We start from the raw sequence: 230,686 nt of genomic DNA on the forward strand, positions 1-230,686 counted from the left end.
TGCTCGTGATCGCTGCCTGCCGTACCGAGGACGCCTGTTGGTTGATCGCTTGAAGCCGCGCGATGAGATCCGTAATATAGTGTTGAATGGCTTGGAATGTCGTCCATAGCTTCATCCAAACGAACGGATCACTCCAGGCGAAAGGACCTCTGAGCACCAACCAAACCCCGTCGTCCCGCAGGTCGTGCAGACGCTGCTCGAGCGCATCGACATCTTGCTCGATCTTGTTCCCTTCTTGCCAAATGGCCTCTTTTTGTTCTAGGGTCAGAAAGCCGGCATCGACGAACGCTTGCAGAATCGTCTCTTTCTGTCGCTGCCATATCTTGATATGTTTGAACAATTCGGGAATTTTCTCTTTCATCTCCCCTACCATATCGCTCGCTTTTTCCACGATGTCCGGCGCGTTCCCTACATAATCGCCCACTTCATAGGATTCCAGCGACTCGAGCCATTCGAGATCGACCCCGGTCATCGCCTGCACGACCCCGTCGAATCCTTTTTCATTATATACATCCGCGTATTGCGACAAATAGAGTTGAATCGCCTTGACATCTTCGTCGGAGATGCGGTCGATTACGCTTTTAAGGCTCGTAAACTGATCATTCGTGTCAAGCATGTCGCGATGGCCGATTTCAATAAACCCTCGCGCCCCGCTCACCGCATAGAGCAGATCCTCCTGAGCGGTCAAATGGTGGATCGAATGTTCATCCACGCGCTTCTTATAATACTCCTCCGCAAACGCCTTCAACTCCGCAGGGGGGAGGGAGTAGATGGCGTTGTCATTTTGCACGGACTTAATCTTGAATTTTTCTTCTATTTCCATCCGGAACTCTTGATCTATATACGCTAAATGATAAACACTTGGAGGTGCATCGTTAATCACATAGACTTGATCAAACTTTTTCGCAATGAGCTCGAGCATTTGTGAATGATTGCCGCCTAGCGAATGGCCGAGTCCAATGGCTTGGAGTTTAATAGTCGCTCCTCTCTGTTTTAATTCCTCGTTAATTTTTTGGGTCACTATTTTATCAAAACTCAACGCGCTGCTATATTGTTTTTTGCTTTGCCCCTCAAAAATTCCAAAAATATTATAGGCCCAATCAAGCGGCTTCCATGTATCTTGTTCCCGCTTTTCACTTCCACGGGCGATCGTATATTTTTGGTTAATCCCTTGCTTCTCGTCATAAAAATGAATAATCGTGCCATCAAAGCCGAAATCCTGTCCCTTTTTAAAATCATCTGAATGGTAGACTTTAATATAAGCGGGCGGTTCCTTTCCCGTCTCTTCGATATAAATGCGGCGAATTTCCGCTTCTGTCAAATTTGCATATTCTAACGCCATGATTCTCGCTCGCAACAGATCGGTATTTAACACGAGTTTTTGCGACATAGCACTTCCCTCCCTTAATCATAAAACTTAATGGATTTCATCAACATTTTGGCTGTCTTTTCTTCTTCCTTCACATTTACTTGGCAACTTTTCTCAGAATCATTACCCCTCACTCTATATATAAATAAAATTCCTTGATGGCTATCTTTTGATTTAATATAGCTAAAAAACGAATATACGATATTATGTTTATAGTCCACCGAAATGTCTTTTTGCTTTTTGGCAAAGTAAATAGTTTTGTCATTATATTTTTGTGTCATATATGAACCGTTATAATTCGCATAGCCACCAGAGGATAATAAAAATAAATTGGTTTCAATATCCTCCATGTGCTCACCTCGTTCATATTGAAGATCTATAGAATACCGTAAATTTTCCTCTTTATTGTCCCATCCAATAGTCAATGCTTCAAAATCCTTTCCATGTTTTTCATACAGCCATTCTGCCACTACAGCGTCCTTCGGAAACCACATCGTATAGCCGCCTGTTTTTGATTTAAATAAGTAATACCCGTCCTTCACTTCCTTCGTCGATGCCATAAACTCGCGCGTATACTCATCTTGAAACGCTACCGTATTCGGCCATTTCTTCGGTTGTTCTTTTCCATCCATGTGACATCCTCCCGCCAGTATGAGTGCTGATAACCATAATGCTTGCCAACGGCTTCTCAATAGTACCAATTCCTTTCCATTGTTATCCATACTCCCCTATACGTATCATATGACGGTCCAACATGAGATAAAAAGTGACATTTTATCTATTTTTAGTATAGAAAGAACTGTGAATTTCGTCTGATTTTTGAGGGGGGGATAAAGGGGATTTTGATGATGTATAAAATTTTGTGTAAAGCATTGTGCTAGAAGGCCGGTGAAAGACCGCTGATTCCTTTGATTTCATGTAAAATTCGGGCTCTTTTAAATTCGTCTACATTACTTTTGATTAAAAAGCCATAATTAGCAAGAACCTTTGCAGTATCATCAAGCTCATCACATCCCGATCGGAGAACATTTTTAATCTTATTAGCATGGGGTTGTGGAACACGTAAAAATGCCCCCGTATAAGTATTACATATATAAAGATCCCCATTCTCTTCATGGGAAAGAATATTAAATCGCGATGCTACCCATCTATCATTCACATCTGATTTTACCTCTTTGGGAATAGTAGAAAACGGCTCCATTTTTCCCCCTCCTATAATCAAGGGGGGGCCCAAAAGGATCGGGATACCCTCTTTCGTTGCTATATACGTGCTGACTGCTTCTGCCGCACGATATGTTGTGCCTATCTTGAAGGCAGACAACCTTTTGGGTCAGCCTCCGATGACAAAAGAATATGATCAGCATCCTCCGCAGTTTGTGTTAGTCGGTGCAAAAGAAAGAAGAACGTCTTCTGCTGTTGGATTCAAGACATCGAAGCCTTTACTAATAATTTGAATCATTTCCCGATTCATGAAATTCACCTCCTTTCAATTCATTGTCTGACTGCTGTATATGTCTCTGTATATACTCAGCTACTGTATATGGGGGAGGTACATGTCCATAATCTACTTTTTCTCCGGTTGCAGTTATCCATGCATTTCCACTAGGAAATACAACTTTATGTCCAAAACTGATCAGCTTTTTAGCATTGTATTGTGTAACTTTTGCATCCCACATGTTTGGCCCATATTTGGGAAAAAGACAACAGGTCTTGGAGAGCATAAAACCAGCATGGTTAACAAATTATCAGCTACTCCGTTTGCACACTTCGCTAAAGTATTAGCAGTACAAGGCAAAATGATGAAAATATCCGCCCAGTCATGTAAAAAGGAATGAGGAACTCTATTTCGTGTATACTCCTTTGGAAAATCGTACATATCCTGATACGCAGGAGCATCAGCGTGCGCCGCCAAAAAATTGACATCAATAAATTTCTGAACGTTCGATGTACAAACTAGTCTAATGTTAGCATCTAGTTTTTCTCTAAAAACTCGTAAATACATAGGTAGTTCAACGTAACTATTCACCCCAGTGCTAGTGTATAAAAAAGCCCAGCACAAATAGGGCATTTCGGTCATAGAAAATGCCCTAGGTAGCGGAAAGAACTCGATCGATCGTTTCGCCTGCCAACAGAAGACATAACGAATCCCACACGTTTTTTTCGTGTTTCGTCAGTGTGGAAACGATGCTTCTTGCGATGCAAAACGACTGCGCGAATGTTTCTTCGCGAAACGTACCCGAAATGTTCTCTTTGACTTTGACCATGCGAAGATCGCGTTCGGCTTGGTTGTTATCAAAGGGAACATGTACTTCACGTAAGAAACGCAGCGCTTCTTCCTTTCGTTTTTGAAGGCGTCGAACAAAAGCGAGTGCTTTTTTCGGAAGAGGCGTCATCGTTTCTAATCGGTGTTGTGCTCTTTCTAGGATGCGATCATACACTCGTTCCCACCGTCTCGCTTCTTCTTCGGAAAGTGCACCGTGATGGGCTTCGACGGCTTGCTTGGCGGCTAACAGAAACGTGGTCATGCGCATCGCCCACGTATGCCCCTGTTCGATGAATCCTTTTAACTCACGCAAATGGTGGGCATGACAAAGGGCATGGGTGGCATGTGTGTATTTCGGATACGTACCGAACGCATCGTGCATCATCGTCCCTTCATATCGGGGAAGAATCCCGATATCATCGGTCGCTTTTTTTCCACGAGAAGCGTGAGGAGCCAAGTATGTATATCTCGATGTACACGCGACATGCACCCATGCGAGTTTCCCATTGATGCGCAAACTCGTTTCATCGACATGCAGGATGTTGGATTCAAGTAAGGCGTCTTCGATGATGTCCATATTGGATTCCAACGATTCGCGTCCTCGTTTCACCATATTGGCAAGAGTTCCCGTACTAATCGAGTGTTGATATAACGCTTCGATTGTATCACTTAAACGCTTGTACGGGATCAATTGGATATGATGTAAATAAACAACGAGCGCCGTGAGCCGTGGACCGTATTGCACATGATTCGTGACATGGGATGGGAATTCGGCTTGTTGCACGCATCGACAATGTGGACACGATTTCACTTCACGTTCATGTTGTGTCACCTCGATCGCCACAGGAGGGACATCAAACACTTGACGGATATCGACTTTGAACGGTTTGACTTCACGCAAAGAAGCTCCACATCCTTGACACGTATGCACACGGTGGACGACACGATGATGTGGATGTTCCACTTGACGGAGCGTCTTCCCCTCATGTCCCTCTTGCCCACCAAGCTTTTTGCCAGACGGCTCGCGGGAGGAACGCTTTTTCTCAAAACGGTCAGAAGATGGGGGCAAATGGCTATTGGAGCTGTTTTTTTTCGTGCGTGCTTCCAGCTCTTGAACACGGTACTTCAGTTGTTCATTTTCTTTGCGTAGCTGTTTGTTTTCTTTCAACAGTTGCTCAATGACTTGTTGTTGGTGAGTAATGAGCTGCTTTTGTTGTTGGGCTTTGCTGATTAAGCTTTCAACTGTAAATACAGCTTGTTGTACCGTCAACATGCGATTCACCTCCTTGTCTATCAATATTCACATCATGGACAGGAAAAGCAAAAAATATTCAGCTCACTTTATGATGTGGCTGAATAGTTACAGTTCAACAACTCCTGAAGAACCTGTAACGCCAACTAATATATTCAAGCTTAACACCTCCTTTACATTACAGTTTCTCTTGGCGCACCTTTTCTCTCATTAATTAATAACGAACATAAACTAGTAACTATACCCAAAGCACCTGCAATGAAGAAAAGATATTTTATATTGAAATAATCAACACTGACCCCAAAAATAAACTGGGCTACTGGCGTTGAAAGCATTGAAATTGCCATCATAATACTATTCACTCTTCCTAATAAATGAATAGGCACAGAACGTTGAACAAAAGTAGGTATAAGGACTCCTATAAAACCAGTCATTAAGCCAATTACGAAAACGAAAATTAGAATAATCAAAAAGTGTTGGGTGAAACATAGTGCGGCAATACCAGCAGCTTGTAAAAGAAAAGAGAAATATATAACCTTCAATTCAACCTTCTGAATGCTATTAACTGAAAAGATTAAACCAGTTAACAAACTTCCCATTGACATCGATGAATATATATATCCTAAATACTTAGCATCATCACTAACATTTTTAGCTAAAAAAGGGAACAGTACATTAACCCCGTTTGCTCCAATATTTACAAAAAACATAGTTATCACCAAATAAAAAAACATTTTTTGTCTATTCAAAAAACTAAAACCGAGTCGTAAATCCGAAAAGTAAGAAGTGTTGTCATTATTGTCGTTCATATTTTCAAGATGACTATTTTTAGAATCAATAAACAAAATGAAAAAAGTTGAAAATACATATAAGATAGACATGGCGATCAAAGAACGTTCGATTGAGATTGATTCAACCATCCAAGCGGCGATTAAAGGACCCAAAATGATCGTTGTTCTTACAACAGTGAAGTATTGACTATTGAGACGACTTAAATATTCAGTAGCGACTAATCTTGGCTTTATTGATTCTGAGGCTGACCAATAAAAAGCATCAATCGCTCCAAACAAAACGGAGACCATTATGAGAATGACAAAAGAGACAGTATGATCCCATAACAGAATAGCCAAAACTAACACAATGATTGCCCTTATTATGTCTGACAACCACAGAAACAACTTTGCCCCTATTCGATCAATAACCGGTCCGCAAAGAAGCCCAGCAATAAATCTCGACAAACCTAAGGAAAATAAAACTGCTCCCATCAAAAAACCTGATTGTAAAACGTCAGCAATATACCAAGCTATAACAACACTGTATATGATGTCCCCCAAGTTGGAAAGAAACGTTGCTATGCAAAATTTTGTAGCGTTCAAAATGATCCCCCTTAAAAAGATTGAGACTAGGCATGTCATGCACTTGTGAAACAGAACAAAAATTCGTTGAAGCGCTTCCTGTGCTTCGGCAAATCCTCGCAACGTTCGCCCTGCCCATTTCTCATTAAAATCTTGGATCGTCAAATACACGACTTTTTCCGCGGCTTCTAAACTGCTCAAACGGTTCATCCAATTCTATTCTAAAAATAAAAAACAACAAAAACTATTCCTGAAAATTAGACAATTTTCTACAAATTATGAGATGGAGAGGCGCAGTTTTCCTGAATGCGTCAAGACGTCTTGATCACCGCCAGCCATTCAGCGCCCTTTTGCCTCCATCAAAAACAACAGGCGCCCCCTCCGTTAGGGACGCCTGTTTCTGTTATTTTTTCAAATTGTAAAACGAGCGGATGCCCTGGTAAATGGCCGTGTGGCCGAGCTCGTCCTCAATGCGAAGCAATTGGTTGTATTTCGCGACGCGGTCCGTGCGCGACGGTGCTCCGGTTTTGATTTGGCCGGCGTTTGTCGCCACCGCGATGTCGGCGATCGTGCTGTCTTCCGTTTCGCCGGAGCGGTGCGAGATGACCGCCGTGTAGCCGGCGCGTTTCGCCATTTCGATGGCATCGAACGTTTCGGTCAGCGTGCCGATTTGGTTGACTTTAATTAAGATCGAGTTGCCGACGCCTTTTTCAATGCCTTCCGCCAATTTTTTCGTGTTCGTCACGAACAAATCGTCGCCGACGAGCTGCACTTTGCGGCCGAGCCGCTCGGTGAGCAGTTTATGGCCTTCCCAGTCGTTTTCATCGAGCCCGTCTTCGATCGAGATGATCGGATATTTCGAGACGAGCTCTTCATACCAAGCGACCATTTCTTCTGACGTTTTGACGACGCCTTCGCCTTCGAGGTGGTATTTGCCGTCTTCTTTGTTGTACAGCTCGGACGACGCGACGTCCATCGCGAGCATCACTTGTTCGCCCGGTTTGTAGCCGGCTTTTTCGATCGCTTCGATGATCGTTTGCAGCGCTTCTTCGTTCGATTTCAAGTTCGGGGCAAATCCGCCTTCGTCACCGACAGCGGTATTGTAGCCTTTCGCTTTTAGCACCGCTTTTAAGCTGTGGAAAATTTCCGCCCCCATGCGCAGCGCTTCGCGGAAGTTTTCCGCGCCGACCGGCATGATCATGAATTCTTGAATATCAACGTTGTTGTCCGCATGCGCGCCGCCGTTTAAAATGTTCATCATCGGCACCGGCAGCGTTTTGGCGTTAAAGCCGCCCAAGTATTGGTACAGCGGCAGGCCGAGTTCGTCCGCTGCCGCGCGGGCGACGGCGAGCGACACGCCTAAAATGGCGTTCGCGCCAAGTTTCCCTTTGTTTTCCGTGCCATCAAGTTCAATCAACGCGCGGTCGATCGCCACTTGGTCGGTGACTTCTAAGCCGATGATCTCCGGTGCGATCACTTCGTTGACGTTCTCCACCGCTTTTAATACCCCTTTGCCGAGGTAGCGGTTTTTGTCGCCGTCACGCAGTTCAACGGCTTCATATTCCCCGGTTGAGGCGCCGCTTGGCACGAGCGCGCGGCCGAAGCCGCCTTCTTCCGTATATACTTCTACTTCTACGGTTGGGTTGCCGCGCGAATCGAGCACTTCACGCGCATACACATCAATAATCGCAGACATATCGACACTCTCCTTTTCGATGTTGGTTATTTCAAGATTAACGTGTTTCCGGTCATTTCTTTCGGCTGCGGCAAGCCAAGCAAATCGAGCATCGTCGGCGCCAAATCGCCTAAAATGCCGTCTTTGCGCAGCTCGATGCCGTGTTTAGTGACAATCACCGGCACCGGATTCGTCGTATGGGCCGTTTGCGGCTTGCCATCTGGCGTCAACACTTCATCAGCGTTGCCGTGGTCGGCGGTAATGATCGCGATGCCGCCTTTGGCCAAAATGGCATCGACCACTTTGCCGAGGCACTCATCAACGGCTTCCACCGCTTTGATCGTCGGTTCGAGTTTGCCCGAATGGCCAACCATATCCGGGTTCGCGTAGTTCAAGATGATCGCATCGTACTTATCAGCCGCAATCTCTTTCAGCAGCGCGTCCGTCACTTCATAGGCGCTCATTTCCGGCTTTAGGTCGTACGTTGCCACTTTCGGCGAGTTGATCAAAATCCGGTCTTCGCCCGGAAACTTCTCTTCGCGGCCGCCGCTCATGAAAAACGTCACGTGCGGATATTTTTCCGTCTCGGCGATGCGCAATTGGCGCAAGCCGTGCTGCGACAACACTTCGCCAAGCGTGTTGTCAAGGTTCGTCGGCTTGAACGCCACGTACCCTTTCACCGTTTCACTGAAATGCGTCAAGCAGACAAAGAACAAATGCTTCGGATGCTTTGGCCCCCGGTCAAACTCACGAAAATCTTCGTTCGTGAACGTGTTTGAAATTTGGATCGCCCGGTCGGGGCGGAAATTATAGAAGATGATCGCGTCGTTGTCTTGAATCGTCGCCACCGGCTGGCCGTCTTCACGGACGATGACCGACGGCAGGACGAATTCGTCGTAAATGCCATGCTTATAGGAGTCTTCAATGCATTCAAGCGGATCGCGGTACGTCGGGCCTTCGCCGTACACCATGGCCCGATACGCTTTTTCCACGCGGTCCCACCGCTTGTCGCGGTCCATCGAGTAGTAGCGGCCCGATAACGTTGCGATTTCGCCGACGCCGTATTCCTTGATTTTTTCTTGCAGTTCTTTGATGTATTGCGGCGCCGTTTGCGGGCCGACGTCGCGGCCGTCCAAAAAGCCGTGGATGTACACGCGCTTCACGCCTTCTTTCGCCGCTAGGTGCAAAAGAGCGTACAAATGGTGAATATGGCTGTGCACCCCGCCGTCGGAAAGCAAGCCGAACAAATGCAAGCTCGTCCCATGCTGCTTCACATGGTTCATCGCCGCCAAAAACGTTTCATTGCGGTCAAACTCGCCTTCGCGAATGGCGATGTTCACCCGCGTCAAGCTTTGGTAGACGATGCGGCCGGCGCCGATGTTCAAATGTCCGACCTCCGAGTTGCCCATTTGCCCTTCCGGCAGCCCGACCGCCTCGCCGCACGCTTTCAATGTCGCGTGCGGATACTCGTTCCAATAGCGGTCAAAGTTCGGCTTTTTCGCTTGGGCGACCGCATTGCCGTACGTCTCCTCGCGCAGCGCAAACCCGTCCAAAATGATGAGGGCAACCGGTTTTTTACTCATGGCGCCCCACCTCCACCAATTGCAGGAACAAAGCCGGCTCGAGGCTCGCGCCGCCGACTAACGCGCCATCAATATGCTCTTGCGCCAGAAAATCGCGGATGTTGTCCGGCTTGACGCTGCCGCCGTATTGGATGCGGATCGCTTCTGCCGCTTCCGGGCCAAACAAGCGCGAGACGACCGAACGAATATGGCCGCAAACCTCATTCGCGTCTTCGGCGGTTGACGATTTGCCGGTGCCGATCGCCCAAATCGGCTCATAGGCGATAACCGCTTGCTTCACTTGGTCCGGCGTCAATCCCGCGAGCGCTTTTTCCACTTGTGAAGCGACGACGGCGTTCGTCTGCCCAGCTTCCCGTTCTTCGAGCGTCTCTCCGCAGCAAATAATCGGTATAAGCCCACGGGTGAAGGCCGCCAACACTTTTTTGTTCACCGTCTCATCCGTCTCGGCAAACATTTGCCGGCGCTCGGAATGGCCGAGGATGACATACGTAACGCCGATGTCTTTGAGCATGACCGGGCTCACTTCGCCGGTGTACGCCCCTTGGTCGGCAAAATGCATGTTTTGCGCCCCGATTTGCAAATCGGTGCCGTTTGTATTTTGCACTAACCGCTCTAAAAACAAAAACGGCGCACAAATGACAGAATCGACTTCCGCCTTGGGCGGTATCTGCCCTTTCACTTCCTCGACAAACTGAACAGCTTCCGCCAACGTTTTATGCATTTTCCAGTTGCCTGCAATGATCGGTTTTCTCATCGTTCACCTTTCCTTTCGCTAAGCGGCGTCCGCCGCCATTCGCCCCATTGGGCGCGATCGGTCATTTATCGTTTAACGCCACGACCCCGGGCAGCTGCTTGCCTTCCATAAACTCAAGCGAGGCGCCGCCGCCCGTGGAAATATGATCCATTTTTTCCGCCAAGCCGAATTTTTCCACCGCCGCCGCTGAGTCCCCGCCGCCGATGACCGAATACGTGTCGGTCGCTTCCGCCAATGCTTGGGCAACCGCTTTTGTCCCTTGGGCGAACGTCTCCATTTCAAAGACGCCCATCGGGCCGTTCCAAACGACAAGCTTGGACTGGCGAATGACATCGCGGTACCATTCGCGCGTTTTTGGCCCGATGTCAAGCGCCTCCCAATCGCTTGGGATCGCGTCGATCGGCACGACTTTCGTATTGGCGTCGTTGGCGAACCGATCCGCAACGACAACGTCAACCGGCATGTAAAAACGGACGCCTTTTTCTTTTGCTTTTTCCATAAACGATTTCGCCAGCTCGATTTTATCTTCTTCAAGCAGCGACTTGCCGACGTCATGGCCGAGCGCTTTCACGAACGTATACGCCAGCCCGCCGCCGATGATCAAGTTGTCGACTTTATCGAGCAAGTTGTCGATGACGCCGATTTTGTCTTTCACTTTCGCGCCGCCGATAATCGCCGTAAACGGGCGATCCGGATTCGAGAGCGCCTTGCCGAGCACTTCGAGTTCTTTTTCCATCAAAAAGCCAGCGACCGCCGGCAAGTGATGGGCGATCCCTTCCGTTGACGCGTGAGCGCGGTGGGCGGCGCCGAACGCATCGTTGACATACAGATCGGCCAACCCGGCCAACGCTTTGGCCAGCTCGGGATCGTTTTTCTCTTCGCCCGGTTCAAAGCGGACGTTCTCAAGCAAGAGTACATCGCCTTCTTGCAAGCGGGCAACCGCCGCGTTCACCTCATCGCCGACGACGTGATCCGTTTTCGCGACCGGGCGCCCAAGCAATTCGCCAAGCCGTTTAGCGACTGCATCGAGACGAAGCTCCTCGACGACTTTTCCTTTCGGGCGGCCGAGGTGGCTCGCCAAAATGACTTTCGCTCCGTTTTCGATCAAATAGCGAATCGTCGGGAGTGCGGCGCGAATGCGCGTATCATCGGTGATCGCGCCCTCTTCCATCGGCACGTTAAAATCGACGCGGCAAAAGACGCGTTTTCCTCTCACCTCAACATCGCGAATCGTCTTCTTGTTCATCGTTCGTGCCCCCTTTTGACTGCAGTTTCGACAAAGGAAAAGGAGAGGGGATCATTTCCCCGCTCCCCTCTATTTTCCTATTATAGACTTGAATGAATGAAAAACTCAATGCCGAGCCGGTCTTACAGCCCTTTGGAGGCAATGTAGGCGGCCAGATCTACGACGCGATGCGAATAGCCCGTTTCGTTGTCGTACCACGAAACGACTTTGACCATTTTGCCTTCAATGACCATCGTCGACAGCGCATCGATCGTCGATGACGCCGGGTTGCCGTTGTAGTCGCGCGAAACAAGCGGCTCTTCGCTGTAAGCCAAAATGCCTTTCAGCTCGCCCTCGGCTGCTGCTTTCAATGCCGCGTTCACTTCTTCGACCGTCACTTCTTTTTCCAGCTCAGCGACCAAGTCAACGACCGATACGTTCGGCGTTGGCACGCGCATCGCCATGCCGTTCAATTTGCCTTTCAATTCCGGCAAAACAAGGGCAACAGCCTTGGCGGCACCCGTCGTCGTCGGGATGATCGATTCTGCCGCCGCGCGGGCCCGGCGCAAATCTTTATGCGGCAAGTCCAAAATTTGTTGGTCGTTCGTATACGAGTGAACGGTCGTCATCATGCCGCGGACGATGCCGAATTTTTCGTGCAGCACTTTCGCAAACGGCGCCAAGCAGTTCGTCGTGCACGAAGCGTTCGAGATGACATGATGGGTCTGCGGATCGTATTTGTCTTGGTTGACGCCCATGACGATCGTGATGTCTTCGTTTTTCGCCGGAGCGGAAATGATCACTTTTTTCGCGCCCGCTTCCAAATGTTTCGCGGCGTCTTCGCGTTTCGTGAAGCGGCCGGTCGATTCGACGACGATGTCAACACCGATTTCGCCCCAGGCCAATTGCGCTGGATCACGTTCCGCTTTGACGATGATTTCTTTGCCGTTGACGACCAAGTTGTTGCCGTTCACTGACACTTCCGCGTCAAGCTGACCATGGACGGAGTCATATTTTAACAAATGCGCCAACGTATTGGCGTCCGTTAAATCGTTGACCGCCACCACTTCGATGTTCGGGTTTTTCAATGCCGCGCGGAACACGTTGCGCCCGATGCGGCCAAATCCGTTAATCCCAACTTTTACTGCCATGTCGTTCTCCTCCTTGAGATTTAAAATATCGGCAAGGGAGAAATCTCCCCTACTAACGCTTTTGCGGCTCCTTCGTCCGTCACCAAGAGCGAACGCGGGGCCTGTTTCATGTAGGCGCGAATGGCTTTGGCTTTCGACGCCCCTCCGGCAACGGCAATGACATGCTCGACATGCGGGAGATGTTCCAGTTGAATGCCGACCGTTTTCACTTTATGCACGACGTCGCCGCGTTCGTTGAAATAATAACCAAACGCTTCGGCGACCGCATGGCGGTCGATAATGGTTTCCATCTCGGCAGGCCGTGTGTTCCGCCGCTTGGCCATCGTCAACGCTTCACCGATGCCGTGGACGACCATGCGGCACGATTGGATGAGCTCCAACACTTCTTTCACTGCCGGCTCTTCGACAAGCGAGGCGTACGCTTCATCGCTCAAGTGGTCAGGGACATGAAGAAGGCGGTAACGGCCAGTGGCTTTTTCCGCCATTTTGGCGCAAATGGTGTTGGCTTGATTCTCCACGTCTTCGCCAAGCCCGCCGCGCGCCGGCACGAACAGCACGTCATGCAGCTTCGCATCCGGCGTCATCATCTCCGCGACCGCCGCCATCGTCGTTCCGCCAGCCACGGCGACAATATCTCCGGGCCGGAGCTGTTCTTTCATGCAGGCGACGCACGCTCTTCCCATTTCTTTTTTTACCCAAGGAGAACGGTCGCTATCCCCCGCCACCACGACGACACGGGCAATATTCAGCCGCTGCTGCAGCGCCATCTCCAGCTCTTTGAGCCCGAGCGCCTCCCGCATAAAATCATTGAGCGTTTGCAGGAGCTCGCGGCCTTCCTCCGTCAGCCGCATCCCCGACACATCGGCCGAAAGCAAGTTTTGCCCTTTTAAAAACTCCGTTTCCGACCGGAGCACCCGCTCGCTCATACCGAGGCTCGCTGCCAGCGCCCGCCGCCCGATCGGCGCCATAAGGGAAATCGAATGCAGAATCTCGTACCGTTTTTGCATAATTTCAAGCAAATCAGGCAATAATTTTTTTTGCGCCTCTAATAACGATCGCATCGGCTCTTTCTCCTCGGTTTGACATAGGGACGTTATATGTCCCGGTGTGACATATTATGTCCCACCACTTCATAAAAAATTCCTCCCGCGCCATGTCCATTATAACAGGAGGCGGCGGGGCGTTCAACTGTTTTGCGCCGCCCGCAACCGTTTTCTCACTGTTTCTTTTTCAATCATTCCATAGGCGATTGTCTCGCCGCTGAGTTCCACGACGGGAATCATCAGCTGGTATTTTTCGAGCAGCGCATCATCTTGATAAATATCGATTTCTTCGATCGTAAAGGCCATGTCCGCCTGCAGCTCCATCAACACCGCTTTGGCTTTTTCACAAAGCGGGCAGTTGGTTTTCGTATACAAACGAATGTGCATGAGCTTCTCCCCTTCTTCCATCTTATTCATGATTTACAAGTTCGTGTATTGTTTCCGCTTCGCCGAGGACGGAATGCGCAGCTGCTCGCGGTACTTCGTCACCGTTCGCCGCGAGATGGCGATGCCGTGCCGTTCGTGAAGCAAATCGGCGAGCTGCTGGTCGGAAAGCGGTGCTTGCGGGTCTTCGGCGGCGATCAGCTCTTGGATGATCGCTTTCACTTGGGTCGACGAAGCGGCCTCATCTGTCGCCTCGGCGGTAGCGGCGCTCGAAAAAAAGCGGCGCAGCTCGACCGTGCCGAACGGCGTTTGCGCATATTTATAGCGCACCGCGCGGCTCACCGTCGATTCATGCACCCCCAGTTCCTCGGCCACCTCGCGCATCGTCATCGGTTTGAGCGCGGACAGCCCGAATTCGAAGCACGGGCGCTGCCGTTCCACGATGACCGCCATTAGCTGAAGCAGCGTCTGCTTGCGCTGTTCCAGACTTTTCGCGAGCCACGCAAACTGCCGATATTTTTCTTTGATAAACTGTTCGGCCTGCCGGTCGCCGGAGGCGGCAATGCGCTGCTCGTACTCCCGGTTCCACCCGAGCTCCGGATGGATGTCGTCATTGTAGGCGACCACCCAGTCTCCATCCGCCCCCCTGGCGACGATCACATCCGGCACTACTAAAGGCGGTTTGTCGCTCGAATAGTGAATGCCCGGCCGCGGCTCGAGCGAGCGAATGAGCTCAAAGACGCGCTGCAGTTCGCCAAGACCGACGCCAAGCTGCTTGGCCAACGTTTTCCACGACTTTTCCGCAAAGGGGACAAAATGGCAGCGGACGATCGTTTCCGCCAGCTCGTCGCGCTCTGGAAGGCGTTCGAGCTGCAAACGAAGGCACTCGGCCAAATCACGCGCCCCGACTCCCGGTGGGTCGAGCGACTGAACGAGGCGCAGTCCCCGCTCCATCTCTTGTTCTGACGCAGAAAATTGCGCCGCCAGCTCAACGAGCGGGACACGCAAATAGCCGTCCTCATCAAGCGAAGCGATGAGACAACGAACGATGCGCTCATCCCGATCGGCCAGCTTGAGCGAAGGCAGCTGTGAAAGCAAATGGCCGACGAGCGTCTCCTGCCGGGCCCCGATGTTCTCCAGCCACTGCTTTTGATCCCGTTCCGTCCGATGGGCCCGCTGCCGCCCCCGGCTGCGGCGAATTTCCAAAAACGGGTTTTCCAGCGACCGCTCATATAAAAACGCTTCCAAATCCACCGCGGAATACTGAAGCAGTTCAATCGCCTGCACAAGTTCCTTTGTCAGCGCCAACTGCAGCCGCTGCTCCTGCCTTAACTCCGCCCTCATCGTCACGCCCCCTTTTCTTTTATTGTACACGACGGGAAGGGGAGGAGGTAGGAGAAATTTTTGACGGTCCTTCCGCGCAGTACACACGTTGAAAAAAACTCTCATCAAAAGTTGTACTTGCCTTCGGATTCTATCGTTTTTTTCGGGATTCCCAAAAAATGAAAAACGACCGCAAACGCGGTCGTATCAAGGGATTTGGGAATCTCAATCCGAACTTGTCGGATAATTGGAACGCCCTCGGCAGGATTCGAACCCACGCTAAGAGAACCGGAATCTCTCGTGCTATCCACTACACTACGAGGGCATGTTGTCAAATTTGTTTTTCCGTTCCGTTGCATGTTCCATTATAGCATGATTCGTAAAAAATGCAAGAGGAAAAATGAAATAAACAAAAAGGAATCATTGGAAACGCGTGCTAGCACTTCGTTTGTTGCGCGGCTCGATCCTCTGGCACGAAGGCGCGCCATCGCGCATGGCACATGTGGCGATTAAAAAAAGAAAAAAGCGGTTATGATGAAAAGAGGGATGACGACCGCTGTTCGCGAATATGTATGGTGAAGGAGAAGGCGTTTTGTTTGACCTTCATTGACCATTCATGTATGATGAAAACGTACATATCGATTGGTTGACTAGGAAAAGGAGGCGTTTGGCATGTATTTAATTCCTACCGTTATTGAGCAAACTAACCGCGGGGAGCGGGCGTATGACATTTACTCGCGGCTGTTGAAAGACCGCATTATTTTCCTCGGCAGCCCGATCGACGATCAAGTGGCCAACTCGATCGTCTCGCAGCTGTTGTTTTTGGCGGCGGAAGACCCGGACAAAGACATTTCCTTGTACATCAATAGCCCGGGCGGCTCGATCACAGCCGGCTTAGCCATTTACGACACGATGCAGTTCATCAAGCCGGATGTCTCGACGATTTGCATCGGCATGGCCGCTTCCATGGGGGCGTTTTTGCTGGCCGCTGGCGCAAAAGGGAAACGATTCGCTCTGCCGAACAGCGAAGTCATGATTCACCAGCCGCTCGGCGGCGCTCAAGGGCAGGCGACGGAAATCGAGATCGCGGCGAAGCGCATTTTGTTCCTGCGCGACAAATTGAACCGCATCTTATCGGAAAACACCGGCCAGCCGCTCGAAGTAATCGAGCGCGATACCGACCGCGACAACTTCATGACGGCGCAAAAAGCGCAGGAATACGGCATTATCGACCGCGTGTTGACGCGCGCTGATGAAAAATAATGCCGGTTCCGCATCAAAAGGGTGTCCCGCGATGTGTTGGGACACCCTTTCGTCTTGTCAGCGCTTCCCTTGATGAGGCGAGGCCGACCAACGAGCCGGAGCGCGGCGCCTCTTTTACTTCTCTTTTTGCACATAAGCCGCCAATTTTTCGACCGCCTCTTGCTCATCCGGGCCGTCGGCAATGAGCGTAATGACCGCGCCATGGCCGACCGCTAGGCTCATCAATCCCATGATGCTTTTCGCGTTGACCCGTTTTCCGTCCTTCTCTAAAAACACGTCGGCGGAAAAACGGTTCGCTTCTTGGACGAACAGCGCTGCCGGGCGCGCCTGCAGCCCGGTTTTTAATTTCACTTCGACTTGTTTTTCGACCATTCTCCATCTCCCCTTCACAGCGATTTATGGAAATCGATCGGCTTCCCCGCCCGCAGCCGCTCCGCGATTTCATCGATTTTGCGCAGCCGGTGGTTGATGCCGGATTTGCTGATTTTTCCGCCCGTCACCATCTCGCCAAGCTCCTTCAAGGTCACGTCTTGATGTTCGATGCGCAGTTTGGCGATTTCCCGCAGCTTTTCCGGCAGTGAATCGAGCCCGATCGTCTCATCGATGTACCGGATGTTTTCAACTTGCCGGAGCGCAGCGCCGATCGTTTTGTTTAAGTTGGCTGTTTCGCAGTTGACGAGCCGGTTGACCGAGTTGCGCATGTCGCGGACGATGCGGATGTCTTCAAAGCGGAGCAGCGCCTGATGTGCGCCGATGATGTTGAGAAACTCGGCAATTTTCTCCGCCTCTTTTAAATACGTAATAAACCCCTTTTTTCGTTCCAACGTTTTGGCGTTTAAGAAAAAGTATCTGTTCATTAATTCACATAGAGAGTGATTATGCTCTTCGTATAAGGAAAAAATCTCCAAATGATACGACGACGTCTCGGGATTGTTCACTGAACCGCCGGCCAAAAACGCTCCGCGCAAATAGGAACGTTTGCAGCATTTCTTCTTGACGAGCTCTGGGGAAATATCACGGATGAGCGAAAAGCCGCTGTCGATGATGTGGAGCTCGCGAAGCAAAGAGGCTGCACCGTCAGTGATGCGGACGATATACACGTTGTTTTTTTTCAGCCGCATTTTTTTGCGCACCAACAATTCAACGGCGGCCTCATACCCTTTTTTCAGCAACGTATAAATACGCCGGGCGATCGCCGCGTTTTCGGTCTGAACGTCAACGATCATCCGCCCGCCGGAAAACGACAAAGAACCGTTCATGCGCAGCAAAGCCGACAGCTCCGCCCGCAAGCAGCAAGGCTTCAATTCTAAATGGGTCAGTTCCTTTTTCGTTTCGGATGCGAAAGACACGGTACTCCACCTCCATTCGTTCCCCGCATCGGCCGGTTGGAGGTGCCATCTTCGGCGCGTCCATTGGAAGCAGCGCCTGACAGGCGGTGAACTTCTTCCCCCGCAACCTAATGGCGGGGAAGAAGCCCGAGAAGAAGGGCGGCGACTTTCGCCGTATTATGGCGGATCACTCCATCTTCATACGCAACGATGTCCTCGCGGATGACTTGCAATGAAAGCCCGCTGCTGTCGTCGCGCACCGGCTCAGCCCGCTCCGCTTCGTAGCGGTGGCGGATCGCTTCGGGAATCGTCCCGTTATTGACGATCACCGCGTCCAAAAACGGGCCGCCAAGATGAGCGTGAAGCGCCTCCACATGGTCGCTCACCGTATAGTGCGGCGTCTCGCCGGCCTGGGTCATAATGTTGCATATATATACTTTTTTCGCCTTGGCTTTGCACACTTCCTGCCCGATTTTCGGCACGAGCAAATTCGGCAAAATGCTCGTGTACAAGCTCCCCGGGCCGATGACAATCAAATCGGCGCTCCGAATCGCCTCAACGGTTTCCGGCAGCGGTTCAATATCTTGCGGGGTCAAAAACACCCTCTTGATTTTTTTTCCCGCATCCGGAATTTTTGACTCCCCGGAGACGATGGATCCATCTTCCATCTCGGCGTGCAGCACGACGCTTTTGTTGGCCGCCGGCAACACTTGGCCGCGCACATTGAGCACTTTGCTCATCTCGCGAATCGCCTTCATAAAGTCGCCGGTGATCGAAGTGAGCGCCGCCAAGATTAAATTGCCGAGCGAATGGCCGGATAAGCCGTTGCCGTTTTGAAAACGATGCTGAAACAGCTCGACAATGAGCGGTTCGACGTCAGACAGCGCCGCCAACACATTGCGCACGTCCCCCGGCGGCGGGACGCGCAGCTCATCACGCAGCCGGCCGGAGCTTCCCCCGTCATCGGCAACGGTGACAATCGCAGTCAAATCGAGCGAATATTGCTTGAGCCCCCGCAACAACACGGGAAGCCCTGTTCCGCCGCCGATGACGACCAATTTCGCTGCTCGTTTGTCTCTCATCGGTTCGTTTCCTTTCTCCTCTCGATGTCCCGGTGTGAGACCACCGTTTTGTAGTCAGCCGAAAAATGGCGGGCGATATATTCCGCCAACGCGACCGAGCGATGCTGCCCGCCGGTGCAACCGATGGCGATCACCAGCTGGCTTTTTCCTTCGCGCTGGTAATACGGCAGCATGAACGCCAATAAGTCAATCAATTTTTCCAAAAATTTTTGCGTTTCTCCCCATTTCAGCACATAGGACGACACTTCATCATCGAGCCCGGTCTTCGGCCGCATATGTTCAATGTAATGCGGGTTCGGCAAAAAGCGCACATCAAACACCAGATCGGCGTCAATCGGCAGGCCGTACTTAAAGCCGAACGACATGACGTTGACCGTAAATCCGGACTGCGCGTGTGTTGAAAACTGGCGGATGATTTTCTCCCGCAGCTCGCGCGGCTTGAGCCCGGTCGTATCGTAAATGATTTGCGCCCGCCCTTTAATTTCCTCCAGCAGCCTCCGTTCCAAGCGAATCCCCTCGAGCGGGGGCTCGTTCGGCGCGAGCGGATGGGTCCGCCGCGTTTCTTTATAGCGCGCGACCAACGTCGAATCTTGCGCATCCAAAAACAAAATTTGCGGAACAATCGCCGCTTGTTCAGACAGCTCATCGAGCGCCGCAAACAAATGGTCGAAAAAATCGCGGCTGCGCAAGTCCATCACAAGCGCGACTTTGTTCATTTTGTTCCCCGATTCCTTCACAAGCTCCAAAAACTTTGGCAATAGCGTCGGCGGCAAATTGTCAACGCAAAAAAAACCGAGGTCTTCAAAGCTTTGAATGGCCACCGTTTTCCCCGCCCCGGACATGCCGGTGATAATGACGAGCTGAATCGGCGGCGCTCCCCCGTTTTGTCCCATCTCCGCACCTCCTCTCCGTCAGCTCGGGTCAAGCCGATAGGAAAGCAACTCAAAATCTTCCGTATAGACGAACGTTCCATACAATATCCCATCGCCTTTGACCGCATACTCGACAATATGATAATCGCCCGGAGCCATCGGAAGCGACGGGAGCGCTTCGAGTTCATGCCAAGCGAGCGTTCCTTCTTCGGATGAGGCGACGTTTTCCCCGATGAACTCATCGGCAAAAAACGTAAACATCATCCACTCTGACACCGTCTCGCTTCCGTTTTTTATCACGATCGTAAATACCCCTTTCAGACGAGGCTGTTTCAAGTAGATGCCCGTCTCTTCCCGGTATTCGCGAATGCACGCTTCACGCACCGTCTCGCCCGGCTCCATTTTGCCGCCCGGAGCGGCCCACCAGCCGCGCTTCGGCTTTTGCAAAAGCAATACGCGACCGTCTTGATACAATATGCAGTTCGTCACCCGTTGCAATTCGTTCACCTCAACTATGAGCCAACCCTTTGTCTAGTCGTTGCTATTTTCATTTTACCATAAATAGTTAAGCGTCTCCAATCGCGAAATGGTTGGAAACGAAAGCCGCCGGGAAACAGCGACGAGCGGGCGGCTAACCTCGTTTCTCCAATAGAAAAAGCTCTGCCGCATCGGCATCGCCTTTCACACGCTCCCCCATTGCTCAAGAGAAGCAACCGTTTTTCACCGGCCTTCTCGGCGGTTCGTCAACAAAGGCGGGCGTACAAAAAAGAGGCGCGGACAGACGCCCGCGCCAACAGCAAGAATCTATATAAAAGGGGGTCAATTACTTACTTATAGCATACGACAACTGTGTTGCATTCGTGTTACAGCTGGGTTAAATCCCCATTACGGTTTTGTTGCGATTTCATGACCGGTTATTGGACTTGTTGCGCCTTCTGTTGTTCTTTCAACTCTTCCACGTAATGTTGGGCGCTTTGCGCGGCGATGCTGCCGTCGCCGGTCGCCGTCACGATTTGCCGGAGCGTTTTTTCGCGCACATCGCCAGCGGCAAAAATGCCCGGCACTTTCGTTTCCATTTTTTCGTTCGTGACAATATAGCCGTTTTCGTTTGTGATGCCAAGATGGGCAAACGGCTTCGAGAGCGGCACCATCCCGATGTAAATAAAGACGCCATCGCACGGGAATTCGCGTTCTTCCCCTGTCTCCGTATGCACGAGCGTCACGCTGCCGACTTTGCCGTCCTTTTCGTTGATTTGTTTGACCGTATGATTCCAGATAAAATCGATTTTCTCATTGGCGAACGCCCGATCTTGCAAAATTTTTTGCGCCCGCAGCTTGTCGCGGCGGTGAACGATCGTCACTTTCCTAGCAAAGCGCGTCAAATAGACGCCTTCCTCGACCGCTGAATCGCCGCCGCCAACGACGACCAAGTCTTTTCCTTTGAAAAATGCCCCGTCGCACACCGCACAGTAGGAAACGCCGCGGCCGCCCAGCTCCGCTTCCCCCGGCACGCCGAGCTTTTTGTATTCGGCGCCGGTGGCGATAATGACCGCGCGCGCTTTATACTGTTTGTCACCGACGACCACCGTTTTATATGACTCGCCGTCGATGATCTCCTTGACATCACCGTAAGCGTATTCGGCGCCAAATTTTTTGGCGTGTTCAAACATTTTCGTCGCCAATTCGGGGCCTAGAATCGTCTCAAATCCGGGATAGTTCTCGACTTCCTCGGTGTTGACCATCTGTCCCCCCGGAACGCCGCGCTCAATCATGAGCGTCGACAAGTTGGCGCGCGATGTATACACAGCCGCCGTTAGCCCAGCCGGCCCGGCTCCGGCGATGATGACATCGTAAATCTTTTCATCTGCCACAACGTCCACTCCTTCGCTCAAAAGTCGCTTCATTTCCATCGTATCCGAGTCGGCGGCCAACGTCTATTGATTTGCTCATACCGAGGCGTTTTCCGCGCAAATCCCGTCGGCGAGCGGCGGAGTTCCTCCTCAGGTGGAAGACAAAATGTTGCCCGTGGAACGTTTTCGTCAAAATCCCTCGCCGGCACGCGGTGATGTCCATCCTCAAACAGAGGGCGACCGCTGCCCATGGAACGTTTCCTCGCCCGCCCTCGCTCTTTGAAAGGGCTTCGAACGACCGCTGCATTAGCGAAAGTCTGTTTGACGGCCATCGCCGTTTATGGATCAAAACGGCGCGCTTTTCGCACGTATTTTTGCACTGTAGCCACCGAAAGACGGTATTTGGCGGCCATTCCTTTTTGCGTCACGCGCTCGCCTCGCTGACGGCGCCAAAGGTATTCCAACGCCGCCGCCCACGCTGCGCCGTTCGCAAACGGTTCATCTTGCGCCGACAAGCGGATAGCCATCGCAAAGGCGAAGCGACCGATCGCTTCTTTTTCCTCATTATGCGCCGAAAGCGCATCAATCATGCGACCGATGTTCACCGCCCGCATGGCGGGACCGTCAGCGCGGCCAAATAGAAAATAGTCGGCAAACGGGCGCAAGCGCGGGTCCGATGGAAGCAAGCGACTGATCGCCAACGCCAGTTCCGCTTTTCCTGCCTGCGGCGAACGGCTGAACAAATACAGCCCGTACAACTGGTCGGCCAATTCTTCTGTCTCAAGCCAGCGGACGATGCGCACAAGCGTCTCGTCGCCAAACGTACGCTCCATCCAAGGCCCTTCCCCACGCTTTTCCGGATGCAGCGCGGCAAAACGCTCCCACACTTGGCGGGCGAGCGGCTCATGGCCAGTATGATAGGCCGCGTAAGCCAGCCAATAGTAAAACGGCCCATCGGCCTCAAATCCGTATTTGTACAAGCGGTGCAGCCAACGAAACGCCACATCGAAACGCCCGACTAATGCCATGGTCGCGCCCAGCTTGTATTGATGTTCGCGAAAAAGCGGATACAAACCGGCCAACGTGTCGCCGAGCGCTGCGGTCTGCTGCTCATCGCGCAGATAATGGGCAAACACAAGCGCGTTGCAAAGCGCATGCAAATTGCCGGGATCGTGCGCCAGCACTTCCTCCAATTGGCGCTGCGCTCGCTCCACATCGCCGCTGTAAAAATAAGCGAGCGCCAAATTGTTGTGCGCCGGCCAAAATTCCGGGCGGCAGGCGATGATCGCCTTCAGCGTCTCGATCGCCTCCGCAAATTCGCCTTGCTCCAGCAAATAGCGAGCCCGCTCCTGCCAAGCCATGACCTGCTCCTGCTCCTCTGTCATCTCTTGAACGTCAAACTTGACCAGCTCAAGCAAGTCAGCGGCATCGTCGGCAAACTCGCCGTCCGGTTCATGCGTCAAATAGTGTTCGGCATATTGCCGCGCCTCTTGGAACAAGCCAAGACAGGCGAAATTGTTGGCCAAAAAGTAAAAACAGTCGTACATCGTTTCATCCAAATCATGGATGATGGCAAACAGCCATTGATTGGAACTTTGGTATTCGCCGAGTTCCGACAGGACAAGAGCGAGCTGCAGAACGAACGAAGCGTCCCGTCCATCAAGACGGACGGCACGCTCCAAATATTTTTTGGCTTTGTATAAATCGCCTCGATCGTACGCTTTCATGCCTTTTTTAAAAAAATACTCCCCGCTCTGAATGAACGGCACAATCGTCGATTTTCTTGATGGTTGCTTCAGTCGTTTTCCCATTCTATCCTCCGTTGTTCGCAAACTTCATCGAACAACAGTATACCATATGAACAGTGAAAATAAGCAAGAAACTTCCGGATTCATCGCCTGCTTCTTGACAGTCGGCGCAACAGAAACAAGCGCGATTTTTAGGCCGGCTTGGCCGCTCGCCTATGCCTTTTTCGTCTCTTTGCTTGTTTTTTGCGCATGCCGCTCAGCAAGCGTCTCCAGCACCGCGTCAAGCGGCAGTTTTTGCTCGCGCAACAGCACAAGCAAATGGTACAACAAATCGGCCGCTTCCCATTTCAGCTCCTCGTGGCTTCGGTTTTTCGCCGCGATGATCACTTCGGCCGCTTCTTCGCCGACCTTTTTCAAAATTTTATCGACGCCTTTTTCAAACAAATACGTCGTATACGCTCCTTCCGGCCGTTCGTCGTCGCGCTGGGCGATGATTTGTTCCAGCTCATGCAAAATCGCGAACCGGTCGGCCGCCGGCGTGCGCGCTGCGCCGTCAAGCGCACGGGAAAAGCATGAATACGTCCCCGTGTGGCACGCCGGACCCGCCGGTTCCACCAACACGAGGAGCGTGTCGGCGTCGCAGTCGTAGCGGATGTCGACCACCCGCTGCACGTTTCCGGACGTCGCCCCTTTATGCCACAGCGCTTGGCGCGAGCGGCTGTAAAACCACGTTTCCCCCGTCGCGAGCGTTTTTTCGAGCGACTCTTTGTTCATATAGGCGAGCATGAGCACTTCTTTGCTTTGCGCGTCTTGAACGATGGCGGGCACCAGCCCGTTGTCGTCAAAGCGAATGTCGGCTGTCATCGCACGTTCACCCCTCTTTCTTTCAAGTACGCCTTCACTTGACCAACCGATGTTTCTTTGTAATGGAAAATCGACGCCGCCAGCGCCGCGTCCGCTTTTCCTTTTTCGAACGCTTCCCAAAAATGCTCGGCCTTGCCGGCGCCGCCCGAGGCGATGACCGGAACCGGGACCGCTTCGCTCACCCGCCGCGTCAACTCGAGGTCAAAGCCGTTTTTCCCGCCGTCGGCATCCATGCTCGTCAGCAAAATCTCCCCAGCGCCAAGGCGCACCGCTTCGTTCGCCCAAGCGACGACTTCCCATTCTGTTGCGTTGCGGCCGCCGTGCGTATAAACGCGCCAAGAACCGAGCGCCTGGTCGTACTTTGCATCAATGGCGACGACGATGCATTGCGAGCCGAAAAAGTCCGCCCCTTCGGTGATCAAAGCGGGATGGAGCACCGCGGCCGTGTTGAGCGACACTTTGTCCGCCCCGGCGCGCAACATGCGCTTCATGTCATCAAGCGAATGAATGCCGCCCCCGACCGTAAACGGAATGGCGAGCTGGGCGGCAACGCGCTCGACGACATCGACCATCGTTTTCCGCCCTTCGTGCGAGGCGGAAATGTCCAAAAACACGAGCTCGTCCGCTCCTTGCTCATCGTACGCCTTCGCCAGCTCGACCGGGTCGCCGGCATCGCGCAGCTGGACAAACTGCACCCCTTTGACAACGCGGCCGTCTTTTACGTCCAAGCACGGGATGATGCGCTTCGTAATCACCGCTCGTTCACCGCCTTCAGCGCTTCCGCGAGCGTAAATTGATTGGTGTACAGCGCCTTGCCGACGATCGCCCCGCCGATGCCTTGACCGGCGTATTCGCGAAGCGCGCGCAAATCGTCGAGCGAGCGCACGCCGCCGGAGGCAATCACTTCTTTTCCCGTCGCCTCCGCCAGCCGGACCGCCGCAGCGATGTTGGGCCCCGACAGTGTGCCGTCGGTGGCAATATCGGTGAAAATAAACGTCTCCGCCCCCGCCTCGGCAAGCATCCTTCCGAGCTCTTCCGCTTTCACGTTCGATGTTTGCACCCAGCCGTCCGTCGCCACGAAACCGTCGCGGGCGTCGATGCCGATGGCGATCCGGCGGCCGTATTTTTTCAACATCTCTTTCACAAACGGCGGGTCGGCAATGGCCGCGCTTCCTAAAATGACACGGGCGACGCCGCGCTCCAAATAGTAGGCGACATCATCCTCGGTGCGAATGCCGCCGCCGACTTGGACGTTCACTGGAAATCGGCGGGCCGCTTCAATGACAAACCGGTCGTTGACGCGCCGCCCTTCTTTCGCCCCATCTAAATCGACCATATGAATCCACTCCGCCCCTTGGGCGGCGAACTGTTCGGCCATCGCGACCGGCGAATCGCCGTACACCGTCTCTTTATTGTAATCGCCTTGCAGCAGGCGGACGCATTTATCGCCGCGCATATCGATCGCCGGATAAATCGTAAACGATGCCATCAGCCATTCCCCCTTCCTGTGGCGATGCCGACATAGTTGCGCAAGATGTGCATGCCGACCGCGCCGCTTTTTTCCGGGTGAAACTGTGTGCCAAACACGTGGCCGCGCCCAACGACCGCCGGGACGTCGACATCGTATTCGCTGCTGGCGAGCACGACCTCTTCGTCGCCCGGGACGACGTAATACGAATGGACAAAATACACATGCCCTTCCTCGACACCATCAAGAAGCGGCGATGGACGATGAAAGCGAAGCTGATTCCAGCCCATGTGCGGCACTTTGTACGGCTCGCCGTCGTCCGTCACGCCCGGAAAGCGGACGACGCGGCCGCGAAGCAGCCCGAGCCCTTTTGTCGGCCCGTTTTCCTCGCTTTCGTCAAACAACAACTGCATCCCTAAACAAATGCCGAGCAACGGCGTGCCGTTTTCAGCCGACGCGCGGATGAAATCGGCCAGCCCGGTTTCACGCAAAATGTGCATCGCATCGCGGAACGAGCCGACGCCGGGCAAAATGAGCCCGCACGCCTGCGCTAGCTCCTCGTTGTCACCGCTCACGATATACGGACAGCCGAGCCGCTCGAGCGCTTTGCTGACGCTGTATAAGTTGCCCATGCCATAGTCGATGATCCCGATCATCGTCATCCCATTCCTTTCTTCGCTGATCCATGCCCATCCCCTTGTTCAATAACGGTATGGCGGCATCCTTTTTACGGCGCTCCTTTCATGCGCAAACCTCTCCTTGGCATCCGGTCGCCTTCCCTGCACCCGCGGAGCTTTTCCCATAGGAAGCGCCGCCTCGATCCGGACACCTTCCCTGCGCTCGCGAAGCTTTCCCCACAGGAAGCGCCGCCCTCGATTCGGACGCCTTCCCTGCACCCGCGGAGCTTTTCCCATAGGAAGCGCCGCCTCGATCCGGACACCTTCCCTGCGCTCGCGAAGCTTTCCCCACAGGAGCGCCGCCTCGATCCGGATGCCTTCCCTGCGCTCGCGAAACCTTTCCCCACGGGGAGCGCCCCCTCGATCCGGTCGCCTTCCCTGCATCCGTGGAACTTTTCCCCACAGGAAACGCCGCCCTCGATCCGGATGCCTTCCCTGCGCTCGCGAAACCTTTCCCCACGGGGAGCGCCGCCTCGATCCGGACGCCTTCCCTGCGCTCGCGAAGCTTTCCCCGCAGGAAGCGCCGCCTTCGATCGGTTAGAGCATCCCTTTCGTCGATGGGACGCCTTTGACGCGCGGGTCGACCATCGTCGCTTCATCGAGCGCCCGTCCGAGCGCTTTAAACACCGCTTCGATCATATGGTGGGTATTGCGCCCGTAATGAACGATGACATGCAAGTTCATCCGCGCCTCTAGCGCCAGCTTCCATAAAAACTCATGCACAAGCTCGACATCGAACGTGCCGACTTTCGCCGCCGGAAATTCGCCGCGAAATTCCAAATGCGGGCGGTTGCTTAGATCAATCACGACTTGTGCCAGCGCATCGTCCATCGGCACAAACGCGTGGCCGTACCGCTTGATTCCTTTTTTGTCGCCGAGCGCTTCTTTGATCGCCTGTCCGAGGCAAATGCCGATATCTTCGGTCGTATGGTGATCGTCAATATGCGTATCGCCTTTCGCGTCAACAAACAAGTCAAACTGGCCGTGTTTCGCAAACAAATCAAGCATATGGGTCAAAAACGGCACGCCGGTCTCGAGCTCCGTCTTCCCTTCACCGTCTAGCGAAAACGTCAGCTGAATGCTTGTCTCCTTCGTCGTTCTTGCGATCGTCGCCTCTCTCGCCATTATCGTTCCCCTCTTTCTCGTTTCAGCCGCATCTCAATGGCGCGCGCGTGCGCCTCCAGCCCCTCGAGGCGGGCAAACGCGGCGATTTTGTCGCCATGTTGTTTCAAGGCGGCTTCACTGTAAACGATCACGCTTGATTTTTTCACAAACTCATCGACGCTCAAGCCGCTTGAGAATCTGGCCGTGCCGTTGGTTGGCAGCACGTGGTTCGGCCCGGCGAAATAGTCGCCGACCGGCTCAGAGCTGAAGCGGCCAAAAAACATCGCCCCGGCATGGCGAAGTTTCCCTAACAGCGCCATTGGATCCGCCGTCATCACTTCCAAATGCTCGGGCGCCAGCTCATTGACCGCCTCAACGGCCTCATCAAGCGTCTCGGTCACATAAATGGCCCCGTAGGTTTCCAGCGCCGCTTGGGCGATCTCGCGGCGCGGCAGCGTCTCAAGCTGCCGTTCCACCTCGCTCGCCACCGCCAAGGCGAGCTTCATTGACGGCGTCACCAAGATGGCTGACGCCCGCACGTCATGCTCGGCCTGTGACAACAAATCCGCCGCAATCTCATCCGGGCGGGCCGTCTCATCCGCGAGCACAACAATTTCGCTCGGCCCGGCGATCATGTCGATCGCCACATGCCCGAACACTTCCCGTTTCGCCAACGCCACATAAATGTTGCCCGGTCCGAAAATTTTATCGACCGGCCGAATCGTTTCCGTTCCATACGCCAGCGCCGCGATCGCCTGCGCGCCGCCGACTTTGTAAATTTCCGCCACCCCAAGTTCATACGCCGCCGCCAGCACCCCAGCCGGCAGCGTGCCGTTTTTGTTTGGCGGCGAGGTGATGACAATCCGCTTCACTCCCGCCACTTGCGCAGGAATGACGTTCATCAGCACGGACGACGGATAGGCGGCCGTCCCGCCCGGCACATACAGCCCGACGGCGTCAAGCGGCGTCACCTTTTGCCCGAGAATCGTGCCGTCTTCGTTCGTCATCCACCATGATTGGCGCTTTTGCCGCTCGTGATAGGCGCGAATGTGGGCCGCCGCTTCGCGAATGATCTCCAGCGTCTCTGCGCTCATGGACGCATGCGCGCGCTCCATTTCCGCTTCCGTCACCCGCAGCGAATCCAGCGTGACGCCGTCAAACCGTTCCGTATATTCTTTCAGCGCCGCATCGCCCCGGGCGCGCACCGCGGCGATGATATCGAGCACGGCTCGGCGCTGCTCCTCCGTTCCGCTTTCAATCGTCCGCCTTAGCGAGACGCCGCCTTGGATTCGTTCGATTTTCATGGCTTTTCTCCTTTCCATCCGATGGCTTTTTGGACGCTTTCCCCGTCTTTTGCGTCTCTCGTCTATGCACCGTTCCGTTTGCCTCACCGCTCGGGAATGACCGCCGCGAGCCGATCGACCAGCCGCTCGATCTCCCCGCTGTTTAACCGGTAGCTAGCCGGATTGGCAATCAGGCGCGACGTCACCTCGGCGATTCGTTCAAGCTCGACAAGCCCGTTTTCTTTCAACGTCCGCCCCGTGGAAACGATGTCCACAATCCGGTCGGCTAGACCTATGAGCGGAGCGAGTTCAATCGATCCGTTCAGGCGGATGATTTCCACTTGCTCGCCTTGTTCGCGAAAATACGTCGACGCGATGTTCGGATATTTCGTCGCCACCCTTGGGGCGATTTCATTCATCTTGACGCCGGGCAGCCCGGCGACGGCCAGATGGCAGCGGCTGATGCGCAAATCGAGCAACTCATAGACGTTTCGTTCTTCCTCCATTAAGACATCTTTTCCCGCTATGCCTAAATCCGCCACCCCGTGTTCCACATACGTCACCACATCCATCGGTTTCGCCAAAATAAAGCGCATTTGTTCCTCAGTGACATCAATGACGAGCTTGCGCGATTCGGCAAACTCCGGCGGCAGCGCATAATCCGCTCGGCGCAGCAGCTCGACCGCCTCGTCAAAAATGCGTCCTTTCGGCATCGCAATCGTCAGCATCCCGTCTTCCTCCCTGCTTGTCGTCATGCGTCAGCGCCACGCTCTCGCTAACGCCCCTTCCGTCAAACCGCCATCCCTTTAAAGATTGCGGCACGCCCGTCCGCAGGTGCGAACCAGCGGGTTGAATGGCTGTTGTCCGCGTTCTCCCACGTCGTGACGCTCATTGCCCCTCGCGCCCGCTTCGGCCAAGCAAATAGACGATCGACCGATAGCGCTGGCTGTAGGCGTCAATATCGCGAATGCCGGCGATATGCTGCAAGACGACGCGGCGCCCTTCCGCCCGTTTCGCCTCGGCGAGCTCGACCGCCTCCGCCAACCGCTCTTGGCTGAACACGATGCACTCGATCTCCTCGCGCACATCCGTCTCGCCAACCGCCTCGATCAGCCGATCGATGCGCAGGCCAAACCCCGTCGCCGGCGCCGGGCGGGAAAACTTCGCCAGCAACTCATCATACCGCCCGCCGTTGCCGATCGGGAATCCCACTTGCTCGGCGTACACTTCAAACAAAATGCCGGTGTAATAGCTCATATGGCTGACCAACGCCATATCGAGCTTCACCGCCTCGGCCACCCCATACGTCTCAAGCGCCGCAAACAGAGAGGCCACCTCATCGGCGGCTTGCTGCCCTTCCCCGCTCGAAGCCAGCGCTTTCGCCGCTTCGATCGCCTCGCGGCCGCCGCGCAAGGAAAGAAGATCCAACAGCCGCTTTTGATCGATCGACGAAAGCGGCAGCGACTTCACATGCTCGCGATAGCCGACATAATTTTTTTCATATAAGAAGCGGCGCAGCACACTCGCCCGCTCTTCATTCCCTAAAATCTCCAAAAAGAGCGCATTGACATAACCGATATGGCCGATGGCCACCGAAAAGCGGCCAAGCCCTACGCGCTTCAGCAGTGCGGCCATTAAGCTGATCACCTCGGCGTCGGCCGCCACCGTGCCATCGCCGATCAGCTCGACGCCGATCTGCTCAAACTCCGCTGGCCGCCCGCCTTCGCGCTGCTGGGCGCGAAACACGTTGGCGTTGTACGCCAACCGGAGCGGGTTGCCGTCCTCATACAGCCTTGACGCCGCCACGCGGGCGATCGGCGCCGTCATATCGGGCCGCAGTACGAGCGTGTGCCCTTGCTGGTCCAAGAGCTTAAACAGCCGATGATCGGCGATCGCCGACGCCGCGCCGACCGTTTCATAATACTCAAGCGTCGGCGTTTCGATAAACTCATAGCCCCAGCGCTCGATTTCTTCCGCCATCACCGAGCGCACCTGCTTTTTCATTTCATATAAAAACGGCAGCGTATCGCGCATGCCTAACGGTTTCTCAAACATGAACAGCCTTTTTGCCATGTCCCCACGCCCTTTATCAAAATACTTTAGTTTGCTAATATGGTAGAGAAGTGAAGTTATTAGTAGTTTACTCCTTTGCGGCCATAGCGTCAAGAGGAAACGCGCCATCAACAACAAATCGGTTTGGAATCGGGATGACCGTGACCAATTCAGGCACATCATACAGCACATGCTCGGTAAGGAAAAACTGGGCAAGCGTCGAAAAGGGAGGCTTATCACTGTCCAACTCGATCGGCTGCAGTCGAAATGACTCTTCGTTTCGGTTCGGGTCGATTGGCGGTGGTTGGAAAAACGAACGTTGATACCACTTCATCATCATATTTGCATCCTTTTTACGTAAAATATAGATCAAAGGCTAGACTCAAGATACCCCATATTTCATTCTAAAAAATCAGTGTTGACGCGCCATGTCAACTTCGTGATGTCCTCCCGCATGACGGAGACAGCCATCAAGGACATCCATGCAGGGTGTTGTCGATCTCACACCAAAAGGCAGTGGCCATTCCAAACCAAATGCAGCCTATAAGCAAAATTCGCATTTTCAAACCTAAAAAAGCAAAGGACGGCGTTTTCAAATTAACAAGCGAACAAATGGACCTGATTGACGAAAAAATCTGTAGGATGTACACTAAACTTAGAGAAGATCCAGAAAACCGTTCTTGACACTTCTGTCAAATTTTCTTTTCATAAGATTCGGAAAACAAGCATACGATAAATAATGCCCTTTGAGTTCCTTGAACTCAAGTGCGGCCAAAAATATTTTTTAACTGAACGCCGCATGTGCGGTCCAAAAGGAAAAGCCGTCCCGTTGTGGGACGGCTTTTTACGTGTTTCGCTGACTTTGCATCTTGTGAACTCTCCCTTATACACCTTCACCGAAAGTTGTTATTCCCATTCTCACCTAAACAGGTTAGACATGAAAAGCCCAATATCGTTTATCATATAGGCATGTACATGCGACGAGCCACACGCAAAAACAAAGACGGAACGACCGTAGCGTATCTCCAGCTTGCTCACAACGAATAGGATCCGAAGGCCAAATGGACGAAAGCGAAGGTGATGGGGATGGGAGGAATTTTGTTTGCCTAGTGATCGTCGAACTCAGGTAAACAATTCCCTCACTTTTTCTGGCCCCTCATTTTTCCAAACCAAAACCCGCCCCGTTCAATCGGAAGGCGGTTCGTTCGTGCGAACGATGCGCATCGGGCAGCCCGCGGCCACCGCCCCGGGCGGGACGAAATGATAAGCTATTCCTTGAATCTCAAGTTGTTTGTAAAACGTGATAAATCAACATTCCTTTCAATTGAAGGAATCGTGATCCGATATATGAGGTAACCAAATTGTCCCCCCAATGTGTTCAATATCACATCATCGACATCTACTGCTTTATAATGATAATTTAATATCAAAGAAATGAAAAACTGCATAGATTCAATCATGAATGAGCATAAACAAACAATGAAAGATACTCTTTTAAAGCTATTCACTCTATAAAATAAAAGTGGCAGATATATTCCTAGAGGAAGTAGCAACAAAAAGTTGCCCCCAATTTGTGCGAAACCTGTTCCAATTGAGTGTAACGATAATATTTTAATAATAGATAAAAAGGGAACGAAATTTATTGAGCTCTCGATATGACTTGCTTTTAAGTCATGTAACAACTCCTTTTGGAAGGGAATGGGGAACAAGGTAATACCAATAACAACAACAACATGGATGTAAAAAATAACAAAAATTAAACTTTTAGAAAATGGTATATTTTTATAATTTCGTCTAATAAGCAAAACAACTAAAGGAATAAAAAACAAGAAAACTATTGGGATATCGAAGGTTAACAAACAACTCCCCCCAAACATCGTTTTTTATTTTACTGCAGGGACGATCAAATGCTTTTTCCAGCAGACGAAAGATCAACTGGAGCTTATGCTATCGGATTCGCCACATTTGGGCGGTGAAACGGTATGGAGCAGTGGTGCTGTCCTCTTGCGTGTACAACATTGCCGAATCTCAACAAATCCTTTCCGCTGGACTGGAGCTTCTTTGGTCGCGGAAAGATTTCACGTCGTCGGGTTCATTGGTGACCGCGCAATGCAAAAGATTCCCATTGAACAGCTCCATGTCGCCAAAGGGATCCTATTAGTCTTTTTAATCGCAAAAATTATTGTAATAAAAAATCAATTTATCTCTATAAAAAGGAATATCTGCATATATTGTAAAATAAAATAAAGAATAAAATCAACAATTTTTTGTTCTGCCACCTAAAGTTTCATATTTTCATCATTGATCCTATATAAATCCGACTGGAAGGTTTAACTTATAGGGGACAAAAAACAGACTCTCTGTTTTTTCGTTTCTTTCATTTTTTCCTATTTCAAAATGGAAAACCGCCCCCGTTACTCGGAAGGCGGTTCGTTCGTGCGGACGATGCGCATCGGGCAGCCGGCGACCATGGCTCCGGGCGGGACGTCTTGATGGACGATGGTGCCGGCGGCGACGACGGCGCGGTCGCCGATCACGACGCCGGGCAAAATGGTCGAATTGGCGCCGATCATCACCTCATCGCCGATCACCACATCGCCGAGGCGATATTCGTCCACTAAATATTCGTGGGCAAGAATCGTCGTGTTGTAGCCGATGACGCAGTTGCGGCCGATGCGGATTTTTTCCGGGAAGAGAATATCCGGCATGACCATAAAGGCAAGCGCCGTTTGCTCGCCGATCTTCATGCCGAGAAACGTACGGTACAGCCAGTTTTTCAGCGGCAAAAACGGCGTGTAGCGCCCGATTTGGATCACGATCACGTTTTTCAGCACTTTCCAAAACGAGACAGTGCGGTACAATTGCCAGAGCGAGTTCGCCCCGCAGACGGGGTATTTGGTCGTTCGTCTCACCGGGAGGACGCTTCCTCCTTCCGTTCGTTGATGCCGACAATGGCCAGCAAATCGCTCATTTTTTCCAACATATAGTCCGGTTCATATTGTTCCAAATACCTGCGCCCTTTAATCGCCCAAGCGACGCCGGCCGTTTTGACACCGGCGTTTTTGCCGGCCAAAATGTCGTGGTAGTTGTCGCCGACCATCAGCGCTTCGTCCGGTTTCGACTGAAGCGCCTCAAGCGCCTTATGAATCGGTTCGGGGTCCGGCTTAGGGCGGCTGACGTCATCAAGACCAATGACGCATGAGAAAAACGGCTCAAGCCGCGTTTTTCGCAAGCCCATGAGCGCCGTGTCATGCATTTTCGTCGTTACGACGCCAAGGCGAAATCCATGGCGGTGCAGCGTTTCGATCGTCTCATACACCGTGTCAAACTCACGGATCAATTCGTCATGGCGAGCGTGGTTGAACGTGCGATACGTCTTCACCATCTCCTCAACCCGCTCCGGATCGAGCGAGCTGAACGTCTCATACAGCGACGGGCCGATGAACGGCAAGACGTCCTCACGCCCGTAGCGGCCCGGATAATATTTCTCCAGCGTATGCAAAAACGACTGGATGATCAGCTCATTCGTATCAATCAACGTTCCGTCAAGGTCAAATAAAATCGTGCGAATCGTCATGATGCGGCTTCCTTTCTCATCGGGTGTTCAAAACGGCGCCAAAGGAATGCGACCGCCATCGTCAACAGCACGGCCGTAACGAGGCGAATGACCAACAACGGCCAGACCGGGATGCCAAGTGGAACGAAAATGAGCGTGTCCTCGACAACGGCATGGCAAGAAACGAGAAAAATAAACGCCAACGTCAAATCGCGCTTCGAGACGCCGTCTTCTTTCGCCGCCTGAATCATCACCCCCGCCCCATACGCGAGGCCGAACACAAAGCCGGCCGCGAGCGTGAGCGACGTGTTCGTGCTCATGCCGAGCATCTTGGTCACCGGCGCCATCCAGCGCGAAAACGTCTCAATCCAGTGGCGTTCTTTCAACACTTGAATGATCGTCATTAGCGGAATAACAATCGCGACCAGCTGCACGATGCCGGTGGCCGCTTTTTTCAGCGCCGCCAACGCGATCGCCCCCCAGCCGACCGGCGGTGCAGCCTCATGTGTTATAAAGCCGTATTGGGCGGCCTCATGCCCCCCGTCCCATAAATGAGCGATCAGCAACCCGGATACAACGGCCAAGCCAATGCGCACGGCGAGCATGAGCCAAACGCTCATTCCCGTGCGCGAGGCGACGGAAGACTCGACGATCAAGTTATGGGAAAAAGAAAGCATGATCGCCAAAATCAATACTTCTTTCACCGTAAACTCAATCGTCAGCATCGCCCCGATCGCCGCGTACAACCCGAGCAGATTGCCGAGCACCAGCGGCACGGCCGCATCGCCGGATAAGCCAACCCACTTCATCAGGGGAGTGACAAAGTCGATCAGCCATGAAAATAAAGGCGTCGGCTGCAATAACGCCAAAACGAGCGTCACCGGAAAAATGATTTTGCCGAGCGCCCATGACGTCTTCAACCCGGCGATGACGCCGCGCTGCAATGTTCCGATCATATCTCCTCTCTCCTTCGCTTGTCTTCATGCCGCCGTGCGGCCTTTTCGCCGCCCCTTTCCCTAGTCACCCGTCAACGGACTAGGGCGGTTACTCGTCTTGATATCTTGCTTCGGCCCATCCTTTCGCCCGGCGCACGATCCACAGCGCGATCGACAGCACGATCAACGTCACGGATACGACTTGGGCCGCGCGCAGACTGCCGGCCAGCATCAAGCTGTCGGTGCGCATCCCTTCAATCCAGAAGCGGCCCACCGAATACCAAATCAAATAGGACAAAAACAGCTCGCCGCGCCGCAAATTGACGCGCCGCAGCCAAAGAAGCACAAAAAAGCCGGCGAGGTTCCAAAGCGACTCATACAAAAAAGTCGGATGCCAATAACGGCCGTCAATATACATTTGATTGATGATCCAATCGGGCAAATGTAAGTTTTCCAAAAACGCGCGCGACACCGGACCGCCGTGCGCCTCCTGATTCATAAAGTTGCCCCAGCGCCCGATCGCCTGCCCTAAAATGATGCTCGGGGCGGCAATATCAGCAAGCTTCCAAAACGACAGCCCGCGCACGCGGGCGAACACCGCGCCGGTCGCCACGGCCCCGATCAACCCTCCGTGAATGGCAAGGCCTCCTTCCCAGATTTTCGGAATCTCAGAAAGATGCTTTGAATAATAGTTCCATTCAAACAGCACGTAGTACGTCCGCGCGCAGACAATGGCGATCGGCACAGCAAACAGCACCAAATCGACAAACGTCTCTTTCGGCAAGCCGCGCCGCACCCCTTCGCGCGTCGCGAGCCACAGCCCGATCAAAACGCCGGTGCCGATAATGACGCCATACCAATATATTGTAATTGGACCAAGGTGCAAAAACACGCGGTCAAGCGGCTGAATCGCAGACTCCATCTTTCCACCTCCTATGGTGCGTATCAGGCAAGGACGAATGCCGCGCTCAAGATGCCTCCAATGCACACGAAGACGGCTTAAATCACGGGGAACGCCGTTGTCTCCCGCCACCGTCCCCGTTCGCGGTCCACCGTTACTCGTAATCGGGCGCTCCATCCTCGATGGCATCGCTCAAGCGCGCCGAAAACTCCTCAGCGGCGTTGACGCCCATGCGTTTTAACCGGAAGTTCATCGCCGCCACTTCCACAATGACGGCTAAGTTGCGGCCGGGGCGGACCGGAATGGTCAGTTTCGGCAGTTCGGTATCCAATATTTTTACTTTTTCTTCCTCGAGCCCGAGCCGGTCGTACTGCTTTTCCGGATCCCACAGCTCCAAATCGATGACGAGCGAGATGCGCTTATGCGTCCGCACCGCTCCTGCGCCGAACAGCGTCATCATATTGATGATGCCAAGCCCGCGAATTTCCAGCAAATGCTCGATCAATTCGGGCGCGCTGCCGACCAACGTGTCCTCGTCTTCTTGGCGGATTTCCACGCAATCGTCGGCGACCAAGCGGTGGCCGCGCTTCACGAGCTCCAGCGCCGTCTCGCTCTTGCCGACGCCGCTTTTGCCGGTGATCAATACACCGACCCCATACACATCGACCAGCACTCCATGCACCGCGGTCGTAGGGGCGAGCTTGCTTTCCAAATAGTTTGTCAATCGGCTTGAGAGCCGGGTCGTTTTCATCGTTGAACGCATCACCGGCACCGACTGGCGCTCGGACGCTTCGATCAGTTCGGGCGGCACTTCAAGCCCGCGCGAAACGACGATCCCCGGCGTAATGTCGGTGCAAAGCCGCTCCATCCGCGACCGTTTTTCTTCCGGCGTCAACGTTTCGTAAAACGACAGCTCGGTCCGCCCAAGCAGCTGCAAGCGCTCGGCCGGATAATAAGCGAAATAGCCGGCCATCTCAATGCCCGGCCGCGACAAGTCGCTCGTCGTAATCGGGCGGTAAATGCCCTCAGCGCCGCTGACGAGCTCGAGCTGGAACTGTTCGATGATGTCTTTCGTCCGCACTTTTGGCATACTCGGCCTTTCTCCCCTTTCCTCATCTTTTTCCATTGTAGCACGTTTCGTTTCGTCATTGAATGGAAAACAACGGCGAAAACAAAATCGGGACGGCTTCCCCGTCCCGATTCAGCCCCCGTCGAACCGAAACGATGCGCAACGCACCGTCTAAGCGCCGCTCCGTTCCGCGTCTCGATCGATTCACGCCGCCGCAGAAAACGACGGCGCCCCTTTCATCGATCGCGCTTCCGTTACGAGCGGTCGCGCAGCGGCTCAATAATCGCCTTTTGCACAAGCAAATGGAAAAACGACAACACGATCGACGCGAGCAGCGCGGTGCCAAAACCGCCGATTTGAAACGCATCTCCCATCAACCCGGCCGTCATCATAAGCGTGATGGCGTTGATCACAAACAAAAACAAACCGAGCGTTAACACCGTTACCGGCAGCGTCAATAAAATGAGGACTGGGCGGACGACGGCGTTAAGCACCGCCAAAATGAGGCTGGCCACAAACGCCGCCCCCACCCCGCTGAAATGAATGTCATCAAAATAACCGTCAATCGCCATTAACAACACCGTATTTACGACAACTCCGATCAACCAATTGAGCATGGCCTCACCATCTTTTCTGTAATCTTCCGCGTTGAAACGCCATCATCCGCCTATGTCGCCTTGAACCGACAGCCATCATCATTTCTATTTTATCACTTGAATCCCTTTAATGACATTCCAAATCACAACCACAAGGTTCACCCCTCCGGCCACAAGAAAGCCAAGCCACACGACCCCACTGCCAAACAAGAACGACCCCTCGTTCCAATGGCCAAACAAGAGCGGCGAGGCGGCGAAGGAGATGAACAAGACAATGGTGGCGGCCGGAATCAAATGCGACACGAGCGACCGCTTCGCATGGCGTTTCACTTCCATATCCTCAACGACGAAATAAACGACGATCGGCAAAAGCAATGGCGCGAAAAAGACGCTAAAATAACAAAGCGCTGATACCATTTTATTCGTTGACATTGACAATCCCCTTTCCCACGTGTTCGTTTTGTATATACGATCATCATCAGGGGAAGTTTCCCGCCGTTGAAAAAAAAAGACGGCGCAGCCACTCCCTCCATCGCGGGTTGAAAAAAGCGGCAAAAGCGTTACGCCTTTGCCGCCTCATACCGCGCCTGCATGCGCGCCCGGTCGCGTTCCAAAATCGGTTTCAAATAGCGGCCAGTGTAGGAAGCTTCGACCTCGGCCACGTGTTCCGGCGTGCCGGCCGCGACAATTTGCCCGCCGCGGTCGCCACCTTCCGGACCTAGGTCAATGATGTAATCGGCCGTTTTAATGACGTCCAAGTTATGTTCGATGACGAGCACCGTATCGCCGTTGTCCACGAGCCGGTGAAGCACATCAAGCAGCCGGGCGATGTCGTCGACGTGCAGCCCGGTCGTCGGCTCGTCCAAAATGTAGAGCGTCCGACCGTTCGAGCGCCGGTGCAGCTCGGCAGCGAGCTTGACGCGCTGCGCCTCGCCGCCGGAGAGCGTCGTCGCCGGCTGGCCAAGCTTCATATAGCCGAGGCCGACATCGTACAGCGTCGCGAGCTTGCGTTTGATTTTCGGGATTGAAGCGAAAAAGTCCAGCGCATCTTCGACCGTCATGTCCAGCACGTCGGCGATGTTTTTTCCTTTGTACGTCACCTCAAGCGTTTCGCGGTTGTACCGTTTGCCGTGGCATACTTCGCACGGGACGTACACGTCCGGCAAAAAGTGCATTTCAATTTTGATGATCCCATCGCCATGGCACGCCTCGCAGCGCCCGCCTTTGACGTTGAAGCTGAAGCGCCCTTTTTTGTAGCCGCGCACTTTCGCTTCGTTCGTGGCGGCAAACACGTCGCGGATGTCATCAAACACCCCGGTGTACGTGGCCGGATTCGACCGCGGGGTGCGTCCGATCGGCGATTGGTCGATGTCAATCACTTTGTCGAGATGCTCAAGCCCGCGGATGCCGCGATGTTCCCCCGGTTTCGCTTTCGCCCGGTGCAGCTTTTGCGCCAGCGCCTTATAAAGCACTTCGTTCACAAGCGTGCTTTTGCCCGAGCCCGACACCCCGGTGACGGCGACGAACGTGCCGAGCGGGATGCTCACCGAGACGTTTTTCAAGTTGTGCTCGCGGGCGCCGATCACCTCGAGCCACCGTCCGTCCGGCTGGCGCCGTTCGGCCGGAAGCGGGATGAATTTTTTCCCCGATAAATATTGGCCGGTGAGTGAGTTCGGATCGTTCATCACCTCTTCCGGCGTGCCGGCCGCGACGACCTCGCCGCCGTGGATGCCCGCCCCCGGACCGATGTCAATCAAATAGTCGGCCGCGAGCATCGTATCTTCGTCATGTTCGACGACAATGAGCGTATTGCCGAGGTCGCGCATGTTTTGTAACGTCGCGATCAGCCGGTCGTTGTCGCGCTGATGCAGGCCGATCGACGGCTCGTCGAGCACGTACAAGACGCCGGTCAGCCGCGAGCCGATTTGCGTCGCCAAGCGGATGCGCTGCGCCTCGCCGCCGGAAAGCGTGCCCGCCGAGCGGCTGAGCGTCAAATAGTCGAGGCCGACGTTTTGCAAAAAGCCGAGCCGGTCGCGAATTTCACGCAAAATGAGGCGGGCGATTTGCGCTTCTTTTTCCGTCAACTCGAGACCGTCAAAAAAGGCGAGCGCTTCGGTCACCGACATGGCGGTGACTTCGCCGATATGCTTGCCGCTGACCAAGACGGCGAGGCTTTCTTTTTTCAGCCGGTAGCCTTGGCACGTCGGGCACGGCTGTTCGGCCATATACTTTTCCATCTGCTCGCGGATGTAATCGGAGCTTGTCTCGCGGTAGCGGCGCTCGATGTTGCGCAAAACCCCTTCAAACTCGATGTACTGTTCACGCACTTGGCCGAAATCGTTCGTATAGCGAAAATGAATGACTTCCCCGCCGCTGCCGTGCAAAATTTTATCGAGCTGCTCTTTTGGCAAATCTTTCACCGGCACGTCCATCGGGATGCCGTAATGGCGGCACACGGCTTCGAGCAGCTGCGGGTAATATTGCGAGCTTTGCGGCTCCCACGGAGCGATGGCGTGCTCCTTCAATGTCAATTCATCGTTCGGGATGACAAGGTCGGGATCGACTTCGAGCTTCGCCCCGAGCCCGTCGCAATCCGGGCAGGCGCCAAACGGGCTGTTGAACGAGAACAAGCGCGGCTCAAGCTCCCCGATCGAAAAGCCGCAATACGGGCAAGCGTGCTTTTCGCTGAACAAGAGCTCTCCTTCGCCGATCACATCGACGATGACTTTGCCGTCGGCGAGCTTCAAGGCTGTCTCCAACGAGTCAGCGAGCCTTGCCGCGATGCCGTCTTTCATCACAATCCGGTCGACGACGACCTCAATCGAATGCTTTTTGTTTTTTTCCAGTTCGATGTCTTCCGTTAACTCGCGCATCTCGCCGTCAATGCGGACGCGCACATACCCTTGCTTGCGAATATCCTCCAATGTCTTGGCGTGCGTCCCTTTTCGCCCCGAGACGATCGGCGCCAAAATTTGCATTTTCGTCCGCTCCGGGTACGCGAGCAGCCGGTCGACCATTTGCTCGATCGTCTGCGATTGAATTTCGATGCCATGCGTCGGGCAGAACGGCCGGCCGATACGGGCGAACAACAGCCGCAAGTAGTCGTAAATTTCCGTCACCGTGCCGACCGTGGAACGCGGGTTGCGGCTTGTCGTCTTTTGGTCGATCGAAATGGCCGGCGACAATCCTTCGATCGCATCGACATCCGGCTTGTCCATCTGCCCTAAAAACTGGCGGGCGTACGCCGACAACGATTCGACGTAGCGCCGCTGCCCTTCCGCGTAAATCGTATCAAACGCCAGCGACGACTTTCCCGAACCCGACAGCCCGGTCAACACAACAAGCTTGCCGCGCGGGATTTCGACGTCAATGTTTTTTAAGTTATGGGCGCGCGCCCCTTTGATGATAATTTTCTCCATTCCCGTCACCCTTCCGCTTTCAACTCGAAAATGGCATCACGCAGCTGGGCGGCCCGCTCGAAGTCGAGCGCTTTGGCCGCTGCTTTCATTTCCGCCTCGAGCGTTCGAATCAGCTCTTCCCGCTCCTGCTTCGTCATCTTGGCCGGCGCCTTCGCCTCGTACGTCTCCGTCTCTTCCGCCGCATACGTCGCGCGGATGACGTCGCGAATCTCCTTTTTCACCGTGCGCGGCACGATGCCGTGCTCTTGGTTGTACGCTTCCTGAATCGTCCGGCGCCGCTTCGTTTCTTGAATGGCGATTTCCATCGATTTCGTCACTGTATCGGCGTACATGATCACATGGCCGTTCGCGTTGCGCGCCGCGCGGCCGATCGTCTGGATGAGCGAACGCTCCGAGCGCAAAAACCCTTCTTTGTCGGCGTCCAAAATGGCGACAAGCGACACTTCCGGAATGTCCAATCCTTCCCGCAGCAAGTTGATGCCAACAAGCACATCGTATTTGCCGAGCCGCAAGTCGCGGATGATTTCAATGCGCTCCAGCGTTTTGATTTCCGAATGCAAGTAAGCGACTTTGATGCCGGCTTCTTTCAAATAATCGGTCAAGTCTTCGGCCATTTTTTTCGTCAACGTTGTGACCAACGTCCGCTCGTTCCGCTCGACCCGCTCGCGAATTTCGCCGATCAAATCGTCGATTTGCCCGTTCGTCGGACGGACGTCGATCGTCGGATCCAACAGCCCGGTCGGGCGGATGATTTGTTCGACAACGCCCGGGCTATGTTCGAGCTCATACGGCCCCGGCGTCGCGGAGACGTAAATAATTTGATTGATTTTTTGCTCGAACTCTTCAAACGTGAGCGGCCGGTTGTCAAGCGCCGACGGCAGACGAAAGCCGTGGTCGACGAGCACTTGCTTGCGCGCCCGGTCGCCGTTGTACATGCCGCGCAGCTGCGGCAAGGTGACGTGCGACTCATCAATGATGATCAAAAAATCGTCCGGAAAATAGTCAAGCAAGGTGTACGGCGTCGAGCCCGGCGGCCGCAGCGCCAAATGGCGCGAGTAGTTTTCGATGCCGGAACAAAAGCCCATCTCGCGCATCATTTCAAGATCATAGCGCGTCCGCTGCTCGAGCCGCTGCGCCTCCAAGAGCTTCCCTTGCGCGCGCAGTTCGGCGAGCCGCTCCTCGAGCTCTTGTTCAATGTTTTGAATGGCGAGCCGCATTTTCTCCTCGCGCGTGACAAAGTGCGACGCTGGGAAAATAGCGACGTGCTCACGCTCGCCGAGCACCTCGCCGGTCAAGGCGTCCACCTCGCGGATGCGATCGATTTCATCGCCGAAAAATTCGACGCGAATGCAATGTTCATCGCGCGAAGCGGGGAAAATTTCGACGACATCGCCGCGGACGCGGAACGTGCCGCGCCGGAAGTCGATATCATTGCGGTCGTATTGGATGTCAACGAGCCGCCGCAACAACGCGTTGCGCTCGATTTCCATCCCGACGCGCAATGAAACGACGAGCTCCCGGTATTCTTCCGGCGACCCTAAACCGTAAATGCACGACACGCTGGCGACGATGATGACGTCCCGGCGCTCAAACAAAGCCGATGTCGCCGAGTGCCGCAATTTGTCGATTTCATCGTTGATTTTCGCGTCTTTTTCAATGTACGTATCCGTCTGCGGCACGTACGCTTCCGGCTGATAGTAATCGTAATAGCTGACAAAATATTCGACGGCGTTGTGCGGGAAAAACTCCTTCAGCTCGCTGTACAATTGGCCAGCGAGCGTTTTGTTGTGGGCGATGACGAGCGTTGGTTTGTTGACTTGGGCAATCACGTTCGAGATCGTAAACGTTTTGCCCGTCCCTGTCGCCCCAAGCAGCGTTTGATGCTTCACTCCCTGCCGCAACCCGTCAACGAGCTTGGCGATCGCCTGCGGTTGATCGCCTTGCGGTTGATAAGATGAAACTAGTTGAAAACGGCCCTCCACCGTTCCGCCTCCTTCTCCGTACCATCTTTCCCCATTGTACCACATCGGCTCCATCGGCGCATCAAAAATGCGAACTCATATTCGTACCAATCCGTTCAGCGTTTTCCATCGCTCCCTCTTTCCTGCACTTTCGGGAAGAAACCGCTGTCCCAAGGAACAAGACGAAGCGCCCCATCAACAGACAGAGGCGCTGGCATCAGTGCAGCGAGACGCAGACGCGGAGCAACCGACATCTCGATTTTGCGGCCATCATCGCCCTTTTTAGCAACGCCAAAAAGCGGACTGGTTCCTTCTTCCCCGTCCGCTCCTTTAGAGGCTAGTGATTTAATAGTACATACCGATTCCTAGCATCGTTTCTCCAATAGAGAAACGTTGTATCATCAGCGCTTCTTTTCACACGTTCATCCATTGATCGGAAAAAACAGCTATTTCCGCCGGCCTTGTTAAGGTTGATGAAAAACCGCTGTTTGCCTTGATCGATGGAACAAGTTTTTCTACATTAAGAAACGATTCCAAGAAGCGGTTGCGTGAGTCCATCCCCACCCCTCTTTGCTTGCTTCACCGTCCGCCGGCGGGGAAAAGCGGTGATCATCACAGCCGCGCGCCGGCCATCGCCCTTCATTTTTCCTTCAAGCGCTCAAGCATGCGCCCTGCCCACAAAAACCCGGCTATCGTGGAAGCAACATCGGCCACGATTTCATGAAACTGGTCTGTATACCCTTTCAGATAAGAAGCTACAAGCAGGGCAACGGTCAACAGCACCGCGATGTATCGATTGTACGTCACCCGCGCGAACAACAACACTAAGAGACACGGTATGAAAAGCGCCGCCAAAAACCACATGATTGTCTTCTCCTTTACGAAACAGCTTCCGATGCCAAGGAGCCGCGCTCACGGACGAACAGCAGCCCAAGCTCATGGTGTTCATCCTCATAGAGCGCCCCTTGGACAAAGCGAACTTCTCCGTTATCGCCGATCACTTCCAATTTGCAAAATGCGCGGTTGCGCTGGAGCGCTTCGTAAAACTCCGCCTCCGTCCGCACTGGCACCCCGTTCGTTTTGCAGATCACTTCTCCAATCGAAAGCCCCATTTTTTCCGCCTTTGACCCCGGCAGCACCCCGACGATGACCACTCCGTGCGGATGACGGGCAAAGCGGGGTGGGGAAGCGCTGTCGGCGCGGCGGCCAGAAAAAGCGATCCATTCACGCCCGATGACCGCCACCGCTCCCGCCGCCACCGCCAGCGGCGCATACCATACGCTTCCTGTCGCCAACACGGCAACAACGCCGGCCAGCAGCAGCACGAGCCGCCCTTCCCGACGCGCCGCCTCGGGCGGCCGCACATGATGGCGACGCTGAGAAAACCCGATCAGGAACGGAACAAGCCAAAACGAATGCCCTTCCCCGCCGACAGCAAACGGCCACCATGGAAGCGACGGCAGCGAGCCGCCAGCCATCGGCAACACGACCGGCACAAACCAGAGGCGCTGCACCCATTGCCGGCCGATGGTCATTCCCCGCTTGCTTTTCAAAAGCTGCGGCGAAGCGGGCTCCGTTCGCGTCCGAATGATGAGCCATCCTTCAGCCGCCAACAGCAACGTCAGCCACAGCGCCAACACCGGCGCTGCTTCTACGCCATCGCGAAGCCAAGGAACAGCCATCCTGCCGCGCTCGGCCATCGCGAGCACAAGCAGCGTCCCCCCCAGCGTATACGCCGCCGACAATAGCCGCGTTTCCATCGTCAAGCCAAGCAGCACCGTGAGCGCGGTCACCGTCCAAACGACCTCCTTCGGCACGACGAGGCCCGCCCCAAGCGCCACCGCTGACAGCACCGCCCCCGGAAGCCATCCGCTTGTCCAAAGCCCCCGCCATTCTTTCCACGGACTGTAGACGCGCACGTGAAAATCGCGGCGCTCGCGCTTCACCCGCCGCCAACCGGCGGCCAAGGCGAGCAAGGCGCCATAATAAAGGAGCGGCTGCCGCCATACCGCCGCAATCCCTTCTAGCCATTCAAGCCCCCATGTCGCCATCAACGTTCCCCCTTGTTTCGTTCACCGTTCTTTACCTTTTATTCTACCAAATGGCCGCGACAAATCCTATATGCCTGCCGCCATCTTTTTTCCCCACGTGGCGAAATGCCGTCCTTTTCGGCTTTCTTTGCCGAATCGCCACTAGTTTTGTCGGTCAGGAAGGAGTTCGCGCCCTCAATGAAAAAAAGATAGAACAAGAAGGAGAAAGGGAGGAGTGGAACGATGGAAATAAAAACGACCGATGTCGCCGCCCGTCTTGGTGTTTCGCCGAAAACCATCCAACGCTGGGTGCGGAAGTATGACATCCCGCTGCGCAAAAATGAAGCCGGCCATTACTTGTTCGATGAAAACACGATCGCTTTGTTGGAGCGCGTCAAATTCGAACAAGGCGCGGCCTTGGAACGGTCGGCAGCCGCGCGGTACCCTTCCGTTGCAGCGTCGTTGCCAACCGACAACCAACCGAAACAAGAAGCGCCGTCGCCCACGCTCGACGTTTTGCGCCAGCCATCCTTCGAACCGGAAATCGCCCGCATCTCTTCGCGCCTTGATCAACTCGAACAGCAGCTCGGCCAAAAAGCCGACGACGTCGTCTCCGTTCAATTGCTGCATCACCGTCGGGAAATGGAAGAAATCACTGCCCGCCTCGCCGCGCTCGAACAGCTCGTCGCCCGGCTCGAGCAACAGCTGAATAACAAGCCGCCATCATCCCACGAACCGCCCCAACCACCGAAACGAAAACGGCGCGGCCTCGGACGGGTGATCGGTCTGTTCGCCTAGCCGGTTGCTTCAGTTCCGGCCGCGCGGGCGGCTGACAACTGACCGTTGGCGGTGAAAGAGCAACACGCAAGCCAGCAGCCAATCGAAAAGGCCGGTTGGAAGGAGGAAGTCTATGGGCAACCTGACTTGCTCCATTTGAGCAACCTTGCCAACATACACGTCGAAACACTGGCGGTTGGGCGCAAATCAGCACGTTTCACCGGCCTTCTAACATACGATAGGGATTGAACAATGCCTATTCGCAACATCGTGTTTCAAAATCGAAAAGCTTTGTTCAGCTCCTGCCTTCCACATCTAATGAGGGCGCAAGAGGGGGCTCAACCAACTTGCAGGCACCCTCTGGCCCCTTTTTCTCTGCTGTGACCACCGTCAAGCATGAAGATGGACAAAGCGAGTGATTGTGGCCCAAATCATGAAGGTGGATAAAAAAGGGGAAGCTGTATAAGTTGCAATAAAGAATTTCCGAGTCTTCGTTGCAGGTTTCATCTAAATACAAGCCGATATCAGAGTAATCAGCGGGTTGTAAAACAAAATTGCAACTTAATAAGAATCTCCGGTCTCCATGTCCCATCTTATCACCTGACAAGTTGGCACCGTGACAAGAACGGCGAACAACGCCATGGAAAACAAAATTGCAACTTATATAGATTGTTTTTTCACCTTGATCCCCGCCGTCCTCCTTAGGCTTAGCGACCGCGGCTCCGTTTGGGGGACGGTGGTGGATTCTAATCGTTCTCCCGAAGGCTTCGGCCGGTTGAAGCGGGCTTTTTTGCTTGGCCTTCACCGCTTCTTTACCTCTTTCTTATCATTTCTTAATCATTGCTTCGTATAATGTCGGATGTTGCGATGATTTCGCTTTTCGAAAGGAGGGAAGCCAGACGTGGAACGGAACGAACGAAAGGCGCTCATCGCGGCATGGATCATCTTGGCGGCCTATCTGTCCCCTCTATATCTTCTCGGGGAACATGCCCATATTCGTGTCCATGACAACATGGATTCCAACATTGCTTGGTATCGGGTGCTGGTCCGGAGCGGCGAGCTGTTCGGCCCCATCGACGCCGTCATCCCGCAAGTGATCAACGGCCTGCCGCGCAACGCCTTTGGGACGGAATTCAGCGGCATCGTGTGGCTGCACGCCTTATTCCCTTCCATGGTGGCGTACGCGCTCAGCCAGACGATCACGCGTATTTTCGCTTTTTTGGGCATGTATTGGCTGCTTCGCCGCCACTTTTTGCCGAATCCGGAATCATGGCTGATTCGCGTCGGCGTCTCCCTCGCCTTCGCCCTGACGCCGTTTTGGCCGTCCGGGATGCTGAGCACGCTCGGCATGCCGCTGGCGCTATGGGCATTTCTTTCCATCCGCAAAGGGGAAGCGACGTGGAAAGAGTGGCTTGCGATCATCTTGCTTCCGTTTTACGCCAGCTTTGTGCTCGGATTTTTCTTTTTCCTCGCCGCGATGGGGGCGGTGTGGTTGTTTGACGGCGTTGTCCGCAGGCAATGGAACAAACGATTGTTCACAGCGATTGTCTTGATGACCAGCTTGTTTTTAGCCATCGAGTACCGGCTCGTATACTCGCTTGTCTTCGATGGCGAACCGACGAGCCGAAACGAATTTCTTTCTTCACGGCTCAGCTTCCTCCACTGTCTGCGGCTGACGCTAAAAAACTATGTGCTCGGCCATACGCATGTAATGACCGTTCACGGGCCGATCATCTTGCCGGTGCTTTGGGCGGCGTTTTTTCTCGTTTGGCGCCGACAGCGCGGACCATTGGAGCGGCGCTTTCTTTTGCTGTTTTGGTTGAACATCGCCTTATCGACTTGGTATGCGTTTTGGTTTTACAAAGGGTGGCAGCCGCTCAAAGAGCGGATTTCGCTTTTGAATACGTTCAATTTCGCCCGCTTCCATTTTTTGCGGCCGATGGTCATTTACCTTGATTTTGCCTTGGCCTTGCAAATCATCGCCAAAGAGCGCGCGGCGTGGCGGCGGCTCGTACCGATCGCCCTGACGTTGCAGTTGCTGCTGCTTGGCGGATTCAACGAGGAAATTCGCTATCGCCTCGCTGGCACACCATCGTTCGAGCAATTTTATTCTGAACATTTGTTTTCAGAAATCAAACGATATATCGGCAAGCCGGTATCCTCCTACCGCGTCGCCAGCGTTGGGCTGCATCCGGCCATCGCTCAATACAACGGGTTTTATACGCTCGATACGTACAACAATTTTTACCCGCTGTCATATAAGCGGCAATTTCGGCGTATCATCGCCAAGGAACTGGATAAAAACCCGGTGCTGAAAGACTATTTTGACCATTGGGGCAACCGCGTCTATTTGTTCTCGGCAGAGCTTGGAAAACATTATATGTTCACGAAACGATCGCATAAAGTCATCCATCATTTCGAGATCAACACAAAGGCATTCAAACAGCTTGGCGGCAAGTACATTTTTTCCTCCGTCCCGATCATGAACGCCCGCGACATCCATCTCCGCTTCTTGCGGGCGTTCACCGATCGACAGTCAGTATGGAAAATTTATGTGTATGAAGTGGAGTGAAAGGAGGCAAGAAACACATGATGGACAAACCATTGTTGGCCATCGTCGTCCCATGCTACAACGAAGAAGACGTGTTGCCGGAAACGACCCGGCGGCTGACCGCTTTGCTTGAGCAATTGCTCGAAGAAGGAGCGGTCGCCATCGGCAGCCATGTCGTTTTTGTCGATGACGGCAGCCGCGACCGGACATGGTCGCTCATTGAAGAAGAAAGCGAGCGAAACCCCTTCGTGGCGGGCATCAAGCTCGCGCGCAACGTCGGCCATCAGCGGGCGCTGCTCGCCGGGCTTGACACCGTCCGCGCGTACGCCGATTGCGCCGTGTCCATTGACGCCGATTTGCAAGACGATGTGGAGGCGATCCGCGAATTTGTGCAAAAATACCGCGAAGGATACGACATCGTTTACGGCGTGCGGCGCAGCCGAAAGACAGACACGTGGTTCAAGCGTACGACCGCCCAAGCCTTTTATCGGTTCATGCAGGCGCTCGGAATCGAGCTCATTTACAACCACGCCGATTTCCGGTTAATGAGCAAGCGGGCGCTCGATGAGCTGAGCCGCTACACAGAAGTCAATCTCTTTTTGCGCGGATTGGTGCCGCTTGTTGGGTTCCGCTCGACATGCGTCTTTTACGACCGTCATGAGCGATGGGCCGGGCAGTCGAAATACCCGCTCAAAAAGATGCTCGCCTTCGCCTTTGACGGCATCACCTCCTTAAGCGTCGCACCGATTCGCGCCATTACTTTGATCGGTTTTGCCGCCTTTCTCATCAGCGGAGCGGCCGGGTTGTACGCTCTCATCAGCAAATGGCTCGGACACGCGAAATCCGGCTGGACGTCGCTCATGATTTCCGTTTGGTTTATCGGCGGACTCGTGCTAATGAGCCTTGGTCTGATCGGTGAATATGTAGGTAAAATTTACCAAGAAGTAAAACGTCGTCCGCGCTTTGCGATCGAAACGACCGTCCAGCTGCCGCTTCCGGCAGAACAGAAAAAAACGCCGGCGCGCTTATAGAACAGAAAACAGCGGTCCCCGTGCGGCAGAAGCAGCCAGTGCGTTATATTAGCAACGAAAGAGGGTGTCCCGATCCTTTGTAGGGACACCCTCCTTCTCTTGCGTTGCTATATATACGGTTCTGCCTCACGATATGGGGCGCGCCTTTTCGCTCCCCCTCTTTTTCATCCCGTCCAGCCGTGATCGAATCAAGAGACAACGCCGGCCATCGCGCTTTCCCTCACGAGAGCCATTGATCGATGAACGCCTTTTTCCTCTCCGCACGACAACCCGGAAGCGGCCGGAGCGTGTCAGCGCGGAAAGGCTGTGAACTACCCGTCACCTCCGCTTCGCTTGGGGAGGAGGCTTCTAGCGACTTGTGCGCGTTCACCGAACGGGAAGCCCCACACAAGTCCCCTTTACGCTTTCCCTCGCTCCGAAGGCGTCCGCTCGAACAATCGATGACCACATCCGTCGGCGATCGCCAACCGACATTCCTCTCCCACCTACTCATTGGTTTTTGCCCTGTATATTCCCTTGAGGTGGGAGACTTCTGTCGGAAATTACGTTAAATCGAAAAGCGGTTTTCCCGCTTGCTCACCCGCGCCGGGCCGATGACGAAAACAGCACCTCCAGCGCCTTTTTGAGCTGCATGTCATGGCCAGGGTCGCGCACCGCCTCTATGATTTTCGCCTGCAACAGTTGCGCTGTCGTGTCATCGATGTGGCCCGTGACCGGCAGCTTGTTTGCTTTTTGGAAAGCTTTTACCGCCTGTTCCGTTTCTTTGCTGAAATAGCCGTCAGTGCGGCCCGGGTTGAAGCCAAGCCCTTTTAACATTTTTTGCGCATTGGCGATTTGCTCATCGTTCATATCATACTGAAACGGTTTTTCCACATGAAGCGGAGCGACGTGAAAGTAGTCCGGCTGAGCGACCGCGACGTCCGGCTTGATTCCTTTTTTATGAATCCAATGTCCGTCCGGGGTCAGCCATTTGTACAGCGTCAATTTGATGTTGCTTCCATCGCCCATCGGGATCGCTTGCTGCACCGTCCCTTTGCCGAACGTAGTCTCGCCGACGAGCGGATAGCCCCCCGCTTCCTTCATCGCTCCGGCCAAAATTTCCGACGCCGAGGCGCTGCCTTGATCGACAAGAACGACAATCGGGTACGGCTTTTTCGCCGTTAGGTCGGAGTAAAATTTTTGCCGGTCGCCGTCGCGTTCTTCGATTTGGACATACGGTTTGCCTTTTGGAATCAGCTGTTTTAACATTTCCTCCACACTTTGCAAATAGCCGCCCGGATTGCCGCGCACATCAATGATTAAGCCGTCAATGTGTTCAGCTTCCAGCTTCGCCAATTTCTTTTTAAAATCGGCCGCCGTGTTTTCCGAAAACGACGTAATTTGCAAGTAGCCCGCTTTTTTGCCTTGGTACGTTTTGATCGAGTCGTACACCGTCTGAATAGGAATGGCATCGCGGACGACTTTGACTTTCATGACATTTTTCGCACCAGGACGCAAAATGTCCAGCTCGACCGTCGTCCCCTTTTTGCCGCGGATTTTCAACACCGCTTCATACAAGTCAAGCCCTTCCAAGCTTTCCCCGTTGACGCGCAAAATCTGGTCATTGGGCTTCAATCCTGCTTTCTCCGCCGGTGAATTTTTGATGGGGGCGACAATCGTCACTTTGCCGTCAATCATGCTGACTTCAGCGCCGATCCCTTCAAACGATGAATCGAGCGATTCATTGAACTGTTCGGTCGTTTCCGCATCCATATACACCGAATACGGGTCGCCGAGCGTGTGAATCATCCCTTGAATGGCGCCTTCCGTCAGTTTGTCTTCATCGACCTTTTCCACATATCGATTTTTGATAAGCTCATACGCTTGACGAATTTTTTTCATTTCTTCATCATCGCCCGCGGATTTGGACAGCTCATCGGCCACAATCGTTGAAAGCGCTCCTTCCGGCGGGCGATCGGCCCACTGCAAGCCGACGTACGTGCCCCCTGCCCCGATGAGCATCGACAGCGCCATTAGCGCAGTCATTGTCGTTTTTTTCACGTCGTTTCCTCCTCACCCTGTCCCATATATGAAAAGCACCGCTTATCGCCGTGCCAAGGCTTTATTTTCATCATATGTCAAGCTTGTACCGAGTATGATACCATGCCGCCCATCCCTCTTACTAGTTTACATGCTCGCTTTTGATTTCTCAACCGATACAGAACGGAAAAAAGAGGCACCGCTCGCCCTTAACGGCGAACGATGCCGGTGCCGGCCGACATCCGCTGCACGCCGCCAAACGTCGTCACAGCTTTATGCCCCGTGCTGTCTTCATGTTGCAAATACCCCTTTAACTGACACAATTTCCATCTCTATGTGCGGGTGAGCGCCAAAACCAGCAAGCGGCGCGACGAAATCGTCGTTTCCCCCCCGCAGCGGGCCAAATTGAACGTTGTTCGGATCGCAATACTCGTCAAACGAAAAACTATAGTACGTTTTTAGCCAACCGTAATCGGCATGATAGCGGGATGAAGCCCGGTCAATCTGAATCATCATTTTCCTCGCCTTCATTGGCGCTCATTCCCAGCTTGCAAGCAGCGCCAACGCTATCCAATGACGAAATCATCGCCAAAATTCACCGTCCTCCAAGAAAAAATGCGCAACTGGCCCATCGCAAAGCGATCGACGAGTTGCGCCTCCCTTTTCATTTCAGCGAATTAGAACGCGATGTAATTGCGCGGGTCAACGGCGTTCGTCTTGCCTGGGTTCCACTCGCCGCGGTGAAGTTCAAAGTGCAAGTGCGGGCCGGTTGAATCGCCGGTGTTGCCCATGTATCCAATGATTTGCCCTTTTTGCACGTGCTGACCTTCGCCCACGAGCCGCGCTTCAAGGTGAGCATAAACGGTCGTATACAGTTGGCCGTCGATGATATGGCTGACAAAAATGACGTTTCCGTAGCTGCTAGAATAGTAGGAACGGAACACAACCCCGTCGGCGGCGGCAACGACCGGAACGACCGGAGCCCGCTTGCCGATATCGACTCCCGGATGGAAGTCCGTGCCGCCAAACCGGTACCCAAAACCGGATGTAATCGGTCCGTTGGCCGGACGGGTGAACGCCCCGCTCGATACCGGGGGGACGCTGCCGCCCGATCCTTGGTCAGCCAACGATGGTGATAAATATGTACGTGCCCGCTGCTTCGCGGCTTCCTCTTCCGCTCGCTTTTGCCGCTCCAGTTCGGCGAGCTGCTGCTTTACGGCTGCTTCTTGCTTGGCAATCAATTCGTTTTGTTCTTCAAGCGCCAACTGATGTTCGTGTTCCTCTTCTTCTTTTTGTTTTAAATCAGCCATCAATTGATTTTTCTGTTCCAGCTGACCGGCGAGGCTTGCTTGCAGCTGTTTGAGCTCCTGCAAGTCCGCTTGCAGCTTGTTCCGCTTTTCCGTCAGTTCGGTTTCTTTTTTCTCTTTGAGCGCTTTATCCGCCTCTTGCTCGCGGACGATTTGCTGGTCCGCTTCCATGATCGTCGTCACCGCGCTCATGCGGTCGATGAAGTCGCTGAAGCTTTGCGCGCCCAGCAGCACTTCCAAGTAGCTGATCGCTCCACCGCTTTCTTGCAGCGACCGAAGCCGCTCCTTTAAAATCTCATTCCGCTTTTCAATCCGCTCCTGAATTTCGGCAATTTCTTGTTTCAATTGGGTAATCGCTCGCTCTGTTTGGTCGATGTCAGCGCTGACGTTGCGGATTTTTCCGCTCGTCTCCTCAATAGCGACGTTCAGCTTCGCGATGTCATTGGCGACTTGTTTTTGCTGCGACTGGAGGGACTCGATGTTTTTTTGCGACTCACTAATTTTCCCCTGCACTTCCGACCGCTTGGAGCGAAGCGCGTCGATTTCGCTTCGCTTTTGTTGAATATCGCGAGAGCTGACGGCATTGGCCGCAGGCGGCAAAACGCCGAGCCCAAGCGCCGCGGCAACGGCGAGCGCCATTACGTTTTTCTTTTTCATCTCGCTTCCCCTCTCCCTGCTAAATTGGATTGTTTATACCTTCAAAAACTTGCGCACAGACATCACGCTTCCCCAGACACCGATGACAGCGCCAATGGCCAGCAGCAAAGCGCTTAGCTGCCAGATGAACGGGGAAAACGGAAGAAGCTCAAACAGCTGGAGCGCAAACTGATGCTCGTATACATGGTAGACGTTATAGTAGACGACCGCCAACGCCGTGATCGGAACGATCGAACCGAGCACGCCAAGCCACAATCCTTCCAAGAAAAACGGCCAGCGGATAAACCCGTTCGTCGCCCCGACGAGGCGCATAATCTCGATTTCGCGGCGGCGGGCAAAAATCGTAATTTTAATCGTGTTGGAAATGAGAAACATCGCCGTAAACAGCAAGCCGGCAATCAGCACCAACCCAACGTTGCGCATCACTTTTAGCACATTAAACAGCTTTTCAACCGTTCCTTGTCCGTAGTTCACTTTATGAACAGACGGGAGCGTTTCAATTTGCTTGGCGATTTTCACCGTGTCTTGCGGACGGGCGGCTTTGACGACATACACATCGCTGAGCGGGTTTTGCTGCTCAAACAGACGGAACGCCGTCCCTTCCTCGCCCATGCTTTTGATCAGCCGCTTCAGTTCTTCATCCTTCGAGGAATAACGGACATCTTTGACGTTGGGAATGGCTTCGATTTGCCGACGCAACGCGTCTTTTGCTTGACGGTCGGCGGTCAACTCGATATGCACGCGGATTTCGACATCATTTTCTACTTTTTTGGCAAAATAGTTAATGTTGAACATAACGGTGAAAAAGACGCCGACGAGCAGCAGCGTCACGGTGACGGCGCTCGCAGAAGCAAACGTCATCCAGCCGTTGCGGCCGAGACTTTTGACGCTCTCCCGAACATGGCGCTTGAACGTGTTAAGCGTCATAGCCGTATTCCCCCCTCGCCTCGTCACGGACAATTTTTCCGTTTTCGATGGCGATGACACGCCGCCGCGTCGCATTGACGATTTCCTTATTATGGGTTGCCATCACAATGGTCGTTCCTCGTTCGTTAATTTTCTCAAACAACTCCATAATCCCCCATGATGTTTCCGGGTCTAAATTTCCTGTCGGTTCATCGGCAATGACAATTTTCGGAGAATTGACGATCGAGCGGGCAATGGAGACGCGCTGTTGTTCGCCGCCGGACAATTCGTTCGGATAAGAGCGGACTTTATGCTTGAGACCAACGAGATCAAGGACTTCCATCACCTTTTTGCGAATGGCTTTCGGCGACTCTTCAATCACTTCCAAAGCAAAGGCGACGTTTTCATATACATTGAGTTTAGGAAGCAGCTTAAAATCTTGGAAGACAATGCCGATTTGGCGGCGCAGCAACGGCACTTTGTTATCTTTGAGCTTTGCGAGGTTCACTCCGTTGACCATGATGCTCCCTTTCGTCGGCTTCTCCTCGCGGTACATCATTTTGATAAACGTCGATTTGCCCGCTCCACTAGGTCCAACGACATAGACGAATTCTCCTTGTTTGATGCGGACATTGACGCCGTTTAATGCCACAACGCCGTTCGGATATGTTTTATATACATCTTGCATTTCAATCATCGTCATCACCTATTTTTCGACGCACTTGTTGTCATTTCTCGAGCTGTTTCGAACGAATCTAGCAAAATTTCACAAGGATTATTATAACACGATTTTCTTCTGTCGAATTTTACATTTATATTTCAAATAATGATAGGAAAAAAGTCGCAGTTCTGCAACCATGCCTATATGCGAAAACAATTGCTTGAGCGCCGGATCCTTTTCCATCAACGCCCTTCTGGAAGACGGGTGAAAAACCGCTTCTTCTCCTCGGTCGGTGAGTGAACACGCAAACAGAAGGACCGATGGGACAAGGTGTCTCGATTTGAGAAACGATATACGGAAACAGTATGAGCGAGAATCACACTCCTGCAAGCGCACGCCGGCTTTTACATCGGCGAGATGAGGAAACGGTGGGCGAGAATGCCTCGATTTTCCACGCTCATAAAAAAACATCGCCCTGTTCGCATTCGAACAAGGCGACGTCTCACTTTTTTCGCTCGGCGGCGATTATTTTTTGGCGGCCAGCCACTCGGCTACTTTATCGGCCTCTTCGCCTTTGATCACCCCCCCAGGCATAATGCCGCGGCCTTTGGCAATAATGTCTTTAATCTGATCCTTCGAATACTTGCTCCCTACCTTTTGCAAGTTCGGGCCAGCCCCTCCTGACAAATCTTGCCCGTGACAGGATGCGCAGTTTTGTTTGAAAATTTGTTCGGCGGACGCTGTCGTCTCCCCTCCACTTTTGTTGCCATTGTTTTTGTTCTCAGCGTTATCTCCTCCGCCACCACATGCCGCCAAGGTGAGCGAAACTCCGAGAAACAGCGCAGCCCATTTCCACTTCATGGTGAACTCCCCCTAAAACATTGGTTTCTCATATGTATTATAACCGATTTTTTCTCTTTTACGTACGCTGAAATCCCTCGCCAAGCACCTCAGCGGCGTTGGCAACAACGACAAATGCGGTCGGATCAATGGTTCGGACGATTTGTTTCAATTTCGTGAACTCCGATTGAGCAACGACGCACATCAACACCGGGCGCTCATGTTCCGTGTAACCGCCGTACGCCGGCAGCCGCGTCACCCCGCGGTCGATTTCGTGCAAAATGGCGCGCCGCACTTTCTCTTCTTCGTTCGTAATGATCAGCGCGATCTTCGAGTAGCCGAGTCCGACTTGAACGAGGTCGATCGTTTTGCTTGTCACATACAGCGCAATCAGCGCATAGAGCGCCCGTTCGATATCAAATACAAACGCCGCGGTCAACACGATCAAACCGTCGATCAAAATGACGCACATCCCAAGCGACAGCCCGGTATATTTATGAATGATTTGCGCCGCTAGGTCGGTGCCGCCCGTCGACGCCCGACCGCGAAAGACAATGCCAAGGCCAAGCCCAACACCGATGCCGCCAAAAATCGCGCCAAGAAGCGGATTCGTCGTCGCCGGCTCCATCTCTTTCGTCAAATAGACCACAAGCGGCAAAAACACCGTCCCCACGAACGTTTTCACGCCAAACTGCCGGCCTAATAACACGACGCCGGCGATAAAGAGCGGGACGTTGAGCGCCCATTGGACATACGCCGGCTCAATGCCAAACAGCGCATGCATAATCGTGCTGATGCCGCTCACTCCGCCCGAGGCGATCCGGTTCGGCAGCAAAAACACGTTAAACGCCACGGCGACGATCGCCGCGCCAGCGAGCACGTATCCATACTCCAACGCCGCCTCGATCGCCGGAGAAACGGTTTTCTCTTTTCGTTTCCGCATGCTTCCCCACCTTCCTTTGTGAGTATAGCATGCCCGTTTTGACAAGTAAATGACAGCCGATTAACGCGATATCGATCTACTATGCTAAAGGGAAAAAGGACGATCCGATGATCGCCCTAGCCAAAAAATACAAGCCTCAATACACATCCCCACGGTTGCCGATCGCCTCAATATAGATGATTCGTTCTTCATGATCGATACGAAACAATACACGATATGTTCCGATTCGCAGCCGATATAATCCATCCTGCCCCTTCAACTTTTTAATATCCCCCTGCGGTGGGATCGCTAGCAGACCTTGCAACCCAGAGGCCAACCGTTCTTGAACCTCTTTTTCTTGCCTAGCGATGAATTTGACTGCGGCCCTATGGTAAATCAACTTGTAGCCCGAATTCACGCTTGGCTTCTCCCCCGATGATATATCCTTCATCGCTTTGCAACTGCTGGCGCTCTTCTTCCGTCAACGTTTCTTCTTCATCTGTTTCGTCAATCCGCTCCCATACCATTCGTTCCTTTCTGGACCGATCAAGCAGGTACATCAAAAAATCGTACGCTGTTTGATGATCCGTTTCATCCAACCGTTCAATCAGTTCGTAAAGCACTTGTTTGCGCACCGCCAAAGCCATCGCCCTCCTTTTGCCTTTCGTTACCTTCAGCATACCACGGGGATGCAGATGCGTCAAAATCAGAAAAATGATTTTTGAAACGAAAAAGGACGATCCGATGATCGCCCTTTACTTCAACTTCGCGCGCAAATACGCGTCAATAAACACGTCAATCTCCCCATCCATCACCGCTTGCACGTTGCCAACCTCGACGTTCGTCCGATGGTCTTTGACAAGCGAATACGGATGGAAAACGTACGAACGGATCTGGTTCCCCCAGCCGATTTCTTTTTGCTCACCGCGCAGCTCGGCCAGTTCAGCTTGCTGCTCCTCGAGTTTCTTTTGATACAATTTCGCTTTCAACATATTCATCGCTTTTTCGCGGTTTTGGATTTGCGACCGCTCCGATTGGCACGTGACGACGATCCCGGTCGGCAAGTGGGTGATGCGCACCGCCGAATCGGTCGTATTGACGTGCTGTCCGCCCGCGCCGCTGGAGCGGTACGTGTCAATCTTCAGCTCATCCGGACGAATCTCGATTTCGATGTTTTCGTCCATCTCCGGCACGACTTCGCATGACACAAACGACGTGTGCCGGCGGCCCGAGGCGTCAAACGGCGAGATGCGGACAAGCCGGTGCACCCCTTTTTCCGCTTTTAAATAGCCGTAGGCATTCCGGCCTTTGATAAGCAGCGTGACGCTTTTGATCCCCGCTTCCTCGCCCGGCAGGTAGTCGAGCGTTTCCACTTTGAACCCTTTTTTCTCCGCCCAGCGCGTGTACATGCGCAACAGCATCGACGCCCAGTCTTGCGACTCGGTGCCGCCCGCGCCGGGATGAAGTTCCAAAATCGCATTGTTTTGGTCGTACGGTTCGTTGAGCAGCAGCTGCAACTCGAACTCGCTGAAGTCTTTCGTCAATGTTTTCGCTTCTTCCACGAGCTCAGCCTGCAGCTCCTCGTCCGGTTCTTCTTTCAACAACTCGTACGTCACTTCCAAATTGTCAAACCGTTCCTGCAGCGACTCAAACTCGCCAACCAAATCCTTGAGCCCATTCACCTCGGCAATGACCGCCTGCGCCGCTTTCTGGTCATCCCAAAAACCGGGGGCGGCCATTTGCTCCTCTAATTCGCGAATGCGCTCCCGCTTCACATCGAGGTCAAAGAGACCCCCTGATTTCCGCTAATCGCTTAGCCATTTTCTCGAGCTCTTGTTTGATTTCCGCCAAATCGATCATGTTGTCCTCACCTCATCATGAATATCGTATGCCAATCATTCATCGTTGCCATGGAAAAGGGAGGTCGAGCCTCCCTTTATTATTTATAAACGGTCACACCGCTCTTCCGCAACAATGTTTATACTTTTTCCCGCTGCCGCACGGGCACGGGTCGTTGCGGCCGACGCGCACCGCCTTGCGGACCGGTTTTTTCTTCGGCTCCTCACCGTCTTCCTTCGGATGAACCGCCTCGCCTTTCGCCACTTCCTGGCGCTCGAGATTATACTGGATTTCCGCTTTCATGATATAGGTGGCGACTTCCTCTTCAATCGAGGCGATCATGTTTTCAAACATCGCATACCCTTCCATTTGATATTCGCGGAGCGGATCGACCTGCCCGTAAGCGCGCAAATGGATGCCTTGGCGGAGCTGCTCCATCTCGTCAATATGGTTCATCCATTTCATGTCAACGGCGCGCAAGACGACGACGCGTTCAAACTCGCGCATTTGTTCCGGCGGAATTTGCGCTTCTTTTTCGTCATAACGCGCTTTGACTTTCGCCCAAATGAGCTCGATCATCTCTTCCGGCTCTTTGCCCCGCAAGTCGGCTTCCGTCACATCGCCTTCCGGAAGCAGATGAGCGTTGAGATAATCGACGAGCCCTTTTAGGTTCCACTCTTCCGGCAAGTCTTCTTTCGGCGTATGAGCGTGGACGACGCGCTCGATCACCGATTGGATCATCTTTTCAACAATGCCGCGCAAGTTGTCGGAATCGAGCACTTCGTAGCGCTGGCGGTAAATAATTTCCCGCTGTTCGCGCAGCACATCGTCGTATTGAAGCAGCTGTTTGCGGGCGTCGAAGTTGTTGCCTTCCACCCGTTTTTGCGCCGACTCGACCGCTTTCGTCACCATTTTGCTTTGAATCGGCTGCGAATCGTCCATGCCAAGGCGGTCCATCATGGCCATGAGGCTCTCAGAGCCGAAGCGGCGCATCAGCTCGTCTTCAAGCGACAAGTAAAACTGCGATACCCCCGGGTCGCCTTGGCGTCCGGAGCGGCCGCGCAGCTGGTTGTCGATCCGCCGGCTTTCATGACGCTCCGTGCCAATGACGGCCAATCCCCCGAGCTCTTTGACCCCTTCGCCGAGCTTAATGTCCGTCCCGCGCCCGGCCATGTTCGTCGCGATCGTCACCGCGCCTTTTTGCCCGGCTTGGGCGATGATTTCCGCCTCTTTCGCATGGTTTTTCGCGTTTAAGACGTTGTGCGGGATGCCGCGTTTTTTGAGCAGCTCGGACAGCAGTTCCGATGTCTCGATCGCCACTGTCCCAACCAGCACCGGCTGCCCTTTCGCATGGCGGGCGGCGATATCTTCAACAACGGCGCGGAACTTCCCTTCCATCGTTCGGTAAATCAAATCCGGACGGTCTTCGCGAATGACCGGACGATTCGTCGGGATGACGACGACGCGCATGTTGTAAATGTTGCGGAATTCCTCTTCCTCCGTCTTCGCCGTCCCGGTCATCCCCGCCAATTTTTCATACATGCGGAAATAGTTTTGGAATGTAATCGTGGCTAAGGTCATCGACTCGTTTTGAATCTCGAGCCCTTCCTTCGCCTCGATGGCTTGATGCAACCCGTCGCTGTAGCGACGGCCGTGCATCAAACGCCCGGTGAACGGGTCGACGATGATCACTTTGCCGTCTTGCACGACGTAATCAACGTCGCGCTGCATCGTCACGTGCGCTCTAAGCGCCAGCTGAATGTGGTGGTTGAGCGTGACGTGTTTCAAATCGAACAAGTTATCGATGCCAAACGCCCGCTCAGCTTTGTTCATCCCTTCCTCAGTGAGCTGGACGCTTTTCGTTTTTTCATCGTATGTGTAATCGACGTCTTTGCGCAACGTGCGCACAAACGCGTTCGCCTGCACGTACAGCTTTGTCGACTTTTGCGCCGTACCGGAAATGATAAGCGGCGTCCGCGCTTCATCGATCAAAATCGAGTCGACCTCGTCAATGATGGCGTAATAAAGCGGCCGCTGCACAATATGCTCCTTATAGAGGACCATGTTGTCGCGCAAATAGTCGAAACCAAACTCGTTGTTCGTTCCGTACGTAATGTCGGCGTTGTACGCCGCCTGCTTTTCTTCGCGCGACATGCCGCTTAAGTTCAAGCCGACGGTCATGCCTAAAAACTCGTACAGCTTGCCCATTTCCGTCGCGTCGCGCGTCGCCAAGTATTCGTTGACCGTCACGACATGCACGCCGCGCCCCGTCAAGGCGTTCAAATAGACGGGCATCGTCGCCGTCAACGTTTTCCCTTCCCCGGTTTTCATCTCGGCGATGTCGCCTTCATGCAAGACAACGCCGCCCATAATTTGCACTTTATATGGGTACAAGCCGAGGACGCGCTTCGCTCCTTCGCGCACAACAGCAAACGCCTCAACAAGCAAGTCATCGAGCGATTCGCCTTGCTGATAGCGGGCTTTAAACTCCTCGGTTTTTTGCCGCAGCTGTTCATCCGACAATCGCGCCATCTCCGGACCGAGCGCATCGACTTGCTCCGCGATTTTCTCCAGTCTTGCCAACTGACGCTTGTTCGGGTCAAATACATTTTTTAAGACTCCAAGCATAGGAAACGCTCCTTATTTTTCATGGACTCACTTCTTCATCATATCATTAGACAGGGATCGGTGACAACTGTTGTACAGGCTTAGAGAGGGGCATGTCCAAGAGAGGGGATCACGCCTTGGACTGAAGCTGCTCAATCGCCGCTTCCGCATGGTGAAGGCGCCGATTCAGCGCATCAATTTCAAAACTTTTCTCCTCTACTTTTTCATGAATTTTGCGCAGCCATAGTTGCACATCATCCACAAGCTGTGTTTCGACGCGATGAAGCGTTTCTTTCACTTCCGCCAACTCCGCTTCTACACGGTCTAATCGTGCTTTCACCTCTCCCATTTCTTGTTCAAGCTGGCTAATGCGCTTGTTCATTTCATCGACGCGTCCTTCAAGCGCTTCAACACGAGTCGTCAGTGAACCCATTTGCCCACTCATTTCTGCTAAACGGCCATCGATCTGCACAAAACGCTCATTCATTTGAGCAAAACATTCGTCAATCCGCGCAAACCGTTCGTCAATCTGCGCAAACCGCTCATCAATTCGCGCAAACCGTTCGTCAATCTCCGTGAACCGTTGGCGAGTTTCTTCTTGAAACGCCAAAAATCCTTTTTCCATGTTATCCAACTTGAACAATATTTGCCGCAGCAGTTCTTCCATCGTTCTCCCCTTTTTGCTCTGTTCACACATATTATAGCATCCCCTGCCAAAAAAAGCAGGGGATGCGTATAGAAGAGTGGTTCAATTCGCCTCAATGAGCCCGTATTTGCCGTCTTTGCGACGATAAACAATGTTCGTCCGGTTCGTTTCCGCGTTCGTGAAAATAAAGAAGTTGTGCCCTAACAAATTCATCTGCAAAATCGCTTCCTCGCTGTCCATCGGCTTTAAGCTGAAATGTTTCGTGCGCACGATTTCAAATTCATCTTCGCTCTCGGCCGCGCTAGGACCGTTGGGCACCGGAGCGGTCGCCTTCATTTCTTTTTCGCGGTCGCGCAGCTTCCGGTTCACTTTCGTTTTATGCTTGCGAATTTGCCGCTCCAATTTATCGGCCACTAAATCAATGGCCGCATACATATCGTTATGGCGCTCTTCAGCCCGCAGCAACAAATGCGGCATCGGAATGGTCACTTCGATTTTTCCTTGTCCATCATTATATACTTTTAAATTGACATGCACATGCACGTCGTCAGTACCCTCAAAGTAGCGGCCCAATTTCCCAATTTTTTTCTCCACGTAGTCGCGCAAAGCTGGCGTGACGTCAATGTTTTCCCCGCGAATGTGATACATCATCGCTGACCACTCCTTCTCTGTACAAACTAAATAACCCTTTACATCATTTTATTACCCTGTGATCTCCGCCTCCAATCAAAAAATTTTCAGGAGTTTTCCGAACTTAGAAAGACTGCCATAGAAGTGTCGGTTTACATTTCAAACGGAATGATCATTATGAACGGAAGTCCTATTTTCTCTTATCATAGAATCGCCCGTCATATGTCTCAACATATGCAAACGTATTTTGATAGGAGCGCTGCAACCTTCTCTTCTGATGCCATCTTTCCCAATCCGCTTTTATACTCTCGTATAACCGAAACAGCCCTTGCTGAATATCCCGTTCCATTTCTACGATTTTCTCTGCCTTCTGCCGGCTTACGTTTTCACATGATTGCTCTTTTAATCTGCTGATTATTTTTTCCCTTTCCGCTAACAAGTGCTCCACTTTGGCTACTTGTTTGTCACGCTCATCCACCGGATGCTGAAGAACCGCCAGCAAGCGTTCTGAACAAAAGACAAGCTGCTCGATCAAATCCATTAAACTTGATCTCCCTTAAACTGTTTTTGGCGCGTTAAACGAATAACCTCTTCCCATGTATCACGGAACTCGATCACAAACCCTTCGACTTCTTCAACAATCGAAATATCGTTTTTGATGTTCGCTTCAATGAGCCGTCGGTTCATATACTCGTACATAACCATCATCTGTTTAGCCACTTCGTATTTTTGATTTAATGTCACCATAAGTTCTTGAATGATTTTTTGCGCTTTTTGCAAATTTCTATTGCGCTCTTGTACGTTTTCCTCACTCATTGCCTGCTTAGCTTTCGTTAAAAACTTCAGGCAACCGTTATACAGCATCAATGTTAGTTCACCCGGTGAAGCAGTGCTCACACTGTTTTGTTTATAAACTTGATGTAATTGCTGAGTAGTCATCTATTAGCATCTCCCTATATCAATGATCATCGATATCCCACTTACATCCCTCGACCAAATTGCCCCATAAGAAACGCTGATTGCTGATTTGCTCTTTGAATGGCTTGTTCCATTGCTGTGAATTGTCTCCAATACCGGGATTCAATATCCTGAAGATGTCGTTGAACATCTGAGATTCGATCTTCAACATCCCTTAGCTGCAAACCAAGAGAATATTGATTTTCTGTATAGGTCGGTTTCCCAGCCTTTTTTTCAATATTGGTCATCATCCCTTTCATTGTATCCCGAAGTCGTTGCACGATGCCGCGGGTATCAGAAGTGACCTGACCAGTGTTTGGATCTTTGCTAACAACGCCATTTTGCGTCAATGTTTTCGCAACCTTATCCACATCACTTTCGAGCGCCTTTCGCAACTTGTCATAATTAATCACCAGTTTTCCGCCGTTCGAAATCTCACTGGTTGTAGTAATTCCTAATTCAGAAAGAGTGTCAATACCATTGCTACCGATTCCATCTACCCTACTGTATAAATCACGACGCATTTGCGACAAGCCAGTTGAAATGATTGAATCTCCCCGAAGCAATCCGCTTTTCGCTTTTTCTTCCCACAGCTCAACTTGCTTTTCCGTCATTTCCTTTTTTTGTTCATCAGTAAGTGGCGGGTAATCGCGATAACGCTTTTCACGGATTTTATCATTCAATGCGCCAATTAATTCATTGTATTTTTTTACAAATTCTTCAATTTTGCTGATCATGGCATCCATGTCAGTCGAGGAAGCAACTGTCACAGGAGTAGAAGTTACTGCTTTCAACGTGTACTCTATACCGTTAATGGTAAATGTATTAGACTGCCTTTCCATTTCTAGTCCGTTCAATGTGAATTTTGCGTTTTTTCCTCCATTGGCCAAAGAAGTAACACCAGAATTGCCGTTTTGGTCATTTCCGATACCAAAACCGAAAATCGTCGCAAAAATATCATCGCCTGTCGCCGTTTTCACATAAACCTCTGCTTTATCGACATCGGTGCTGTCCAATGTACCAGTTGCCCGAGCAGAAATTCCAAGTTTTTTGGAGCCGTCATCAAAAATCGCATTGATATTTAAACTGGATTGATTCAGCTTCTTCACAACATCAGCGATCGTATCATTCGGGGAGAACGTTAGCTCTTCCTCTTTATACACTCCGTTAGCTTGCAGCGCAACGATGGTGATCTTCGTCTCTGCCGCTAACCCTTTTTCGCTTAGTTTGGTGGCCAAAGACGCATTTCCCACTTCCCCCGAAACACCTGTGGCAGCCATAGCCAATTGGGAAACGGTGATCGTATTGGTTGAATCATACGATGAACCCAAAGCTTTCACACTGACAGCCGCTTCGTTTGATGACGTCGCTGTTTTCTGATAAAAGGTACTGGACAACGTAAAATGATCAAATAAATATTGATCGAAATCCGCTAATTTTTTGTTGATTTCACGATATGCATCACGCTGCCACTCAAAAATTTGTTTTTTCTGATATAATTTGTTAAGAGGAGCACGCTCTGCCTTCATCAAATCATTGACAAGCTTATCAATATCCATTCCACTTGCTAAACCCCCGACTCGCATCATTTCCATTCCACTCACCCCTTTTTAAATTTTTTCATCAACAATCATGCCAAGAAACTTTTGCATCGTATAAAACGCGTCTAGCAATTTTTTCGGAGGAATTTCCCTTATCACTGTTTCGGTGTCATCATCAATGACTTGCACATAATACTGGTTTAGCTCTTCATGCAGTTTAAACTTAAGAGAGCGGCTATGAATTTCTAGAAATTCATTTAACTTTCTAGTAATTTCTTCGACCTTTTTCTTCGATACAGGCGCTTCGTCATTAGCCTCACTCTGTTGCTCCATCATTTTTTGCATCAAAACTGAGCCTTCCTTGGATAGGTGAGGAATATACACATCATGCACCGACAAGGAATTTTCGATTTTCATCCTTCTCTTCCTCCTGTACTCTTTTGCTACTGTTTATATCGGTTCCTATTGCGAATATTTAAAGTTTCAGCGAAAAAGTCGATATATAAAATGAACAGACCATTAGAGAAAATGGAGGTGAACTTATGAAAATACAAAACCAATCTGCGATTGTCTTTTCCACCCACCGCTATCAGCGAAATGTCACGAATTTGACCAAAACACTGGAGAAGCTGTCCTCCGGGTTACACATTTATCGTGCGAGTGACGATGCGGCAGGATTAAGCATTTCAGAAACATTGCGAGCGCAAATAAGAGGTTTGGCCCAATCACAGCGAAACATGCAGGACGGCCTTTCCGTGTTAAAGGCAGCCGAAGAAGGACTGATGAACGTCAATCACCTGCTACAACGCGTGAGAGAACTGGCAACGCAAAACGCCAATGATACACTTGACGGGAATGACCGCGCCGCCAGTCAAAAAGAATTGGATCAGCTGCTCCAAGCCATTGATGATACTGCAGAAAAGCTCGAGTTCAACACAAAGAAAATTCTTGGCGAAACCATACCGCTAACATTACAAGTCGGGGCCAATCCCGGTCAAACCATTACCGTTGACATAGTAGATACAAGCACTATTAGTCTTGAGCTTAACGGAGCAACGCTATTAACGCGGACAGAGGCCGAACAATTGATCACAAAGGTGGACAACGCGCTAAAAAAAGTAACAAATCACTTAACAAAAGTCGGGGCTGATTACGAAGCGCTTGAACATCATCTGAACAATACGATGTTAAAAGAAACGAGCTTAACCACATCGGAATCGATGTTGAGAGACACCAACATCGCCCGCGAAATGATGAACTACATAAGCGGGAAAATTCGCCAACAAGCGGATTACCTTCTCATTTCTCATATGAACCGCAATGTGGAGGAAACGTTAAAATTACTGATGTAATCATACGACAAGGCTGTCTCAAGAAGTCGTTTGAAACGACGAGTCGAGACAGCCCTCATTTTTACAATGTCCTGCTTATCTGCCGCTGCCTAATCAGTTATCATCAGCGAAATATTCCGATTTTAGGAAATCGAAAATGAGAGACACAGGACGAGTGCACATTTTCTCTTTCTCACAAGCCACCAAACCAACACAACGGCACTTTACTGCTCTGCTAGCGCATTGACTAGCTTAGGCTCCACATGTCCTAACTTTCCATCTAAATAATGATCAACGATGTCGTTATGAAAAGTCTGGTAAATCAGCCTTAAATGTTGTGGTGTCCAATCAGTTGCTACAAATAATTTTCCGTTGGATTTTTGCGGCACGTAGTTAGGTACCTTGCCACTTTGAAGCCTTTTTAATATTTCAACAAGGTCAGCCGCCACCTTTTTCACCGCTTTGCATGCTACATCATGAATACCATCTCCATACTCGAGTTTAGGTACCGAGTGGTGAACAATATCTCCCCCATCCAGTTTAGACGTTAAACGATGGATCGTCATTCCCGCCCAGTTTGGCCTTAACATGTAAAACGGCCAAAATAGCGTTATATTTCCACGATACCAAGGGGAAAGCCCGCCGTGTATATTCCATGCATAATCAGGCAACCTGTCAATTACATGGTCATCAATTTTATGTACGCCATACGTCAGTACAACATCGGGTTGTTGTTCTTGTAACCATTGAAGCATCTTTTCACCATTCAACTCAGATTGATGAATGACCAATGTAGGAATATCACCCAAAACTTTTTTGTGTTCACCAAAAAAAGCGTACTCTGCCTCTTCCCGTTCACGAAAATGACGAATAAAGTTTTCGCGATCAATCGGTTCCAACCCTTCTGGAGGGGCAGGTACAAAAGCCTCTCTCTCTTCAATCATGTGGCCATGTAGCAACCCATTTTCTAACAACGTATTAGCAACATAGTAATGACGAGGATGAGAACCCGACAAAAGCACTATTTTCATACAGATAAACTCCTTTTTTCGTAATATGGACCTTCTAACAATCCTTTCCTTTTTAGTAACTGAATCATATCTACAAAATCATGGAAACAGTAACCTGAGATTTCGGCAATATCCAATAAAGAATGCTCACCATCAGAATAATTGAGCAAAGTCAGTATAACATTTAATTGTTTTCGTTGGTCCCTTTTAAAATTAGTAGACGCATCTCGATTTAAAGGGGTGTTCATATCAGGATATAGGCCATGTTTATCCAATTTTACTTCCCCAAACGGATTCACATTCACATAGTAGCCATTCCATTCTTGGATTTTTAAGATTCGTTCAATCTCATCAATGCTGTCTACTATTTTTTCAATCGTCATGACCTCTTTTGTATCCAACGAATTATGGTAGCCATCATATTGTCCATAAACCATCCTAGCAAATTGTCCAATCGGCAAATTAAACCCAGGAGAACAATATTGCCTTTCGTCCGATCCGTTAATTGGTGTAAACGGTCGTACAACAATATCCATTTCTCCTGTTGACATCAAGTAGTCTACAATTTTATTAATTGGAGCATTTTTGTTTCTTGATCTTTTAAAACTTAAAGGATAATTTTTTCCACCCAAACATGTTAAAACAAAGCCTGAATAAACATGTTTACGTAAATGTTCTCCAAAGCGATGTAAATATGCAATTGATCCAATTGTTTCAGGGACAAATACAAAGCGATAAGTAAAGTTTCTTTCTTTCCATTTTTTTAACCGGTTGTACAAGAAAGCAGCTACTAATGGTCCGCTTAATTCATTATTCGCCATTGATGGATGACAAATATAGGTACTAATTAAAATCTCCTTATCCGATTTCCCCGGCAAAATGGCATGTGCATAATTTAACTCACCATTTTTCAGTTCACTATCTATAAATACATGATAAATGCCTTGCTTTAAACTTTTGAATTGATTGTAGGACATACAAAATCCCCAGCGCTCTTTATAATACGATGTCACATACGGAATTGCTTCTGGTAAATGAGGAATAGTGTGAATAAATGGTTTTAATTCTTCTAAGGACATTTTTTTATTAACAGGAATACTATAATTCAAAACGTGTAGATTATGATTTTTCATATTTACAATTTCATTACCTTCTTCATCTTTAATCCATGCTTCCCTAATCACCCATTCCTTAGGTATTTCCCAATCAAATACCTTTGTACCCGTTTTAACAGAAAACATTTCTAATGGAATATATTTTTTTAAAATACTAATTGTCTTTCTAACACCTTCACCCGTTATACTTCGAGTAATAGGGAACAGTTCATCAAACAACTGATCGATCAATTCATATTCCTTATTCATGGTATGCTCCTTTCGCTGTAAGCGAACCTAGATGGCTGGTGATTTACTCGTGGATATGGCTTTGCCCTCTCGTTTCTCAACTAGAAAAACCTTATTGCATCAGTCCTGTTTTTCACACGTTCTCCATTCATGAAGAGAATCAGCGGCTTTTCACCAGCCTCCTAGGCAACAGCTTACACGATGGTTCTTTTCACCGCCTCAATGACATCATTCACATCTTTATCCGTCATTTTTGGAAATATCGGCAGTGTCAATGCTTGTTCATACCAATGCTCCGCTTTTGGACAAATCCCTCTTCGATACCCCAACTTTTGATAGTAAGGGTGCCAATAAACCGGAATGTAATGTACATGAACACCAATGTTTTCGGCGCGAAGACTCTCAAAAATTTCTCTGCGGCTGCGTTTTAGTTTATCCAATTTTAATTGAAGCACATACAGATGCCAGCCGGATTGAGTTCCTTCAAGCTGCTTTGGTAAAATAACAGAATCCATCGTTTTCAACGCTTCATTATACATGTTGGCAATTTCGCGGCGTCTTTCAATAAAACGATCCAACTTGTCCATTTGTGAAAGCCCTAACGCCGCTTGAAGATCCGTCATCCGATAGTTATACCCTAAATCTACCATTTCATAATACCAAGGGCCTTCATCTCGTGACAAATTATACTTTATAATGCCGTGCGAGCGAAATCGTTTTAGTTTTTCATAATACTCCGCTGAATCGGTTACGATGACTCCGCCTTCTGCTGTTGTCACCGGCTTGACAGGATGAAAGCTAAACATCGTCATATGCGCTAACGTTCCGACTTTACGCCCTTTATACTCAGCCCCGAGAGAATGGGCACCATCTTCAATGACGATCAAGCCGTACTCATTGGCGATCTCCATGATTGCATCCATATCAGCTGGCTGCCCGGTAAAATCAACCGGAATAATCGCTTTTGTATTTGGCGTAATATGCTTGCGTATTTCTTTCGGATCAATGTTGTACGTCCGATCATCAATATCTGCAAATACAGGTTTTCCCCCGCAATAAAGAACAGCGTTGGCAGTAGCGGCGAATGTAATCGGCGTCGTAATCGCTTCATCCCCCTCGCCAATCTCCGCAGCAAAACAAGCGCCGTGAAGAGCTGCCGTTCCATTTGAAAACGCCACGGCATACTTCGCTCCAACATAATCAGCGACTTTCCGTTCAAACTCTTGAATTTTTGGCCCTTGGGTTAAATAGGGAGACTTTAGCACATCTACGACTGCTTCAATATCGTCATCCGTAATCCATTGTTGTCCATAGGAAAGGAAAGATTCCCTTTTTTTCATTGTTCCACCTTCATTTACAACAATATATCCCAGCTTAATGGTGTTCCTTTTTTTACATCTTTCTTCACCGCTTTTCCAAGAACTACATCATAATATTTGGGCGGCAATCCATGTCCAGGCCGAATGGCGCGAACATTCTCTTTTGTAATGAGATCGCCTGCCTTTAAATCCTCTGCAATATAAAGAGAACGCCGATGTTCAAGGGAAGGCTTTTCGGCATTAGTAGGACCGTAATGGATCATACCTAGGCTGAGCCAAGCCCGTTCTGTTTCTTCGACAAGCATTTTCATTTCATGAGGCTCTAGCGAAAACGCAGCATCCACCCCGCCTTCTACACGGGAAGTGGTGAAATGTTTTTCGATGACTGTTGCTCCAAGCGCTACCGCTGCTACCGCAGTGCCAATCCCCATCGTATGATCAGACAATCCCACTTCAACTCCAAATAATTGTCGCATATGTGGAATCGTCACAATATTCGAGTTTTCTGGTGTCGCAGGATACGTACTTGTACATTTCAATAATATAATTTGATTATTCCCTTGTGAACGAACCGCTTGAACGGCCTCATCTAGCTCTGCAACCGTAGCCATTCCTGTTGAAATAATAACCGGTTTCCCTGTAGCAGCCACTTTTTTAATTAACGGAATATCTATATTTTCAAACGAAGCGATTTTATAAGCCGGCACATTTAATGTTTCTAAAAAATCCACTGCCGTTTCATCAAAGGGAGAGCTGAAAGCAAGCAATCCGTGCTTTTTACAACGTTCAAAGATCGCTTCATGCCATTCCCACGGAGTGTACGCTTCTTTATACAGGTTATATAAAGATTGGCCTTTCCAAAGATTCGTCTCACTTTCGATAAAAAATTCACCTGTATGAATATCTAAAGTCATCGTATCAGGGGTGTATGTTTGCAGTTTAACCGCGTCGACACCTGCTTCCGCTGCAAGATCAACAATTTTTAACGCCCTTTCTAAAGATTGATTATGGTTGCCCGACATTTCGGCGATGATGAATGGTTTGCGATTGATACCAATCCAACGATCTCCTATTCGAATACCGTCACTCAAGATGTGATCCCTCCAAAATAGCTTGAACAACTGGATGAACCATATATTTTACTTTGTTGCCCAACAATTCTAACGCTTTTTCACTCATATATGCAAGTTCATCAGGTGATGATATGGCTCTATTCAATATATCGGCATAATCCATCACTTTTACATCCCTATACCAACCTAAATTCCAAACCGCCCCGTATTCAGCTGTATCTTTCACCGATTGTCTTTGATTCTCAGCAACTATGGTAACAATGGAAGGAAGACCGAGAAAACATCTCTCCCACATCGTCACTCCACCAGCTCCGCAAGATAAATCCGCCTGCGCCATGAGTTCAGCGAGATCATTAATTTGACAATGGTAATTGATGTTCATTTCAAGGCACATTTCCTCGATTTTCGAACGTTTTGGATTAGCTTTACCGACGACAACATCCACTTTCACAGGTGTGAAATGCAAATCCCGCAAAGCCTGCAATACTTTCTCCGTTTCATTCGTTGGATCGCTGCCGCCAAAAAACAAGAGTAGCCGCCGAACTTGTCCGTTGCGAATCGGTGCAGATTGTCTAGCCTCCTCAAATTCTGGCCGCAACAACAAATATTTTGGACCTAAAAACAGACGGCAACTAGACGGCACAAGTCCATGATACCGCTGTTGCGCCTGCCGGTAATAGTTTTGATCCAACAAAATATCACATTCATGAGGACGGTTCGCTAAATCATCAATTACCATCACACGCCTAACATAGGCTTTCACGTTTTCTTCCCAGCGGCGATCAAGCTCATAATGATCAACAATGCACCAATCGATCGGCTGAGGAAATCCTCGCACTACGTCAATCGTCCATTGGGCGTCCATCTCTTGCGACAATGGTCCATCATAAGTTAGACGGAACACAGGAAACCCTCTGCTTTCCACCTCATCACAAAAATCCCCTACTCCCACTCTCATCGCAAAATATACAGCACAACCAGCTTCTTTGAGCATTCTCGCCAATGTCAAACAGCGCATCACATGACCGGTGCCGATCACAAACGACGAATCAACACGAAATAAAATATTCATCGTCCTATTCGCCTCTATTTCTATTTAAGCCATAAAATGTTTGTGATAAATAACAGTCTCAATGATTTTTTTTGCTCTTGCCAACCAAGTATGCTTTTCTATCACCTTTTTCCTCCCATTTTCAGCGATTTTTTGCAACGTTACTTTATCGTCCAAAAATGACTGTATCCTATCATAAGGATATGAAGTAAAAGAATACGAAAGAAGGTCCTCTCCGTCTTTAAATTCACTTTGTAAGAATAGATTGTTGTCTGTCAAACTAACGGCTCCATGTAGCATAGTCGTAAAGATTCTCTCGTGACCACCACGCATTTTACACCACCGGCTTTTGCTGAACATGCGCGTTGATCAGTGCCACATCCGGATGATGAAGCAAAAAACGAACGACCTCGCGTGAACGAACAAATCGGTCTCCTTTGAAATAGTGGGCAATTGCCCTACATAATTGATAATCTTCTTCGGTATCGAGTGTGATGCGCAACTGGGGATGCTGAATCTCCTTCGGCGCTTGAATATATGTACGCTGAAATTCATCGGGAAACTCATACGCATAATAAGTCACGTGCTCGCGATGCCGCGGCTCTTTCCCATGGTGATATATATATTCGAGCGCTGAAAATGACACCATTTCAACGACTAAGCCACGCGGCAAATCTCCTTCTACAATCACAATATCAGCTGGTTCAACCTCCATTGCTTCAATAATTCGGTCCGCAAGTTCATAATCAACAAAAGGGCAATCCGCCGTCACACGAATCACATAATCAGGCTGATAAGGCTTTGCGCATTCATAATAGCGCGCTAGCACATCATCCTCCGATCCGCGGAAGCACCGAACGTGATGCTGTTTGCACCACGATTCAATCACATCATCCTGCGGCAGCACAGAGGTTGCGACAATAACCTCATCTACCTGTTTCACTTGCTGACATCTGGAAACAACATAGTCTAACACCACCGTCTCCCCAAGCGGCATCAATACTTTTCCTGGCAAACGGGACGACCCCATGCGTGCTTGGATGATGATTAAAGTTTTCAAGGTTATCCCTCCCCTTCCCTAATATCGATGATCAGATCGGTTGGATACCTTATTTGTCTCTTTTCGGTCTCTGAACGAACAAAAGGATAATCATCTAAATTTTTTCCTTGCGATTCAAGAAAAAACCAGTAAAAACTATCCAATCCGACTTCTATGCTTAACGTAGAAGCCCCGCCAAAACGACTATTGCACTCTATAATATGAAAATCTCCTTGATTATCCATGATCACTTGCATTACAATATGACCATATAATTTCAAACATTTAGCAACATCTCCGCACATACGTTCTAATTTTTCGTTTTTTATCGTTGTTGTTACTTGCGATTCCCCGTTTACGACATTGTCCCTTGTTCGCGCTACTACTCCTTTAACGTCTCCTGTACGGGTGATGTAAAGATCAACACTGATTTCCATCCCTTGAATAAACGGTTGGAAAATAGGTTCTTCTAATCTCTTAGCGTGCAATACTGCCTCTTCGCTTGATAAATTGATCCCTATGCTTCTCGCTCCAGATCCGTAACGTTCTTTGACGACATAATGATCAAATTCTAATTCTTGAACCGATAAGGACGTCGGAATCGCTGGAAACCCATTTTCAGTTAAAACTTTGTAAAAACGCAGCTTATCAAGACAGGTTTGGACAGCTTCTGGTTCAGAGACCATGACGGAAATCCCATGTTCCTTCAATAATCGACGATAAAAGGAAAAATAAAGAAGCTCACCGTCTCTTGTCGGGATCAAAAAACCAATGTTTTTTTTCTTACAAAACAAAATAAACTCTTCAATTTTCACATCTTCCAAAGAAGGCATTTCCCAAAATTCATGAACAAAATATCGACCGATACAACTCGGATTTATGTCGGCGCCAATTAAAGCCATAGAAGAATTCATTTTTCGCATCGCCTGCTGAATAGCTTGCAACATCGGTATTTTTTTTGAAATACTAGTTACTAATACATTAATACATACCACCCCTTTATTTTTCGCATCTTATGTAATCAATTCGGTTAATGAATAAATCAAATCATCCGCCTCATACTCTCCTGAAAGCCTCGTTTGCATATGATCACCAACATCACGAACGATACGAACCGTTCCCATTCCCAGTTTTCTAGCGGTAATAAAATCTTTGTTTGGATTATCCCCTATATATACACAATCGCCAAAATCTAAATGCAAATATTCAACCATTTTTCGATACGGAGTCTCGCTAGGTTTCCAATGTTCCTCCCCCAAATCACCAGTGACAATAATATAGTCAAACAGCTTTTCTAGATGAAGCGCCTTCACCTTGGCCCATTGCATTGTTGAATCTCCATCAGTAATAATCCCTAGCTTTTTTCCTTTTTCTTTTAAATAGAAAATTAATTTTTGCGCATCATCATATAAGGAAATATTAGGTGTATGTCTGCGATAAAGACGAACTAAATGGGAAACATCTATATCGATATTTAACTGTCTACATACTTCATCAAACACTCGACCACGACCATTTCTTTTCCATTCAGCAATAAGCATTTGATAAATCCCACTTATATCCATATCCGACCGATAGTTCGCGAGCTCATTTGCCACAACCCAAAATCCCGATTTTACGTAATCGTGTTCGCAATATAGGGTATCGTCAAGATCAAAAATGTATCCACTGTAAACCATAAGTCACCTCAAGATGATACAATTAACTCGTGAATATCAAATAACGAAAATATCATTTACAGGTCAATCAATTTAACAACTGTAGATGAGCATTTTTCATTACAGTCATTTCCATGCCCTAAGAGACAAACAGGGTACCCCTTAGGCGACATGAAGCTGTTTTTTGATAACATTAATAGGAATATCTTGATCAGCGGTGTTGCAAATGAACTCAACTAGGCTGTGTCCTTTCCAAGACAGAAGAAGCTCTAGGCCGGAAGAGAGGTCTTGTTGAGATTCCGCGATGCTGGATACGCAGGAAAATAGCACCACGGCCCCATCCCGTTTCACCGTCCGAACGTGGCGAACACGGGTAGCACCTGACTTCAGCCAGTCTTTGGCCTGCCGGATCGTCCAGTGCTGGGCATCGTCAAGCAGGATGTCTTCGTCACCCAGCTCCCGGTTGGTGTCGAAGACAACATGGAAATGATCCGGCGTCATCGGTTGATCCGCCTTCCAAGCCAGCAGCACCACCGCGTCATCAAGACCGTTGAGCGCGCCTTCGTAGCGGTAGACACGATCAAGCTCGTTCCCCACCGTGACGAGGCGGGTGTCGTTGGGCGCGATATAGCGAGCGAACTCCTTCGCTTGAACGGCGATGCCTTTCGGGTAGAGAATCCGGTTCGTCTTGAGCATCGCGATGACATGGAATCCTTGTTTCAGACAGGCTTCCCTAGGCATTTGGAACGGGTACCACACATACATCGGTCGAGCCTGCTTCCCTTGAGCGAGGAAAGCCTCTCGATCACTAGGTCGATCTTGCTTCTTCCCGCCGCCTTATCGACGAAACGCGAACGGAAACGCTTGCGTGAACGTGTGCACCATCCGCCAAACAAGCGAATGCCCCCAGACGGATGGGTGATCGTTGTGAGAGAAATGCCAGTCACACCCTTGAATGGCGCGGGCAGCCCGTGACGAAGGCTTTGTTTTTTGGCAAATGGGATCATCCATCGAAACAAAAAGGGGTTGATTCCCTGTTTGGCGATTCGCTGGATGCGCTGAAGGATCCATGGCTGGAGTTTGCGAAGCAACGCCTCTTCATCCCAAGGGCTTCTCGTGAAAAAAGGGCTGAGCGTGGTTCGATGATTACGGTGAAAACTCCAGTACCCGACATCCGTCAATGTCCCCGAACATCCCTTGGTACAGGGCGTCGACAAGATGAACGAGATGCTTGATGACCGGCTTCGAGAAATCAAGCGCCAACCCTAACGTCATGAAAAACTTGTGGATTCGTTGATGATGTGCTCATCGATTCCTAAGACATGAACCTCCTTGTGGGTAGTTTGAGCACATCTATTTTACTCAAGGAGCTGGGTTCATGTCTCCTTTTTTGTTTGGTTGTAAATTTATGTTAGAAAATTTGCTCATCTACAGTACAGTTATTTAATTAACTCTTTATCTCCTTGTATGATTTGATCCCTCAACAAACGCTTAGTAAACTGAAGTTGTTTAATTTCTTCAGCGTTATTAATAATCCGAAGATTTTCAGAAGCATCAAAATATTGAGGTTGATATAACAAAGCTTCTTGTAAAAGTTTTTTAACCAAGGAAGTATCCCTATTAACCCAGTAAGTTGCAACTGCTAAGTTATTATATACTGCAGCATTTTTATATTTCATTTTACGAGACATATTAAAGCATTCATATGCAGAGTCCCATCGATCTACCATTCCATATAAAACACCTTCATAGAAATATTTACAAAATAATTCGTAATCATTTAAATGTTCCAATTGAATTTTTGCCATAAAATCCAGACCACTATAAGGTTCTTCTTTAGTAATGCACATAATTGCGAATGTTAAACGAATTTCTCCTTCACGAAAACCACGAGTTTTAAAAAACTGAAATAAACTATCAAAATCATATTTATTTAATATATATTTGGTTGCTTCATATGAATAAAAATGATTGGAAGATAAGCTTCCCTTGTGAACCCTAACCTGTAGTAAGCTTTTTCGCAAAAACCCCACCTTTTTATCAGCCATTAACATGCGCAAAAACCAATCATAATCTTCTGAAGTCCTCAAATTTGTATCAAATAAAATTTTGGAGTCAAACTTTATCAAACAAGCGCCGGAGAAAAAATAATTTCGTTTAAATTCTTCTAACAAAATGTTGTCTCCTGTCAAAAAATGAGGAATTCTCATAGACCTACCCAAGGGTTTTCCTGTATGATCAATCATATCAAACTCAAATAATAAAATATCTAAATTCTTTAACACCATTTCTCGATACGAATCTTCCAACCGATTTGGATATTGAATATCATCAGCAGCAACAAAACAGACATACTCAGCGTTTGCATAAGCTAATCCAATATTTATAGCCTTGGAAATTCCTCTGTTTGATTCAAGATTTACGATTTTTACCCAAGGATACTCATTTTTATATTTTTCCAGAATCTTTGCTGTTCGATCTGTACTACCGTCATTTACAACAATGAATTCAAAACCATCGAAAGTTTGAGATAGAACGCTATCAATAGCTTCAGCTAAGTATTTCTCTCCATTGTAAACTGGCATAATAACAGAAATTATAGGTTTTTTCACTCTCAAACACCCTACCTAATACAAGTATTTAATTATAACCTTGTATTTGTTGAGCCAACTGTATCGCTCTAAGTCCATCCCATCCTGAAACTAGTGGATCTGACTCACTAACAACAGCTTCAACAAAACGATAATTTTGCAGATATAGAGGCTCATGATTCGGAACATAAACTTTCTCTACAATGTTCTCCTGTCTATATGTTGCTTCTCCAAACTGTGTCTGTAAGTTTGTTCTACGATGAATATAGATATTTCTAGTTAAATAATCTGCATAGATATAAGATCTTAAAGTAGTAATTGAAATCGAGCGTATCTTTTCTTCTGTTACCCTACTTGAAGTCACAGCAATCATAATCCCAGACATAGTTTCCGCTAAAACACAAACATGGTCAGCCGATTCTGGTCGATGAATACTTTTCTTTAAAACACCTTTAATGAAAATCTCTTCGTTAAATAGATAATAAAGTAAATCAATGTCATGGATCATCAAATCAAAAATAACATCTGTATCTTTGATTCTAACATCGTAACTACTTAATCGCTTTATATCAACACTAATAACTTGATCATTTTGAATAATTTTTTTTAATTCCATCACAACAGGATTAAAACGCTCTATATGACCTACCTGCAATATTTTCTTATTTTGTTGAGCCAACCCAATTAGTTCCCTAGCCTCTTTAACGGTAAGAGTAATAGGTTTTTCAATAAAAACATGCTTATTCTGCATTAGAGCTTGTTTTGCTAAATCAAAATGAGTTGAAGTTGGAGTTACTACAAAAACCGCATCAGATAGCCCGATTAATTCATCCATTGATGTAGCCGGTATAACATTATATTGCTCTGCAACTTTTTGCGTTAAACGTTGAGAAATATCGTAAACCACATTCAATACACCTATTTGTGATAGTACCCTTACATGATTCTTCCCCATTTGTCCAAGACCGACTACACCAACATTTAAACCCTTATTATACCTTTTCATAATTTCCGCTCACTTCCTTCGACAAAAACTCCACCGCACTTTCTGTGAAAATCCCACGCCGACAAGCGGCGATTTTCATCCCCGGGTGGAGGAGCAGATCCGCTTTCCATGGGACTTTTCTCAAAAAATCCATATGCTTTTCTCCATCACTGGCCCCAAAAAATTTCTCCGCTTGTCTTCAATAACTTTTTCGCTAAATCTCATATTATTATGTTGTAAAAAAGAATTTCCGATCTCCATGTTCCGTCTTTATCACCCGACAATCTGGCGCCGTGGAAATAAGATCCAATAATTCTATGTGAAACAAAATGGCAACTTATTATAGTGATGTTCTCTTTTAAACTAGAAAAACAATCATACTTCTTCCACTAACATACGTAACTCCTCCACCGTCAACCATTCCGTATTCGTATCACTTGTATATTTAAATCCTTCCGGTAAATATATTCCATATTTTTCATATTCTTGTGGACACCACGGAAACTCAGGGATAATGACATAATAATTATCAAACTCAACTGTATGTCTGGCATCATCTTCGGTAATCATCGTTTCATGAAGCTTTTCGCCCGGGCGGATGCCGATGATTTCAATTTCTGCTTCCGGTGCGATTGCTTTTGCAAGATCTATCACTTTCATGCTAGGGATTTTCGGAACGAAAATTTCCCCGCCTTTCATCCTTGCAAGGGAATCAATGACAAACTGAACACCTTGGTCAAGCGTAATCCAGAAGCGAGTCATCCGTTCATCTGTGATTGGCAGTTTCTTGCCTTCAGCTGCCATTTTTTTAAAAAATGGAACGACGCTTCCACGGCTCCCAACTACATTTCCATAGCGCACTACGGCAAACCGCGTTTCCTTTCCGCCGACATAAGAGTTGGCCGCTACAAATAGTTTATCGGACGCTAGTTTTGTCGCACCGTATAAATTGATGGGGGCCGCAGCCTTGTCGGTACTTAATGCAATGACCCGTTTTACTCCACGGTCAATCGCCGCTTCAATCACGTTTTGCGCACCGTAAATGTTGGTTTTTACCGCTTCAAACGGATTGTATTCACATGCAGGCACTTGCTTCATCGCTGCGGCATGAACAACATAATCGACGCCATCAAATGCGCGATATAGACGATCTTTATCTCGCACGTCACCAATAAAGAAGCGAATTCGTGGATCCGTACATTCCTGTGCCATTTCATATTGTTTTAATTCATCACGGCTAAATACAATCACCTTTTTTACATCATAGTCTAGTATTTTTTTTACAAATTTTTTTCCGAATGATCCAGTTCCTCCGGTAACAAGGACTGTTTGATTCCGCCAAAACTCCATCGCATAAGCTCCTTTGAAGTAAAGTGAATTTTAGCATTGGTTGATGATGCGTTGCAGTTTTTCTTTAAAATTGCATGTCATAAGATATTCGGACTGTGACACAATTTGAGAGATATGAACGAAAGGTACTCCTTGAATAACAGCACCTTTTTCTGCTGTGTTTTGAAAAGTTACATGCTGCGTTTCGGCGACTTTTCGTTCAAACCATCTTCGATAAATCGATAAAATGGTCGTCGTTTTCACAATTGTTCCATCATTCGCTTGCACAGACAGCAAGTTTTCGTTTGATGCTACATCTATCCCTGATGTCGAATGTAAAGCATGACTTTTGTTTTTGCCGTAAGCCAAATCTTGCCCCGCCAACACAATTTCAGAGAATCCCATTTTGATTAATAGATCAAGCGCTGCTGTCGCCACAGATCCCCCGGTATCGACGAGAGGAAAATGTTTTTGGCGAGCATAACGCTCGGCTTGAAGATACCCTTTTTGAAATGCGATCATTCTCGGTCCTTTATGATTTGCTACAGCGAAATGACAGGCGGTGGACAAATACAGTAACGTCAATGTATCGTCCAAGCCCTCTAATTGTTGGCAGACAAATTCTTGCGGATCTGTGATTATCACAGCATCGGGAGCAATGCGGTTTGCTTTAAGAACCTGAAAAGCCGAGCCAACTGATAAAATAAAATATTTGTTCTGCAGCTTTTGTAAAGAATGGACCACTTCATCTAGTGAAGGGCCGGCCGATACCAATACCGCTTTTTGATCATTAAATTTAGCGAACAGTTTTCCTACATTTGGATCCATACATTTTACATTTTCTTTGAAATTACGCTCCATTAAAGCTGAAAATCGCTGAAAGGACATGTCTTGAATTTTTATTTCTTCGAAAAACCATTTTAACGGATAGGTTGGCGGCAAGGCTTTTAACCAAGCATTCGGTATAATCCATCTAGTGTGCTGCTTCGCCAACTCATTCAATGTACGAATCACAGTTTGTTCTTGGTCAAGGAAGAAAATTTCCACATTCGGATGCGAAAATATATAGGATAAATCCGTATGTTCAGCCACTTTTTGGAGAATAGACAAAGAAGGCTCCAAAACGACTATCTGTTTATTCGGCTCTTTTTCCAGCAATTTTTGCACATGGTATCCGAGCCCAAGCCCAAAAAGACAGTAGTGATTGGTGTCTCTGTCGATTTGCGACTCGATAAAACGCTCGGCCTCTTTCCATGGATCGTAGCGACTATACAAGTAATGGCCGTTCACTTTCATTGTTGGCGGCCCTTTTTTGGATGGATGAATCTCCACCTCAATCGGCGTTTCAGCTACTGTGTTATTGATTGCAGCAAGATTGCGGTCTGGAACAGTCAATTTTCCTCTTCCTTCTGATAAAATCGTTCTTTCGCTGCCTCTTCAAAAAAAGGCTTGATTTCATATTCAAACATGTCAGCAACAATGATATAGTCTTGGCGTTCCAAGCCATCATTGATTTCAAGCAAAAATTCGTTAATTTGGTTCGGATTGATACGAATATCATATTGATGCTGCTGCATCAATGCCATGACCTTTGTCAGCCAAACAACTCCTTCGCTAAACTGTGTGATCAGCTGCATCGCTTCTCCCACTTTATCTTCGCGCAAATAGTCAGCGATCATTTGCGTTCCTGCCGCCACACGCTCAATATATTGATAGAAGCTATGTTGAGTTTCGTAAATGAGATCCGTCATCTTTCTCCCTCTTATCCATCGAATGAATTTGACTTTTGATTTTCTCTTTTAGTTGCATAAAATGAGCTTTTGAATCAAGGGCAGCTTCTTGCAAACGTGAATACAAGTCCATGGAGCGAGTGTATACTCGTTGATACATTTCTTGTTCTGTTTCATTTTCTTTCGGCAAGTAATTGGTAAACGTATCGACAACGATAGGTTGAGTAATGAACGCCATGATTCCTTCATCGAAGATCGTTTTTAGCTGTTGATCAATCTTGTCTAGCTTCTTTACTATTTTAGCATCAAACCGCGTATCAAAACCATTGCTTTTTAACAACAACAAAGCTTCTTCGGCAAGACGGCGCACTTTATCATGCAGCTTTATTTCCTGTTCAACCCGAACAAGAAACTCTCTCCATGCTTGAAGATCCCTATGCGGGTATGCATCGATAGCAAACATTGGTACCTTTGTAGTTATGTCTACATACTTATTGCAAAACTCTCGAAAAGAAAGTTGCTGGTAGCCATCTAGCTTCGCTCCGCCTTCGGTGCAATTGTAGATCCTCTCAGGATGCGACAACGTTTGTAGGAGCTTTTCAAAATTATGCTTCATGGTTAAGAAAGCATAATCTGTTAAAACTTGATCGCCATAATACCCCTTGATATGGAACATTCGTCTTTCTTTTATATAGGCTTCGTTTATTTCCATGAAATTCCTATTGTTTTCTGCATGAGTTTTGTTATCGGTATAGGCCAAATCCTGACCGATCAAAGCAATAGGCCCATTTGAAATCATATAAGCTATATGTAAAGCAAAAACCGCGACGGAGGCGCCTCCTAATACATCATCTATTTTTTTATTTACTAATTTTTGTGCATATTGTGTTAAACGCTCATCGAGGCTGGGGATAAAAACAAATGATCTTCGCTTGAACTTCTCTCTGATTTTTTCATGATTCGATAAGGAATATATGATGCTTGCTTGTTTCAGCTCTATGGCTTCAAAATGCCTGTAGTTGTTGATGCCTCCATCAATTGTCACGACAAAGTCAGGTTCAAGATCGTATTGAAGCAAAGAATTAATTGTCGATCCAGAGGAAATGAGCAAAATATGATTTCTCACCTTTTTTAATAAAGGGATTTGCTTTGTCAGTGACGGACCGCCAGAAGCAACAACCACTGGCACGTTATAAAATTGTTTCAAACATTGTAATGGCACATCATCATGTGCATAAAACAAATTCAAGGTAAAATTCTTTTGCCATTCCTTCGAATAGCATTTGAGCGTATTGGTATGGACTTGGTGTATGTAAATGCGATCTTTGACTGTTTTTAATAGGGCATGATAGTCACTTGGACAAATTTTGTCATAATTAGGAGAACAAATCACAGCAACTCGATTACCGAATGTATTTCTAAGCGCTTCGTAAATATGATCAAAAAGCTCTTGATCGCTCCCTTTCATCAAAATGCACCGCTCGACTTGGCCGTTTTCTTCCAAATGGTGATCAGCGATCCACTCGATGGGCTCAACGACAATGAGAAATTCTTCCTCTGTCATTTTTTCACTTAGCGCTTTTGCAATATATCCTGAACCGACGCCGAACAAAATATGAAGATAATTCTTTTTATAATGGCGTTCGGCAAATTGGGCAGCTTCTCGAATCGGATCATACTTGCTGTGCAGATAATAGTTGTTGACTTTATAAATCCGCTGTCCGCTTTTAGCAGTTTCCTCGATGATTTCGTACTTTTTCAGCTTGTTGTCCATCATTAGCACCTCACTTATATTATCGGCTGTTTCTTTCTTTTCTTAAATACGTGCAAAGACAAACTTTTTATGGAAATTGTCAAGCTGATGGCGATGAAAAGGAGGTTGAGTCAAAAGGGTGTCTGTCTTCAAGATCAACTTCTAGGGCAAAAAAGTTCGTCACCATCAGAAAGATGAACATACCTTGGCACATTTTTTCGAATTCACGTATGTTCAGGAGATAGTCGACTGGGATTGGCAACACGTGCAGTGAACGGTGAAACGGTTAGAAGGCCGGTGAAAAAACGCTGATCCTCTTCATCAATGGGAGAATACGTGAAAAACAGGTTTTTCTCATTGAGAAATGACATTGTAAGGCCGCAGCCGCGATTACGTCACCAGCTTCTTAGAGCGAAGGGGGCGAAGTGAAACTGAAAAAAAGCAAGTGCATACGGATGAACGATCTATTGGAACACCTGTCTTTGGAAATGAATTCTGAGGACGAGGGAACCCTTTTTCTTAACTCGTGTTTTCAGGATTGGCGCAATGTATCGTGCGACAAAAGCAGTCCATACGTGTATATAGCAACGAAAGAGGAGTTTCCCAATCCTTGTGGGACACTCCTCTTTTCCTTGACGACAATTATCGGAGTAATTGAAGCACTCCTTGCGGCTGCTGATTGGCCTGAGCCAACATCGCTTGCGCCGCTTGCATTAAGATGTTGTTTTTCGTGAATTCCATCATTTCTTTCGCCATCGTGCGAACATTTGCTTTCGCAAATGACTAGACTATCTCTTCACCCGCTAGCTTACCGCTAGTGAGGGGCCGGGCACTTCGGGGAATTCAGAACGATGGAAATTCCGCTCCCCTACGGACTTCATCACCATAGCGAATGCGCCTTAGGTGGTATGCCCTAGTCGTTGAACCTTCTCCACCCTTTCGGGACAGGAGCTTGGCTGCTGGTTGCCCAATCCTTTGGCTTTTCCGGCCATCACGTCTGCCGTTTCCAGCTCCGTTGTGGCGCCAAAGGCTCTAAGGGGGTTCCAGCAATTCACCCGGTCATACTCCTAGCCGTTTCCAGCTAGGACGACTGTGCCTGTCGCCGCTTATGCAGCTAAGGCATAATCAACGTCGCGAATACGGGATTCAGCAGCAGACAGATTTTCCGCCGTTGCCCCGAGGTTGTTGATCGTATGCTCCAGACGATTTTGAACAGCCCCAAGCTTCGAGCGTTCTCTCGACACTTTTTCAATTGCATTGTTAATTTTCGAAATCGCGGCATTTGCGCTTGATGCCTTCGTTACGCTTAACCCGTTTACCGAGAGCGCAGCTGCACCCATATTGGCAATTGATAATGTGATCGATTGGCCGCTATTTGCCCCGATTTGGAACATTTTCGCCGAAAAGCTACCATTCAGAAGTTTTTGCGTGTTGAATTCCGTGTTATTGGCGATACGAGTAATTTCCAATGAAAGAGCACTAATCTCCGCTTGGATTGCACTACGGTCAGCACTTACGTTCGTATCGTTTGCGGCCTGAACGGCAAGTTCGCGCATGCGTTGAAGGATCGCATGTGTCTCGTTTAACGCACCTTCAGCGGTTTGGATCAACGAGATGCCGTCTTGCGCGTTTTTTGATGCCATTTCCAGACCGCGGATTTGGCCGCGCATTTTTTCAGAGATGGCAAGGCCTGCTGCATCGTCACCAGCGCGGTTGATGCGGTAACCCGAAGACAGTTTTTCCAAGTTTTTCGCCGCTTGCGTGTTGTTGAATGACAGTTGGCGATACGTGTTTAACGCAGAGATGTTGTGTTGGATTCTCATGTTCCTTCCTCCTTGAATCGTTTTTTCTACATCCTTGTAGAAATTTGACAGGGGCGGCCGCTTATTGTTCCCTGTCTACATTTTTAATATCGGAAACATTTATGGAATGTTTAGTGGTTTTTTTATTATTTTTTAGTTGTTGCAGCAAAATTGCTTGAACATTGGCCGCCAGCTTGTTTTCTTTTTGGATCGCTGCATAGATCTCTTTTCTGTAAATGTCGATATGCTTTGGTGCAATAATGCCGAGTTTGATTTGTTCTCCTTCGATGGCAAGCACTTTAATCTCGATTGAATCGCCAATCATGATCGATTCATTTTTCTTGCGGGTGAGAACAAGCATTATTTTCCCTCCTTCCCGCTCACCTCGGACAACGGAAAACGGATCGGATAGACGCTGTCATGAAGAATGAGCTGCTTTCCTATTTTTTCTTTCACGTTAATAACGATTGGCGCTTTTAAGTTAATGGTGGAATGAGCAAACGGCTCTTTTAGCGTCATCATCGTATATGTCAAGCAATCATCAGGAGAATTCAATTTCAGCTTTTCAATATCTTCTTCTGTTAAATCAAACGCATAATCGGGGTAGAAAGAGAATGGATAAGCAATGACAAAGCCGACATGGCCGTGATGAATCGACTGCAAAATCGCAAACGGCGATTGTTCTTCTAATGGCAAAATGACAAATTGTTTTTCTTCTTCAAATCCAGGGATCCCGTTGGGAAAATGGATAATTTGTTCTTCATTTATTTCAATTTCCCCGAAAAATTTTGATGTTATTTTCATAGCAAAAAGCTCCTTTCTCATTTTCGCAAAAAAAGCGGTACATCATCAGTACCGCTTTTTGTTAATATTTCACATCCATTTTGATAGTTGGGTATTGAATCATATAGGCAGAGACGTTCCCCGGCTTGTATTCATGAATCGGTCTATTTACGTTTGCCTTAATGATTGGCTTATTTGCATCGATTTTCATATCCAAATAACTTGGTTGATAGCCAATATCTACACTATGAACAGATGGAATAAATGTTATTCCAAGTTGTTTATAAGGATGGAAGCCTTTTTCAGCCGCCATCGCTGCAATGGCATTGCCTCTATTTTCAATCTTCATGAGCTGGTCTCCTTCCTGCGCGCGGCGGGCAATGCCTTCCAACAACGCTTCGCGGCCTTCCTCTGCAAACTTTCTTGTAGAATCAAATGGATCAAGCAGCCCCATATCTCTCCATGCTTTTGACTGATCAATCGTCAACCGGGCCGGTTGAGAGTCGATTGTGAGCGTTGCCGGTTTCTGTTCAATGGACAAGTCGGCTTTCGGCTGCTCGATGTGCTGGATCGGCTTTTCCATGTGTAAACCAAGAATCGCTTTTGTAGTGTGAATTTGTATTTGCGGGAAATTCATGTTTGCTCACCCTTTCCGTTTGTTAACGGAGAAAATCAACCAATGTAGGCTGAATGATGCGGGCGCCCACACTTAAAGCAGCGCGATGCACGCTCTCTTGGGTAATCAAGTCGGTAATCGCTTTTTCGTATTCGATATCTTCATTGTTGGACATTAATTTTGTCGCGATTTCTTCTTGAGTGGCTAAGCGGTTTTCCATCATTTCCACTCGATTTTGTTTGGCACCAAGCTCCGAACGGGCCGATAACAAAGCGTTTTGTTGCGTTTCAATCCGGCTTAAATAACCTTCAATCGCTTTTCCGTTGCTGCTTGGATCATTCAAAGCCGTTTTTAATTGATCCAGCATCCCGATCATCCCGGTAAACAATGTTTTCCCGTCAATATTGACATCTAACTTAATCCCGCCAAACACCTCAATCTCCACATCGCCTTGATTGCCGTTGACTGCAAAGCCCGGTTGCCCTGGGTAGCCGATAAATAACGGATTTTTCGTATCAGCTCCGTTAAAAATATATTTATCCCCGATTTTCGTATTGGCGATATCAACCACGTGCTTTTGAATCTGATCAATTTCATCAGCGATTTTTTTGCGATCTTCTGGGGTAGCTGTGTCAGTCGATGCTTGAACAACAAGTTCTTGAATGCGCTGTAAAGCGAGCCCGACTTTATCTAATGCATCATCTGCGCTATCAATCCAGTTGCGAACTTCTCCAATATTGCGTTGATATTGCTTGACACGCGCCAACTCTTCTCGGTAGGCTATTCCCTTCATTGCCACGACCGGGTCATCTGAAGGACGAGTAATCTTCTTTCCTGTTGTCAATTGTTCTTGATATTTTCCAAGCCGGTCATAACTGTTTGATAAGTTGCGAAGCATATTATTGGCCAGCATAAATTGTGTCACTCTCATCTATCGTTCACCTACCTTCCAGACACACCCATATTATTAATGATTTTATCGAGCATTTCATCAATTGTTGTAATCATGCGGGCAGCGGCATTATACGCATGCTGAAATTTAATCATATTGGTCATTTCTTCATCCAAGGAAACAGAACTAACTGATTGACGGTTATTATCCACATAAGCAGCAAGCGTCTCAGCGTTCGTTTTCATTCTCTCCGCTTGCTGTCCATCAACCCCTATTTTGCCAATCAATCCTTGATAAAATGTTTGTACCGTTCCGCCAATAATGGGCACGCTCACCGTCGCTCCGTTTCCACTCGGCAGAGGAGCTAACCTGTTCGTGATTTGAACGTCTTTTATCATGGATAAATAAAGGGCATTATTTCCATTACCTGACTCCCCGCTCTTTGCAGATGCAGCTATTTGACTAAGATCATTCACAATGACATCTGACACTTTAATCGAACCTGCCGCCCCTTTTCCTGTCGTATTATCGGCGTTTAGCTCAAAAAAATCAATTCCGTTTGAATTGTTTAGACCGTACCCTTGGCGATGTTGAGCATTGAATATAGCGGCGAAAGAATACGCCATTTTATCCAGGTCGGCAAGCATATCCGGATAGTAGCCTTTTACATTATCACGATTAGGACCATAGCCATATAGCTCAATCAATGATTTAATTCTACCGTTCGCTAAGTTACCGAAATCGCTATCGCTTATTGTTGTGATGGCTCCACTGGCGCCTTCAATTTGTATTTTGGAAACATAGCCGTCCGGGTTCGTACGATCGTTAACAGGGTTGACGGATGGTTCAACAAATAATTTGGAATAGCCATCTTTCGCCACCACTTTTATTGTGGACCCATCTTGATTGACTAAAGAAATCTCATATACACCTTCTGCAATATCAAGAGCATTTCCGCCAGAGGGAACGGTTTCCACCTTTACCTGAAAGTACTTTGACAGTTCATCCACAAGAGCATCGCGTTTATCATAAAGATCATTAGGTAAATACCCATTGGGTTCGACAGTTTTGATCTGGTCATTTAGTTCGCTGATCTGCTTCAAAATTGAATTGACTGCCAATAAGCCTGTTTTAATTTCTTGTCCTATATCCGTACGAATTTGCGATAAAGAAGTATTTAGATAATGAAACGATTCTGCGACCGCTATGCCGCGCTGGCGCACGACAGCACGTGCTCCCTCATTTTCAGGATTGGCACTTAAATCTTGCAAAGATTCCCAAAACTGTGTCAACGCCTTGCCAAGACCAAATTCGCTCGGTTCATTCATAATCTCTTCCATTTTTGCAATAGTTTCGGAACGAGCGCTCCAATAGCCTGATTTGCTTGCTTCATTGCGATATTGATAATCTAAAAAGTGATCGCGCACCCGCTCAATCGACCCCGCTTCGACCCCCGTCCCCATCTGTCCCGGAATTTGCGGGCGGTTCATGGACGCTGGAGGGTACGGCTCGCTTTGGACAAAGTTGACGCGCTGACGTGAATAGCCGGGCGTGTTGGCGTTGGCAATGTTATGGCCGGTCGTGTACAGCGCCATTTGCTGCACGGCCATGCCGCGCTTGGCGACTTCCAGCCCGTGAAATGTTGATCCCATCGTGCTCCTCCTTTTCCCCTTCCATAATGGGGTGTAGTTTTCTGTTTAGCGGCTCCAGTTGCTTTCCTTTTGGCCGCCCGTCGGATCGTTGCTATGCTTTCGAATCAAAGAGTGAACGCGCGCGCTCGTGCGCGGCAGCGTTCTGATTTGGCGCCGTATAGGTCACGTTGGGCGGCTGCGGCAGCCATTGGTCGAGCATAAGCGTCACCCATTGCAGCGACTGGCGGATGAGCTGCCCGTTCAGCTCGTTGGCCGCTTGAAGTTCGCGGATGACGGCAAGGAGCTCGTCTGCCAACCGTTCGACTTTTTGCCGCTCCTCCCCGCCTATTTTCGGCAGGCAATCGGCTAATGATGGCGGATTCTCATCGCCAGACCATGCGGCAACGAGCTGTGCTCGCTCGCGCTCGAGCTGCTGGATGGCGGCGATCGCCGGTTGTTCTTTTTGGATCAGCCGCATTAATCCGTCCGTATCTCCTCGTTTTAATACGTCCGTTTTTTGATAGGCCAATTGAAGCAAATGCCGGTGCAGCGCCAGATGCCGGTCAAGGATCGCCATCAGCCGCAATGCTGGCACACGCTGTTCATCATCGGTTCGCTGATTTTCTATCCTTGTGTTCATTGGCCATCGCCCTTATAGAACTTGTATAGTTTCTCCGCGATAGCGCGGGCATCGATCTCATACGTTCCGCTGTCGATTTGCTCCTTCAACCGGCGCACTTTCTCTTCCCGCTCGGCAGCCCAAGTGGAGCGGTGCTGCAGTTCTTTTGCCTCCTCAGAAATTTCAACCCGATCCCGCCGTCCGGGTTGCCCTGTTTTTCCTTCAGGGATGCCCGCGTACTGACGGTAGGGATGAACGCCCATCGAAAACCGGTGATCGATTCTCACTGCGATTCCTCCTATCGGTTCCGCACATTGTTGTCTTACTACTATTATCGGTCAATCCGTTCATTTGTTTAGCGGCCGTTTCGCCCTTTATCGGTGTAATACGTGCGAAACGCTTGTTGTTTCTTCTGCTCTTCCTCTTTCTTTACCATTTCTAGCTGCCTTTGCAAATCTTTTGAACAGTCGGCGCACATTCTTCCTTCACGGATCAGCTTGCCGCAACGGTCGCACGGATATCCTAAGTTCGGCAACTGCGCCAACGTTAATCGACCGCTTTTGATGAATTTTGTCAACAACATTTCAGAAACCCCGGTTGCCGCAACGATCTGCTCCATCGTGGCCAACCGATTTTCCCGGCGCCGCAAAAATTGGGCTACGATTTGAAATTGCCGTTCTTCTTCTTCACGGCAAGCTGGACAAACATCGCGGACCAGCGAGCGGACAAACAGACGACCGCAAGCCGGGCAATTTTCTAAACCCATCCTTCTCCCTCCCACATGTGGCCATTACGTATACAAGTTGATGATCAATCCTTGAATTTCCCCCAGCGTCTGCAGCAAATCCATCCGCGGCCGTTCTTGTTCGAGCACCGCATTGGTGACGTCCAGCAGCTTTTGGTCGATCGTTTTGACGATCTGATAAACGCGAGAACGGCCGCTCCAATGGAACCCATACTGTTCCGTCAGCTTCAATCCATGGTTCACCGCTTCATCAAGCAATTGTTTGACGAGCTGCTTATACCGCCGCAAATCGTCAACCGTCCGCGACTTGGCCAGTTTTTGTCCTTGCTGTTCGATTTCATCCGCCAGCTGCTTCAACCGCTCGTTGCGCAGCTTTTCCTGCTCCTTGGCGGTCAGCTCGGCAAATGACACAGAAGGCGAAAAAGAAGCGGCCGCTTTTTTGCCGATTGGCACCGATGGGGTGTTGGCAATTTTATTGATCTCCATCTCCTTCGCTCCTACCGTCTTGTTCATCAAGCTTCTGAATCCATTGTAAAACTTCCCCGATCACCGCGTAAAGCTGCGGCGGGACGCGCAGCACCGGATCGGCCAGCTGTCTGAGCAACTCCCGGTCGCGAGGCAGCGGAATGCCCGCCCGCTCCGCCTTGTCGGCCACCTTATCAGCGAGCTGCCGGGGCTGCCGGCTGAGATGTTGCTCATACGACGTAAACGCAGGGACGTAACGGCGCCTGTTCATATCGTCCACTCCCACTGGCTCGTTTCGTTTTCCGTCTTCATTCTGTCTGTCGCTGCTCGCTCTTCGTCTTCGGTGTCCATCGGTTGAAAAGCGAGGCGTTGCACCCGATAACCGATCTGTTCCAGATGATCTTTGACTGTCGAAGCGTATGACTGCAATACTTCCGCCAATTTCTCGGATTCTGTTTCCACCGTCACGGACAGCTGCCGTTCGATCGCCTGCAAAGAAATCCCCACTTTGCCTTGATTCGTATCCAACAAAAAGTAGAGGCGGCAGTTTTGCCAGTCAAGCTGTCCGTTACCGCTGCGAGCGTTGACGTGCACATGCACGGTTGCCATCTCACCATGAAGCGAGAGCGGCCACTGGTACAACATCGTTTGCGTGTGGCTGTCAACAGTAAATTTGTTGAGCAGCTGTTGGCCGGTAAGATTCATGAGCACCCGTTCCGCCTGCGCGGGTGCGGTTCCTTCCTCCACCCATGACAGCAGCAGCGATTTCAAATTCTCGACCGGTGGTAACCGCTCTCCGCTCAAGAGTGCCTGGGCCGCTTCTTGCTCATGGAAAAAGCCGAGGCGGCGCAGCGATTCAACGACGCCTCTCGCCGATAATGCGTTGTCACGAGCCGCTTGGGACGCTTGTTTCAGTATGCGCGACAGCTGCTCGTGCGGCTTCGTACCTTGCCGCTCGTCCGATTCGAGAAAAAAGCGCATCACCTTTTGCTCGGACGGCTGAAAGCGAAGCGACTCCAACAACGCTTTCACTTCACGCACCGTCTTGGCGGCTTCGTCCATCTTTCCTTCCGCAAGGCCGCGTTTCGCCTCTGCCAACTTCGCCCCCGCCTCCAGCAGCTTCGTTTCCGTTTTCATATCGGTAAACAACAGCCAGTCCCCGTTTAACAACATCCGGTCAAGCGAATGAATGAGCGACTCGACAAGCGGCACGGCTCGCTCTGGCGTCTTCTGGGCCGCGGCATGCGCAAATTGTTCCAGCTGACGGGCCATATCACGCTGCCAAACGCGAAAATCGTGGACCAATTCCTTCATTTTTTCTGTCACTGCCGTCATGACAAACGTCCGCGTCTCTGCCGGGGGAAGAACGAGCTCCGATGCAGCTGCGTACGCACGCGAACCTTCCCATCGCTCCGTCTGTTCGCGAACAGGCGCCGCTTTTGCTTCATCGGTTTCTTCCGGTTCTTCTGTTTTCGTCAACAACGGCGCCAACAGGTCGCCGAGCGGCGGGCCGTGGAGCGCTTCATGCGCTAGGCGCAAATGTATCTCGGTCACCTCGAGCTGTTTCGCCGTCAAAGCAGCGACCGTTTCTTGCTTTTGTTTGATCGAGCCGCCTTCCGTCTCCCAAAAGCGACGAACGGCTTCCTTTTCCTTTTCGGTCAGGCGAATGCCACGGGCTGACAGCCATAGGTCGATTCCATCGTCCAATGAAGCTGGCACAAACCGCCCTATAGACGACAGGGGCACCGCTTGCGCCACCCACGTCCCCCCTTCTTGCTTCACAAGCCGCACCATAAACGAACGGTCACTCGGCACACCATCCACAAAGCGGACGCGGACATCCTGTTGACCGATGGTGACCACGGCCTCCTGATCGGTAAGCTTTTCTTTCATTACCGCCATCTGCACACTCTCCGGCTGGAAGGAAACAGCCGGTGTGGGGATTTCATTCGATCGTTGATCGTGACGAATACGCATCATCATGTTTCCTCGCTCATTGTTCTCTTACTGTTTATATCGGCATCCCATCGGCAAATGTTTAGCCCGCTCACGCCCTCACTAGCGTCAGTGATCCCACCTCGGCCGCCCCCGCCTCCAGCAGCACACGGGCCGCGTGGCGAACGGTGACGCCCGTCGTGTAAATGTCATCGATGAGGACGATTCGCTTCCCATTGATCGGCGGATGTCCGGAGAGAAAAAACGGATTGTCCGTTTCAAGCCGCTCGCGGCGCGATTTTTTCGATTGTTTTTCAGAGTGTTTGCGGGCCAGCCAAGGAACGGACGGCAACGGAAGCAGGCGGGCGAGCGCTTCCGCTTGGTTGAAGCCGCGTTCATGCAGCCGTTCGGCGCTGAGCGGAATCGGAACGAGTTGCCACCCCGACCCAAAATCGCGGCGAAAAACGGCGGTCAAGGGCTGACGGAACGCCTCCGCCACCACATAGTCTCCACGAAATTTCCATAAAGCAATGACTTCTTTCATCCACTCGTTGTATACGTATACGGAACGGTTTTTCGCAAGCACTCCGCGCCAGCGCTCATCTTCCTCCCAGTCGAGGCAGTCGGCGCATATCGAAGGCGCCGACTCCTCGAGCGAGCGGCCGCACATCTCGCAAAGGCGGCCGTCAATGAGTTGGAACGCCCCCCGGCAGCGCGGGCAAAGGACGTCAAAGTCTTCGAGGAAAAGAAGCTGGCGCCAGTTCGCAATCGGATTGTACGGGGAATGGCAAAGAAGGCAGTTCATCGGCGCAATAACCCCCGTTTCTTCGCTTCTTCATTCATGCGGAGGATATGGCGGCGCGCTCGCACCATCGCGTTCGTTTTTCCGTGATGAAAAAAGCGGACATCGCCATCCGGAAACGCGGCGTGGCGGCCCACGCGGCCGGCGATTTGCACGAGAGCGCTTTCCGTGAAGATGCGGTCTTCGGCGCCGAGAACGGCCACGTCGATGTTCGGCACCGTCACGCCCCGTTCAAGAATCGTTGTGGTCACCAACAGCGGCACGCGCCCATCGCGAAACGCCTGAACGTGCTCGGCTCTGTCTGGGGCTTCGGCATGAACGCCGACGATGGTGGGATTGACGCGCTGCAAGAGGCGGGTGACAGCTTCAAGCTCATCGATACGAGGAACAAACAAAAACGCTTGTTTTCCCTGCTCCAAACGACGGAGCACCCACGCAAGGACGTTCTGGGGCAAGCGGCCGCGCTCTAACCGCTTGCGCCAATTGCCGCACCATTCGAACGCGGGGACGGGAAGCGGACAGCCGTGGTAGCGGGCGGGGATGACGGCGGCATTCCGCCGCCCGCGCCGAATGTCGAGCTGCCAAACACGCGATGGGGTGGCGGTCAGATAAATAAGGCTCGACTGTTCTTTTCGCGCTTGACTGGCGGCGTATTCGAGCATCGGTTCAACCGAGTAGGGGAACGCATCCACTTCATCAATGATCATGACGTCAAACGCGCGGTAGGCGCGCAACAACTGATGGGTCGTGGAGAGAACAAGCGGAGCGATTCGTCCGCGCTCTTCGCTTCCTCCGTGCCAAACGGCGAGTGGAACGCGGGGAAACGCTTGGCGAAAGCGAGGAGCGAGCTCGCGGACAACATCGATCCGCGGCGTGGCAAGGCAAACGCGTTCGCCGTTCTCAAGCGCCGCAGCGATAGCGGGAAAGAGAATTTCCGTCTTTCCCGCCCCGCATACCGCCCAAACGGTGAGCTCGCTTCGGTCAAGCACCGCCTGGCAGACAGCCTGCGCGGCCTCCGCTTGGGCGGCGGATAGTTCCCCGTCCCAAGTGAACGGCGCTTCATAACGCTCGGATGGAAGCAGAAGCGCCGCATGAACAAGGCGAGTGCAAGTGCCGATGCGCCCCATCACTAAGCACTTGCGGCAATACGTGCAGTCCGATCCGCAGCGGGCGCACGGAAATGAGGCAAAAAGATGGGGATCGTCATTTCCGCAGCGGACGCAGCGCCAGGCGCGCGCTGTTTTGATAAGCCCGGGTTGTTCGTGAAGCAAACCGGCCTGAACGGCGGCGGCGATGTCTTCATCGGGAAACGGCAGCTGCTCCCGCAGGAGACGCTGGCCGTTCAGCCAGGAAACGAGCGGCGAAGCAACGGAAGATGGGAGAATGTACAATGAGCATCACTCCTTTTAAAATTCAAGAAAAGCATGTTCCCGAGCTGGGAGCCAAAAAGAGCGGACAGCGCAGTGATGCGGTAAAAACGTGCCCCCCAAGGCGAAAGATTTTGAGCGCATCAATGAACCAGTGTTATGGAGAAAGAGGGAGCTAACAATGCTCTTTTTTCCTAAAAAAGGGTAGGAAGCACAACGTGGCAACCTTCGATCAGAAAAGAAAGTGGAGGCAAAAACGTTTTTCCGAATAGAGTTAAGATGTGGTTGGACCCTCTTTTTCACGACATATCGACCTTCGAAAGAAATGGATGCGATGAAATCCGACACTATTAAAAAGCCTCAAAGAGTCATCAAAGTGATCGACAACGCGCTTCGACAACATTCCCGGGGAAATAGTGACACATTTTTCAGGAAAGAACCGTTCGACAAGTTCGGCCAGCCTTCTCGTTGAGAAGGAGGAGAGAGGAAAAAACGATGTAGCAATGAATGAAAGCACGCGGCGATGGGGAATACAGTCGAGGGAGAACGGCTCACAACATAGGAGAGCAGCGAAGGCGGGAGAAAAAACGGAAAGTTCCATGAATAACAACCCCATATTGCTCAACGCTCATTCCGTCCCATGAAAACCAAACAGGGTGTGACAAGACAAACAAAGTAGCCAACCGATTCGCCGTAGCGCAAGGCGGAGCGAACCGTTCCTCCTTGCGCCCGGCCCTCGAGCCTAGAAGGGCGGTGATTTAGTACAAAATACTGCTTTTATCAGTTAGAAAAGCCTAGCGAAATCAGCCTTCTTTTTTGGCGCCATGTCGCTGATTTGCTCGTGGCAGCCGTTTTTCACCAGCCTCCTTGAGGCGCGCTTGGCACCCCAATTCACAGCTCATACCACGTCAACCCGAGCGCGCCTTCGCCGACATGGGTGGCGATGACCGGACCGAAATAACTGATCGAAAACTCGACGTGCGGATAGCGAGCGGACAGCTCGTCGCGCCAGCGGTTCGCCTCATCCGGCTGGTTGGCATGGATGATGGCAGCTTTGAGCGGCACGCCTTTGGCGGCATCTTCGGCGAACAATTCTTCGATTCGTTTGACCGCCTTTTTGCGCGTGCGGATTTTTTCAAACGGCACGATCACTTTGTTTTCAAAGCGAAGAAGCGGCTTGATTTGCAAGAGGCCACCGATGAACGCCTGCGCCCCGGTCAGCCGTCCGCCGCGCTGCAGGTGGGACAAGTCATCAACCATAAAATAAGCGCGCAACGTTCGCTTCATTTCATCGAGGCGGGCGAGGATCTCGTCCGGCGTTTTCCCCGCCTGCGCCATCTCCGCCGCCTCGATGGCGTAAAATCCTTGCGCCATGCAGCTGATTTCCGAGTCGTAGGCGTAAACGCTCAATCCTTCGACCATCGTTCCCGCCGTAACCGCCCCTTGATACGTGCCGCTGATGCCGCTTGAAAGGTGGATGCTGATAACCGCATCGTACCCTTCCTCACGAATGGCGGTGAACAAGTCAACGAACTCGCCGACCGATGGTTGAGACGTCGTCGGCAACACAGAATGTGTTTTCATTTTGGCGAAAAATTCGTCAGCGGTCATGTCGATTTCTTCACGATACGCTTCCTCGCCAAAAATGACGCTGAGCGGAATGAGGCGAATGCCCAACCTCTCGCGCACGTCTTTTGGCAAATAGGCCGTACTGTCAGTAACAATTGCGGTTTTCACAAACTCCCTTCCTTCCTGACCGGGAATTTAATTCCATTATACCAAAAAGGCGGACGGCCTACCACTCTTACTAGCGAGCGCGCAGGATGAAACGGAAACAACAGATGCCCGCTGACGTCTCTAACCGCTTGTTGTTCTTGGCGCTGCCCGTTCGCTTTCGTCCTCCGATCCCAAAAGCGGGAATGCCGTTTTCGCGCCACCGAACGAAAACAAACGATGCGGGAAGCGGGACCGCCAGCCTCCGATCGCCAACGCCCAAGGCGGTCAGCGCACTTCCACCCAGCCGTTTTTGATCGCCACAACGACCGCTTGCGTCCGATCATTGACATTTAATTTTTGCAAAATGCTGCTGACATGGTTTTTCACCGTTTTCTCGCTAATGCACAGCGCCTCACCGATGGCGCGGTTGCTTTTTCCATCCGCCAACAGTTGGAGCACTTCGCATTCGCGTCGCGTCAATAAATGGAACGGACGGCGCACTTCTCGCTTGACTGACCCCCCTCTTTTTTCCATCGCCAAACGGCGGTATTCGCGAATCAAATTGTGCGTCACTTTCGGATGCAAATAGGAACCGCCCTCCGCTACGACCCGCACAGCTTCGATCAGCGTATCGGCGTCCATCTCTTTAAGCAAGTAGCCGGTCGCTCCGGTCTGTAAAGCGCGCATGACATAGTTTTCATCGTCATGAATCGACAGGACGACCACTTTCGTATCAGGGTAGGCTTCAATCAGCTGTTTCGTCGCTTCAACGCCGTTGATGTCCGGCATGTTAATGTCCATCAGCACCAAATCCGGGCGATGTGTTTCCACGATCGAAAGCGCTTCGCTCCCGCCGCTTCCTTCCGCCACGACTTCAAAGTCGCCCTCAAACTCCAAAATGCGCTTAATGCCTTCACGAAACAGCTGGTGATCGTCAATGATGGCAATGCGTGTTTTCATCGGTTCCTCTCCTCCTTAAGATGTATTTGTCGAACGTTCACTCGAGTTCTTCCGTGCTGATCAATTAGGGATACCCAATTCCATTCCCGTTGTGCATCGGCATCACGCAAGAACGGTTTGTGTTCCTTACTGACTTGGCGCGGCAACATGTCGGGGGTCGCTCCGCCTTATTCCAAAAGCGCGGCCTGTGTTCCTTATTGACCCCACCGCACATGGCCAGTCAGCCCATTACCTGTCTTCCGAAACGGTACGGTCCAGCGGGATGCGGATGAACACCGTCGTTCCGCGGCCAGGTTTCGAACGGATCGTCAATGTACCGCCAAGAAGCTCGACCCGCTCTCGCATGCCGATCAGACCGAACGCGTTTTCTTTTTTGACGGCCGGGTCGAACCCTTTGCCGTCGTCCTTGACGCTGACCAATACGTCTCCGCACGCCACTTCCAGCTTAACATCAATGCGGCGCGCTTCAGCATGTTTCAAAGCATTTTGCACCGATTCTTGGACAAGCCGAAACACGGCCGCCTCCATCCGCGACGGCAGCCGAACTTCTTCGCCGATATGTACAAAAGAAATATGGACTCCCTTACTATATTCTTCGGCCGTCTGTAAGTATTTTTTAAGTGTCGGCACGAGTCCAAGGTCATCCAATGCCATCGGCCGCAAGTCATAAATAATACGACGCACTTCCGACAAAGCCGAATACACCATTTTGCGAAAATCGCGAATTTCGGCGATCGCTTCTTCGGTTCCTCGCTCTTTGATTACCTTTTCCACCAAATCGGAGCGAAGAAGCACATGGGCGAGCATTTGTGCGGGACCGTCATGAATTTCCCGCGACAGACGCCGTCGTTCTTCTTCTTGCGCTTCGATGATTTTCAAACCGAATTCTTGCTTTTGTCTAACTCCCTCAATCATTTCGCTCACGTGGCGAAAATCGCTGTTTAAATAGTTGAGGACAACGGTGATTTGCCCAACTAAATGGTCAGCGCGCGCGATGATTTGAGAAAGGCTCGCCAGCCGCCGCTCGAGTTCATCGCGGCGCAGGCGCAATTGCTTTTCGCGTTCACGCACCATCGCCAGCTTGACGTGTAGCTCATGGGCGGCTTCATACGCTTGGCGAATATACCGTTCAGAATGGGAGGAAAAGTTTTGGCTCACTTCCGACAGGCGACGGCGCGCCTGCCGCGCTTCCCCTTCCAAACGATCCGCCTCTTCGATCGTCTCGGCCGTCAACCGTTTCACTTCTTCGAGTTCCCGCAATAAGTGATCATGTTCTTGCCTTGACTGCTCGCCAATGTGGAAAATTTCGTCTTTGCTATGTTGAACGGTGTCGATCATTTTTTCGACAATTTCATCCAACTGTTTGACATCCCAACGTTTTTCCCCAGCCATTTGCCAACCTCCAGCAGCGCTGCCAAGCCGTGCGCACGAGCGCCATCAAAATTTATTTGAAGGAAAAAAGTTGTCGATTTATAATAGTAAAAGCATGCCCTGTCTGCAACTCTTGTATTTTCAGTTTACCATAGTCAGCGCAAATCGCTACCTTTTTCAGCAAAATCATCGCATACCTTCTTAACGATCGGGGGGGGTTGGCGTTGCTGCCATCGTATTACACCGTCAAAGGGTATGGCGAACAAGAAATCGTGATTGAAAAATCACGGTTTATTTGCTATATCAGCCGCGCCGAGACGGAGGAAGAAGCCATCGCCTTCATCCAGCAAATCAAAAAGAAGCATTGGGACGCAACCCATAATTGCTCGGCTTACCTTATCGGCGAACACGACCAGATTCAAAAAGCTAACGATGACGGAGAACCAAGCGGCACTGCGGGCGTGCCAATGCTGGAAGTATTGAAGAAAAAAGGACTAAAGGACACCGTTGCCGTCGTCACCCGCTATTTCGGCGGCATCAAACTTGGCGCCGGAGGATTGGTACGCGCCTACAGCCGCGCCGTCACCGAAGGGCTAAAAGCCGCCGGCATCGTCGAACGCTGTCTCATGCGCGTCATGCATGTCACGATCGACTATCCATGGCTCGGAAAAGTGGAAAACGAATTGCGGGCGTCAACCTATATGATCAAAAACATCCATTACGCCGATCGTGTCACCTTTGAGGTGCTTGTTCCTGAAGATGGACAATCGTTGTTTGCTGAATGGGTGACAGAATTGACCAATGGAAGAGCGGACCTCGTAGTGGGCGCAGCTGAATATAGGGAACGGCTGCTCCCGTCTGAAACGAAACTGTAAGGAAAGAAGGGTAATAACTATGAATACGAGAAAATCGACAAGAAAACGAAAGAAAAAGAAGCGACTTCGCCGATTCGTGCTGCTCTTGTTTCTTCTTTTAATCGGCGGAGTAGGGGCTTTTGGCTATAACATTTACTCCGAGACAAAAAAAGCATCGGACAAGATTTATGAAGCGCTCAAACCACCGGGTAGTCGGAAAGATCACATTGAAATGCGCAAAGATCCATTTACCGTCCTGCTGGTAGGAGTCGAAAACCAGTATCATGATGAGAAAGGGCGATCGGATGTCGTCATGCTGCTGACCGTCAACCCAAAAACGAACAAAGTGTACTTGTTGAGCATCCCCCGTGACACTAGGGTATACATTCCAAGCGAAGGACGGAAGGACAAAATCACCCACTCCTATAGCTATGGGGGCATTCAATCGACAATAGAAGCCGTCAATAAGCTGATTGATGTTCCGATCGACTATTACGTGACGACTGATTTTGAAGGGTTCGAAAAAATTGTCGATTCGTTAGGCGGCGTCACGGTGGATGTTCCGTTCACATTCAAAGCCCAACTGACAGGTTCACTCAAATGGCATACGTTCCATAAAGGCAAACAAGAGTTGAACGGCAATGAAGCGCTCGCCTATGTGCGCATGAGAAAATCCGACCCCCGCGGCGACTTCGGCCGCAATGAGCGGCAAAAACAAGTCATCCGGGCCATTATTGACAAAAGCACGTCCATCACCTCGCTGCCGAAGCTAGATGACGTCATCGCCGATTTAGGGGATCACGTGCGGACGAACATCCCTCCGTCCGATTTGTTGTCGTTTATCTATGTCTATCAAAAAATGAAGAACGCGGATGTCGAAAATTTGCATCTAAAAGGATACGACGAAACGATCAACGGCGTATACTACTACATCCCGGATGAGCAATCGGTTAGCTCAATCAATGAAACGCTTCAGCAAGCGCTTGAGACGTCCAACGTCTCCCTCACACGCAACGATTCGCCGTCGGTGCAAAGCGAAAATTAACAGTCTGTAAGAAAAGGTGTCCAAAAACCTCAGCCGGGCACCTTTTTTCCTGTTTTAACCACCACACACATATGAGATTTCTCGTCTTCCGCAACCGTCATCGTCCTCTCATTCTCCCTTTTTCAACAAAACATTTCATTTTTCCTCATAATAGGACTGAATTCGGGTTGGATAAAACGGCAAAATTCGCTATGATAGTAGAGAAAACGTAAACTTGAAAAAAGGAGGGGATCGAATCCTTGAAAAAAACGCTTCTTTCCGTCTTGTTGGCGACTTGCCCGCTATGGCCGTCAGCCGTCTTAGCTGCAGATGGGAGTCCGTCCTCATCGTCCCTGATGGTCGCTGAGCAGAACTCTTTGCTTAGGAGGGGAGCGACCGATTCATATCAAGTCGTCGGATCGATTCCCGCTGGCCAACAAGTGAAGATCATCGACAAGTTCCAAAATGCTGCTGGCGAAACGTGGTACCGCATCGAATATGGAGGCGTCACCGGCTGGGCGCGGGCCGACCGCTTTTCGAACCAACCGCCTTCTATGCTCGTTGGAAAGCGGGCAGTCATCGCCGCTAACGACATTGCGATGCGCAAGGGGGCATCCCCTTACTATCCAATCGTGAAAACACTGTCTAACGGCGATGTCGTCTCGATCATTGCCCAGTTCACCAATTCGCTCGGGGAACAGTATGTGCGTGTGGAATGGGCGGGAGTCAAAGGATGGATAAAAGCGGAACAGATCTACATACCAGAACAGCTTCCGACACTTTTGCCGGCATTCATGAACATTGTGCAGTCCTCCTCGGTTCGCCGCGGGGCGAGCGTCCATTACCAAGCCGTCGCCACAGTGTCACGCGGTCAATCCGTCAAGGTGATCGATTTATTCGTCACACATGGTCAGGAGCTTTGGTACCGTGTTGATCTCGGACACGTCCGGGGATGGGTGTCGGAAAAAGTGTTGTCGATGTCATCAACGATTTCGGTTCCAAGCGGTGTCTCGGATACGTCCAGCATCTCAGGCCAACCGCTGACGGTCAGCGTGTCGTTCGCCAATGTGCGGCAAGCTCCATCTTTAAAAGCCAAAGTCGTCACCCAACTGAAAAAGGGAACCAAACTGAACAGCCTGTCAAGCGCCAAAGATGCGTCGGGAGCGCTTTGGTACAAAGTGTCTCTCAATGGAAAAACGCTCGGCTGGGTGCACGAGACGGTCGTAACCAAGTCGTACCTTTCCCCACCAGCCAGCGAAGGGATGCAAAAACAGGTGACAACCGCTAATGCGGCGCTGTTTGCCGAACCTTCGTTGAGCGCCGCAGTCATCGAGCGGATTGCGAAAAACAGAACGGTCACGGTTTTGAAGACGACAGACGGGTCTCCGTTCGGCTGGGTGCAAGTCACCTCTGCATCGGGAAAAACGGGATGGATGCCGGCGTTTGAAGTAAAAGCCCCATCCTACGTATACGTCAAACAGGCTAATACTCTATTACGACGAGGTGCATCTTCGAACTATCCATCGTTGAAGGCGTTGGCAGCGAATGAGCGGCTGGCTGTCCTGTACGAATATCATGGGTGGCTGAATGTCGAAACATCCAATGGAGTGCGCGGATGGGTTGAGGAATCGAGCACCTCTACCGTCGCCTTAAATAGTCTCGTTGAACCAACCTTTTCAACCGTCAACGAAGATGTCTATTTGATATGGAGAAAAACTTCCAATTTCCGCATCTCCTATTCGTTGTTGCCGGGCAATCGTCTGAAAATCACCGGCTCGTTTTCCTACGCCGAAGTCCCGTCGACCGATATTCCCGGCATACAAACGGTGGAATGGACCGGCAGCAGCCTGCTCATCACCTTTGAACCGGGGTACACGTTCACCCTTCGCCATTACAGCGACCGATTGGCGCTGAAAATTCTCGAGACCGGGCTTAAAGGCAAAAAAATCATCATTGACGCAGGACATGGAGCACACGACACGGGAACGATCGGTCCTAGCGGCACGCGGGAAAAAGATATTACTCTCGACACCGCCTTATTGCTAAAAGAAGAATTGGAACGCGCCGGGGCCATCGTCAAATTGACGCGGAGCACCGACATCTTTTTAGAGCTGTCTGAACGGACATGGATCGCCAACAGTTCCGATTTCGACGCCTTTATCAGCATTCACGCCGACTCGTACTCGCGGACATCTCGCGGAACGACAACGTACTACAACGTATCAAGCAACTTCAATGGACCAAAAAGCAAGCAATTGGCCGCCATTGTACAAAAACATCTTGTCCAACAGCTCGGAACGTACAACCGCGGCCATAAAACACAAGACTATTACGTCAACCGAAAAAACGCGCTGCCAAGCATTCTTGTTGAGCTCGCCTTCCTCTCCAATCCAAATGAGGAGGCGTTGCTGAAAACAAAAGCGTTCCGCCAAAAAGCAGCCGTCGGCATTCGCGAAGGATTGGAAGAGTATTTCAGTCAATTCTAGTTTGTTCGTATTCGGAGAATAATAGCATGAGAAGGCCGGTAACGCAAGCGACCGCAAATCTTTAGTTCGTCAAACCGAGGGACATGACAACATCGCATTGTCATTCCTCGCGATTTCTCATGAACCGAGCGAATCGGTTGGAGCTCACCGGCCTTTTCGTTAGGAAAGCTATTATTCTCCTTTCTTTGCCATATCGAAAAACGGGGGAGATGAACATGATGAAACGAAAATCCAAATGGGCCATTGCTGCCAGCCTAGCGGTCGGAATGACGGCAGGCGCTCTCTTGTTTACGCCATCAGCAATGAAAGCATCGGAAGAAGTCGTGTTAGCGAGCGTCGACTGGGTGACTTCCCAGCTCAACCCAATGAAAAACGACATTGCCAACTTGAAAGCGCAACTGAACGCCCAGCAACAACAAATTCAACAACTTCAACAACAACTTGCCAGCAAGCCCGCTTCGCCGTCTTTACCTTCCGTCGTCTATGTAGTGAAAAACAATGCGGCCATCCGCAGCGGAGCGTCAACGAGCTATCGCGTCATCACTTATAAACAGACAGGAGCTTCCCTGCAAGTAGTCGGAGCACACCTTACTTCCCAAGGGTTGTGGTACAACATCGTTCTCTCCTCTTCGTCGAAAGGTTGGATCTATTCCGGCGATGTCTCGACATCCGCTGTCAGCAGCGACAGCACCAAGCATGTCATCGCCCTAGCTGCCGTCAATATTCGAAAAGGAGCGACGACGTCTTATCCGATTATTGCGACCGTCCCAAAGGGAACCGTGATGGTCTATATTCAACCGTTTACCGACAGCAAAGGGGAGAAATGGTACAACGTACAACTGTCTGATGGGCGTCGGGGCTGGATGGCCGCTGAATTTGGTGAGGTGAAGTGACGGTGAAAAAATTAGCGTGGTTGGCCGTCAGCCTGTTTTTGCTCATCATCTCTCCTTCCGCTTCGAACGCCGCTGGGGTGAAAACGTACAACAATCCCGTGCAAGTCCTTGTATATAAAGGGACATCGCTGACAGTCGCCGTCGAAGGAAACTATCAAATCGTCAATAAAGAGACGTTGACGATCACCCCGCTGCCAAGCGGGACAAGCCTGACATTCGGGTCTTCCTCTTCGACCGTGTTTGTCACGTACAACGGAAAAACGGATTTTTCAAGCACGGGATTTACCATTCAAGAAACGATCGGCACTGCGCCGTTATCGCTGGTGAAAGTGAATCGAACCCGTTATCGCGGCAGTGTCGACATTCGCTTGCAAAGCAACGCTTTGTATGCTGTCAATATTTTAGATATGGAAGATTACTTAAAAGGAGTCGTACCGAGCGAGATGCCCGCCTCTTGGCCGCTCGAAGCACTGAAGGCGCAAGCCATTGCGGCCCGAAACTATGCCTATAAACATAAAACAAGTTTGACGACCAATCCAAACACACAGACGTATAAAGGATTTGATGGAGAATCTCCACGATCGAACGCAGCAGTGGATGCGACAAGAGGATTGTATCTGAAATATAATGGCAGTGTCGTTGAAACGTATTACCATTCGACAAGCGGCGGCAAAACCGCCAATGTAAGCGACGTCTGGAACTCGTCGCAAACCTCCTACCCATATTTAGCGAGCGTCGATGACCCGTATGAATCATCGCCATACAGCCGATGGTCATTCACCTTCTCCCCAACTGTGCTGTTGCGTTCGTTCGGGTTCACCGATCCATCAGTCGTTTTATACGACGTTTCGATTGCCAAAACCGGCGCGAACGGAGAAGTGGGTGCCGTCACGATTGAAACCTCGGCAGGCGAAAAAACGGTGAAAGGCAATGAGACGACCATCCGCAAACTGTTCCCGCTAGACGGCAATCAATTTTACGGCATCTTGCCGTCCAACTGGTTTGACATTCAAGTGCAAAAAAACGGACCATCCGTGTCGATTCAAACGGCCAGCGGCAACATCGCCGCCTCTTCCTTGTCATCTTACTCCGTCCAAACAGGGAGCGGAACCGTTTCGCTCGCCGGCGTCGAAGGAATCAAGGTGCAAACAACGGATGGCATCGCGCCGCTTTCTGCCTCGCCGTCAGGGGTTCGCTCGATCACTGTTACTGGAAAAGGATGGGGGCACCGGATCGGCATGAGCCAATACGGAGCAAAAGCATTCGCCGAGCGCGGATGGACGGCGGAGCAAATTTTACAGCATTACTTCCGTGGGGCGGAAGTCTCGTTCGAGTGATCGCATAGCCATTGGATAAAGAAAACGATCATTCCATATAGAGACCATGTTTGAAGTTTTCCCGTACAGTTTTTACTGAGGACGGGATCGACTGTCGAGCGTCCGAACCACGCCGCTTCCACATCGGGAAGTCTGTGAAGCAGGCGGTTGTTCGGTCTTCCGTCACACCTTGGCTTGCTTTCGCCAGTCGAACATGGACGAACCGTTTTTTCGTCAAGAATTTGTTCTATGTCTTCGTTGCATCTATCCAGACGAAACATGCCACTTTGTCTCGAAAAGAAAAGAAAGGGCGTCAGCTTATAAGCTGGATGCCCTTTCTTTTTTATTGTTCTGCCGGTCAAACGGATTCGCGATTTGTTTCATTGCTAAGGGCGTGAAGCAAGTCGTCGACAATGCGGATCCATGAGTATTGCTCGACCGCCAACTTGCGCCCATTTTCCGCCATCTTTTCGTATTCCTCGCTCGGAAGGCAAAGCAACTCGAGAACCGCGGCAGCGATCTGTTCAGGATTTTCTGGAGGAGCGATTTTTCCGCAATGGTATGTTTCTAAAATCTCTGCACTCTCCCCTTCGCCGCAATACAGTACCGGGGTTCCGGTGGCGATCGCTGGGAAAATTTTCGACGGCCTTGCTCCTTTAAACAAATCGATATTGCGCAACGAAACGATGCTGTAATCGGTGATGGAGAAAATCGCTGGCATCTTCTCAACCGGAACGGATCCGTAAAACGTCACGTTGTCAAGGCCAAGCTCTTCTTTTAACGCCATCAACGTTTCTCGCTCTTGGCCGTCGCCGACAAACAGGAAATGCGCCCGTTCATCTTTTGCTTTGACGATGGCCGCCGCCCGCAACACCGAATCGAGCCCTTGGGCGTATCCCATCGTTCCGGCGTACGTAAACACCACTTTTCCTTCGAGCCCTAATTCCGCAAGCAACTCTTTGTTTTTCGGCAGCGGGCGAAACACATCCGTGTTGACACCGTTCGGCAATAAAAAGACATCCTCGGGCGCCTTTCCTTGTTCAATCATATAATCGCGAATGCCTTCTGTCGCAGCCGCGATTTTCCAAGCCTTCCGGTATAAAAACAGCTCGAGCCATCTCGCCATTCGGATGAACAGCCGATTTTTCAAAATGCCGAGCTCAACGGCCGATTCCGGCCAAATGTCAGCGACGTTGAAAACAAACTTCGCCCGTTTCCACTTCGCGCCCACGTACCCGGTGATCCCTAAAAACAACGGCGGGGAATTGCAAATGATCACATCCGTCGGCTTCGCTTTCACAAGCAATGAATAAAACGAACTGAACGTAAATGAAAAATACGAAGCAAGTCGCTTCCAAAAGCTCCCCTTTGGCGACGGATAAATCCATGTCCGATGAACGGGAATGCCGTCCCATTGTTCAAACAAATAAAACAGGCCGCGGTATGGCTCCGGGATCACGCCGTGCGGATGATGCGGGAATGCCGTGAGCACTTCCACTTGATGCCCCCGTTTGATCAGTTCTTTGCTCACCTCATACACACGAATTTGCGGTGCGCCCGTTTCCGGTGGGAAGTGTTGGCATAGGTAAATGATCCTCATCGTCCGCTCCCCACCACTTTCCCCCACAATCGCCAACAAACGTTCCGTTTCGAGCGCCAAGAGGTGAGCGCAAACGAGGCGTGGAAAACGGGCAACGCCCCCCTGACATCGTTCCGCTGTCCTTGGATGTATAGTCGTTGCCGCAAGCCAACGGCCATCATGAGCTTGCCAACGTAAAGCCGCCGGCTTCGCGTCCTAGCCGCCGCTTTCGGCAACCAACGAGCACCAACCGCACCGGCTGACATGACGGTTTTGTTCCTCATCGACTCCCTCCACCGCCTTTCAACGTTTGTTCATACAAGCGGATCATGCGCATCGCATTTTCCGTCCAATCGTAATGTTCATGAACATGGTTGACGCCGTTTTCCCCCATTCGTTGCCGCAGCCTCTCATCAAGCAACAGCCGTTTGAACGCCTCCGCTAGCTTTTCCGGACTGTTTTTCGGCACAATCAACCCCGTTGTTCCCTCACGGACGACTTCCGGCAACCCACCGACGTTGGAGACGACAACGGGAACGCCGCACGCCATCGCCTCGACGGCGGCAACGCCAAAACTTTCGCTGTCTTCCGTCGAAGGCACGGCGAAAATATCCATTTGATTGATGTACAGTGGCACTTGTTCGTTCGGAACTTTGCCGACAAACGTCGTCACGGATTGGATGCCGAGGTGGGCACACAGCTCCTCGTATTCACTTCGCTGCGGTCCATCGCCGACGATCAACAGCTCCGTTTGTGGATGCCGCTCGTGCACAACGGCAAACGCTCGAATCAAATCAGCGATCCCGTACTTGTCGGAAAGAGCTTTCACTGTGCCGATCGTCACGGTCCGTTTCGGCTGTTTCGGCAACGGTTTGAAGCGGGCGACATCCACCCCAAACGGTGTCACCTCGATCGGTTTGTCCGTATACTTTCCGGTTTCTTTCGCCATCACATAACTTGTCGAACAAATGACGTCCGCTCGCTGCAATGTATATTCAAGCATCCGTCGGTTCCAGCGATGGGCATTCGGAAACTGATACACATCGCGCCCCCAGACGGAGACGTAAAACGGATGATACCTCGCAAGCGCCCCAATCAACCCGTAGCTGGAGGCATAATGAGCGTGCAAAATATCTGGTTGAAACGAAGCGAGCAGGCGCTTTAGTGCAAAGACAGTGGAAAAATACGACAACTTCCCCGGCAGCCATTTCGGCAGCACGACTGTCTCGACTTCTTTCGCTTGCTCCGCCCCGTAATGGTCTTTAAACGTCACGACTTTCACGTCGATGCCTTGCGTGTGGTAAAAGCGGGCCCACTTATGCGTATGGATCGATTTGCTTGGAGCCAATAAGGCGACTTTCATCGGAGGCCCCCCACCAACGTTTCTTTCACCTTTTCCACTCTCGCTTCCCATGAATGTTTCGCCATAAACGTCTGCGCAATGCGCAAGCGGCACTGCTCGAGCATGTCCGCCATCTTGGCGATCGCTTCTGCCATCGACGACGGGTTGTCGTCGCAAATGACGCCATACCCATCCGCCTCAATCAATCGCTTTTGCGCCGAACAAGCGGTGGCAACAATCGGCAGGCCGCTCGACAGATAGTCGACCAGTTTGACGGGAACGGAAAAATCATTGTACTCGCTCCGCCGCCGCGGGATGAAGGCGAAATCCATCTCCGCATACAAACGGTCGAGCGCTTCACCGCTGACGTGCTCGACGCGCACTTGCAGGTCGGCAAGCTCTTCTTTCACCGCAAGCGGCTGCCGCTCGTACTCGTCTTTTCGGCAGACGACGGTGAGCGAAACAAGCGGCTCACGGCGGTTGGCTAGGCGAATCGCCTCAAGCAGGAGCGGAAGCCCGTAATCGGCATTGTTGATGCCGCCGACATAAATGGCATTCAACGGCTGTTTTGCCGTCCTAGACCGCTGAAACGGCTTTTGCTTCCCTCCCGGCGGCAAATCGGCCATCGGGCGGCGGATCGCGACGTATGTTCCCATTTCGAGGCTCGGCAAAAAGATGACATCGCAGTACCGCTCATAAAACCGTTCTTCCCAACGGTATATCATTTGCATGGCCGCTTTTTTCCAGCCGCGGAGCGGATACAAATCAGGGAACTTCCAATAGACGTCGCGGTAAAAGACGCCAATGGGAACGTTGCGGCCTTTCAGGTAGCGGAGCACATCGCGATCGACGAACGGACGCTGCGGCCGGTGTCCCGGGTCAGTGAGCCAAAGCGGAATCGTCTGGTTTTCCATATAGCAAAACAAGACATCATCGAGCTTGCCTTGGCTGCGGAGCTCTTGAAATTGCTTTTCCCGCTCGGCGGACGTGCCAGCGATTAGAAGAACGTCCACTCCCTCCTTCGCTCCCCAACGCAAAAACGCCTGATGCATTTCATACGGCCGCAGCTTAGACCCGCTGTTTCGTTCCGCGGCGAGTGAAAACGGGTAATAAATCAATACAGTTTTCATCATTCATCCCTCATCCGTGATTCGCCTTTTCGCTGCAAGCCATGCCCGTAAGTCCCCCTGCACCCGCAGCCATAGCGCCATTCCGCCAAACAACGCCACGATCAGCACCCAAGTCGGATTGAACAAAAAATCGGTGAACCCACCGACAAGGGTGCGGGGGATGTTAATGGAAAAATACACGAACAAGCTTAAAAACAAAGGATTTTTCGGAAGACGTAGAAACCCAATGTACAACAGCTGCGTCACAACGCCGACATAGAGCGTGCCGACGACGATTCCCACATAGCCGAAGTTCGCATACGCCTCAGCGACAAAAAGCGTGTTGAGCACTCCTCCTGTCCCATCTTCGATCCGCTCCGGGAATACGTGCGCCATCACGAGGCGGGCGGAGCGAACATTCTCAACATCAAACAAGTTGGTCAAAAAGGATGGAAGACTTTTCCCATAAAGAAACGGCAGCGCTTCGCCGAACATGTTCAAATGCAGAAACGTCGGCGCGATTTGCGCGAAAATCATACGGCCAATAGGACCTTTATTATAAGACAAAAACGTGTCAATGTCCCGCACCCCTTGGATGACCATGTACATGACGATGAGCACGAGCGCCCCCGCCCCACCGCAGAGCGCTAGTTTCGCCGCCGATAGCTTTGTTTTTCCCACATAAATGCGCAGGAGCAAAAACATCATTACATAAAAGAAAATCGGTGATTTCGCCAAATCATACACATTGACGAATACCGCTCCGACGAGCAGGCCAAGAAACAACAACTTCCACCGCCATTCGTTTGTGAGCACAGCAAACAAATAGGCGGCCAGTGATAACAGCGGCGTAAGCGTAATGGCAAAAATATTGCGGAACAGCACATTTCCGGCAAAGTGGCGCGATGCCTCAATGCGCAACGCCGCCAAGCTTTCGTCTGTCCCAGTAAATAGCGCGAACACTGGAATCGTCGGCGTTTTCCAAATCATGTACGCAATGGCGGCAAAACTGAGCAGGGACAGGGCCAAAAACGAATAAAACACTTGATTGCCTGTCGCTCCGGTCAGCGGGGAAAGCGGCTTGCGCATATAAGCGCGAAACTCCTGCCTAGCTTCAAATCCGAACAGCCTAGAAACGACCACCATCGACAACGGGAACAGAATCATAACGAAGCTGACGACGAAAAACCCGATCTGCCGGTATTCTTCGGGCCGAAACAATTTGCGAATCATGTAGTAATGATCGATTCCTAATGCGATCAGCAACGCGCCAATGAAGCTCGACAGAAGAAACGAGTAATAGTACACCATCGACACTAGGTTCGGCGCCGTCAATGAAAGCGTCCCCGCTGCATAGCGAAACATCAAGGTGGAGGCGACAAAAACGATCAACCAGATCAACACGTCCAACATGCCGACGCACCCTTATCGCTGCCCGATCGCCGCCACGATTTTCTCCGCCGCATGTCCATCGCCAAAGACGTCCGCATAAACGGGGGCGACTTCCCTGCGAACCGCCGCGACGATCTTCTCGCGATCCGTGCCGGTTAAGATGTTCGCTCCCCCTTCGAGCGTTTCCACCCATTCGGTTTGTTCGCGCACCGTTACGCAAGGCACGCGTAGGAAATAGGCTTCCTTTTGCACGCCGCCTGAATCGGTGATGATTTTTTTCGCGCCGCTCTCCAGCCTCAGCATGTCCAAATAACCGACCGGATCGATCAGCCGAAGCCCGGGGATCGTTGAGACGTCCAACCCGTATTCTTCCAACTTATGCCGCGTCCGCGGATGAATCGGCCACACTTTCGTGCCGTCGATGTCCGCAAAGGCAGCCAAAATGGCTTTCAATTTGTCGGGGTCATCGGTATTTTCCGCTCGGTGAATGGTGATCAAGTAGTAGGATTGTTCGGCCAGCGACAAATCAGCCAAAATCGTCGATTGGCGCTGTGCGAGCGCTTTGTTGTACAAAATGGCGTCATACATGACGTCGCCGACATTCCAGACGTTTCGCGTAATGTTTTCTTTGCGTAAATTTTCCACGGCTGTCTCCGTTGGGCAAAATAAGAACTCAGAGACATGATCGGTCATAATGCGGTTGATTTCTTCCGGCATCTGCTTGTTGAAGCTGCGCAGTCCGGCTTCGACATGGATGACGGGAATATGGAGCTTCGCCGCGACAAGAGCGCCCGCGAGCGTCGAGTTGGTATCGCCATAGACGAGCACATAATCCGGTTTTTCCTTCAGAACGATTTCCTCAATTTTGATGAGCATTTCCCCTGTTTGCTTTCCATGGCTGCCTGAGCCTACCCCAAGATAGTAGTCAGGCGTCGGAATGTTCAACTCCTCAAAAAAAATGGCCGACATATTGGGGTCATAGTGTTGCCCAGTATGGATCAGCACTTCGGTATATTGTTTTCGCAAGACGCGCGAGACGGGGGCAGCCTTGATAAACTGCGGTCTGGCGCCCAACACGGTGGCAATTTTCATCTGAAACACCTCCTAGACGGTTGGTGAAAAACATTGGTTTCCTTTAGTTGACGAAAAAAGTTTGCATTGTTGCAAGGCTTTTCTATTTGAGAAACAATGCTGGGAAGCAGTTGCGCGAGTAAATCACCGGCCTTCTAGATCAGATGACCGATTATCAAGTATTTTGCACATTTTCTCCCTCGATCGTGCGCACCGGACGCCGCAAATCACGATCAACCCGGGTGGCAAACAGCATGGCGGCAAACAAGCCCCAACCAGCGAGCACCCAACCGTCAGCAAGCGGCGCCTGCTGGACATAGACGATGACGATGAGGGCGAGCAAGGTAGCGACCAAAATAAAATTCATCTTTTTCCATGACACCGGCACGGGATACACTTGCTGGCTTTTGCGAAAAATGAAAACCACAGCAATCAGATATGTGATCAGGCTGGCTGCAACCGCCCCCCAGCTGAGCCAAAGCGGCACCAAAACGGCGTTCAACCCAAGGTGAAGAAGCGCTGCTAACGTGAACACTCGTGAAATATAGCCGGTTTCCTTTGTCAAAAATAAACCGGTGGACAAAATCAAATAATAAAAATTTAAAAAGGTCACGGCCGACAAAAACGGGATATAAACGGAGGCTTCCCGATATTCCGGCTTGAAAAACGCCTCGACCAGCCACGGACTTACCGTCGCGATCGCCACCAAACCTACGGCTCCGATGACAAGAAGCGCCATATACACTTTCGCAAACAGCTCACGGTGTCCAGGGCGATCTTTCATCGACATCGAATACGGCCGCCAAGCCATTTGCACCCCGCTCGTAATCAAGGTAATCACCGTCGCCAACCGTAAGGCTACCCCAAATACTCCCACTTCCTCCAATGAGGCAAAATGTTTGAGAAACAATGTGCTGACATTGGCGATCGCCCAAAAGGCGAGCGAAGTCGGCACAAGCGGCGCCCCGTAAGCTAAAAGCTGCTTGACTACATCCCAACGCACACGCCACACCATGTACTTTACCGTGAAGTGAAGCATCAACAAAAAGACGAGTGCGCTGCTGACTAGGCGGCCCATCAGCAATCCTTCGGGAGTGGCCGCCAACCAACGGAGTGCCGCGTACGACAGCACAGCGACCAGCGACATCTTCACCAACGTCCAGATGACGACCGATTTCGTCCGAAATTCAAAGCGCATGACCGTTGTCGCTACAACGAAAATCGTATCAAGCAACAAGGTCATAAGACTCAGATACAACAAATCGACATCGCCAGGCTCATCCAACAGGGCATGCGCTATCCATGGTCCAGCCACCACGACAGGGAGAAACAAGAGAGCGACTATGAACAGCCGAACATACATGACATTCCGCACATACAAAAGGCGCTTCTCTTTGTCATCGGTATCATAATAATAAAAAGAGAGCGCCGAATCCGTTCCAAAAATGACGAGAAACGTCAGCATCGACGTCCATTGGTCAATCAAGTAGACCGCTCCGTACTGCGCCTTGGACAAATAGCTTGTATAAACTGGCAGCATCAAAAACGCGATCAGCTTCGTGCCGACGTTCATAAACGCGTAAAGGAGCGAATCCGCTCCTAAACGCTTGAATGCTGCGAACAATTTACAACAACTCCCGCTCGTCCACCATTTTGCTGAAACGGGCCGGGAATCCTTTGACAACGGTTTTCGGCTCCGTATCTTTTGTTACGAGCGCTCCGGCGGCAACGAACGTTTCTTCCGCCACCGTCACGCCCGGCAGCAAAATCGCGCCGCCGCCAACACGCGCCCCGCGCTTGATGGTCGCTCCTTTGATTTTCGCAAATCGCTCCTCCGTCCGCCCCATGTAGTTGTCGTTGGTCGTCGTGACGCACGGGGCGATGAACACATGATCTTCGAGCGTCGTGTACGCCGTGATGTAGGAGTTCGACTGGATTTTCGTCCGATCGCCGATTTGGACGTGGTTTTCGACGCACACCCCGCGCCCGACGATCACATATTGACCGATGTGTACGTTTTCGCGCACGCTCGCCAAATCCGCGATCAATGTGTAGGCGCCGATCGTCGCGCCTTGATAGATGACAGCGTTGGCGCCGATCGTGCAATGGTCGCCAATGACAAGCGGCGGCAGCTCACCGGACAGCTTGACGGTGCTCGTTTTCGCCGGCTTCGGCGGTTTGCCGAGCACCGCGCCGTCGGCGATCGTCACGCCGTCCCCAATGACCGTTCCTTCGTGAATCGTGACGCGATGGCCGATTTTAACGTCATTCCCGATTTTTACATTCGCCTCGATGACAGTGAAATGGCCGATTTCGACACGTTCACCGCAAACAACAGAGGGATCGACAATATGCATCGTTTCGTCTCCTTCGCTTACAATTTGACGTATTTGGTTGGTTTCGACACATCGTTCATGGCGTTGCGTGTGTCAAACACGACGCGGCTGTGACGAGCGACCATTTCATAGTCGATGTTGGAATGGTCGGTCGCAATCAAGACAAGATCCGACTTCTCCAGCAATTCCGGCGTCAGCTCGACCGTTTTCACCACCCGATTGCACGCCCGGAACGACGGAACATACGGGTCGACGACCGCAAACTCCGCTCCGTATTGCTCGAGCAGCTCGACGATTTTCAACACTGGCGATTCGCGCACATCATCAATGTCTTTTTTATAGGCGACGCCGAGCACCGTCACTTTCGAACCGCGCAGCGCCTTCCCTTCTTCGTTCAAAATGAGCATCGCGCGGTTGACGACATATTCCGGCATGGCGTTGTTGATTTCGCCAGCCAGCTCGATCAAGCGCGTATGGTAGTTGTATTCGCGCGCTTTCCATGTCAAATAAAACGGGTCGATCGGAATGCAGTGGCCGCCAAGCCCCGGTCCCGGATAAAACGCCATAAATCCATACGGCTTCGTTTTCGCTGCATCGATGACTTCCCAGACATCAATGCCCATCCGTTCGCACAAAATGGCCATTTCGTTCGCCAACGCGATGTTGATATGGCGGAACGTGTTTTCAAAAATTTTCTCCATTTCTGCCACCGCTGGACTCGACACTTCATGGACATCGCCTTCAAGCACGGCTCGATACATCGCCGCCGCCACTTTCGTGCACGTCTTTGTCACGCCGCCGACGACTTTCGGCGTGTTTTTCGTCTTAAACTGCTTGTTGCCCGGGTCCACCCGCTCCGGCGAATAGGCGACAAACACCGTTTCCCCGACGACAAGTCCTTTTTGCTCCAGCGCCGGCTTTACAATTTCTTCCGTCGTCCCTGGATAGGTGGTCGATTCCAAAACGACGAGCATCCCCTCATGGGCATATTTCGCGATTTCCTTCGCCGAGTTTTCGACGTACGACGTATCCGGCTGATGATGCTCATCAAGCGGGGTCGGCACCGCGATCGCCACCGCATCGACTTCCGCGATCCGGGCGTAATCGGTCGTCGCTACCAGCCGCCCTTGTTTGACCATTTCATGCAGATCTTCATCAACGACATCGCCAATGTAGTTGATGCCATTGTTCACTTGATCGACGCGGCTTTGTTGGATGTCAAAGCCGATGACATGAAACCCTGCTTTTGCTTTTTCGACTGCCAGCGGCAGCCCGACGTAGCCAAGCCCAACCACGCCGATCACCGCGTCGCGTTTCTCAAACTTTTGCAACAGCCGTTCCGCGCAGTTCATTCTTCTCATTCCTTTCTTACTGAGATAATTGCACTCTTGCCCCGGTTTCCGCCGAACGCAAAATGGCTTCGATCAGCCGAACAGGAGCCAGTCCGTCCCAACCATTGACGATCGGCTCGCGGTTTTCGCGAATCGCTTGCACCATATCTTCAATGATCCATTGGTGCCCTGACTTGCCAAACGGGTCGGCGTTGATCTCATCGATGAGCTTGGCTCGCTCTTCCTCACTGACGCCTTCCGCTTCCCACGTTTCGATAAAGTTCGCCGTCCGGCCACCGATTTTCACTGATGCCGTTTCGCCGAAAATGGCGATCGATTCCTCTAAGTTTTGCGGGTAAATCGTCGTCGCTGCTTCGATAACGCCAAGCGCTCCGCTTTCAAACTCCACGACCGCCGCCGCGACGTCTTCCGTCTCAATCTTGCGCAGACGAGTCGCCGCCATCGCTTGCACCGCCTTGACCGGCCCCATCAACCAAAGCAGCAAATCCAAGTTGTGAATCGCTTGGTTCATCAAAACGCCGCCATCGAACGCTTTCGTCCCTCGCCACGCCGCCTGATCGTAATAGGCTTGATTTCGATTCCAGCGCACCGTGGCGTTCGCGTGGCTCAGTTTTCCGAACATCCCGCGCTCCATCGCCTCTTTCAGCTTCCGAATGGCCGGACGGAAGCGGTTCGGATGAACGACCGCGAGCTTCACGCCGTATTCTTTCGCCGCCTTGATCATCTCTTCAGCATCGTTCGTGCAGAGCGCCATCGGCTTTTCCACAATGATATGACGGCGATAACGGGCCGCTAACCTCGTCAACGGCGCATGCAATCCGGACGGAACACAAATGTTGACAACATCGATCTGTTCGTTTTCCTTCAACATCGTCTCCATATCAGTGTAAACCGGAACCCCCGATACATCGCTCAGCCGCTCCGGGTTCGTGTCGCACACGGCCGCCAGCTCAGCGCCGTCCGCCTTTTCAATAGCATCGATATGTTTTTTCGCGATATGTCCCATGCCGACAATAGCAAAACGGATCATGAAGAATAGTACCTCCTCGCGTCCAATACATACTTCCAAAGCGTCAGCCAAACGACCGTCAAAAACAGGCCGAGGACAAGGCCGATCGCCGCAAGCTGCCCGGTATACGTGTTCGATTTCCCCACCGTTTCCGACAATACGGCCGGTTTTTCGTAAAAGACAAGATTGCCGCGGATGCGATTGACGCGCTCCATCACTTCGGTCAAATTGTTTTCCGACTCAACCAACAAGTCACTGATGTCATCAAGCTGTTCCGGATTCAAGCGGCCCGACTGGACTTGTTTGCTATAATAATCAACTTTTTGCTGCAATGCGCGCTCACGCTCTTCCAACGCATGCAAGTATTTCGTGGTGACATCAATCCGCTCTTGTGAATGGCGCTCAAGCTCCCGGCTGTATTCGGACACTACATGCTTCAATTCCCGGCTCACCGCTTGTTCATTGTCGCCTTTGACCTTGATTTGTACGTACTGTTCTTCAGGAACGACGATGTCCAAGTTTTTCGCCTCAGGAAACTTCGCTTCTATATTTTTCGGATCCGTTAACTCTTTTACGTCAATTGATCCGGTAAACACGACAGCTTTCCCCGTATACTTCTCCCCCAGCAACAAAAGCCTTCCTGCGATGACGGTCAACACGATCGTCGCAAGCGGAATGAGAAGAAACCACCATTTTCGCTGCCAAAAAAAGCGCAAATATTCGTATAGCACAAACGGTCGTTTTTCCGCCGTCAATCCGGCCACCATCCCTTATCATAAAATAACAAAGTGTTGTGAACAAAACAAACGATCCAACGCCAAAGAAAACGCCATCGCTGTATGCAAGTGACGTTTCCTTTGACAGGTTGGACGATCAAACGAAATGACGGTAAAATTCTGCGATTTTCTCCACGACGTATCGTTGCTGCTCCTCTTTCAGCTCTGGGAACATCGGGAGCGACAGCGCTTCTTTCGCTGCTTTTTCCGCCTCCGGCAACAGCCCTTCCTTATACCCGAGCGAAGCAAACACCGGCTGCAGATGCAACGGCAGCGGATAGTACACCATCGTCGCGATCCCCTGTTCTTTCAAAAACGCCTGCAGCTCGTCGCGCTTCGGCACGCGAATCGTGTATTGATGGAACACATGATAGCACCCCTCGACCTCTTTCGGCGTCACGACAAGGTCGCCGACCGCCTCCTGCAGCAGGCGCGTATACGTCGCCGCATGCTGGCGCCGCTGTTCCGTCCAACGATCCAGATGCGGGAATTTGACGCTTAAAATCGCCGCTTGCATCTCATCGAGACGGCTGTTGTAGCCAAGCACATGATGGTAATATTTCGGCTTGCTGCCATGAACGCGGATCACCCTGCATTTTTCCGCCAATTCATCATCGTTCGTAATGATCATGCCGCCATCCCCGTAGGCGCCCAAGTTTTTCGTCGGGAAGAAGCTGTACGTCGCCGCCGTCCCCAGCTCGCCAACGCACTTCCCGTGGTATTTGGCGCCGATGGCTTGGGCGGCGTCCTCAATGACAACCAACCCATGACGTTTGGCAATCGCAGCGATCGCCTCCATATCCGCCATTTGCCCGTATAAATGCACCGGGATGATGGCTTTCGTTTTCTCTGTTACCGCAGCTTCGATTTGTCTAGGGTCGATGTTGAACGTCACTGGATCGATATCGACAAACACCGGTTTGGCGCCAAGCCGCGCGATGGCTCCAGCCGTCGCAAAAAACGTGAACGATGTGGTAATGACTTCGTCCTCTGGCCCGACGCCGGCTGCTTGCAAAGCAATATGTATCGCATCGCTTCCGTTGCCGCAGCCGATTCCGTGTTTCGCCCGGCTGTAGGCGGCAATTTCCGCTTCCATTTTCTTTACATAGTCCCCTAAAATAAAGCGGGAAGAACGCATCACCTCGTCCAATACACGCAAAATCTCCGGCTTCAATTGTTCATACTGTTCGCTCAAATCCAACATAGGCACGTTCATCGCAAGTTCCTCCAAATCCAAAAAATATATCGAATAAACATGTTTAGTTTATCACATTTGTGACAATATATAATGACAGTTTTGTGGCAATCTTGGCCTTGCCGTAAAAAATCAGCGATAGAATTGTATAAACTGCATAAACAACGAAAAAGAAGGGTATAATTTTCCAAAGACGGGCAATTCCTGAAAAAAGCCGTTTGTCCTTTTATATGACACAAACGGCCCCTTTGCTATTTATTTATCGGTCATTTCCGTATACTTTTCGGCTCCCCCGAAGCAACTTGCGAATAAAAGTCATAAACGGCTTGTACTGGTCATTGACCAAGCCGATCAGCTCAGCCAGCAGCTCCCCGAAGACGATCAAGGCAAAAACGATGAGAATGGACTGCCATAACGTCGAGGCGGAGAACAAAATAGCGCTGACCGCAAACATCAAGCCAAACGCATAAATCAACAAGACCGTGTTGCGGTGCGAAAACCCGAGAGCGAGCAACCGATGATGGAGATGCGACTTATCGGGCGCCGAGATCGGCCGCTTGTTCACAATGCGGCGGATAATGGCAAACGTCGTATCGAAAATCGGCACGCCCAAAATGATCACCGGAACGACGAAGCTGAAGAGCGTCACGCTTTTGTAAAGGCCTAGCACCGACAAAACAGAAATGGCATAACCTAAAAACAACGCACCGGTATCCCCCATGAAAATTTTCGCTGGGTGGAAGTTGTAAAACAAGAAAGCGATGACGCTGCCTAGGATGATCAAACAAAGGGTGAAAATGAGCGTTTTGCCCGCCATGCCCGCCATGACGGCAATGGCCGCAATCCCAATGGCGGAAATGCCCGCGGACAATCCATCCAACCCATCGATCAAGTTGATGGCGTTCGTGATCGCCACAATCCAAAATATCGTAATCGGGTAGCTCCACAGTCCCAACTCAAAGGTGCCGACAAACGGGACGGTCAAAAGATCGACCTTGAGTCCCGAAGCGACAACGACGAACGCCGCCAGCAACTGTCCGGCCAGCTTCACCTTGGGAGACAGCTCGTACAAATCGTCAAGCACCCCAACGAGGACAATGATGAGGGCCCCAATTGTTATCCCGGTTACTTGTTCTTTGTACACCCCACCGACAAAATAGCCGACGGCCACACCAACAAAAATAGCCAATCCGCCAAGCCTTGGCATGACTTTTGTGTGCACTTTCCTCCCGTTTGGCCGATCAACCGCGCCCATTTTGATAGCGAGCTTGATCACAAACGGGGTGATGACCAATACCGCAATAAACGAAGCGAAACATGCGAAAAATGCTTCCGTATTCATGTGCAATCACCTTGGCCTTATAAAAAATCGGAGAAACACACATCATCTTTATGTTACCATATACGATGAGTAAATCAATCTTTTTTTACACCACTTTTTGTCCCCAAGGATGGAAAATTTCTTTTCCCCTTCCTTTTGTGAAACTCCGAACACCAACTCGACGAATCATTCCACATTTTACATTTTGCCTCAAAAACGAACGCATTGTGTTATAATTAGGTTTTAGAGCACTTGGTGTGAATCATGCCTGTCTAGGAGAGGAATGGACAATATGTTGACAAAAGTAAAGCAACTATTTGACGAAAGCGCTCGAGAAGTGCAGCGTCTTGCTAAACTGGTGGCGCAAGTCAATGAATGGGAGCCCACCATTTCTTCGCTCAGCGACGAACAACTGCGTCAAAAAACGGTTGCCTTCAAAGAACGGCTCGAAAGCGGCGAGACGCTCGACGACATAAAAACCGAGGCGTTTGCCGTCGTCCGGGAAGCGGCCCGGCGCGTGCTCGGGCTGCGCCATTACGACGTGCAACTGATGGGCGGATTGGCGATGCATGAAGGAAACATCGCCGAAATGCAGACCGGGGAAGGAAAGACGCTGGCAGCCACTTTGCCAAGCTACTTGCACGCCCTCCTTGGGAAAGGCGTCCACATTATTACAGCCAACGAATATTTAGCGCGCCGCGACTGCGAACAAATGGGCCGTGTGTTCCGCTTCCTCGGCTTAACCGTCGGCCTGAATGTGTCGCAAATGACGGCGAGCGAAAAAAAAGAAGCGTATGCGGCTGATATCACGTACGGCACCGGCACCGAGTTCGGCTTTGATTATTTGCGCGACAACATGGTGTACCGCCTCGAAGATAAAGTGCAGCGCCCGCTGTATTACGCCATTATCGATGAAATTGACAGCATTTTAATCGACGAAGCGCGCACCCCGCTCATCATCGCCAACAAATCGGGCATCGGGGCCGAACTGTTCCCGATTATGGCGCGGATCGTCTGCACCTTTCAAGAAGGAAACGACTATGAGCGCTCACTCGAGACAAAGCAAATTTTTCTCACGGAAGAAGGAGCGCAAAAACTTGAACGGGCGTTTGGCATCGACAACCTATACGACTGGGAGCATCACGTGCTGCTTCACCATGCGATGCAATCGCTGCGCGCTTGGTTTATCATGCGGCGGGATGTCGATTACATCGTCAAAAACGGCAAAGTTATGATCGTTGACCCGTTCACCGGTCGGGTGATGGAAGGGCGCTCATTCAGCGATGGTCTGCATCAAGCGATCGAGGCGAAAGAAGGCGTGGACATCACCGAAGAAAACGACATCCAAGCAACGATTACGATCCAAAACTATTTTCGGATGTATGAAAAGCTAGCCGGGATGACGGGCAGCGCTACGCCGTCGAAAGAAGAATTTTGGCAAACGTACCGGCTACGCGTGATCGCAATTCCGACAAACCGTCCATCCCGCCGCACCGACTGGGACGACCTCGTCTACCAGACGCATGAGGCAAAAGTGCGGAAAATTGTTGACGAAGTAAAGAAAATGAATGCCATCGGCCGCCCCGTTCTCATCGGCACGACGTCAGTCGCTCAGTCGGAACGGTTATCAGCGGAGTTTTCCAAAGCAGGCATCCCTCACCACCTGCTCAATGCCAAAACGGAGGAGGAAGAGGCGCGCATCATCGCGACCGCCGGGCAGAAAGGGCAAGTGATGATCGCCACCAATATGGCCGGGCGCGGAACGGATATTTTGCTTGGGGAAGGCGTCAAGGAACTGGGCGGGCTGCACATTATCGGCACAGAGCGGCATGAGAGCCATCGCATTGATATGCAGCTGCGCGGCCGCGCAGGACGCCAAGGGGATCCGGGGTCTTCCCAGTTTATCATTTCGCTGGAGGATGATTTATTTCGACTGTACGATCAAGAGGAACTGGAAAAATGGCGAAGCAAAGTCAAGACGGATGACACCGGGCTCGTTGTGTCGCCTGACCCGATCAAGTTCGTCCAAAAAGTGCAAACAACGATCGAAAACGCCCATTATTCGGCGCGATTGCATTTATTGAAATTGGACACCGTGATCGACCAACAAAGCAAAGTCATCTACCATATGCGCGATCGCGCCTTGGCGCTGAAACAGGCAGAGGTGCTGTCCGAGCTCCTTCGGCACATCCATCGCTATATCACGCAAACGATCGACCGTTACTGTCCGGAAAACGTCTTTTTTGAAGAGTGGAACATCGAAGGATTGCACAACGAGCTGCGCCGTGCCTTTTTCCGGTTTGCCTATTTGATTGATGATCTGCGCCATAAGCAAAAAGAAGAAATCGCCCGGCTCGTTTGGGACGAATACCAATCGCTTGAAGCAGCACTCACCGATCTTCCGTGCGACGAAGAGCAAACCATGCGGCTTAAGCATTTGATGGTTGAAACCATCGATGCCCACTGGATTCGCCACTTAAATCAACTGAATGTATTAAAAGAGGGCATTCATTTGCGCAGCTATGGCCAAGAGGATCCGTACCGCGCCTTTGAAATGGACGCTTATCGCGAATTCGTCGCGCTCCAGCAAGCGATCGACGCCGGCGTCTCCATCGCCGCCATGAACTATTTGAAAAGCCAGTTTGTCATTGATGACGAAGCGGCCGCCGCCGCGAACCAGCCATAACGCGGCGCAGCACGCCGCCCCGTAAAGGAGGGGGTTCGATGATTTTTCGAAAAAAACAACGCACGCAACCGCAGGCCGAGCTGCCGGCACACCATGTCGAACAGCCAGAGGTCGGAACAAAAACAACGCTGTCGTTTCATCCGGACTGGCAGCTGTCTCCAGAAGAAACGTACGTCTATCGCTTTTACCACGAACAGCTGCCGCCGCTTCAGCCAAACCAAATTTCCATTTCGGGCGTCAAGTTGGTCGAATACAATGATGGGTTTGTCGCTGTTGCCATGTTGCGCAATACGCTGCCGAAGCCGGTCCTCTTTGAACGAATTCGCCTGTTGCTGCTTGGGGAGGATGGCACAGCGATCGCCCGCAAAGAGTTTGATATGAGCGCTTTCGGCGAACTGCCGCCGATGACAGCCCGTCCGTGGCGGTTCTTGTTCGCCGCCGAGGACAAGCTCGTCGACCAGTTGCCTAAAGGTGGATGGAAGGTCGCCTTTGAACTGCCCCCACAGCACCGGCTCGAGCTGGAGGAAAGCTGGGAGCAGTCGCTGTCGGCCGAACAGCGCCAACAGCTGCAAGCCCTTGTCGACTCGGTTCCGCCTCCTGCTCGCGGGGAAGTGAACTTCATGGGCATTGAAGCGAAACAGCTGCCTTCCGGCGAGCTAGCCGTCACGCTGCTCATTCGCAACGGCAGCGACCAGCAGATCCGTTTTGAACAAATCCCGCTTGAAGTGCGGGATCATGCTGGCGACATTGTCGCTCGCGGATTGTTTGCCTGCCATCTGGAAGTGAAAGTCCACACCAGCAAACCATGGACGTTCCTCTTCCCGCCGGAATTGCTGCGCAAAGCAGAACCGGATTGGACGTCTTGGAAGGTGACGATCCCATCCCCCCCGGTACAGAGCGAAAGGCAAGAAACGCAATCAGGCGAGGAGTAACCGGCAAAAAGCTGGCCCCCATGGTCGCCAAACGACCGATGGAGGCCAGCTTTCTTTGCACCGTTCCGTTCAAAACGGCCGCGCTCCCGTTGTCCGCTGAGCCTTAGACGCAACAGCCGAACGTTGCATCATCAAGAACGACGGCTATCCAACCCATCTCGACGGGAGGGCCTTATTTCGTAGTTTGAATCTCCATGTAAGCACCTTTTTTCATTACCAAGCCGTCTTTGCTTTTCAACACCGGCGGAATGACCAATAAATAGCTCTGCCCTTTGGCCAACCTCGCTCCCGGTTTGATCACCAACTCCGTCCCCCGACGGATTTGCGCCGTCACCGCTGCTTCCTGTCCGCCTAATTGATACAATTTCACTCCGCTTACCGCGGTATTGGCGAGCGGACGAGAGAAGCGGACGACAAACGTCTTATCGACCGGCGCATTGCGCAGCTTGCCGAGCGACTGATACCCTTTCAGCTGGCCAATCAGCAAATCGCGGTGAGCGGCGTACAGCTCTTTCCCAACGACCGTCGGCACATCCGGCTTCACACCGACATGATGAATCGGCGTCCCTTTTGGCGAGAAAAAGTGGGCGACGGTCAACTTCAACATGCTGCCGTCCGACAGCTCAAACATTTCTTGCATCGATCCTTTGCCAAACGTCCGCTGGCCGTACAAAACAGCCGCCTTTTGCTCCTTCACCGCCGCCGCCAACATTTCGGACGCGCTCGCGCTCGACGCATTGACAAGCAACCGGATCGGCCCCGTCATTTGCACCGGCTGTTTGACAGCAGCATACACTTCCGGGCGATTCGAACGGTCGCGCAACTGAAACGCTTGCTTCACATTTGGGAAAAAGCCGGCGATTTGCTGCGCTGTTCCGACATATCCCCCCGGATTGTTCTGAAGGTCCAAAATCCACCCTTTCACCCCGCTTAAGGAGCGGATGGCGTGTTCGATTTCACTGGGCGCTGTCTCGTCAAAACTATGTAGCTGAATATAACCGATATTCCCTGCCAGCCGTTTGAACTCAACGTTCGGCCAGTCGATTTTTTCCCGTTTGATGGTGACACTGAAAGTTTCCTCAGTCGACGGCCGCCAAACGGTTACGGCCACCGTCGTTCCTTCTTCCCCTGCGATCAAGCTCAATACTTTTTCCGTGGTCTCATTTGTTACCGGCTGACCATCAACTGTCCGAATTACATCACCCGGCTGCAGTCCGGCGCGGGCGGCTGGTCCATTGTCCAAGACAGACAGGATGTGAACACCGTCCTCATCTTCCTCAATCATCACGCCGATGCCAACAGACTCCATGTCAATCCACTTCAAAAATTCCTCGTATTCTTGTTTTGTCATATAAGAAGAATACGGGTCAAGCTGTTTGACAATCTCTTGCGGAGTGCTGGCTTTCAGCACTCGATCGCCTACCGGTTCAACATAATACTGACGAACCAACTCCCGCACTTCTTCGAGCACCTTCGTTGGCGCCGTCGCCGCCTCCGCCGGTGGGCTCCAAGCCAAAAATGGAGCCGCAAACAACAGAAGAGCCGCCACCCATCGTCGCATCACCGTCATATTCATCTCTCCTCTCCCGAGATGCGCCCGTTTACTCGACATCGACATCTAAGACAACCGGCGCTTTAAAATCATCGATATACACCGCCAGCTGCTTGCGCGTCGCCGCATCCACGACGTTTGGCAGCCATCGGTCGCAAAGTGACAACAGCCGCTCCGCCCGCGCGATATCCCCTTCATCATACGCATCAAGCAGCTTGTCCATGGCTTTCATAATATTGATGGGATCATACGCACGCTGCTGAACAGCCAAAGCCGGGCGTTGAAACCATCCTTCCATCTTTTCGCGCAGCGCCGCTCCCGGAACACCGCCGATGAGAATCGCCGTTTTGCGAATTTGGTATTGCAACAGGGTATAGGAATCATACACGACATCCACATCCCCCGTCCGCAGCGCCCGGTCGACGTTGGCCGTCAAGGCGCGCAATCGCTCCCCGCTTTCGACAGCGCTGATATAGGCAGAAGCCTTTTTGATTGTCTGTTCTCCGGCAGCGATCCGTTTTTCCAACTGCACCCTTGCCGTTTGCGGACGCACGCGCGCCACTTCTGTTTTTGCCGCCTGATAATCGCTTTTGACTTGATTGAAGAGACGGTACGGCTTGGACCATTGATTGGCTTTCATCACCCGCTCAAGCTGGGCGGCATGCTGCTCAAGCCGCTCCACATTGGGGAACGGAGCCGCTTCCGTCTGAACGGCCAACAGTGAAAAAGACAGCCAAAACACCGCCAGCCATCCGATGATGAAAAATGCTTTTCTCCGTTTTCTCCTCACGCTTTCACCTGCTATCTACCAAAATATAAAACATGTATTTCAATTTTACTGGAAAAGAAGCAAAATGAAAATAGGCCCTGAAAAAAATTCATCGTAATCCCTTCCAAGCAAAAATAAGGCTGACTCTTCAGTCGCCTTTCCATTGACTGTCAGAGTCAGCCTTGATCAACGAAAGTGCGGCCAGTTCGTTTGCTGCTGATCTCCTTCGATTTTGCTTAGCGTCCGGTAGCGAAACGGAATGATGGCCTGCTCTGGCTTTCCCAGAAACTCTTTCGCCCATTCGAACGGAATCAAATCGAACTGCTCCTTGTTTTCGGCGATGAAATAGACACCAACAACTCTCCCTTGTTGATGAAGGTCAATCGTTAAAAAAGCCGGATAATACGTGCCGTCTTGCGCTTGTAACACGGCCTTGGCTGTCACCCGTCCGCCTTCTTCCTCTTCCACATCCGGATTGGCGATTCTCTCCAACACCTTGATCGCCCATCCTTGTTTTTTATATCCTCCGACCAGCTTCGGCGGGTTTTGCCGCAACTGCTCCAACAACGTTTGTTCGTCCATCGTCAAGCTTTTGCCTCCCTTGCGGTTTGCCTATCCACATATATACAATACTTTTCAGAGAAATGCAAATGCCCCGCAGAACAGCGTGCAAGGGGTCTCGATTCATGATGATGCGATTGGAAGTTTTTTGTTTGCATAATATATATACATGCTCATTGAAAAATGAACATTTGGCTTCTCCTGCAACAAGCTTCCTCTCCCATGGCTCAGCTTGCAGGTTGAGCCACAGGATCTTTGGAGGAAATGTGCAGCGCTTAGGGTGTGCAGGATAACAGAGAGGTGAACTCTTCATGTTGCATGTATAATACATGAGCTAGCGAATGAACCGCGCCGCTTTCAGACTCATAAAGCAGACGGTGGTTCAGTCTTCCCCCACACCAAGGTGTGGCGAAGCAAGTCTGTGGGTTGCTTCGCCAGCCAAACATCGACAACCTCCATCAAAGATCGGTTTCTCGTCTTCATCGCGCCCTAAAAATACCCGAATTCAAAAATGCGCAAAATTATACAGGGATCGTTTCTTTCTTCTGTTGTTGGTGACGAATTTTCCTTCATGAAATTCTGTCTATATAGCAATTCTTACGAGCGCGCAACATCCCTTGTTCATTCGCCGTCTTTCCAGACTGCGCATCAACGGAAAGTGGCGCGAAGACCGTCGATGTAAATCACCCCGGCGTTTTTCCGCCCTGCGTCTGTTTCCATATAGCGCACCGGCGTCTCCAACATGAGCGGAAGCGCAACATCGCTAGGCACGGCGGCCTGCACGTATTTCCACCCCACCCAATCAACATGACGGGCAAAATCGATCCAAAAACGCCGTCCTCTTCCGTCCCGGAGCTGGGCGCGCAGCCAATGGCCGCTTCCGTCTCCATACACCCACATACCAATCGCTTGCGGCCGTTTCGAAATCCAAATCGCTTCCTCCCGACTAGCATAGACGCCGGATGTTCCCAGCATCCCGCGGAAATCGTATGAAATTTTCAGCGCCTTCGTTCCGTCTTTCGCCTTCTCCATTGTCCGCTCAACCGTAGCCCCCACAGCGTTAACGCCTGCTGCCTTCCACTTCGACTCTGTTTCAAAATCATCAAGCACTTCTTCGCTTCCCTTGTTCTCCTGCGTCTCTTTGTACACCACAAGAAGCGCATTGGCCACCGGCCGCGGGAACCCATCAGACGGTTTGTTTTCGACCTTGAGCTGCCCGTTTGGCTGACGGACGACCAATGTCGACGATCCACCGCCATCGAGCGTCATCGCATCGACTGCGCCAAGCTCACCCATCAACTTGGCCATCTCGTTCAACGTCATGCCTTGACTATGGGCAGGCTGACGACCATCGACAACAACGAGCATGACATTTCCATCCCGATCAATACCAACAGCGGTGCGAGGATGAGCACCGGCGATCGCAAACGACTGCACTTGCCCTCCTGCCACCAATCGATATCGACCGCCAAGCGCTTCTTTCACCCCGCTCCATTCGGGTTGATCATACTGAAGGGAAATTTGCACCGTATCCCCCGCTTTCGCTTGCCGCAAATAGTCGCTCGCCCGTCCGTGGCCCGACAAAACCAATTCCCCCGGCTGAAGCGGCTCATCTCCTTGACTCACATCCACCTTCTTCACCGTTGCAGTAACCGTTCCATTCCCGTTCAACACCCCTTGGACGTTCGTCAACACGACTTCCGTCCCAAGAGCGTTCGTCTTCGTGGAGGCAGCGAAATACGGGGTATACAAAATCAACTGATGAGCACGCCGCGGTTTATTGATGCCGTCAATGGGATAAGGGCTTCCTTTTCCCATTTGAACTCGAATCTGGACATCGGGATTGCCGATCATCGGCTTCCCATCAGCACCGATGCCAAAAATCGTTCGTTCCGCCGCCGGCGTCGTATTCGTCATCACGATTTCCCCGCGGTGCACCATCAAATCGGTCGGTGACCCGTCCTCTTTGAAGTAATCCCCATTCACTGCCGCTAACACGATTCCGTCGCGGCCATCATAGCGCTTGGCTTGCTGAAGAACCGGTTCAATGCCCAGCACTTGATCATTGGACAGCGCCGTCTCGATGGCCAACTTCTCATTCGCCGCATCGATGTCAAGCTTGTATACGTGTTGCTTGCCGCGCACGCTGACAATCTCCATTTCTTGCTTTTCTACCCCTGGCGCCACGCGCGCCAACGCTTCCTTCACCACTGTGCCCACAGCCAACTGTTTCGCTCCGTACCGCCCCGGATTGACAAGTTTAAGCTTCTCCCTCGACGGCGTTTTATACACAACATATCCTTTGATATTGGTGACGTAATATCCACCGCCAACCCCGTATTGGCCGCCAAACGCCTCATCGTACGAATACACCCGGTACTGTTCTCCAGGCTCTAGCACGCGAACAAACGTCATTGTCCCATTTTCCCGTTTCCATAGATTAATCGGCTTCACGATCTCTAATTTTCCAATTTGCCCCGGCACAAGGCGCATGCCTTCCCAGTAGACGATGTTCGACCCGGCATCCGCTTTTGTCGCTTGCAGCGCCGTCCATGCCGCCAACACCACCCCGATCCCGATGCGGATAATGCTCTTCGCTGTTCCCACTGTTCCTCTTTTCCTCTCTTTCTATCATTTTGTTGCAATCGATTCTATTATACGACAAACTTCTACAAAAAGGAGCATTATTTTCCATTTATTTTTAAAAAAACGTCCGGCAGCGCCGGAACGGCCCCTAAGAGATGGAAAACCGCGCCATTACGGAGCGTAAAATTCTTGAGAATAGTAGGGTTGATGGAATGAAGTGAACGCCACTCCGACGCCGAGGCGGGTAAAGTTCGGATATAAAAGATTTTGCCGATGTCCGAGCGAGTGCATCCACGCTTCATGGACAAAAATCGCATCGTACTGGCCGTAGGCAATGTTTTCCCCTGCGACATGATAAACGATACCGTGGCGCTTTAAACGATCATACGGCGACAATCCTTGCAAATTTGTATGAGAAAAGTAGCGGTGAACGGCCATATCTTCGCTATGCTCACGAGCAGCCGCCGCCGCTTTCGCATCCCACACGAGCGCCGGAAGCCCGTACAAGCGGCGCGCTGCATTGGCCAGATCAAAAATTTGATATTCATAGGCCGCACGCAGTTCTTCTGTCGCCGTTCCATAAAACCCGGGCTTTTCATCCTCGAGCGCCCGATTGACGACAAGCACGCCATCCACCCGGTTGTTGTTGTACCGGTCATAAAAGAAGGTAAGGTAGCGACCGTTGACAAGATACGTGTCGTATTCCTCACTTTGAATGTTGTAGTAAACATTCTCTTTTTGGATAAAAGAAAGCGGGCGACCATAACGGACTTTCACCGCTGTTTTCGCAGCGCCGATCCCCACACCGTTTTTCGTTTGTACAATCGGCTGATTCGTGTACATCGCCGCCACCCGATCACGTTCATAACTCACCATCAAAAAGTTTTTGTAACCGCCCTGATCATACGTCTCCCAATATAGGCCGTAGGCGTTTTTCGTCTTCCGCTTCGCCTTACCGTACATCGCTTCGACCTTGGCGCGCGAGTCGCCGATCGCCACCCCATTCATCGTGACATCGGCCATGCTTGTTTTCGCCTGCTGCACGCATAAAGCAGCGACCAACTTCTCTTTTGCCGGCGTTTCATAGCGGACGCGGGCATCGTTCTTAATCGCATATCCTTGGCCGACATCGAAATAGCCGTTGCCCAACGCGTACACCCGATACACCGCTCCGCTTGGCAGCGTCTCTACCGCTTTGTTCGACAACCATAGTTCTGTCGGCGCCACCACCGTCACCCGGCCGATTTGTCCAGGCTTCAGTTCAGCACCGGCCCACCGCACTTTCTCCGTGCCAACACGTTCTTCGCATCCTCCGGCCTTGACCATGGATGTACTCGGCACCCAAAGCCATCCGACTGCCGCCAACAGCATTCCAATTGTCAGTGTCTGCCCCCATTTCCTCAACTCCGTCCGCTCCTTCCTTCTCTTTTTCTTTCATCATAGACATCTTTCCGTCAAAAGAAAAGAGAAAAAAGAATGATTTCGAAGAAAAAGAGGGGGCTCTGGCGGCGCAAAGGTCAACATTTCGTCAAACAAACTTCTCATCGGACTTGGCTAAGGGAAAAAGATAGGTTAAAATAAATCATCATTATTCTTCCATTTTCATGAGAGAGGAGCACATTTTATGAACATTACGAAAAAATTTCTAGCCGTCTCAGCGCTAAGCGCTGGAATCCTTCTGTCACCGTTTCATGCCCACGATGCACAAGCAAAAGTTTGGTGGAATGGCATGGAATTAGTACAGGGACAAATCGGCAAATTAACCATTGTAAAAGATACAGAGCTTTATAAGTTGCAAGGCGAGAAGAAAGTCTACGTCAAAACGTTAAAAGCCGGCGGAACCTACCGGATTTACACGTTTAAACCAGGCATGTTAGGTTTAGGCGGCGGATATTATGTCGATCGCGATGCTCGACGAGTAAAATACGAAACTCCGTCCAAAGCAAAACTCAATCAAGTCAAAATAGAACAGCTGTTCCGTGGAGTAAAACTGGGCATGTCCACTTCTCAAGTCAAGAAGTTGGAAACAGCGAAATTTCTACAGCGTGAAAAAGCAGATGGCACCGATACTTGGGTCTACTCTACTTCCCTCTTCGGGTATTCTACATTGCTGGTATATGGATTTGAAAATGAAAAACTCGCTTTCTACGGCTATTCATTTGATGCTGGGCAGAAGCTTGGGAAAGATCAGCTTACAGCGATTTACAATCATCTGAAACAACAGCTTATCACACTGTTTGGAAATCAATATGAACAGTCGGATTCTGACCAAGGCTATCCACCTCGACTCGCATTTCACAAAAACGGCCTTGTGATTGCCCTTTCCTATGATGCGGACGGGTTGGCGGTTACGGTCACGGGTGAACAATAACGTGCAAAAAGCGAGGCTGCCCTTTGATTTGGACTGCCTCGCTTTCTGTTTTTACTCCCCATTCACCAACTCATATTTAGAAATGTTTGTATAATATACAAAAATAAACCAAATATTCGCATTAAAAATAATTTTTTATGAAAAATTGTAACATAATTTATTCGGTCAAATCGCGCTTATTTCGAATTTTTATTCAGGGTGCGAAATGTGAGTTCAACTTCTCCTTTGCCGGCGTTTCGTAGCGGATGTGCGTGTCGATGTCGGTCACGTAATACCCGCCGCCGACCGCATACTGTCCGCCGAAGCGCGCGTCATACGCGTACACTAATCGGATGACTAGAAGTTACTAAATCTAATGCGAACACACAGAGAACGACGCAACTCTCTGGTCTCTGATCAATCTTCAGGACGTAACAAGCAGATAATGATGCCTATTCCTCAAGCACCTTGTTCAGCTTCTTATCAAAAGTACATACCTCGTATCCCTTTACTTTATGATAGGCGTACAAAAGGGTATCCACAAAGTCCAGTCGTCTTTTGCCAAACAGAATGAGCGCTTCCTCTAATACCTCGATATCATCCACGTCGATATTATCGTATTTGAACAGTTCTAAAAGAGTATCACTGATCTCAGCATGTGTGACATTGTACACTTTTTCAAGAACATAGACAACTTCAACGACCACTTCCTTTAGCAATAACACCTTGTTATTTTCAATCATCGTTGCCGCTTTAGCCGACAAATCATCATGATCATTAAGCAGGTATCTTAGAATAATGTTTGCATCAATGATTTTCATATTGATCCACCACAGCTTGAGACCAGGCATCGCTTTCTTGAGCCTGCAAACCCCCATTTCTGTATTTTGACAGAGCCCCTCTTAAGCTTCTCTTTTCTGATTGTTCTGAATTTTCTTCGTCCGCATAGGGAAGGATAATGACTTCCACTTTCCTATTTTTTAATGATTCAGGTATATCTATGAACTTTTCTAGATCATTGCTGTTTTTTATTACTCTCACAAAATCCATGCTTCTTCGCTCCTTTCATTGAACACTCTCCCACCTACGCTTGCGCTTCGAGGTGGGAGATGATAAAGAGGAACTTTTAAATATATTATATCATTTTAATTGTACATGATCACACAAAAATTCACTTTATGAGTCAGTCAAGAATTTATCGAGCAAATCCACAGAATATTCCTCTGTTTATCTGACTGTATGCATTTATTACTATATATCCTATGACGGAAAAGTTCCATGGGCAGTGTGATCTGCCCTCCACCCGGGGATGAAAATCTCGCGCCAGTCCTGCATTTTCACGAAAAAAAGCCGCCTTTAGCCGAAGCAGGCATACATCCCTGACGGCTAAGACAGCTATTTCACTTTATTGCCCATTCACCAACTTCAACTTCTCCTTTGACGGCGTTTCATAGCGGATGTGCGTATCGATGTCGGTCACGTAATACCCGCCGCCGACCGCATACTGTCCGCCGAAGCGCGCGTCATACCCGTAGACGCGGTACACTTCCCCAGGCTGTAAGATGCGGACGAACACAAGGCGCCCATCCTTCGTCCGTTTCCATAGATTGATTGGCTTTTGCACCGTCAAGCGGCCGATTTGCCCTTTTTTCAGCTCCACGCCGTCCCAGTAGACTTTTTTCCCGTGCCCCCGAGGAGGGGTTGGCTTTTCCGGCTGCTTTGGCGGATTGGGCTTTTCTTCCTTCCAAAGTGGCAAGGCAAACTCATATTGGGCAAATCCGCTTGGCAAGTTGGCGACATAGCGGATGCTGCCGTCTGGCGGCAAGTATTTTTGCGCTTCCGGCGACGATTCAAAAGAAACGGTCACCGGTTGTTTCCCTTTCACCGGCGCAAAGGTCCAGTTGCCATCCGCCGACGGGTTGATCGTTCCGTTTTCCCGAATGTAATCGATGATGACTTGCCGGTTTTCATCCGGCGCGGCCAAAATCGTGTTTTTCCCGCCCGGATTGATGATCCGGTTCGTCGTCGCCCGGTAGTTGTTCGTCGCAACGATAAACTCCATGTTCGGCGTCACCGGCTTGCCTTGGAATCGCAAATTTTTAATGCGGTTCGCGTTCGGGTTGATCACATTTTGGTTTTTGTCGTATTTCGCCGGCTCGGTGACATCGATCTCGTACGTCACACCATCAATAATGTCGAAGTTGTACGTCGGAAAGTCGTTGTTCACAAGCGGCTGAACATCTGTCTTGTTCGGGTCGATTTGGTTGAATTGCCCTGCCGACCACTCAAGCCATTCTTTCAACTCGGCTCCCGTAATTTTGAGCGCATACACGGTATTCGGATACAAGTACAAATCGGCGACGTTTTTAATGGCGATTTCCCCTGCCGGAATATCCGTGTAATAGCTCGCCCCGCCGCGCCCGCCGGCTTTGAACGGAGCGCCGGCCGACAGCACCGGAAGGCCTTCATATTTCGTCCCTTTCAACATCTTTTCGACATACCATTTTTGCGCATTCGTGACCATTTGCACGGACGGATCGTCTTTGATCAGCGCAAAATAGCTGTTGATCGGGCTCGTGGTTTTTCCAACCGGGCTGCGGACGTACTGAATCGTCGCTTCATGTTCCGTTTGGATCGCCTGCTCCACGGCCGGGTCGCTGTCAACCAACGGCGTTTTCGTCGCCTTGTCGTACACCGGGCGAAGCTGGGCTTTCGCTTGCGTCACTTTCCATTTTCCATCGACTTGCTCAACCGTCAAATCAATAACCCCAAGCGTATCGCCCCACGCCCCCGGCATCGTCACCGGAACGCCGTTGATCGTTCCTGTTTCATTGTTGATACCGTTCCCATCCGGAAAATCGGGCGTCGTTCCCGAAAGCGCCGGAAATTTTTTATGCTGGTGGCCGGTCAACACGGCGTCGACCCCCGGAATTTGCGTCAAATAATAGGAGGCGTTTTCCATATTCGGGCTGTTTCCGCCGGTTTCAATGCCCGAGTGCGACAGCACGACGATCAAATCGGCCCCTTCCGCTTTCATTTTTGGAATATACTTTTGCGCCGACTGCACAATGTCTTTCGCTACCACTTTCCCTTGCAAATTGGCTTTGTCCCAATCCATGATTTGCGGCGGCACAAAGCCGATGACGCCGATCTTCAGCGTATGCTTCTCTCCGTCTTCATCAACGACGTCTTTCGCGAAAATGTGATACGGTGTGAAATAGTTGACATCGTTATCTGGATTTTGATCATGGTCATCGCGGTACACGTTCGCATTCACGATTGGCAGCTTGGCATCGTCATACACCTCATTGAGGAAATCCAAGCCATAGTTGAACTCATGGTTTCCCACTGTCGCTGCATCATACTTCAACAAATGCAGCAGTTTCACCGCTGGATGCACTTCGCCATCTTGCAGCGGCTTCACTTTCGCCACATAGTCGCCAAGCGGCGTTCCTTGAATCAAATCCCCGTTGTCAAACAGAAGCGTATTTGGCTGCTCAGCGCGCGCCTGCTCGATCAATCGCGCCGTTTTTGACAGCCCGAACTCATTCGTCGGGCTGTCTTTGAAATAATCATAGTTAACGAGATTCATATGTACATCGGTAGTCTCCAAAATGCGCAGCTTGACGACATCCCGATCCTCCGCGCCCACCGCCGTCGGCCCAAACGAAGGAGCCAGCAGCCCCAACGCCAACGCCATGCTCGCCGCCGCGTATTTCTTCCGTTTTTTCAAGGTCCATCCCCCTCAATCAGATCAAATCATTGTCATCTCTATACATATTACCATAAAAGAAACAAAATTTTGACAGAAAAAAACAAACAAAAAAATGGAGGAAATAAACAGACAATATCGAAAGAGGATAGAGGAAAGCACAATGTCCTATTCTTGGGGATAGTTAATCTTTTCAATCTTCTTTTCTACATTCATGCTGTATATTATCATTGAAACCGCCGTCCGACGAGCGATTGACAGCTCAACATCGGCAAGAACACATCAAAAAACCGTTGGAAGATAGAAAAAGAAGGAATGACAGACGACATTAAAGGAGTGACACGCATCGTTAAGAGGAGTAGATAAGGAAGCAGAAAAGCTGTTCAAATAATCTATTATTCGCAAAGAGAATATGCCTTGAAGGACTGTCTTTTCTGAAAGAGCAGGAAAAGAAGCAACCCAAGCAAAAATAGAAGGTCACCATTGCAACACAACGAAGAGCGCCCTCCACTGGCGCCCTTCCTCATTTCTATAGCCAATTGAGCAACGCCTTTTTGTTCGCTTGCACTTGATCGTTCAACGCCTTCACTTTTTCTTTTACCTTCTGAATATCGGCGTTGTTGGCGCCGACTTTCTTTTCAAGAGCGCGAATTTCATTCGTCACCGCCCGCAGCTGGTTGGACAGGGCAATGAGCTGGCCGATGAGGACATCAGCAACAAACACCAATCGTTTTGTTTATTTTGATCGCTTGTTCAGTTGTCGGTTTGATTTCCACAAAATAAGCTTTTTTCATAACGGATCTTCCTTGCGGCTCTCTGCCTCTATCGAGCTTTCGCAACTTTTGAGAAGCAACGAATGCCCCTCCGTCAAAAGGAAATCTCTATTTTTCCTTCTTCAATCCATTTTGCCAAATTTGGCATTTTTAATTTCTGTATGGAATGACTGTCCATCTAACGAATAAATGACCTTCCTCGACTCGTTTCGACCGCTGCTGTGCACAAAAGCATAGATTTCTTCGGAGCTTAATTTCGTATTTTGAATGGATAATTGTAGAATACGGTCATAAGACAGCAGGATGTATTGCTGTTTAAATCCGAAAAAATCATCGATACCTAATATTCCAAATAAACTTTCGTTATTTACAAAAGTATTATACATCGTATATACACCTTTGCCGTCATCACTACATATATAGGCAGGACCGTAGTACTGATGAACAAGCAATAATGAGAAAAAACAAATAAAGCGCTCTCCTGCATTATTTCCGTTATGTAAAATGATTTGTCTCAATTTTGGAAGATCCGAAATGGAGGATAATTCACATCGTTCTAGGTTATGAATAATATCTCTATTGACTCTGAAAGCTTGCAAAGCCAGTTGTTTCATCACATCCAATATACGTTGCTTTTTCGTCATTCCTTTCTCTAATAAGTGATAAATGGTTTGCATCGATAGAATATACAGCTGTTTCTTCGCCGATAATTGTTTGAAAAGCTCAAAGTAATACTCATCATACCGTTCCTTTGTGGGTATATTCCTACAAGACTCTTCTAACACTGCATCAGGAATAAGAAAAATCGGAGACTGATGAAACGCCGGCAGCAAAAGCGGCAAATTTGATATTTGTTTTCTGAATTTCGTTAAAATCATATTATCGAACATATAAAACGCTCGGTGTTCGTTTAGTGACTGGTACAATTGCTCCGTATGATCTGAAATAAACGGGCGAACGGATTCTAAAACTGGGGAATCGAGGACCTTCATCCTTTCGTCCCCCTTTGATCATGCACTGACGCCAACACTTGTTCATATAGCCGATCATAAGATTTTTTAATTGATTGAAGATCCTCCTCATACATCAATCTTTTTGCTTTTTCATACGATTCATCAAACCCACTGATGTTTATCGTATAACTAGGCTCGAACAATGATTTGTCTATATCATGGGGAATACGATTTCTATAATCATAGTCCAATGCATCTTTTGCTTCGTTCATCGTGATCAATTCGTTTTGAGCAAGTTTCACAACTAACGCTTTATACGGGATCTGGAAGATACTGATCAATCTCATGATTTTTTCTGGGAGAGATTGTTTCATATGAGTAGTTTCCAAAAAACGAAAACTTCTTTCTAACACAAAGTCATTAATTAAAAATTCGGAAGCAAAAAGATTAGGAAGCCGCTCTTTTTCATCATAAATATGATCAATCATGATAAAATTTTGGTCAGGGTTCTTAATTTTCTCCTTGTCAAAAAAGAAATGATAAAACTCGTGCGCCCACATGAAATTTTCATATATTCTCGGCTGTGCGGTATTAATATGGACATAATAATCACCGTTATAGTAATACACAAGCCCGCCATAATCAGCATGTTGAATCGGAAACTGCAATACATTGGCATGCTCGTAAAGATACGTTTTTATAAAATCAAGCGGCTTTACATGAGCAAGAGGATCTCCGAGGGAGTAAATACGATCCATTGCCTTTTTCATTTTCGGCAAATGTGTTTTGTTCTGCTCTAGAATCATTTCAAGATTGTCTTTTGCAATCAATGGACTACCCCCTTGGATGTTCCGAATTGGTGACTGATTTTAACACATCGATCAGTTCAACAAATTCGCTGAAAAGATGCATGCCCTTTTTGAATTCTTCGTCCTCTGCACCGTGAAACGAAAGGGCCACATCAGGCGTGTTGATTATCCAATAAAATCCAAAGGGTATAGAAAAAAGAGCACCTTTCCTGTAGAATGTGAGTAGCGACACAAACAAACCCAGGAGGTGCTCTCTATGAACAAGCATACCACACTCCCGAATTTGATGCAAAAACTTGTTTCGGATGAAGAGATTCAACTGATTGCCGAAGCGGTTGGGTATCGTGATTCGTCTCGAACCTTTACGTTGCGCGAGTTGATTCACTTCTTCCTGCTGGCCGCCATGCATCAATGGAAAAGCTTTCGCCACGGAGCCGATGTGGGGCCTCTGTATGGATTGCCGCGATTCCATTATTCAACTGTATCCAAGAAAGCGAAAGAAGTTCCCTATGACATCATGAAACGCTTGTTGGCGTTGATCATTTCCAAGTGCAACCGCCAAACCCGCCGTTCGCTTCGGTTTCCCAAACCGCTTCGGGTGGTGGATTCGACGACCGTCACGGTCGGGAAAAACCGCCTGCCATGGGCGCCGTATCACGGCGAACGCGCCGGAGTGAAGCTGCACGTCGCGTATTCGCCGGAATCCTCGTTGCCGGCAGACGTGGTGGAAACCATCGGACTGCGTCATGATGGCCCGGTGGGAGAACAGTTGACGAACGCTCAACAAGTGCTGGTGGAAGACCGGGCGTATTTCAAAATCGAACGCCTCGATCGATTTGTGGAGCAGCATCAGCTCTTTGTCATTCGGATGAAGGACAACATCGAACTTCATCAGAAAAAAAGCTTGAAACGCCTTTCCAGCACATCCTCATCGGTTCAAGCCGACTTCACGTGCCAGTTGGGGACGAAACAATGCCGCTCCACCAAGCGTCACCGGGTGGTGATCTTTCGAGATGCGAATGGCCGCGACATTCGGGTCGTGACGAACCTCTTCCATGCGTCTGCGGAAACCATTGCCGACATGTACCAACAACGTTGGACTGTTGAGGTCTTTTTCCGTTGGGTGAAGCAATATCTGAATGTCCCGACCTTGTTTGGCACGACGGAAAATGCGGTATACAACCAACTGTTTGCGGCGTTCATCGCGTATGTGCTGCTGCGATGGCTGTATGATCAAACCAAAAAACAGACGAACGTCTCTCTTTCCTTCATTTCGTTCGTTCGCCGTTTTTTCTCTGGGCAGCTTCCTCTCGATTGGAAATCCGGGATGGCCGCTGCTTTGTTTGAGTATGCCCAAATTTATGGAAGGCGTATGTATAATTTTGGATAATCAACACTCGTGGGGCCACATAATTCATAAATGAATCAGATCGGCTGCGGCTAAACGTTTTTCCATTTAACTCCATATCCGCTTTGTAAAAAAAGAACGGATCGTTAATACGAAACAGCTTATTGATCTTCGCAACATACTCCTCCACATTTCCTTCGCCTTTCAAGAAATTATAATAAGCTGTCTTCTTAATACCCGTGCGTTCCATCACCCATGAATGTTTAATGCCTTTCCCTTCTATATATTTTTTGACATTCTGACCTACAATTTTGTTTGTATTTACCATACACCTCACCTCCCGTATATCTACAATGACGAATCCAACCTTGAACATCCCTGCGATGCTCAATGGGATGATCCGTGTGGAGTTTTCATCAAACGTTTGACCTTGCTTTTACAATCAATTATAAACTGAGAACAATTGATTTTCCATGTATGTTTCCTCAAAAAGCGGAATATATGATTAGTTTATGTCAAAAATCATGCAAAAGTTCTTGATTACATTCATTTTTTCCTTAAAAACAGGAATAAGGACGTCCTTCCGTTGATGCAAAAAGGCGCCCCAACGTTTGGGACGCCTTCTCCTTTGATTTCTACAGCAACTGAAGCAACGCCTTTTTGTTCGCTTGCACTTGGTCGTTCAACGCCTTCACTTTTTCTTTTACCTTCTGAATATCGGCGTTGTTGGCGCCGACTTTCTTTTCAAGAGCGCGAATTTCATTCGTCACCGCCCGCAGCGTGTATCGCTACGAGGGAGCGATCCATGGCCTCGATGACGCGGTGGTGCTGCTGGCTTGGAAGGCGGATGAACCGATGACGCCAGATCATCTCCATGTTGTCTTGAGCACCGACCGGGAGCTAGGCGATGAAGAGATCTTGCGTTACGATGCCCAGCGCTGGACGATCGAATGCGTTTTCCGACAAGCCAAAGACCAGCTGAAGTCAGGTGGACCGCGTTCGCCACGTTCGGGCGGTGAAACGGTATGGGGTCGTGGTGCTGTTCGCCTGCGTATCCAGCATCGCGGAATCTCAACAAGACCTCTCTTCCGGACTGGAGCTTCTTCGGTCTCGGAAAGGGCACAGCGTCGTCGAGTTCATCGATGACGCCGCAAAGCAAGAGATTCCCATTGATGTGATCAAAAAACAGCTCCATGTCGCCTAAGGGGTCCCCTGTTTGTCTCTTAGGGAATGGAAATTACTGTAATGAAAAATGCTCATCTACAGTACAAAAAATAACCCTTTCTGAAAGAGAAAGGATTATGTCAAGTCAGATATGTTTCTATTTTCGCTAGGCATTCATCAATGATTTTATCTATTTCTTCAATTTGTGCATCTTCTGGATTATACTTCTTTAAAATTTTTAGATTACGAGCTTTCCAATCCAATGATTTAATTTGATCAGTTAAAACTACCCCTGTTATTGGATAGCCATCGCCATCAGGGGATATTCCTTCTTTTGGTAAATCCACTTCGAAGGGATAACCCTTCTTTTGATTGGTAATCGGACAAACAGCTATAAATCCTGTTGCTTGATTGAATTCTTTAGGCGATAAAACAATAGCATTCCTTCTCCCAGCCTGCTCATGACCAGCTTGTGGATTGAAGTTTAAAACAACGAAATCGCCTCTCTCTGGTACGTCTGCTGGCATTAAATCAATTCACGCCCTTCTATCCCGAAATCAATTTCCTCGTGTCGATTTTCAGGTGTAATCTGTGATATTAGTTCTTCCAGTGTGTATTTCTTCCGTGTTCTTTTTGGCTTTAATGTGATGATACCTTCATTTCCAATCACATTTAATTCTATTTCGGAACCTTGTTTAATCCCTATTTTATCAGCAACATCTTTTGGGATACGAATGCCCAAACTGTTTCCCCATTTTTGAGCAACAACTGTAGACATGTAGTCCCCTCCTTTACTTTGGTTTATTTTGCTTTCTAAATGTTCCTTTGAGTTCATTATATCACCCCCAACCCAAAATGTATATACATAGTATATACATTCTTCCAAAAAATGATACCCCTGATTTTTCGACAAACAAATATTCTCGTCGCAAAAGCAATCATTTGAATCGATTACTGTAGATGAGCAAATTCGCTAACATAAATTGACAACTAAACAAAAAAGAGACATGAACCCAGCTCCTTGAGTAAAATAGATGTGCTCAAACCCATTCACACAAGGAGGTTCATGTCTCATGAATAGATTAGCACATCATCAAGGAATCCACAAGTTTTTCATGACGCTGGAGTCAGTCAAGACTTTGTGGAGAACATTTTTTCGGTCCACTACGGGCGTTGTCAATCACCCGTTGGTAGACCATTTTTAGGAATTGATATCGTAAGCGCTTTCGGACTCTCATCCCTCTTCTTGAGCTGATTTTTGCTCGATCCATTTTTTTACATCCACCCGCCATTCCGAAGCGCCGACAATGCTTGGTAGATCGGCGTCCCCGATGACCGCTGAAGACACGGGATGTTCTGGCGCATCACCTCCACCAACAACCGCCCTGCCTTCCGTTTGGCCTGTTTGATCCGCTCCAGCTTCGTCGGGGCTGAGGCTGCCCTCTGGGGCTCTTCCTCTTCCAACTGCCCTGTTCTCCACCCGATTCCGTCGATTTGGGCCACCATCGCCTTCAGAAACGCCCAAAGTCCTTGGTCCTTCCAGCTGCGGCGGGATTTCACCCGGTACGCGAACCGGCTCATCACACTCTCGGCGTGGCCCATCGGACGCATGCCGGCCGTCTCCACCCCTTGCGCCGACAGCCACTCCCGGTAGTCCCGGATGCATCCCGGCATCGCCTCGATCCGGCGGATCATTTCGGCCAACTGCTCTTCTTTGGCTTCGTCCCCCAACGTACCGATGGCGCTGTTCAGTTCCACCAAAAGTCCTTCCTCGTCTTGCTTCGCCAGCTTCTTCCGCACCTCCCGCCAACGCGGGTGGCCGGACAGACACTGACGAAGCTCCCGCGCCACATGGAACCGATCCAACTGAAAGCACGCCCGCTTTCCGAAATACTCCCGGCAGGCGGTAATCCACGATGCCGCGTCGCCGTTGATGACCAACAGGTCCCGGCACGGATCATAGGCATATTCCTTCATCAGCCACGCTTCGAACCCTTCCCACACGTCTCCCGCCCCTTCATGGAGGTAGTGGCGCCGGTTCACGAGCTCCAGTTGCGAGCCGTTCCGTCTCCATCCCTCGTGAACCGCCAAGATTTTCTGCTCTTTCGCCCGTTTCCCTTTCCCTTGGCGGGAGATGAACAGTCCATCCGCTTCCACCAATAGCACCCGGCCATGCCGTTGGGAAACAGGGTGGTGCAGCGAGATAGGGGCCGCCAACACCAGCTGACGAATCGCCTCATGGCTGAGGACCGCATACCCCACGATCGCCTCCAACGTGCGAGCAGCTTTGCGGTAGGAAGAGCACTCTACAGCCAACTCGACCGCCGTTTCCTCAAGGCAAGGACGGATCGATTGGGCTCCATCAAAGCCCAGTTCGGCATCCAACAAGAAGGTATACGTCCCTGCCTGCCGATCATAGTAGTAGTTCCGTCGAAACGTCACGTCTCCAAACAGCGTTTGGAGGGTGGTCGGCCGTTTGTCTTTCAGCTGATCGCGGCGCTTGTCCCTAGCTTCCGCCAGTTGTTGATCGATTTCCTCCAAAAGGGCCGCCAACAAGGTGGCAAACACGTTTTGAAGGGTTCTCAACAATGGTTCCTCCAGCTCTTTTCATACAGGCCATTGTGTGGTAAGATGTTTCATGGACTCTCTCCCTCCTGTTTTCGGTTGGTGTCAACAATCACTATCATAGCAGGGAGAGAGTCCTTTTTGCATGAAATTCGCTTTTTTCCTACCGCGCTTCGCTTGGTAGCCCCGACGAGCGTCGCGAACAAAAGTTCGCAACCCTCGTCGGGGATCCTTCCTGAACGTCACCCACAAATATTTTACTCACACTCACCAAAGATGAGGGATTATCTAAGCTGCTAAAACAAGTCCTCCATCAAATCCTTGAGGCACAAGTAGAAGAACAGCTGGGGCTCGCCGTGATAAACGAATGGAAGAACGAAAAGGATATCGGAACGGTTCGTATCCACGCCAGCTGACAACCCGGGTGGGACGGTTGACTTTGCGCGTTCCACGGACAAGAAATGGGGAGTTGTCTACGGAACTGTTTCAACGATATCAACGGAGCGAACAAGCACTGGTACTGGCACTCATGGAAATGGTGGTAAACAGGGTGTCTACCCGAAAAAATCACCCAAATCACAAAGGAGTTGTGCGGCACCTCATTTTCCAAATCCACGGTTTCCTCGCTATGCAAAGGGCTGGATCCGATTATCCAAGACTGGAACCATCGTTCCCTGCTTGAACACGTATATCCGTTTATACTGGTGGATGCTATTTATACGAAAGTCCGGGAAGATGGACGGGTACATTATTTATTGCAAAATTAAAGTTGCAGAGATGTGCAAAATTTTTATGCAAATGGTTATGCAGTGGGGCTTTACATGGAGGGGCAGCCGTGATAACCTGTTTGGGTTTGCCAAATCTGTTACAGCTGGCCGCTTGGCAAAAGAAAATCATGGCTGCAGAGGCTCCATGTCAAGCCCTTAATAGCAAGAATTCGGATTGAATTTTTATGCGATATAAACAAATTTATATACTGCAATACTCTGCACCTTTTTCTTGCAAAAAACACTTAAAAATAAATGTTATGCTTCGGAAGAAGTAATTAATCAATGGAAACAACGCTATGGATTAAAATAAATGGGTTTTTATAAAAAAAGACTGACTCAAAATGGTCCCCTGTCAAACGGAATTGGCAAGTGGCATTTTTTATTGCCATTTCATGCATTTTTTACATACCAGAAACACTCTTCTTCAATGATCTCCCAGTAATAATCAGCAAGAAGTATGCTTCCGCAATGGCAAAGGAATTTTTTCGTTTTCATCGAATTTATTACATAATACGATAATGCGGGAAAGGAGCATTCATAAATGGACCATTTAAATTACTTTTTCCCCTATGAACGCAAAGATGCACATCATGAAGACCAATTAACTAGAGCATTTTTAGTTACTTTGAAGATGGTGCCATTTATCCAGCATATGTTTATTGAGATGATAAGGGAGAAAATGTTTGATAAAAATGTAAATACTGTAAATATTGTCCCTTCATTGGTAAATACAGAGCACAGAATCGAGAGAATTGAAACGCAAGTGAAGAAAATAAGCCAAGATAGCGGGAAATTAATATCTATTCTTATATCAGATGATGAATTTATTACAGATCACAAAGTACATAACTCGGAAAGAGATGCCGTTTATGACGGGGTCATTTACTATAAACCTGATTTTATTTTCATCATTGAAAACAAGCCGAATAAAAATCAAGTACGGGTGGAACAATTAAATCCCAGCCTTCCGGCAGATACACAGATCGTTATAGAAGAAACACCGATATGTTTAAGTTGGAGGAGTATTATTGAAAGAATTAATCGTTTATTAGAAAAAGATTTAGTAACCGGCGCTGAAGCCGTTTTGCTGAGTGACTTTCTTCGTTTTATAGATAAAAACTTTGAGTTTTTAAACCCTTATACTACCTTATCCGTTTGTAAGGATAACGAATATTTACTTAAACAACGGTGTATTTCCATTATGGCAGAGTTAAACCTTGGTCCCATTGACTATCATAAATCATGGAAAAGATCCATGGGCAACGTTTTGCCCTCCACCCAGGGATGAAAATCCCCCTTTTCTTCCCATAATGAAGAATAGGCGCAAACAGTTCAACAGGACGTTATGCTTAATGGTGGCTTAGACCCTGTACGGAAAAGTGTTTGAATCCACTGGGTGCACCACCCATTGTCCGCCCTTTCCTGTGATAGAGGAAAGGTGACGACGAACGGAAAACTGCCGCATTTCTCCCGTGGATTCGCTGTTTGCGCACTCGATCATCGAAAAGGAGGATTTTCATCATGGATGTCATCTATCCTCGCTGCGCAGGATTGGATGTTCATGCCGAAACCATCGTCGCCTGCGCGCTATGGGAAGAAGATGGACACATTCAAAAGGACATTCAAACCTTCTCCACGTTCTCGAAAGGACTTGGCGACCTGCTTGAGTGGCTCGAAGAACATGGCGTTACCCATGTCGCCATGGAATCCACCGGCGTGTATTGGAAACCGGTCTTTGCCTTCCTCGAGGGCTATGTCGACTTGACACTGGCCAATCCGCAGCGGATCAAAAATGTCCCGGGAAGAAAAACCGATGTCTCTGACGCCGAGTGGATCGCCAAGCTGCTCCGCCATGGACTCATTGAAAAAAGTTTCGTCCCCCCAGCGGATATTCGCGAATTGCGGGATTTTACCCGCCTCCGCAAAAAGTGGGTCGGACAGTTGAGTTCAGAGAAAAACCGGATTCAAAAAGTGCTGGAGTCTTCCAATGTCAAACTGGGCTCCGTCCTCTCGGATCTCTTCGGCGTTTCCGGACGAAACATCCTTGCCCGGCTGCTCGAGAAGGGATACGTGGACAAGGACGAGCTGGATCAATGCCTGCGCGGCAGGCTCAAAACGAAAAAGCAGGCGGTGTATGATTCGCTGCTGGGCACCTTGACCGAACACGAGCTCCGTCTCCTTCGCCTCTTGTGGAAACACGTGGAGGAATTGGAGCAGTTAATCGAAGAAGTCGACCAGCACATCGACCGCCTGCTCGAGCCGTATCGGGAGGAAGTGGACTTACTGATGACCATGCCTGGAATCAAAAAACAAACCGCCGCCGTCATCATCGCCGAGATGGGAACCGACATGAGCGTCTTTGAAACGCCGGAACGGGTGGCTTCATGGACGGGGTTGTCCCCCGGCAACCATGAAAGCGCCGGAAAGCGAAAGAGCACGCGTACGACTAAAGGCAATCCCCATCTTCGATCAGCGTTATGCGAGGCGGCATGGTCAGCAGCTCGATCCAAGACACATCCCTTGTCCCGAAAATTTTGGTCGTTGGCGGCCCGATGCGGGAAGAAAAAAGCCCTCATCGCCACGGCTCGACGAATGTTGGTGATCATCTTTTGCATGATCTCCCGCAAAGAGTCGTTCCGCCAACCACAACTTATCTAGTATAGCCAACAGGCAGCCAGATCATACGAGATGTCCGAAAATCGGGCACCTCTGCTTTCCTATTGCCTTCTTTGGCCATTTTCAGTATACCCGCACGGATCAGGAGCGTATACAGCACTCACCCAGTGGTGGGGATTTTCACGGAAAAAGATCCATGGGCAACGTTTTGCCCTCCACCCAGGGATGAAAATCCCCCTTTTCTTCCCATAATGAAGAATAGGCGCAAACAGTTCAACAGGACGTTATGCTTAATGGTGGCTTAGACCCTGTACGGAAAAGTGTTTGAATCCACTGGGTGCACCACCCATTGTCCGCCCTTTCCTGTGATAGAGGAAAGGTGACGACGAACGGAAAACTGCCGCATTTCTCCCGTGGATTCGCTGTTTGCGCACTCGATCATCGAAAAGGAGGATTTTCATCATGGATGTCATCTATCCTCGCTGCGCAGGATTGGATGTTCATGCCGAAACCATCGTCGCCTGCGCGCTATGGGAAGAAGATGGACACATTCAAAAGGACATTCAAACCTTCTCCACGTTCTCGAAAGGACTTGGCGACCTGCTTGAGTGGCTCGAAGAACATGGCGTTACCCATGTCGCCATGGAATCCACCGGCGTGTATTGGAAACCGGTCTTTGCCTTCCTCGAGGGCTATGTCGACTTGACACTGGCCAATCCGCAGCGGATCAAAAATGTCCCGGGAAGAAAAACCGATGTCTCTGACGCCGAGTGGATCGCCAAGCTGCTCCGCCATGGACTCATTGAAAAAAGTTTCGTCCCCCCAGCGGATATTCGCGAATTGCGGGATTTTACCCGCCTCCGCAAAAAGTGGGTCGGACAGTTGAGTTCAGAGAAAAACCGGATTCAAAAAGTGCTGGAGTCTTCCAATGTCAAACTGGGCTCCGTCCTCTCGGATCTCTTCGGCGTTTCCGGACGAAACATCCTTGCCCGGCTGCTCGAGAAGGGATACGTGGACAAGGACGAGCTGGATCAATGCCTGCGCGGCAGGCTCAAAACGAAAAAGCAGGCGGTGTATGATTCGCTGCTGGGCACCTTGACCGAACACGAGCTCCGTCTCCTTCGCCTCTTGTGGAAACACGTGGAGGAATTGGAGCAGTTAATCGAAGAAGTCGACCAGCACATCGACCGCCTGCTCGAGCCGTATCGGGAGGAAGTGGACTTACTGATGACCATGCCTGGAATCAAAAAACAAACCGCCGCCGTCATCATCGCCGAGATGGGAACCGACATGAGCGTCTTTGAAACGCCGGAACGGGTGGCTTCATGGACGGGGTTGTCCCCCGGCAACCATGAAAGCGCCGGAAAGCGAAAGAGCACGCGTACGACTAAAGGCAATCCCCATCTTCGATCAGCGTTATGCGAGGCGGCATGGTCAGCAGCTCGATCCAAGACACATCCCTTGTCCCGAAAATTTTGGTCGTTGGCGGCCCGATGCGGGAAGAAAAAAGCCCTCATCGCCACGGCTCGACGAATGTTGGTGATCATCTTTTGCATGATCTCCCGCAAAGAGTCGTTCCGCCAACCACAACTTATCTAGTATAGCCAACAGGCAGCCAGATCATACGAGATGTCCGAAAATCGGGCACCTCTGCTTTCCTATTGCCTTCTTTGGCCATTTTCAGTATACCCGCACGGATCAGGAGCGTATACAGCACTCACCCAGTGGTGGGGATTTTCACGGAAAAAGATCCATGGGCAACGTTTTGCCCTCCACCCAGGGATGAAAATCCCCCTTTTCTTCCCATAATGAAGAATAGGCGCAAACAGTTCAACAGGACGTTATGCTTAATGGTGGCTTAGACCCTGTACGGAAAAGTGTTTGAATCCACTGGGTGCACCACCCATTGTCCGCCCTTTCCTGTGATAGAGGAAAGGTGACGACGAACGGAAAACTGCCGCATTTCTCCCGTGGATTCGCTGTTTGCGCACTCGATCATCGAAAAGGAGGATTTTCATCATGGATGTCATCTATCCTCGCTGCGCAGGATTGGATGTTCATGCCGAAACCATCGTCGCCTGCGCGCTATGGGAAGAAGATGGACACATTCAAAAGGACATTCAAACCTTCTCCACGTTCTCGAAAGGACTTGGCGACCTGCTTGAGTGGCTCGAAGAACATGGCGTTACCCATGTCGCCATGGAATCCACCGGCGTGTATTGGAAACCGGTCTTTGCCTTCCTCGAGGGCTATGTCGACTTGACACTGGCCAATCCGCAGCGGATCAAAAATGTCCCGGGAAGAAAAACCGATGTCTCTGACGCCGAGTGGATCGCCAAGCTGCTCCGCCATGGACTCATTGAAAAAAGTTTCGTCCCCCCAGCGGATATTCGCGAATTGCGGGATTTTACCCGCCTCCGCAAAAAGTGGGTCGGACAGTTGAGTTCAGAGAAAAACCGGATTCAAAAAGTGCTGGAGTCTTCCAATGTCAAACTGGGCTCCGTCCTCTCGGATCTCTTCGGCGTTTCCGGACGAAACATCCTTGCCCGGCTGCTCGAGAAGGGATACGTGGACAAGGACGAGCTGGATCAATGCCTGCGCGGCAGGCTCAAAACGAAAAAGCAGGCGGTGTATGATTCGCTGCTGGGCACCTTGACCGAACACGAGCTCCGTCTCCTTCGCCTCTTGTGGAAACACGTGGAGGAATTGGAGCAGTTAATCGAAGAAGTCGACCAGCACATCGACCGCCTGCTCGAGCCGTATCGGGAGGAAGTGGACTTACTGATGACCATGCCTGGAATCAAAAAACAAACCGCCGCCGTCATCATCGCCGAGATGGGAACCGACATGAGCGTCTTTGAAACGCCGGAACGGGTGGCTTCATGGACGGGGTTGTCCCCCGGCAACCATGAAAGCGCCGGAAAGCGAAAGAGCACGCGTACGACTAAAGGCAATCCCCATCTTCGATCAGCGTTATGCGAGGCGGCATGGTCAGCAGCTCGATCCAAGACACATCCCTTGTCCCGAAAATTTTGGTCGTTGGCGGCCCGATGCGGGAAGAAAAAAGCCCTCATCGCCACGGCTCGACGAATGTTGGTGATCATCTTTTGCATGATCTCCCGCAAAGAGTCGTTCCGCCAACCACAACTTATCTAGTATAGCCAACAGGCAGCCAGATCATACGAGATGTCCGAAAATCGGGCACCTCTGCTTTCCTATTGCCTTCTTTGGCCATTTTCAGTATACCCGCACGGATCAGGAGCGTATACAGCACTCACCCAGTGGTGGGGATTTTCACGGAAAAGATCCATGGGCAACGTTTTGCCCTCCACCCAGGGATGAAAATCCCCCTTTTCTTCCCATAATGAAGAATAGGCGCAAACAGTTCAACAGGACGTTATGCTTAATGGTGGCTTAGACCCTGTACGGAAAAGTGTTTGAATCCACTGGGTGCACCACCCATTGTCCGCCCTTTCCTGTGATAGAGGAAAGGTGACGACGAACGGAAAACTGCCGCATTTCTCCCGTGGATTCGCTGTTTGCGCACTCGATCATCGAAAAGGAGGATTTTCATCATGGATGTCATCTATCCTCGCTGCGCAGGATTGGATGTTCATGCCGAAACCATCGTCGCCTGCGCGCTATGGGAAGAAGATGGACACATTCAAAAGGACATTCAAACCTTCTCCACGTTCTCGAAAGGACTTGGCGACCTGCTTGAGTGGCTCGAAGAACATGGCGTTACCCATGTCGCCATGGAATCCACCGGCGTGTATTGGAAACCGGTCTTTGCCTTCCTCGAGGGCTATGTCGACTTGACACTGGCCAATCCGCAGCGGATCAAAAATGTCCCGGGAAGAAAAACCGATGTCTCTGACGCCGAGTGGATCGCCAAGCTGCTCCGCCATGGACTCATTGAAAAAAGTTTCGTCCCCCCAGCGGATATTCGCGAATTGCGGGATTTTACCCGCCTCCGCAAAAAGTGGGTCGGACAGTTGAGTTCAGAGAAAAACCGGATTCAAAAAGTGCTGGAGTCTTCCAATGTCAAACTGGGCTCCGTCCTCTCGGATCTCTTCGGCGTTTCCGGACGAAACATCCTTGCCCGGCTGCTCGAGAAGGGATACGTGGACAAGGACGAGCTGGATCAATGCCTGCGCGGCAGGCTCAAAACGAAAAAGCAGGCGGTGTATGATTCGCTGCTGGGCACCTTGACCGAACACGAGCTCCGTCTCCTTCGCCTCTTGTGGAAACACGTGGAGGAATTGGAGCAGTTAATCGAAGAAGTCGACCAGCACATCGACCGCCTGCTCGAGCCGTATCGGGAGGAAGTGGACTTACTGATGACCATGCCTGGAATCAAAAAACAAACCGCCGCCGTCATCATCGCCGAGATGGGAACCGACATGAGCGTCTTTGAAACGCCGGAACGGGTGGCTTCATGGACGGGGTTGTCCCCCGGCAACCATGAAAGCGCCGGAAAGCGAAAGAGCACGCGTACGACTAAAGGCAATCCCCATCTTCGATCAGCGTTATGCGAGGCGGCATGGTCAGCAGCTCGATCCAAGACACATCCCTTGTCCCGAAAATTTTGGTCGTTGGCGGCCCGATGCGGGAAGAAAAAAGCCCTCATCGCCACGGCTCGACGAATGTTGGTGATCATCTTTTGCATGATCTCCCGCAAAGAGTCGTTCCGCCAACCACAACTTATCTAGTATAGCCAACAGGCAGCCAGATCATACGAGATGTCCGAAAATCGGGCACCTCTGCTTTCCTATTGCCTTCTTTGGCCATTTTCAGTATACCCGCACGGATCAGGAGCGTATACAGCACTCACCCAGTGGTGGGGATTTTCACGGAAAAGATCCATGGACAGTGGATTCGCCCTCCACCCAGGGGATGAAAATCCTGCGCCAGTGCGGCATTTTCACGGAAAAGGTCCATGGACAGCGCGATCTGTCCTCCACCCGGGGATGAAAATCCGCGTCAGGCCTGCATTTTCACGGAAAAATTATATTTTAGTCGACTATGGCCCAGTGAAACAAATTGCTGTCGCCCCGAATATCAAAAATGACGGAGAATGGGCGATTGAATTAGAATTTTACGCAGGAGATACGATGAATCAAGCGAGAACATTTTTTAATCGTGTTGATGTAGATGAACTGCTTGCTCTTGAACATAAAGGGTGGCGTCTTGAACCGAATTTTCATTTTGCTTTTCAAGGAACCAACCTTTTTTATCCAACTACCCGGGCAGGAATAAGGGATTATATAGAGTTTTGGAAAGCCAGAAAAATAAAACAGCTTAATAAATCAAATATGGATGAGTATCAGTCATTCATCGATGAACTCATTCGCCAAAATATGATGACTCCAGATGATAAACATAAACTGGCTGATTTGTTTGATAAAACGGAAAGGCAGACTTTAAATGTATGCCCCGGATTATATTTTGGCTACCAATGGCCAAAAACAGAAGCAATAAAGTTAGACAGTGCCGGGCAGTTAACTGATGCAATAAAGGAAAAAATCCAAGAAGCGGCAAGAACGTGGGAGAATTCCCCGACCTGCTAAAACGAATAAAGAGGGAGTTTCCATCACTTACATGGACTCCCTCTTTCTATTTTCAGACACAAAAGAATAACCGCTCTGCTGCCATTCTAAAGGCTTTATTTTTATCTTTTGGTTCGAGAAACTACTTCCATTCAAATTGCTTTCCGACATTTTCCGGGTGGTGACAGGCACCTTTCTCTCAGTTCTCAAAAGAAAAGCCCCGCAGAGATTTCTCTCCGCAGAGCCATCGATGGATAACAAGCACACGCCCAGTCCGGCTTTTTCGCTTTTACAACTTTTCTAGCACTTACAACAACGCCCGTTCCTCACTCGTATAACCATTGTACAAATGGCAGTTCTACCATTGAATCTGCAAACGCTAAATCAGCTTTAAGAATGGATAGAGTGAATGAATAAGAGAATAACCGCAATAAACAAAGGAACCTGCCTTTAGCAAAGTTTTCAACACAACTCGCCTTTTAAGAAACTCAATGCTTTTAATAAAAAGCGCTGATATACCTTGGTATTCCCCTCAAGCTTCCAATTAATTCTTTTCTTCAACACTCAGCTCACGATGAAGTTTACCAGATCTCCAGCAAGAGTGCTAAGCTTGTTGAATGTTTAAGATAGGGAAAAAATTAACAGATGCTGCAATGCTCGATGTTTTAATAAGCATTTTTGTTCACTAAACCATTTGTAATTGTACGTAAAATAATTTTAATATCTAGCCACAAACTCCAGTTCTCTATATAAAAAATATCATGTTCAATCCTTGCCTGTATTGAGGTATCGCCACGCAATCCACACACTTGAGCCCATCCTGTGATCCCTGGACGGACATGATGTTTTATCATATATTTCGGGATTTCTTCTTTAAACTTTTCGACAAAATAAGGACGTTCGGGCCGTGGGCCAACCACACTCATATCGCCTTTCAGTACATTGAAGAACTGAGGCAGCTCGTCTAAGCTCGTTTTCCGCAAAAACGCTCCAAATTTCGTCCGACGTGGATCGTTTTCAACTGTCCATTGAGTATCGGAAACGGACTGAGGCATATGCTTCATGGAGCGAAATTTATACATATAAAACGTCCTTCTGTTCAATCCAACCCGCTCTTGCTTAAAAATAATTGGCCCTGGCGAAGTCAGCTTGATTCCAATGGCAATTATGATCATCAGCGGAGCCGTTAAAATAATAGCCAGCAGTGAAAAAACAACATCAAACAATCTTTTTAAAAGACGATTTCGCAGTTCATCCAATGGTACATCACGCACATTGATAATCGGCAAATCTCCAAACACTTCAAAATGAGGAGATGCTGGAAGGATATCATAAAAATCAGGAATAATAGAAGCGCGTACTCCCATTTTCTCGCAAACCGATATAATCTCCCGATATTTTGGATAGGCTTGCAACGGTAAAGCCACAACGACTTCATCAATTAACTGGTGGATCAAAATATGTTCCAAATCCGACACTTTTCCAATAATCGGTTTATAGTGAGCAAAGCGTGGCTCATGCTTTGTCCGAAAGTCATCTAAGAACCCGATGACCTCAAGCCCGTATTCCGGATGCATTTGGAGATTTTCAAAATACTTTCTACCGATCGATCCTGCCCCAACAATTAAAACAAATTGCTTATTATATCCTTTTTTTCTCAATTGACGAAGGCTTTGCTTCACTATATAGCGATATATCGAGACAAGCATAACGTTCCATATAAAATACAAAAATAGAAATAATCGTGAGATATCAACTATTTTCGAGGTAAACAATACGCTTAATAATAGGAACATGCTCAATGTATGTACTTGCAATACTTTCGCTAACTCATTAGAAAACTTATCTTTACGTTTTGATCCATATAATTCTATGAGATATCCTATCACAATGGCAATGGCACCATAAATGAGGCTCCAAAACAAATAACTTTTCAATGGCAAATGGCCATTGATCCCATCGTGAAATAGATGAAACTTCATCACCCATGATAAAATAAATGCCAACTGGATGATGACGAAATCCATTGAAACATAAACCTTTGTCAAAAAACGTTCTCGCCCTCGAATCATAACTACTCCCCCGTGCAGAACTCCCAAATTAAAACAGAAAGTTGAATTTCACAGTAGTACAGTCAATTCCTTCTCTATTTTATCATAAATTTGGAATTAAGATATAGCAATTTTCGACAATTTTTTAAAAAAACTACCTTGCATAACGACAAAACTGCTCTACCTCATCCCATGACATATAAACCCGAATAATATCTTCCTCAATTAATGGTGTTCCTGTCTGGACTTCAATCAACTCTAAGTCCGTCATCGCCTTAATACCATGTTTCGCCCCAACAGGAATTTCAAGCACATCCCCCGGCTTTACGGGGCGAATTTCGCCGTTAAGCACAAATTCCCCTTCGCCGCGAATAATCGTCCATACTTCACTGCGATAGCAATGCATTTGATAGCTTAAGTTTTTCCCTGCCGCGATCCCGATTCGTTTTGTTAAAACTTCTCGGCCGTCTTCAAATCTCGTATAATCCAACACCCGATACCAACCCCAGCGCCGTTCTTCATACATCGGGCGTTGATTGAAATCGTTGACAAGCTCCTTGATTTTTGGGCTTTTCCCCTTATCTGCCACTAAAACTCCGTCCGGGCTTACCGCTACAATGGCGTTGGACACTCCCAGCACAGCAACAGGAATGTCAAGCTCATTAACCAAGTGGGTGTTCTCCGACTCCACAACAACCCCCTTACCGATTTGGTTGGTCGCCATTTCCTCCGTTAACGTGTTCCACGTACCGAGGTCTTTCCAATACCCGTCATACGGCAACACGACAATATGTTCTGTCTTTTCCACCACCTCATAGTCAAAGCTAATTTTCGGCAATCGATCATACTGCTTGACTAACTCATCATACTGAACCGGAAATCCCTTTTCTTGCAGCAGGGAAATAAGATAATCAAGTTTAAACGCAAACACACCGCAGTTCCAAAGTGCCCCTTGTTTTATGAGCTCTGCTGCTTTGTCTTCAGTTGGTTTCTCCGTAAAATGGCTGACTCGTAAATAATCGCCATCGCTCGATTGAGAAGTTGGAACAATGTAACCGTACTTCGCTGATGGATACGTTGGCTCCACGCCGATTAACGCCAAATCGGCACCGCTGACCAACACCGTTTCCTCTAAATCCTTCACTCGATCAAAAAAGCGATCCTCCACATAAGGATCAACAGGCAAAACCGCAACGACTTCGTTTACGTCAATTCCTTCTACGCTATATAAATAAGCCGATGCAAGCGCAATCGCCGGAAACGTATCACGCCGCATCGGTTCAATGATAATTGGAACACTTTGCCCCAATTGACTTTGGATCATATCGACTTGGGATTTGCTTGTCGCAATGACGGCAGAATCCGCCAAGCCGACATTTCCTAACTGTCTCCATACACGTTGGACCATGGATTGTAACTGACCATTTTGATTTTCCAACACTTTCAAAAATTGCTTAGAGCGCGCATCGTTCGATAAAGGCCAAAGGCGTTTACCAGAGCCTCCGGAGAGTAAAATTATCTCCATCAGCATCACCTTCTTTCAAACTCTTGATATGTTAGTTCTAGCTTTTTTATCATTTTTTCTATGGTGAATTTTTCTATATAAATTTTATAGCTTTGCTCACCTAAACTTTTGATTTTTTCCGGATTGTTAATTAGATGTTCTAAAACTTGAACTGCTCCATTGACGTCCTTAATATTAAATAGGTAACCGTTTATACCATCGAAAATTATTTCGTTATTGCCAGTTACATTAGTACCAACAATCGGGAGTCCTTCGGCAAGCGCTTCAATAAGCGCATATGGCATCCCCTCATATAGAGAAGTTGTAATAAAAATATCAAATTCTTGTAATTGATCAGAGATATTATTTTTAAAGCCGACCAGTTGAATCCTCCTCTGAAGATTATCACTCTCAATTTTATTTTTTAATATTTCATAAAATGGTCCGTCTCCCACGTACCTGAAATCTACAGATTCATATTTACATATTATATTTTTAGCTATGTTATAGAAAGTAATAGGATCTTTTTGTTCAGAAAGTCTTGCAACTGTTCCAATAATTATTCTGTTATTTCCCCGTATTTTTTGGGGTTTTTCCTTTCTAGGTATACCATTATAAATAACTGTGCTATTGTTAATTGTAACTATTCCATTTTGCAGTGCAAACTGTCTTTCCCCTTCAGAAACATTTATAGTTAATTTTGTGATTTTACTAAACAATTTTTCTAATCCCACATAGAACTTCATCTTTTTCTGCGAAAGATTCAGTGACTGTGCCATATACGCATGTGGAGTATAAACTATATTTTTAATCCCGCACAAATAGGCTGCAGCTCTACCCAAAGCTCCAGCTTTGGAACTATGACAATGAACAATGTCGGGATTAATCGAATTAATTATCTTTATCATTTCTATTAGTGCTTTAGTGTCTTTTTTAAGAGATATTTCCCTATCTAATTCCTTAATCTCATATAGATAAATACCCTTTTGCTTCAAGTTCGGCAAACTACTCAAGAATACTTGATCAGCTCTATTCCTCCCATAAATTAGATGTATATCATACAAACCCAAATCAATATTTTCAATAATATCTAGAAGATGTCTACGTACTCCTCCACCCATAGCTTCACATATATATAATAGTCTTACCCTCTTCAATTTTTCACCCTCTATTTTTGTTATGGATAACTCTGTATAAATTACATGCCATGGTTTTAGGATTAAAAAACATATCGATGGTACTTTTGTTATTCTTGTGAGTCATATGATCGTCTAAACATTTAAGTAAAACTTTATATAATTCATTACTATCATTAGGCTTTATCACATATCCTAACATAGAATCTCTCACTGAAAGGTACTCCTTAAAACTACCTGTATTAGTCGCTACTACAGTACATCCAAGATATATAGCAGTCTGCACTGTTTGTGTACCTGTAGAGTCCCTGTACGGAAATACAGCAACCCTGCTATTGAGGATATATTTAGCTAACTCATTATTCGATACATACCTATTAATAATTTCAACTTTACCATTTAATTTCATGAGAAGACCATTAGTACAATCATTAAGATTTCCAGGACCAACTATTAATGCTTTATAATTAATTCCATCTACATGTAACTTATAGAAGGCTTGCTCCAGTATATCTAATCCTTTATATTTTTCAATTCGCCCAAAAAATATGAAATCATAATATCTCTCATCATAAGGCACTTCTTCTTGAACTGACAATGTTATTTCTTCCATATAAGGCAAATAAATTACTTTTATTTTTTCCGAATCAATCAAGTGGTTTTCTTCAGCCAATTCTTTTAGATAGTTACTAGCTACAAATATATTATTCAACTTTTTGCCTGTTAATAACACACTTTCATTGACTTTAGACAAGATTTTATTTATTAATTTAACACCCGTATGAGGTTTGGGATCGTGCCACCAAAAACTATAGTCAATTTTATTATTTAGCATCTTGACCAAAGCATTAAAAGGATTATCCGAATAAAAAAATAGATGTTTAATATCATTTTGTTTAACAAACTTTTTAATCTTTAACAATGAATCGATTTTTCTAAACATATTCTTATCTCTTTTATCGAAATTAACACTTAATATCCGATGCTTTTCATAATTGAATTCTGAATCGTTATAACAAAAACTTTTGATCACATACACATTTTCTTTTTCTGATAAATTATTACATAGACTTTTAAAAGAATCTCCAATGGCACTTCTTGATGAATTAATACAAACTAAACAAATATTCATCTTTATCCACCTTATTAAACTTTATTTGATTTCAGTGACTTGAAATCAATATACGTTAAAATATTAAAGTAAAGAATAAAGAAATATGAAATAAGATGTCTTATATATGATCCAAAGTCCGGCTCAAAAATACCATGCACAAAAAGTATGCTTAATAAGAAGATTAAATTGTTTTGTTGATTTCTTGACAACTTTTTATAGTTTTTTAGATTAAAGAATATAATATATGAGTTCAACAATATATACATAATAAAAATCATGTACTTTATGTTAAAGGATATAAATATTATCTCTAAAGGGAATAGTATTCTTAGAATACATAATAAATAATTAATCAACATTATAAAATTATTATTCGAAACAAACACATCTAATATCATAGTTTGTGCATCTGTAGAGTTAACACGAAAATAGTTTATATCCTGCCTAATATAGAATACATCAAAAAGATATCTATTGGGAATTAGAGCTAGGATCAACATAAGAATAAAAATTAACCAAAATCTTGATTTTCTATAGTTCAAAAAAACATAAAAAACACAGAAATATAAAAAAATTAACGCAAAATAAGTTCGAAAAAAATAGGAATAAAGAAATGCAAGGATAGCTAAAGATATAAATAGTATTTTACCTTGATTTTTTTTCAATATTATTGAAATTATAAGAGAAAATAAAAATGTAATCCACTCCTTACTAATATGTGTTACATAAATTTGCAATAACGTTAAAGATGTTAATAGCCAAACTATTAACAATACATTAATTCTTTTTGGTTTTATAAAGGAAATCGACAGCAAAATTATGGGTATAGTGATAAAATTTAAAATTAAAGCCCATAGACCCCAATCATAAACGCCGAAAATGTTTAAAAAATTATAAAATTTAGCACTAAAATCAAAGGCTTTATCATTCAAATTAATACCCGATTTCATTAAATATAAAATCTTATTGGAATCATAGAAATATTTTTCATCAAAAAGTTCTTTCATCCTAAGTTTAAAGATTAGCAATAAACCTAATATAATAAATAAAAATGAATAAAACAGGTAATGTTCACCTTTTCTTGAAGATAAACTTAGAACAGAACTTTCCTCGTTCCTATCCTGAAGACAAAAACTATTCATCCTTCGCTTATAAACATGAAAAGCCTTCATAAAACTCCCTCTTTAAGAATTTATACTTTTCTATCCTAACTCCGAAACGAATTTTGCAAACTATATACATGCTCACTAAAAGATTAACCTTCGTATAAATGGTGTCCACTCCAGTGATACTGCTCCTAAGGAAAAGCATGGGAAAGGAGCGGAATTCGGCATGAAACGTCTCAAAATCACCGACCATCACGGATGAACGCCCCGGAAACTCCGCAAGCAGAAACAGAAAATCAAAAACGCTCAGCTCCGCCAACGCGTGATGGCCGTCCGCCTAGTTATGGAAGGATCGTTGGGCAAAGAGGCTGCTTCCATGGTCCATGTGTGCCGCCAAACCGTTTCCCATTATGTGCCGCTGTTTAACGAAGGCGGCCTTGAACTCCTGCTTCATCGGGATGTTGCCCCTTTGCGGGAGCCGTTTCTCACTGAAAAACAGCAGGAAGAGATCAAACACCTCGTGTTAACCACGACACCTGCGGAGCTGGGCTGGGACTGGGACATCGCTTCGGCGTGGAATACGAAGATCCTTCAATCCTATGTGCACCATCGTTATGGCATCTCCATTTCCCGCGAAGCCTTGCGAAAACTCTTGCATCGAACAGGGCCTTCTTGGGCCCGGCCGACCTACACGTTGGCAAAAGGAGACCCGGACCAGCAAAAAAACTTCGAGAGACAAATGTATTTGATAAAAAACGTAATCGGTCCGGATTCCGTCCCGTTGTACATAGATGAAACGCCTATCCGGTCATATCATGTGCTGCGTACCACATGGTCAGAGGTTGGCCATCCAAAGCAAGTGCCAAAGTGCGGCCATCATGCCCACGTATCGCTGTTTGGCACCGTCAACATTCACAAGGGCAAAACGGTGCTTCATCAAACGACCGTTACCAATACCGAGACGTTCTTAGATTTCTTGAGAATGGCCAAAGAGTGCTATCCGGATCGTTCCAATTACCAATGTATTTCACAAGGATCGTGGATCATAACGATATCATTCAAGCTATTACACAGTTTGTCAACTACATGTACGAACGTCCCAAGGGAGTGCTACAACGCTTAGGGTTACAGGATGACTGAGAAGTTAACTCTTTATGTTGCATATATATAGTTTGTAATAAAGACTTTTCGATCTTCAGTCTTTATCCCTTGACAAGCTGGCAAGGGGACAAGAAGAGTAAACAATGGCATGTAAAACAAAATTGCAACGTATATATAAATAAGGACTATACCCAAATAGACATTACTGCTTGATAAATACAAACTAATCTTCTTCTTTTTCTATTCTGATTCATAATAAATACTTTTAATACCTTCTTTAGTGCCTTATAGTATGCGTAACAAAAGGCTGTAAAGATTCTTAATTTGTTTTCCTGAGTTCGCTTCACAAACCAATACCCATTCCGAATATCATAAAAAGCTACAATTGGAGATAGATTTTTTTCTCCACCTGAAGATGCCGATACTTTATGATGTACGAGAGATCGCGGAACATACTTAATTTTCCATCCATATAGCTTAGCTCTAACATTCCAATCCGTTTCTTCATAATACAAAAAATAATCCTCACACATATACCCTACCGTTTCCAATATCTCTCGCCTAAAACCTAGGCTGCATCCCGTTATATAATCGACTTCCCTCAATTGGTCATACTGTCCCACATCTTCTTCTTTTATTCCTATATGCTTTGTCTTCCCTGTCCAAGTATTGACTTTTCCACCTGCAAACCAAATTTTATTCGTTCCATAGTAGTAAATCTTCGAACCAACAATTCCAACCTGCTTATCGTTTTCTAATGTCTCTACCAATGGGGTCAAAGCATTCGGGTCGACAACCGTATCGTTATTTAATAACCAGAAGTATTGATATCCTTGATGATACGCCTGTTTAATCGCGACATTATTCCCACCGGCAAACCCTAGATTCGCCCCGGTTTGAATAAATGTAATGGGGATGTGAAACTTGCCATCCTTGTAATCTTGTTGCAGTTTGTCAAATGAACCATCTTGTGATGCATTATCTACTAAAAACACATGGAAGTGAGGATATGTTAAGTGTTCTAGCGATTTTAAACATTCAAATGTATCGTTGTAGGCATTCCAGTTTAAAATGATAATCGCTACGTCTTTATCCGTTACTTGTTTCAAGTGTCCATCACTACCTTATAGTTTAATTCGTATGAATAAATTCTTTCAAGGCTTCTCGCCAATTTCTCATTCGATGAAATCCATTCAGCCTGAGCGCCATATGCTCAAACACCGAGTACATTGGCCTTGGCGCTGGTCTTTGGAAGTCTTGTGTTGTACAAGGATTTACCTTCATTTCAATCCCCGCTTCTTCAAAAATAGCCTTCGCAAATTCATACCAAGAACAATGTCCTGAATTTGAAACGTGATAAATGCCGTATTTCTCCGTCTGGATCAGGTCAAAAATGCATTGGGCTAAGTCTACTGTATATGTCGGGCAACCGACTTGATCATGGACAACCATTAGCTCATCCCGCTCTTGAGCCAACTTTAGCATCGTTCTAACAAAATTGTTTCCATGCTTTCCATACACCCAGGAAGTTCTGACGATAAAAAACTTCGAATGCAAGTCGCGAACAAACTGCTCACCAGCTAATTTACTTTTTCCATACACGTTAAGCGGACTCGTTGGCGCAAACTCATTATATGGCTTCTTCGCCGTTCCATCAAAGACATAATCGGTACTAATATAAACAAGCTTTGCCCCCACTGTTTCAGAAGCTACTGCCACATTCCTTGTTCCGTATGCATTCACTAAAAATGCCTGATCTCTCTCCGATTCTGCTAAATCAACTTTTGTATAGGCCGCAGCGTGAATCACAACATCAGGTTTAACTTCGCTAATCACCTGTTTTACCTGATCAAAGTTTGTAATATCTAACTCTTCCCGCCCATACCCATACACTTTATATCCTTTATGTTCGAGTAAATGGACTACATCCATCCCAAGCTGACCTTTTGCGCCTGTTACAATCACTTTCATAGCTTGTCACCATACTGTTTTTGATAATATTTCATATATTCTCCATATTTAATGTTTTTCCACCACTCTTGATTGTCGATATACCATTGAATCGTTTCAACGATGCCCTTTTCAAAGGTATATTTGGGCTTCCAACCAAGCTCGGTCATAATTTTCGTTGGATCAATCGCATAACGGCGATCATGGCCTGGACGATCCGCAACATATTTAATTAAATCTTTCGAAACTCCGAGCTTTTCAACGATTAGGTGCACGATTTCATTATTTGTCCGTTCATTATGTCCACCGATATTGTATACTTCTCCGGGTCTACCTTTATGAATGACTAAATCAATCGCCGCGCAATGGTCTTTAACATGTAGCCAATCACGAACATTTTGGCCGTCGCCGTAAATCGGAAGATCTTTCCCTTCCAACGCATTCGTAATCATTAATGGAATGAGTTTTTCAGGGAAGTGATATGGTCCATAGTTGTTGGAACATCTCGTAATGTTCACATTGAGGCCATACGTTTCATGGTACGCTCTTACAAGCAGGTCTCCGCCAGCCTTACTTGCCGAATAAGGACTATTTGGCGCCAATGGCGTCTCTTCTGTAAAATATCCCGTTTCGCCAAGTGTTCCATACACTTCATCTGTTGAAATTTGCACATATTTCTTGATATTGTTGGCTTTCGCTACATCTAATAACGCTTGCGTACCCAATACATTTGTTCTTACAAAACTATCAGGATCGGTAATACTTCGGTCGACATGAGACTCCGCCGCAAAGTTTACAATCACATCAATCTCATGAGTTTTAACTAAATAATCAACTAGCTCACGGTTATTAATATCACCTTTCACAAAGAGATAATTCGGGTGATGTTCAACATCTTTTAAGTTTTCAAGATTACCAGCATACGTTAATAAATCATAATTGACGACTTTATAAGTTGGATATTTCTCAAGTATATAACGAACAAAGTTGCTGCCAATAAACCCTGCTCCACCTGTCACTAAAAGATTCATGACGGTCTCTCCCACTCAAAGTTGATTTCGGCATTGGACAATAATGGATGTTTCGTATCTTTGTCAGAAAGAACTGGATTTGATGTCGGCCAATCAATTCCTAACGTCGGATCATTCCAAAGAATACCCCGATCGTGTTCTGGAGAATAGTATTCATCCACTTTATATTGTACTTCCGTATTTTCCACTAACGTACAAAAACCATGGGCAAATCCTTTTGGCACAAGTAATTGACGCTTATTTTCCGCACTTAAAATAAACCCTTGCCATTTGCCGAATGTCGGTGAACCTTTACGAATATCGACAACGACATCGTAAATAGCTCCTCGAGTCACACGAACCAGCTTCGTTTGTGCCTTTGGATTCAACTGATAATGAAGCCCACGAATCGTTCCTGCTTGTTGCGATAACGAGTGATTGTCTTGAATAAAGTCGAAATCCACCCCGTATTCCGCAAAAAGCTGTTTATTGTAGCTCTCCATAAAAAAACCGCGATGGTCGCCAAATACGCTCGGCTCAATAAGCAACACACCCGGCAACAATGTTTCCGTCACTTTCACAACAAACACCTCAATTATAAATAGATCGGCCGTTTCTTTTGGTTCGCAATATCGATCAAATACTGACCATACTGATTTTTCTTTAATGGTTCCGCCAACTTTAATAATTGTTCTCGGTCAATGTACCCTTTTAGGTAGGCGATTTCCTCCAAGCAAGCCACTTTTAAACTTTGACGTTTCTCAATTGTTTCGATAAATTGCGATGCCTCCAACAACGATTCATGCGTGCCGGAGTCTAACCATGAAAACCCTCTCCCTAAAATTTCCACATGTAATTCACCGAGTTCCAAATACGCTTTATTCACATCTGTAATTTCTAATTCTCCGCGTGCAGAAGGCTTGATACTTTTCGCAATCTCTACCACACGATGATCGTAAAAATACAGTCCCGTCACTGCATAATTGGACTTCGGATGTTTTGGCTTTTCTTCAATGGAAATGACCTTTCCGTTCTCATCGAATTCTACAACACCAAAGCGCTCAGGATCATTGACATAATAGCCGAAAATCGTCGCCCCTGTTTTGCGCTCAACAGCTTTTTGCAATAATTTCGTCAATCCATGACCATAGAACAGGTTATCCCCTAAAATCAAGGCAACGTTGTCATCACCGATAAACTCTTCTCCAATAATAAACGCCTGCGCAAGACCATCCGGAGAAGGCTGCACGGCGTAAGACAGCGATATTCCTAGTTGCGACCCATCACCTAGCAACTCTGCAAAACGTGGCGTGTCACTAGGAGTAGAAATAATTAAAATATCACGAATCCCAGCCAACATTAAAACAGACAATGGGTAATAGATCATTGGTTTGTCGTAAACAGGCAATAGCTGCTTGGATACTGCCTTGGTTAAAGGATAGAGACGAGTCCCGCTGCCTCCGGCTAAGATGATGCCTTTCATTATGTTCTGACCCCTGTCCTTACAGTTTTGATAATAACTAACACATCTTTATAAAACAAAAGGGTAAATAGAGTAACAGCTAGTAAATATGAAAACATTCCTAACGTAACGGTTAATTTGGTGCATAAGAAAAATAAAGCGGCTACTAAAACAACAAATATATGATCCTTAAGAGTATTAGTATTGAGTTTCTTGTAAAAATAAAAGTCTGTATAAATCCACCATACATAAAACGAAAGCAAAGTACCGATTGAAAAATTCAATAGACTCGGTGTCGAGAAAACAACAATGACATTTACTAATAACGTTATAACAAATGCAACTATATTGTTTTTATTATAGTCTTTTATCAGCTGTAACCCCTTGTAAAAGTTAACACCTACGATATTAATAATACTTCTCAAAATGACAGTTGGATATAGAACAGCGGCAATTATTATAGAATCAGTGTAATCCTCCAAGTAGTTTAATATTATAAATTTAATGACAAAAAAAGTACAAAGGCTGTAGCTAGTTATAAGAACACATATAGAAGAAAATAACTTATATTTTTGAGCATTAAGCTGATCTCTATCGCGCGCAATATAAGGATATAAGTAAGAAGAGATAGAATTAATAATTGTAAAGACCAACCCTAATAACGAAACTGCAAATGAATAATATGAAAATTCTTCAACAGAGAGAAAATGATCGATAAAAATCCTGTCTATCCCAAGAATTATGATCCCCATAAAGTTACCGATAAGCAAAAAAAATCCTATCCTATAATTATGAGCAATCTCATTTTTTACTATGGATAACCTTTCTCTTTTTCCTATCACGATATCCCTAAACTGTATTATATACCTTATAAGAATTAATAAATTAACAATACTTTGAGCTAAAATATAATAAAAATAACTCTCGACCCCTAACATTATTAATATGAATATAATAACCATATTTAATAAATGTTGTAAAATTGTATTTGCCGCAAAAACACGGAATCTCTTAGTGATTTGAGAAATAAAAGAAAAAAAGGTCGCTATATTCACAAAGATTATGTTTATAGCGACCATTATATAAATGACTTCCTTATCTATATTGGTAACAAAAAAAGCTAGCAGTCCGATTATAATCCCGGTTACGACAACTTGGGTAAGGAACAAAAAAAGAAAGAATGTTCGAAACCTTGCCTTTGGCAAACTCTCATAGTCATAATGCCCATAACGCACTAAAATCCCGTCAGCAAATCCGAGGTGGGCTAACCCTACTAACCCAAGGTAAAATCCAAATAATTTAAAATAACCAAACTCTACCACACCAAGATACTTTGGGACTACTAAAGAAAGAAAAATGCCGCTTATTATTGTAACTATACTAGAAACCATCACAGCAACAAAACTCTTGCTATCCTCAAACCAAAGTTTAGCTTTGCTTTTTATACTGCAACACTCCCGTATTTACGATATTAAACTTCTTTTAGGTCACCGTTGGTTTTCTCTTCAAATTAAAACAACTTATATAACAGTAATAACAGCGTTAATAAGCACTATTAGGCTTAATCATCACTTTAATCGTTTTAAGTATAATTTTTAAATCGTATAAAAGCGAACGTTCACGAATATATTGCAAATCCAACTTAACCATCTCGTGAAACCCCAAATCATTTCTCCCACTTACCTGCCACAACCCCGTACATCCTGGGGTGACAAGCAGTCTTTGCTTATCATATTCCGTATATTGCGCCACTTCCCTTGGCAGCGGCGGCCGTGGGCCGACTAGGCTCATTTCCCCTTTTAATACATTCCATAATTGCGGCAGTTCGTCAATGCTTGTTTTGCGGATTATTTGCCGACTTTTGTGACGCGTGGATCGTTTTTCATTTTAAACATGGCGCCTGATACTTCGTTATACTTTAACAGTTCCCTCAGTTGTTCCTCCGCATCCGCCACCATCGAGCGAAATTTGTACATATAGAATTCCCTTCCGTCCTTGCCGACACGGACTTGTTTAAAAAAGACGGGCCCTCTCGGATCTTCGAGTTTAATGAGAATCGCGACGATGAGAAACAGCCACGATAAACAAATCAGTCCGATGAGCGCCCCGCAGATGTCCATGATTCGCTTGGCAACTAAGTATCCTTTTTTATCATTGACGGCTACTCGATGGCGGTGGGTAGCTTCGATTGTTGCTGTCCCTCCTGGCTTCGCCAACTTCCATCCCCCTGTTTCTTTTCTTTCTTTCTCCTATGCTTTCTCTTTTACACTTTCTAGCATTTGCTCCATAAATGGAATGAGGTCTTTCCGCAGTTCTTCGTTTTGCACCGCAAACTCGATCGTCGTTTTGATGAATCCGAGCTTCTCGCCGACGTCGTAGCGTTTGCCTTCGAATTCGTAGGCGAAGACGCGTTGGATTTCGTTCAGCTTTTGGATGGCGTCGGTGAGTTGGATTTCGCCGCCCGCGCCGGTTTCTTGTTTGTCAAGGAAGAGGAAGATTTCCGGTGTGAGGATGTATCTTCCCATGATCGCCAAATTGGACGGAGCGGTGCCGGGCGCTGGTTTTTCGACGAATTGGCGGACTTGGTAGCGGCGGCCGTGTTGTTCGATCGGGTCGATGATGCCGTAGCGGTGTGTTTCGTGATCGGGCACTTGTTTGACACCGATGACGGAGCTCAATGTTTGTTCATATTGGTCGATGAGCTGCTTCAAACACGGCGGGTCGGCTTGGACGATGTCGTCGCCAAGCAAGACGGCAAACGGTTCGTCGCCGATAAAGTTTCTTGCACACCAGACGGCGTGTCCCAACCCTTTCGGCTCTTTTTGGCGGATGTAGTGGATGTCGACTTTCGACGGTTCTTTCACTTTCTCCAGCAAGTCGTATTTGCCTTTTTCCATCAAGTTTTGTTCGAGTTCAAAGGCGATGTCAAAATGGTCTTCGATGGCGCGTTTTCCTTTTCCGGTGACGATGATGATGTCTTCGATTCCTGAGGCGATGGCTTCTTCGACGATGTATTGGATCGTCGGTTTATCGACAATCGGCAGCATCTCCTTCGGCATCGCCTTGGTCGCCGGAAGGAAGCGCGTCCCTAAGCCCGCCGCCGGGATGATAGCTTTGCGTACTGTTTTCACGTATGTCACCCCCTAATCGATTCGTTGGCCTATGTGCCCCCGCGCATCGGTACAGCAGAGGCGATACTGATGCGCCGACGCACATGGGCAAAAAACGGTCCCTTTTTGGGACTTTATTTGGCATTCTCGATTTTAGATTTAAAATCTCTTTCTCATGATCGATCAATTGGTCAACCATGCCCTCCAATCTCCGCTGCAAGTAATCTTCCACCATGTTTGTCGGTTTTTTCATAAAAGCTTGGCTCAAGGTGTTTGAGGTTATCCATCCTCTCCATCCTCTTCCCCGATCTGAAATGCATACGTTTCGTCATTTAACTCTAAAATGACTTTATTAAACGTCTCAGCTGGAAAACCGTTTTCCGTTGGGATGATTGGCGTGATGACGGTTTCCTGGCCTTGAAGGCGAAACTGATACGCCTTCACTTTTTTTGGTTCTAGCGCATCTTCTTCTAGGTAGCCGTATTTCTCCATTAATTGTTCTCTGTTCGGATGTTGATGTAATTTGATCAAGTTGTTGACTTGTTGAAACAAAATATCACTGTGCGTTGTCAACCATACTGGCATCCCTCTGTTCACCAGCTTCACAAGCGCGGTTGCTAATATGCGTTGAACGCGGGGATGCAAATGAGCTTCCGCTTCTTCAAAAAACAGCGAACGATACGTTGTTTTCGATTTTAAAAATAAAATGAGCGGCGACAGTTCTGTCACAAGCGACGATGTAACATATAAAGGTAAGCGCTCCGATTTACCTTGTGGGCAATAGTAAAACGATGGGATTGGCCCTTTTTCTTGATTCATCGTGCCATTGGTGATCTGCATTTCAATAAATCGTCCGATATCGGCGTACTTGGACTGTCCGCTTTCCTCTAGACGCAACAGCGCCTGTAAAAAACGGTAAACCGGCAAGGTGAACTCAAGAGGCGCATCCTCACGTTCTTCTCTGATCATTCGCTCCATCATTTCCTGCACGAGCGCCTTGTAAGACAACATGAATCCCGTACGCGAAGCCGGCAAATACAAGGCTTCACCAATGGCCCTTTCTTGGATACTGTTCCGCCTAGCGGGAGGGTAGAGCGGCGATGTAAGCCCATCCATAAGCAAATTCCACGTAATATATTGAGCCATACGATAGCGTTCTGTTACCTGTCCTTTGCTTCGGTCTGTATACGGGATACGGATGTAGTCTTTTCCTGTTGAAAAACGAGTGCCCTGCAGGGAATCTTTTTTTTCAAAAATGACTCGCAACGGTTTAGAGCGACCGTAACGTTCAATGCTTAACGAACCAATCGGAATTTTACGGCGGAAAATCGTTTTGACAAACTCACTCTTTTTGGTTCGAAGCACATCATTAAACCAAGTGACAAACAACTGCGCTTCTTGGTCGCCAATCAGACAGCCGCGATCAATCGCCGATTCGAGAAACTGATCAATTTCCTTATATATCGAAGTCGCCGGAGGATCTTTCGGAAACAGTTTACGCCCCTCGGACAATACTCCCCAAAGAAGCGACATGATGTAGCTTTTCCCACTGTTATTGTCTCCGACAAATAGCATCAATGGGGCAATATCGATTTCCCCTTGTTTGATTTTCCCGAATCGCTCCACTTTTAACGCCCAAGTTTGTTTCATGCGCGTATCGCCTCTCTTTACAAATTACAAATCCTCTATCTTTCTATTATAAACGATACGCTTCACCTGTAATCAACGATGACACAGAAAAATAGCCTAAAAGCCGGGCATCTAACCCGCCCTCACGCCACACCCTCGACGACGGGCGTCTAAGGTGCTAGGACTGTCATCGTCCCCACCCACGGCATGGCCGAGTGCCTCCGTTGATAACGGTAAGGAGACATCACCGTCTCTTCTTTTAGCAGTTGACTACTTCGATGATTTGAAACTTATCCATTAGGATTCGAGCTTTCTTTCTTGGCCAGTTTCCTTCCAATAACGCCAGAAAAAAACTAGACCTGTTCCTACCATGATGCCCACCACGAAAGCAATGCCCATATTTAATAATGGTTTAGGACTGTCCGGCGCTTGCGGAACAACCGGTGCAGAAATGACTAATATTTTATTCTCAATGGAAAATGATTGCAAAAAATCACGCAGCTGCTGCTCTTTATTAACATATTGACGGTAACGGTCAGCCAACGATTTGATTTGATTACTCAACTCATTTAGAGCAATTACCTCTTTTTCTGAAAGAGCTGAAATATCACGTAGACGCTCTGAGTCTAAGGTGATGATGTACTGGTTGTTATACGAAACGACTGCATCAAGCAAAAGGGACGGTGGCAACTTCAAAGCCACTGCTTGTTGACGATAAAGTTTAATGGCTTGCTGCAGCTGGACTCGCTCTTTTTCTTTCAATTTCGTAAAATGATGGAGATCTTTTTCAACACCGGTCTGAATATCTTGCCATATCGACTGTTTCACAGCGCTTAAAATCCCATCCAACAACTTTTGGGTGTCAGAGGGATTGGCTGCTTTTAGAGTGATACGAATCAAGTTGGTATTAGGCACATTTTCAACGTTTAGATTCCCTTTGACTTGCTCCGCGCTATACTTTCCTTGCAAATGCGCTTTTTTGATCCCCTCTTCGATCACAGCAATGGATTGTACACGCTCCATATAGGCGGAGGGCGTAATGATTTCATTGAAATAACTATCGGTTTCATCGAGTTGTTTTCCCGGCACGATCCCGTTATTCACGGATATCGTAGCGTTTGCTGAATAGGTTGGTTTGATCCATACAAAGCTAGCCAACATAGAAAAGAGTAGTGCTACAATCGTTGTAGCCGCAATCATCCATTTTCCTTTCCATATCGTTTCAATGAGTTCTCGCAAGCTGATCGTTTCATCCATCATTTGTTCCTACCTTTTGATTGATTTGTTTGTTGTGTGTAAAAATCCGATGGAAACACCTAATCCTACCCAAAAGAATACCGCAGTTCCAATAATCGAATCGTTAAACATCCCTTGAATGACATAAGCCATGAGCCCCGCGCAAAGCGCTGCAATGTGTACATTAAAGCACTCGTGGATCGAACGCAGCAGCTGTATAAGCCCTCCTACCATGACCATTACCAAGGCAGACAGTGCTACAATCCCCGCTCCAAAGGCCATACCGATATACATGTTGTGGGGTTTATCGACAATAACACTATATCCCTCACCTAAATTCGAATTTTTTTCCGGATCATCTTGATTAAAGAAATAAGGAAACGTATCTAATCCATATCCTAAAAACGGCTTGTCAGAAATAAGTTCTAATGCTTTTTCCCAAATAAAGGCCCGCCCAGATCCCGGCGCTACCCCCGGTCCTGGCAGCTTTGGCAGTCGGTATTCTTCAGCATCTGCATAAGCGGTTGAACCGCTCACCACCTTTTCGGTAATATACCCGACCACCTGCTCTATATCTTTGAATGCTGTATTCAGCCCTGCTTGTTGATGATCCTGTTGAAAGGGATTATATGGGATGAAAAACCCAATTGTCTCGTCCCAAACACGGTGATTTTGTTTCACAAACGGCACATAAACAGCAACAAAAACAACCATCAAAACCAGACTTGAAAGAGCCGCGACCTTTCTCTTTTCTGCTTTCACGATCATATAGACGAACAGTGGACTCATCAATACTAGCGTCACAAAACCATTACTAGATAGTGACGAAAGAAGCAGAGCAAAGGCTGCTGAGGCGATCAAACCATTCAAGATTTTCTTCGATATCTTTTCCTCCAAAACAGCCAAGCAGAAGAAAAGAGCAACAAAAAACGCCGAAACCCCACTCACATAGTTTCCATGGTTAATCGTAGCAAGGAAGTATGAACCTTGAGCAATTTTCGCCCCCTCTGGAAGACTGGAATATAGCAGTGTCCGCACCCAGTGAAGCTGTAAAACATCATAACCAAAAAAGTTCAATGTTCCTAATATCGTGTTTATAATGATGAAAGGGGTCAAAAAGTAAATGAATTGCTGAAATCTCCTTACAGTATACCGTATATTCGAAGCGATGAAGAACAACATCAAGTAACATAAGTACGTCAATGTACCCTCATGGCGATTGTGCAATCCGTACAGAGCAAGCGTTTTATATGGAGCTAAAACAGCTGACAAAGTTACACAAATACCGAGCACAGCGAGAGCTATATTAATTTTTGTTTTCGGAATTTGGTAGTTAAGCACTAACACTTTATATAGAAAAACAAGACCAAGAAACGCTGTAGAGACAAGGAGCGCAACAAATTTATAGTATGTAAACACATCCGCTTTCTTTCCCGTATCCAATACATCAGTTTGAGTGATCGACGGGCTGATAAAATCGCCAATATGCACTCTAACGATCAATGGAATGACCAGCACAATCAATGCCAGCCCCCAAAACAATATGGCATCGACCCGCTCCATATCCATTTGATCCTCATGCTCATCACGTTCAATAGTCAAATACTTATACCAATCAGACATGTTCGCTTCTCACCTTACGATGATTTTTGATGTTGGATTTGAACCAATAGTTGATCGATTGTAGCATGATACATTTCTGATCCAGGCAATTTTTTACTTTGTTCGAGATATGCCTTCGCTTTTGCATATTCCCCTTTATAATACAGGATCTCACCAAATTGTAGCGTGAAAATCGGATCCTGCTGCAGGAAAGGCCTTTTTCTAATCGCTTTTTCATAATAAAAAGCAGCCTTATGAAAATCATTTTTCATCGCATACGCTAACCCAAGCGTACGCATGATGTTATAACGGTCCGGATATTTGCTTGACAATGACTGCAAAATTGGCAAAGCCTGCTCTACTTGCCTTTGTTGCATCAACTGAATCGCCTGTTGATACTCCGTATAGTCTTTTCGAAATTGCTCATCCTGTTGTTTTCCTTTCCAGTGCGCATAGCTGATTCCCGCTAAAACAAAAACTAGCAAACCAAGAAACACGTATCGACCCCATTTTCCATACATAAGTAAATTCCCCTCATTTTGCAACAATCGACAACCTCCTACTTGTAAATTCTAGTTCATCTTGCACCATAAAGCAATAGAATAGTAGAAATGTCAGTGAAGTAGGGGTTTGTTTCAAAACGGTTCATCATGATCACATCATTCATCATTGATAAACGAAAATAGTTTTTGAATCATCATTCATCGTTATTCATTTATCACTTCTCCGTGAAAATGCCGAACTGGCGCGGATTTTCATCCCCGGGTGGAGGACAGATCGCGCTGCCCATGAACCTTTTCCTTGAAAAGGAAAGTAAGAGCTATTCCCAAGCAGACAAGCACAACTTTAGATGAAGAACGTTTGCATTCAGCCATCTCTAAAACATAATTATTTGGAAAATCATCTCACAAAAGACCCTCCCTTGACAGGGAGTTCCCCACTGTCTTGGGAGGGTTGCTACATTGCTATAGATGCACCGCTTATTTGGCCACGTTTACAACAGCATCGGAAACTTCGTTGCCAACTTTATTCGCGTCAGTAATCGAACCAACTTGATCCACATCTACAATGCCCGTTGCGGACAGCGTAATCGGTTTAGACAAGTCGGTTACAGGATTGTTCAGTTTCAGATAAACCGTTTTGTATCCTTTCGAATTCGCTACCGTATGATTATCAGCACTGTCTTCGTAAACACCAGCGACATTGACAACTTTACCATCGACTTTTACGGTAAAGTTGCTAGAAGAAAGTTGACTATTGATCGTTTTATTTGCCACCGGCTCGCTAAAGTCGACACGAATGACGTCTGCGCTAGTTAAAGTCGCTGTAAACGTCGGAGCAACGTTTTCTTTCATAAATTCGTTTACAGTTACGGTATCCATGACAAGCCCAGACGTATTTTTAATGTTGCTGAGAGTAATGACATGTGTACCCGTCCATGTATTTGCTCCTGGAGCGAGCGTCACGCGAATGTACTTGGTGTCTCTATCGAAGACTGCTTTCGTGACAGTCAATCCATTAATATTGAAGTTGGACAAGTTCAATGCCGAAGCATCCAAGTTTTGCGTGAATGCAAATACTAATTCGTTGTTATTTTCTGCTAGAACCCCATTGTCGTCAAAGCTGTTATCAAGAGCCGGCTTCGTCGTCAGGCTGTCAGAGCCGCGAACGAACGTAATCTGCTTACGCTCAGCATATGCGTTGCCAGCCAAATCGCTTACCAAGCCATTCGGCAACGTTACTGTATACGTGCCTTTTGGCAAGGAAGAAATATTCAAAGCAACCGATTTCGATTTTCCGTCTGTCGGCAGATATAATTTGAAATTGTCGCTAGTTGTTGTCAAAGTTGTGTTGACAGATTTAAGTACGTTGTTTTCGTCAATATACTTATCGTTCAATTGAACGACTGTAATGTTGCTGCCAGTCGTGACTTCTTCGTCAAATGTCAGCACAAGATGCTCAACACCGCCAATTTTCACCACTTGGCTGCTGACGAATTTCGGTGGTGTGGTATCTGCCTTCAGCTGAACAACTTTCGTGTACGTATCCCCTTGATTACCCGCCAAATCCTTATAATCACTTACCTCAACTGCATACACACCTTCCGACAGAGCATTCGCCAACGTTGCCGTGTAGACTAAGCCGGTCGAATCAACCGAAACAGATGCTGTTTGGCCACCGATTTTGATGGTCGGATTGCTCAGCAATTTTTCGCTGAACGTTACTTTAACTGTTTTCGTATTGACCGCTTCGATGTTTTGAACCGTCGGCTTCGTGGTATCTACGGTTGTCTTTTTGACCGTCAATTCAGCCGGGTTCGGATTGATGACATTGCCGTTGTAGTCGACAGCACCGAAGATTTTCAATGTCAAGTCTTTATTCACGGGCACAGATGAAGATGCGAGATTGATCGTCATTTCATCGTCGCCAGCCGTGAACTTCGGAGAAACGGAAATTTCGGTTGTTCCGTCGTACAGTTTTACTGTTCCGACACTGACAAGAGGTTCAGAGAACTTCACTTTCAGCGTCAAGCCGTTGTCGGCGTAAGAGGACGACAGAACGCTCGGACGTACCGAATCTGTTGTGTCAATCGTCGTCGTGTAGGATGGAACATCTTTGCCATCCAACGTCTTGACATTTTTAATGTCGACGACATAACGTTTCGTGAAAAATTGACTGCCGTCAGCCACCAACTTCAGCGTTTTCTTATCATCGCTCAACGATGCTTTCACGGTGGAAACCGATCCTTGACCATCAATCGCTGTGAGTGTGATAGCAGTCGCTTTCACGACGTCATCGGACGTATCGCTTGTGCCTTTGTTGTCGATTACCGTTGCAGCGTCGACCGCTTTGTTGAATTTGATTTCCAACGTTTTGGCGTTAACGGCTGTTACACTTTCCACTTTTGGAGGCAACGCCGCTTCATACGCCGCATTGGCGTCTTGTGCTGCTTTTTGCAGTTCAGCTTTGAACGCATCGGTTACTTTCGATACATATTGGTTGACTTGGTCAAGCGCGGCTTTCGCTTTGTCCAAGTTGCCGGCTTTGACAGCGTCTTGCACTTCACTGGCTTTCATCGAAACCGTGATGTCATAGACTAAGCTGTCGCGCAGTTTTTGTGCTTCGGCTTTGAATTGCGAGCGAAGCAGGTCGCGCGCCGATTGACCGTAGACGCGGTCAAGGATCACCGTGCGCGTTTTGAGCTCATAGGAGATTTTGTGGTAGAGCTCTTCCGCTTTTTTCAGGTCTTTCGCTTTGATGGCACCGTCTAAGTCTTGGCGCATTTTGTCGAGCTTGACGGCATAGTTGTGAGCGTCAATGTACGTAGCGGCACGCGCTTCGCCCGATTTCGGGTTGGCTTTGAATACATACGTTTCGTATGTAGCTTGCAAGTCAGCCAAATACGCGTCTTTTTTCGCGCCGCCGGCTTTGTTGACGACAGCGACAGCGTTCTTATACGCTTGCTTCGCTTTGTTGTAAGCGGAAACGACATCGCTGATGTTCGGGAGTTTACCCGTTTCCGTTACCGTGTGGCTGTACGTATAGTACGCTTGCTTCATTTGCGCTTTCGCTTGGCTTACGACCGTCGCAACGTCCGTTGCTGCTTGGGAAGCATGCGGGTTGGCTGCGACGAAAGCGCTCGCTGCGACAGCGCTGGCTGTAGCGAGTTTGACTGCTTTCTTTTTGTCCATAAATCTGAAAATCCCCCTTCATTGTTTATAAAGTTTAGTAGATTCACTGTCTAAAAGGTGCTAACACAATCCACATTTCTCCTCACTGACTAAATCCCAGCGAGGCTAGTGATAGTTTCATCGGTTGCTAACACCTGAGCACAATTCCTCAATGCTCCACGTATCCTATATTAATACATTTTTCTTCTAATTTCTAGCCCTAAATACAAATTTTTTAGAGAATAGGTTATTGAAATTATTGCCATCGACGGCGACATTGATATGAATATGCCGGCAATGGAAATTTAGAACGATATTTTTGCTGTTTTGGTGGTTTTGGTTGGCAAATATGTTGTACAAAAACATCAATCATTTTTCTTCACTGTGACGTCCATCGGTTGGCCCAGCGTCATTTTGACGACGTCATAGCGATCATTCAAGTACAGATCGAGAAAGCGGAACTGTCCTGAAAATTGTTCCGGGCTGTTGGTGATGAAAAATTGCAGCTGCATGGCGTAATCCCCGCTGTTGGCAAGCTGTTCGGCAATTTTCTCGATCTCTTCCTTCGGCACGTTGTATGCTTTTAAGTAGGAGATTGAGTCGGCAATCGCTTTGACGTTGTCGTTGAAGAAAATGGAGAGCGTCACCGTCGCACCGTCGATTCGCCCTTCAACCGGCAAGGACATACGTTGGCCGTATAAGTACCAACCGAACAGACGGCTGCCTTTTTTCTGCTCAATAACGAACGGCGCGGATTCATTCCCGGCCTGAAGAATGTACTGCCCTTTCAATGAGCGGGCGACAAGAGAGAGAAGCTCGTCTTTAGTGAACGGCACGTATTGGATGGCGTCCCCTTGTTTGGCATACAGCCCCCCTCCTAAGCTGTAATAGACGGCGGTGCCTGCCCGTTTTTGGCTGTAGACGCGATACTCGCGCCCTTGTTTCGCCGTCATGGCGGATTGCCATGCCATGCCGTTCAAGCGATATAGGGGCGTGTCACGCAAAATGACGACTTTGCCGACCATGCCTTGTTTCCATTGAACGTGTCCCCATTGGACGGCGGCGTCAACCGCTTGCCCGTTCCCCCCTAAGGCGACAGCGGCTGCAAGGCAGATGGCGGCTGCCGTTTTGGATGCATGTTTCATCTTCGTTTTCCTCCTCATTTTGGTTATCGTTATGCTAAAACAACCGCTTCGCTCCCAAGTACCGCTGCTTCCAATACGATTGGTCGAGGCGGCTGATCGTGACGCCGGTCGAGGCGCCGCTATGGATGAACTGGCCGTTACCGATATAGATGCCGGCGTGCGATGGGCCGCTCGTTGTCGTGGCGAAAAAGACGATGTCGCCAACTTCCGGGGCGGAAACCGGTGCGCCTGCCTTCCACATCAAAGCGACGGTGCGCGGCAAGGTAACGCCTTGTTGCTGGAACAGGTAGAAAATGAATCCGCTGCAGTCAAATCCCTCTTCCGGGGCATCGCCGCCCCAAACATAGGGAGCCCCGAGCAGTTCAGCCGCATCGGCGACGAGCTCAATGACGTCCAGTTTCACTGCCGGGGCTTGTCCGAGCAGGCGTTCGTAGGTTTGGCTGTCAACGACCCCGGTCACGGGGAGTTTGGCCGCTTGCTGGAAACGGCGGACGGCATCGGCGGTGACGGCGCCATAGTAGCCGGTGATGTCCGAATTGATGAAGTAGCCAAGCTCTCTGAGCTTCTGTTGCACTCGCTTGACTTCTTCGCCCCGCGAGCCAATCGAAAGAAGAAGCGACGGCCGCTTACTGGTCGGCGGTGGGGAAATTTTGGCCTTGACAGCATTCCCTAGGCGGGCGGCCGTTCGACTGTCAACCACACCGGTCGCCGGCAGGCCGTTGGCTCGTTGAAAGCGGCGGACCGCCTCCGCCGTTATTTCCCCGTAGTAACCAGTGATGTTCGGATATGTAAAGTAACCAAGTTGTTTGAGGTGCCGCTGCAGCTCGCGGACTTGGCTGCCGCGCGAACCGACTGACAATCCAACGGATGACGAAACGCTTCCTTCGGTTTGCTTCAGCCGCTCAAGCGTCGCCTGATCAGCGCGTCCCGTCACCGCAAGCCTGTTGTCTCTCTGGAACTGCTTAACCGCCTCGGCGGTCACAGCGCCATAGTAACCGGTAATTTGCGGGTAGCGAAAATAACCGAGCCGCTTAAGGCGCTGTTGCAGCTCACGCACCTCGTCTCCGCGCGAACCGATCGCCAAGGTACGGCTTGATGCTGACACGGTTAATTTCGCGTAGGTGGCCGGATCAACGCTGCCGGTGACCGGCAAGTTCATCGCCCGTTGGAACGCTTTGACCGCTTCTTCGGTCACGGCGCCAAAGTAGCCTGTCGCTTGCGGATACGTGAAAAAGCCTTGCGCTTTCAAACGCAGTTGAAGTTGTTTGATTTCAGGGGAGCTCATGCCTTTTTTCCATTCCGCCGCTTGGCTGTCGTCGGGGGCAAGAAAAAAGGCGGAGGCCATCGCGGCTGTAAAGACGACATGACTTGGTTTCACGGGTTGACCCTCTCCCTTCGCCCTTCCATTTCTGTCTGTTCCGCCCGTTGACCGTGACGGGCAGCTTGTCCAGCCCACGACAAAAAACGGCAGTATTCTTTCTTTTTAGTATAACGGACAAAAAGGGCCAAAGGAAATGATTTTTTCATTTGGAAAAGGGAGGGCAAATGGTGCTTGTCTCATTTCGAGCGTGATGGACAAGTCAGCCAATACGATACCCGGCGATCTTCGACAAGGTGGATCGACTGCAAGATTTCATAAATGAGCTGTTTTTCCATCGCCAACCATTCATCGACACGAAGAGGGATGTATTTCTGTTGCAGACTATTCCACTCATAGAGGGCGACGGTGAACTTTTTCTGGCGGAGATCGAGCTTGACGATAAACATATACAACTGGCTTATGCATTTTAAGACAAAATAGAGCTGAGCATCAGGCGAGCAGGTGATGGTCCGAAACGTCGCCTCCTCCTCAAAGGGCGCGCACTCCCGGCTGTTTGCGCTTTTTAAGGAGCGAAGCGAATCCGTGAAGCTGGACGGGGCGATCGTTTTCAGCTGCACGGAAAACGGGTTTTTCATTTCTTTAATATAGATGCGATATACGGGTTTCGCCCGCTTCTGATTGTTCCGTTCACATACGACAATATCAGCAAGATAAATATGCACCTTAACCCCCTCTTTTAGTTTTTGATTTCCCATTTTTACCTATTGTACTATGCCCTTCCTAAAAAGAGAAAGATGTCGAGGCGTGAAAGAATATGAAAAGACGTTCTAATTTAGAAACTTTAAAAACATTGATCAAAAAAGGAACAGAAATCGTTCGCGCGCTTTTCTATCTTTAAAGAGTAACGAACGAAAAGCGTGGTGACTAACGATGACAACTCTCGGAGAAACGCTCAAGCAATTGCGAAAGCAACGGCGCTGGACGCAAGAACGACTCGCAGAGCAATTGAACGTGTCGCGTTCGCAAATCAGCAAATGGGAAAATGGCAGCTTGCTTCCGGATGTGCAATCGCTGGAGAAACTTTGCCGGTTGTTTGGCGTCAGCGCTGATTTTTTGCTCGGCGGCGAAGCGCGCCGGCGGGAACTATTGCGCGAAGTGGCCGACCAATACGGGGCGGTGGGCGTGAGCGACACAGCGCTCACAGCGTTCAGTTATCTGCTGCAAAACGAAGAGATGAGCGCGGCCATTTACACTCTAGCCAAACTGCCGGATAAAAAACGCAAACATGTTGAAACGATGATTGCCACCATCATTAAAGAGTGCTCAGAACTCCTCTAACTGGGAAAAAGGATGTGTTCCTTGAACAGAATCACGGAAACCAAATCGCCAAAGCGCTAGGACTTCACCCGCAAAAAGGATGTGTTCCTTGAGCGGAACCTAGAAGACTGGTAAAAACAACAAATTGACTCGATTGGGGGAGAAGTCACAAGGAATGAAATGATGACGTTGCAACGTTTTTTGGTTTGGGAACACTGTCGGAGAGCAGTATTTCTCCTTAAATCATCGGCCTCCTAGGCTGATATTCCCTCCGTCTTCACCCGCCCTCTTATTGTCCGGGTTAAAAAAAGCGCTAACAACTAGTGCTAGCGCCATCCATTGGGGAGTCTGTGAGGATCCGTTGTCTCTCTTGGGGATTCGCTTGGAAAGGCATGATGGGGAAACCATCAGACGTGCTCCGGCCATTCAGGTTGTTTGCCGGAGTGTAGAAATTGAACGGACTGCGCCACCACCTCGGTGACATAGACGCGCTGACCGTCTTTATTGTCGTAGCGGCGCGTCTGAATTCGCCCGGTCACCGCCACCATTGAGCCTTTTCGGCAGAAATTGGCGGTATGCTCGGCTGTTTTCCGCCATAAAACACAAGGAACGAAGTCGGCATCAATCCCTCCCTCCGCATTGCGGAAATTTCTTGCCACTGCCAGCGTAACCGTTGCTACAGCGGCGCCGTCGGCCGTATAGCGAAGTTCCGGATCCTTCGTCAATCGACCGACCAACACGACTTGATTGATCATGCCTCGACACATCCCCCCTTTCCGCCCATCGCATTTTTATCATAAATGATCCCGTTTTCTGCCGTAAAATCGCGATTTTTGCATTTTTTCGCGCATTCTATGCGCAGAAGGCCGCGAAACATGCCGATTTTTCGTTCAAAAAAGCAGGCAAAAATGTTGTTTTTGTCACTAAACGACAAAAATGCTAATCGATTTGCGGTTTTTCCTCTCCCGATCGCCTATGCTATAATCGATGTAAGACAACGGGTAATGAGGTGGACGACATGAAAACGTTCAAGCTCGTCGGGCTCTCGGTCATCGACGACGAAAGGCAGCGCCAAGACATCCCGTTTATCGACGGGTTGATTATCAACAAAGAGGATGGGCAAAACCGCTGGCTCGTGGAAGCGTATTTGGACGATGAGTATGAACCGGTGTTTGCGAGCCTGCAGCAGCAACCGGAGTTTCAGCTGCAAGTGACGATCACCAATCCAGGCAATGATCCCGCCAACATGTTGGTCGCTGTCCGCTCGATCACGAAAATGAACGGCCATATTAGCGTCTTGATGGAAGGGCTGATGATTCCGAGACGAACCCGCCTAGCAGAAATCGTATTGGAAGGGCTCGTAGAAAAAGGGCTGCAAGGCGAGGCGCTGCTGCAAGCGTTTCGTCAGCAGTTTCGTCAGCAAATGGAAAAGCAGCAAAATGCCAAAGCGCCGCGCGAAGCGAAACGGTGACGTCCCACGGCTCCTTGGACGGGAGGCGGTCGCCGTTCTCCATAAATTTTGGCAAGGGTGTCCGAAACGAAGCGGAACACCCTCGTTTTGTTTTCAATTCGGTGAGAGCCCGAAAAAAGCGGAACACCCTCGTTTTTTTGTGAAAATGCCGAACTGACGCGGATTTTCATCCTCGGGTGGAGGGTGGGGCGCGCTGCCCATGGATCTTTTCCGAATGAAAATGCCGCCGCTTGGTGTGTGGCAGCGGTTTTTCACCGGCTCTCGAGGAGGTTGGTGATTGACTCGTAGATACAGCTTTACCATGTCATTTCTCCATTTAAAAAACCGTGTTGCATCGGTCCTCGTTTTCGCTCATTCTCCCATTGATGAAGGAGATCAGTCGTTTTTCACCGGCTTATAGAGACGGGAAGACAAGCTCAAAGTTTCAAACGGTCGACGCGGACCGGGCGGGCGATGACGACATAGCGTTTTGGAGCGCGGCCGATGAAATGAAACGGATAGCACGTTGTCACCGTCAAGGTGGGACGCGCTTTGTCGACAAGAACGGTCCGATCCTCGTCATCGACAATGCGTACGTTGACAACGCGATAATGAACGGCAGCACCTTCTGTCCGGAGGATGATGGCATCGCCAATTCCCAGTTCACCGAGGCGGCGTAGCACCGTATCGCGATGCCCCGATAACACCACATGTCCCTCGCCTCCCGGCCACGCGCTGTTTGGATAATGGCCAACGCCACGGCGCAGCTCCTGTTCACGAACGCCTTCATACACCGGAATGACCACTCCGAGTCTCGGAATCGTCATTTCACCGAGATAAGCGCCAAGCGCCGAGGAAGGAGAAGACTTCGCGCGCTTGCCGGCCCAGTCAGCTGAAACAGGCGTGTTGGCGTTCGAACCGGACTCTTCCTTTAGCGAAGAAAGGACTCGATCCGGCTTAGCGGCCTTCCAGCCCACCATGTACCAATACCCGTTCCAGCCGACCAGGCAAATCCCGATGACGAGCAAAACGAGCGCCGCGCAACGAGATATCGGGCGAAGCGAAGAAAGGAAAGCAGCCGCTAGTTTGCGCTTCATCCGCACTCACCCCCGCCACCGCGCGGTCCGCCGATAAAGGTAGAGGCCGGCACAGGCAAGCAGCGCCCCAGCCAACGTGCGCGCCAAGTACGGTGAAGCAGTTTCCGGCAGTTTCTCGCCGTACATCTCCCCTTTCATCTCCAACGCCAGCAGACCGGCCTCAATTCCTTTTTCCCCAGCCCGGACGATATAGCCCGATGAGAGCATCTCCCTTGTCAGGGCGACATCAGCGACTTGTTCCCCTTGGCGGTTGTATAGCCGCACGTGGAGCGGTTCGGCCCCCGCTGCCTTGATGCCGGGCCAGTCAGCGGAGCGATGGGCGTTTAGCTCCAGAAGGGCGAGCGCTTCTTGCCAAATCGCCTTCAGTTCGCGGCGCTGTTCACTCGTCCACGGCCCTTCGGTTTCCTCAAATGGGCGCAACCGCGCACGGAGCGCCCGCAATTTGCCCGGCAATTGCGGATCGGAAAGCGAAGCGACATGGCGGGAAAATTGCCGTACCTCCTGCTCGTTCATGCCGAGCGCTCCAAGCAAGTCATTGATTTGCTGCATGGTGGCGTTATGTTGCGAGTAAAAGCGAATGGCCCGATCCAAGTCCTCGACGAAAGGGTAATCTTGCACCGTTTCACCAAACTGGCCAAGCAGCGCTTCCAGCTCCTCCACAGTCAGCCGATGACGGCGCAGCACGTCATGAAAAAGCGGTTCGGTCAGCGGCGTGCCCACCCACTGCTTCAGCTCATCGATCGTGCGGAAGTCAGCGGCCGTCAACCCGTATCGGTCCAAGTAAGCCAACAAGTCGCTCACCGTCCAGCCGACGCTTGCGGCATACTGCTCCAATTCGCTCCGACTGATGGCGTCCGCTTTCAAAGGAAACGCGCAGAGCGCCACCACCAACGCAATGATGATCAGCCTTTTCGACACCATTGTTTCCTCCTTTCACCTGCTTTCTTTTCTACTGGTAGTATTTTCCGAGTTTTGTCTTCTTATGTACAGCAGCGCAAAAAAATCGCACCGATCCAAACGACCGCGATTTCCCACCGCCTACGACACCCGTTGGCTAAGCCGGTTTTCCGCGCCGGCGCTTTCCCCGCTCTATCCCCAAACAAAAAAAGAGGTCCGCTGACATCGAGCAGAACCTCTTCGCGATTTTCGCTATGTTTTCCTTGAAAAAGCCATGCTGACGCGGGATTTTCATCCCCGGGCGGAGGGCAGATCACACTGCCATGGGTCTTTTCCTTCAAAATGCCGAACTGGCGCGGAATTTTCATGCCTAGGCGAACGACAGATCACACTGCCCATGGATCTTTTCCGTCTCGCGCCTCCCGGCTTTTTGGGCGCATCAAGCGCGGGCGAAAGAAGGCGGTGAACACGGCGGCCATAAGCAAACGAGCGGCATGTCGCCATAAAGAAGACTGATTCCGTCAGGCTGTTCGAACTGAGAAACCGATTGTACGAAATCACCGCTCCTAAAGGGCAAGAACCAAAAAAGTCAGTGCACCTATGAAGGTTGAGTGACGGTCAGCTCCTGAAAGTACGCATGATACAAGGCGCGCACCGCCTCGTTGACGACTTCTTCCTTGACGCCGAACATCATGCTGACCTCGGACGATCCTTGGTTGATCATCTCTAAGTTGATGTTCGCCTTCGCAAGCGCCGTCGTCGCTTTCGCCGCCATCCCGATCGTTTTTTCCATCCCTTCGCCAACGACCATAATAAGCGCCAAGCCGTGCTCGACCGTCACTTCGTCGACGGCCAGCTCCTCGCGGATGCGGGCGAGAATGCGCTCTTCTTTTCCTTCAGCCAGCTGATCGGCGCGCAAAATGATCGACATGTTGTCAATACCTGACGGCGTATGCTCATAGGAGATGCCTTCGTCTTCCAAAATTTGCAGCACGCGCCGGCCAAAACCGATTTCGCGGTTCATTAAATATTTGCTGATGTTGATGCTGCAAAAACCGGTATCGCTCGCGATCCCGGCGACCGGTTCATCGATATGGTTGCGCTTGGCGACGATCCATGTGCCCGGGGCGGCGGGGTTGTTCGTGTTTTTCACACAAACGGGGATGCCGGCGCGGTAGACCGGTTCAAGCGCCTCATCATGGAAGACGGAAAAGCCGGAATACGACAGCTCGCGCATTTCGCGGTACGTAATTTCTTTCAACTTGCGCGCGTCCGCCACAATCGATGGATTGACACAGTAAATCGAATCAACGTCTGTAAAGTTTTCGTACACGTCTGCTTGGACACCAGCCGCTACAATCGAACCGGTGATGTCTGACCCGCCGCGCGGAAACGTGACAATATGACCGGATAGCGAATAGCCGAAGAACCCAGGGATCACCAATACCCCACGCCGGTCGCGCAATTGGTTGAGTTTGTCGTACGACTCCGGAAGCACTTGGGCATTGCCTGGCTCATCCGTGACGATGATGCCCGCCTCGAGCGGGCTCACATAGCTCGCCTCCAGTCCGCGATCTTGCAAGTAAAGGGCCATGAGGCGGGCATTGTGATCTTCGCCGCTCGCCTTCATGGCATCGAGCAAACGAGGCGGTTCATGGCGATAGGCGCTGATTTTCGATTGCAAATCATCGTTGAGCTCGCCCAAAAAATGGCCGGCCTCAAGCCCAAGCTCGTTGACGATGTCCGCATACCGCTTTACGATGGCCTCGACCGTCTGCCCGTATGGTTCGCCGGCCATCACTTGTTCGGCTAGACGGATGAGCAGATCGGTGACCTTTACATCGTCCTTATACCGTTTCCCGGGCGCCGACACGACGACGATCCGCCGTTCAATATCCGAGCTGACAATATCGGCCACTTTGCGGAATTGGGCGGCGCTCGCCACCGAACTTCCACCGAATTTGGCTACCTTCATCGTGCATGACCCTTTCTGTCGAAAGTCTTTATAATTGTTTATCATATCACATTTTTCCGCCCATGGAACTATTCATTTTTTAGAAATTTCCGCGAACGCCTCCTCGCCACCATGATCCTCCTTCCAACCGCTGGGGCGATGGCGGAAAAACGGCGATGAAACAGGCCGCCTTGATTCAACAGGCGATGGCTCAGCGTCTTTTCATCGGCCTTCCTGTTTTTCGAAAACCTCTAGAAGGCTGGTGAAAAACCGCTGATTCCCTTACTCAATGGGGGAATGGGCGAAAAGCAAGATCGATGCAACAAGGTTTTTCTAATTGAGAAATGACATGGTAAAGCTGTATACGCCATTAAATCACCAGCCCCCCTAGAAGGCTGGTGAAAAACATTGGTTTCCTTTGGTCGATGAATAAAAGTACGCAGTGTTGCAAGACTTTTCCATTTGAGAAATGATGCCAACAATCGGTATACACGATTGAATCACCGGCCCCCTAGGAGGCTGGTGAAAAACGGTTGTTTCTCTTGAGCAATGGGGGAACGCTTGAAAGGCGATCCTGATGCGACAAGGCTTATCTATTTGAGAAACGGGCTTGATAAGCGACTTGTCCCCTTAAATCACCGGCCCCCTAGAGCCTCACGTTTGCGCCACATTGCCGCGGCGGACGTTAGCGATTCCTTCTTTACAGACGCCATATGGCAGCCACGAGCAGCCGCGGCATAATTCATCCAAATCATCCGGCTTGACCCGCTCCGCCGTCCGCTGAATCAGTTCGGACTTCCAGTACACGCTGCCCGGTTGTAAACCTAAGTGGCGAATGACATTGCCATCGAGCGAACGGACATGAGCGTCAGAATCAGGACCTGCTTCGCATGTCGTTTCCCCATGGTGCGGGCAGACGAGGCACGCCTCGTCGAGCGCCGCAACGACTTCAATCGGAAAATCGTCGGTTTCATCCCGAATACGGGCGACGATCTCCGACATTTTTTCAACAAACGATGGGCTGTAGCCCATGCCGCGAAATCCGTGCACACAAAGCAAATGGTGACCGCGCAAACGCAACGGTTTCATCGTCTCTCCCCTCTCCTGTAATAAGCGTTGGACCGAATTCACTCTTTTAATCTCCAAGTTCATCGGTAAGGAACTATCGTTTTCCATCGATCTTCCAGACGCAGCCCTTATCCGTTTGTTCCTAATCTTATCATACGTCAACGTTCCTCACTCGGCAATGGAACATCGTAACGCTCTGCCGCTATGTTTCCCAACTCCATCGCCCGTATGGCCTGTCTCATGCATCTGTCGCCAGCAGTAGACTTTTACAGTCGCAAGTTTGTAAAATGAAAAAGGAGACGAACTTTGTCGCGAAAGGACTGGCGGACGATGACAAAAGAGGAAGCGGCCCGCTTACTTTCCATCTTGCTTCATGATCTGACGAAAGAATGGCGGAAGGAAAAAATTCATTCTGATGTGCTCGAAGTGATTATGCAGCTCCGCATTCAGGCTGCCGACAACGAGCGCTACAGCGCAAATTTGCTTGACCAAATCGCGTTTGCCGGCGAGTCCGCCCACGCGTTGAAGCAAATTTGGGGTTACATGCTGCGAGAACGGACATTTTTATCACCGACCACGATGGAAGCCATGCTGACCGACGCCCAGCGTGTGATCCACCGCCGATTGCCAGAACTGGTCGCCCGCTATGGACGGGCGTTTGCCGAAATCGCCGATGAAACAGAGCGAAAACGCCAACTGGAGCGCTCTTACAGCGCGCTCTTGTTGTTCAACCGCATCGCCACCGATTTTTTATTTCAATTCGTCCGTGAAGAAAACGAACGAGAAGCGAGCGCCTTTTTCGCCGCTGATCCGAACGAGCTGCTCGAAGTGTTTCATCACCTTTGCAGCGTCTACGCCAGCCGCTTGCTTGAAGGGCTCGAGGTCGATTAACCGCTGCTGGCGAAAATTGTCTCCCGGTGGCGGGAAGCGCGGCATGAGAAGACCTATAGAGCTGGTAATTGAATCGGGGACACGGCTTTACAACGTCATTTTTCAATTCGAAACGCCTTGTGGCACGGTCCTGCTTTTTACGCGTTCTCCCATTGATAAAAGGCAGCAGCGGTTTTTCATCATCTTCCTCGATGGCTTGGTGGAAAACAGCTGTTTCTTTTGAGCAATGGGGGAGCGTTTGAAAGGCGATCCTAATGCGACAGGGCTTTTCGATTTGAGAAATAGGCTTGATAAGCGGCTTGCCCCCTTCAATCACCGGCCTCCTAGGAAAATCACGCTAGGCACCCTACTTCTTCCCTATCGTTCTCGACGACACGTCCGTTTTTCTGTTTGACAATATTGTCCAGCCATGCTAATCTAATCATCGGAAGGAATTTTTAAAATATTCCTACCATTGAAAGCGGGTACAAAAACAAAGGAGGAGTCGGGGGATGATCTACGCACAACCCGGTCAGCCAGGCGCGCTTGTCACATTTAAAAAGCGCTACGAAAACTTTATTGGCGGCAAATGGGTGCCGCCGGTGGACGGCGAGTATTTTGAAAACATTACGCCGATCACCGGGCAGCCGTATTGCGAAGTGCCGCGCTCAAAAGCGGCGGACATCGAACTGGCGCTTGATGCCGCCCATGCGGCAAAAGAGGCGTGGGGGCGCACTTCACCTGCCGAGCGTGCCCGTTTGCTGAACAAAATCGCCGATCGGATGGAAGAAAACTTGGAAATGCTCGCGGTCGCGGAAACGTGGGAAAACGGCAAGCCGATCCGCGAGACGCTCGCAGCTGACATTCCGCTCGCCATTGACCATTTCCGCTATTTTGCTAGCTGCATTCGCACCCAAGAAGGAACGATTTCGGAAATCGACCACGATACGGTCGCCTATCATTTCAAAGAGCCGCTCGGCGTTGTCGGACAAATCATCCCGTGGAACTTCCCGATTTTAATGGCGGCTTGGAAACTCGCGCCAGCGCTCGCTGCCGGCAACTGCGTCGTGTTGAAACCGGCGGAGCAAACGCCGACGTCGATTCTCGTCCTCATCGAACTCATCGAAGATTTGCTTCCACCTGGCGTCGTCAACGTTGTGAACGGCTTTGGCTTAGAAGCCGGCAAGCCGCTCGCCTCGAATCCGCGCGTGGCGAAAGTGGCGTTCACCGGCGAAACGACGACCGGACGGCTCATCATGCAATACGCCTCGCAAAACATCGTACCGGTCACGCTTGAACTTGGCGGCAAGTCACCAAACATTTTCTTCCCCGATGTGATGGACAAAGATGACGAGTTTCTCGATAAAGCGCTCGAAGGGTTGACGATGTTCGCCTTAAACCAAGGTGAAGTGTGCACATGCCCGTCGCGCGCCCTCATCCATGAATCGATTTACGATGCCTTTATGGAACGAGCACTTGAGCGCGTCAAACAAATCAAGCAAGGCAATCCGCTCGATACGGAAACGATGATCGGCGCGCAAGCCTCCTCTGAACAGCTTGAGAAAATTTTGTCGTACATCGACATCGGCAAACAAGAAGGTGCTGAACTTTTGATCGGCGGCGAACGGAACATGCTGGAAGGGGAGCTCGCCGGCGGATATTATGTGAAGCCGACGATTTTCAAAGGACATAACAAAATGCGCATTTTCCAAGAAGAAATTTTCGGGCCGGTGTTGGCCGTCACGACATTCAAAGACAACGACGAAGCGCTCGCCATCGCCAATGAGACGCTGTACGGCCTCGGCGCCGGCGTCTGGACGCGCGACATCAACACCGCGTACCGGTTCGGCCGCGGCATCCAAGCCGGCCGCGTGTGGACGAACTGCTATCACATTTATCCGGCCCATGCGGCATTTGGCGGCTACAAAATGTCCGGCATCGGGCGCGAAACGCACAAAATGATGCTCGACCATTATCAACAAACGAAAAACTTGCTCGTCAGCTATTCGCCGAGAAAGCTCGGCTTGTTCTAACAGCCAGCGCTCCACTTTCCCTGTTTCCAGTGGGGCAAGCGCTCAAACCACTCTTCCTCGCCTTTGTCGCAATCGAGGCGAAGCAGCCACCCGTTTTGATGAGAGGGTGTCCCAAAAGGATCGGGATCCCCTCTTTCGTTGCTATATACACACGTGCCGCACGATATGTTGTGCTTATCTTGAAGGCCGACAACCTTTTGGGCCAACACCCTCTTTTCATAGGAGACTGAAGGGGGAGATGGAGCGGATGAAAAAAAGCTTCGTTTGTTTTCTTTTCGTCATATTTTCCTTTTTGTGTAATGGATGTGAACTTCGGGCGTATCACGCCGATGAGAACGAACATCATGACAAAAATCCACTTACGGTGATGAAGTGGAATGTTTCGGCGCCCAATTGGACGCATGCTTCCTTGGTTGGAAACGAACTGTTTATTGCTGTCAATGCCGATCAAACGAACCGGGCATCGGTGAATGAATTGCTGGCTGTCAATGTGAAAACCAAAAAGCAACGAATGTTGTTTCAATCGGCTCATGAGGAAGCGATGGTGCAGTGGGTTCAAGCGAATAATCGTTGGGTTGTTTGGGAGGATTCTACATCGTTTGGGGCCGAATCGACCATCTGGGTCATGGATCGCAAGACAGGTTCTACATTTTTAGCGGCTCGGTCCAACTCCTCCCCACCAACAGTGTTTAACCCTGTGTTAGACGGAGAGTATATAGCATGGACGGAAAAAGGTTCTCAGTTTGGGCAAGTGAAGCTATTCCATTTACCAACAAAACAAGGAAAAACCATTGGCCGCCTTGTTTCCCAAGGGTTATATAATGAATTTGTTTCACTCCGGAACGGAAAAGTAATATGGACCGATTCGCACGATGGCAAGGGATATTATTATGTTTACGACATTCGCACCGGTAGGAGCGCTTCATATGAATCGCCTGCTCCGTTCCCCGCTTATGCAGAATACGATAATGGTTTGATTTATGCTATCCATTTAGAAGATTTGGAATACCCGGATCAGCAGACATTTGGATATTTTGATCTTAAAACGAAACGTTTTTCTCGTTTCCCTGTTTCTCATGGAATCATTCAATATTTTGATGTTTCTAACGGGAAGCTTGCCTTTTTGGATGATCGCGGAGCTGTATCGGTGTATGAGCAGCGAAACGGGAAATGGAAGGCGGTAAAGGTTTCTCTCGATCGTTATCCTAGACTGCTTTATTTTGATCAACAGGATCATTTAATCGTGGAGCAGGAAGATACAAAGCGGGACCGGCGCTGGTTGAATATTGTGAAATGGCCATGAGAATGGAAAAGACAGCCTCCCGGCCAAGCGCCAGGCGAAGGATCCGGCTCAAGAACGCAACGCCAAGCGAACGTCCGGGACGTCATCCGCTGCGAATGAGGGGCGTGCTTGTTTTCCTTTCTTTTGTTTGTTGAGGGCATCGACCTCAGGCAAACAGCGGGGGCATTCCATTTGGAAAGAACTTACTAGGCAAAGGAGGAGAGCAATGGATGATGGAAGAGCCGAAAGTGATCGCAACGGAAGCGGCGTTGGCATTAATTGACAAGCTAAAAGCGAAATACGGACCGCTCATGTTCCATCAATCGGGCGGGTGCTGCGACGGCAGTTCGCCGATGTGCTACCCGCTCGGCGAGTTGATCGTCGGCGATTCCGACGTATTGCTTGGCGAAATCGCCGGCTGCCCGTTTTACATCGCCAAAGCGCAATACGAATATTGGAAGCATACTCAACTGATTATCGATGTTGTTCCCGGGCGCGGCGGCATGTTTTCGCTTGAAGGTCCGGAAGGTGTTCGCTTTCTCACCCGCTCGCGCGTCTTCGGACAGGGCGCGGATGCAGGCGCGCCGTAGCCGCCCTGCGGGATGCTGCTGTGAGGCCGCCATGTGCGCCGCATGAATCGCTTAACCAATAAAAAACACGGAAGCTGCCATTCGCCCCCGTTCCCAGATGCTTTATCCGCTTCGGAGCGGTTTGTTCGTCGCAGCAAAAAAATGGCGGTCCGCCACCTGACCAAATGAGGCGCGGTCCGCCATTTCCCTTTCTTTACTCCGTCTCTCTTGCCTGCTTCATCGCCTCTGCCCGATCAGACAAGACAATCCGTTTCAAGCCGAACACTAACAGCAAGCCGACCGCGATAAACGCGAGCCCGAACCAAAAGACGGCTTGCAGGGAATCGACAAGCGATTGCTTCAGCACCGGCACGAACATGTCGCGCAGCGGCGCTGGAATTTTGGCCATCGCCTCCGGACTGAAGAGAACAGAATACAGCCCTTGCGGATCGCTGTGAATCATGTCCGCAAAGCGGTCGACAAGCCCTTTCGCCTGTGCTGGCAACGCTTCAAGTTTCGGCATCAACCGCTCATCGAGCAACGCGCTTGACCGCTCGTTCATCACGGCGCCGAGCACGGTCATGCCAAACGTTCCGCCAATGGAACGGAAAAACTGGCTCGAAGAGGTGACAACGCCAAGTTCCGATTTCGAGAAGCTTTCTTGCAAAGCAAGCGTCAAAATCGGCATGACCAAACCGGTGCCAAGGCCGAGAATCATCATATATAGCGTTGCCGTCCATTTCGACGTGTCGATTCCCATCGTGCCAAGCAGCCCAAACGCGGCAACCATCACGGCCATGCCTATGATCAACTGCGGTTTGACGCCAATCCGATAAACGAGCCGGCCGCCGATGACACTGCTGATGATCATCGTGATCATCATCGGCGTCATGATCGTTCCCGACTGGGTGGCGCTCACCCCGATGATGCCTTGCATAAAAAACGGCACGAACATAATGGCGCCAAACATGCCGATGCTCATGAAAAAGCCGATGCCATTGAGAAGCGTAAACGCCCGATTGCGGAACAACCAAAGCGGGATGATCGGCTCCGCGGCCCGCTTTTCCGCCAAGGCAAACAAGACAAAACCAGCCGCCGCCAAAGCAAACAAGGAAATGATTTGCCAAGACCCCCACGGATAGCGGTCGCCGCCAAACGTTAATCCGAGCAATAGACTGACAACTCCGACTGTCAAGGTCGTCATCCCTGCGATGTCAAATTTGACCGGCCCTTCGGCTTTGTATTTGCTTAATCCCATGGCGATCAGCACGGTGGCGACAATGCCGACGGGCAAATTGATATAAAACACCCAACGCCAGCTCAAGTGATCGACGATAAAGCCGCCGACTTGTGGACCGAGCACGGAAGCGAGGCCGTACAGACCGCCGAACACCCCTTGCCATTTGGCGCGCTCTTTGCCCGTAAACACGTCGCCGATGACCACCATCGCCATCGGCATCATAATGCCGCCGCCGATGCCTTGAAGGCCGCGATAAAGAATAAGCTGGGTCATATCGTTTGCCATGCCGCAAAGGGCTGAACCGATCATAAAGATGACGAGCCCGCTCACGTACACGAGCCGCCGCCCCAACAAATCAGCGAGTTTCCCAGCGATCGGCACGACTGTCGTTGATGTTAACATATACGCCGTCGTCAGCCACGTCATGATCCCCAACCCGTGAAGCTCGCCGACAATGCGCGGCATCGCGGTTCCGACAATCGTCCCGTCCAAAGCCGCAAACAACATCGCGATCACCAGTCCGGTAATCAACAGCGAACGATGCCGGATCGTACCGACCGGCGCCGTCAATGCTTTCTCCATGTTTCCCTCTCCCATCGCTCCGATTGTTGATACGCTTGAATTTCGTCGTTGAGCGCCGCCAAAGCGTCGGCGAGCGGAGGAGCCGCGTGTTGCCGCAAATACAACCGCAACGCCTCCACCAAATACGCTCTTGGCGACCCATCGCGGCCAAGCAGCTCCTCCTCCAACGCCGCGATCGCCTCAAGCACCTCCCGCGCCTGTTTCGAGCGAAGCTCCCGCGCCGCCGCGCGGGCAGCGGAAAACGCTGAAGCGAGCCGCTCGCGCTGCCGTTGTCGCTCCCGTTCTTCGAGCTCCACCCACGGTGCGAGCGATTCTTTCGTGAGCAGCGGCGGCTCATCAGCCGCAAAGCTGGCGACAATCGCATCGAAGCGGCGCGCGAGGAAGCGAGCGATCTCGTCCGCGTTCAACGCCTCCTCGTGAAAAAAACAATAAAACAAATATTGCCGGACAATGCCGTTGATCATCATGGCCACATCATACACGTACGGACGAACCGCCTCGCCGTAGACGTCTTCTAAGCGGGTGCAATACCACCAAAAAAGACGACCGTGCTGGCGGAACATATAACGCTCGACTTCCGGATTCACTTTCGGCAGCTGTTCCGACATGATCATGCGCAAAAAATCTTTATACTCATGAATATGGGAAAAGTGGGCCGACAGCTGGCGAATCCATCGCTCTTTTTCCGTCCCTTCCCCGTCGTCCGCTGTCAGCTCAGCCACCATTTTTTCGCTGTAGTGGCGAAGCACCGCCAAAAGCAAGTCTTCCTTCGAGGTAAAATGGTGGTAAAACGCCCCTTTAGAAATGCCCCAAGCATCCACCAAGTCCTGAATCGATGTCGCATGGTAACCTTTTTCGGCAAACAATTTCATCGCCATTTCAATAAATTGCGTGCGCCGTTCATCCATGGCAGCGGCTCATCCCCTGTTTGCCTGCCGTCAGCCAGGAACGATCCGACCGCAAGGCGATCCTCGGTTTCACCAAGCTAGCGCGCACGCCGCGCCGCCGCAGCCACTCCACCAACTTTCGCACATCCGTCATCGTTCTCGCCTCCACTTTTGACCGAATAGTCAATGTTATTATAAACGATCGTTATCGATTTATGCAAACATTTTACCAAACTTCTTTGACCGAGTGGTCAAAGATCCACAGATATTGTTTGAATGGGTAGTCATATGATGAATAGCGGCAAAATGACAGCGGTCGAGCGTCTCACGGACGCCGACCGCCCCTCATTGCTTGCTCCGCGGCGAGCGCCAACGCCCCGGCCACACCGGCGTTGTCACCTAACCCCGGAGATACGATATATTCCCCTATATTCTCCAACACCGCCTCATGCTGCACATAACCGTTCAATAGTTCCTGTACACGCTGGCGCACCAACGGCAAGATGGACGTCTGTTTCATCACCCCGCCGCCAACAATGACCTTCTTAGGAGATAGGATAAGCACATAGTTGGCGATGGCTTGGGCGAGATAAAACGCCTCGAGCTCCCAGACCTCCTTCCGGTCGGCCAGCTCCGCCCCCTTTTTCCCCCAACGCCACTCAAGCGCCGGGCCGGACGCCATGCCTTCCAAACAGTCGCCATGATACGGACAGATGCCGGCAAACGCGTCATCCGGATGGCGGCGAACGAACATATGGCCCATTTCCGGATGAAGCAGGCCGTGAAGCAGGCGACCTTCCACGACGGCGCCGACACCAATACCCGTCCCGACCGTCATATACAGGCAACTGTCAAGCCCTTGCGCCGCCCCCCAGCGCTGCTCGCCAAGCGCCGCGGCGTTGACATCCGTGTCAAAACCGATCGGCACCGGGAACGCTTGTTTTAGCGTGCCGACAACGTCGAAATTCGCCCACGCCTGTTTTGGCGTACTCGTTATGTGCCCGTACGTTGGACTGTCCGGACGCAAATCGACCGGGCCGAACGATCCGATGCCGATCGCCTCAACGTTGTGCGGACGGAAAAAGTCGATGACGCGCCCCATCGTCTCGTCCGGCGTCGTCGTCGGAAACACCGCCCGTTCACGGATGTTCCCTTGTTCATCGCCGAGGGCACAGACAAATTTCGTGCCCCCGGCTTCAATGGCTCCTAGAATCATACCGATTTCCCTTTCCTTCTCGTAGTGTTGATGTTCGATTTTGACGGCAGCCACCCTCTTTTTCTATGTTCGTTCTACCACCTTCGTCGGTTCCACTCGCCCACGAAAGGATCACCGACGGTGCCTTTCTTTATCGTATCAACGGTTCGCCCGAATTGTAAAGCGTGCGGCCGCGAACCTAGAGGAGCGGTGATGTAAGGCAACAGGCTGCTTACCAACCTCGTTTCTCAAATCGAAAAGCCCTGTGCCTTTCACACGCTCCCCCATTGCTCAAGAGAAACAATCGTTTTTCACCAGCCTCCTAGTAATTTGAAGAAAACAATCGTTTTACAACTTGTCCCGTTAACGTTTTTAGGCGCACCGATGTCACAACGATATCGTTTTACACGGCGCTGGTAGAAAAAATCTACATATCATGATTGACATGGCATTTATCATCATGATACGATGATCAAAACAAAGTATTCCTATATGAATTAACAAATATAGAAGGGGGAGGTGAAGCCGTGTCCACGATCGTTATTGTTAATGGAAATCCATCGCCGACATCGCGACTCAATGGACTCATTGACTATGCGGAACATGCTTTGCATCAAGCGGGATTCACGACTGAACAGATTCGTGTGGCCGATTTGCCCGCTGAGGATTTATTGCGGGCTCGATTTGACGGCCCCGCCATTGTCGCGGCCAATCAAAAAGTGGAGAAGGCTCAAGGCGTGATCATTGCCAGTCCGGTTTACAAAGCGGCCTACACGGGAGTATTGAAAGCGTATTTGGATTTGCTCCCGCAAAAAGGGTTACAACACAAAGTCGTTCTTCCGTTGTTTATTGGCGGCTCTCTCGCTCACCTGTTAGCCATTGACTACGGATTGAAACCCGTTCTGTCCGCCTTGGGTGCACGCTATATTTTGAGCGGCGTATACGCTGTCGATCAATGGGTAAAACGCCTCCATGAAGGCGGATACTCGTTGCCCGAAGAACTGACGCGTCGGCTCGATGAAAGCATATCAGAGTTGGAGTCTGCCATTCGGCGCCTTGCGATTCCAAGTTTCACAAACTAGCTCCATTCCACCTACTCTTCCTGTCATGATGAAAGCAGATTGACTTCAGCTGAAGGACAATCTGCTTTTTTGTGATCGAAAAAAGACGGGACAAGAAGGGAAAGAAACCCTATGGACTTACGCACCATTAAAACGTTCCAAACGGTTGTCAAACATAAAAGCTTCCAGCGAGCTGCTGAAGAGTTGAACTACGCGCAATCGACTGTGACGACTCATATCAAAAACTTAGAAGCAGAGCTCGGCATCACGCTCATTAAGCGAGGAAAACCGTTCCAATTGACCGAGGCAGGCAAATTGTTAAGTGAGAAAGGGGAATTTTTGCTCAAAAGCTTCGACCATTTACAAAAAACATTGAAAGAATGCATTGATGGCGAAAGAGGACTCGTCCGCATCGGGGTGATGGAGCCGACAGCCAGTCACCGTCTTCCTGCATGGCTCAGCGCCTTTCGGGACAAGCAGCCGAACATTCTGTTTACAATCCAAATTCATAGCAACCAAATGCTTGTGGACATGGTAGAGCGGGGAGACATCGATGCAGCCATTTGCGCAACACCCGAAACCATGGCAGGAGCGAGCTTTGAACCGTTGTTTTCCGAAGAAGTGGTGCTGCTTTCTCCGGCCTCTCACCCATTAGCGAAACGATCTGTCGTTTATCTTCGCGATTTGGCCGATGAACCGCTGCTTGTAACGAGCGCCGCCTGCCCATTTCGACGCAATTTGGAAAAACGCCTGGTGGAGTTAGGCATTCAACCTTTATACAAAACCGAGATTAGCAACATGTTGGCGCTGAAATATTATGTCCATGCTTCGCTTGGCATCGCTGTCGTGCCGAAGATTGCTGTCACTCCTCCTCCTGCAGGAACGGTGGCACAACCGATCGCCGATTTTCGCGATGGACTGACCGTTGGCATCTTACGGATGTTTACGAGTGAAGCGAGCCACCCCGCAACGGAAAAATGGATTCGCTTTTTGCTTGATCAATGTGCTGGCAGATGCTCTACGGATCTTCACATTTTTTGAACGATCACTTCTATTTTTTCAATTTTACAAATGGAAGCAGCTCCTTTATATTTTTTATTAAACCTATAAAGTTACTAGGAAATGATATGGAGGGGAACATTGATGATCATTGCCCTTGTTCTCGATGAGCAGGAAAACGTTGTCCCCATCATTGAAGGAGCGACCATTCGCCTTTATCACACGAGTTCGCAAACGTACGAAGACTATCCGAATATCGCCAAGCAGTTGCAAGGGGGACGCCGAAGCGCGGTTCTCCGTTTCGCCAAAGAAAAAGGAGCCGACGCCTTCGCTTCCCCGCCGAATATGTTTTGTGAACGCTCTTACGCTCAAGCAGTCGAACAACAAGTCAAATTTTATTTGTTGGAACAGCCGATTCCGTTCCGAGAATTCGAAAAGCGGTGGCAAAAAGGCCTGCTTTCATCAAGTGATCGGTTGCCTTCGGAAATGATTGTCGCCAGCTGACAAGCACCGCTCACGAACAACGATCAAAACGAAAAGCGCTCTGTTCTCTTTGACGGTCCCGCGATGATCCATCCCGATCACAAGGAGGCGGAAACATGATTGAATTTATTACGATGGCCCCGACATCTGGAGACAGCACATTCGTCGGTCTTGGCAGCAATTCGACGAACTTGAACAGTTGGACCGGAACGGACGAAAATCCAGAGCGTCCACCGACAGTCGAGTACATTGAGGCGATTGCGAAAGCAGCGGAAGCCCATGGCTTTTCCACGCTGCTGTTGCCGACAGGCGCAGGTTGCCTCGATTCGTTGGCCGTCGCTGCTTATCTGGCAGCGCGGACGACTAAATTGCACCTTCTGTTCGCCGCCCGTCCTGGCGCCACTTCACCTGCTATTTTTGCCAAACAAGTGGCGACGATCAATTGTTGGACACATGGGCGGGCATTGCCCAATATCGTGACAGGCGGTTCACCAAAAGAATTAGCGGCTGAGGGGGACTTTCTTGACCATGATACGCGATATGAACGAACGAGGGAATACATCCATCTGTTGAAGCAACTGTTTACTCTCCCTTCCGTCACGTATGAAGGACGGTTTTACCGTCTCGAAAACGCCTCGCTGTTTCCGAAACCCGCACAGCGCCCACCCATTTATTTCGGAGGCGCCTCGGACATTGCCAAAGAAGTGGCGGCGAAAGAAGCGGACGTGTACATGATGTGGGGCGAGACGTTCGAACGGATGAAAGAACGAATCGAGGAAATGAAGCAAAAAGCAGCGCATTATGGCCGGACGCTGCGTTACAGCATCTCGTTTCAAGTCGTGTTGGGCGAAACGGAAAAAGAAGCATGGGAGCAGGCCGATGCGTTGGTCAGCCATCTGTCGGAGTCAGCGAAACGAAAAAAGGACGAGCTGATTCAAAAGGGAGATTCGGTTGGTGCGAAACGATTGCACGAATTGATGAAAACGAGCGCCGAGCGGCGTTTCCAAATCGGTCCGAACTTATGGGCCGGGCTCACTCAAGTGCTGTCGGGCAACTCGATTGCGCTCGTCGGTACTCCCGAGCAGGTGGCTGATCGGCTGATTGAATTCATCGGCCTCGGCTTTGATTACGTATTGTTGCGCGGCTTTCCTCACTTAGAGACGATCGAGCAAGTAGGAACTTCCGTGATCCCTCTTGTTCGCGAGCGCCTTCGACAAACGGAAGTATGGATCTAATCGCGATTTGCAACAACAAGCCGGTGATTTGCGCGCTATCGGCTTGATCAACAAAGAGGTTCCTATTGCAAATCACATCTGGACACCGTCATCTACGAAAGGAGAGTCCATGGCATGCGTGTGCGGCAAATGAAATTCGGGCTGTTTCTCATGGGCGTCGGCCATCATATCGCCGCATGGCGACACCCCGATGTGCGGCCGGAATGGTGTGAAGATTTCACATTTTTTCGCCGCATTGCTGAAATAGCGGAACAAGGGAAGCTGGACATGTTGTTTGTCAGCGACGGGCTCGCTATCGAGCCGTTGTCTCACCCTGCCGAGATCGTCCGGCTCGAGCCGTTCACACTGCTCGCCGCTTTAGCAGCTGTGACCCATCGCATCGGGTTGGCTGGCACTGCTTCCACCACATACAATGAACCGTTTCACATCGCGCGAAAATTTTCCTCGCTCGATCATATTAGCCGCGGGCGAGCAGCGTGGAACATCGTAACGTCTTACTATGAGGAAGAAGCGTACAACTTCAGCCAAACGGCCCATTTGGAACATCGGCTGCGCTACGAGCGTGCGCGTGAATTTGTCGATGTCGTCAACGGTCTGTGGGAAAGTTGGGACGAAGAGGCACTGATTCGCGATCAATCATCCGGAATCTACTTTCATGCCGAAAAGTGGCGGCCACTAAATCATCATGGAACACATTTTTCTGTGCGCGGACCGCTGAACTCTTCGCGTCCGCCGCAAGGAAAACCGGTCTTGATTCAAGCCGGCTCATCACAAGACGGCATCCGTTTCGCCGCCCATGTTGCAGAAGTCGTGTTTACCGCCCAATCGACGTTGACTGACGCCCAGCGGTTTTACCAAACTGTGAAACAGGAAGCCGCACGCGCCGGACGCAACCCTGACCATATGTTGATCATGCCTGGCGTAGCCCCTTACATTGGCCGAACCGAACAGGAAGCAAGGGAGCAATATGAACAATTGCAGGAGCTGATCGTACCAGAGGTCGGACTGGCGTTTTTATCCGACTACTTAGGCAGCATCGACTTTTCGGGTTATTCACTGGATGATCCGCTTCCCGACGACATTCCAGAAACAAATGGAAACCAAAGCCGGCGTCAACTCATCATTGATCTAGCGCGCCGCGAACGATTGACGATTCGCCAATTGTACCAACGAATCGCCGGGGCGCGAGGGCACTTTACGATCATTGGCACTCCCGAACAAGTCGCGGACCAACTCGAATACTGGTTTCTCCAAGGGGCAGCGGACGGGTTTAATCTCATGTTCCCATATTATCCAAATGGACTGCAATCATTCGTTGAGCATGTGATCCCAATTTTGCAAAAACGCGGGTTATTCCGTCGCAACTATGAAGGAACAACATTGAGAGACCACTTAGGATTGCCGGTGCCAAAGTCGATCCGCGTGTGAGGAATCGAAAAATCAAGACCAATCGTCGAACATCGATCGAAAAGGAGAGATTCCATTGTCGTTTCCCGATGTCATCCCACAATTAGCCAATGATTTATCACAACTGTTTGTGAAAACGGAACGTCACGAACAACTGTTGCACCAGGCGGCCATGCTTGCAGAACAATTTCGCCAGAACATGCGGCAAATCGATGAAGAAGCGATGTTTCCGTTTGAGCATTTCAACCGTTTGAAAGAAACGAACTATTTGTCGTTGACCGTGCCCAACCAATTCGGCGGGCAAGAGTTGTCCTTATATGAATTGATTCTCATTCAAGAACGGCTTAGCCAAGGGGATGCTTCCACCGGGTTGTGCGCCGGTTGGCATTTGGGACTTGTCTACGACATTCGCGAACGCAACACATGGAATCGGCGCACCTTTGAATGGCTTTGCCGCGAAATTGTCGAACGAAAAGCGGTCATCAACCGGCTCGCCACCGAAGAAGCAACCGGAAGCCCGACACGCGGAGGAAAGCCGGTCACGACGGCAGTGAAACGCGATGGAAAATGGATTCTCACCGGAAGAAAATCATTTGCTTCAATGGCAGAAGCCTTGGACTACTCATTGGTGACCGCAACGATCGCCGATACGGGAAAAGTCGGATTTTTCCTCGTCGATCATCGACTCGACGGCATTCGCATTGAACAAACGTGGAACATGATCGCCATGCGCGGGACAAGAAGCGATGACGTCATTTTCGACCATGTCGAACTGCCTCAAGATGCTTTAGTCGAACTCGATCAATTGGAATTCGTCAAAGGAGGAGGAAGCCGAGCGTGGCTTTTGCATATTCCAGCCTGCTATTTAGGGACGGCCATCGCGGCGAGAAATTACGCCATTTCGTTTGCCTTACACTATCAACCGAACAGCGTATCCGAACCGATCATCCATCTATCGCACGTTCGGCAAAAAATCGCGCAAATGGACATGGAATTGTTTCAAGCTCGACATTTTCTTTATTTTGTGGCCGAACGATGGGATACGCTTCCAGAAAAACGCCCATTCATGGATCGGGAATTGGCAGCCGCCAAATATATTGCCTTAAACAGCGCCAACCGAGTCGTCGATTTGGCCATGCGCATCGTCGGCGCCAAAAGCTTGCAGCTTTCCAACCCGTTGCAACAATATTACCGCGACGTTCGGGCGGGATTGCATAATCCGCCGATGGAAGACGCTGTCTTGGAATTGTTTGCGTCCCAAGCCATTTCCAATGGAACGACAACCGCCAAAAAAGCAAACACAAATCCACATCCTTCTCCGACCATTTGAAAGGAGGAACGACATGATTGACATTGAACAGTTGACGAAAATCTACAACGTTCATCGGAAAGAAGTGGTCGGCGTCGACCATGTTTCCCTTTCCATCCAAAGCGGAGAAATCTTTGGCATCATTGGACATAGCGGCGCTGGAAAAAGCACCTTGCTCCGATGCATCAATTTATTGGAGCGACCGACATCCGGCCGCATCATCGTCGATGACACCGACATCACCGCCTTGTCTGGAGCCGCATTGCGCGAAGCGCGATTGAAGATCGGTATGATTTTTCAACAATTTTGCTTAATTCGTTCCAAAACGGTGTTTGAAAACATCGCCTTTGCCTTGCGGGCGGCAGGCAAGACAAAAACCGAAATCGAAACTCGCGTCCACGAGCTGCTAGAAATGGTTGGACTTTTGGATAAACGTGACGCTTATCCGTCTCAATTAAGCGGAGGGCAAAAACAGCGCGTCGGTATCGCCCGCGCCTTAGCCAACAATCCGACCGTCCTGTTGTGCGACGAGGCGACATCCGCCCTCGATCCAGCGACAACGTCTTCTATTTTGCAGTTGCTCAAGCAAATTAATCGCGAACTCGGCATTACCATTGTCGTCATTACGCATGAAATGGAAGTCATTAAAGAAATTTGCGACCGTGTCGCTGTGATGCAAAACGGCCGCATTGTCGAAATCGGCCGCGTATACGATCTGTTTACCCAACCGCAGCAGCCGTTGACCCGCTCGTTCGTTGAGCATGTGCTGCGCCTAGATGTTCCAGAACGTCTGCTTCAAGCGCGAACCGGAACGTTAGTGCGAATTTTGTTCCAAGGGCCTGCCGCTGAACAAGCCATCCTATCCGACACGCTGCAAACATTCCGTGTGCGCGGGAACATTTTGCACGGAAAAATTGAGTACATTAACGACACACCGCTTGGGGTGCTGCTGTTAGAATTGAGCGGAGATGAACAGGAAGTCGAGCGCGCCATTCGCTACATGGCCGAACGGACAAAAGGAGTCGAGGTGATCGATCGTGCCGCTTGAAACGCTGGCTCCAGAACTATTAAAAGCGTTCTGGGATACGTTGTACATGGTGGGCATTTCTCTGTTAGCCGCCGTCATCGCCGGGCTTCCGCTTGGGGTGCTCTTATTTGTGACAGATCGCGGTTTGTTTTGGGAAAACAAACCACTGCAAACCATTCTCGGTTTTCTCATCAACATCGTCCGCTCGATCCCATTTATCATTTTGCTAGTCGCCTTGCTACCGTTGACAAAACTGCTCGTTGGCACCACCATTGGTCCAACAGCAGCGGCCGTCTCGCTGTCCGTGGCCGCCACGCCATTTTTCGCCCGCATTGTGGAAACCGCTTTGCGGGAAGTCGATAAAGGCGTGATTGAAGCTGCTACCGCCGTAGGAGCCACTCCGTGGATGATTATCAAAGATGTTCTGCTGTCCGATGCTCTTCCCGGCATCATCCATGGGCTCACCATTACGGCAATCAGCTTGATCGGCTACTCAGCGATGGCCGGCATTGTCGGAGGCGGCGGTGTGGGGGATCTAGCCATTCGTTTTGGTTATTATCGATACGACAACACGGTGATGATTACAACGATTATCATTCTTCTCTGCTTAGTGCAGGTCGTCCAGTTTGTCGGCGACTCGATCGCCCGCTGGATCGATAAGCGATAAACGTTTCGCATGAGCGAAGCGCCTGTTCCGTCAAGCAACACTGGCCTCGCTTTCAACCGATAATGGCTGCCTTTTTTTGCGGCATTGACCAACCTTTTTATGAGGAGGAATCGTTCATGAAGCGTTTTTCTTTTCTATTCGCCCTTATTGTATTGATCTTCGGAGCAACAGGCTGCTCATCATCCTCTTCCTCGGCACAAGAGGAAAAGAAAACGATCACGATCGGCGCCACCGCCGGTCCATACAGCGATCAAATCCGCGAAGCCATTCAGCCTTATCTAGAAAAGAAAGGATACAAAGTGAAATTAATTGAATTCAATGATTACGTGCAGCCCAATATCGCACTAGATCAGAAAGAAATTGACGCCAACGTGTTTCAAAACCAAATGTATCTTGAAAACTTCGCCAAAACACATCAAATGAAATTGCAGCCCTTGATCTCGATTCCGACCGTTCCAATCGGTTTATATTCAAAAAAACATACGTCCCTCGATGACATTCGGGACGGAACGACCATCGCCTTGCCGAACGAACCGGTCAATCAAGCGCGGGCGCTAACGATGCTGCAGCAGCTCGGCCTTTTAGAACTAAAGAAAGATGTCGAACCGACAAAAGCATCGGAAAAAGATATTGCCAAATTTCACAAAAACATCATTCTCAAACCATTGGATCCCGCTCAACTGCCGCGGGCGTTGGGCGATGTGGACTACGCCTTGATCAACGGCAACTTCGCCTTATCGTCTGGGTTAAAATTAACCGAAGCCGTCGCCTTAGAAAAAACGCCTGATTACTACTTGATCGTCGTCACCATCCGTCCGGAGGACAAAGACAAACCTTTTGTCAAAGATTTGATCGCCGCTTACAAATCGAAAGAATTCGCTAAATTGATCAAAGAAGATCCGAAGTACAAAGGATACGTATGGCCCGATTGGTTCCAAAAACAATGATCCATAGCAGCCGGCGGCTCGTCATCACGAGAGCCGCCAGTCTTGAAAGGAGGACAAATTGATGGATCAACCCCTATTATTCAATGCCTTTGAGATGGCAAGCGCGATGCATAATGCCCACGGTTTATGGAAGCATCCCGACAGCGAGCGCCACCGCCGCTACAAAGAGCTCCACTACTGGATCGAAATGGCTAAGCGCCTCGAAGCCGGGCTGTTTGACGCTGTTTTCTTTGCTGATGTGCTCGGGGTGTACGACACGTATCGACAAAGCAAAGATCCATCGATTCGCGACGGGATGCAATTTCCACTAAACGACGCTTCCTTAATCATTCCAGTCATGGCGAGCGTCACGACCCATCTTTCATTCGTGTTAACGGCAAGCACCACTTATGAGCACCCGTTCCATATCGCAAGGCGATTTTCCACGCTGGACCATCTGACAAACGGCCGCATCGCGTGGAATATTGTCACCTCTTATTTGCCCAATGCGGCCAAAAACTTTGGATTGGAGAGAATGATCGCCCATGATCAGAGATATGAGGTCGCGGATGAGTGTTTGGAAGTGACTTATAAGTTGTGGGAGGGAAGCTGGGAAGAAGGTGCCTTCCTCGAAGATCGCGAGACAGGCGTGTTGATTGATCCTGGCAAAATTCATCCGATCAACCATCACGGCGCCTTTTTCTCTGTCGAAGGTCCGCATTTATGCGAGCCTTCCCCGCAACGCACGCCAGTGTTGTACCAAGCTGGTTCATCCGAACGCGGGAGGGCGTTCGCGGCCAAACACGCGGAGTGTGTTTTCGTCGGCGCTCCGTCCCCCGAACGGCTGTCATTCTACATTCAAGACATTCGCCAACGAGCCGAGCGATACGGAAGAGATCCGCAACAACTGAAATTTTTCACCTTTTTAACGGTCATTGTCGCCAAAACGACGGAGCAAGCGGAAGCAAAATATGAACAATTGCGCCGCCTATGGAGCATGGACGCCGCCAAAGCCCAATTCAGCGGGGCGAGCGGCTATGACTTGGCTGAATATGAAGCCAAGCCAGCCGATGAACCGTTCTTGTTCCGCGCCACGGATCATGGACACTACAAAGCTGCTTCATTAACAAAAGACGCCACAAAACCGCTAACGATCGGTGAGGCGCTTCAAAAAGCCGGAACGCTCACACGGGAATCCGTCATAATCGGCAACCCGATACAGGTCGCCGACGCCATCGAAGAGCGAGCTCGGCGCTCGGGGGTGGATGGATTCAATTTAACCCATCTGATCACGCCCAAAGATTTGGACGATTTCATTGAATATGTCGTTCCCATCCTGCAACGACGCGGTCTATACAAAACCGCCTACACCCCTGGAACCATGCGGGAGAAGCTATTCGGGAACGGCCCGCGCCTGGCGCATGATCATCCCGCTGCCGCGTTCCGCCCGATCGGCTCACGAACAGACGGCTAGCTCTAGGACAGCCGTCTTCTTTCGCGACCAAGTCCGCCGCTTCAACGAGAAGATCAGAATAACGACAGCACAGACATTCGAAATGATAAGGTGCCCGCTCGTTCGTGGGCACCTTCCCTTGCTAGACGACCACCGCACGTTGGAAAAGCCAAGCCGTCGTGATCTGCAGCAACTGTTCTCGCGCGGAGACGGAAGAAAACGTGTGATCCGCTTCTGGGATGACTTGTTTGGCAAATCGTGAATCGGCTCGTTGCCCGAATGCTTCCCCATAGACATCTGCATACGTGACAGGAATTTCTTGATCGGCTATTCCATGGACAAGGAGGACATCACCCGGAAACTGTTTCGCCGCCTGCAACGGGTCGATGTCAACGAGCGAAGTGAAAAAGGAAGGGGACAATCGATATCCGCGGTACTCAATCGTTTCACCATCCGAGCGGCCATACCCATCTGTGGCAATGCGGACAATATCTGCATGTGGATACGCAACAGGCGCCCAAAGCACCAATCGTTCGACTCGCCGATCCAATGCAGCTGTGACCGTCGCCACCGCCCCTCCCAAACTATGGCCGAGAAGCACAAGCGGCCGACGCTGAAACGACGGAAATTGTTCCACTGTACGAATGACATCTCTCGTTTGTCGAATGAAATCATCAAATCGGTTTTTTCCATATTCTCCACTGCTCTCCCCACAACCAGCATAATCAAAACGGACGACTCCGACTCCGGCCGAAGCAAATCGTTCCGCTGCTTGGACAAACAACCGATCCACACCAATCCTCGTACCGATAAACCCATGACAAATGACAACAACAGGCACATCATCACGATCAACCGACACAGCTGGATCATGAATCGAAACCGCCAAGCGTTCCCCTCCGCTCTCAATATACTGGAATCGAATCAACTGCTCTCTCCCCTTTCACCCATCCTTTAATTCATAGTAAATAAATATGAATAGTATGTTTTTATGTTATCTTACCACGCTTTTGCATGACCGTCAACGTTCCCTATCGCTGCCCTACTCCACCAATCAGCTGGCAAGCAGGAGGCATGGAAGAGAAAAGAGCACACCATCCACCGGCAATATCAAGCATTCTTAACGCAATACCGGCAAGGGCCGGAACAAAGACACCGCGGCCACTCTTTCACTTTCATCATCCCCCATTTTGCTTACCAGAGCGACCGCGACCGGGTTGTCGCGGCGAATGTACTCACGCCATGGCAACTTGCGCAGTTCAACGGTAAGAAAATGGAAACCAACAACGGTTAGGAACGAAAACTGGATGGTGAACGAGGACGGTTCATTGCGGATGGTGTCATAGCTGAAGATGGCAATGGGCAGAATGCGGCGGCGGTATTTTCGAAACAATCGCTGACATAAAGGAACATGCGCTCGGGAAACGCCGGCTGCGTGTAGCGCTGCGAAGCGATCGCCTCCCTCACCCTCAAGGCTCAACTATTCTACAAGACAAAAGAGAAAAGCCGCCATGATGGCGGCTTGACGGAGACGTTTTCCGTTTTTCGCCCGTTCAACCCTTCACCGAACCAGCCAACAACCCACGAACAAAATATTTGCCAAGGAAAATGTACACAAGCAAGGTCGGCAGCGCTGCCAACAGGGCTCCCGCCATTTGCACGTTCCATTGCACGATTTGGCTGCCGGATAAGTTTTGCAAGGCGACCATGATCGGCTGTTTGTCCGATGTCGTGATCGTCACGGCGAACAAAAACTCGTTCCAAATGTTTGTAAACTGCCAGATCGCCACGACGACAAATCCAGTGATGGACAAGGGGAGCATAATATAACGAAAAATACGGACAAACCCAGCGCCGTCGATTTTCGCCGACTCAATCATTTCATCAGGAATCGCGGCGTAGAAATTCCGAAACATCAGCGTGGTGATCGGAATGCCGTAGACGACATGAACGAACACAAGTCCTGGAATCGTGTTGTACAGCCCGATTTCGCGCAAAAATTGGATCAGCGGGATGAGAATGCTTTGATACGGAATGAACATTCCGAACAAAATAAGCGTAAAAAGCGTATCTGCCCCCTTAAATTTCCATTTCGAAAGCACGTAGCCGTTGAGCGCCCCCAGCAGCGCGGACAACAACGTCGCCGGTACGACGAGCAGCAGCGAATTCCAAAAGTTTGGGGCGAGTTTGTCAAACGCTGTGGCGTAGCTGCTCCAATCGATGGTCGACGGGAGCTTCCACATATCGGCCAATGTCACTTCATCAAGCGGCTTCAAGCTCGTGATGACCATGACATACACCGGCATGAGGAAAAACACGCTCATGGCAACGGCCAGCGCATACAAAAACGGCCGGGCCCATACGGATCTCGCCATCACGATCCCCCCTTGCGGCTCGAGATAAGGTACGGAACAATAAAGATGGCCACCGATAGCAGCATCACCATGGCGATCGCCGCTCCGTTCGCATAATAGTTGCCGCGGAACGTCGTTTCAAACATGTACACGCCCGGCACATCGGTGACAAAGTTCGCCCCCGGCCCGGTCATGGCGTAAATCAAATCGAAAATTTTGAGCGAAATATGAGCCATAATGATGATGACGCTGACCGTGATCGGCCGGAGGAGCGGCAAGATGATTTTCCAATACAATTGAAACTCGGTCGCCCCGTCCATCCGCGCCGCTTCCCGCACCTCATCCGGAATGGCGCGCAGGCCGGCGAGATACATCGCGACGGCAAAGCCAGTCATTTGCCAAACAGCCGCCACAACCACCGCAATGATGGCGACCGGGATGCCAAATTCAATCTTGCCCCAATGAAATCCGAACAAGATGTTCGTATCCGTATACCATTTTCCATCCAAGCCAAGTGGTTTTAAAAACAAGTTGACGCCCGTTGACGGATTGAACAGCCATTGCCATACGACCCCGGTGACGACAAAGGACAAGGCCATCGGGAAAAAGAAAATGTTGCGAAACAACGACTCGCCGCGCAGCTTTTGGTCAAGCAAAATGGCAAGGAGTTGGCCGAGCACAATGACGGCGGCGATAAACAGCACCGTAAACACAAGCGTATTGCGCAAGTCGGCTTGAAAGCGGAAATCATGAAACAAATACAAATAGTTTTTCACCCCGGCAAACGACCAATCCGGCACAAGGGAGTTCCAGTTGCTTAACGACACATACCCGGTCCAGCCGATAAACCCGTACACAAATAAGAAAATCAATAATTGCGGCGCATGTCATTAAACGTGATCGTCAACAGCCGCAACTCATCGTTGGTCATCGGCTCAATATCCGGCCCGTCCAGCCGCCCGTCAGCGATGGATCGGGCAGCGCGCGAGAGAAGAATGATCGGCTTCGTTAAGTGGCCGGAAAAGAACACCGCCAGCAAGGCACCAAGCAACAACGTCGTGACAAACAATCCCATTCCCATATAGCGGAAATAGCGGTTGCGCTGCTCCACTTCATCGTACCGCCGTTGGTAGGCCGTCAGCTCATCGTCAATCAAGTTTAACGTTTCCTCTTGCAAAAAGGACGCAATGTTCATCGTTTCATGCAAGTGAGACGAGTACAAGCCAATATTTCCAGCTTGAAAATGATAGACGGTCAGCGCCGCCTCCTCCAGCAAACTTTCAATCATATGTTCATAGTTTTCCGCCGCCAGCCGGTCGGACAGCACCGGCAAGATGGCGCCGAGCTGCCGGCAGCGTTGCTGCAGCCAGCGGAACTCCCGCTCATAAGCGCGTGCATACCGTCCTTCTTTCTCCGAGACGTACGCATTGAGCTGTTCCATCATTCGGTTTGCCCGCTGCGACACCTCATTGAGCAACAACAATCGGCGCATCCGTTGATCATAATCGCTCATCATCTCTTCGCTCGTCTCATACAAAAGAAATACCGCTCCGTTCAGCAAAAGCAAAAAAACGGTAAAGCAAAGCAGCATCTTCGTCCGAATGTTCATCTGAATTCCACCCCGCTGTCACCGGCGCTTTGTCGCCTGCATCGTCCTGCCGCTTCCAGCCGAACGTGGCGAACGTCAAGTAGATCACCCAACGTTCTGAGACTGGGACGCTGGAAGCTTCCAGCCGAACGTGGTCGAACGTCAAGGCCGACCATCTCTCATGCTTTGGCGGCGTTCGCCAACCTTTCTCCGCTTTCCGCCTTCTCCCGACGGAGGCTTGGCAGGCACCTTCATGGCGTGTTGACCTCATAATTGCGCGCCGGGCGCAGCGGCAAGTCTTTTTTCCGAATGACTTTCGTCTCCGTATTCGTCATCGCCGGCACGTCTTTCCCGGCGACGATCTCGGCCATCAGTTGGACAGCCTTGTATCCCATTTCATACGGCTCCTGCACCACGGTCGCCGCAATCGTTCCTTTTTGCAAATAGCGGATCGTCTCAGGAAGCGTGTCAAAACCGATAATATACGTCTTTTGCTCCCGATGAAACTGCTCGACCACCTTGGCAACGCCAATCGCATCGAGCGCGCTCGTGCCGTAAAACGCATTCACATCCGGGTGCTTTTTCAAAATCGTATACGCCTTTTCCGCGGCTTGCACACGCGTAATGTGCGACTCTTCGATGGCAACGATGCGGATGCCTTTTTCCTGTCTCACCGCATCCTCAAATCCGCGCACTCGCAGCTGTTGGTGCGCCGCCGTCAAACTGCCGGTAATAATCGCGACCGTCGCCTTGCCCTTCGTATCCTCAGCTAACGCTCGTCCCGCAAGAAAACCGGCATAATAATTATCCGTTCCCACATAGGCGACACGTCGGCTCGTCGGGGCATCCGTATCGATCGTCACCACAGGAATATTTTTGTCCGTGATTTCGTTAATCACTGGGACAAATTCCGCTTCCGTCAACCCTTGGGTGATGATCCCATCGACTTTCGCCGCCGCGGCTTTTTTCAAAATGCGCAAATGCTCATCAATATTCGCCTGCCGCGGGCCGATATACTCAAGGTCAATCCCCAGTTCTTTCGCCGCCGCTTTCGCTCCTTTTTCCACGAGCCGCCAGTAATCATTATCGAGTTCCTCCGGCACAAGCACGAAATGATAGGCCTCTTTCGTTGTTTCCGGAACCCGTTCCTTCTCTGATTTTGGATACGCATACACGTTCCAAGCGCAATAGGCGGTGAAGGAAGCGCTTGCAAACAGCGCGGCGATGCCGCCCCCGTAAAACAGCCGTTTCCACCAATGGCGCATCTTGATCCCTCCTACCGCCATTGTACACGAACGTCGGGGCGCTAGCCTAGAAGGCCCGTGAAAAACCGCTGTCACACACGAATCGGCGGTATTTTCATTCAGAAAAGAAAGTTGATTCTACGAGGTTTCTCTAATTGAGAAATGGGTGGAATCAGCAGTATTTTGCATTAAATCACCGGCCTCCTAGAAGGCCCGTGAAAAACCACTGATTCCCTTCATCAATGGGAGAATGAGTGAAAAAACAGATTGGCTGCATCGGAACAGCGTCCCCTCCGCTTTTTACTCTTTCAACTTTTCCACCGCCTCCACTGGCAGTCCGGTCAACTCACAAATCGTTGGCACGTCATATCCTTTCTCTAGCATCCGTTTCGCAACGTCCATCTTGCCTTTTTCGATTCCTTTTTCCATTCCTTTTTCCATTCCTTTTTCAATCCCCTTTTTCATCCCCCGTTGCTCGTACGACACGATGAGATCCATCACTTTTTTCGCTTCCTTCGTTTCCATTTCATTCACCTCGTTTCGCAATTCGAGCTCCTCTTGTTCGGACAACCGCAAATACGTCTCAAAAAAGCCAAACAACAGCCGCTGTTTCGCTTCGTCAAGCTCCAAGCGGACGAGCATGCGCAAAAATTCTTTTTTCACAACCACTCTTTCACTTTCATTATACCCCATTTTGCTTAACAGAGCGGCGGCGACCGGGTTGTCGCGGCGAATGTACTCGCGCCATGGCAACTTGCGCAGTTCAACGGTCAGAAAACGGAAATCAACAACGGTTAGGAACGGAAACTGGATGGTGAACGAGGACGGTTCATCGCGGATGGCGTCATAGCTGAAGATGGCAATGGGCAGAATGCGGCGGCGGTATTTGATTTTGGCCTAGAATAAGGGGAATATGAATGGGAAAAAGCCCTTGTATTGTGCGGCTTTTCACGATGAAATGACAAAGCCGCCTGTCGCCGAGGCAGCTTTGTCCATCGTTTTCGAAGCGGCCGTTTAGCGCCCGGCCGCTGCTTTGGTCTGTTTGAAAAACTGCGGCAAGTATTCTTTATGCGCTTCCAGCATTTCGTCCAACATTTGTTTGGCGATGGTGTCAGACGGGACAAGCGGGTTGATCGTCATGGCGACGAGCGCGGTTTGGTAGTCGCCAGTGACCGCGGCCTCGGCAGCGACGCGCTCGAACGACTTGATTTGCTGGACGAGGCCGCGCACGGCGACCGGCAAGTCGCCGACAGCGATCGGCTTTGGTCCGTCTTTCGTGATGACGCAGTTGACCTCAACGGCCGATTCTGGCGGAATGCTGGCAATGGCGCCGTTGTTTCTCGTGTTGACCGGCTGAATGTCGCGCTTGTCGTTGTAGATGGAGCTGATCAAGCTGCAAGCGGCGTCGCTGTAGTACGCCCCGCCCCGTTTCTCGAGCTGCGGCGGCTTGATGGCCAAGTTCGGATCTTTGTACAGCTCGAACAGTTCTTTTTCGAGCTGCTGGACGACTTCGGCGCGCGTTCCTTTCGTTTTCGCCGCCTCGAGCTCCTCAGCCAACATTTTGTCTGTTTGATAGTAATACCGGTGGTAGGGGCACGGCAATACGTTTAACCCTTTCAAAAAGTCCGGCTCCCAGCCGAGGTCAACGATGTTTTTCATTGTCACTCCGGACCGATCCGGATGGGCAATGAGGTCGATTACCTTGTCGGTCACCTCGACGCCGTCGAGATAAACATGCAAGCCAAACACCATATGGTTCAAGCCGGCGAAATCAATGTGCACGCGGTCAGCATCAACGCCAAGCAGCTTGGCGACGCCCATGCGCATGCCGATCGGCACGTTGCACAAGCCGACGACTTTTTCCTGCTTCGTGTAGCGCAAGACGGCTTCCGTCACCATCCCGGCCGGGTTCGTGAAGTTGATCAGCCACGCATCGGGGCAAAGCTCTTCCATATCGCGAATGATGTCCAAAATGACCGGAATCGTCCGCAATCCCTTAAACAATCCACCCGGCCCGTTTGTCTCCTGGCCGATCACCCCGTATTTGAGCGGGATGCGCTCGTCTTTCGCCCGCGCCTCTAGGCCGCCGACACGAAACTGCGTCGTGACAAAGTCTGCACCTTCCAAAGCCCGGCGACGGTCGAGCGTCAAATGAATCTCGATCGGCACGCCAGCTTTTTCGACCATCCGTTTGGCCAGTGCGCCGACGATTTCGAGTTTTTCTTTGCCTTCCGGAATATCGACAAGCCACAATTCCCCGACTGGCAATTCATGATAACGCTTGATCAACCCTTCGACCAATTCCGGCGTGTAGCTCGACCCGCCGCCAATGGTCGCAATTTTCAATCGTTTATCCATGCTCGTCTTCCCCCTTCACCGTGTTAGACGTGATATAATGAATAGATGACGCAACCGTTGACCATCGCCCGGTCTCACGCGTCCTGTTCTGAAAAGCGAGGTGTAGGCATGTTTACCCCCGAACAAATCGCCCGGTTTTCCGAGTTGGATTATGCCATTTACGATTACGTGATGAAACATCCGCATGAAGTCGCGTACATGCGCATTCGCGAGCTCGCTGAGGCCGTCCATGTCTCGCCGCCGACCGTGCTCCGCTTTTGCAAGAAAGTCGGCTGCGACGGGTTCAGCGAGTTCAAAACGAAATGGAAGCTATACTTGCGGGAAAACGAACGAACGTCAATCATCAGCAGCCAAGAAGCATTGCGGGAGTTTTTCGAGCGGACGCTGACGGCCGACTACGAGCGGGCGATTTTTGCCGCTGCCGCCGTGATCGCTCAAGCGGATCAAGTCATTTTTGTCGGTTCCGGCAGCTCCGGCATTTTGGCCGAATACGGCTCGCGCTACTTTTCTGCCTTTCAAAAGTTTTCCGTCTACATCAAGGATCCGTTTTTTCCGATTTACGGCCATTATTTCAACAACTGCGCCGTGATCGCCTTGTCGGTGTCCGGCGAAACGCCGCACACGCTCGCCCAAGTGCACCGCTTGAAAGAAAAAGGGAGCACGATCATCAGCATCACCAACCGGAAACATTGCACACTCGCGAACATCTCCGACTATAACTTGACGTATTACGCCACCGCGGAGCGGATCGGACAGACAGATGTCACAACCCAGCTCCCGGTCATCTACTTGCTCGAACGGTTAGCGAAAGAAATGTATCGACTGCTAGGACGAGAGACGGAAACGATCGGAAAGGACAGCAACCCAACCGTTTGAGCCCAACTCTGCTGATTGCGGCAACGCCATCGCCTTGTTGTTGGCTCCATCTACTATTACTAAACCGCGCCTGAGGGCAAAAGTAAAGGGCATGGCACCCTGTTGTAACAAAAGGAAAACGAAAAACAACTGTTTCTGTATTGTAACGATATGTTACAAGAGCGAGAGCGGCTGGGCAGCTCACATTTCCCTTTTGAACAAGGTCAAAACGTTTATTCACTCACATTTCGCACCGTAACAAGGTAGAAACAGCGGATTTTTTATTTCAGAATCACTGTTTGACCAACACGACAAGTGATGGCAATCCTTTTTCTGCCATCGCTTGTCGTGCCGTATGACGTTGCACGTAAATGCTCTCATCCATGCCCAATCCCTGCAGAATCCTTCGCTGATCAGGATTGAGGAAGCGATCCAGTGCGCGTTGGATGCGTCTATCCGGCGGCTTGAACAGGACGACTTTCACATACTCAAACAAAAACCGCCTGTCCCGTCGGCCCGATCAGCTTGCGGCCTCCAGCCCCCTTTAGCAGGCTTTCCGATGCGGTGAACAGACACACAGCGCGAACCGGATTGGGCATCCGCTTCCGCCAGAGCGGCTTTGACGATTCGAAACAGCAATGGGCCTCTGGTGATCAAAGAGGAGTTGGCGGCTTTCGCCTTCTCATACTACCATTGGAGGTGAATCAATCACTGCACTTGGATGCATACGGATTACAATTATCTACTCTCTCTACGTCCCTTGATCAAACCAATGAAATTAGTGATGACAAGAAAAGTAGCAATGATCCACGCCGTATTGCTAATTGTCTCCCTAGAAACCAGCTTGTACAAAATAAAAGAAATGACCGATAGAATAAATACGATATTCATCCACTTCATCATTTTCACGCTCCACATCTTATTTCTTACTCATGTCGCAATGCTTCCACAGCAGGTTGTTTTGCTGCTTTATTTGCAGGGACAAAAGAAGCTAAAACACCTAACAGCCCGCTAAACAGAACAAGAAGTACAACTTGAATAAAACGAAACTGGAAAAGGTCCAAATTACTCTTTTTCATTACCGTCATTACAACATAATTTGCTGCTTTTCCCACTGTGATTGAACCTAAAATTCCGAATACTCCTCCAATGATGCCGATCAACATTCCTTCTGTGACAAATACGCGGCGAATATCTGAACGAAATGCACCGATTGCTTTTAAAATGCCAATCTCTCGAGTTCGCTCTAAAACACTCACGTATAAGACGATGCCAATCATAATCGATGAAACGATAAGCGATATGCCAGACAACATTCCCAATGCAATACTTGCGAAGGAGACATACTCATTAATTTCATTTTGACTTTCTTCATCTGTCTGCACTTTATATCCCATCTCCTTAATTTTACTCTTTAAAGGTGCTATATCCTTGATGGACGATGGGATAATTGTGAAAGATAGAGCACTTGTACTATTGCCTATCGATTCTTTCATAATCTTCTGTGACAATCCATAAGAAATTCCTACCGTATCGAGCAGAGGGATCGAATTATTCTTTACCACCCCTACTACCGTCGCATTAACGTTCACTGTCGGATAAATTTCTTTTAAAGACATTAACTGTACAACAAGTGACACATTTTTTCCAACAGCCTCTTTCGAATCTTTAAACAGTTTTTTGGCTATGCGCTCAGGTAGCACAATTTCATCTCTTTGATCGTCTGGAAACCTTCCTTTCACGATATATTTTTTCCCATATATGACCTCAGCATATCTTCTAGGAGACAAACTCTCAGCTGATGACGTAGCTTTTGCTCCTTCTTTCGTTTTCATACTTATTTGAAATGGATTGTACGGATAGATGTCCCTTACTCCTTTGATTTCCCTCAACCGGACAATGTCGTTCTCATTCAAAACCGCAAACTGTTCATTTGCTACACTTAAAGATGATTTTGCTGTCGCTTCATCTATCGAACTAGATAACTTTTCTTTAACACCATTGCCTAAAGCCATAATGATAGATAACCCAAAAATTCCGATTGATGCGCCTATAGCAGTTAAAATATTTCTCCATTTTTTATTTTTTATATTTCGAAATGACAGTTTGCAGGTGGTAAGCAAGTCTAGTTTTTTGCCTTTGCTTCCTATCCACTTATCCACATCTTCAACTTCTACTGCATGTGCAACATCCTCATCTTCAATAATTTTCCCATCTCTCATCCTTATGATTCGATCTGCATATGAGACTAACTCTTGAGAATGTGTAACAACCAACACGACTTTTCCCTGTTGTGAAATTTTCCTTAGTATTTCCATTATACGTGCTGAGTTTTCTGAGTCTAATGCTCCCGTTGGTTCGTCTGCTAATATAATGTCTGGATCGTTTGCTAGCGCTCTCGCTATTGCTACACGTTGCTTTTGTCCTCCACTCAACTGATTAGGGAGATAATTCAATTTATCTGCTAATCCTACCATATTTAGAAGCTCTATCGCCCTTCTTTTTCTTTCTTCTTTCGATTTCCCTAACAAAGTCATGCTCATCTCTACGTTTTCTAGAGCGCTCAAATGGGGAATAAGGTTAAAGCTTTGGAACACAAACCCGATCTTTTCTCGTCGTAGGCATGCCCATTCCTTTTCATTGAACTCCCGAACATTTATCGATTGAAAAATGTATTCTCCCTCATCCGCATAGTCTAAACCGCCAATAATATTTAATAAGGTCGATTTTCCACATCCTGACTCCCCTAATAAACAAATGAGTTGCCCTTTTTGAAGATACAGAGAAACCCCTTTCAACACCTCAATGCTTTCACTACCTAATTTGTAGTACTTTTTTATATTCTGCAGAATGATCAATGATTTCCATTCCTTTCAACGTAGAGATTTCTGTTTAGACAATTTATAAAGAAATAACCCAAAAAATATCAAAACTAAAAAATATGTTATTCCTTCGAAGAAAAGAATTACATATTGAAAATATCCCCCGATGTTAATGGACACATAATATATACCTACAAACCCTGCTGCTACTGACATAAATACAAATACTATATTCAGAATACCGAAAACTTTTATAAACTTCTTCTTAAAAATCTCTCTTTCATCAAAAAGAACTTCTTCGCCTCTTCCTAAAGCCAACTTCAGAGATTTCTCGTATAAATTAGGTATCTCAACAATGTTCGATAATATCCAGTAGCCGTCCAATTTTAAGAACGGCAAAATATTGGAAAAAATCATCAATACATTCCAAAGAATAAATGTCGCTAGCCAAGTTGACTGTCCAAAATATAAATCATAAATAATGGAGCATAAAGAAAATATGATTAGCTGAACGTAAACACCGGCAATGAGAGTAATTATTTTTTTCTTTTTCTCTTTGAAAGACCAAATTCCGCTCACATCACAATAAAGTGCAGGGGAGAAAAATATCAACAAGAAGCCTATTTCTTCAACTTTTCCTCCAAAATATTTACAAGCTATACCATGACCTAGTTCATGTAAAAAAATAACCAGAATTGTAGCAATATAAAAAGTTATGAGATCAAAGAAAACAAAATCTCTAAAAAAGCCATATGTAATTTGAGAAATATTTTTCAAAAGATCAATCAATCCCATCATAATAATCAATACTGAAAAAATCAGCAGCAACCGATGATGTATAAAATTTTGTGTAAAGCATTTTACTAGATCAAAAGAAAAAAGGTAGGGTATTCTCTGATTTGGACAAAAACACATTCCAGAGAAAGGAGTACCCTACCTATGTCTAAAAGAAATATACCGAATGTCGACTGGGCAAATCAACTGGAAAGCGTCATTCGTCAGTTTGTGAAGGAAAAATTAGAGCTGATTATGCGGGAAGAAATCAAACATTTCCTCGAAATCGAACAGGCTGGAACGCCGAATATGAGAAACGGCTACTATCAGCGAAATCTAGATACGCAATATGGCCGGATTGAGGGTCTTTTGGTTCCAAGAGACCGAAACGGGGAATTTCAAACACAGTTGTTTGCCCCTTATCAACGCCACACCGGCTGGCTGGAGGAAGCCATCATTAGGATGTATCAAAGTGGCATGAGTACACGGGAAATTGGCAAGTTTATCGAACGAATTCTAGGAAATGCTTATTCTCCAGCGACGATCAGCCGGATTACCGATGTCGTGAAGGAAGACATCGAGAAATGGCACAATCGTCCTCTACATCAGCGTTATTCGGTCTTATATTTGGATGGTTTATACGTAAAACTTCGTCGCGAAACCGTGGAGAAAGAAGTCATTTATGTGGTGTTAGGGGTGAACGAAGAAGGATATCGCGAAATTCTTGATTTCTTTGTGGGAGGACAAGAAAGTGCCTATGTATGGCAAGAAATTCTTCAAAACCTCTACCAAAGAGGCGTCAAGGAAGTGCTTCTGGGCGTATTCGATGGTCTTCCGGGGCTGGAGGAAGCTTTTCGCTCGGTTTATCCGAAAGCCGATGTGCAGCGTTGTGTCGTTCACAAAGTACGTAATACCTTACATCGTGTTCGGAAAAAAGATCAATTTGAAGTGGCAGAGGATCTCAAACTGATTTATCGCGCCCCGAATAAGAAGATAGCGTTACAGATGTTTCAACAGTTTGAGTCGAAATGGTCCAGCAAATATCCAAGAGAAGTTCAATCTTGGGCCAATGAGTTGGATGTCCTCCTTACATTTATGGATTATCCAAGCAGTATTCGAAGTGTGATTTACACGACGAATGCCATCGAACGAACGATCAAGGAGATTCGGAAACGCCTAAAGCCGATGAACAGTTTGAGCAGTTTAGAAGCCGCTGAAAAAGTCGTGTATTTGACCATTCAAGATTTTAATGAGAAATGGGCAGGGCGAAAGTTACGAGGATTTGCCGAAGCGCATGAAGCCCTTCAACGAATGTTTGAAGAACGCTACAATTAACCAAATATTGTAAATAAACAAATAAGCAAAGAAAGGGGATTTCCTCTGTCCACACAGGAGACTGAATATTCAGTCTCCTGTGTGGAGAAAATCAGTCCCCTATCAATTCAAATCCATTTCAGAGAAACCCTACCCCATTTACATTACACAAAATTCTTGACGGTACCCAGCAACCTATTAGCTGTTTTATTACTTAAAAATTTATTAACTATAAGATCAAGATATGTATCTGGATTAATTAACTTAAATCTATAGAAAAGTATATTTTTTCTTTCCTTCTTCACATCTCCAACCACACCACATTCCTCAAGAGCATGTATAAACTTACTGAAATCCTCTTCGTTTATTCTATACTTACTAAGCACAGCTTGCACATCTCGATGAACTGTTAGTTCCTGTAACATGTTAGCTTCTGGAACGCCTAATCTAAAATACTTACCATATCGTTTAATAATAAAGTAATCTTTATATTGAATGAATTCTATACCATTCATATCTAGGTTTTTGATATCGATAGTCAATGTCTTTCACCTCCCGCCAAACCAAGTAACGTTTTTTGAATTTATCGGTAAGATTCCAAAAATACGGAATCTTCCCTAAATACAGTATTATAAACCGAAAAATCCGTCGATAAAACCTCTAATAAAATCTTTAATCATCTGCCACTTACCAGGAGCAACAACTGACTCTAGCGACTCAACTTTAAAATTCATCATCTTTTCCCTCCTCGCATGTATTGTCTCTTACATCCATCCAAAAAATCTCCTAGGAGAAAAGTTCTTTAAATTAAACTGAGACACCAGCAAACATGGCTGAAACCGTTTTTTAATTATCAAAAAGACCGCCGAAAGTTATAATCCAGCTAACTACTTTGCCTGTGTAGTATCCAATCTGATAGGGGATAGATCCTTTACCAGGAGCAATGACGTTTTCTAAAACCTCAATCCTATAAGTAAGAACCATGGAAAATACCTCCTTGATTTATATTTTTATTAATAATATGGTATCGATACCATGTAAAACTATAACAAAAAAGAGAAAAAAGATCAATAAATTTTAACATAAATTTCTGTAGATGAGCAAATTTGCTAACATAAATTGACGACTAAACAAAAAAGGCTCTTCACCAAAAGTTGTACTTGATTTTTTCATACACATCTTACTTATGCATCTACGAAAGAACAGGAAATCAATCATTTTTTGCCTACACCTGTTCAGAGAAGTTCACCGTCTGTCAAGTACACGTTTTGGTGGGGCTGACCCAAAAGGTCGCCTTCTTTCAAGATAGACACAACATATAGTGCGGCAGAAGCAGTCAGTACGTATATATGGCGGCGAAAGAGGGCGTCCCGGTCCTTTTGGAACAACCTCACCAAATTTTGTAATTTAGTGACAAAAAAGAGAAAGCACTGACGAGACCCTGGCAATCATGTTAGCGGTGAAATCAACATGAAGGAGGTCTCGTAAGTGCTTTCTATACCACTAGGATTGCCAGAATGTAAAGTGATTAAACAAGAACTTCATTCCTATGGTTATGCGATTCATGTAGAGAAAACAGAGACACAGGAACATTGTCCTCATTGTGGGTTTGCCACTTCCTCTGTCCACGACAGACGGACAAGAAAAGTACGGGATTTGGCGATTTTCCATCAACCTGTGTACTTGTTCGTAAAGGTAAAGCGCTATCGGTGTTGGAATTGCTCTCAAGTGTTTTCCGCCTCTTTGGAATCGATTGCACCCAATCAACACTATACTAATCGATTTTGTGAGTACTTGTATGAACTTTGCGAAGGCTCCACCATTCAAGAGGTGAGCCGAAAGCACTGTATTCCATATACAACATTGGAACGCATTTATTACTCCATCGCATCAAAAAAAGCAAAAGAGCGTCAAACAGCGACGGAGGTATCTTCTCCAGAAGAAATGGTGCTTAGCTTAGATGAAATCGCGGTAAAAAAAGGACATCAGTATGAAACCATATTGATGGATGCCAAAGCTGGATCCGTCATGGGAATGCATGCCGATCGCCAATGTGACTCCGCTATCCACTTGTTGAGCCAAAAGGTCCTGTCGAAAGAAAGGGGTCAAACGGTGATTCTTGACATGTGGGAACCTTATCATAAGGCGGTTCGTGCCCTGTTTCCATCTGCTTCGATTGTCATCGATAAGTACCATGTGGTTCAAAAAGTGACACAAGCCTTGGATCAAGCAAGAAAGGAATGTTCCCCTTTGAAAAAGGCCCGATATCTTCTCTTAAAAGGCTGCGAAAAGCTTCGTCAGGACCAACGGCATCGATGAGACGATATCTTGGAGGAGTATCCGGTACTTTCCATTGCCTATGATCTGAAAGAGTTGTTTCGGGATTTTTACCGAACCGATGGATATAACGAAGCAAAGGAACGCTTGGAAGAATGGATTCAGTTAGCCAAACAGAGCCCTTTTGCTTCTTTTCAGGAAGCAGCCAACACGCTTGAAAGGTGGAAGGAGCCGATTCTTTCCTACTTTTTGTGTCCCTATACCAATGCCCGAATCGAGGGAACGAATCACAAGATCAAAAACATCAAACGCCGGGCATATGGCTATCGAAATCGGGAACGGTTTCGTTTGCGTGTATTTCTGGAGTGTACAGGGAACACTACAGGTAGTCAGGCTACCTAAACGCTCCCTTCTTCCGCTATCGGTATGATCGTTGGTAGAATGGAACCCGTCAAGGAAAGCACTTGACTGTTTCCATTCTACCCACTTCGTGGTCTGTATGCGGAAGAAGGATCTGGACTGATGAACCTATTTCATCCAGCTAACATGTTTCTAGGATTGAGTGGAAATCACAGAAAATGGTGAAGAACCGAAAAACATATCCATTTATTACAATATTAGATTCTCTAAAAACTCACAATTATGTTGTTGGAACACTTAGCGGATTTCTCCTTTGCACCGCCCGCCGATCAAAAGAAAAATCCCCGCCAACAGGCAGGGATGCAGAGCGTCCGCTATGGCAAAAAAATTTTCCCCGGATTAAGAATGCCGTTTGGGTCAAACAATTGTTTCAGCCGCTTCATCCATCCTACGGCATCGCCCTTTTCCTCGCGCAAAAACGTCCGTTTGCCGATGCCGATGCCGTGCTCGCCCGTGCACGTGCCGCCGCGCGATAAGGCGTAGCGGACGATATGAGCATGCACTTGCTCGATTCGCGCCATCTCCTCGGCATCATTCGGGTCAAAAGCAAGCACGGTATGGTAGTTGCCGTCGCCGACATGGCCGAAAATGGCGGCGGTCATGTTCTGCTCGTTGACAAGCCGGCGCGTATCGGCGATCGCCCCCGGTAGCTCGGACAACGGCACGCACACATCGGTCGAGAGCATCGCCTTGCCCGGATAGGCGGCTTGAATGGCGAACGCCGCATGGTGGCGCGCTTCCCACAGCTTGGCGCGAGCGAGCGAGTCGGTCTCGACCACAAAGGAAACCGCGCCTTCGGACTCGCACAATTCTTTGACGAGTTCCGTCCCATCGTCCACGCTTGCCCGGCTGCCGCTCAATTCGATAAACAGCGTCGGCTTTACCGGATAATCCGTCTGTTTGTATGCGTTAACCGCGGCGATCGTCGCCTCATCCACGAGCTCAATTTTTCCGGGCTCAACGCCCGCTTTCAACACGGCAAACGCCGCCTGCGCCGCGGCCTCAAGCGTCGGAAAGCACGCTTTGATGGCCGTTGTTGCCTCCGGAATGCCGTGCAGGCGGACGATGAGACGGGTAAAAATCCCTAGCGTCCCTTCCGATCCGACGAACAAGCCGGTAAGATGATAGCCGGCAGACGATTTGACCGCCAAGCTGCCCGTTTGGATGACCGACCCGTCGGCAAGCACCACGTCAAGGCCGAGCACGTGATCGCGCATGACGCCGTATTTGACGCTGTTCGTGCCACTGGCATTCGTTGCCGCCATGCCGCCGATCGTCGCGTCCGCCCCCGGGTCGACGGGGAAAAACAGCCCGTATGGCTTGAGCGCTTGATTGAGCTGCAACCGCGTCACCCCCGGCTCAACGATGGCAAGGAAATCGTCGGGTCGGATGTCAACAATGTGATTCATTTGCGTCATATCGAGGCTGATGCCGCCTTCAACCGGAATGACATGCCCTTCCAAACTCGTGCCGGCGCCAAACGGCGTCACAGGGATGCGGTGCTCGTTGGCAAACGCCAACACTCGGCTCACTTCCTCCGCCGTTTTTGGAAACACGACGACATCCGGTTGGCGCGGCGTATGGTAGGCGATGCCTTTGCTATGGTGCTCAAGCACCGTTTCGTTTTGGCTCACCCGCTCTCGATCGCCGATCAGTTCCAGCAGCGATTCATATACACCCATCGCTCTCCCCCTTTTGTCTATCGAATGGCCCGGCCGCACCAGCCCCCTTCCATCACCGGGCGCTGGGCAGCCCATCCGTCAGTAGCGCAGCAACGTTTCGATTCCTTCCGCGATACGAGCTGGATTCGGCAGCCAATCATCTTCCACCGACGGCACCGGGTATGGCGTGTCATACCCGGCGACGCGCACGATGGGGGCTGAGAGGGCGAATAGCGCCCGCTCGCTGATCAAGGCCGCCACTTCGGCGCCGAATCCGCTCGTTTTCACCGCTTCATGGACGATCATCACCCGCCCCGTTTTTTCGACCGAGGCGAGGATGGCATCGATATCGAGCGGCTGAAGGCAGCGCAGATCGATCACTTCCGCGTCAATCCCTTTCGTCCGCATCTCATCGGCCAGTTTGGTGACAAGCGGTACGGTTGCCCCCCACGTAATGATCGTCAAATCTTCTCCTTCTTTCACGACCCGCGCTTGGCCGAGCGGAATCGTGTACGGTTCTTCCGGCACCTCCATCCGAAACGCCCGATACAGCTTCATCGGCTCCAAAAACAGCACCGGATCATCGTCGCGAATGGCGGAAATGAGCAATCCTTTCGCATCATACGGATTGGATGGCATCACGACTTTCAAGCCCGGAGAATGAGTAAACAGCGCCTCCAGCGCATCGGAGTGCAGCTCCGGCGTCCGCACCCCGCCGCCGTATGGGCTGCGCACGACGATCGGGCACGAAAACCGCCCGCCGGAGCGGAAGCGAATGCGCGCCGCCTGCGCAGCGAGCTGGTCCATCGCTTGATACACAAACCCAAGAAATTGGATTTCGGCAATCGGCCGCATGCCATTGATCGCCAACCCGATCGACGTGCCGATGATGCCGGATTCAGCCAGCGGCGTATCGAACACACGGTCAGGGCCAAACTGCTCCAGCAACCCGTCCGTCGCCCGGAAGACGCCGCCGTTTTCGCCGACATCCTCGCCAAGCACGATGACGCGCGAGTTGCGCTCCATCTCTTGGCGCATCGCTTCATTGATCGCTTCGATCATCGTCAATTCAGCCATTTATTTCACCCCTTTTGCCTGCTTGCGCCGCATCACTTCCGCTTTTTGCTCGGCAAGCAATTTCGGCGCCTCGCTGTACACATAATCGAATACATCGGCAATGGAACCGGATGGGCTGGCAATGGCGGCCTCATACGCCGCTGTCACTTCCGCGTTCACTTCCGCAACGAATGCTTCTTCCTGCGCCTCCGTCCACAACCCGCGCCGCGCAAGCAGCACACGCACGCGGTGGAGCGGATCTTTCCGCCGCCACGCTTCGACTTCTTCCGGCCGCCGATACTTCGTCGGATCGTCCGCCGTTGTATGCGGCCCAAGCCGATACGTGAGCGCCTCGATCAACATCGGCCCTTCCCCGCGGCGCGCCGCATCGACCGCCTGTTTCATCGTTTCATACACCGCCAACACGTCGTTGCCGTCAACCAGCACTCCTTTCATCCCGTAGGCAAGCGCCTTTTGCGCGATCGTTCGGCTCGCCGTCTGCTTGGCGTACGGAACGCTAATCGCATACTGGTTGTTTTGACAGAAAAAGATGACCGGCACGTTGTATACCGCGGCAAAGTTCATCGCTTCATGAAAATCGCCTTCCGATGTCGCTCCGTCGCCGAAATAAGCCACCGATACGTGCGGCTCGCCTTTCAATTTCGATGCCCACGCGCAGCCGACGGCATGCAGCGTCTGAGCGGCAATGATGATTTGCGTCGGAAAAATGTTCACCCCATCCGGCATCCGCTTTCCCGACAGGCGGCCCTGCACGTAATGGAAAAACTGTTCAAGCGGCATGCCCTGCAACAAACAGACCGCCACTTCGCGGTAGCTCGGGAAAATCCAGTCGTCGTTTCGGAGCGCAAGAGCGCTGCCGACTTGCGCCGCCTCTTGGCCGCTGAACGGCGCATACGTTCCAATCCGTCCTTGCCGCTGCATGCGCAACAGCCGCTCATCGATGACGCGCGCCCGCCGCATCGCTTTGTAGGCGTTAAGCAGCCAGTCATCAGAAAATGCTGCGATTTTCGCCTCATCTCCGCCCCCGTTTTCATCGAGAATTTGCACCATCTCGATAGACAGCTCATTTGGATCGAACATCGAATCCCCTTCCATCATTGATTTGCTGATCACGGCCTGAGTCAGTTCACCCAAAGAAAGCGAACCGACGGCTGCCTACCGAACATCGAGCAGCAGCACTTCCGGATGGCTCAAATAGTGCGCCACCGTCCGCATAAACCGTCCGGCCGGCTCACCGTCAATGACACGGTGATCAAACGTGAGCGAGATCCCCATCATGTCGCGAATGACAATCTCATCGTCGATCACGACCGGTTTCCGCTTGATGGCATGCGCCCCGAAAATCGCCACTTCCGGGTAATTGATGATCGGCTTCGCAAACCATCCCCCGCCCGCGCCGGTGCTCGTGATCGTGAACGTGCTTCCTTGCAGCTCCTTAAGGCGAAGCGCCTGGCGGTGCGCTTTCTCGGAAAGTTCGGCGATTTCAACGGCCAACTCGCGAATCGATTTTTGATCGGCGTCGCGGATGACAGGCACCAACAGTCCCGCCTTCGTCGCCGTCGCGATGCCGATGTGATACCGTTTCTTCAACACGATTTCATTCGTCTCTTCATCAAGCGAAGCGTTAAACATCGGATATTCCTTCAGCGCCCTTGTCACCGCCTTAATGATAAACGGCAAATACGTCAGCTTGATCTGCTCCTTCGCCAGCTCGCTGGCAAGGCTTTTTCGAATCTCGACGAGCTTCGTCACGTCGATCTCGTCCATCCCGGTCGCATGCGGCGCCGTATACACCGATTTCACCATTTTTTCGGCGATTTTTTTGCGCAAACCGCGGAGTGGAATGCGCTCTTCTTCCTCAAACAAGGCATCCAAGCCCGCGATGGATGTCCATGTGGCTATACTCGCCTGCCGTCCTCCAGCCGCGCCGCCGGTCGGCAGGGCATCTTTCTTCGCTTCGTCCCTTGCCGCCACCGTCGCGGCCGCCTCCCGCTCCCTGACATACCGCTCCAAATCGGCGAGCGTCACCCGGCCGCCTTCGCCCGTTCCTTCCACTTCATCGATCGGAACGCCCAACTCCCGCGCCCGCTTGCGCACCGACGGCGCCGCAATCGCCCGTTTGCGGGCCGGACGCGGCGCTTCTCCATGAGCAGCAGGCACAGGCTCCCGAACCGAATCTTCAGTCGGCGCCGCTTCCCCCGCGACCGCCGCCTCGGTTTCCACGACAATCAACGGCTCTCCCACCTTGACCGTCGCCCCTTCCGGCCCAGCAAGCGCCACCACTTTCCCCGCCACCGGCGTCGTCATTTCGACCATGGCCTTATCAGTCTGTATTTCCGCAATCGGCTGATCGGCGTTGACGACATCCCCTTCACGGACGAGCCAGCGAATAATTTCGGCTTCATGCAGCCCTTCGCCAATATCAGGCAACTTAAATTCATAGATCATAGCGATATCCCCTTCCTCTTCTTCTCGTATTGCGATTGGAAACAAACAAATGGTGCAGCATCGATGGTGTGGAAATCATGAGGAAATACAACAGTTAAGCGCTTACAATAGATGCGGTGAGAATCGTTTTTTCTACCAAAGCACCCAATTAATATTCCGAATTTTCTAACCTACAAACTTTATGATAGTATATAGATTGTGGCGCTGTCAATATAAGGAGAACGGACATTTTCCACCTGCTTCGACAATCAGCGACAGCCGTCTCTATTATCAAAAAAATAATAACATGATTCCATTCACCCAAAACAACAGGAGCGGATCCAAAACGATGAGGAGGCAGTTTTTCACAACATCATAGAAGGACGTGAAAAACGACTTTCGCGCGCAAATTGGTGGCATTGGTGCAAAAAAGAAGTTGATTCTACATAGATTAAGTTGCCTTTCCGTCAAGGATATGTTAAACGATTTCATTGCACTATATATTAAAAAACCACCCCAGACGGGATGGGCAGAACATTGTAAATACTCAATTTACATAATCAATCACTATAGACGTCTTTTAAAAAAACCAACTAACTTCATAGTCGACCAGACAATAACAAACACCACAATATAGATCGTTATAAAAATAACAACGCCTTTCAAAAAAAGAAGGGGAACACCTTTCCATCCTTCTTTCAACCAACTCATATACAAAAAACACACAAGAAATGCAAAGAATGCAATGTAATTTTTTTTCATAGCTACTTCCTCTTTAGCTCTCCACGAAAAGTTTGGATTTAGCTGCGTCAAAACTTGTCCCTTCTCACGTCATAAGTAGCGATCATTTTGGATACAAACCTATACAAAACACCGGTATATTGTGGTAGTTAACCTTCTCGTTCAAACTTTAAAATCATAAGTGGATAACATACCATTATCTCGGAAACCAAACGTCCTTATTTCTAAATCCCACTTGAAGCCAAAGGGCATAATATGAACTGCCCAAATACCATCTGGTTTTTCTAAATGAAGAAAAAAAGAAAAATGTACAATGGAAAATACTTTTTGTATAGCTTTTTTCTGATCAAGTTCTATCTTCACTCCAAAAATCGCTTCTCCATACGGGTGATGCCATATCATTTCGACAAATTTATCTGTTTTTTGCACATTTGAAACAACACAATGAACAATACAATATTTATCAAGTGGCGTAAAGACTTTTTTAATATCTAAAGGATTGCGATCACTATCAAGCTCGGCACAGCTATTTACACTACACAACTTAATAACGACCACCGCCAATTAACTTATGAAGTTTATTCTCAACCTTCGTTATGCCGTTGTCAATTGCCTTCCCTACTTTTGTGCTGTCAAACCATTTTTCTACTGCAGCGACTTTGTTCATGCTCCCGATTACATAACTTCCTGCGAAATATCCCGCTACCGCTCCCTTGGCGGCCCCTTTTGCAGTTTCGGACGCCACTTTTCTTTCTAACATAGTAAATCCTGTAGTTGCAGCTTTATACGCTCTCACTCCATTGCCTATTCCACCTGTCGCCATCCCAACAATGTTAGAAATCGTATTACTCCTCAAATCGTCCGCTATAGAACTGACTACCCAATGCGCGACTTTTTGGATTTTGTTCATCGTATCCCTCCTAGCGAAAAATTAATTGACAAAATAATCATAAAAAAAAAACATATGTCAACTCTTTTTTAGAATAAATTGTATATAATGAAATGAAAAACTATCTTGAATACAAGACATATGCTGAGATAGCAATTCTAATTGTTTTTCTTCTTTTCTCGCCATTTTCACCCCGTCTTTTTTAACAAGGTAGTGATCCAATCCGGTACAACAAAACCCATTTTCGCTCAATCAATTATGCTAAAATGAAGGACGACGAAAATGAAAGGAGAAGGATCATGGTTCGATTCGCAACAATCGGCACAAACTGGATCACCGAAGCGTTTATTGGCGCCGCGCGGCTCATCGATTCCTTTGAACTCGCCGCCGTCTGCTCGCGGACGGACGAGACAGCGAAGCGGTTTGCGGAGAAGGTTGGCGCGCCGCGCACGTTCACCGATTTACACGAACTGGCGAACAGCCCTGACATTGATGCCGTCTACATCGCGAGCCCCAATGCGTTCCACGCTGAACAAGCGATTTTGTTGATGAACCACGGCAAACACGTCCTATGCGAAAAACCGCTCGCCTCGAATGCGAAAGAAGTCGAGGCGATGATCGCAGCGGCCGAACGAAACGGCGTTGTTCTGATGGAGGCGATGAAGTCAACGCTCATGCCCAACTTCGCAGCCATCCGCGAGCACCTGCCGCAACTCGGCCGCATCCGCCGCTATGTGGGGAACTACTGCCAATATTCATCGCGCTATGACGCCTACAAACAAGGGACGGTGCTGAACACCTTCAACCCCGCTTTCTCGAACGGGGCGATCATGGACCTTGGCGTCTACTGCCTGTACCCGATGGTCGTTTTGTTCGGCAAGCCCCGCAGCGTGAAGGCGCAAAGCGTGAAGCTCGCATCCGGCGTTGACGGCGAGGGAGCGATCGTGTTGGATTACGGGGACATGGATGCAGTCGTCTTTTATTCCAAAATCACAAACTCGCACTTGCCTTCAGAAATCCAAGGCGAAGACGGAAACATGATCATCGACGCCATCCATACGCCGGCGAAAATCGACATTCGCTACCGCGACGGGCGCGTCGAGGACATCACCGTCCCGCAAGACAAACCGCCGATGTATTACGAGGCGAAAGAGTTTATCCGTCTCATCGAAAGCGGGGAACGGGAGTCTGCCATCAACTCGCACCGCCATTCGCTTTGGACGATGGAAATCATGGACGAAGCGCGAAGACAAACCGGCATCCTCTTTCCCGCCGACGAGCGATAAATGAAAAGTTCCAACCGGGTCTGTGTAAGGACCGGTTGGAACTCTTTTTCAGGCGGTTCTTTTGCCTCATCGGATTCCGTTGATAAGCAAAACGGAGTAGCGTGTATGTGCACCCAACCAAGGACTGAGGACCGAGCTCCTTACTGGAAACCACGGTGTCACCTTCGGCTAAAATACGGGCCAAGCCATCCGTTTTCGTGCGTAATGACAAACGTCCAGTTGAACTCGCTGTCCACCACGTATAGATCGACCTTTTCGTTTTCCATTGCCAGATCGGCAGCTTTCAAACCGGAAGCGTCCTCCACTTTGAACGCATCGTCGCTGTGTTGAAAGAAAAGATAGCAGCACGTTTTCTCTTCTTGATCAAACGCCGTCTCCGCTTCTTCTCCCGTTAAACAGTCTCTCATTTCATAGCTGAACACATGCCATAAGTAGCCGTTGACTCCGTTCCGATTATGAAGGTGGATGTGTTGTTTTTCTTCCGCAGTCAAATGGCCGGCAAACACCTTTTCCCACTGTTGTCGTAATTGCTCCCCGAAACCGGACTGTTTGCTGATTTTTATGTTTCGGCGAGCTAACTGATGAAATAACTCCATTCGGTTTCTCCCCCTGTGACCTGATGTGGCACCGCCTTCATTGGTGTGCTCATTTCATCTGTCAGCACGTGCGATGGATCGACAAGATGGCTTCTCACCATCTTTTTCGCGCCGAGCGGTTTTCGTCCGTTCAGCCACTTCCCTGTTTCCGTCCGCACTTCGATGAGCAGCTGCCGCGCACCCTATGCGCGACAGTTTCTGCGCCTTGCCGCCCCGTTCCTATTCACCCGTCTCGGCAAAACGGCGGAGGCGCGCGCCAATTTCATCGCGCACGCGGCGGAACACCGCGAGTTTCTCCTCTTCTGTCCCTTCCGCTTTCGCTGGATCATCAAAGCCCCAATGGACGCGCTTCACGTGCGGCGGAGTGACCGGACAATGGTCGGTCGCATGGCCGCACAGCGTCACGACCAAATCGGCGCGGTTCAGCAAGTCCGGGTCGATGACATCAGACGTTTGCTTCGAAATATCAATGCCGACTTCCTCCATCACCTTGACGGCATTCGGATTGAGCCCGTGCGCTTCAATCCCGGCGCTGTACACGTCCCATTCATCGCCTAACAGTTGCTTGGCCCAGCCTTCCGCCATTTGGCTGCGGCATGAGTTTCCCGTGCATAAGAAATAAATGATTTTTTTCTTCATCGTTTCATTCCACCTTTCGTTTCGGTTCACAACCATCCACCATCATTCACCTCGCTGTCAAAGATCAGCACCCGCAGCGGGCCGCGGGATTCGCTGTCTCGATTTTGCGAATGTTTTCGCCTTGGTCCGGAACGTACGACAACACCGCTTGCAGCAGGGAGTAGTATTCGCTTTGCGGCCGGAGCGAATCATACACCCATTGCCCCCTCCGCTTGG

At 49.4% G+C, this 230,686-nt stretch carries 206 protein-coding genes, 1 tRNA gene and 15 pseudogenes (2 of these 222 running past the window's edge); 44 read left to right on the forward strand and 178 right to left on the reverse strand.

The window, feature by feature from the left end; translation table 11 throughout:
• From NST29_RS15720 to NST29_RS15790, 15 genes and pseudogenes are all read right to left on the reverse strand, one after another.
• Positions 1–1,390, reverse strand: partial view of a DUF6792 domain-containing protein gene (locus NST29_RS15720; RefSeq protein ID WP_172418683.1) — the 5' portion only. Its footprint begins 542 nt before the window's first position; 1,390 of the gene's 1,932 nt are visible here — the first part of the coding sequence; the start codon lies at positions 1,388–1,390; the stop codon falls past the left edge of the window.
• 14 nt (positions 1,391–1,404) lie between these two features.
• The gene (locus tag NST29_RS15725; protein WP_033843093.1) at positions 1,405–2,001 is read right to left on the reverse strand and encodes a hypothetical protein; all 597 of its coding nucleotides are present in this window, start codon (positions 1,999–2,001) and stop codon (positions 1,405–1,407) included.
• A gap of 245 nt (positions 2,002–2,246) precedes the next feature.
• Positions 2,247–2,570: a hypothetical protein gene (locus tag NST29_RS15730; protein ID WP_033843090.1), complete on the reverse strand. Its 324-nt coding sequence runs from the start codon at positions 2,568–2,570 to the stop codon at positions 2,247–2,249.
• A gap of 886 nt (positions 2,571–3,456) precedes the next feature.
• A complete protein-coding gene (locus NST29_RS15735; RefSeq protein WP_033019592.1) occupies positions 3,457–4,905 on the reverse strand; it encodes an IS66-like element ISGst1 family transposase in 1,449 nt (482 codons plus the stop codon).
• Between the two features lie 152 nt (positions 4,906–5,057).
• Entirely contained in the window at positions 5,058–6,299 is a 1,242-nt protein-coding gene (locus NST29_RS15740; protein ID WP_033844758.1) for an MFS transporter, read from the reverse strand.
• Positions 6,300–6,317: 18 nt separating this feature from the next.
• Positions 6,318–6,449, reverse strand: a pseudogene (locus NST29_RS15745) (IS256 family transposase); the annotation flags it as partial.
• A 193-nt stretch (positions 6,450–6,642) separates the two neighbouring features.
• Entirely contained in the window at positions 6,643–7,935 is a 1,293-nt protein-coding gene (eno, locus tag NST29_RS15750; RefSeq protein ID WP_033843088.1) for a phosphopyruvate hydratase, read from the reverse strand.
• A gap of 26 nt (positions 7,936–7,961) precedes the next feature.
• Positions 7,962–9,497: a 2,3-bisphosphoglycerate-independent phosphoglycerate mutase gene (gpmI, locus tag NST29_RS15755; protein ID WP_033843087.1), complete on the reverse strand. Its 1,536-nt coding sequence runs from the start codon at positions 9,495–9,497 to the stop codon at positions 7,962–7,964.
• Complete coding sequence (gene tpiA, locus NST29_RS15760; protein ID WP_061912389.1) at positions 9,490–10,251, reverse strand: triose-phosphate isomerase; 762 nt, start codon at positions 10,249–10,251, stop codon at positions 9,490–9,492. Before tpiA ends, gpmI begins: the two co-directional genes overlap by 8 nt.
• Before the next feature lie 61 nt (positions 10,252–10,312).
• A complete protein-coding gene (locus tag NST29_RS15765; protein WP_061912388.1) occupies positions 10,313–11,497 on the reverse strand; it encodes a phosphoglycerate kinase in 1,185 nt (394 codons plus the stop codon).
• Positions 11,498–11,619: 122 nt separating this feature from the next.
• The gene (gene gap, locus NST29_RS15770; protein ID WP_061912387.1) at positions 11,620–12,627 is read right to left on the reverse strand and encodes a type I glyceraldehyde-3-phosphate dehydrogenase; all 1,008 of its coding nucleotides are present in this window, start codon (positions 12,625–12,627) and stop codon (positions 11,620–11,622) included.
• A gap of 20 nt (positions 12,628–12,647) precedes the next feature.
• Positions 12,648–13,688 carry a sugar-binding domain-containing protein gene (locus NST29_RS15775; protein ID WP_061912386.1) on the reverse strand — a complete coding sequence of 347 codons (1,041 nt, stop codon included), beginning with the start codon at positions 13,686–13,688 and terminating at the stop codon, positions 12,648–12,650.
• Between the two features lie 123 nt (positions 13,689–13,811).
• The gene (locus NST29_RS15780; protein ID WP_061912385.1) at positions 13,812–14,057 is read right to left on the reverse strand and encodes a glutaredoxin family protein; all 246 of its coding nucleotides are present in this window, start codon (positions 14,055–14,057) and stop codon (positions 13,812–13,814) included.
• 33 nt (positions 14,058–14,090) lie between these two features.
• Complete coding sequence (rpoN, locus tag NST29_RS15785; protein ID WP_061912384.1) at positions 14,091–15,398, reverse strand: RNA polymerase factor sigma-54; 1,308 nt, start codon at positions 15,396–15,398, stop codon at positions 14,091–14,093.
• Between the two features lie 232 nt (positions 15,399–15,630).
• Positions 15,631–15,702, reverse strand: a tRNA-Arg gene (locus NST29_RS15790).
• 347 nt (positions 15,703–16,049) lie between these two features.
• Here NST29_RS15790 and clpP point away from each other — a divergent pair.
• Positions 16,050–16,640: an ATP-dependent Clp endopeptidase proteolytic subunit ClpP gene (clpP, locus tag NST29_RS15795; protein ID WP_033021504.1), complete on the forward strand. Its 591-nt coding sequence runs from the start codon at positions 16,050–16,052 to the stop codon at positions 16,638–16,640.
• A 114-nt stretch (positions 16,641–16,754) separates the two neighbouring features.
• Here clpP and NST29_RS15800 read toward each other — a convergent pair whose 3' ends face one another.
• The 17 genes from NST29_RS15800 to NST29_RS15880 form a co-directional block, all read right to left on the reverse strand.
• On the reverse strand, positions 16,755–17,012 hold the full coding sequence (locus NST29_RS15800) for an HPr family phosphocarrier protein (protein ID WP_033021507.1): 258 nt from the start codon (positions 17,010–17,012) through the stop codon (positions 16,755–16,757).
• A gap of 14 nt (positions 17,013–17,026) precedes the next feature.
• A complete protein-coding gene (whiA, locus tag NST29_RS15805; protein ID WP_061912383.1) occupies positions 17,027–17,989 on the reverse strand; it encodes a DNA-binding protein WhiA in 963 nt (320 codons plus the stop codon).
• A gap of 107 nt (positions 17,990–18,096) precedes the next feature.
• Entirely contained in the window at positions 18,097–19,050 is a 954-nt protein-coding gene (locus tag NST29_RS15810) for a YvcK family protein (RefSeq protein ID WP_033021512.1), read from the reverse strand.
• Complete coding sequence (gene rapZ, locus NST29_RS15815) at positions 19,047–19,943, reverse strand: RNase adapter RapZ (RefSeq protein ID WP_033021514.1); 897 nt, start codon at positions 19,941–19,943, stop codon at positions 19,047–19,049. The genes NST29_RS15810 and rapZ overlap by 4 nt, the downstream gene beginning before the upstream one ends.
• An 18-nt stretch (positions 19,944–19,961) precedes the next feature.
• Positions 19,962–20,420: an 8-oxo-dGTP diphosphatase gene (locus NST29_RS15820; RefSeq protein ID WP_033021541.1), complete on the reverse strand. Its 459-nt coding sequence runs from the start codon at positions 20,418–20,420 to the stop codon at positions 19,962–19,964.
• 416 nt (positions 20,421–20,836) lie between these two features.
• Positions 20,837–21,793, reverse strand: a complete 957-nt coding sequence (gene trxB, locus NST29_RS15825) for a thioredoxin-disulfide reductase (protein ID WP_033021515.1) — start codon at positions 21,791–21,793, stop codon at positions 20,837–20,839.
• A gap of 317 nt (positions 21,794–22,110) precedes the next feature.
• Positions 22,111–23,583, reverse strand: coding sequence for a tetratricopeptide repeat protein (locus tag NST29_RS15830; RefSeq protein ID WP_033843085.1), 1,473 nt, complete (start codon positions 23,581–23,583; stop codon positions 22,111–22,113).
• 150 nt (positions 23,584–23,733) lie between these two features.
• Positions 23,734–24,384, reverse strand: coding sequence for a bifunctional phosphoribosyl-AMP cyclohydrolase/phosphoribosyl-ATP diphosphatase HisIE (gene hisIE / locus NST29_RS15835; protein WP_033021520.1), 651 nt, complete (start codon positions 24,382–24,384; stop codon positions 23,734–23,736).
• Positions 24,381–25,139 (reverse strand): imidazole glycerol phosphate synthase subunit HisF, encoded by a 759-nt coding sequence (hisF, locus tag NST29_RS15840; protein ID WP_033021521.1) that lies wholly within the window; start codon positions 25,137–25,139, stop codon positions 24,381–24,383. Before hisF ends, hisIE begins: the two co-directional genes overlap by 4 nt.
• On the reverse strand, positions 25,136–25,873 hold the full coding sequence (gene hisA / locus NST29_RS15845) for a 1-(5-phosphoribosyl)-5-[(5-phosphoribosylamino)methylideneamino]imidazole-4-carboxamide isomerase (RefSeq protein ID WP_033021524.1): 738 nt from the start codon (positions 25,871–25,873) through the stop codon (positions 25,136–25,138). The genes hisF and hisA overlap by 4 nt, the downstream gene beginning before the upstream one ends.
• The gene (gene hisH, locus NST29_RS15850; protein ID WP_033021527.1) at positions 25,873–26,514 is read right to left on the reverse strand and encodes an imidazole glycerol phosphate synthase subunit HisH; all 642 of its coding nucleotides are present in this window, start codon (positions 26,512–26,514) and stop codon (positions 25,873–25,875) included. Before hisH ends, hisA begins: the two co-directional genes overlap by 1 nt.
• A 552-nt stretch (positions 26,515–27,066) precedes the next feature.
• Entirely contained in the window at positions 27,067–27,654 is a 588-nt protein-coding gene (gene hisB, locus NST29_RS15855; RefSeq protein ID WP_031407121.1) for an imidazoleglycerol-phosphate dehydratase HisB, read from the reverse strand.
• Entirely contained in the window at positions 27,654–28,937 is a 1,284-nt protein-coding gene (gene hisD, locus NST29_RS15860; RefSeq protein WP_033021534.1) for a histidinol dehydrogenase, read from the reverse strand. The genes hisB and hisD overlap by 1 nt, the downstream gene beginning before the upstream one ends.
• Positions 28,938–29,020: 83 nt before the next feature.
• Positions 29,021–29,644 (reverse strand): ATP phosphoribosyltransferase, encoded by a 624-nt coding sequence (gene hisG, locus NST29_RS15865; RefSeq protein WP_033021543.1) that lies wholly within the window; start codon positions 29,642–29,644, stop codon positions 29,021–29,023.
• Between the two features lie 160 nt (positions 29,645–29,804).
• Positions 29,805–30,989 (reverse strand): ATP phosphoribosyltransferase regulatory subunit, encoded by a 1,185-nt coding sequence (locus tag NST29_RS15870; protein ID WP_033021536.1) that lies wholly within the window; start codon positions 30,987–30,989, stop codon positions 29,805–29,807.
• 67 nt (positions 30,990–31,056) lie between these two features.
• Positions 31,057–31,305 carry a hypothetical protein gene (locus tag NST29_RS15875; RefSeq protein WP_033021539.1) on the reverse strand — a complete coding sequence of 83 codons (249 nt, stop codon included), beginning with the start codon at positions 31,303–31,305 and terminating at the stop codon, positions 31,057–31,059.
• Between the two features lie 931 nt (positions 31,306–32,236).
• Positions 32,237–32,845 (reverse strand): VanZ family protein, encoded by a 609-nt coding sequence (locus NST29_RS15880; protein ID WP_227456669.1) that lies wholly within the window; start codon positions 32,843–32,845, stop codon positions 32,237–32,239.
• Positions 32,846–32,867: 22 nt separating this feature from the next.
• Here NST29_RS15880 and NST29_RS15885 point away from each other — a divergent pair.
• Positions 32,868–33,098 (forward strand): annotated as a pseudogene (locus NST29_RS15885) (IS701 family transposase); the annotation flags it as partial.
• 284 nt (positions 33,099–33,382) lie between these two features.
• On the opposite strand, the gene NST29_RS15890 reads toward NST29_RS15885, so the two are convergent.
• The 12 genes from NST29_RS15890 to NST29_RS15945 all read right to left on the reverse strand — a co-directional run bounded on the left by NST29_RS15890 (position 33,383) and on the right by NST29_RS15945 (position 45,456).
• Complete coding sequence (locus NST29_RS15890; RefSeq protein ID WP_033017782.1) at positions 33,383–33,880, reverse strand: acyltransferase; 498 nt, start codon at positions 33,878–33,880, stop codon at positions 33,383–33,385.
• On the reverse strand, positions 33,877–34,545 hold the full coding sequence (gene ppaX / locus NST29_RS15895; RefSeq protein ID WP_033017784.1) for a pyrophosphatase PpaX: 669 nt from the start codon (positions 34,543–34,545) through the stop codon (positions 33,877–33,879). Before ppaX ends, NST29_RS15890 begins: the two co-directional genes overlap by 4 nt.
• Entirely contained in the window at positions 34,542–35,480 is a 939-nt protein-coding gene (locus NST29_RS15900) for a nucleoside recognition domain-containing protein (RefSeq protein WP_033017785.1), read from the reverse strand. The genes ppaX and NST29_RS15900 overlap by 4 nt, the downstream gene beginning before the upstream one ends.
• Positions 35,481–35,568: 88 nt before the next feature.
• Positions 35,569–36,381 (reverse strand): prolipoprotein diacylglyceryl transferase, encoded by an 813-nt coding sequence (gene lgt / locus NST29_RS15905; protein ID WP_033017788.1) that lies wholly within the window; start codon positions 36,379–36,381, stop codon positions 35,569–35,571.
• Positions 36,382–36,514: 133 nt separating this feature from the next.
• A complete protein-coding gene (gene hprK, locus NST29_RS15910; RefSeq protein WP_033017792.1) occupies positions 36,515–37,450 on the reverse strand; it encodes an HPr(Ser) kinase/phosphatase in 936 nt (311 codons plus the stop codon).
• Between the two features lie 55 nt (positions 37,451–37,505).
• On the reverse strand, positions 37,506–37,637 hold the full coding sequence (locus tag NST29_RS15915; protein WP_339232404.1) for a hypothetical protein: 132 nt from the start codon (positions 37,635–37,637) through the stop codon (positions 37,506–37,508).
• A gap of 46 nt (positions 37,638–37,683) precedes the next feature.
• A complete protein-coding gene (locus tag NST29_RS15920) occupies positions 37,684–38,046 on the reverse strand; it encodes a phage holin family protein (RefSeq protein ID WP_033017797.1) in 363 nt (120 codons plus the stop codon).
• An 84-nt stretch (positions 38,047–38,130) separates the two neighbouring features.
• A complete protein-coding gene (locus NST29_RS15925; protein WP_033017799.1) occupies positions 38,131–38,457 on the reverse strand; it encodes a DUF4870 domain-containing protein in 327 nt (108 codons plus the stop codon).
• A 128-nt stretch (positions 38,458–38,585) separates the two neighbouring features.
• On the reverse strand, positions 38,586–41,444 hold the full coding sequence (uvrA, locus tag NST29_RS15930) for an excinuclease ABC subunit UvrA (protein WP_033017802.1): 2,859 nt from the start codon (positions 41,442–41,444) through the stop codon (positions 38,586–38,588).
• A gap of 5 nt (positions 41,445–41,449) precedes the next feature.
• Complete coding sequence (gene uvrB / locus NST29_RS15935; protein WP_033017803.1) at positions 41,450–43,426, reverse strand: excinuclease ABC subunit UvrB; 1,977 nt, start codon at positions 43,424–43,426, stop codon at positions 41,450–41,452.
• A gap of 618 nt (positions 43,427–44,044) precedes the next feature.
• Positions 44,045–44,269, reverse strand: a complete 225-nt coding sequence (locus tag NST29_RS15940; protein ID WP_033017804.1) for a CsbA family protein — start codon at positions 44,267–44,269, stop codon at positions 44,045–44,047.
• A 14-nt stretch (positions 44,270–44,283) separates the two neighbouring features.
• Positions 44,284–45,456, reverse strand: a complete 1,173-nt coding sequence (locus NST29_RS15945) for a PDZ domain-containing protein (protein ID WP_033017805.1) — start codon at positions 45,454–45,456, stop codon at positions 44,284–44,286.
• A gap of 222 nt (positions 45,457–45,678) precedes the next feature.
• On the opposite strand from NST29_RS15945, the gene NST29_RS15950 reads away from it, so the two are divergent.
• Entirely contained in the window at positions 45,679–46,233 is a 555-nt protein-coding gene (locus tag NST29_RS15950; RefSeq protein WP_033017807.1) for a MerR family transcriptional regulator, read from the forward strand.
• A 274-nt stretch (positions 46,234–46,507) separates the two neighbouring features.
• Here NST29_RS15950 and NST29_RS15955 read toward each other — a convergent pair whose 3' ends face one another.
• Positions 46,508–47,017 (reverse strand): hypothetical protein, encoded by a 510-nt coding sequence (locus tag NST29_RS15955; RefSeq protein ID WP_033017810.1) that lies wholly within the window; start codon positions 47,015–47,017, stop codon positions 46,508–46,510.
• 96 nt (positions 47,018–47,113) lie between these two features.
• On the opposite strand from NST29_RS15955, the gene NST29_RS15960 reads away from it, so the two are divergent.
• Positions 47,114–48,784 (forward strand): DUF6044 family protein, encoded by a 1,671-nt coding sequence (locus NST29_RS15960; protein WP_033017812.1) that lies wholly within the window; start codon positions 47,114–47,116, stop codon positions 48,782–48,784.
• Positions 48,785–48,801: 17 nt separating this feature from the next.
• Positions 48,802–49,794: a glycosyltransferase family 2 protein gene (locus NST29_RS15965; RefSeq protein ID WP_081897161.1), complete on the forward strand. Its 993-nt coding sequence runs from the start codon at positions 48,802–48,804 to the stop codon at positions 49,792–49,794.
• Between the two features lie 576 nt (positions 49,795–50,370).
• Here NST29_RS15965 and NST29_RS15970 read toward each other — a convergent pair.
• From NST29_RS15970 to flaG, 17 genes and pseudogenes are all read right to left on the reverse strand, one after another.
• On the reverse strand, positions 50,371–51,834 hold the full coding sequence (locus NST29_RS15970) for a S41 family peptidase (RefSeq protein WP_033017814.1): 1,464 nt from the start codon (positions 51,832–51,834) through the stop codon (positions 50,371–50,373).
• Positions 51,835–52,031: 197 nt separating this feature from the next.
• A pseudogene (locus tag NST29_RS15975) lies at positions 52,032–52,326 on the reverse strand (pirin family protein); the annotation flags it as partial.
• 164 nt (positions 52,327–52,490) lie between these two features.
• Positions 52,491–53,777, reverse strand: a complete 1,287-nt coding sequence (locus NST29_RS15980) for a peptidoglycan DD-metalloendopeptidase family protein (protein ID WP_033017815.1) — start codon at positions 53,775–53,777, stop codon at positions 52,491–52,493.
• Between the two features lie 33 nt (positions 53,778–53,810).
• Positions 53,811–54,704: a permease-like cell division protein FtsX gene (gene ftsX / locus NST29_RS15985; protein WP_033017817.1), complete on the reverse strand. Its 894-nt coding sequence runs from the start codon at positions 54,702–54,704 to the stop codon at positions 53,811–53,813.
• Complete coding sequence (gene ftsE, locus NST29_RS15990; protein WP_033017819.1) at positions 54,694–55,380, reverse strand: cell division ATP-binding protein FtsE; 687 nt, start codon at positions 55,378–55,380, stop codon at positions 54,694–54,696. The genes ftsX and ftsE overlap by 11 nt, the downstream gene beginning before the upstream one ends.
• Before the next feature lie 489 nt (positions 55,381–55,869).
• On the reverse strand, positions 55,870–56,205 hold the full coding sequence (gene cccB, locus NST29_RS15995) for a cytochrome c551 (RefSeq protein ID WP_033017821.1): 336 nt from the start codon (positions 56,203–56,205) through the stop codon (positions 55,870–55,872).
• A gap of 58 nt (positions 56,206–56,263) precedes the next feature.
• The gene (locus NST29_RS16000) at positions 56,264–57,127 is read right to left on the reverse strand and encodes a YitT family protein (RefSeq protein ID WP_033017822.1); all 864 of its coding nucleotides are present in this window, start codon (positions 57,125–57,127) and stop codon (positions 56,264–56,266) included.
• Between the two features lie 136 nt (positions 57,128–57,263).
• Positions 57,264–57,524, reverse strand: a complete 261-nt coding sequence (locus NST29_RS16005) for a type II toxin-antitoxin system RelE/ParE family toxin (RefSeq protein WP_033017823.1) — start codon at positions 57,522–57,524, stop codon at positions 57,264–57,266.
• Positions 57,493–57,753: a hypothetical protein gene (locus NST29_RS16010; RefSeq protein WP_081897160.1), complete on the reverse strand. Its 261-nt coding sequence runs from the start codon at positions 57,751–57,753 to the stop codon at positions 57,493–57,495. The genes NST29_RS16005 and NST29_RS16010 overlap by 32 nt, the downstream gene beginning before the upstream one ends.
• A 108-nt stretch (positions 57,754–57,861) precedes the next feature.
• Positions 57,862–58,963 (reverse strand): peptide chain release factor 2 gene (gene prfB / locus NST29_RS16015; RefSeq protein WP_108209728.1). Its coding sequence is split into 2 segments (ribosomal slippage): positions 57,862–58,890 and positions 58,892–58,963, totalling 1,101 coding nucleotides; the frame shifts between segments, so codons are not numbered across the junction.
• 96 nt (positions 58,964–59,059) lie between these two features.
• On the reverse strand, positions 59,060–61,573 hold the full coding sequence (gene secA / locus NST29_RS16020) for a preprotein translocase subunit SecA (RefSeq protein WP_033017824.1): 2,514 nt from the start codon (positions 61,571–61,573) through the stop codon (positions 59,060–59,062).
• A gap of 109 nt (positions 61,574–61,682) precedes the next feature.
• Positions 61,683–62,219 carry a septation ring formation regulator EzrA gene (locus NST29_RS16025; RefSeq protein WP_033017826.1) on the reverse strand — a complete coding sequence of 179 codons (537 nt, stop codon included), beginning with the start codon at positions 62,217–62,219 and terminating at the stop codon, positions 61,683–61,685.
• 81 nt (positions 62,220–62,300) lie between these two features.
• The gene (gene raiA / locus NST29_RS16030) at positions 62,301–62,849 is read right to left on the reverse strand and encodes a ribosome-associated translation inhibitor RaiA (protein ID WP_033017827.1); all 549 of its coding nucleotides are present in this window, start codon (positions 62,847–62,849) and stop codon (positions 62,301–62,303) included.
• Between the two features lie 169 nt (positions 62,850–63,018).
• The gene (locus tag NST29_RS16035) at positions 63,019–63,369 is read right to left on the reverse strand and encodes a hypothetical protein (RefSeq protein ID WP_033017828.1); all 351 of its coding nucleotides are present in this window, start codon (positions 63,367–63,369) and stop codon (positions 63,019–63,021) included.
• Positions 63,369–63,767: a flagellar export chaperone FliS gene (gene fliS, locus NST29_RS16040; protein WP_339232414.1), complete on the reverse strand. Its 399-nt coding sequence runs from the start codon at positions 63,765–63,767 to the stop codon at positions 63,369–63,371. Before fliS ends, NST29_RS16035 begins: the two co-directional genes overlap by 1 nt.
• Before the next feature lie 41 nt (positions 63,768–63,808).
• The gene (locus tag NST29_RS16045; protein ID WP_033017831.1) at positions 63,809–65,380 is read right to left on the reverse strand and encodes a flagellar hook-associated protein 2; all 1,572 of its coding nucleotides are present in this window, start codon (positions 65,378–65,380) and stop codon (positions 63,809–63,811) included.
• A 15-nt stretch (positions 65,381–65,395) separates the two neighbouring features.
• Complete coding sequence (gene flaG / locus NST29_RS16050; protein ID WP_033017832.1) at positions 65,396–65,743, reverse strand: flagellar protein FlaG; 348 nt, start codon at positions 65,741–65,743, stop codon at positions 65,396–65,398.
• Positions 65,744–65,868: 125 nt separating this feature from the next.
• On the opposite strand from flaG, the gene NST29_RS16055 reads away from it, so the two are divergent.
• Positions 65,869–66,678: a flagellin gene (locus tag NST29_RS16055; RefSeq protein WP_033017835.1), complete on the forward strand. Its 810-nt coding sequence runs from the start codon at positions 65,869–65,871 to the stop codon at positions 66,676–66,678.
• Positions 66,679–66,881: 203 nt separating this feature from the next.
• On the opposite strand, the gene NST29_RS16060 is transcribed toward NST29_RS16055, so the two are convergent.
• From NST29_RS16060 to NST29_RS16225, 34 genes and pseudogenes are all read right to left on the reverse strand, one after another.
• A complete protein-coding gene (locus tag NST29_RS16060) occupies positions 66,882–67,688 on the reverse strand; it encodes a formyl transferase (RefSeq protein WP_033017836.1) in 807 nt (268 codons plus the stop codon).
• Positions 67,685–69,031: a DUF4910 domain-containing protein gene (locus NST29_RS16065; protein WP_033843073.1), complete on the reverse strand. Its 1,347-nt coding sequence runs from the start codon at positions 69,029–69,031 to the stop codon at positions 67,685–67,687. Before NST29_RS16065 ends, NST29_RS16060 begins: the two co-directional genes overlap by 4 nt.
• Before the next feature lie 173 nt (positions 69,032–69,204).
• Positions 69,205–70,350 (reverse strand): UDP-4-amino-4,6-dideoxy-N-acetyl-beta-L-altrosamine transaminase, encoded by a 1,146-nt coding sequence (pseC, locus tag NST29_RS16070; protein ID WP_033022876.1) that lies wholly within the window; start codon positions 70,348–70,350, stop codon positions 69,205–69,207.
• Positions 70,351–70,364: 14 nt separating this feature from the next.
• The gene (gene pseI / locus NST29_RS16075; RefSeq protein ID WP_108209766.1) at positions 70,365–71,420 is read right to left on the reverse strand and encodes a pseudaminic acid synthase; all 1,056 of its coding nucleotides are present in this window, start codon (positions 71,418–71,420) and stop codon (positions 70,365–70,367) included.
• Positions 71,413–72,474, reverse strand: coding sequence for a UDP-2,4-diacetamido-2,4,6-trideoxy-beta-L-altropyranose hydrolase (gene pseG, locus NST29_RS16080; protein WP_033022878.1), 1,062 nt, complete (start codon positions 72,472–72,474; stop codon positions 71,413–71,415). Before pseG ends, pseI begins: the two co-directional genes overlap by 8 nt.
• 24 nt (positions 72,475–72,498) lie before the next feature.
• Positions 72,499–72,813, reverse strand: coding sequence for a glycosyltransferase (locus NST29_RS16085; protein ID WP_339232420.1), 315 nt, complete (start codon positions 72,811–72,813; stop codon positions 72,499–72,501).
• The gene (locus NST29_RS16090) at positions 72,788–73,513 is read right to left on the reverse strand and encodes a glycosyltransferase family protein (protein ID WP_033022889.1); all 726 of its coding nucleotides are present in this window, start codon (positions 73,511–73,513) and stop codon (positions 72,788–72,790) included. The genes NST29_RS16085 and NST29_RS16090 overlap by 26 nt, the downstream gene beginning before the upstream one ends.
• Before the next feature lie 2 nt (positions 73,514–73,515).
• Entirely contained in the window at positions 73,516–74,487 is a 972-nt protein-coding gene (locus tag NST29_RS16095) for an ATP-grasp domain-containing protein (protein WP_235207655.1), read from the reverse strand.
• Positions 74,488–74,505: 18 nt separating this feature from the next.
• Positions 74,506–75,171: an HAD-IA family hydrolase gene (locus NST29_RS16100; protein ID WP_061912566.1), complete on the reverse strand. Its 666-nt coding sequence runs from the start codon at positions 75,169–75,171 to the stop codon at positions 74,506–74,508.
• A 141-nt stretch (positions 75,172–75,312) separates the two neighbouring features.
• Positions 75,313–76,425: pseudogene (locus NST29_RS16105) on the reverse strand (IS701 family transposase).
• 164 nt (positions 76,426–76,589) lie between these two features.
• Complete coding sequence (locus tag NST29_RS16110) at positions 76,590–77,762, reverse strand: glycosyltransferase (RefSeq protein ID WP_061912565.1); 1,173 nt, start codon at positions 77,760–77,762, stop codon at positions 76,590–76,592.
• 28 nt (positions 77,763–77,790) lie between these two features.
• Positions 77,791–78,747, reverse strand: a complete 957-nt coding sequence (locus NST29_RS16115; RefSeq protein WP_061912564.1) for a Gfo/Idh/MocA family oxidoreductase — start codon at positions 78,745–78,747, stop codon at positions 77,791–77,793.
• A 354-nt stretch (positions 78,748–79,101) separates the two neighbouring features.
• Positions 79,102–80,076 (reverse strand): UDP-N-acetylglucosamine 4,6-dehydratase (inverting), encoded by a 975-nt coding sequence (pseB, locus tag NST29_RS16120; RefSeq protein ID WP_033019616.1) that lies wholly within the window; start codon positions 80,074–80,076, stop codon positions 79,102–79,104.
• 30 nt (positions 80,077–80,106) lie between these two features.
• Positions 80,107–81,450 carry a 6-hydroxymethylpterin diphosphokinase MptE-like protein gene (locus tag NST29_RS16125; protein WP_051985074.1) on the reverse strand — a complete coding sequence of 448 codons (1,344 nt, stop codon included), beginning with the start codon at positions 81,448–81,450 and terminating at the stop codon, positions 80,107–80,109.
• Positions 81,447–81,806 (reverse strand): hypothetical protein, encoded by a 360-nt coding sequence (locus tag NST29_RS16130; protein ID WP_033019613.1) that lies wholly within the window; start codon positions 81,804–81,806, stop codon positions 81,447–81,449. The genes NST29_RS16125 and NST29_RS16130 overlap by 4 nt, the downstream gene beginning before the upstream one ends.
• On the reverse strand, positions 81,775–83,559 hold the full coding sequence (locus NST29_RS16135; RefSeq protein WP_033019610.1) for a 6-hydroxymethylpterin diphosphokinase MptE-like protein: 1,785 nt from the start codon (positions 83,557–83,559) through the stop codon (positions 81,775–81,777). The genes NST29_RS16130 and NST29_RS16135 overlap by 32 nt, the downstream gene beginning before the upstream one ends.
• Positions 83,560–84,180: 621 nt before the next feature.
• Positions 84,181–84,294, reverse strand: a pseudogene (locus NST29_RS16140) (flagellin); the annotation flags it as partial.
• A gap of 368 nt (positions 84,295–84,662) precedes the next feature.
• Positions 84,663–85,361, reverse strand: a pseudogene (locus tag NST29_RS16145) (flagellin); the annotation flags it as partial.
• A gap of 61 nt (positions 85,362–85,422) precedes the next feature.
• Entirely contained in the window at positions 85,423–85,701 is a 279-nt protein-coding gene (csrA, locus tag NST29_RS16150; protein WP_051962608.1) for a carbon storage regulator CsrA, read from the reverse strand.
• Entirely contained in the window at positions 85,701–86,144 is a 444-nt protein-coding gene (gene fliW, locus NST29_RS16155) for a flagellar assembly protein FliW (protein ID WP_061912563.1), read from the reverse strand. The genes csrA and fliW overlap by 1 nt, the downstream gene beginning before the upstream one ends.
• Positions 86,145–86,205: 61 nt before the next feature.
• On the reverse strand, positions 86,206–86,760 hold the full coding sequence (locus NST29_RS16160) for a DUF6470 family protein (protein ID WP_033843051.1): 555 nt from the start codon (positions 86,758–86,760) through the stop codon (positions 86,206–86,208).
• 22 nt (positions 86,761–86,782) lie between these two features.
• Positions 86,783–87,670, reverse strand: coding sequence for a flagellar hook-associated protein FlgL (gene flgL / locus NST29_RS16165; RefSeq protein WP_061912562.1), 888 nt, complete (start codon positions 87,668–87,670; stop codon positions 86,783–86,785).
• 11 nt (positions 87,671–87,681) lie between these two features.
• The gene (gene flgK / locus NST29_RS16170; protein ID WP_033022499.1) at positions 87,682–89,283 is read right to left on the reverse strand and encodes a flagellar hook-associated protein FlgK; all 1,602 of its coding nucleotides are present in this window, start codon (positions 89,281–89,283) and stop codon (positions 87,682–87,684) included.
• A 91-nt stretch (positions 89,284–89,374) separates the two neighbouring features.
• The gene (locus NST29_RS16175; protein ID WP_051962606.1) at positions 89,375–89,902 is read right to left on the reverse strand and encodes a flagellar protein FlgN; all 528 of its coding nucleotides are present in this window, start codon (positions 89,900–89,902) and stop codon (positions 89,375–89,377) included.
• Positions 89,899–90,168 (reverse strand): flagellar biosynthesis anti-sigma factor FlgM, encoded by a 270-nt coding sequence (flgM, locus tag NST29_RS16180; RefSeq protein ID WP_033022500.1) that lies wholly within the window; start codon positions 90,166–90,168, stop codon positions 89,899–89,901. Before flgM ends, NST29_RS16175 begins: the two co-directional genes overlap by 4 nt.
• 68 nt (positions 90,169–90,236) lie before the next feature.
• The gene (locus NST29_RS16185; RefSeq protein ID WP_033022501.1) at positions 90,237–90,647 is read right to left on the reverse strand and encodes a TIGR03826 family flagellar region protein; all 411 of its coding nucleotides are present in this window, start codon (positions 90,645–90,647) and stop codon (positions 90,237–90,239) included.
• A gap of 24 nt (positions 90,648–90,671) precedes the next feature.
• The gene (locus NST29_RS16190; RefSeq protein ID WP_033022503.1) at positions 90,672–91,112 is read right to left on the reverse strand and encodes a YaaR family protein; all 441 of its coding nucleotides are present in this window, start codon (positions 91,110–91,112) and stop codon (positions 90,672–90,674) included.
• Entirely contained in the window at positions 91,099–91,362 is a 264-nt protein-coding gene (locus tag NST29_RS16195) for a hypothetical protein (RefSeq protein ID WP_131385768.1), read from the reverse strand. Before NST29_RS16195 ends, NST29_RS16190 begins: the two co-directional genes overlap by 14 nt.
• Positions 91,359–93,071 (reverse strand): hypothetical protein, encoded by a 1,713-nt coding sequence (locus tag NST29_RS16200; RefSeq protein ID WP_131385771.1) that lies wholly within the window; start codon positions 93,069–93,071, stop codon positions 91,359–91,361. Before NST29_RS16200 ends, NST29_RS16195 begins: the two co-directional genes overlap by 4 nt.
• Before the next feature lie 67 nt (positions 93,072–93,138).
• Positions 93,139–93,831, reverse strand: a complete 693-nt coding sequence (locus NST29_RS16205; protein WP_033022507.1) for a ComF family protein — start codon at positions 93,829–93,831, stop codon at positions 93,139–93,141.
• Positions 93,828–95,219, reverse strand: a complete 1,392-nt coding sequence (locus NST29_RS16210) for a DEAD/DEAH box helicase (protein ID WP_033022510.1) — start codon at positions 95,217–95,219, stop codon at positions 93,828–93,830. The genes NST29_RS16205 and NST29_RS16210 overlap by 4 nt, the downstream gene beginning before the upstream one ends.
• Before the next feature lie 867 nt (positions 95,220–96,086).
• Entirely contained in the window at positions 96,087–96,932 is an 846-nt protein-coding gene (locus NST29_RS16215; protein ID WP_033022514.1) for a DegV family protein, read from the reverse strand.
• A 264-nt stretch (positions 96,933–97,196) separates the two neighbouring features.
• Complete coding sequence (locus NST29_RS16220) at positions 97,197–97,871, reverse strand: response regulator transcription factor (RefSeq protein WP_033022515.1); 675 nt, start codon at positions 97,869–97,871, stop codon at positions 97,197–97,199.
• 228 nt (positions 97,872–98,099) lie between these two features.
• On the reverse strand, positions 98,100–99,263 hold the full coding sequence (locus tag NST29_RS16225) for a sensor histidine kinase (protein WP_061912561.1): 1,164 nt from the start codon (positions 99,261–99,263) through the stop codon (positions 98,100–98,102).
• 203 nt (positions 99,264–99,466) lie between these two features.
• Here NST29_RS16225 and NST29_RS16230 point away from each other — a divergent pair, with 203 nt between their 5' ends.
• The 5 genes from NST29_RS16230 to NST29_RS16250 all read left to right on the forward strand — a co-directional run bounded on the left by NST29_RS16230 (position 99,467) and on the right by NST29_RS16250 (position 105,836).
• Positions 99,467–100,117: a YigZ family protein gene (locus tag NST29_RS16230; protein ID WP_061912560.1), complete on the forward strand. Its 651-nt coding sequence runs from the start codon at positions 99,467–99,469 to the stop codon at positions 100,115–100,117.
• Positions 100,118–100,136: 19 nt separating this feature from the next.
• Complete coding sequence (locus tag NST29_RS16235) at positions 100,137–101,141, forward strand: LCP family protein (protein ID WP_033022518.1); 1,005 nt, start codon at positions 100,137–100,139, stop codon at positions 101,139–101,141.
• Positions 101,142–101,380: 239 nt separating this feature from the next.
• Positions 101,381–103,606: an SH3 domain-containing protein gene (locus NST29_RS16240; RefSeq protein ID WP_033022520.1), complete on the forward strand. Its 2,226-nt coding sequence runs from the start codon at positions 101,381–101,383 to the stop codon at positions 103,604–103,606.
• Positions 103,607–103,821: 215 nt separating this feature from the next.
• Positions 103,822–104,499: an SH3 domain-containing protein gene (locus NST29_RS16245; protein ID WP_033022521.1), complete on the forward strand. Its 678-nt coding sequence runs from the start codon at positions 103,822–103,824 to the stop codon at positions 104,497–104,499.
• 2 nt (positions 104,500–104,501) lie between these two features.
• Positions 104,502–105,836, forward strand: a complete 1,335-nt coding sequence (locus NST29_RS16250; protein WP_033022523.1) for a SpoIID/LytB domain-containing protein — start codon at positions 104,502–104,504, stop codon at positions 105,834–105,836.
• A gap of 337 nt (positions 105,837–106,173) precedes the next feature.
• Here the strand turns inward: NST29_RS16250 and NST29_RS16255 are convergent, their stop codons facing one another.
• From NST29_RS16255 to NST29_RS16315, 13 genes are all read right to left on the reverse strand, one after another.
• Positions 106,174–107,415 (reverse strand): glycosyltransferase family 4 protein, encoded by a 1,242-nt coding sequence (locus tag NST29_RS16255; protein WP_033022524.1) that lies wholly within the window; start codon positions 107,413–107,415, stop codon positions 106,174–106,176.
• A complete protein-coding gene (locus NST29_RS16260) occupies positions 107,412–107,678 on the reverse strand; it encodes a hypothetical protein (RefSeq protein ID WP_033022526.1) in 267 nt (88 codons plus the stop codon). Before NST29_RS16260 ends, NST29_RS16255 begins: the two co-directional genes overlap by 4 nt.
• Positions 107,675–108,757, reverse strand: a complete 1,083-nt coding sequence (locus NST29_RS16265) for a glycosyltransferase (RefSeq protein WP_339232423.1) — start codon at positions 108,755–108,757, stop codon at positions 107,675–107,677. The genes NST29_RS16260 and NST29_RS16265 overlap by 4 nt, the downstream gene beginning before the upstream one ends.
• Positions 108,754–109,869: a glycosyltransferase gene (locus tag NST29_RS16270; RefSeq protein ID WP_033843040.1), complete on the reverse strand. Its 1,116-nt coding sequence runs from the start codon at positions 109,867–109,869 to the stop codon at positions 108,754–108,756. The genes NST29_RS16265 and NST29_RS16270 overlap by 4 nt, the downstream gene beginning before the upstream one ends.
• Positions 109,870–111,258 carry an O-antigen polymerase gene (locus NST29_RS16275; RefSeq protein ID WP_339232424.1) on the reverse strand — a complete coding sequence of 463 codons (1,389 nt, stop codon included), beginning with the start codon at positions 111,256–111,258 and terminating at the stop codon, positions 109,870–109,872.
• Positions 111,259–111,270: 12 nt separating this feature from the next.
• The gene (gene wecB / locus NST29_RS16280) at positions 111,271–112,329 is read right to left on the reverse strand and encodes a UDP-N-acetylglucosamine 2-epimerase (non-hydrolyzing) (RefSeq protein WP_033022532.1); all 1,059 of its coding nucleotides are present in this window, start codon (positions 112,327–112,329) and stop codon (positions 111,271–111,273) included.
• Positions 112,330–112,483: 154 nt separating this feature from the next.
• Positions 112,484–113,932 (reverse strand): oligosaccharide flippase family protein, encoded by a 1,449-nt coding sequence (locus NST29_RS16285; RefSeq protein WP_033022533.1) that lies wholly within the window; start codon positions 113,930–113,932, stop codon positions 112,484–112,486.
• 1 nt (position 113,933) lies between these two features.
• Entirely contained in the window at positions 113,934–114,665 is a 732-nt protein-coding gene (locus NST29_RS16290) for an N-acetyltransferase (RefSeq protein WP_033022535.1), read from the reverse strand.
• Between the two features lie 17 nt (positions 114,666–114,682).
• Positions 114,683–115,996: a nucleotide sugar dehydrogenase gene (locus NST29_RS16295; protein ID WP_033022537.1), complete on the reverse strand. Its 1,314-nt coding sequence runs from the start codon at positions 115,994–115,996 to the stop codon at positions 114,683–114,685.
• A gap of 16 nt (positions 115,997–116,012) precedes the next feature.
• Entirely contained in the window at positions 116,013–117,026 is a 1,014-nt protein-coding gene (locus NST29_RS16300; RefSeq protein ID WP_033022538.1) for a Gfo/Idh/MocA family oxidoreductase, read from the reverse strand.
• Entirely contained in the window at positions 117,023–117,760 is a 738-nt protein-coding gene (locus NST29_RS16305) for an LPS biosynthesis protein (protein ID WP_033022559.1), read from the reverse strand. The genes NST29_RS16300 and NST29_RS16305 overlap by 4 nt, the downstream gene beginning before the upstream one ends.
• Positions 117,761–117,878: 118 nt before the next feature.
• Positions 117,879–118,997, reverse strand: a complete 1,119-nt coding sequence (locus NST29_RS16310) for a DegT/DnrJ/EryC1/StrS family aminotransferase (RefSeq protein WP_339232428.1) — start codon at positions 118,995–118,997, stop codon at positions 117,879–117,881.
• Between the two features lie 238 nt (positions 118,998–119,235).
• On the reverse strand, positions 119,236–120,318 hold the full coding sequence (locus NST29_RS16315; RefSeq protein WP_033843032.1) for an MraY family glycosyltransferase: 1,083 nt from the start codon (positions 120,316–120,318) through the stop codon (positions 119,236–119,238).
• Positions 120,319–120,589: 271 nt separating this feature from the next.
• On the opposite strand from NST29_RS16315, the gene secA2 reads away from it, so the two are divergent.
• Complete coding sequence (gene secA2 / locus NST29_RS16320) at positions 120,590–122,983, forward strand: accessory Sec system translocase SecA2 (RefSeq protein ID WP_033843031.1); 2,394 nt, start codon at positions 120,590–120,592, stop codon at positions 122,981–122,983.
• A gap of 38 nt (positions 122,984–123,021) precedes the next feature.
• Positions 123,022–123,915, forward strand: a complete 894-nt coding sequence (locus NST29_RS16325) for an accessory Sec system S-layer assembly protein (protein WP_033843029.1) — start codon at positions 123,022–123,024, stop codon at positions 123,913–123,915.
• Between the two features lie 172 nt (positions 123,916–124,087).
• On the opposite strand, the gene NST29_RS16330 is transcribed toward NST29_RS16325, so the two are convergent.
• The 5 genes from NST29_RS16330 to NST29_RS16350 all read right to left on the reverse strand — a co-directional run bounded on the left by NST29_RS16330 (position 124,088) and on the right by NST29_RS16350 (position 130,787).
• Positions 124,088–125,485 carry a S41 family peptidase gene (locus NST29_RS16330; protein WP_339232431.1) on the reverse strand — a complete coding sequence of 466 codons (1,398 nt, stop codon included), beginning with the start codon at positions 125,483–125,485 and terminating at the stop codon, positions 124,088–124,090.
• A gap of 31 nt (positions 125,486–125,516) precedes the next feature.
• On the reverse strand, positions 125,517–126,257 hold the full coding sequence (locus NST29_RS16335) for a hypothetical protein (protein ID WP_033843026.1): 741 nt from the start codon (positions 126,255–126,257) through the stop codon (positions 125,517–125,519).
• A gap of 165 nt (positions 126,258–126,422) precedes the next feature.
• Positions 126,423–126,824, reverse strand: a complete 402-nt coding sequence (locus NST29_RS16340; RefSeq protein ID WP_033843025.1) for a hypothetical protein — start codon at positions 126,822–126,824, stop codon at positions 126,423–126,425.
• A gap of 621 nt (positions 126,825–127,445) precedes the next feature.
• Complete coding sequence (locus NST29_RS16345) at positions 127,446–129,404, reverse strand: phosphodiester glycosidase family protein (protein ID WP_033843024.1); 1,959 nt, start codon at positions 129,402–129,404, stop codon at positions 127,446–127,448.
• 150 nt (positions 129,405–129,554) lie between these two features.
• Positions 129,555–130,787 (reverse strand): CAP-associated domain-containing protein, encoded by a 1,233-nt coding sequence (locus NST29_RS16350; protein ID WP_033843023.1) that lies wholly within the window; start codon positions 130,785–130,787, stop codon positions 129,555–129,557.
• A gap of 220 nt (positions 130,788–131,007) precedes the next feature.
• On the opposite strand from NST29_RS16350, the gene NST29_RS16355 reads away from it, so the two are divergent.
• Positions 131,008–131,754, forward strand: coding sequence for a hypothetical protein (locus tag NST29_RS16355; RefSeq protein ID WP_033843022.1), 747 nt, complete (start codon positions 131,008–131,010; stop codon positions 131,752–131,754).
• Between the two features lie 193 nt (positions 131,755–131,947).
• On the opposite strand, the gene NST29_RS16360 is transcribed toward NST29_RS16355, so the two are convergent.
• From NST29_RS16360 to NST29_RS16395, 8 genes are all read right to left on the reverse strand, one after another.
• Positions 131,948–132,079: a hypothetical protein gene (locus tag NST29_RS16360; RefSeq protein WP_269320051.1), complete on the reverse strand. Its 132-nt coding sequence runs from the start codon at positions 132,077–132,079 to the stop codon at positions 131,948–131,950.
• 106 nt (positions 132,080–132,185) lie between these two features.
• On the reverse strand, positions 132,186–132,554 hold the full coding sequence (locus tag NST29_RS16365; protein WP_033843021.1) for a PIN domain-containing protein: 369 nt from the start codon (positions 132,552–132,554) through the stop codon (positions 132,186–132,188).
• Entirely contained in the window at positions 132,541–132,783 is a 243-nt protein-coding gene (locus NST29_RS16370; RefSeq protein WP_031406933.1) for a hypothetical protein, read from the reverse strand. Before NST29_RS16370 ends, NST29_RS16365 begins: the two co-directional genes overlap by 14 nt.
• A 355-nt stretch (positions 132,784–133,138) precedes the next feature.
• Positions 133,139–135,466, reverse strand: a complete 2,328-nt coding sequence (locus NST29_RS16375) for a bifunctional 2',3'-cyclic-nucleotide 2'-phosphodiesterase/3'-nucleotidase (RefSeq protein WP_172418707.1) — start codon at positions 135,464–135,466, stop codon at positions 133,139–133,141.
• 508 nt (positions 135,467–135,974) lie between these two features.
• Positions 135,975–136,169, reverse strand: coding sequence for a hypothetical protein (locus NST29_RS16380; RefSeq protein ID WP_033843019.1), 195 nt, complete (start codon positions 136,167–136,169; stop codon positions 135,975–135,977).
• Positions 136,156–136,239 carry a helix-turn-helix domain-containing protein gene (locus tag NST29_RS16385; RefSeq protein WP_231559880.1) on the reverse strand — a complete coding sequence of 28 codons (84 nt, stop codon included), beginning with the start codon at positions 136,237–136,239 and terminating at the stop codon, positions 136,156–136,158. Before NST29_RS16385 ends, NST29_RS16380 begins: the two co-directional genes overlap by 14 nt.
• A gap of 101 nt (positions 136,240–136,340) precedes the next feature.
• Complete coding sequence (locus tag NST29_RS16390; protein ID WP_231559785.1) at positions 136,341–137,210, reverse strand: hypothetical protein; 870 nt, start codon at positions 137,208–137,210, stop codon at positions 136,341–136,343.
• Entirely contained in the window at positions 137,207–138,001 is a 795-nt protein-coding gene (locus NST29_RS16395; protein ID WP_033843017.1) for an ImmA/IrrE family metallo-endopeptidase, read from the reverse strand. The genes NST29_RS16390 and NST29_RS16395 overlap by 4 nt, the downstream gene beginning before the upstream one ends.
• A gap of 235 nt (positions 138,002–138,236) precedes the next feature.
• On the opposite strand from NST29_RS16395, the gene NST29_RS16400 reads away from it, so the two are divergent.
• Complete coding sequence (locus NST29_RS16400; protein WP_015375695.1) at positions 138,237–139,370, forward strand: IS4-like element IS5377 family transposase; 1,134 nt, start codon at positions 138,237–138,239, stop codon at positions 139,368–139,370.
• Between the two features lie 593 nt (positions 139,371–139,963).
• Here NST29_RS16400 and NST29_RS16405 read toward each other — a convergent pair.
• A complete protein-coding gene (locus NST29_RS16405) occupies positions 139,964–140,098 on the reverse strand; it encodes a hypothetical protein (RefSeq protein WP_269320050.1) in 135 nt (44 codons plus the stop codon).
• A gap of 10 nt (positions 140,099–140,108) precedes the next feature.
• On the opposite strand from NST29_RS16405, the pseudogene NST29_RS16410 reads away from it, so the two are divergent.
• Positions 140,109–140,532: pseudogene (locus NST29_RS16410) on the forward strand (IS701 family transposase); the annotation flags it as partial.
• Positions 140,533–140,632: 100 nt separating this feature from the next.
• Here NST29_RS16410 and NST29_RS16415 read toward each other — a convergent pair.
• The 3 genes from NST29_RS16415 to NST29_RS16425 form a co-directional block, all read right to left on the reverse strand.
• Complete coding sequence (locus tag NST29_RS16415; protein ID WP_033843013.1) at positions 140,633–141,019, reverse strand: type II toxin-antitoxin system PemK/MazF family toxin; 387 nt, start codon at positions 141,017–141,019, stop codon at positions 140,633–140,635.
• On the reverse strand, positions 141,019–141,327 hold the full coding sequence (locus NST29_RS16420; RefSeq protein ID WP_033020681.1) for an AbrB/MazE/SpoVT family DNA-binding domain-containing protein: 309 nt from the start codon (positions 141,325–141,327) through the stop codon (positions 141,019–141,021). Before NST29_RS16420 ends, NST29_RS16415 begins: the two co-directional genes overlap by 1 nt.
• 440 nt (positions 141,328–141,767) lie before the next feature.
• Entirely contained in the window at positions 141,768–143,093 is a 1,326-nt protein-coding gene (locus NST29_RS16425; RefSeq protein ID WP_231559879.1) for an ISLre2 family transposase, read from the reverse strand.
• Positions 143,094–143,311: 218 nt separating this feature from the next.
• On the opposite strand from NST29_RS16425, the pseudogene NST29_RS16430 reads away from it, so the two are divergent.
• The 7 genes and pseudogenes from NST29_RS16430 to NST29_RS16460 all read left to right on the forward strand — a co-directional run.
• Positions 143,312–143,803, forward strand: a pseudogene (locus tag NST29_RS16430) (transposase); the annotation flags it as partial.
• A gap of 565 nt (positions 143,804–144,368) precedes the next feature.
• Positions 144,369–145,115, forward strand: coding sequence for a hypothetical protein (locus tag NST29_RS16435; RefSeq protein ID WP_339232437.1), 747 nt, complete (start codon positions 144,369–144,371; stop codon positions 145,113–145,115).
• A 233-nt stretch (positions 145,116–145,348) separates the two neighbouring features.
• Positions 145,349–146,485 (forward strand): IS110 family transposase, encoded by a 1,137-nt coding sequence (locus NST29_RS16440; protein ID WP_033842531.1) that lies wholly within the window; start codon positions 145,349–145,351, stop codon positions 146,483–146,485.
• A gap of 420 nt (positions 146,486–146,905) precedes the next feature.
• Positions 146,906–148,042, forward strand: a complete 1,137-nt coding sequence (locus NST29_RS16445; protein WP_033842531.1) for an IS110 family transposase — start codon at positions 146,906–146,908, stop codon at positions 148,040–148,042.
• A 420-nt stretch (positions 148,043–148,462) separates the two neighbouring features.
• Entirely contained in the window at positions 148,463–149,599 is a 1,137-nt protein-coding gene (locus tag NST29_RS16450) for an IS110 family transposase (RefSeq protein WP_033842531.1), read from the forward strand.
• Positions 149,600–150,018: 419 nt separating this feature from the next.
• Positions 150,019–151,155: an IS110 family transposase gene (locus NST29_RS16455; protein ID WP_033842531.1), complete on the forward strand. Its 1,137-nt coding sequence runs from the start codon at positions 150,019–150,021 to the stop codon at positions 151,153–151,155.
• Positions 151,156–151,308: 153 nt separating this feature from the next.
• A complete protein-coding gene (locus NST29_RS16460) occupies positions 151,309–152,013 on the forward strand; it encodes a hypothetical protein (protein WP_339232438.1) in 705 nt (234 codons plus the stop codon).
• 644 nt (positions 152,014–152,657) lie between these two features.
• Here the strand turns inward: NST29_RS16460 and NST29_RS16465 are convergent.
• The 4 genes from NST29_RS16465 to NST29_RS16480 all read right to left on the reverse strand — a co-directional run bounded on the left by NST29_RS16465 (position 152,658) and on the right by NST29_RS16480 (position 157,815).
• Positions 152,658–154,064, reverse strand: coding sequence for an undecaprenyl-phosphate glucose phosphotransferase (locus NST29_RS16465; RefSeq protein ID WP_061912224.1), 1,407 nt, complete (start codon positions 154,062–154,064; stop codon positions 152,658–152,660).
• A 133-nt stretch (positions 154,065–154,197) separates the two neighbouring features.
• Complete coding sequence (locus NST29_RS16470) at positions 154,198–155,568, reverse strand: sugar phosphate nucleotidyltransferase (protein WP_061912225.1); 1,371 nt, start codon at positions 155,566–155,568, stop codon at positions 154,198–154,200.
• A 5-nt stretch (positions 155,569–155,573) separates the two neighbouring features.
• Positions 155,574–156,704: a glycosyltransferase family 4 protein gene (locus NST29_RS16475; RefSeq protein WP_033843006.1), complete on the reverse strand. Its 1,131-nt coding sequence runs from the start codon at positions 156,702–156,704 to the stop codon at positions 155,574–155,576.
• 4 nt (positions 156,705–156,708) lie between these two features.
• On the reverse strand, positions 156,709–157,815 hold the full coding sequence (locus NST29_RS16480) for a glycosyltransferase family 4 protein (RefSeq protein ID WP_081897158.1): 1,107 nt from the start codon (positions 157,813–157,815) through the stop codon (positions 156,709–156,711).
• A 1,431-nt stretch (positions 157,816–159,246) separates the two neighbouring features.
• On the opposite strand from NST29_RS16480, the gene NST29_RS16485 reads away from it, so the two are divergent.
• A complete protein-coding gene (locus NST29_RS16485; RefSeq protein ID WP_201028600.1) occupies positions 159,247–160,026 on the forward strand; it encodes an IS630 family transposase in 780 nt (259 codons plus the stop codon).
• 163 nt (positions 160,027–160,189) lie between these two features.
• Here the strand turns inward: NST29_RS16485 and NST29_RS16490 are convergent, their stop codons facing one another.
• From NST29_RS16490 to NST29_RS16565, 16 genes and pseudogenes are all read right to left on the reverse strand, one after another.
• Positions 160,190–161,113 carry a glycosyltransferase family 2 protein gene (locus NST29_RS16490; RefSeq protein WP_051962601.1) on the reverse strand — a complete coding sequence of 308 codons (924 nt, stop codon included), beginning with the start codon at positions 161,111–161,113 and terminating at the stop codon, positions 160,190–160,192.
• Between the two features lie 22 nt (positions 161,114–161,135).
• Positions 161,136–161,975 (reverse strand): dTDP-4-dehydrorhamnose reductase, encoded by an 840-nt coding sequence (rfbD, locus tag NST29_RS16495; protein WP_033843003.1) that lies wholly within the window; start codon positions 161,973–161,975, stop codon positions 161,136–161,138.
• Positions 161,972–162,985, reverse strand: coding sequence for a dTDP-glucose 4,6-dehydratase (gene rfbB / locus NST29_RS16500; protein ID WP_033843002.1), 1,014 nt, complete (start codon positions 162,983–162,985; stop codon positions 161,972–161,974). Before rfbB ends, rfbD begins: the two co-directional genes overlap by 4 nt.
• Positions 162,982–163,545, reverse strand: a complete 564-nt coding sequence (rfbC, locus tag NST29_RS16505; RefSeq protein WP_033843001.1) for a dTDP-4-dehydrorhamnose 3,5-epimerase — start codon at positions 163,543–163,545, stop codon at positions 162,982–162,984. The genes rfbB and rfbC overlap by 4 nt, the downstream gene beginning before the upstream one ends.
• A gap of 14 nt (positions 163,546–163,559) precedes the next feature.
• Positions 163,560–164,447: a glucose-1-phosphate thymidylyltransferase RfbA gene (rfbA, locus tag NST29_RS16510; protein ID WP_033843000.1), complete on the reverse strand. Its 888-nt coding sequence runs from the start codon at positions 164,445–164,447 to the stop codon at positions 163,560–163,562.
• A complete protein-coding gene (locus tag NST29_RS16515; protein ID WP_231559878.1) occupies positions 164,447–165,817 on the reverse strand; it encodes an oligosaccharide flippase family protein in 1,371 nt (456 codons plus the stop codon). The genes rfbA and NST29_RS16515 overlap by 1 nt, the downstream gene beginning before the upstream one ends.
• Positions 165,818–165,968: 151 nt before the next feature.
• Positions 165,969–166,642, reverse strand: a pseudogene (locus NST29_RS16520) (sugar transferase).
• A gap of 33 nt (positions 166,643–166,675) precedes the next feature.
• On the reverse strand, positions 166,676–167,557 hold the full coding sequence (galU, locus tag NST29_RS16525; protein ID WP_339232442.1) for a UTP--glucose-1-phosphate uridylyltransferase GalU: 882 nt from the start codon (positions 167,555–167,557) through the stop codon (positions 166,676–166,678).
• A 258-nt stretch (positions 167,558–167,815) separates the two neighbouring features.
• A complete protein-coding gene (locus NST29_RS16530; RefSeq protein ID WP_033018408.1) occupies positions 167,816–169,186 on the reverse strand; it encodes an AAA family ATPase in 1,371 nt (456 codons plus the stop codon).
• A gap of 276 nt (positions 169,187–169,462) precedes the next feature.
• Entirely contained in the window at positions 169,463–170,422 is a 960-nt protein-coding gene (locus tag NST29_RS16535) for a Wzz/FepE/Etk N-terminal domain-containing protein (protein WP_165570905.1), read from the reverse strand.
• 9 nt (positions 170,423–170,431) lie between these two features.
• On the reverse strand, positions 170,432–172,024 hold the full coding sequence (locus NST29_RS16540) for an O-antigen ligase family protein (protein WP_033018406.1): 1,593 nt from the start codon (positions 172,022–172,024) through the stop codon (positions 170,432–170,434).
• Positions 172,025–172,038: 14 nt separating this feature from the next.
• Positions 172,039–172,551 (reverse strand): tetratricopeptide repeat protein, encoded by a 513-nt coding sequence (locus tag NST29_RS16545; protein WP_235207581.1) that lies wholly within the window; start codon positions 172,549–172,551, stop codon positions 172,039–172,041.
• 432 nt (positions 172,552–172,983) lie between these two features.
• Positions 172,984–175,695, reverse strand: coding sequence for an S-layer protein (locus NST29_RS16550; protein WP_339232443.1), 2,712 nt, complete (start codon positions 175,693–175,695; stop codon positions 172,984–172,986).
• 344 nt (positions 175,696–176,039) lie between these two features.
• Positions 176,040–176,819 (reverse strand): hypothetical protein, encoded by a 780-nt coding sequence (locus NST29_RS16555; protein ID WP_033018403.1) that lies wholly within the window; start codon positions 176,817–176,819, stop codon positions 176,040–176,042.
• A gap of 34 nt (positions 176,820–176,853) precedes the next feature.
• Positions 176,854–178,197 carry a peptidoglycan-binding protein gene (locus tag NST29_RS16560; protein WP_172418710.1) on the reverse strand — a complete coding sequence of 448 codons (1,344 nt, stop codon included), beginning with the start codon at positions 178,195–178,197 and terminating at the stop codon, positions 176,854–176,856.
• 179 nt (positions 178,198–178,376) lie between these two features.
• On the reverse strand, positions 178,377–178,862 hold the full coding sequence (locus NST29_RS16565; RefSeq protein WP_061912231.1) for a hypothetical protein: 486 nt from the start codon (positions 178,860–178,862) through the stop codon (positions 178,377–178,379).
• Positions 178,863–179,070: 208 nt separating this feature from the next.
• On the opposite strand from NST29_RS16565, the gene NST29_RS16570 reads away from it, so the two are divergent.
• Complete coding sequence (locus NST29_RS16570; protein WP_339232446.1) at positions 179,071–179,478, forward strand: helix-turn-helix transcriptional regulator; 408 nt, start codon at positions 179,071–179,073, stop codon at positions 179,476–179,478.
• A 386-nt stretch (positions 179,479–179,864) separates the two neighbouring features.
• On the opposite strand, the gene ssb is transcribed toward NST29_RS16570, so the two are convergent.
• Positions 179,865–180,212, reverse strand: coding sequence for a single-stranded DNA-binding protein (ssb, locus tag NST29_RS16575; RefSeq protein WP_209005376.1), 348 nt, complete (start codon positions 180,210–180,212; stop codon positions 179,865–179,867).
• Positions 180,213–180,475: 263 nt separating this feature from the next.
• Here ssb and NST29_RS16580 point away from each other — a divergent pair, with 263 nt between their 5' ends.
• A complete protein-coding gene (locus NST29_RS16580) occupies positions 180,476–180,928 on the forward strand; it encodes a YwpF-like family protein (protein WP_172418713.1) in 453 nt (150 codons plus the stop codon).
• 416 nt (positions 180,929–181,344) lie between these two features.
• On the opposite strand, the gene NST29_RS16585 is transcribed toward NST29_RS16580, so the two are convergent.
• The 4 genes from NST29_RS16585 to NST29_RS16600 form a co-directional block, all read right to left on the reverse strand.
• Entirely contained in the window at positions 181,345–182,004 is a 660-nt protein-coding gene (locus NST29_RS16585) for a class D sortase (RefSeq protein WP_033018394.1), read from the reverse strand.
• 6 nt (positions 182,005–182,010) lie between these two features.
• Complete coding sequence (locus NST29_RS16590) at positions 182,011–182,925, reverse strand: processed acidic surface protein (RefSeq protein WP_108209734.1); 915 nt, start codon at positions 182,923–182,925, stop codon at positions 182,011–182,013.
• A 574-nt stretch (positions 182,926–183,499) separates the two neighbouring features.
• Positions 183,500–184,876 (reverse strand): aspartate kinase, encoded by a 1,377-nt coding sequence (locus NST29_RS16595; RefSeq protein WP_033018391.1) that lies wholly within the window; start codon positions 184,874–184,876, stop codon positions 183,500–183,502.
• Between the two features lie 633 nt (positions 184,877–185,509).
• Positions 185,510–185,944, reverse strand: coding sequence for a DUF1284 domain-containing protein (locus NST29_RS16600; protein ID WP_033018390.1), 435 nt, complete (start codon positions 185,942–185,944; stop codon positions 185,510–185,512).
• Between the two features lie 309 nt (positions 185,945–186,253).
• Between NST29_RS16600 and NST29_RS16605 the strand changes: the two genes are divergently transcribed.
• The 4 genes from NST29_RS16605 to NST29_RS16620 all read left to right on the forward strand — a co-directional run bounded on the left by NST29_RS16605 (position 186,254) and on the right by NST29_RS16620 (position 190,698).
• Positions 186,254–186,814, forward strand: a complete 561-nt coding sequence (locus NST29_RS16605) for a hypothetical protein (protein WP_033018418.1) — start codon at positions 186,254–186,256, stop codon at positions 186,812–186,814.
• Positions 186,815–187,305: 491 nt separating this feature from the next.
• The gene (gene adh, locus NST29_RS16610; protein WP_033018386.1) at positions 187,306–188,826 is read left to right on the forward strand and encodes an aldehyde dehydrogenase; all 1,521 of its coding nucleotides are present in this window, start codon (positions 187,306–187,308) and stop codon (positions 188,824–188,826) included.
• A 238-nt stretch (positions 188,827–189,064) separates the two neighbouring features.
• Positions 189,065–190,129 (forward strand): hypothetical protein, encoded by a 1,065-nt coding sequence (locus NST29_RS16615; RefSeq protein WP_033018385.1) that lies wholly within the window; start codon positions 189,065–189,067, stop codon positions 190,127–190,129.
• A gap of 209 nt (positions 190,130–190,338) precedes the next feature.
• Entirely contained in the window at positions 190,339–190,698 is a 360-nt protein-coding gene (locus NST29_RS16620; protein WP_033018383.1) for a DUF779 domain-containing protein, read from the forward strand.
• A 193-nt stretch (positions 190,699–190,891) separates the two neighbouring features.
• On the opposite strand, the gene NST29_RS16625 is transcribed toward NST29_RS16620, so the two are convergent.
• The 4 genes from NST29_RS16625 to NST29_RS16640 form a co-directional block, all read right to left on the reverse strand.
• Positions 190,892–192,499, reverse strand: a complete 1,608-nt coding sequence (locus NST29_RS16625) for an MDR family MFS transporter (protein ID WP_033018382.1) — start codon at positions 192,497–192,499, stop codon at positions 190,892–190,894.
• Complete coding sequence (locus NST29_RS16630; RefSeq protein WP_033018379.1) at positions 192,484–193,407, reverse strand: TetR/AcrR family transcriptional regulator; 924 nt, start codon at positions 193,405–193,407, stop codon at positions 192,484–192,486. Before NST29_RS16630 ends, NST29_RS16625 begins: the two co-directional genes overlap by 16 nt.
• Positions 193,400–193,540, reverse strand: coding sequence for a hypothetical protein (locus tag NST29_RS16635; protein ID WP_033018377.1), 141 nt, complete (start codon positions 193,538–193,540; stop codon positions 193,400–193,402). Before NST29_RS16635 ends, NST29_RS16630 begins: the two co-directional genes overlap by 8 nt.
• A gap of 171 nt (positions 193,541–193,711) precedes the next feature.
• Positions 193,712–194,602 (reverse strand): ROK family protein, encoded by an 891-nt coding sequence (locus NST29_RS16640; RefSeq protein ID WP_033018416.1) that lies wholly within the window; start codon positions 194,600–194,602, stop codon positions 193,712–193,714.
• Between the two features lie 506 nt (positions 194,603–195,108).
• Between NST29_RS16640 and ssuE the strand changes: the two genes are divergently transcribed.
• The 10 genes from ssuE (at position 195,109) to NST29_RS16690 (ending at position 205,169) form a co-directional block, all read left to right on the forward strand.
• Positions 195,109–195,663: an NADPH-dependent FMN reductase gene (ssuE, locus tag NST29_RS16645; protein ID WP_033018376.1), complete on the forward strand. Its 555-nt coding sequence runs from the start codon at positions 195,109–195,111 to the stop codon at positions 195,661–195,663.
• Positions 195,664–195,774: 111 nt separating this feature from the next.
• Positions 195,775–196,683, forward strand: a complete 909-nt coding sequence (locus tag NST29_RS16650; protein ID WP_033018374.1) for a LysR family transcriptional regulator — start codon at positions 195,775–195,777, stop codon at positions 196,681–196,683.
• Positions 196,684–196,785: 102 nt separating this feature from the next.
• Positions 196,786–197,145 carry a hypothetical protein gene (locus tag NST29_RS16655; protein WP_033018373.1) on the forward strand — a complete coding sequence of 120 codons (360 nt, stop codon included), beginning with the start codon at positions 196,786–196,788 and terminating at the stop codon, positions 197,143–197,145.
• 95 nt (positions 197,146–197,240) lie between these two features.
• Positions 197,241–198,359, forward strand: a complete 1,119-nt coding sequence (locus NST29_RS16660) for an LLM class flavin-dependent oxidoreductase (RefSeq protein ID WP_033018372.1) — start codon at positions 197,241–197,243, stop codon at positions 198,357–198,359.
• Between the two features lie 114 nt (positions 198,360–198,473).
• A complete protein-coding gene (locus NST29_RS16665; protein ID WP_033842969.1) occupies positions 198,474–199,787 on the forward strand; it encodes an LLM class flavin-dependent oxidoreductase in 1,314 nt (437 codons plus the stop codon).
• Positions 199,788–199,842: 55 nt separating this feature from the next.
• Positions 199,843–201,096, forward strand: coding sequence for an acyl-CoA dehydrogenase family protein (locus NST29_RS16670; RefSeq protein ID WP_339232456.1), 1,254 nt, complete (start codon positions 199,843–199,845; stop codon positions 201,094–201,096).
• Between the two features lie 13 nt (positions 201,097–201,109).
• Positions 201,110–202,123: a methionine ABC transporter ATP-binding protein gene (locus NST29_RS16675; RefSeq protein ID WP_033018369.1), complete on the forward strand. Its 1,014-nt coding sequence runs from the start codon at positions 201,110–201,112 to the stop codon at positions 202,121–202,123.
• Positions 202,113–202,769, forward strand: a complete 657-nt coding sequence (locus NST29_RS16680) for a methionine ABC transporter permease (protein ID WP_033018368.1) — start codon at positions 202,113–202,115, stop codon at positions 202,767–202,769. The genes NST29_RS16675 and NST29_RS16680 overlap by 11 nt, the downstream gene beginning before the upstream one ends.
• Before the next feature lie 116 nt (positions 202,770–202,885).
• Positions 202,886–203,716, forward strand: a complete 831-nt coding sequence (locus tag NST29_RS16685; RefSeq protein ID WP_033018366.1) for a MetQ/NlpA family ABC transporter substrate-binding protein — start codon at positions 202,886–202,888, stop codon at positions 203,714–203,716.
• 61 nt (positions 203,717–203,777) lie between these two features.
• Entirely contained in the window at positions 203,778–205,169 is a 1,392-nt protein-coding gene (locus NST29_RS16690) for an LLM class flavin-dependent oxidoreductase (protein ID WP_033842967.1), read from the forward strand.
• Between the two features lie 121 nt (positions 205,170–205,290).
• On the opposite strand, the gene NST29_RS16695 is transcribed toward NST29_RS16690, so the two are convergent.
• The 8 genes and pseudogenes from NST29_RS16695 to NST29_RS16730 all read right to left on the reverse strand — a co-directional run bounded on the left by NST29_RS16695 (position 205,291) and on the right by NST29_RS16730 (position 212,692).
• Positions 205,291–206,076, reverse strand: coding sequence for an alpha/beta fold hydrolase (locus NST29_RS16695; RefSeq protein ID WP_081897157.1), 786 nt, complete (start codon positions 206,074–206,076; stop codon positions 205,291–205,293).
• 234 nt (positions 206,077–206,310) lie between these two features.
• Positions 206,311–206,594 (reverse strand): annotated as a pseudogene (locus NST29_RS16700) (transposase); the annotation flags it as partial.
• Between the two features lie 107 nt (positions 206,595–206,701).
• Entirely contained in the window at positions 206,702–207,523 is an 822-nt protein-coding gene (locus tag NST29_RS16705) for a carbohydrate ABC transporter permease (RefSeq protein ID WP_033842966.1), read from the reverse strand.
• A pseudogene (locus NST29_RS16710) lies at positions 207,523–208,377 on the reverse strand (sugar ABC transporter permease); the annotation flags it as partial. The gene NST29_RS16705 and the pseudogene NST29_RS16710, both read right to left, overlap by 1 nt.
• Positions 208,371–209,111, reverse strand: a complete 741-nt coding sequence (locus NST29_RS16715; RefSeq protein WP_051985048.1) for a HAMP domain-containing protein — start codon at positions 209,109–209,111, stop codon at positions 208,371–208,373. The gene NST29_RS16715 and the pseudogene NST29_RS16710, both read right to left, overlap by 7 nt.
• A 230-nt stretch (positions 209,112–209,341) precedes the next feature.
• Positions 209,342–210,355 carry a sugar-binding protein gene (locus tag NST29_RS16720; protein WP_033018361.1) on the reverse strand — a complete coding sequence of 338 codons (1,014 nt, stop codon included), beginning with the start codon at positions 210,353–210,355 and terminating at the stop codon, positions 209,342–209,344.
• Positions 210,356–210,634: 279 nt separating this feature from the next.
• Positions 210,635–211,240: pseudogene (locus tag NST29_RS16725) on the reverse strand (transposase); the annotation flags it as partial.
• A gap of 108 nt (positions 211,241–211,348) precedes the next feature.
• Positions 211,349–212,692 (reverse strand): 6-phospho-beta-glucosidase, encoded by a 1,344-nt coding sequence (locus NST29_RS16730; protein WP_033018359.1) that lies wholly within the window; start codon positions 212,690–212,692, stop codon positions 211,349–211,351.
• 108 nt (positions 212,693–212,800) lie between these two features.
• Here NST29_RS16730 and NST29_RS16735 point away from each other — a divergent pair, with 108 nt between their 5' ends.
• Positions 212,801–213,568 carry a MurR/RpiR family transcriptional regulator gene (locus tag NST29_RS16735; RefSeq protein ID WP_033018358.1) on the forward strand — a complete coding sequence of 256 codons (768 nt, stop codon included), beginning with the start codon at positions 212,801–212,803 and terminating at the stop codon, positions 213,566–213,568.
• Positions 213,569–213,911: 343 nt separating this feature from the next.
• Here the strand turns inward: NST29_RS16735 and NST29_RS16740 are convergent.
• The 3 genes and pseudogenes from NST29_RS16740 to NST29_RS16750 form a co-directional block, all read right to left on the reverse strand.
• Positions 213,912–214,095 (reverse strand): annotated as a pseudogene (locus NST29_RS16740) (transposase); the annotation flags it as partial.
• A 378-nt stretch (positions 214,096–214,473) separates the two neighbouring features.
• Entirely contained in the window at positions 214,474–216,405 is a 1,932-nt protein-coding gene (locus tag NST29_RS16745) for an ABC transporter ATP-binding protein/permease (RefSeq protein ID WP_033018353.1), read from the reverse strand.
• Positions 216,406–216,420: 15 nt separating this feature from the next.
• Entirely contained in the window at positions 216,421–217,164 is a 744-nt protein-coding gene (locus tag NST29_RS16750) for a hypothetical protein (protein WP_339232464.1), read from the reverse strand.
• Between the two features lie 144 nt (positions 217,165–217,308).
• On the opposite strand from NST29_RS16750, the gene NST29_RS16755 reads away from it, so the two are divergent.
• Positions 217,309–218,478 carry an IS256 family transposase gene (locus NST29_RS16755; protein WP_014194791.1) on the forward strand — a complete coding sequence of 390 codons (1,170 nt, stop codon included), beginning with the start codon at positions 217,309–217,311 and terminating at the stop codon, positions 218,476–218,478.
• A gap of 143 nt (positions 218,479–218,621) precedes the next feature.
• Here NST29_RS16755 and NST29_RS16760 read toward each other — a convergent pair whose 3' ends face one another.
• Complete coding sequence (locus NST29_RS16760) at positions 218,622–218,999, reverse strand: hypothetical protein (protein ID WP_339232467.1); 378 nt, start codon at positions 218,997–218,999, stop codon at positions 218,622–218,624.
• 304 nt (positions 219,000–219,303) lie between these two features.
• A complete protein-coding gene (locus NST29_RS16765; RefSeq protein ID WP_324698749.1) occupies positions 219,304–219,441 on the reverse strand; it encodes a hypothetical protein in 138 nt (45 codons plus the stop codon).
• Between the two features lie 504 nt (positions 219,442–219,945).
• Here NST29_RS16765 and NST29_RS16770 point away from each other — a divergent pair.
• Positions 219,946–221,136: pseudogene (locus NST29_RS16770) on the forward strand (ISL3 family transposase).
• Positions 221,137–221,468: 332 nt separating this feature from the next.
• Here the strand turns inward: NST29_RS16770 and NST29_RS16775 are convergent.
• The 6 genes from NST29_RS16775 to NST29_RS16800 all read right to left on the reverse strand — a co-directional run bounded on the left by NST29_RS16775 (position 221,469) and on the right by NST29_RS16800 (position 227,970).
• Complete coding sequence (locus NST29_RS16775; RefSeq protein WP_033023306.1) at positions 221,469–222,836, reverse strand: FAD-linked oxidase C-terminal domain-containing protein; 1,368 nt, start codon at positions 222,834–222,836, stop codon at positions 221,469–221,471.
• Between the two features lie 78 nt (positions 222,837–222,914).
• Positions 222,915–223,892: an alpha-ketoacid dehydrogenase subunit beta gene (locus NST29_RS16780; protein WP_033023307.1), complete on the reverse strand. Its 978-nt coding sequence runs from the start codon at positions 223,890–223,892 to the stop codon at positions 222,915–222,917.
• Positions 223,893–224,972, reverse strand: a complete 1,080-nt coding sequence (gene pdhA / locus NST29_RS16785) for a pyruvate dehydrogenase (acetyl-transferring) E1 component subunit alpha (protein ID WP_033023309.1) — start codon at positions 224,970–224,972, stop codon at positions 223,893–223,895.
• A 75-nt stretch (positions 224,973–225,047) separates the two neighbouring features.
• Positions 225,048–226,340: a dihydrolipoamide acetyltransferase family protein gene (locus NST29_RS16790; RefSeq protein WP_033023311.1), complete on the reverse strand. Its 1,293-nt coding sequence runs from the start codon at positions 226,338–226,340 to the stop codon at positions 225,048–225,050.
• Between the two features lie 882 nt (positions 226,341–227,222).
• Positions 227,223–227,618 (reverse strand): hypothetical protein, encoded by a 396-nt coding sequence (locus tag NST29_RS16795; protein WP_033023314.1) that lies wholly within the window; start codon positions 227,616–227,618, stop codon positions 227,223–227,225.
• Positions 227,605–227,970 (reverse strand): hypothetical protein, encoded by a 366-nt coding sequence (locus NST29_RS16800; protein WP_033023315.1) that lies wholly within the window; start codon positions 227,968–227,970, stop codon positions 227,605–227,607. The genes NST29_RS16795 and NST29_RS16800 overlap by 14 nt, the downstream gene beginning before the upstream one ends.
• A gap of 278 nt (positions 227,971–228,248) precedes the next feature.
• Between NST29_RS16800 and NST29_RS16805 the strand changes: the two genes are divergently transcribed.
• Entirely contained in the window at positions 228,249–229,235 is a 987-nt protein-coding gene (locus NST29_RS16805; RefSeq protein ID WP_033023316.1) for a Gfo/Idh/MocA family oxidoreductase, read from the forward strand.
• A 158-nt stretch (positions 229,236–229,393) separates the two neighbouring features.
• Here NST29_RS16805 and NST29_RS16810 read toward each other — a convergent pair whose 3' ends face one another.
• The 4 genes and pseudogenes from NST29_RS16810 to NST29_RS16825 all read right to left on the reverse strand — a co-directional run.
• Entirely contained in the window at positions 229,394–229,831 is a 438-nt protein-coding gene (locus NST29_RS16810) for a DUF4275 family protein (RefSeq protein ID WP_033023318.1), read from the reverse strand.
• Positions 229,810–229,989, reverse strand: a complete 180-nt coding sequence (locus NST29_RS16815) for a hypothetical protein (protein ID WP_071880164.1) — start codon at positions 229,987–229,989, stop codon at positions 229,810–229,812. The genes NST29_RS16810 and NST29_RS16815 overlap by 22 nt, the downstream gene beginning before the upstream one ends.
• Positions 229,990–230,050: 61 nt before the next feature.
• Complete coding sequence (arsC, locus tag NST29_RS16820; protein WP_033023321.1) at positions 230,051–230,470, reverse strand: arsenate reductase (thioredoxin); 420 nt, start codon at positions 230,468–230,470, stop codon at positions 230,051–230,053.
• Positions 230,471–230,534: 64 nt separating this feature from the next.
• Positions 230,535–230,686 (reverse strand): annotated as a pseudogene (locus NST29_RS16825) (ArsR family transcriptional regulator) (it continues 150 nt past the right edge of the window).

Origin of the sequence: Geobacillus sp. FSL W8-0026 (assembly GCF_037966255.1) — a bacterium.
Lineage (GTDB): Bacteria > Bacillota > Bacilli > Bacillales > Anoxybacillaceae > Geobacillus > Geobacillus icigianus.

Coding starts and splice junctions, on each gene's coding strand:
- NST29_RS16805 (WP_033023316.1), top strand. CDS start 228,249: ATGGTTCGATTCGCAACAATCGGCACAAACTGGATCACCGAAGCGTTT.
- NST29_RS16515 (WP_231559878.1), bottom strand. CDS start 165,817: ATGGTTTCTAGTATAGTTACAATAATAAGCGGCATTTTTCTTTCTTTA.
- NST29_RS16035 (WP_033017828.1), bottom strand. CDS start 63,369: ATGGATTTGATCGAGCAGCTTGTCTTTTGTTCAGAACGCTTGCTGGCG.
- rapZ (WP_033021514.1), bottom strand. CDS start 19,943: ATGGGACAAAACGGGGGAGCGCCGCCGATTCAGCTCGTCATTATCACC.
- rfbA (WP_033843000.1), bottom strand. CDS start 164,447: ATGAAAGGCATCATCTTAGCCGGAGGCAGCGGGACTCGTCTCTATCCT.
- NST29_RS16735 (WP_033018358.1), top strand. CDS start 212,801: ATGTTTACCCCCGAACAAATCGCCCGGTTTTCCGAGTTGGATTATGCC.
- NST29_RS15765 (WP_061912388.1), bottom strand. CDS start 11,497: ATGAACAAGAAGACGATTCGCGATGTTGAGGTGAGAGGAAAACGCGTC.
- NST29_RS16620 (WP_033018383.1), top strand. CDS start 190,339: ATGATGGAAGAGCCGAAAGTGATCGCAACGGAAGCGGCGTTGGCATTA.
- NST29_RS16390 (WP_231559785.1), bottom strand. CDS start 137,210: ATGAAGGTCCTCGATTCCCCAGTTTTAGAATCCGTTCGCCCGTTTATT.
- NST29_RS16465 (WP_061912224.1), bottom strand. CDS start 154,064: ATGATTCGAGGGCGAGAACGTTTTTTGACAAAGGTTTATGTTTCAATG.
- NST29_RS16160 (WP_033843051.1), bottom strand. CDS start 86,760: ATGAATTTCCCGCAAATACAAATTCACACTACAAAAGCGATTCTTGGT.
- flaG (WP_033017832.1), bottom strand. CDS start 65,743: ATGAAAATCGAAAATTCCTTGTCGGTGCATGATGTGTATATTCCTCAC.
- NST29_RS15945 (WP_033017805.1), bottom strand. CDS start 45,456: ATGGCGACATGGGGGCTTGAATGGCTAGAAGGGATTGCGGCGGTATGG.
- rfbB (WP_033843002.1), bottom strand. CDS start 162,985: ATGAATCTTTTAGTGACAGGTGGAGCAGGGTTTATTGGCAGCAACTTT.
- NST29_RS15980 (WP_033017815.1), bottom strand. CDS start 53,777: ATGAAAAAGAAAAACGTAATGGCGCTCGCCGTTGCCGCGGCGCTTGGG.
- ssb (WP_209005376.1), bottom strand. CDS start 180,212: ATGATCAATCAAGTCGTGTTGGTCGGTCGATTGACGAAGGATCCGGAA.
- NST29_RS16255 (WP_033022524.1), bottom strand. CDS start 107,415: ATGAGGATCATTTACCTATGCCAACACTTCCCACCGGAAACGGGCGCA.
- NST29_RS16730 (WP_033018359.1), bottom strand. CDS start 212,692: ATGGATAAACGATTGAAAATTGCGACCATTGGCGGCGGGTCGAGCTAC.
- hisH (WP_033021527.1), bottom strand. CDS start 26,514: ATGACGATGATCGGGATCATCGACTATGGCATGGGCAACTTATACAGC.
- NST29_RS16590 (WP_108209734.1), bottom strand. CDS start 182,925: ATGGTGTCGAAAAGGCTGATCATCATTGCGTTGGTGGTGGCGCTCTGC.
- NST29_RS15780 (WP_061912385.1), bottom strand. CDS start 14,057: ATGCACATTCGTTTGTATACGAAAACCAACTGCCCGCTTTGTGAAAAA.
- adh (WP_033018386.1), top strand. CDS start 187,306: ATGATCTACGCACAACCCGGTCAGCCAGGCGCGCTTGTCACATTTAAA.
- NST29_RS16635 (WP_033018377.1), bottom strand. CDS start 193,540: ATGACGGATGTGCGAAAGTTGGTGGAGTGGCTGCGGCGGCGCGGCGTG.
- NST29_RS16755 (WP_014194791.1), top strand. CDS start 217,309: ATGTCTAAAAGAAATATACCGAATGTCGACTGGGCAAATCAACTGGAA.
- NST29_RS16450 (WP_033842531.1), top strand. CDS start 148,463: ATGGATGTCATCTATCCTCGCTGCGCAGGATTGGATGTTCATGCCGAA.
- NST29_RS16315 (WP_033843032.1), bottom strand. CDS start 120,318: ATGAATACGGAAGCATTTTTCGCATGTTTCGCTTCGTTTATTGCGGTA.
- NST29_RS15950 (WP_033017807.1), top strand. CDS start 45,679: ATGGAAATAAAAACGACCGATGTCGCCGCCCGTCTTGGTGTTTCGCCG.
- flgK (WP_033022499.1), bottom strand. CDS start 89,283: ATGGGATCAACATTTCACGGGCTGGAAGTCGCCAAGCGCGGCATGGCC.
- NST29_RS16330 (WP_339232431.1), bottom strand. CDS start 125,485: ATGACGGTGATGCGACGATGGGTGGCGGCTCTTCTGTTGTTTGCGGCT.
- NST29_RS15735 (WP_033019592.1), bottom strand. CDS start 4,905: ATGTTGACGGTACAACAAGCTGTATTTACAGTTGAAAGCTTAATCAGC.
- NST29_RS16260 (WP_033022526.1), bottom strand. CDS start 107,678: ATGAGGAACAAAACCGTCATGTCAGCCGGTGCGGTTGGTGCTCGTTGG.
- NST29_RS16115 (WP_061912564.1), bottom strand. CDS start 78,747: ATGAAAAGGTATAATAAGGGTTTAAATGTTGGTGTAGTCGGTCTTGGA.
- NST29_RS16445 (WP_033842531.1), top strand. CDS start 146,906: ATGGATGTCATCTATCCTCGCTGCGCAGGATTGGATGTTCATGCCGAA.
- NST29_RS16060 (WP_033017836.1), bottom strand. CDS start 67,688: ATGAAAATAGTGCTTTTGTCGGGTTCTCATCCTCGTCATTACTATGTT.
- NST29_RS16185 (WP_033022501.1), bottom strand. CDS start 90,647: ATGGGTTTAGAAAATTGCCCGGCTTGCGGTCGTCTGTTTGTCCGCTCG.
- NST29_RS16370 (WP_031406933.1), bottom strand. CDS start 132,783: ATGGATTTTGTGAGAGTAATAAAAAACAGCAATGATCTAGAAAAGTTC.
- NST29_RS16655 (WP_033018373.1), top strand. CDS start 196,786: ATGATCATTGCCCTTGTTCTCGATGAGCAGGAAAACGTTGTCCCCATC.
- NST29_RS16550 (WP_339232443.1), bottom strand. CDS start 175,695: ATGGACAAAAAGAAAGCAGTCAAACTCGCTACAGCCAGCGCTGTCGCA.
- fliS (WP_339232414.1), bottom strand. CDS start 63,767: ATGACTACTCAGCAATTACATCAAGTTTATAAACAAAACAGTGTGAGC.
- raiA (WP_033017827.1), bottom strand. CDS start 62,849: ATGATGTATCACATTCGCGGGGAAAACATTGACGTCACGCCAGCTTTG.
- NST29_RS16010 (WP_081897160.1), bottom strand. CDS start 57,753: ATGGCTTTGGCGGTGCGCAAACAAGTGCTTTACGAACTGATTGAACGG.
- NST29_RS16000 (WP_033017822.1), bottom strand. CDS start 57,127: ATGCGGAAACGAAAAGAGAAAACCGTTTCTCCGGCGATCGAGGCGGCG.
- NST29_RS16485 (WP_201028600.1), top strand. CDS start 159,247: ATGGAAGGATCGTTGGGCAAAGAGGCTGCTTCCATGGTCCATGTGTGC.
- ftsE (WP_033017819.1), bottom strand. CDS start 55,380: ATGATTGAAATGCAAGATGTATATAAAACATATCCGAACGGCGTTGTG.
- NST29_RS16630 (WP_033018379.1), bottom strand. CDS start 193,407: ATGGATGAACGGCGCACGCAATTTATTGAAATGGCGATGAAATTGTTT.
- NST29_RS16715 (WP_051985048.1), bottom strand. CDS start 209,111: ATGAACATTCGGACGAAGATGCTGCTTTGCTTTACCGTTTTTTTGCTT.
- NST29_RS15810 (WP_033021512.1), bottom strand. CDS start 19,050: ATGAGAGACAAACGAGCAGCGAAATTGGTCGTCATCGGCGGCGGAACA.
- NST29_RS15920 (WP_033017797.1), bottom strand. CDS start 38,046: ATGCTCAATTGGTTGATCGGAGTTGTCGTAAATACGGTGTTGTTAATG.
- NST29_RS16705 (WP_033842966.1), bottom strand. CDS start 207,523: ATGGCGAGATCCGTATGGGCCCGGCCGTTTTTGTATGCGCTGGCCGTT.
- NST29_RS16290 (WP_033022535.1), bottom strand. CDS start 114,665: ATGCATATTGTCGATCCCTCTGTTGTTTGCGGTGAACGTGTCGAAATC.
- NST29_RS16225 (WP_061912561.1), bottom strand. CDS start 99,263: ATGGCTGGGGAAAAACGTTGGGATGTCAAACAGTTGGATGAAATTGTC.
- secA2 (WP_033843031.1), top strand. CDS start 120,590: ATGTTGACAAAAGTAAAGCAACTATTTGACGAAAGCGCTCGAGAAGTG.
- NST29_RS15875 (WP_033021539.1), bottom strand. CDS start 31,305: ATGATGAAGTGGTATCAACGTTCGTTTTTCCAACCACCGCCAATCGAC.
- NST29_RS16605 (WP_033018418.1), top strand. CDS start 186,254: ATGACAAAAGAGGAAGCGGCCCGCTTACTTTCCATCTTGCTTCATGAT.
- hisD (WP_033021534.1), bottom strand. CDS start 28,937: ATGAAAATCGAACGAATCCAAGGCGGCGTCTCGCTAAGGCGGACGATT.
- NST29_RS16045 (WP_033017831.1), bottom strand. CDS start 65,380: ATGGAAATGATGCGAGTCGGGGGTTTAGCAAGTGGAATGGATATTGAT.
- NST29_RS16415 (WP_033843013.1), bottom strand. CDS start 141,019: ATGCCAGCAGACGTACCAGAGAGAGGCGATTTCGTTGTTTTAAACTTC.
- NST29_RS16810 (WP_033023318.1), bottom strand. CDS start 229,831: ATGGAGTTATTTCATCAGTTAGCTCGCCGAAACATAAAAATCAGCAAA.
- NST29_RS15830 (WP_033843085.1), bottom strand. CDS start 23,583: ATGGGAAAACGACTGAAGCAACCATCAAGAAAATCGACGATTGTGCCG.
- rfbD (WP_033843003.1), bottom strand. CDS start 161,975: ATGAAAGTGATTGTAACAGGCGCAAAAGGTCAGCTTGGGATGGATGTA.
- NST29_RS16385 (WP_231559880.1), bottom strand. CDS start 136,239: ATGAAAAAAGCTTATTTTGTGGAAATCAAACCGACAACTGAACAAGCG.
- NST29_RS15940 (WP_033017804.1), bottom strand. CDS start 44,269: ATGTGGTTTTTGGCGGCGCTTTTCATACCGTGTCTCTTAGTGTTGTTG.
- NST29_RS16790 (WP_033023311.1), bottom strand. CDS start 226,340: ATGATCTATGAATTTAAGTTGCCTGATATTGGCGAAGGGCTGCATGAA.
- NST29_RS16535 (WP_165570905.1), bottom strand. CDS start 170,422: ATGGATGAAACGATCAGCTTGCGAGAACTCATTGAAACGATATGGAAA.
- NST29_RS16435 (WP_339232437.1), top strand. CDS start 144,369: ATGGACCATTTAAATTACTTTTTCCCCTATGAACGCAAAGATGCACAT.
- wecB (WP_033022532.1), bottom strand. CDS start 112,329: ATGAAAATTGCCACCGTGTTGGGCGCCAGACCGCAGTTTATCAAGGCT.
- NST29_RS16440 (WP_033842531.1), top strand. CDS start 145,349: ATGGATGTCATCTATCCTCGCTGCGCAGGATTGGATGTTCATGCCGAA.
- csrA (WP_051962608.1), bottom strand. CDS start 85,701: ATGCTTGTTCTCACCCGCAAGAAAAATGAATCGATCATGATTGGCGAT.
- NST29_RS16480 (WP_081897158.1), bottom strand. CDS start 157,815: ATGAATATTTGTTTAGTTTGTATTAATTCATCAAGAAGTGCCATTGGA.
- NST29_RS16780 (WP_033023307.1), bottom strand. CDS start 223,892: ATGGCTGAATTGACGATGATCGAAGCGATCAATGAAGCGATGCGCCAA.
- NST29_RS16675 (WP_033018369.1), top strand. CDS start 201,110: ATGATTGACATTGAACAGTTGACGAAAATCTACAACGTTCATCGGAAA.
- NST29_RS16235 (WP_033022518.1), top strand. CDS start 100,137: ATGAATACGAGAAAATCGACAAGAAAACGAAAGAAAAAGAAGCGACTT.
- NST29_RS16130 (WP_033019613.1), bottom strand. CDS start 81,806: ATGACGGATCTCATTTACGAAACTCAACATAGCTTCTATCAATATATT.
- NST29_RS16640 (WP_033018416.1), bottom strand. CDS start 194,602: ATGATTCTAGGAGCCATTGAAGCCGGGGGCACGAAATTTGTCTGTGCC.
- NST29_RS16570 (WP_339232446.1), top strand. CDS start 179,071: ATGACAACTCTCGGAGAAACGCTCAAGCAATTGCGAAAGCAACGGCGC.
- arsC (WP_033023321.1), bottom strand. CDS start 230,470: ATGAAGAAAAAAATCATTTATTTCTTATGCACGGGAAACTCATGCCGC.
- NST29_RS16625 (WP_033018382.1), bottom strand. CDS start 192,499: ATGGAGAAAGCATTGACGGCGCCGGTCGGTACGATCCGGCATCGTTCG.
- NST29_RS16195 (WP_131385768.1), bottom strand. CDS start 91,362: ATGAACAGGCGCCGTTACGTCCCTGCGTTTACGTCGTATGAGCAACAT.
- NST29_RS15725 (WP_033843093.1), bottom strand. CDS start 2,001: ATGGATGGAAAAGAACAACCGAAGAAATGGCCGAATACGGTAGCGTTT.
- ftsX (WP_033017817.1), bottom strand. CDS start 54,704: ATGACGCTTAACACGTTCAAGCGCCATGTTCGGGAGAGCGTCAAAAGT.
- NST29_RS16135 (WP_033019610.1), bottom strand. CDS start 83,559: ATGGACAACAAGCTGAAAAAGTACGAAATCATCGAGGAAACTGCTAAA.
- fliW (WP_061912563.1), bottom strand. CDS start 86,144: ATGAAAATAACATCAAAATTTTTCGGGGAAATTGAAATAAATGAAGAA.
- NST29_RS16100 (WP_061912566.1), bottom strand. CDS start 75,171: ATGGTTTACAGTGGATACATTTTTGATCTTGACGATACCCTATATTGC.
- NST29_RS16690 (WP_033842967.1), top strand. CDS start 203,778: ATGGATCAACCCCTATTATTCAATGCCTTTGAGATGGCAAGCGCGATG.
- ppaX (WP_033017784.1), bottom strand. CDS start 34,545: ATGACGATTCGCACGATTTTATTTGACCTTGACGGAACGTTGATTGAT.
- pseG (WP_033022878.1), bottom strand. CDS start 72,474: ATGAATATTTTATTTCGTGTTGATTCGTCGTTTGTGATCGGCACCGGT.
- NST29_RS16420 (WP_033020681.1), bottom strand. CDS start 141,327: ATGAACTCAAAGGAACATTTAGAAAGCAAAATAAACCAAAGTAAAGGA.
- NST29_RS16775 (WP_033023306.1), bottom strand. CDS start 222,836: ATGGGTGTATATGAATCGCTGCTGGAACTGATCGGCGATCGAGAGCGG.
- NST29_RS16595 (WP_033018391.1), bottom strand. CDS start 184,876: ATGAAGGTAGCCAAATTCGGTGGAAGTTCGGTGGCGAGCGCCGCCCAA.
- rpoN (WP_061912384.1), bottom strand. CDS start 15,398: ATGAGGGCGGAGTTAAGGCAGGAGCAGCGGCTGCAGTTGGCGCTGACA.
- NST29_RS16660 (WP_033018372.1), top strand. CDS start 197,241: ATGATTGAATTTATTACGATGGCCCCGACATCTGGAGACAGCACATTC.
- NST29_RS16585 (WP_033018394.1), bottom strand. CDS start 182,004: ATGAAGCGCAAACTAGCGGCTGCTTTCCTTTCTTCGCTTCGCCCGATA.
- cccB (WP_033017821.1), bottom strand. CDS start 56,205: ATGAAGTGGAAATGGGCTGCGCTGTTTCTCGGAGTTTCGCTCACCTTG.
- hprK (WP_033017792.1), bottom strand. CDS start 37,450: ATGCCAAAAGTGCGGACGAAAGACATCATCGAACAGTTCCAGCTCGAG.
- gpmI (WP_033843087.1), bottom strand. CDS start 9,497: ATGAGTAAAAAACCGGTTGCCCTCATCATTTTGGACGGGTTTGCGCTG.
- NST29_RS15730 (WP_033843090.1), bottom strand. CDS start 2,570: ATGGAGCCGTTTTCTACTATTCCCAAAGAGGTAAAATCAGATGTGAAT.
- NST29_RS16055 (WP_033017835.1), top strand. CDS start 65,869: ATGAAAATACAAAACCAATCTGCGATTGTCTTTTCCACCCACCGCTAT.
- NST29_RS16295 (WP_033022537.1), bottom strand. CDS start 115,996: ATGAACTGCGCGGAACGGCTGTTGCAAAAGTTTGAGAAACGCGACGCG.
- pdhA (WP_033023309.1), bottom strand. CDS start 224,972: ATGTTCGATCCAAATGAGCTGTCTATCGAGATGGTGCAAATTCTCGAT.
- NST29_RS16720 (WP_033018361.1), bottom strand. CDS start 210,355: ATGCGCCATTGGTGGAAACGGCTGTTTTACGGGGGCGGCATCGCCGCG.
- NST29_RS16205 (WP_033022507.1), bottom strand. CDS start 93,831: ATGAACTGCCTTCTTTGCCATTCCCCGTACAATCCGATTGCGAACTGG.
- NST29_RS16270 (WP_033843040.1), bottom strand. CDS start 109,869: ATGATGAAAACTGTATTGATTTATTACCCGTTTTCACTCGCCGCGGAA.
- NST29_RS16220 (WP_033022515.1), bottom strand. CDS start 97,871: ATGAAAACACGCATTGCCATCATTGACGATCACCAGCTGTTTCGTGAA.
- NST29_RS16765 (WP_324698749.1), bottom strand. CDS start 219,441: ATGGTTCTTACTTATAGGATTGAGGTTTTAGAAAACGTCATTGCTCCT.
- NST29_RS16265 (WP_339232423.1), bottom strand. CDS start 108,757: ATGAAAGTCGCCTTATTGGCTCCAAGCAAATCGATCCATACGCATAAG.
- pseB (WP_033019616.1), bottom strand. CDS start 80,076: ATGGAGTTTTGGCGGAATCAAACAGTCCTTGTTACCGGAGGAACTGGA.
- NST29_RS16300 (WP_033022538.1), bottom strand. CDS start 117,026: ATGATCCGTTTTGCTATTGTCGGCATGGGACATATCGCGAAAAAACAT.
- NST29_RS16245 (WP_033022521.1), top strand. CDS start 103,822: ATGATGAAACGAAAATCCAAATGGGCCATTGCTGCCAGCCTAGCGGTC.
- NST29_RS16175 (WP_051962606.1), bottom strand. CDS start 89,902: ATGAACACAAGGATAGAAAATCAGCGAACCGATGATGAACAGCGTGTG.
- hisIE (WP_033021520.1), bottom strand. CDS start 24,384: ATGACAGCCGACATTCGCTTTGACGACAACGGGCTGGTGCCCGCCATC.
- NST29_RS16355 (WP_033843022.1), top strand. CDS start 131,008: ATGAACATTACGAAAAAATTTCTAGCCGTCTCAGCGCTAAGCGCTGGA.
- NST29_RS16190 (WP_033022503.1), bottom strand. CDS start 91,112: ATGGAGATCAATAAAATTGCCAACACCCCATCGGTGCCAATCGGCAAA.
- pseC (WP_033022876.1), bottom strand. CDS start 70,350: ATGAAAAAAAGGGAATCTTTCCTTTCCTATGGACAACAATGGATTACG.
- NST29_RS15775 (WP_061912386.1), bottom strand. CDS start 13,688: ATGCGATCGTTATTAGAGGCGCAAAAAAAATTATTGCCTGATTTGCTT.
- NST29_RS16065 (WP_033843073.1), bottom strand. CDS start 69,031: ATGAATAAGGAATATGAATTGATCGATCAGTTGTTTGATGAACTGTTC.
- NST29_RS15900 (WP_033017785.1), bottom strand. CDS start 35,480: ATGATCGGAACATTGCAGCGCGGCGTCATCGCCGGGTTGAAGACGTCA.
- hisA (WP_033021524.1), bottom strand. CDS start 25,873: ATGGCATCGTTTACGATTTATCCGGCGATCGATATGCGCGGCGATAAA.
- NST29_RS16025 (WP_033017826.1), bottom strand. CDS start 62,219: ATGGAAGAACTGCTGCGGCAAATATTGTTCAAGTTGGATAACATGGAA.
- NST29_RS16600 (WP_033018390.1), bottom strand. CDS start 185,944: ATGAAACCGTTGCGTTTGCGCGGTCACCATTTGCTTTGTGTGCACGGA.
- NST29_RS16685 (WP_033018366.1), top strand. CDS start 202,886: ATGAAGCGTTTTTCTTTTCTATTCGCCCTTATTGTATTGATCTTCGGA.
- NST29_RS16800 (WP_033023315.1), bottom strand. CDS start 227,970: ATGAACAAAATCCAAAAAGTCGCGCATTGGGTAGTCAGTTCTATAGCG.
- uvrA (WP_033017802.1), bottom strand. CDS start 41,444: ATGGAGAAAATTATCATCAAAGGGGCGCGCGCCCATAACTTAAAAAAC.
- NST29_RS16310 (WP_339232428.1), bottom strand. CDS start 118,997: ATGAACGTGCCTATGTTGGATTTGAGCGAACAGTATGAACAATTGAAG.
- NST29_RS15800 (WP_033021507.1), bottom strand. CDS start 17,012: ATGGTCGAAAAACAAGTCGAAGTGAAATTAAAAACCGGGCTGCAGGCG.
- flgL (WP_061912562.1), bottom strand. CDS start 87,670: ATGAGAGTGACACAATTTATGCTGGCCAATAATATGCTTCGCAACTTA.
- NST29_RS16275 (WP_339232424.1), bottom strand. CDS start 111,258: ATGTTGGACGTGTTGATCTGGTTGATCGTTTTTGTCGCCTCCACCTTG.
- hisG (WP_033021543.1), bottom strand. CDS start 29,644: ATGCTGACGATTGCGATGCCGAAAGGACGCATTTTTGACGAGGCGGTC.
- hisB (WP_031407121.1), bottom strand. CDS start 27,654: ATGGCGAGAGAGGCGACGATCGCAAGAACGACGAAGGAGACAAGCATT.
- NST29_RS15740 (WP_033844758.1), bottom strand. CDS start 6,299: ATGACATGCCTAGTCTCAATCTTTTTAAGGGGGATCATTTTGAACGCT.
- NST29_RS16650 (WP_033018374.1), top strand. CDS start 195,775: ATGGACTTACGCACCATTAAAACGTTCCAAACGGTTGTCAAACATAAA.
- NST29_RS16325 (WP_033843029.1), top strand. CDS start 123,022: ATGATTTTTCGAAAAAAACAACGCACGCAACCGCAGGCCGAGCTGCCG.
- eno (WP_033843088.1), bottom strand. CDS start 7,935: ATGTCTGCGATTATTGATGTGTATGCGCGTGAAGTGCTCGATTCGCGC.
- clpP (WP_033021504.1), top strand. CDS start 16,050: ATGTATTTAATTCCTACCGTTATTGAGCAAACTAACCGCGGGGAGCGG.
- NST29_RS16365 (WP_033843021.1), bottom strand. CDS start 132,554: ATGAAAATCATTGATGCAAACATTATTCTAAGATACCTGCTTAATGAT.
- tpiA (WP_061912389.1), bottom strand. CDS start 10,251: ATGAGAAAACCGATCATTGCAGGCAACTGGAAAATGCATAAAACGTTG.
- secA (WP_033017824.1), bottom strand. CDS start 61,573: ATGCTTGGAGTCTTAAAAAATGTATTTGACCCGAACAAGCGTCAGTTG.
- NST29_RS16615 (WP_033018385.1), top strand. CDS start 189,065: ATGGAGCGGATGAAAAAAAGCTTCGTTTGTTTTCTTTTCGTCATATTT.
- gap (WP_061912387.1), bottom strand. CDS start 12,627: ATGGCAGTAAAAGTTGGGATTAACGGATTTGGCCGCATCGGGCGCAAC.
- NST29_RS15880 (WP_227456669.1), bottom strand. CDS start 32,845: ATGTTTGGGGGGAGTTGTTTGTTAACCTTCGATATCCCAATAGTTTTC.
- NST29_RS16400 (WP_015375695.1), top strand. CDS start 138,237: ATGAACAAGCATACCACACTCCCGAATTTGATGCAAAAACTTGTTTCG.
- NST29_RS16455 (WP_033842531.1), top strand. CDS start 150,019: ATGGATGTCATCTATCCTCGCTGCGCAGGATTGGATGTTCATGCCGAA.
- NST29_RS16460 (WP_339232438.1), top strand. CDS start 151,309: ATGGACAGTGGATTCGCCCTCCACCCAGGGGATGAAAATCCTGCGCCA.
- NST29_RS16665 (WP_033842969.1), top strand. CDS start 198,474: ATGCGTGTGCGGCAAATGAAATTCGGGCTGTTTCTCATGGGCGTCGGC.
- NST29_RS16085 (WP_339232420.1), bottom strand. CDS start 72,813: ATGTTCAGCAAAAGCCGGTGGTGTAAAATGCGTGGTGGTCACGAGAGA.
- NST29_RS16530 (WP_033018408.1), bottom strand. CDS start 169,186: ATGAAACAAACTTGGGCGTTAAAAGTGGAGCGATTCGGGAAAATCAAA.
- NST29_RS16470 (WP_061912225.1), bottom strand. CDS start 155,568: ATGGAGATAATTTTACTCTCCGGAGGCTCTGGTAAACGCCTTTGGCCT.
- NST29_RS16555 (WP_033018403.1), bottom strand. CDS start 176,819: ATGAAACATGCATCCAAAACGGCAGCCGCCATCTGCCTTGCAGCCGCT.
- NST29_RS16580 (WP_172418713.1), top strand. CDS start 180,476: ATGAAAACGTTCAAGCTCGTCGGGCTCTCGGTCATCGACGACGAAAGG.
- NST29_RS16540 (WP_033018406.1), bottom strand. CDS start 172,024: ATGTCTGATTGGTATAAGTATTTGACTATTGAACGTGATGAGCATGAG.
- NST29_RS15870 (WP_033021536.1), bottom strand. CDS start 30,989: ATGGCAAAAAGGCTGTTCATGTTTGAGAAACCGTTAGGCATGCGCGAT.
- lgt (WP_033017788.1), bottom strand. CDS start 36,381: ATGGAGTCTGCGATTCAGCCGCTTGACCGCGTGTTTTTGCACCTTGGT.
- NST29_RS16750 (WP_339232464.1), bottom strand. CDS start 217,164: ATGGGATTGATTGATCTTTTGAAAAATATTTCTCAAATTACATATGGC.
- NST29_RS15925 (WP_033017799.1), bottom strand. CDS start 38,457: ATGTCAACGAATAAAATGGTATCAGCGCTTTGTTATTTTAGCGTCTTT.
- NST29_RS16200 (WP_131385771.1), bottom strand. CDS start 93,071: ATGATGCGTATTCGTCACGATCAACGATCGAATGAAATCCCCACACCG.
- NST29_RS15965 (WP_081897161.1), top strand. CDS start 48,802: ATGATGGACAAACCATTGTTGGCCATCGTCGTCCCATGCTACAACGAA.